The organism is Ruegeria sp. R8_1, from assembly GCF_017743815.1.
GTDB lineage: Bacteria > Pseudomonadota > Alphaproteobacteria > Rhodobacterales > Rhodobacteraceae > Ruegeria > Ruegeria lacuscaerulensis_A.
The window spans coordinates 1-209,484 of the sequence record NZ_JAGHRL010000008.1 but is presented as its reverse complement, the minus strand read 5'-3'; the positions used below and the strand labels follow the sequence as shown (position 1 = coordinate 209,484).

The following is a 209,484-nucleotide window of genomic DNA, read 5'->3' as shown; positions in this document are numbered from 1 at the left end:
GCGGTGGTGGAACCGCCGCCGCCGGTTCCGCCACCGCCGCCGCCGGTTCCACCACCGCCGCCACCGCCGCCACCGGTTCCGCCACCGCCGCCTGGATTAGTTGGGCCACCGCCTGGGTTCGTTGGGCCGCTGCCTGGGTTCGACGGGCCACCGCCTGGGTTTGTTGGTCCACCGCCACCGGTACCACCGCCGACAGTTGGTCCCTCACCAGGATTTGCGTCGCCATCACCGGATCTTTGATTGTTTGAAATGCTGGCGGTGGGAATATCAGTCAACACGGCTGCGAAAGCCGGGCAACTTTCCAACGTTCTGGCCAAGATGTCATCAAAATCAGGCCTGCGTTGCAGGTACCTCAACATCCTGGATTCAACGACCTCACACGCACAGAGCGTTTCCGTATCAACGGACTGGCGAGCTGTTTTAATTGTGCACCGCTCGGCAGCCGTAGCTGCCGTTGCCGACACAATTGGAATAGTTGCTGACACAAAAACAATAGATAATAAACGACTTTTAACGCGCATGATTACGCCCCCTGGTACTCTTTAACCTGTGCTACCTGAGCACACTGTTGCCACATTTTAAACATAAATAGATCAACCCCTCGCCGTATTTTCAAGATGTGTGACAACAAGAAAACGAGAAAAAACTCCCGTTATAGTGGAACGATGTTGAAAAACAAAAGAAAAGCCCGCCGGAGTGGCGGGCCTTGTTTTTGTTAATTTTACATTAATGTACGCAAAAATGTCACTAATGGGGCAATGTTTCCAATCAGTGAACTATTTCACTGAAAGGTTTACGCAGATTTTGCCATGCGCTTGCGTTCGTGCGGGTCCAAAAAGCGTTTGCGTAACCGGATGGCGTTAGGCGTCACCTCAACCAGTTCGTCATCGTCGATATAGGCGATGGCTTCCTCAAGTGAGAATTGAACATGAGGTGTCAGGCGGACCGCATCATCCGATCCGCTGGCACGTACGTTGGTCAGTTTTTTGCCCTTGAGTGGGTTCACTTCCAGATCATTGTCCCGTGAATGCTCTCCGATGACCATGCCTTGATAGACATCCGTCTGCGGACCCACAAACATGCGGCCACGCTCTTCAAGGTTCCAGAGGGCGTAGGCGACGGCCTGTCCGTTCTCCATCGAGATCAATACACCTGCGCGGCGGCCGGGAATCGGGCCTTTGTGTGCCGCCCAGCCGTGGAACACGCGGTTCAGAACTCCGGTTCCGCGCGTGTCGGTCAGGAACTCTCCGTGATAGCCGATCAGTCCGCGCGAAGGCACATGCGCGATGATGCGGGTCTTTCCTGCACCGGCGGGGCGCATTTCGACGAGCTCGCCTTTGCGCGCGCCTGTGATCTTTTCGATCACGGCACCGGAGTATTCATCGTCAACGTCAATCGTGACTTCTTCAATGGGCTCCAGACGCTGGCCGTCTTCCTCGCGGAACAGAACCTGCGGGCGAGAGATGCTGAGCTCGAACCCCTCGCGTCGCATGTTCTCGATCAGAACACCCATCTGCAATTCGCCGCGGCCTGCGACCTCGAAGGCTTCGCCGCCGGGAGTGTCGGTGATGCGGATGGCGACGTTCGATTCAGCCTCTTTCATCAGGCGGTCACGGATCACGCGGGACTGGACCTTTTTGCCGTCACGACCGGCCAGAGGCGAATCGTTGATGCCAAAGGTCACGGTGATGGTCGGCGGGTCGATGGGCTGGGCGGGCAGGGCTTCTTCAACCTGCGGCGCGACCAGCGAGTCGGCCACGGTGGCTTTGCTCATGCCAGCGATGGTGACGATGTCACCGGCTTCGGCCACGTCGATGGGCTGTTGTGCCAAGCCACGGAAGGCCAGAATTTTCGAGGCGCGGAAGTTCTCGATCAGGGTCCCGTCGCGCGACAGGGCCTTGAGACTGTCGCCTGCTTTCAGCGTACCGCTTTCCACACGGCCTGTCAGGATACGACCGATGAACGGGTCGCTTCCCAGCGTGGTGGCCAGCATGCGGAACGGCTCGTCTTTCTTTTCGGCTTGTTTGGGTGCCGGGACGTGATCCACGACCAGATCAAACAGCGCGGTCAGGTCCTTGCGAGGGCCGTCCAGTTCCATATCTGCCCAACCAGACCGGCCCGAGGCATACATGGCCGGGAAGTCCAGCTGATCGTCATCAGCGCCGAGGTTGGCGAACAGGTCAAAGCACTCATCCAACGCGCGGTCGGGCTCGGCATCGGGTTTGTCGACCTTGTTCAGAACCACGATCGGGCGCAGGCCCAGCGCCAGCGCTTTCGAGGTCACAAACTTGGTCTGGGGCATCGGGCCTTCGGCGGCATCGACCAGCAGGACCACACCGTCCACCATCGACAGGATGCGCTCAACCTCGCCACCGAAATCGGCGTGGCCGGGGGTGTCAACGATGTTGATACGGGTGCCTTTCCACTCGACCGAAGTCGCTTTGGCAAGGATGGTGATCCCGCGCTCGCGCTCCAGATCGTTGCTGTCCATGGCGCGTTCCGCCACAGCCTGATTTTCCCGGAACGCGCCGGATTGTTTAAGCAGCTCATCCACCAAGGTCGTTTTGCCGTGGTCCACGTGAGCGATGATTGCGATATTGCGCAGGTCCATGAGGTCAGCCTTTGAACGGGAAGTTGCCGCGCGCATAACGCGACGCGGCAAAATATGCCAGCCCTAACCGCCCGTCAGTGACCGGTAGTGTTGGAAAACAGGTGAATAACCAGAATTCCAGATAAAATCATGACCAAACCTATCACTGCGGGCCAGTCCAGCCTTTGCCCAAAAACGATGAAACCGATCACAGCAATCAGCACAATGCCCAAGCCCGACCAGATGGCATAAACGATCCCAACTGGCATGAACTTTAGAGTCAAGCCAAGCAGATAGAACGCGATTGCGTAGCCAACTACGACCAATACAGAGGGCCAGAGCCGCGTGAATTGCTGACTGGCTTGCAACGCAGTTGTGCCAATCGTTTCTGCGACCACTGCAAAAAGCAGGAAAAGATAGGCTTTAGGCAAAATAAGTCTCGGATTGAGTGTTGTTGAGCTCGTTGAACACAGATTTCAGGCATCTGGCAAGCCGTTTCGCTTTCTCCTGTCCACAAGTGAGTTGAGGTCAGGATAACCATACTGTTATTACACGAGCTTTTTGAGATACTGTCCGACCAGTTATCAGTGTTTTTTTAATCAGTAAGCTATGACGAATTTTGCTAAATCTGTCATCGTCGTATCGGCGATTATTGTGGCGCTTGGGTGGCTAGCTGGCGGGGGGTCCGCTGAGAGAAGCGCAGCCAAAGGTGTTGAGCGGGTAAACGGTTCTCAGGTTTGAGCGTCTGCTGGTACTTGGGGGGGAAAGAGGCGACGTGCCTCTTTCTCTTTTACCGTTCAGGTGCTCAACTTTTCCGAGAAATAGGTCTTGAGCTGTGGTGCCAGCCAATTCCATAGTTGCGGTGCGCCACGGGTAATCGGGGTGCCAACGCGCATGTTGATCTGCGCGAATGTCACGTCGTAGTCGACCCATGATCCGCCGCCGGTCGCAAGGTTGCCAACGGGTGTTTGAAAGCGGTCGACGGCTTTTGCAAATTTGGCATCGTTGGTGTCGGCGGCTTCAAACTCATGCCATAGGGCGAGGCATTCGGTTCGTTGCGGGTGCGGTAGCAACCCAAATAAACGGTTGGCAGCCGCTTGTTCCTCGGCTGCTTGGGCCTCGTGATCGACTTGACCGTGAATTGGATAGTCCCCGGCGTCGATTTCCACAATATCATGCAGCAGCAACATCCTTAGTACACGGTCAATGTCGACGTCAGAGTCGGCGCTGTCTTCCAGAACCCATGCGTACAACATGATGTGCCACGAATGCTCGGCCGAGTTTTCAAACCGTTCACCAGATAATAGCCTGGATGCGCGATAGACGGATTTCAGTTGATCGCATTCGGCAAGGAACGGCAGCCTATCAGAAAACTCTGAACGCGGGGCAGGTTGGCCGTCGAACAAAGCGTAAGCGGCCTTGAAGGCGTCAGGAAGAGCGGTCTCGAGATAGGCCGCGCGTCCTCCGTTCAGATTGTCGCGGACGACCGCCAGATGCTCTGGTTTGGGTTCCGGAGCGTTCAGGACCTGAAACAGAGGTTGGCAGCGATCAAGGCATTTTGCGAATTTCGCATCGGGCGTAGAATCCGCTTCGAACTCCTGCCAAAGCATCAGAAAAGCGTCGGATTGGTCGCTGGGCAACATCCCGAACAGTTCCCGAGCGGCGTTCTGTTCAGCGCGCTCAACCGCATTCCAGTCGGTTTTCAGGTGAATGGGGTGGTCACCGACGATGATCTCGACCAGATCATGCAGCAAAAGCATCCGAATGACCCGGTCAATCCGAACAGTGGCGTCGGCAAGGGGGGCCATTACCAGTGCCCACAGCGCCAGATGCCAACTGTGTTCCGCCGAGTTTTCTTGCCGGGATTGATCCGGCAGCGTGTTCGCGCGTTCGACCGATTTCAGCTGGTCCGCGCGTTTCAGGAACTCTATCTGCGCGGACAGCCGATCCATCATTTCTTTTCTATCGCCTTAACTTTCTTGCGATGTTCCGCAAGGCGCTGGATCACGAATTGGCGGGCTTGACGCTCGGACAGGCGCACTCGAATTTCGGTCAGAAATGCCTCTTCCAGCGACTGAGAGGATGCCCCCAGCAGCTCGCCAACTTCGACATAAAAGCGATCCTCGCCGGTTTCATCCATCACCTTCAACGTGTCTTCGGCCAGTCTGCCGGCAAGTGTGGAGACCGTATCCGACATCAGCGTGTGTTCTCGGTCAGGCGGCGCTTCACGTAGTCACTGACATCTGTGATCAACGTGTCCATGTGGCGATCCTGGAAGAAGTGATCAGCGCCTTCCACTTCATTATGAGTGATTGTGATGCCTTTTTGCTCGTGCAGCTTGTTGACCAAGGCAGTGGTGTCTGCGGGCGGGGCCACGCGGTCCGACGACCCATTGATGATCAAGCCCGAGGACGGGCAGGGCGCGAGGAACGAGAAATCATACATGTTCGCCGGAGGAGACACACTGATAAAGCCAGTGATCTCGGGACGGCGCATCAGCAGTTGCATCCCGATCCAAGCCCCGAATGAAAACCCTGCGACCCAGCAGTGTTTCGAGTTGTTGTTCATCGATTGCAGGTAATCCAGTGCGGATGCCGCATCGCTCAGCTCACCCACGCCCTGATCGTACTCACCCTGGCTGCGACCCACGCCACGGAAGTTGAACCGCAGAACGGTGAAGCCCATGTTGTAGAACGCGTAGTGCAGGTTGTAGACCACCTTGTTGTTCATCGTCCCGCCGAATTGTGGATGCGGGTGAAGCACGATCGCGATCGGTGCGTCTTTTTCCTTTTGCGGGTGGTAGCGGCCTTCCAGGCGGCCTTCTGGTCCGGGAAAAATCACCTCGGGCATGTGTGCGATGGTCCTGTCTTTTTCTTCTGGGTGCCCGGAAATACTTGACGATAATCGTCGGACACCTTAGAACGGTTCTAATTGTGATACTGGGCGCATGAGCGCTGCTTGTCGGAGATACGCACTGGCAGCGGCGGCGTCAATGATTTCGCGCGTAAACTGCCATGAGGGAATGCAAATGAAGCTGTCGACCAAGGGTCGTTATGCGATGGTGGCTCTTGCCGATATCGCCCTTCAGCCCTCGGACGGGCTGGTGACACTCAGCGAGATTTCAGCACGGCAAGACATTTCTCTGCCTTACCTCGAGCAGTTATTCGTCAAGCTACGCAGGGCCGAGCTTGTGTCTTCGGTTCGGGGACCGGGCGGGGGTTATCGCCTTGCCCGCCCAGCGTCCGAAATTCGCGTTGTTGAGATCCTGGCCGCCGTAGATGAAACAGTCGATGCTTTGCAAAAGGGCGCTGGCGCAACCGGAGCTTTGTCCGGCAGCCGGGCGCAATCCCTAACCAATCGTCTATGGGAGGGCCTGAGCGCCCATGTGTATGTGTTCTTGCATCAAACGCGCCTTTCGGACGTGATCAAGAATGACCTCGCACCTTGTCCGGCCGTTCCCAGCCTTTTTGCAGTTGTGGACGAATAGGATGGCATTTGCTGAAAACGAACTTCTGCGCTTTGAAAAGGTGAATCCGTGAGTCGTATTTACCTGGATCACAATGCCACCACACCTCTGCGTCCAGAGGCGCGCGAGGCGATGATCTCCGCCATGGAGATTTGCGGCAATCCGTCCTCGGTCCACGCTGAAGGACGCGCAGCCAAGGCGCTGGTCGAGCGCGCAAGAGCACAGATTGCGGCTGCCTTTGGGGCCGAAGGGGCTGATATCGTGTTTACTTCGGGTTCGACCGAAGGGGCTGCGCTGACACTAGAGGGTCGGGGCCTGCATGGGGCTGCAATCGAACATGATGCGGTCCGTGCGTGGACAGAGGAAGATTTGAACGTGTCGAAAGAAGGTATGGTTGCGGTTTCAGCGCCGGACCAATCGACGCTGCAATACGCGAATTCCGAGACGGGGATCGTTCAATCATTGCCAGCAGGGTTGGCGGTGACCGATGCGACTCAGGCGTTTGGAAAATTACCGATCGCGTTCAACTGGCTGGACACGCAGATGGCGCTGGTCTCGGCGCACAAACTTGGTGGTCCAAAGGGTATCGGCGCGGTTGTGATGAAGCGCGGCACGGATTTGCCTGCCCGGATCAAGGGTGGCGGTCAGGAAATGGGCCGTCGCTCCGGGACGGAAAATGTTATTGGAATCGCAGGGTTCGGGGCCGCAGCTGAAGCGGCAGCGCTCGATCTGGCCAATGGCGTTTGGGAGCAGGTTAAAGAATTTAGAAATATTCTAGAAAAGGCCCTTGAGGCCGGTTCTAAATCTACTATTTTTGTCGGGAAAGATCAGGAACGCCTGCCGAACACCCTGTGTTTTGCCACCCCCGGTTGGAAAGGTGAGACGCAGGTCATGCAAATGGATTTGGCTGGATTTGCGATCAGCGCAGGTTCGGCCTGTTCCAGCGGCAAGGTGCGCGCAAGTGCGGTGCTGACCGCGATGGGATTTGACGAGGTCACAGCTGCCAGCGCAATTCGCGTCTCGCTGGGGCCTTCGACAACGGAAGAAGATGTGCTGCGTTTCGCTGAAACGTGGCTTGAAAAAGAGAAAAAGCATCGCGCGCGGGCCGCGTGATCAGACGGAGGGTGTCTTATGGCCGCTTTGGACCAGACCCAGGTAAAAGAGGGTGTCGATCAGGAAACCGTGGATGCGGTACGCGAGGTCGGAACCTATAAATACGGCTGGGAAACCGATATCGAGATGGAATACGCGCCCAAGGGCGTGAACCCTGATATCGTCCGCCTGATCTCGGAAAAGAACGAAGAGCCAGAGTGGATGACCGAATGGCGTCTGGCCGCGTTCGAGCGCTGGACTCAGATGGATGAGCCGAACTGGGCGATGGTCAGCTATCCCAAGATCGACTTTCAGGACCAGTATTACTATGCCCGTCCCAAGTCGATGGAGGAAAAGCCCAAGTCCTTGGATGAGGTCGACCCCAAGCTGCTGGCGACTTACGAAAAGCTCGGTATCCCGCTGAAAGAACAGATGATTTTGGCGGGCGTCGAGGGTGCTGAGGATGCCCCGGCAGAGGGTCGCAAGGTTGCCGTGGACGCGGTTTTTGACTCGGTTTCTGTCGGAACCACGTTTCAGGAAGAACTGAAGAAAGCGGGTGTGATCTTCTGCTCGATCTCTGAGGCGATCCGCGAACATCCCGAATTGGTCAAGAAGTATCTGGGGTCGGTGGTTCCGGTCTCGGACAACTTTTATGCCACGCTGAACTCGGCCGTGTTCTCGGATGGCTCGTTCGTTTACATCCCGCCGGGCGTGCGCTGCCCGATGGAACTGAGCACCTATTTCCGTATCAACGCGGAAAACACGGGCCAATTTGAACGCACGCTGATCATTGCCGACAAGGGCTCGTACGTGTCCTATCTGGAAGGCTGTACCGCACCCCAGCGCGATACCGCACAGCTGCACGCGGCTGTGGTCGAGATCATCATCGAAGAAGACGCTGAGGTGAAATACTCGACCGTTCAGAACTGGTTCCCCGGGGATGAGAATGGCAAGGGCGGCATCTATAACTTCGTGACCAAACGCGCCGATTGCCGGGGTGACCGGTCCAAGGTGATGTGGACGCAGGTCGAGACCGGTTCGGCTGTAACCTGGAAATACCCGTCCTGCATCCTGCGGGGCGAGGAAAGCCAGGGCGAGTTCTATTCGATCGCGATTGCCAACAACTATCAGCAGGCCGATACCGGCACGAAGATGGTGCATCTGGGCAAGAACACCAAGTCGCGGATCGTATCGAAAGGGATCAGTGCGGGTAAGGCGCAGAACACCTATCGCGGACTTGTTTCCATGCACCCCAAGGCAAAGGACAGCCGTAACTATACGCAATGCGACAGCTTGCTGATCGGCGACAAATGCGGGGCGCATACGGTGCCGTATATTGAGGTCAAGAACAACTCCTCCCGCGTTGAGCATGAGGCGACGACGTCCAAGGTGGATGACGATCAGCTGTTCTACTGCCGTCAGCGCGGCATGGACGAGGAAGAGGCCGTGGCGCTGGTTGTCAACGGGTTCTGCAAGGACGTGCTGCAGGCGCTGCCGATGGAATTTGCCATGGAAGCACAACAGCTTGTTGCGATCAGCCTTGAGGGTTCGGTCGGCTAAAGCCGTATCATTTCGAAATTTACAAAATATCGGGGCCGCGCGGTCCCTTGCGCTACGCAAAAGGGTAAAAAATGCTGGAAATCAAAAACCTGCACGTGAAACTTGAGGAAGAAGAAAAGCAAATCCTCAAAGGTGTCGATCTGACCGTCGAGGCTGGCAAGGTGCACGCGATCATGGGGCCGAATGGCTCGGGTAAGTCGACGCTCAGCTATGTGCTTTCGGGGCGCGACGGGTATGAAGTGACCGATGGGTCGGCGACTCTGGACGGCGAAGACCTGTTGGAGATGGAACCGGAAGAGCGCGCCGCAGCGGGTGTTTTCCTGGCTTTCCAATACCCGGTCGAAATTCCAGGCGTGGGCAACATGACCTTCCTGCGCACCGCCGTGAATGCCCAGCGCAAGGCGCGCGGCGAGGATGAACTGTCGGCGGCTGACTTCCTGAAAGAAGTCCGCGCCAAGGCCAAGTCGCTGAAGATCGACGCAGACATGCTGAAACGTCCGGTCAATGTTGGCTTCTCTGGCGGTGAGAAAAAGCGCAACGAGATCCTGCAAATGGCCATGCTCGAGCCCAAGATGTGCATCTTGGACGAAACCGACTCGGGTCTGGACGTCGACGCGATGAAGCTGGTGGCCGAGGGTGTGAACGCGCTGCGCGACGAAGGACGTGGGTTTTTGGTGATCACGCACTATCAGCGTCTGTTGGATCACATCAAACCGGACGTTGTGCACATCATGGCGGACGGCAAGATCGTCAAAACCGGTGGCCCCGATCTGGCGCTTGAGGTTGAAAACAACGGTTACGCCGACATTCTGGCCGAGGTGAACTGATGGCTCTGCCCGAAGTGAAACAAACCGCTACCGAGGCGCGGCTGGCCAATCTGGTCATGCCAGACGCCGGTTGCACCCGTGCCGCGCGCGAAGACGCGCTGGCTCGTGTGTTGGAAATGGGTCTGCCCGGTCGCCGGGACGAGTACTGGAAATACACCCGCCCGGATACGCTGGTCGCGCCCGAGGCCCCTCGGGCCGCGCTGTTCGACCCGGATGAGGCGATGCTGTTCGCTGATCTGGACCGTTTGAAAATCGTGTTCGTCGATGGCGTATTCAGCCCTGAGGAATCCGATGATCTGACGCTGGAAGGTGTCACCATCGACCGGATCGAGGACATTTGCTTCAAGGATATTCACTGGGCGAAAGAGCTGTACGGCGTGCTTGAAGCGCGTGGTCAATCGCCTGTGCAACGTCCTCTGGCGGCGTTGAATACGGCCTTCGCGGCGGATGGGATCGCGATCCATGTCTCGGGCAAACCGTCCAAGCCGATCAGCTTTATCTATCGCCATGCCTCTGAAACCTCGGACGCGATGCTGCACCATATCATCCGCGTCGAAAGCGGTGCCGAGGTGACGATCCTTGAAAACGGCCCGGCTGCTTCGCGGTTCAACAAATGCATGGAGATCGACATTGCCGATGGTGGGGTGTTGCACCACGTGCGGGCGCAAGGCCGCGATCATGAACGTCGCGCGGCGACCCATATGTTCACGCGGCTTGGGCAGGAATCGGTTTACAAATCCTTCACGCTGACCGTGAATGGCGTGCTGACGCGCAACGAACAGGTGGTTGAACTGACCGGTGACGATGCGGTGGCCCATGTTGCCGGTGCCTGCGTTGGTGACGGGGACTTCCACCACGACGACACGGTGTTCATCACCCATGACGCCGTGAATTGCGAAAGCCGTCAGGTGTTCAAGAAGGTGCTGCGCAACGGCGCGACCGGCGTGTTCCAAGGCAAGATCCTGGTAAAGGAAGGCGCGCAGAAGACGGATGGCTATCAGATCAGCCAGTCTCTGCTTCTGGACGATGACAGCCAGTTCCTCGCCAAGCCCGAGCTTGAAATCTATGCGGATGACGTGGCGTGTTCGCACGGCTCGACCTCAGGTGCGATTGATGAAACAGCGTTGTTCTATCTGCGCTCGCGCGGGGTTCCGACCAAAGAGGCGACCAACATGCTGACGCTGGCATTTCTGGCCGAGGCCGTGGACGAGATCGAGGACGAAGCCCTGTCGCAGGCCATTGTCGATCGCCTTGAAGGCTGGATGTCGCGGCACAGCTGATGCCGGTAACGTCGGATATAGTGGCCACGTATCGGGGGCCGGGGCGTGTTGTGCGCCGGCTTCTTGAACTGGGACAGCGCGAAGATCGGGCTTTGGTCTTTGTGATGGCGTTTTGTGTGGTGGCGTTCATCGCACAACTGCCCAGTTTGTCCCGCCGTGCGCATCTTGAAGGTCTTGAGTTGAACATGCTTATGGGCGGTGCGCTTTTGGGCACTGTTATCATCCTGCCGCTGTTTTTCTACGCATTGGCCTTTGTGACATTTGGCGCGGCACGGCTGGTCGGAGGCAAAGGATCGGCCTATGGCGCCCGGGTGGCGCTGTTCTGGGCGCTTTTGTCGTCGACACCTTTGGTGTTGCTGAATGGCCTTGTGGCAGGCTTTATCGGGCCGGGTCCGGCATTGACGGGTGTTGGATTGATCTGGTTTGTGGTCTTTCTGTGGTTCTGGTTCTCGGGTCTCAGACAGGCGCAAAGGGTGTCGCAATGACAGTTCAGTCCGTACTAAACCTAGCTGTTCTAACAGTGACCAAACCTTCTGATGCCGCGCGGCGATTGCTGGCTTTGCAGCCGGGACGCGAGGTTCTTTGGTTGGCATTTTTCCTGGCTATCGTGATGAACAGCTTGGGCCAGGTTGGTATCCAGCAGCTTGTCCCGGTGCCGCCAGGTGAAATCGCCTTACCACCCGAGCCTATTGTGCTGGGTTTGCTGAGGTCGGCCGGGGCAATGATGTTCAGTATCGTTGCGTTTCTTGTGATCGGACGCTTTCTTGGCGGGGTGGCTACGTTCAACGACTTCATGATCCTGATGGTCTGGTTGCAGTTCCTTCAGGTTGCAGCGCTGGTCTTAACGTTGGTGGTTTCGTTGGTGTTACCCTTCTTGCTGGTGATGTTTGTGGTGGCGACTTTGATAATCAGCCTTTACGTCACACTGCATTTCATCAATGAAGCGCATAAGTTCGGTTCGATCTTAAAATCCTTTGGGGTCATCGTGTTGTCTGCACTGGTTGCAGTCCCATTTGTCCTCGTGTTGGTGCCCAGCGGCCCTGTCTAGGGAAGAAAATACCATGTATGACGTACATAAAATCCGTGCGGACTTTCCGATCCTGTCCCGAGAGGTGAACGGAAAGCCACTGACATATCTGGATAACGGAGCATCGGCACAGAAGCCGCAGGTTGTGATTGATGCAGTCACACGCGCTTATGCCGAGGAGTATTCCAACGTTCACCGTGGCCTGCACTATCTGTCCAATCTGGCGACCGAGAAATACGAATCCGTGCGCGGCACCATTGCGCGCTTTCTGGGCGCGGCGGATGAGGATGAGATCGTTCTGAACTCGGGCACGACCGAGGGCATCAATCTGGTCGCTTATGGTTGGGCGATGCCGCGCCTGGAGGCCGGGGATGAGATCGTGCTTTCCGTGATGGAACACCACGCCAACATCGTCCCTTGGCATTTTCTTCGCGAGCGGCAAGGCGTCGTTTTAAAATGGGTTGATGTGGATTCTGACGGAGGGTTGGACCCTCAGGCGGTCATAGACGCCATTGGCCCCAAGACCAAGCTGGTCGCCGTCACTCAGTGTTCCAATGTTTTGGGCACTATTGTTGATGTAAAGGCGATCACCCAAGGCGCACACGCCAAAGGTGTCCCGGTTCTGGTTGATGGTAGCCAGGGTTCAGTACACTTGCCGGTCAATGTTCAGGACATCGGTTGCGACTTTTACGCGATCACCGGGCACAAGCTTTATGGCCCATCCGGGTCTGGTGCGATCTACATCAAGTCCGAACGTATGGCTGAGATGCGTCCGTTTATCGGGGGCGGCGACATGATCAAAGAGGTCAGCAAGGATCAGGTGATCTACAATGATCCCCCGATGAAGTTCGAGGCCGGAACGCCGGGGATTGTGCAAACCATCGGGCTGGGCGTGGCGCTGGACTACATGATGGAGTTGGGGATGGAGAACATCGCCTCCCACGAAGCAGGTATTCGTGATTACGCGATGGAGCGGCTGACGGGGCTCAACTGGTTGCAGGTTCAGGGCACCCGTGCTGACAAGGCCGCCATTTTCAGCTTTACGCTGGACGGGGCAGGGCATGCGCATGATGTTTCCACCATTTTGGACAAGAAAGGCGTCGCGGTGCGCGCTGGTCATCATTGCGCCGGTCCGTTGATGGATTTCTACGGCGTCACTGCCACCTGCCGGGCGAGCTTTGGCCTTTATAACACCAAAGATGAGGTCGACACATTGATCGACGCGCTGGAATTGGCGCATGATCTGTTTGCGTGAAACCTGACTGATCCGGGCAGATTTGCAGTTGCACCCGGATCGGAACAAGGTTAGCTAACAGCCAAGGCACCTGTAGCTCAGCTGGATAGAGCGCTGCCCTCCGAAGGCAGAGGCCAGAGGTTCGAATCCTCTCAGGTGCGCCATTATTTCGCTAAAACCGCATTAAAAAGACTGGATGTTTCTATTTAGGGCAATCCCGATTGCCATGAGTTTTTTGGAAAACTGCGGGCATTTTGGAAAAGCTATTGCTTGGCCTTCAACAGAGGATCATAGGAATTTTGAGGCTCGGCTTTCGTTGCCGAGTTGGAAACACCAGCCACATGTGGTCACTATTTGAAAAGGGCCCGCATGAGCGGGCCCTTTGTTGGTTTACATCTATTGGTGTTTCACTCTTCGTAGACGATCTTCCATGCGCCGTCCTCTACAACGCTCACATAGACCGAGTCTGCGCCCTGGTGATCATCGGGGCCGTAGGTGATATGGTTGCCTACCAGCTCGTCCTGATAGTCCAGAGATTCCATTGCGGCGATAAAGCTCTCATGAGTCAGGTCCGGGCCAGCGGCCTCAAGCGCCTTGACCATCATTTCGGCGGCCGAATAGCCCAGCATGGAAAAGCCAACCGGGTCTTCGCCGGTCGCAGCTTTGTATTCTTCGATGAAGGCGGCCGGGGCAGGCTCATCCGCGCGCGCCCATAGATCTTGCCAGGACGCGGCCGCATAGAACCCGTCTGTCACACCACCAGGTACCTGCGCCACAACGGTCAGAAAGCTGGCGGACGTTCCGAGGAATTTCATATCGGCCAAGCCCATCTTCTTGGCCGTTCCAACCACGGTGATCGCCTGCCTTACGCCCAGCGCCATGGTGACGATATTGCATCCTTCTTCCTTGAGCTTGCTCAAAGATCCAACGAAATCCGTTTCATCCGGCTTATGCGTTGTTTCCGCCGCAAAGGCGATCCCGGCCTCTTCGGCACCGGCTTTGCTGCCTTCCAGAATTTCCTCACCGAAATCGGTTGGCAGATACATGGTGCAGACCTTTTGCCCTCCGAATTGCTCGGCCAGGTATTTCACGCCCACGCGGCTTTGGTCGAAATAGGTCGAGAAGGACGTGAATTTGTTGTCCATCGGTTCCTGAAGCATCTGCCGCGCTGCGGTTAAGGGTGCAACATTGGGAATGCCTTTAGGGTCCAACAACTTGAACCCAGCAACGTTCATGGGTGTGCCTAGCGATTGCAGCATCGCAAACACTTTGTCGCGGTTCAGCAGCTTGTTATAGCCCTGCATCGCACGCGGCATCTGGTACCCGTTATCCTCGACCACAAAGCGGATTTTGCGACCATGCACGCCGCCTTCGGCATTCACGCGGTCAAACACCACATTCGCGCCCTTGGTTGCGGGAACACCCACAGCGGCGAAAATACCGCTCAGGTCGTTGACCGAACCGATGACGATTTCATCGTCGCTCACACCCTGCGTCTCGGCATTTGCGATTGTCGCCGCAGCCGTCAAAGCGGTGGCGGCCGCCAGTCGTTTGATCACGTTCCTCATATTTTTCCTCCCTTTGGGTAGACCCTTATCTATTTGTACATGTCTTCAATCAGATGCGCGTGTTTCTTCTCAACAAAGCTGCGTTTGAGCTTCATCGTGGCGGTCAGTTCTTCGTCATCAGCGGTCAGCAGCACGTTGATCAGGCGGAAGTCCTTGATCTGCTCGACCCGCGCGAATTCCTTGTTGACGGTGTCCACCTCGGCCCGGATCTGATCCAGCACCTCGGGCGCGGCGCAGAGTGAGGCAAAGTTCGAAAACGGCACCTTGCGGTCCTGCGCGAATTTTTCGACGTTTTCCTGATCGATCATGATCAGCGCCGTCAGATATTTGCGCGCATCGCCGATAATCACCGCGTCCGAGATATAGTGGCTGAACTTCAGGCGGCTTTCAATTTCGGCCGGGGTGATGTTCTTGCCGCCCGCCGTGATGATGATGTCCTTAAGGCGGCCGGTTATGGTCACAAACCCGTCGGCGTCAATCTTGCCCATATCACCGGTGCGCAGCCAGCCATCGGCGGTGAAGGTCTCGGCGGTTTTGGCATTGTTTCGCCAGTAACCCTGAAAGATGTTCAGACCCTTGATCTGGATTTCCCCGTCATCCGAGATGCGCACGTCATTGCCCGGCACCGCACGGCCGATGGTGCCGACCTTGTTATCCTCGGTGGTGTTCAGCGTCGCCAAACCCGAGGTTTCGGTCATCCCGAACCCTTCGACCAGAGGCACACCAATGGCCCAGTACCATTTCAGCAGATCGGCCGAGATGGGCGCGGCCCCGCTGCCCCCGCGCCGCAGCCTGTCCATCCCCAGCATCCGTCGCAGATTGCGCAGGACCAACCGATCCCACAGCCAGAATTGGGCGGCCACGCCAGCGGGCACCGGTTTGCCGGCCAGCAGGTATTCGGCCCGTGCAAACCCGGCTTTCAGCGCCATGCCAAAGGCGGCGCGGCCTGTGGGGGTGGCCTCTTGCGTCAGGATTTTGACCTGCGAATAGATCTTTTCCCAAACGCGTGGCACGGCGGTGAATGTGCTGGGCGATACCTCTTGCAGGTTGGCAAAGACGGTTTCGGGGCTTTCGGCGAAATTCACCACGCATTTCGCGGCCAGCGGGAAATAGACCGACACGTCGCGTTCAAGGATGTGGCACAGCGGCAGGAAACACAGCTGCTCATCGGTTTCGAATGTGGGCAGGGAGTGCGCCCCGGCCTCGATGGCGGCCAGAATGTTCTCATGGCTCAGCATCGCGCCTTTGGGCGCTCCGGTTGTGCCCGAGGTGTAAACCAGCAAGGCCGTATCCTGCGGCGAGGCAAGCGCGATCTCGGCGTCGAACCGGGTGGGGTCTTCGGCCTCGGCCTGCCGCCCGATCTCGTATAGGTCGGCAACCATCATGCAGCGGTCGTGGTTCAGATCGTGCAGGCCCTCATCCTCAAGGATGATGACGTTCAGCAGACTGGGAAGCTCGGCCTCGACCTCGAAAAACTTGTCCAGCTGTTCCTCGTTCTCGACGATCAAAAACCGGCTATCGCTGTCATTCACAAGGTATTTCAACTGCTTGGCGGAATCCGTGGTATAGACGCCAGAGGCGATCCCGCCGACGCATTGAATGCCCATATCGAACCACGCCCACTCCTTGCGGTCCTCGGAGAGGATCGAGACAACCTCGCCCCGTTGCAGCCCCAGCTTGCGCAGGGCCAGCCCGATCCACTTGGCGTGTTGCCAGTAATCGGCCCAGGAATAGGACTTCCAGATGCCGAAATCCTTCTCACGATGCGCGGTGCGGTCGCCCAGATCGGCGCAGCGTTTCTGGAACAGGTGACACAGTGTCGTGCATTCATCCACCAATACCGGGCGCTGGCCGGGGGTGGCGTTGAACTGGATGCCGTTGATCTTGGTCTGAGGGGGCAGGGTGCTGATATTCATGCCGGTCACCTCCACGTCTTTTTGCGTTTCCAGCGGCGGTTCTCCCGCGCGCCTTCTTCCTGCACGCCCAGATAGAAGTTCTGGATGTCCTCGGATTGCATCAACACATCCGCCGCGCCGTCCATGACGATGCGCCCGACCTCCATCACATAGCCATGATGGGCCAGTTCCAGCGCCGCATTGGCATTCTGTTCGACCAGCATCATGGTCATGTTCTGCTCGTCATTGAGGCGTTTGAGGATGCCGAAAATCTCCTGCACCAGCAGCGGCGACAGACCCAGCGAGGGTTCGTCCAGCAGCATGATTTTGGGGTTCGCCATCAGCCCGCGTCCGATGGCCAGCATCTGTTGCTGTCCGCCTGACAGGGTTCCGGCCTCTTGATTACGACGTTCCTTCAGGATCGGAAAGTACGAGAACACCAGCTCGCGGTCATGGTCGATCTGCCCCTTGTCGGTCGCCGTATAGGCGCCGAGGCTGAGGTTTTCGTCCACGGTCATCAAGGGGAACACCTCGCGCCCTTCGGGGACATGGACGATGCCTTTTTGCACGACCTTATGCGGCTCGGACCCCTGAATTTCGTCGCCGTCAAAGGTGATCTTGCCCTTTTCGGGGTCCATCACGCCGGACACGGTTTTCATCAGCGTCGTCTTGCCCGCGCCGTTCGCGCCCAGGATCGAGACGATCTGCCCCGGATGCACGTCCAGCGACACGCCGCGAATGGCCATGATCGGGCCATAGAAGCTTTCGACATTGCGGATGGTCAGGATCGGCGCGCTCATGAGGCTTTCCCCAGATAGGCTTCGACCACCGCCGGGTGGGACTGCACCTGCGCCGGAGTCCCCAGCGCCAGCATCGCACCATCGGCCATCGCCAGCACCCGGTCGGACACGCCCGAGACCAGCCCCATGTCATGTTCCACCATCAGCACCGTGATCCCCATTTGCCGCCGGATGTCGTCGATCCACCAGCGCATATCCGTGGTTTCTTCGACCGACAGGCCCGAGGCCGGTTCGTCCAGCAACAGCAACTTGGGATCGGTGGCCAGCGCGCGGGCGACCTCGACCACTTTGCGCACACCGTAGGGCAGGCCCGAGATCATCTTGTCGCGATAAGCCTGCAGGTCAAGGAAATCGATGATCTCTTCAACCTTCTCGCGGTTTTCCAGCTCTTGCCGCCGGGCTGAGGGCAGGAACAGAACCTCGGACAACAGGTTGGTCTTGCGATGGCGGTGCCGCCCGACCAGCAGGTTCTGCAACACGGTGGCATGTTCAAACAGTTCGATATTCTGGAACGTCCGCGCCACGCCATAGGCCGCCACGCCCGAGGGTTTGACCTGCAGCAGATCATGCCCGTCAAAGCGGATGGACCCGTCAAACGGGTCGTAGAAGCGTGAGATCAGGTTGAACACGGTCGATTTGCCCGCACCATTGGGGCCGACGATGGCGAACACCTCACCTTCCTCGACCGAAAAGGACAGGTCATTCACCGCCGTGAGGCCGCCGAATTTCAGGGTGACGTTTTCGAACGCGAGCAGGCTCATCTCAGGCGCTCCGTCTTGAGGTAGGATTTCTGACGTTTGAACATGTCCTTGCGGTAGAAGGGGAAGAGTTCAAACCATGTTCGGATTTTCAGCCAGCGGCCATACATGCCCATAGGCTCAAACAGGATGAACCCGATCAGGATCATGCCGAAAATGCCGAACTCCAGCCCCGGAATGGCGACGGTACTGCCGCCAAACAAGGCACCCACATATTCCTTTGAGATCGACAGGAATTGCGGCAGGAACCCGATTACGATGGCACCAAGAAACGCGCCATGGATCGAGCCCAGCCCGCCGATCACGATCATCATCAGCAGCTGGATCGAGATCAGGACGCTGAATGTCTCATTGTTGAACGCGCCCGCATACATGCCCATCAACGCGCCCGCCCAACCGGTGACGGCGCAGGACAGCGCGAATGAAATCATCTTGGTGCGCGCGATGTCGACGCCCATCGCCTGTGCCGAAACCTCGGAATCGCGCACGGCGATGAAGCTGCGCCCCAAAGGCGCGCGCAGCAGGTTGATATAGCCCAGCGTCACCAGAACCGCGACCGCCAGCACCAGCCAGAAAAACGGGACGGGGGTGCCCCAGCGGTCGATCGTCAGGCCGAAGATATCGACTCCGCCGATGAACTTGCCACCAACACCGCCGGTGATTGGTTCGGCCAGAACGATGACGTCATCCATCAGGATCGACAGCGCCATGGTGAAAATCGCCAGATAAATGCCGTGCAGACGCAGGGCAGGGATGGCGACGGTTACTCCAGCGATGCCGGTCAGGATACCGGCCACCGGAAAGGCGATCAGAAAGGGCACACCCGCCTCAAGCAGGATGACATTGGCATAGCAGCCAAAGGCCAGAAACGCCGCGTGGCCCAGACTGACTTGCCCCGTGTGGCCGGTCAGAACCATCAGGCCCAAACCGGCGATAGCCCAGATCAGGACGTTGGTCAGCTCACCCAGATAGAAATCGTCCAGCCACCACGGGGCGGCCGCCACCACCGCCAGCAGGATCAGGTAGAGGACCAGCTGATAGCCGTCCTTCCATGGCCGGATGTCCTGCATGTAGTTGGTTTTGAATACAATCCGCATCTGCCTAGACCTTCTTGACCCGTACCTGGCTGAACAGCCCGTTGGGGCGGAAGATCAGCACCGCCAGCAAAAGCGCATAGGGTGCGATCTGGCTGTATCCGGCCGCGATATAGCGGCTGGCAAAGGGCTCAATAACGCCGACGATCAACCCTCCGGCCAGCGCGCCGGGCAGGCTGCCGAACCCGCCGATCACGGCTGCGGCAAATGCCTTGATCCCCAGCAAGCCCGTAGTCGGATCGACCGAGCCTTTGGCGGCAAACAGGATACCCGCGATCCCGGCGACCACGCCCGCCAGCCCCCAGATAAAGCCCTGTACACGCTTGACGGGAACACCCATATAGTAAGCGGCCAACTGGTTCTGCGAGGCGCCCTGCATCGCCAGTCCCAGCTTGGTTCGGCTGAAAAAAACATACAGTCCCCATGTCAGCAGGATGGTGACGATGATGACGGCCACATCCTCCATCCCCAGCACCAGCCCGCCGAACCGCACCTCTTTCCCGGCCAGCGGGTTTTGCAATGTCTGTGGCTCGTGCCCCCAGATCAGCCCGGCCACAAACCGGATCACAAAGCCCAGAGCGATGGTCAGGATCACCACGGCCGTCTGGCTTTCACCGAACAGCCGCCGGATGATCAGCCGGTCCACCAGATATCCCAGTGCCCCCATGATCCCCAATGAGATCGGCAGCGCCAGCCAGAAGGGCAGCCCCATATATTCGGTATTGGTCAGCCCGATGGTGACAAAGGCCCCCAGCATCATGAAATCGCCTTGCGCGAAATTCACCGCTTCGGTCGCCTTGTAGATCAGAACAAAACCGAGCGCGATCAGGCCGTAGACACAACCATTCGCCAGCCCGCTGATCAGCAGCTGTGCGTTATCCAAATTCACCTCCCAATGCCGGTTTGTCCGGCTTTTTGGCGCGTCGGACCATCCTCCTTGGTCCGACGCGTTGTTCTACTATGGCGTGATGATCACCTTTCCGTCACCCTTTTTTAGAGCATTAGCCAGATTTTTAATCACATCCTTCAATGCAACCCTCTGGGAAACGTCGGTTTTCCAGCGCCCATCTGCGAACCGCGCCTGTACCTCGGCTACCACGCGCATCTGATCGGCGGGTGGGGTGGTGGTCATCCACTGCGTCAGCCAGAATCCCTCGATCTGCTTGCCCATAAAGATCAGTTGACCCATCTGTGTCAGCTTGGGCAGATCCGAGCTGAGCTTGCCATAACACACCCAGCGCGCACCGTTGGGCATGGCGCAAAAGACCTGTTCAGATATCTGGTCGGCCACGGCATCCAGAAACACGCGGGGTTTGAGATCGCGGCTGAGCGCGGCTAGTTTCTGGGGCATCTCGGGGTCCGAGGTCACCAGAACCTCCTGTGCGCCCAGCTCTTTCAAGGGTGTAATCGCATTGTCGCGGCGGACAAGCGCGATGGGCTTCAACCCCAGATCCCGGCCCAGACTGCACATCAGTTTGCCCAACTGGCTGGTCGCGGCGGAAACGATAAAGGCATCTCCTGCATTTCGCGCGATATCCACCATCGCCATTGCGGTCATGGGGTTCACGATCTGCGCCGAGCCGTCCTCGTCCGAGATGTCGGGGCGCAGTGGTATACACATCATCGCTGGTGTCGTGATGTACTCGGCCCATGCCCCCGCCTGCGCGGCCACAAAAGCCACGCGCTGTCCTTGCAGGGCTTCAGCCCCTGCTCCGGTTGCAACTACGTCGCCGCAGCCCTCGAACCCGGCGGCTGTGCCTTGAACGCGGGGCTGGCCGTATTCACCCTTGATGAAGTGAATATCCGACGGATTAACAGAAGCCGCGCGCAATTTAATAAGAACCTCTCCGGGACCCGGCACAGGAACTTGCATCTCGGCTGCTGCCAGCCAGTCAGCGGCGTCATCAATGGTTGGACCGGTAGCCGTTTCGGAATAGCCATCATGTGTTTGAACAACCGCATACATGGTCGAGGGAAGGGAGGTCATGATCTATCCTGTATTTGTATAGGGCTGCCCCTTGTACTCGGCAGATTGCATCGAAAAGGGGCGGCACCAAGTTTGAGTAGCCAAGCAAACGGTTATCGAAACGTCAACTTTGCTGCTTGGTGACGTTACAGGAGGTCTGCCTGAAACCGTGATTTACAAGCAAACTCTGCGCCTTCGGCGGTCGTGATCACTGTTGGGCAAGAAGTGCCCTCAGTTCCTCGAGCTTGGCGGCAAACACTTCGGGAGAAGCCTTGATTTCATCCAGAATGGCTATCGCGCGAGTTTTCAGATCATTGGCCAGTGCGCTGTCCTTCACCGATGCGACCATTTTGTCATAGTCAAAGTTCTGAACGGCCAGCGTGCCGTCCTCGATCCAGCTGTTCAAAAGATCCTGACCTTGACTGGCCAAGGCGGCGACATCTTCGGATGCCTGATTTGCCAAGTCGGTCGCGGATTGCTCGACCTGGTCGGACGCGTTTGCAGCCTGTTCTGCAACGGATTCAATAGCGTCGCTGACCGCATCACCTGCGTCCTGAGCCGCGGATTGCAACTGTTCGGCCGGCGTGGGCTCGGGTTGTGTGAGATAATAGTAGATACCGGCGCCAATACCGGCAACGAGAACGCCGAGAACAAGAGTACGTGACATAGTAGTCTCCTGATTTATGAATAAGAATGAGATGTGAAAACGCTAAGAGGAATTTAAGGGGAAAACCTTAAGCACAGCAGCAATTTAGAAAAATGAGCCATGCTACGCCCATTGCTTGTCAGCGCATGGCAAGAAAGTGCCGCAAATTTGCCTCGCGTCCAAGTCATTGTACGAAGCATGGCGGACAGATGGCGGCTCGAACCGTGTTGGGACTTGCACACATGACGGTTTTCCAGTCCCTTTTCGAAATCAAATCAGACGTTCTTGCATCAAAAAAACGGTTTTAGTGGCGGTAAACTAGGCAAGTTGGGCCTAGGAAACTGCGTCACGCTATTTTCTAAAGTCCGTAGTGGCGAAGGCTTAATGCACTGGAAACCAAATTGCTTGAAACTTTTATTGACAATATCTTTCCGTAAAATAATTTTAGTAACTAAAATAAAATATGGGTGGTTTGAAAATGTATCTCGGTCTGGACTTGGGAACATCCGGTCTTAGGGGAATTCTTGTCAATGACGCGGGTATCGTTGAAGGTAGTGCCGAGTCTAGAATTCTCACGTCTTGCCCAAAGCCTGGTTGGTCCGAACAGTCGCCTTCTGACTGGATAGAGGCTTGCAAAGCAGTTGTCCTTCAGCTTCGCGAAGCACACGGAACGTCGTTTTCCGCGCTGCGTGGCATTGGTTTGAGCGGACACATGCATGGTGCGACCCTTCTGGATGCCAATGGCAACGTGTTGCGGCCGTGCATTCTTTGGAACGACACGAGGGCTTCGAGAGAAGCAGAGATTCTTGATCAATCACCCGGTATGCGTGCCAGTTCAGGCAATATCGTTTTTCCGGGTTTTACAGCGCCCAAGTTGGAATGGGTTCGTGCAAATGAACCTGACCTGTTCGTCAAAATTGCCAAAGTCCTGCTACCGAAAGACTACTTGCGGCTCTGGCTGACAGGAGATTACGTCAGCGACATGTCTGACAGTGCGGGGACTTCATGGCTGGATGTAGGTGCACGGCGATGGTCGGAAACTGCCCTGGAACAAAGCCACATGAACATCGAACAAATGCCCCGATTGGTCGAAGGCAGTGATCCGGGCGGAGAGTTGCGGTCCGAGTTGCGGCAAGAATGGGGGGTGTCCGGACAAGTCGTGATTGCTGGCGGAGCAGGGGACAATGCCGCTGCTGCCTGTGGGATAGGCAGTATCAACGACGGAACTGGCTTTTTGTCTCTCGGAACCTCGGGTGTGCTGCTGGTGTCCAGGGACAAGTATGCTCCAGCGCCAGAAACAGCTGTTCACTGTTTTTGTCATTCTGTCCCTGACAGGTGGATTCAGATGGGTGTTATCCTGTCTGCGACAAATAGTTTGAACTGGCTCTCCCGCAACCTTGGCCAGCCCGTTGGCGACTTGGTTGCTGCGCTGCCTGCTAATCTGGATGGCCCATCAGAGATCACGTTTCTGCCGTATCTTTCAGGTGAGCGGACGCCGCACAATGACAGTGCAATCCGTGGTGCGTTTCTGGGTGTGGATATTTCCTCGGAGGCGACCGATTTGACGCGGGCAGTCCTGGAAGGCGTCGCCTTCGCAATGCGGGACTGTCTGGAGGCCCTCAAGAGTACCGGAACAAAACCAACGAGCCTTTTGGCTGTTGGCGGCGGTGCGCGATCTGATTATTGGTTGAAAAGTCTGGCCACTGTGCTCAATACGCCCCTAGACTTGCCGCAGGGCAGTGAGTTCGGAGCCGCCATCGGCGCCGCCCGTCTGGCAATTTGCTCGGTCACTGGTGCACTCCCGGGCACAATAATGACGCCTCCCAAAATCGACAGGGTCATCGAACCCCGTCAGGACTTGGTCGATGCTTTCGAAAACGAGTACCAACGCTACCGGCAATATTATTCGGCTATAGCACCTATTGCCAAACGATGAACACAAGACGGGATATACCCCCTCAGATCGACAGGGTCGTTCTGAGTGATGGCGATATGCGAGTGTCGCTGCTCAGCTACGGAGCTATAACTCAAGGCTGGTGGTACAAGGGTTTGCCAATGATCCTCGGATACGAGAACCCGCAGGACTATGTCGCCGACAAAAATTATCTGGGCGCAATCGTGGGGCGTGTCGCCAATCGGATCGGACAAGCGCATTTTGACATGGGAAATGTTCGTTATGAGCTTGACGCGAACGACGGTCAAAATTCCTTGCATGGTGGGCGGGCAGGGCTATCGCAACAGAATTGGGCTCTTGAGAGGATAACAGTAAACGAGGCCATATTGCGCCTCACCTCCCCAGAGGGTTCCGGCGGGTTTCCAGGAGAAGTCAAATTTGAAGTGCGGGTAAGGCTGAACCACCCGCGTTTGACCTATTCGATTTCGGCGCACCCGGATCGGCCGACACCCATAAGTATAGCGCAGCACAACTACTACTGCCTGGGTGGAGCGGCGGGCATTTCCGAGCATTGTCTGCGGCTGACCTCAAGCCGCTATCTTCAAGTTGACAATCGGGGAATTCCCTCTGGCAAATTTGAGGATGCAAGTGAGGGCGAGATGCAATTCGCTGTGCCGAAAGCGATCAGTGCCGCTTTGACGGATTTGGACAACTATTTCGTTTTTGACTGCAAACGAGATAATGAGTTTCCGGTCGCTGACCTTACTGCACCCAACGGCTTGAAGTTGTCTGTCTGGTCAGATCAGGCAGGGGCGCAGGTTTACTCTGGCGCTCACCTGACGAAACCCTTTCACAAAAGCGCCGGTGTGTGCATCGAGCCGTCAGGTTATCCCAATGCGCCTAACATCCCCGAATTCCCGTCGATCATTTGCACGCCCGAAACCCCTTACGAGCAGACCTTGATTTTGGAAATTTCCGAGGGTGACACATGAGGATTGCTGCACCCGTTATTGCTTTCGGCGTGGTGATTGCGTCGATCACGACCGCAACGTCTCAGAACCTCGGTCCGAACCCAGAATTTGTTGAATCTGATCTGGCAAGTATCCAGCTGGGACGGCTGCTTTTCTATGACCCGATCTTGTCCGGAAACCGGAACATCAGCTGTGCAACTTGTCACCACCCCAAGCTTGGCACGTCCGATGGGCTCTCGCTTGGGATCGGCGAAGGGGGTGCGGGTTTGGGGGCAGGGCGCAAAATTGACACGGACAACCCGCCGGAGCAACGCATTCCGCGCAATTCGCCGGGGCTTTGGAATCTTGGTGCAACCGAATTCACAACCTTCTTTCATGATGGGCGCCTTGAAACTGATCCGACACGCGAGAATGGTATCAGGACACCGCTGGGCACGCATATGCGGTCAGGTTTCAATTCTGCTTTGGCAGCTCAGGCAATGTTTCCGGTGCTTTCGCCCGATGAGATGGCAGGCCACTATTCCGAGAATGATGTCAGTCAGGCTGTACGTCTAGGGATGCTTACTCAGGAAGGGGGGGCGTGGGATCTGATTGCGGCTCGCGTCGCGGCCATCCCAGAGTATGAACACCGTTTTTCCTTAATCGCTTCTGGGGACGCGATAACGTTCTCGGCTATTGCGAATGTAATTGCCGATTTCATTGCGTTCGAATGGCGCGCCGACAACAGCCCGTTTGACCTTGCGATGCGGGGGGAAGCAGCGTTGCCCGAAGAGGCACAGCGCGGCATGCAGTTGTTTTACGGGAAAGCAGGGTGCAGTACCTGTCATTCGGGCTGGTTCCAAACAGACCATAAATTTCACTCGATTGCGCTGCCGCAGATCGGACCGGGAAAAGCGGCGCGGTTTGAAAGCCATACCCGAGATGATGGACGCCTGCGCGTGACCGGTGACGCAGAGGACGCGTTTGCGTTTCGCACGCCCTCGTTGCGCAATGTAACGCTGACGGCCCCATATGGGCACAATGGCGCTTATGCACGGCTTGAAGATATCGTGCGCCATCATCTCCACCCAGAGGCTTCACTGCGGTCATACACGTTGGAAATGGCGAAACTACCCTATTTTCCTGGCGCGCAGGATCAGCGGTCATTGTCGAACCCAGAGAATTTGGATGCGATTGCCAGAAGCAGCGATCTGCCGAGGATTAGTTTGACGGATCAGGAAATCAGCGCAGTTCTGAGCTTTCTGGGCAGTCTGGAAGATCCCGCAGAGCGCCTTGGAGTTCCGGATCATGTTCCAAGTGGACTGCCAGTCGATCAATGATCAGCGCTCAATGCGAATGATCTGGTTCGCTTGATATTCCTTCCATGCTCCTTTTTCACCATCTGGCCAAATTACGCGAACTTCTATTGCTTCCGCATCCCCCAGCCCAAAATGATGCAGCCCTGCAATGCCGCTTGCGTGCCCTCCACCGATTGTGATTTCTCGGGTTTCCATACCTGACGCGGTCTTGGCCTCGATAAAGCTACCGACCGCGAAGCGATTTGACTTGTTTTGAGAAATGTCCAGCATCACCCAATTCTCGGTGTTAGGCTGGTTTTGGTAGACCTCCAGTTCCGAGCCTCGGTTAACCACCACCAGATCCAGCCAACCGTCATTATTGAGATCAGCCAAAGCCGCACCGCGAGACTTGGCCATAGAGGCAATGCCAGCCTCGACTGAAGCTTCTAGAAATTGACCATTTTCCTTTTGTAAAAGCAGGTTGTTGGGGTCATCCAAAGCCGCATCTGGCATCTGCTCGACATTTCCCTTGGCGACGAAGATATCGTCCAGACCGTCGTTGTTGACGTCCCCAAATTGTGCATGCCATCCGGTCGATGGGCGGCCGTCGCCTCCGGTATGCGGCCTGTGAGCGGTCGTGCCTTTGCCGAAGGTGGCGTCTCGCCAGGTCGGACCACCGGCTTTGGGATCGAAAATCTGTAACTTCTGATCGCCCATCGACGTCAGGTAAACTTCGGGAAAGCCATCCCCTGTCAAATCCCGCGAAGCGATGCCCATGCCCCAGATCGAATATGGCAACCATCCGTCTTCTTTAGAATAAGGGCGTGGTGTTTCCTCCATTGCCCATAACTGCTCTTGGCCGCCGCGCACATAATAATGGCGATCGTTACTGACGCGCAGATCCGCTTGCCCGGTGCGCGACCAGTCAGAAAACAGAATGGACAGCGCGCAATAGCCTGGCTCAAGATGTTCCGGTGGCTGGTAGCTGTCACCAGTTGGCCGGAATAGGACTGTGGGTCCGCAAGTTTCAAATGGGCCGTCGGGATTGCGACGATCAACATAGGTTCCGAAGGCCAGTGTTGGCAGGGTCTGATTGGCTTCCCATGTGGCAGAGAACCCGGTTGTCCAATGATCTTCCGACTGGAAGCCAAGGGTGCTGAAGCGGCGGAACTTGCAATCAGGCTCACCCTTCAAAAGCAAATCGGGGCCCACGCGCAAAACGGCCAGATCCAGAATTCCATCACTGTCGACATCCAGCGGGTAAGCCCCAGTTACGCCAGTTATGGCAAGTGGCTTGGGGGTGTCGGCGCGAAACGATAACCCTTCGCGCGATGTGTTTCTGAACAGTTTGGATGTGTTGGTCCCGCCCGCGGCAAAGAGTTCGGGCAGCCCATCGCCGTCGCAATCGAAAACGGCGACCCCGCCGCCCACAAAATGTTCCCAGCCGCCGTCATAGATATGCGTACCTATGTCAATCTTTTGGAACTGAGGAGCGCGACTTTCTGCACTGGCCGCAGTTGCAAAAGCGAGCAGGATAAAAAGCTCAGGGCGCATTTGTTGCTAGCTCTTTTACCTTAAGGATCGAGACCTGCTCAATCCCGTATGCCGCAGCACCCTTAGCCCACATAAGATCGCCCCAGTGATGCGCTTTTATTTCCGGCAAGAGGGTGTCGACATTCACGACGCCACTGCGGATTCGGGCCATTACCTCGTCCGAATACAGGTGTTCCAAGTCCATTTGAGCCCCGGACAGGATAATGCATTCAGGGTCAAACAGGTTGATCAGGTTGGATATCCCCAGACCAAACATCTGGCCCGCGCGGGCCAGAACGGACTTCGCCCTTTCGTCTCCGGATCGCGCGTTTTTGTGGATCTCTGTAACTGTTTCCGTTCCAGTGCCTTGATCGGCAACGGTTGCTTCCCGGATCAATGCATAGTCGCCGACATAGGCTTCAAGGCACCCTCGCTGGCCGCATTGGCAAAGCGCGCCGTCCAGTTGAACTTTGGTGTGGCCAAACTCTGCTCCGCAGCCTCTTTCCCCGCGATACAGCTTGCCGTCCAGCACAATTCCAAGCCCTACACCGTGTTCGATCGTCACAACCAAAAAGTTCTTAAGGCCCTTGCCTAAACCGAAAAGTTGCTCTGCCTTTGCCACCAGGTTGGCATCGTTTTCTATAAAGGCAGGGCAGGGCAATTCTGTTTCCAGAAACTGGCTGAAGTCGACGTTTCTCTCGGTAAGGGATGAGGACCAGTGTACAAAGTTCCGTTCAGCGTCTACCAGACCGGCAATCCCGATTGACACTCCGGACAGGGAGTTCAGGGTCGCGTTGATCTGGGCACAGGCTAGATCTAAGGCCGTGCGAATGGTTGCTACGAATGCGCCTGGCGTCATCCGGACGTCATCCAGCGGATATTTGTATGACGTAACCTCGTTTCCTTCGAAATCTGCAAGGATGACCGAGATCATGTGGCGCGCGACTTTAAGGCCCGCGATAAGATAAGATCCGCCATCCAACTGAAGTAAAACTCTGGGTCGCCCCCTTTTGGCAGACTTGGATTGGTGTTCGGTTTCGATCTCTTTGATCAATCCTGCCGAAATGAGATCGGCTGTCGCTGCAGTAACTGTCGCCGGGCTGGTTTGCAAAGCGCTGGCGATATCTATCCGGGAAATCGAGCCTTCTGTCCGGATGTGTTCCAGCACCCGAAGTCGGGTGATGTTCCGCTGGTCCGCGGCATTTTGAGAAGCTTTGCTTTTCAGCATCTTGGTCTCGCGAATCTGGTTCTTGCCTCAGTCTATTTGGATTCCGTCCGCCCTAACAGAGTAAATATTTTACCGACTGAATTAAATATGGTATTCAATTTTGTGAGAGCCGCGAATCGAAACACGATGGCTCGGCAAATGGGAGGAAAACATGAAAAGAATTCTCAGCTTCTCTGCTGTGGCCACGCTGTTGGCTTCGACCGCATTCGCAGAGCCAGTGGTCGGTGTGAGTTGGTCGAACTTTCAGGAAGAACGCTGGAAGACGGACGAAGCGGCCATCAAGTCTGCGCTTGAAGCAGGCGGCGCCGAGTATATTTCGGCAGACGCGCAATCGTCTTCCGCAAAGCAGTTGTCAGATATTGAAAGTCTGATTGCGCAAGGCGTGGACGCGCTTATCATTTTGGCGCAGGACGCGCAGGCAATCGGACCGGCTGTTCAAGCTGCGGCGGACGAAGGTATCCCGGTCATTGCCTATGACCGCCTGATTGAAGACGACCGTGCATTCTATCTGACGTTCGACAACGTGGAAGTCGGCAGAATGCAGGCCCGCGCTGTTTTCGAAGCCATGCCCAAGGGTAATTACGTGATGATCAAGGGCTCTCCTACTGATCCGAACGCTGATTTTCTAAGGGGTGGTCAGCAAGAAATCATCGGGGCTGCCGTTGACAGTGGCGACATCGTCATCGTTGGTGAGGCCTACACGGACGGCTGGTTGCCCGCGAACGCACAGCGAAATATGGAACAAATCCTGACCGCCAATGAAAACAATGTGGATGCAGTCGTGGCATCAAATGATGGTACTGCAGGTGGCGTTGTGGCAGCTTTGACTGCGCAGGGCATGGAAGGCATCCCGGTGTCCGGTCAGGACGGAGATCATGCAGCATTGAACCGTGTCGCGCTGGGAACTCAGACCGTTTCGGTTTGGAAAGATGCCCGCGAACTTGGTAAGGCAGCAGGTGAAATCGCAGTCGCGCTGAGTGGGGGAACAAGCCCCGCTGACGTCGAGGGCGCGGCCAGTTGGACGTCGCCTGGCGGTACCCAGATGAACTCGGTCTTCCTTGCACCTGTACCGATCACGAAGGACAACCTGTCTGTTGTTGTGGACGCCGGATGGATCCCATTGGAGGATTTGTGCCAGGGTGTCGAAAACGGACCTGCCCCTTGTAACTAAACTTCAAAGTCCCTGGCCCTGTCTGGGCCGGGGACCATTGCTGAATATGAAAGATCGGAAATGACCGAAACTTCGTCTCAGCCGATACCGGAAAAAGCAAAACCCAGCCTGTTCCAACAGTTGGAACTGGATATGCGGCTTTTGGGAATGATCGGCGCGTTTGTCATCCTGTGCATAGGGTTCAACATCTTTACGGATGGACGGTTCCTTACGCCTCGGAACCTGTTCAATCTGTCAATTCAGACGGTTTCGGTGGCCATAATGGCGTGCGGGATGGTGTTCATCATTGTCACGCGACACATCGACTTATCCGTTGGAGCGCTGCTTGCAACGACGTCAGCCGTGATGGCTATGACGCAAACCGAGCTTTTGCCGCAGGTACTTGGGATGGGATTGAACAACCCTGCAACCTGGGCGATCACCATTGTCGTCGGGCTGTTTGTCGGCACGCTGATTGGTGCGTTTCATGGCTGGATGGTTGGGTATCTGACGATACCAGCCTTCATCGTTACGCTTGGCGGGTTTCTGGTTTGGCGAAACGTGGCGTGGTATTTGACCAGCGGCCAGACGATTGGCCCTCTGGATAGTACGTTCCTGATGTTTGGCGGGACGAACGGAACATTAGGCACGACGACAAGCTGGCTGTTCGGCTTGTTTGCAACCGCAATTGCGATCTGGGCTTTGTGGAGCAGTCGTCGCGCAAAGGCGGCACATGGTTTCCCTGTCAAACCCGCCTGGGCAGAGGCCACTCTGGCCGGGATAATCGCAATTGCCATCCTTGGGTACGTATACATCGTAAACAGCTACGCCATTCCGACGCGTCGGTTGCAACGTATGTTCGAAGCGCGCGGCGAGACAATGCCAGAGGGGCTGGTCGTCGGATACGGCATACCGATTTCTGTCCTCATATTAATCATCATAGCCGTAACCCTGACAATTGTGGCGCGGAAAACCCGGTTTGGACGCTACATCTTTGCCACCGGTGGAAACCCGGATGCGGCAGAGCTTTCCGGCATCAATACGCGGCTGCTGACCGTAAAGATTTTTGCACTGATGGGTTTCCTATGCGCCGTTTCTGCGGTGGTTGCTTCTGCGCGCCTCGCGAACCATTCAAACGACATTGGCACGCTGGATGAACTACGGGTTATTGCTGCCGCTGTAATTGGTGGGACCGCGTTGTCCGGTGGCATCGGGACGATCTACGGCGCCATCCTTGGTGCATTGATAATGCAAGCGCTCCAATCTGGTATGGCCATGGTTGGCGTAGACGCGCCGTTTCAGAATATTGTGGTCGGCAGCGTTCTTGTGTTGGCCGTCTATATTGACATCGTCTACCGCAAGCGATTGGGGGCCAAGTGATGCAAGATCAAGGCACGCAGAAAACACCCTCTAACAATGAGCGCGGCTCTGGCGCAGCGCCGTTGGTCGAAATGCGAGACATTTCGATCTCGTTCGGTGGGATCAAGGCTGTCGACCACGTGTCGGTCGATCTCTATCCGGGTGAAGTGGTCGGTCTGCTTGGGCATAACGGGGCTGGAAAATCGACATTGATCAAGGTTCTGTCCGGCGCATATCAAATGGATCACGGCGAGATTCTGATCGATGGCAAGCCAGTCGAGATTGGCAATCCCCGTGACGCCCGGGCGAACAATATTGAGACCATCTACCAGACGCTTGCTCTGGCCGACAATCTGGACGCGACATCGAACCTTTTCCTGGGACGCGAGATGACGACGCCATTGGGGTTGGTCAACGACGCCGCCATGGAGGCCGAATGCCGAAAGATCATGGCGCAGCTCAATCCGAACTTTCAGAAGTTCAATGACCCTGTCTCTGCACTGTCGGGTGGTCAAAGACAGTCGGTGGCGATTGCCCGGGCTGTCTATTTCAACGCTCGTATTCTGATTATGGACGAGCCGACAGCGGCGCTGGGGCCGCATGAGACACGAATGGTGGCCGACCTGATCCATCAGTTGAAGGCGCAAGGTATCGGCATCTTCCTGATTGATCACGACGTGCATGCTGTAATGGAGCTATGCGATCGCGCTTCGGTCATGAAGAACGGAAAATTGGTTGGGACTGTCGATATTGCAGACGTTACAGACGACGATTTGTTGTCGATGATCATTCTCGGCAAGCAGCCAGGACAAAAAGCAGAATAGGGGGCAGATATGCCAAGCGGATTTTTTGAAGGGATCGAAGAGATCCGGTTTGAAGGCGCAGACAGCGACAACGCCATGGCCTTCCGCCACTACAATCCCGACGAAGTTGTCATGGGAAAACGCCTGGAAGACCATCTGCGGTTCGCGGTTGCCTGGTGGCACTCCTTCGCGTGGGAGGGCGGAGACCCCTTTGGCGGACCTACATTCGAACGCCCGTGGCATCCTCAGGACGACATGGGACGGGCCCGATTAAAGGCGGACATTGCTTTTGAAATGTTCGAGCTGCTGGGTCAGCCCTTTTTCTGCTGGCACGACGCTGACATTCGGCCCGAGCAGGGCAATTTTGCCGATAACTTGAAAGCTCTGGAAGAAATCACCGATTACATCGGTGAAAAAATGCAAACGTCCAGCACCAAGCTCCTTTGGGGTACCGCCAACATGTTTAGTCACCGTCGGTGGATGTCAGGCGCAAGCACCAACCCCGATCCGGATGTTTTTGCTTTTGCGGCAGCAACGGTAAAGTCGTGCCTGGATGCGACCCACAAGCTTGGTGGCGAAAACTATGTTCTGTGGGGCGGGCGTGAAGGCTATGAAACTCTGCTAAACACGGACCTGAATACTGAACTGGACCATATGGGCCGGTTCTTGAACATGGTGGTAGAGTACAAACACAAAATCGGCTTCAAGGGCACCATCCTTGTAGAGCCCAAACCTCAGGAGCCGTCCAAGCACCAATACGACTACGACGCCGCGACCTGTATTGGATTCCTCAGGAAATACGGTTTGGAAAGCGAAGTGAAATTGAACCTTGAGCAGGGGCACGCGATCCTCGCCGGGCATAGTTTCGAGCATGAAATAGCAGTTGCCGCCGCCGAGGGGATGCTGGGTTCGATTGATATGAACCGAAACGACTATCAGTCGGGGTGGGACACAGATCAATTTCCTAACAACACGCCAGAGGTTGCTTTGGCATATTACTACATTCTGAAAGCCGGAGGTTTTACAACTGGGGGCACCAACTTTGACGCTAAAGTACGTCGCCAGTCGCTTGATGCAAAAGATCTTGTTGCAGCACACATCGGCGGAATGGACATCTGTGCAAGAGGCTTGAAAGCCGCGGCTGCTATGATTGAAGATGGCGGTCTGGAGGATGCGCTGTCTGAACGGTATTCCGGTTGGAACGCTCCGGAAGCGGCGTCTATGCTGAACAGTAGTCTCGAGGACATCTCTGCGCGAGTTTTACAGGACAATATCAACCCGGAACCACGATCTGGGCGTCAGGAAATTCTGGAAAACTATGTGAACAGGTTTGTTTGACCGAGGCAAAATATCAGTTGAAGTATTGTCAAAAGAACTTGGAGTGAACTGAGCAGAGGCTTTCGTAGTCATCATGCCTGACTAAGTGGTTGCAATCAGATCACTTTGAGCCGGAAGGATCACGTGCCGTTATAGTGCGCTTAATTGGATCAGTGCCAAGGGCCAGCCTAACGCAGGACGGAGGTTAAAAAGCTGCATTGGACGGTGCAGAAGGCCAGTACCCGCCAACCTCAGAAATAGCTTATTGGTCAACGCAACAGGTCGCACAGGTTTTACTATTCGTTTTCGTCCAGACGCAGCGACCTGTTGGCTTAATGCGTCGGAAATACGCTTGTTTTACAAAGTAGGCGGCGGGACCAAGGTGCAATAGTTGCCTCGCGCCCATTCCGGCAGTCAAGAAATGCAGGTCGGTAAGGGCAATGCCCTCGCTGTTCATGGTTGAGCCGACTGAGCGCGCTTAGGTGCCACGGTCGATACGCGACCATACCTCAGTCTTGGCTGAGTTTTGGCATCTTTCTTAATTGATTTAGCCTGACGTGTTCCTGCGGAATTTCAGCAAGGGTGCTTAACATAGAGCGCTGTTTCCTGCCTTGCCTCACACTTGTGGAAATCGCCCGGGTGCAAGCTGATGGCGACAATGAGTCCGTTGAAGTCGACATAAACCGTAAAATTCAAAAGCTATCCTGCGGACGCAGGGTATTTTTGGGTTGTCTGACTAAGTGTGAGAATAGAGCAAAGTCGAGGTGGTGGGCTTCAAAAGGAATAAGGCTGGCGTTACCAAAGTTCAAAAAAGGCTATTAGTGTAGGGGCTTTGATCCAAACTATCGCAACAACGGAAATCAAATCACACCCCGAAATGCGTTGTTTTCTGCTTTTTGCGCCGGGATAATGGCGGAGAGACAGGGATTCGAACCCTGGGTGGGCTTGCACCCACAACGGTTTTCGAGACCGCCCCGTTCGACCACTCCGGCACCTCTCCGCGGGGGTCTGTGAGGGGGGGATTTAGTGAGGAACGGGCAGGGGTGCAAGCAGAAAATTCCCGAAATTCACTAAGAAGGGATTTTCCATTGCCTGACGGCGTAAAACACCTAGGCTCTGTGGTATGACATATATCTATCGCACCGCCTTTCTGCCCTTTTGTATGTTGGTCGCAACGCTATTCGCCCTTCCGGTTTCATCGCTCGCTGCCGAGCGGGACAGGATCGAGGCATTTTTGGCAACCACCGGCTTTGACGTCGCGTTGGAAAGTATCGCGCTGGCCTCTGCATCAGCGCCGGAAATGCTGGGGATTGACCCGGACGGATTCGGTTCGGATTGGGCGCGGCTGACCGAAGATGTGTTTGACGTCCAAGAGATGCATGAAACCGCCGTTTCAATTCTAGAGCAGACACTTAGTGATGACGCTCTGAATCATGCAGTTGAGTTTTATGCGTCCGATCTGGGTCAAAGACTGGTCGAGGCCGAAAACGCGTCGCATCTGATTGAAGATGAAGACGCCAAGCAGCTCGAGGGTCAGCAGATCGTGTCAGACCTGATCCGTGAGGGCTCGATGCGGGTGGAAGAGCTGAAGCGGATGAACGCAGCCGTTGATTCCAGTGGAACAGCCCTGCGTGCCATTCAAGAAATCCAGCTGCGGTTCCTTCTGGCAGCAAGCGCTTCGGGTGTTATTGACCTACAGATGGGAGCAGACGACCTAAGGCTGTTGATGCGCCAGAACGAAGCTGGGATGCGTCAGTCGCTGCAATTGTCTGCTCTGGCGGGCGCGGCTTATACGTACCAGGATTTCTCGGATGCGGATATCATCGCGTACTCAGACGCGCTTGAGGAACCCCTGATGCAGGAGGTTTATGAACTTCTGAACGCCATTCAGTATGAAATCATGGCCATGAAATTCGAAGATCTTGCAGCACGTATGGCGGATCTGCATCCGGCTCAGGATATCTGATGCGAGTTGGGGTCCTTTTCTTGGTGATCACGCTGTGGGCGACAATCGGGTCGGCCTCGGAAAAAGTGGATCGTCTGATGGATGCCATACGCCTTGAACAGGTAATCGACATTCTTCGAAGTGAAGGGCGCGAACAGGCCAAGGAGTTAAACGAAACGCTTCTGGGCAATTCCGGTGGGTCATATTTTTCGGCGCAACTGGACGTCATTTACGATGCGGAATGGATGCACGATCAGATCAGCGATGTTTTCCAAGAGGCGCTGACTGAAGGTCAACTGGATCGCGCAATCGTTTTCTATGAAAGTGACCTTGGCCAGACGCTTGTTTCCCTTGAGAATTCGGCGCGCGAGGCGATTGGCGACGAGACCATCCTAGAGATGGCCAAGGACAGCTTTTTGACGGGCAATCACGATGTGTCTCTTTACCGCCTAATTGACGAATACATCGAGGTTAACGATCTGATTGCCAAAAACGTCCACAGCGCCATCAGTGCAGATTTCCAATTCTTTCGAGGGCTGAACGAGGATGTCGGCGCGGATGATCAGGAAATATTGGCCCAACTGCTAACCGAAAAGGACGCCATCACTCAAGATACGGAAACATGGCTTTATTCGTTTTTGCTGATGGCCTATCAGCCGTTAGAAGATGGGCAGATGCGCGAAAACATCGCCTTTTCGCGCACTGAGACGGGGCGCGCCGTGAACAAAGCCTTTTTTGACAGCTTTGACCAAATGTATGACGACATCTATTACCGACTTGGGCAGGCGGTTTCACATGCGTTGACGGCTTCGGATCTGTAAGCGGGCTTTTGCTGTTGACTTTCACGAGCATTCCGGAAATAAGCGCGCATCCCGGCCGGTTCCTCCGCGCCGGGTCTCGTTATTATTGACCCATCGGGACTATCCCACGGGTCGTCACACAGCCCGAAAAGGGCGCGCTGTTCGAGGTGGCGAAAGCCAGCAACACCCGCAAGGGGACCACAGAACGCGGGTTTGAAAAGGAAAGACGCATGTTTGCGGTCCTCAAGACTGGCGGCAAGCAGTACAAGGTTCAGGCGGGCGATGTGCTCCGCGTTGAAAAGCTGGCTGCCGACGCAGGTGAAAAAGTTCAATTCAACGATGTTCTGATGCTGGGCGGCGACGCTCCGGTTGTTGGTGCACCTTTCGTTGAAGGCGCAGGCGTTCAGGCCGAAGTGATCGAACAGATCAAAGGTGACAAGGTCATCAAATTCGTCAAGCGCCGTCGTAAGCACAGCTCGAAGCGTACCGTTGGCCACCGTCAGAAGCTGACTCTGGTCAAAATCACCGACATCCTGTCGTCGGGCGCTGACAAGTCGGGCATCAAAGCAGCTACCGGTTCGGCACCGGCTGGCGACGCGGCACCTGCTGCAAAGCCTGCCAAGAAAGCTGAAGCCAAGGCAGAAGCACCCGCTGCAGCTGCTGCTGCTGACGATCTGACCAAGCTGAACGGTGTCGGCCCCGCTGCTGCCAAAAAGCTGGCTGACGCAGGTATCGAGAGCTTTGCCGCTCTGGCCGCCTTGTCGGACGAGCAGATTGCTGCTATCGACACCATCAAAGTGAAGCCCGAATGGGTTGAGCAAGCCAAAGAGCTGGCTCAAGGCTAAGGAGAGAGAGAATGGCACATAAAAAAGCTGGCGGTTCCTCCCGTAACGGTCGCGACTCAGCTGGTCGCCGCCTTGGCGTGAAGCTGTATGGTGGCCAGGCAGCCATCGCAGGCAACATCATCGTGCGTCAGCGCGGCACCAAGTTCTGGCCGGGCGAAGGCGTAGGCATGGGCAAAGATCACACCATCTTTGCAACTGTTGATGGCGCCGTGAAGTTCCACAAGGGACTCAAGAACCGCACCTTTATTTCGGTCCTGCCAGTGGCGGAGGCCGCAGAGTAAGCCGAAACCCTAAAGGTTTAGAAATAAATGGGGGACCGGCAGAAAATGCCGGTCCCCTTTCTCGTTTTTAACACAGTTTTGACCTATGAGCCCGATGACACACGCAGCAAGCACAATACCGCCCCTGTTTCAGGGACGCATTGCCCATGCGGTTGAAGATCGTCTGGGCCGCAAATATCTGATGTGGACGTTAATTGGTTTCACTGTTGCGTCCGCAATTTACGTGTTGTTCGGAGGAGGACCGCACTCATGAAGTTTGAGACAATAATAAACCAGCCGGTGATCGAAACCGAGCGGTTCGATCTACGCCCCTTGCGTCGTTCGGATATGGGTCTCATTGAACACTATGCAGGCGATGAACGTGTGGCGCGGATGACCACGGCTATTCCACATCCATTACCGCCGGGTTCGACCGAAGCCTTTGTAACCCGCGCCATGTCCGAGGAGCGGGACGAAGACGTTTGGGCCTTGGATGCCACCAAAGACGACGGACCAGAGCTGATTGGCCTGATTTCGTTGACTCGGCTTGACCGCAACCAGTCCGAAGTTGGGTATTGGGTCGCGCCGATCTACTGGAACACCGGTGTGGCATCGCTGGCGGTTGAAGCGTTGGTCAATGCAAATCCGTTGGAGAACGCCAATATGTTCGCCAGCGTGTTTCAGGACAATCCGGCCTCGGCCCGGGTATTGACCCATTGCGGGTTTGAATATCTTGGCGATGCCGAAAACTATTCGGTTGCGCGCGATGCGAATGTGCCCACTTGGACATATACAAAGAAACTCTGACTTGTGGCCGATGGGGCCTTTGCAGTAGGGGACAGCTATGAAATTTCTCGATCTTGCAAAGGTCTACATCCGGTCCGGAGCCGGAGGTGGCGGCTGCGTCAGCTTTCGGCGCGAAAAATACATCGAATATGGCGGCCCTGACGGCGGGGACGGCGGCAAAGGCGGCTCGGTCTGGGTTGAGGTTGTGGACAGCCTGAACACCCTGATCGACTTCCGCTATCAGCAGCATTTCTTTGCAAAAAACGGTCAGCCCGGTCGTGGGCAGCAGCGTACCGGCAAGGATGGTGATGACATCGTCTTGCACGTGCCTGTTGGGACCGAGATTCTGGACGAGGACGAAGAAACCGTCATCTGCGATCTGACCGAGGTTGGGCAGCGCGTGCTGCTGGCCAAGGGTGGCAATGGCGGTTTTGGCAACTTGCATTTCAAATCGGCCACCAACCAGGCTCCGCGCCGGGCCAATCCGGGGCAGGCGGGGATCGACCGCACCATTTGGCTGCGGCTGAAGCTGATCGCCGATGTGGGTCTGCTGGGCATGCCCAATGCGGGCAAATCGACCTTTCTAGCCGCTACCTCGAACGCACGGCCAAAGATTGCGGATTATCCGTTTACCACGCTGCACCCCAATCTGGGCGTTGTGGGCGTGGATAACGTGGAATTCGTTGTCGCCGACATTCCCGGCCTGATCGAAGGCGCGCATGAGGGCCGCGGCATTGGCGACCGTTTTCTGGGCCATGTCGAACGTTGCGCCGTGTTGCTGCATCTGGTCGATGGCACCTCGGAAACCGTGGCCGAGGATTACCGCACCATCATTCACGAGCTAGAGGCTTACGGTGGTGAGTTGGCCGAGAAACCCCGGATCACCGTGCTGAACAAGGTCGACGCGCTGGATGGCGAGGAACGCGAATTGGCCAAGGCCGAGTTGGAAGAGGCCGTGGGCGGCCCCGTCATGACCATGTCCGGCGTCGCGCATCTGGGCGTGACCGAGGTGCTGCGCGCCTTACGTTCGGAAATCGACGACAACCGCCTCCGCCACAAACCCACCGAGGAGGTCGCGCCTTGGCAACCCTGACCTCGGCGAAACGTCTGGTTGTGAAGATCGGGTCTGCCTTGCTGGTAGATCGGGATACGGGGTTGTTGCGGTCGGATTGGCTGAAATCGCTGGCGCAGGACGTGGCGTGGCTCAAGGGGCAGGAGACGGATGTTATTCTGGTGTCCTCCGGCTCAATTGCTCTGGGGCGCGGGGTTCTGGGCCTGCCGATGGCGGCTTTGCCTCTGGAACAGTCTCAGGCGGCGGCGGCGGTGGGTCAAATCCGCTTGGCCCGCGCCTATGAAGAGGTTCTGGCCCCGCATAACATCACCACCGCGCAGGTTCTGGTCACGCTTGAAGACAGCGCCGATCGCCGTCGTTACCTGAACTCACGCGCGACGCTTGAGACGCTGCTTGGCTTGGGCGTCGTCCCGATTGTCAATGAAAACGATACAGTAGCCACGGATGAGATCCGATATGGCGACAATGATCGTCTGGCTGCTCAGATCGCTGTCACCGTAGGCGCAGACCAGTTGATCCTGCTGTCCGACGTGGATGGGTTCTATACCGGGAACCCGACTGAGGACAGCTCGGCGACCCGCTATGATGTGATCGAACAGATCACCCCCGAGATTGAGGAAATGGCCGGTGACGCCGGTTCGGGCCTTTCCAAGGGTGGGATGAAGACCAAATTGCTGGCGGCCAAGATGGCGACAGCTGCAGGGTGCGACATGGCGATTACTGAAGGATCGACCTTAAACCCGCTGAAAATGCTTGAAAATGGCGCGAACTGCACGTGGTTCACGGCGACCGTCGATCCGCACGCGGCGCGCAAACGTTGGATATCAGCCATGAAACCCCGTGGTGAGATCGTGGTGGATGCCGGCGCGGCCCAGGCGCTTGGCAATGGCAAAAGCCTGCTGCCTGCGGGTATTGTCGAAGTGACCGGCGATTTCGGGCGCGGCGATCCGGTGGCGATCATTGACCCGCAGGCGCGGCGATTGGCCCAAGGTCTCAGCCGCTATACCGCGCAAGAGGCCGACGCGATCAAGGGGCGCAAATCAACCGAGATCGAGGCGACGCTGGGCTATCCTGGCCGCGCCGTGTTGATCCACCGGGACGATCTGGCGCTGTAGGAAAAGAAAGGCACGTAAGATGAAGGATTTCGACAGCATTCCCGCCCTGATGGCCGATCTGGGGACGCGCGCCAAGGCGGCCTCGGCCGAGCTGGGTTTTGCCAGTGCCGAGCGGAAACACGCAGCCCTGATTGCTGCCGCCGATGCGGTCTGGGCGCGACGCTCCGAGATCATTGAGGCCAACGCGAAAGACCTGGAGTTCGGGCGCGACAAGGGCCTGAGCCCGGCGATGATGGACCGTCTGATGCTGGACGAAGCCCGTATTCAGGGCATGGTCGATGGGTTGCGCACTGTTGCCGATCAGGCTGATCCGGTGGGTGAGGTTCTGACCGAATGGGACATGCCGTCAGGCCTGCATATCCAGCGGGTGCGGACGCCTCTGGGCGTGATCGGCGTCATTTATGAAAGCCGCCCAAATGTAACGGCGGATGCAGGTGCGCTTTGCTTGAAATCGGGCAATGCGGTGATCCTGCGGGGTGGCTCGGAAAGCTTCCATTCCTCAAGCGCGATCCATGCCTGTCTGGTAGAGGGTCTGAAGGCTGCCAACCTGCCCGAAGACGCCATCCAGTTGGTGCCCACACGCGACCGAGCAGCCGTTCAGGAATTGCTGACGATGACCGACTATGTCGACGTGATCGTCCCGCGCGGTGGCAAGGGTCTGGTGGGCCTTGTCCAGCGTGAGGCGCGAGTGCCCGTGTTCGCGCATCTGGAAGGCATCGTGCATATTTATATCGACAAAGCTGCCGACCCCGCCAAAACACTCGAAGTCGTTCTGAACGCCAAAACCCGTCGGACAGGGATTTGTGGAGCAGCCGAATGCCTGCTGATCCATCAGGACGTTGCTGAAACTTTGGGCCGGGATGTCATCCAAGCTTTGTTGAGTTCAGGTGTCGAAGTCCATGCCGAGAGTGGTTTGGAGGTGAAGGGAACGATTGCAGCGTCGGCCGACGATTGGGGAAAAGAGTTTCTCGACAGTATCATCGCCGCCAAACCTGTTGCCGATATTGACGCGGCTATTGCGCATATCCGGCAGTACGGCTCTGACCATACAGATTGTATCATGACCGAAGATGCAGAGGCCGCTGCGCGGTTCTTCGAACGTCTCGACAGTGCAATTCTGATGCACAACGCCTCGACGCAATTTGCCGATGGTGGAGAGTTTGGCATGGGGGCCGAGATCGGTATCGCCACCGGCAAGATGCATGCCCGCGGACCTGTGGGCGCTGCTCAGTTGACCAGTTTCCAGTATCTGGTCCGCGGAAACGGGACTATTCGGACCTAAAACCGTATCTCAACGCGGGTTGAGGTTGTATCCACCGCAACCCGCCGGCCCATAGAAGTCGCGGTATCGGGGAGCAGGGCGAACTGAACGTGGGCAGGCGTGACCTTGTTGGCAAACCGCCCGCGGGGCAGGTTATTCCATAAGTCGTTGTCGATGTTCAATTTGTCCGCGATACCCGTGACGGACCAGCGGTCCCCATCGTTGCGAATGGAGACTTCACCACCGAACGGCATTGCGCTTTCACAGCACATCAATGCCAGAAACGCCAATTTGACCTGATTGCGCGGCACGGCTTCGGTGAGGTTCCAGTTCACCCGCAAACGTCCGGCTCGTTCTACATCTTTCAGCAAATCGCTGACTTCAGTCCGCCCCAAGGGTTGATCCCCAGCGGACCCAAAGGCCACGCGAAAGAACCTGATCCGCGCGCCAGCGCTGCCGACACTGCCCGAGATCAGTTCCATCTCGGGGCCTTGGGTGCCGCCTACCATTTCCAGCAGTTCAAGCCCGTTGGTGATCGCGCCAATAGGGCTGATCAGGTCGTGACAGATGCGCGAGCCGATCAGCTCGGCCAGGTTGACGTCTGTAGCGCTCATGCGTACCTCCTGCTGTATCTGCCGCCGGACCCGGAGCCCAGTCATGTCAGACCTCAATGCCATTCTTGCACCGGGCATGTTTGTCCGCCACCCCGATTTCCCCGATTGGGGCATTGGACAGGTGCAGTCCAATATCGGTGGCAAAATCACCGTGAACTTCCGCGAGCAGGGGAAAGTGGTGATTGACGGATCGCGCATCGCCCTGATGCCCGTCTTTGATCCGTGAAACTGGTTTAGGAAAGGTTAACGCGCGGTCGGTTGCGCGCTTGGTTGCCATTCCCCCGATACCTGCGGTATCAGCCCTGAAACCACAGGGACGTTCTGATGTCGGGTACAGGCCCATCCTTCACCGTCAAACTCGCCGAGACCGAGGCCGAACTGCGCGCCGCGCAGCGGCTGCGCTATGACGTCTTCGTGCGCGAACTGGGCGGTGGCGGAGAGATGGTGGACCACGACGCAGGGCTGGAACAGGATCGGTTTGATCCGTATTTCGACCATATGCTCGCCATCGACGACCAGACGGGTGAAACTGTGGGCGTTTACAGACTGTTACCGGGTGAACGTGCGGCAGATCTGGGGCAGTTTTATTCCGAAGACGAATATGATGTCAGCGTTCTGAAAGACAGCGGTCGCAAGCTGTTGGAATTGGGGCGATCCTGTCTCCACCCTGACTATCGCGGCGGCACGGCAATGTATCATCTGTGGAACGGTCTGGCCGCCTATGTGAACGCGCGCCAGATTGAAGTTCTTTTCGGCGTCGCTAGCTTTCATGGCACTGATGTTCAGGCATTGGCGCAGCCTCTGTCCATGTTGCATCACAACCACCTCGCGCCGCCGGATCTGCGGGTTCGATCTCAGCCCGAGGTGTTCCAGTCGATGGATCTGGTGAGCGTGGATGCGCTAGACCGCCGTGCCGCCATGGTGCAGGTTCCGGCGCTGATCAAGGCCTATCTTCGGCTGGGCGGGTTCGTGGGCGAGGGCGCGTTCATCGACCATGCCTTCAACACCACCGATGTCTGCCTGATCCTCGATACCGCGCGCATGAACGAGCGCCAACGGCGCATCTATACCGGAGCATAACCCTTGAGCGACGCATCCTGGCACAGCGAAGACGCGCCCGATCCCATTGAACTGGGCCTAATCGGCTGGATTCTGGTCATTCTGCGAGGTCTGCCTTTGGCGGTATTGGTCTTTGGCGGGCTGATTATTCTGCTGACCCTCCGCCTGATCGAGAGACCGATTTACGGCGTCCACCGCCCAATCACGCCCTTCATCACACAGTTTGTCTGTCGCAACGCGTTTCGCATTCTGGGAATGGGATTCCGCAGTTCCGGAGAGTTGATGACCCAACGCGGGGCAGTGGTGGCCAATCACTCCTCGTGGTTGGATATTTTCGCGCTGAACGCCCGCAAAAGGGTCTATTTCGTCTCAAAAGCCGAAGTGGCGAAATGGCCCGGTATCGGCTGGCTTGCCCGCGCGACGGGCACGGTTTTCATCGAACGCAACCGCAAAAAGGCACGCGAGCAGACCCTGTTGTTCCAGGAACGCCTGTCCGCCGGTCATAAACTGGTGTTTTTCCCCGAGGGCACCTCGACTGACGGAATTCGGGTTTTACCCTTCAAAACAACACTCTTTGCAGCGTTCTTTACCGATGAATTGCGCGATTTTATGTATGTGCAGCCGGTTTCTGTGATCTATCATGCGCCCTTAGGTCAACCCAACAGGTTCTATGGTTGGTGGGGAGATATGGATTTCGGCCCACATCTGCTGAAAACGCTAGGGGCCCGTCGGCAAGGCTGGGTCGAGTTGATCTATCACACACCCGCCAAGGTCAGCGATTTTGAAAACCGCAAAGCGTTGGCTGCTCATTGTGAGGAAGCCGTGCGCCATGCGCATACACTGGCGCGGTAAACATAGACGCATGTCAAAATCGCCGGAAAAAGTCAGCTTATCCTTGTGAAACGGAAATTTTATCCTTGAAGGGTCGGATTTCGCCGCAAATAGTGCGTTTATCCTTGCAAGGCGGGCATTTTATCCTTGTAGCCCGAACGATGCTCCCGTATACGCGCGCCATTCAAACCCGCAGGCGGGGTTTGGGCCTTTTGTAGGGAGACATCCTCATCAGGCCCGCCGGTTGGAGCATCCGCTTCTTTCACCCCCGCCAAGGCGTAAACCGGAAAAGGAAAATAGCATGGCTCTTCCCGAGTTCACCATGCGTCAGCTGTTGGAAGCTGGCGTTCACTTTGGTCACCAGACACAGCGTTGGAATCCCCGCATGGGCCCGTTCATCTACGGCTCGCGCAATGGCATCCACATCATGGACCTGACCCAGACCGTTCCGATGCTGGATCAGGCGCTGCAGGCCGTTCGTGACACTGTCGCAAAAGGTGGCCGCGTTCTGTTCGTTGGCACCAAGCGTCAGGCTGCTCAGCCGATCGCGGATGCGGCTGAAAAGTCGGCTCAGTACTACATGAACCACCGCTGGCTGGGCGGCACGCTGACCAACTGGAAAACCGTTTCCCAGTCGATCAACCGTCTGAACCAGATCGACGAAGCCATGGAGTCGGGCGCCGAAGGCCTGACCAAGAAAGAGCGTCTGGGCATGGAGCGTGACCAGTCCAAGCTGCAAGCGTCGCTGGGCGGTATCCGCGAGATGGGCGGCGTTCCTGACCTGCTGTTCGTCATCGACGTCAAAAAAGAAGCACTGGCCATCGCAGAAGCCAACAAGCTGGGTATCCCGGTTGTGGCTGTTGTGGATACCAACTGCTCGCCCGACGGCGTAGACTACATCATCCCCGGCAACGACGACGCAGCGCGCGCCATCGCTTTGTACTGTGACCTGGCCGCACGCGCGGCTCTGGACGGCATGACCGCTCAGATGGGTGCTGCTGGCGTAGACCTGGGTGCATTCGAAGAAGCACCGGTTGAAGAAGTAGTCGCCGAAGAAGCCCCCGCGGAAGCAGAAACACCTGCCGAAGCGTAAGCTGCCCGTCACGTAAATGACATATGGGGCAGGGTAGACCTGCCCCAATTCCGTTTGATTTGAGGAGAGCCGAAAAATGGCAATCACAGCAGCAATGGTTAAAGAACTGCGCGACAGCACAGGCGCAGGCATGATGGACGCGAAAAAAGCGCTGACCGAAACCGGCGGCAACATGGACGAGGCCGTTGACTGGCTGCGTACCAAGGGTCTGGCCAAGGCGGCCAAGAAATCCGGTCGTACTGCCGCCGAAGGTCTGGTTGCTGTTCACGTCAACGGTGGCAACGGTGTTGCGGTCGAAGTGAACTCGGAAACCGACTTTGTTGCGAAAAACGCTGAGTTCCAGGAAATGGTCGGCAAGATCGCTTACGCAGCCGAAGGCGTAGCAGATGTTGACGCTCTGCTGGCGGCTGACCTGGGTGGCAAATCCGTAGCCGACACCCTGACCGACAAGATCGCGACCATTGGTGAGAACATGTCGGTGCGCCGCATGGCGAAACTGTCGGGCGACACTGTTGTGTCCTACGTTCACAACGCAGCCACCAACGGCATGGGCAAAATCGGCGTTTTGGTCGCTCTGACCGGTGGTGACGAAGCGATCGGCAAGCAGGTTGCGATGCACATCGCGGCTGTGAACCCGGCGGCTCTGTCCGAGGCAGACATGGACCCGGCGGTCGTCGAGAAAGAAAAGCAGGTACAGATGGACATCGCCCGCGAATCCGGCAAGCCGGAGCAGGTGATCGAGAAGATGATCGAAGGCCGCATGAAGAAATTCGTCGCGGAATCGACCCTGCTGAACCAGCAGTTCGTTGTGAACCCCGACCTGACCGTTGAAGCAGCGGCCAAAGAAGCAGGCGCAACCATCACAGGCTTCATCCGTCTGGAAGTTGGCGAAGGCATCGTGGTCGAAAAAGAAGACTTCGCAGCCGAAGTTGCCAAAGCCGCGCAAGGCTAAGATGTTTGGCCGAACCCTTACGTGGGGTTCGGCACCTTATCGGAAGAACCGGTCACGGACAGCGTGGCCGGTTTTTTCGTTTGGATAATAAAAAAGACGCCGCAGCGCCTGAAACTCAAGGATAGGGTTGGGGGGCCCCGCATGATGGGGATGGTCGAGGCCCCCCAGTGTTTCCGGCAAAGGTACGTGGACGAATAGACGCCCCTGTGCCAGAGCGGTTGGAGAGCCCTGAAATTACAAAGATCCAACCAAATGTTCCCAGGCTAAAGCCACCACTCACGGAACGATATCATTTTGCAACCTTGGGCCTGGATTCGGAAAGTCATGATTTCCTTACCTAAGGTAAATTGATGCAAATTAGCGTCAAATTCTTGGTGTTATGCCTCTATTTTGAACATCTGATTTTGCAATGACGCCTTCAGCACGGCCTGAGCGGTGGTTTCAACCGACAGCGATTCTCGGGCTAGCCTCAAATGCTTTTCGACTGTCGCCGCGGTTAAGCCCATCAACAGGGCGATATCTTGCGTGGTCTTGCCATCCCCAACCCATTCTAGCGCTTCACGTTGGCGATTGGTCAACGCTCGATTCGGAGCATTGTAGGGCAGCGTAAGAATTTTCAAATGCGCCACGTTATTCATGAGAAGAATGTCATCGCCATGTTCAGCCCAGATCGCATCGACTTCTTGTTGGGACCGGCCGCCAGAGGCAGAAAGCGAGATCGCACCTTTTGATCTAAAGGAAACCGAGTTGAAGCTGACCGTATAGCCGGCAACGACCCCCAACGACCGATTGAACTCGACCACTTTCCGTTCTTGCGGCGATAGGGTGCCATCCAAAAGCATGTCCTGCGTCATTTGCCAGCTTGCAGCGCCTTCGTTCTCAAGCGCCCATTTCAACATAGGGGCGTTGAAATAAAGCCCATCTCGCAGGAACCCATCCAAGTAGTCCTTGCCATGGTTCGTCAGGATCGTGAAGTCCTCGGGGTCACCCAGGGAAGTTTCCGTTTTGTAGCGCGTAAAGCCGTATAGCAGGCGATCAAACCCATATCCGGCCATCTGACGACAATGGGCATCCCAAAGCTCCTCAAGCGATTTGACATAGCTGAGAAAGTGCAAATAGGCGTCCAGCTTCATGCGCCAACCTCGCCGTCCAGATAGCCCGCCAGTGCGTCCAGTGCCAATACGTAGCTTCGCGTTCCAAAGCCGCAAATCTGACCCAACGCAACCTTTGAGATATAGGATTGGTGTCGGAATGGCTCTCGCGCATGGATGTTTGACAGATGAACCTCAACCACCGGCAGGTCGACAGAAGAAATCGCGTCCATCAGAGCAATAGAAGTATGCGTATAAGCTCCAGCGTTTAGAATAATCCCGTTCTGGACACCTTTCGCCGCATGGATCGCGTCGATCAATTCGCCCTCATGGTTTGACTGCAAGGTCGAAACGTCAATTCCTATTTTTTTTCCATGGTTAAAGCACAATTCCTCAACCATTTTTAAAGTGGTGTTACCATAAACCTCGGGCTGGCGCGTCCCCAGCAAATTCAAGTTTGGGCCGTTCAAAATCAGAGCTTTGTGCATCGTCTCACTGTTCCCATTTATGAGTTTCTTAAACACGAAGGCGTGCCCGAGTCTACTGCCCGCGCACTTATCGCGCGAGCAGGTGTGTTTCTAAACAACGTAGACCGCCTCTGATGTGGAAGTTTCAGGGCATCGACACCACGACTTTACCCAGCACGGACCGATCTGCCAGCTTCACCAGCGCGTCTTGGGCTTGGTCCAATGGGAAAGTGGCGCTGATTTGTGGTTTGATCTTGCCTTCGCCATACAAGCTGAACAAATCGTTTATGTTTTGCGTGTGACCCGCTGGATCCCGGAACACGGATGCCCCCCAGAAAACACCGACAATTTGGCACCCTTTAAGAAGCGGCAGGTTGAGGGGTATGTTGGGAATTCCGGCGGGAAACCCGACTACAAGGTATCGACCATTCCAAGCCATACTGCGCAGTGCAGGTTCGGCATAGTCGCCTCCGACCGCGTCATAGACCACGTCCACACCCAAGGGTCCGGCCATTGCCTTGATTTCACCCGAAAAGGCTTTCTGCGCATCGCGGTCCATCTGTTGGTCGTAGACAATCACCTCATCTGCGCCAATCTTACGGCAGAATTCGGCTTTTTCTTGCGAAGATACAGCCGCAATCACCCGCGCACCCTGTGCCTTTGACAGTTCAATCGCAGCTGTCCCAACGCCGCCCGCTGCGCCCAGGACCAAAACAGTTTCGTCTGCCCGCAGGTGCGCCCTGTCTTTCAAGGCATGGTAAGAGGTGCCGTAGGTAAATATGAAACAAGCGGCATCCTCGAACGGCATCGATTGCGGGAACTTAACCGCTGTCGACGCCTTGATCGTCATATGAGTTGCGAATCCCCCATGGCCTGTCAAAGCAAGAACACGGTCCCCGACCTCAAAACCTGCGACATCCTCACCAATGGCCAGAATTTCACCTGCGATTTCGCCACCGGGTGCAAAGGGTCTGGGGGGCTTGATCTGGTACAGGTCTCGGATCATCAGAGTGTCGGGATAATTGACCCCAGCGGCCTTAACACCAATCAGCAACTCGCCTTTTCCCGGTTCCGGATCGGGCAGGGTGGTAAGTTCCAAAGTTTCCGGTCCACCCGGGGCGACGCTGAGTAAAGCTTGCATGTTGGCCCTATTGTCCTTGTTATCGATTCAGGAGGAAGTTTGGCGCAGCAGCGGGTGTTGTCAAGAAACCGACGGGGTGCAACCCTCGGTCGATCAGCCGTATGCGATTGCGCCAAATCAATGATCGAGGAGCACACTATGACGCCCGAAACCTTATTTTCCTTGCATGGAAAGACAGCATTTGTGACCGGGGGCGCCACCGGAATTGGACGCATGGCTGCTGAGGCATTGGTTCGCGCCGGTGCGCGGGTTCTGATTGCGTCGCGCAAGGCTGACGCGTGTGAAGCCGTCGCCGCGGAACTAAACGCTCTGGACGCGCCGGGAACCGCCGAAGGGTTCGGTGGGGACGTTGGGACAAAGGAGGGCATCGAAGCGTTGGTGTCCGAGGTTCAAAAGCGGACGGACCGACTTGATATCCTTATGAATAATGCCGGTGTGTCTTGGGGTGCGCCGATGGGACAGTTTCCCTATGAGGCATGGGACAAAGTCATGTCGGTCAACGTTGCGGGTATCTTTGATCTGACCCAAAAACTTCTGCCAATTTTGATGAAGTCCGGAACCCCCGAGGACCCGGCCCGCGTGGTCAATGTGGGCTCGGTGATGGGTGAGGTGCCAATGGGCGATGGCGCATACAGCTATTCGGCCTCGAAAGCGGCTGTATTGCATCTGACCAAGATCATGGCAAAGGAACTGTCTCCGTATCACGTGACCGTCAACGCGCTGGCTCCTGGTCCTTTTGTGTCGCGGATGACCGCCTTTGCAACGGCCGACACAGATACGCGGGACAGGGTGGGTAAATCGGTTCCACTTGGCCGCGTCGGCAGCGAAGACGATATCGCAGGATGCATGCTGTTCCTGTGCGGCCGGGGAGGGAGTTATGTAACGGGCGCGGTCATTCCTGTCTCTGGTGGAATCAATGTTGTGACCGCCGGAAACATTTTCGCCGAAGCGCTTTAAGATCGCATTGGAGGGAGCTGAAATGGCGAGTAGTTCGACATTGGATCTTGATGCCGTTGATCGGTATCTCAGCGCACATTTGGAAGGGTATCAAGGCCCGCTGCAAGCCACCAAGTTCGATGTCGGGCAATCCAATCCCACCTTCGAATTGCGAACGCCTGCGAAGACTTACGTACTGCGCCGTAAACCGCCCGGTACGTTGCTGAAATCCGCGCATGCTGTCGACCGCGAGTATCGTGTTCAACGCGCGTTGGCAAACACCAACGTCCCTGTTCCCGCGATGTACCTGCTGTGCGAAGACGACGGCGTTATTGGTTCAGAATTCTACGTGATGGAACGTCTTCAAGGGCGCGGCTTTCTCGAGCCCACCATGGACGGCGAAAGCAATGAGACCCGAACAGGGGTTTTCGCCGAAATGAACCGTGTGCTGGCCGAATTGCATATGGTCGATATCGACGCGGTCGGTCTGTCTGACTACGGGCCTCCTGGAAACTACTTTGAACGGCAGATAGCGCGGTGGACCAAGCAGTACCGAGCCTCGGAAACCGAGCGGATCGATGAGATGGACAGGCTGATTGCCTCTCTTGAAACGTCGTTGCCTGCGGATGACGGGCAACGGACATTGGTTCATGGCGACTACAGGATCGACAACATGTTGTTCGAGCGTGACGGAACGCGTTGTATAGGTGTTCTTGATTGGGAACTATCGACAATCGGACATCCTTACGCAGACCTGGCCGCTGTCATCATGCAGTGGCAAATGCCGCCCGGAAAAGAAGGTCGCGGATTGGCCGGATTAGATCGAGAAAGCCTTGGTATCCCTTCGGACCATCTGTTTATCGCAGAGTACTGTGAGCGCCGAGGGCTTCCGGCCATCGACAATTTTGGGTTTTACCTTGCTTTCAACTTCTTCCGCATGGCCGGTATTTTGCAGGGTGTTTACAAACGTGCTCTTGACGGTAATGCGTCTGATCCGAAACGTGCTATGAAATTAGGGTCTTATGTTCCGATGTTCGCGCAATATGGATTGATGGCGATGAAGGGATCCTAACGATTTTCAAATGCTGGCCCTATCCAAGCTCCAGCTCGAGGTTCCCCAAACTGTTCTTGCCGAAAAACATCTCGGGCCCGCTGAAGAGGGTCGGCACCCCGAACACTCCGCGCCTGACAGCAGCTTTGGTTTGATCCTTCAGTTGCTGTTTCACATCCGGACTGCTGATGGCTTCGCGTAGTTTGCGGACAGGCAAGTCGTTCTCTTGCAGGATTTCGGTTAGCACATTGATCTCATCAACTTTTTGCCCATGCACCCAAATTGCATCAAAAACAGATTTTATGTATCTGTCTTCCCATGATTTTCCAGAGGCATAGATCGCGCCGCGCATGGCGAATTTTGTATTGACTGGAAAATGTGGACTCATGTGAAAGCTCAGGCCGCGGCGTCTGGCAAAACGATGCAGGTCATGCGTCAGATATGCTGTTTTTTGTCTGTTTTCGGAATAGGCTTGAAACGGGCCCTGATTGTTGGTGGCCTTGAATATTGTGCTTAGCAAAACCGGGACGTTAGTCACTGAAACATCGTGGCGGTTCGCCAGTTCAGGAAGAACCTTGTGTGCCAGATAGGCATTTGGACTGCAAAAGTCGTAAACGAATTCTATGGTTTGTGTCACTTTTCTCACTCCCGATCGGTAATCGTTGAAAAAGCACTCACCACAAAAACGAATCTGTTGTGTGACGAGCTTACCATCTCGCCGCAGTATTCAGCCCAGTCTAAATCGGTTTGCTTGAATTCCTCTGTTCATTTTGGGCGTCCTTGCGCAGTGTAAGGCACGTGTATTTCAGGAGACTGTGCCCCTATGATTTGTCCGCCTGGTTTTGACGCCGATCGATTGGATCGTATCCGGATCTGGATGCAGCGCTACGTGGATGACCGGAAATATGCCGGCAGCTCATTTCTCTTGCGCCAAGGGCAAGACGAGGTTCTGTTCCATGCTGCCGGACACCGCAGCAAAGAACAAAACCTGCCATTCGAAAGAGATACGATCGCTCGCATTTATTCGATGACAAAACCCATTACATCGGTCGCTATTATGATGTTGGTTGAACAAGGGGTGATCCACTTAGATGCGCAAGTGTCAGACTTTATTCCCGAATTTCGGAATGTTCAGGCGCTGATCCCCGGTGCCGAACGTCTGGATCAAACCGAGGATACGCAACCCCCGACACTGCACCATCTTTTGACCCATACCAGCGGTCTCAGCTATCCGTTCAACCCTGGTGTCCTTCCCGCAGCAATGAACGAGATGGACCTGATATTTTCAGCCGACCAAGGCCTCCTTAAGGACCGGGTACGTGAATTGGCGACGCTACCGCTCGCGTTTCAGCCGGGCTCCCGCTGGGAATATTCAGTCGGGATAGACGTTTTGGGCCGCGTCGTCGAAATCGTATCTGGCCAACCGCTGGACAAGTTCTTCCAAGCTCAGATATTCGACCCGTTGGGAATGACCGAGACGGGCTTCAGGGTTCCCAAAGGGGCAGGGGACAGGTTTGCGTCGCTCTACACACCGCTATCCGGCGACGCCATGGCGCTGAACGCGGCCAAAGAAAGCACGGATACTCTGAGACTGGTTGACGAACCGGGCGCATCGCCGTTTGAACGAACAACCACATTCTCGGGCGGAGGAGGTCTGGTCGGAACGATTGACGATTACGCAAAATTTGCGGACATGCTCAGAAACCGAGGCAGCCTGAATGGGCAGCGTCTGCTGGGGCCAAAAACTGTAGACTTCATGATGGTCAATCACTTACCGGGTGACATTGAGTCGATGGGCCCACAGAGTTTCGCCGAACAGCCGATGGAGGGAACCGGGTTCGGTCTGGGTGGAGCAGTTGTTATGAACCCCGGCCGCACACGCACTCCGGGCTCGGTCGGAGATTTCAGTTGGGGTGGTATGGCCTCGACGTTCTTCTGGTTGGATCGGGTCAATGACCTCACTGCCGTGTTCTTTACTCAGCTTTCGCCATCCAGCTCTTATCCGTCACGCGCTGAGCTCAAGGCGCTTGTCCTAGGGGCAATGATTGATTGATCGGAACAGCGCTGATACCTGTCTCACACGACCCAATCGGAGAGCTGTCATGACCGAAGCCGAACGCGTTCTGCTGGACCTGTTGAATGTCGAAAGGCTGGAGGTTGACTTGTATCGCGGCACCGGTTCCGGCGGTGAAACGCCTAAACGGATCTTTGGCGGACAGGTCGTATCGCAGGCCCTTGCCGCAGCGTACAGGACCGTCGATGATCGGCTATGTCATTCCCTTCATGCTTATTTCATAAGGCCGGGTGATCCAAGCATTCCCGTGGTTTATCAGGTGGATCGCGCCCGAGATGGAGGTTCGTTCACAACCCGCCGCGTGGTTGCCATACAGCATGGCAAACAGATTCTGAACATGTCTGCGTCGTTCCATATCGTCGATGAAGGCTGGGATCACCACCACCCAATGCCCACGATGGAGGCGCCTGAAAATTATCCAGCGCGCACCGATCTGAGGAACAAGTATGTCGATCTTGTTCCTGAAAAACTGCAGGGTGAGTTATTGCGAGAGCGTCCGATCGAAGTTCGTGAGGCAAGCCATTTAAATCCTTTTGCGCCGGAAAAGTCTGACGATCGAAATCAGATATGGTTTCGAATGAATGCCGCAGCACAAGCCGATGCAATCACGCAACAACTCCTTCTGACTTATGCGTCGGATATGTATCTGATGAGCTCGGGGATGCGCCCCCATGGCTTAAGCTGGTTCACCGGCGAAGTGAATGGTGCGAGCCTCGACCACGCGCTTTGGTTCCATGCACCTGTTCATTTTGAAAACTGGCATCTCTATGCGATGGATTCGCCTTGGACCGGGCGAGGGCGCAACTTCAACCGCGGATCAATCTATTCTCAAGATGGCACACTGGTCGCTTCGGTTGCGCAAGAAGGTTTGATGCGCAAAGCCAAGAAGACAGTTTAGTTATTCTCGAAAAACACTTGGTTTAACTTCCGCATTCCGCCAAGCCAGCGCTCATAGTCTCCGGCTTTGTGTCGGATGTATTCCAACACCTGAGGATGCGGAAGGATCAGAAATTGCTCGGCCTCTATGCCTTTGACGCACGCATCAGCAACGTCCTCCGGCTCAAGCATACCATCGATTGAGGCAACCGAGGTCTCATGACCTTTGGTCATATCGGATCGGACGGCCTGAGGGCATAAGACAGACACGCGCAATCCTTTGTGACCATATGTCAAAGATAGCCATTCCGCGAAACCAACGGCGGCGTGTTTGGTGACGCCATATGGTGCCGCGCCGGGTTGGTTCAAAAGCCCGGCCGCAGACGCGGTCGTAAGGATGTAGCCGCCGCCACGCGCCACCATGCGCGGTACCAGATGACGCGCGGTCCAAACGTGCGACATGACATTGATTTTCCAGATCCTGTCCCAGTCTTCGTCGGGGACATCCAGACCTCCTAACGTCAAAATACCGGCATTTGCGCAGAAAAGATCAATGGGCCCAATGTCTTCTTCGACGGTATTGATTAAGTCTTTGACGTTGCCTTCACTGGATACGTCGCAGTGAAATGCGTGGCCACCAATCTCATTTGCAATCTCCGTAGCGCCGGCGTGATTGAGATCCGAGCAAACAACCGTCGCACCTTCGGTAGCAAATCGACGGGCGAGACCTTCGCCAATCCCACCGGCTGCACCTGTTATAACGACGGTTTTGTCATTCAGTTTCATGAATCACTCCAGAGCCACGGGTTCAATTCGTGATCCTATGGTATTGGTAAAGAATGAAAAGTTGCATTTCATTCCACGCCCTTAGTTACCATAATACCAATTACGCGACATTTAGTAGAAGGCTTGCAAGCCCGTTTGTGCGCGCCCTAGGATCAACGCGTGGACGTCATGGGTGCCTTCATAAGTGTTTACGGTTTCGAGATTCACCATATGCCGGATCACTTGGAATTCGAGCGATATTCCGTTGCCGCCATGCATGTCCCGCGCCATCCGCGCGATGTCCAAAGCTTTACCGCAGTTGTTGCGCTTGACGAGCGAGATCATTTCAGGCGCAGCTTCGGCTTGGTCCATAAGACGCCCGACCCGCAGGCTGCCTTGAAGCCCAAGTGCAATTTCAGTTTGCATATCGGCCAGTTTACGCTGGAACAATTGTGTCTGGGCCAAAGGTTTGTCGAATTGCTTGCGATCCAACCCATATTGACGCGCGGCGTGCCAGCAGCATTCAGCAGCCCCCATAACTCCCCAGCTGATGCCATAGCGTGCGCGGTTCAAGCAACCAAACGGACCTTTTAGGCCCTGAACATGCGGCAACAGTGCAGTCTCGTCCACCTCAACGCCGTCCAGAACGATTTCTCCGGTGATCGAGGCGCGTAGACTTAGTTTGTTCTGTATCTTCGGCGCGCTCAGACCCTTCAGCCCCTTGTCGAGGACAAATCCACGGATTTTCCCATTATGGGCGTCTGACTTGGCCCAGATGACGAAAACATCTGCAATGGGCGCGTTCGATATCCACATTTTGCTGCCGGTCAAACGGTAGCCACCATCAATTTTCTCGGCGCGGGTCTTCATACCGGCCGGATCCGAACCCGCATCAGGCTCAGTCAGGCCAAAACAGCCGATCCATTCGCCGCTGGCCAGTTTCGGAAGGTATTTGCGGCGCTGCTCTTCGCTGCCATAGGCATAGATCGGGTACATAACCAGCGAGCTTTGGACCGACATCATGGAACGATAACCCGAGTCGACACGCTCGACCTCGCGCGCGACAAGGCCGTATGAGACGTACCCGCCCCCTAGCCCGCCGTATTCCTCGGGGATCGTCGTTCCCAGCAGGCCCATCTGGCCCATTTCGCGGAAGATTTCAGGGTCCGTTTCTTCATTCTGAAACGCCTCAGTGACGCGTGGTTGCAGCTTTTCCTGTGCGTAAGCCCGCGCGCTGGCCTCGATCATGCGTTCATCTTCTGTAAGCTGATCTGTCAGCCGGAACGGATCGTCCCAGGCAAACCGGCCCATGTCCGGAGCATCCTTGGCGCGCAGGGTCGGTTTGGTATCGGGGGCATTCATGGTCCATCTCCGCTCTGTCAGGTTTGACGCAACCTAGCTTTACCGACAGGTAAAAGACAGAAAGAGTTTGGCAATACCTTATGAGAAAAACTCATAAGGTAACATGCGCCCTACCCCAACGCGTAACCTGCGCCACGGACAGTTCTGACCGGGTCTGCACCGCCATGCTGGGTCAAAGCCTTTCGCAGGCGACCGATATGCACGTCTACGGTGCGTGTATCGACATAGATGTCGCGTCCCCACACCCGGTCGAGCAGTTGTTCGCGGCTCCAGACACGGCCGGGTTTTTCCATGAACGTGCTCAGTAGCCGGAACTCGGTTGGGCCAAGTTTCAGCGGCTTGCTATTGCGACTGACTTTATGCGTTTCCGAGTCCAGGATGATATCGTCAAACTCTAGCCGTATACCAACGGTCGCCGGGCGCACACGGCGTAATTGCGTGCGCACACGGGCCATCAGTTCGACCACCGAGTACGGCTTGACCACATAGTCATCCGCACCGGTTTCCAGACCACGAACCTTGTCGACCTCTTCTGTGCGGGCCGACAACATGATGATCGGAATTGACCGTGTGTCGGGGCGCGATTTGAGGCGGCGGCAGACTTCGATCCCGCTCAGGTTGGGCATCATCCAGTCCAACACAATGATATCCGGGCTGTCTTCATCCACCAGCAGCATGGCTTCGTCACCGCTGGCGGCCTTGGAGACGCGGAACCCTTCAGCCTCGAGGTTATAGGCCAGCACTTCACGCTGTGCCGGTTCATCCTCAACGACCAGAACTGTAGGCTGATCTGCAGACATGGATCAGATCTCCTGCGGGATTTGGGACGTCGTGTCCGCCTTTGGGCGGGCCTCGGTTGGGCGTTCGCCGGTCACCAGATAGACAACCTGTTCCGCAATCGCGGTGACATGGTCACCCATGCGTTCGATGTTCTTTGCGATGAAATGCAGGTGCATACAGGACGAGATGTTGCGCGGGTCTTCGGCCATGAAGGTCAGAAATTCCCGGAACAACCCGTTATACATCTGGTCCACTTCTTCGTCGCGGTTAATGACGTCGGTCGCCAGTTCCGCGTCGCGCTGGATATAAGCGTCCAAAGCGTCGCGCAGCATCCGCTCAACCTCGCGCGCCATGCGGCGCAGGGCGGCGGCGCTGCCGTTGATCTCGCCCGCATTGACCAGAACCGTCGTCCGTTTGGCGATATTCTTGGAATAATCACCGATGCGTTCAAGGTTACCGGACACTTTCAAGACAGAAAGGACCAGGCGCAAGTCGCTCGCGGTCGGCGCCCGCAGCGCGATCAGACGCGCGGTTTCTTCGTCGATCAACTCTTCCAACGCGTCGATGGCCTTGTCGCCCTGCCGGACTTCTTGCGCCAATTCTTCGTCTCGGGTCTCCAGTGATCTCGCGGCGCTCATGATGGCGGCCTCGACCAGCCCGCCCATCTTCATGATATGGGCCTGAATCGCTTCGAGATCGCGGTCGAATGCGGATGCAATATGTTGTTCGGTCATGGTTTGATACCTGTCCTCAGCCGATCCGGCCGGTGATATAGCTTTCGGTGCGGGGATCTTCGGGGTTGGTGAATATCTGGCCCGTCTCGCCGAACTCGACGAGGTTGCCGAGGTGGAAGAATGCGGTTTTCTGACTGACCCGCGCGGCTTGCTGCATCGAGTGGGTCACGATCACCACCGAATAGCGCGAACGCAGTTCGTCGATCAGTTCCTCGACCTGCGCGGTTGCGATCGGGTCCAGTGCCGAGCACGGCTCGTCCATCAGCAGAACCTCAGGCTCGGTCGCGACGGCACGGGCAATACATAGGCGCTGCTGCTGACCGCCGGATAGGCCGGTGCCCGGTGCATCCAGACGATCCTTGACCTCATCCCAGATCGCACCGCGACGCAGGGATTTCTCAACGATCTCATCCAGTTCCGCCTTGTTCTTGGCAAGGCCATGGATGCGGGGGCCGTAGGCCACGTTGTCATAGATCGACTTGGGGAACGGGTTGGGTTTTTGGAACACCATGCCAACCTTGGCGCGCAGCTGCACCGGGTCAACGCGCTTGTCATAGATATCCTCGCCATCCAGCAGGATATCGCCTTCGACCCGACAGATGTCGATCGTGTCATTCATCCGGTTCAGGCAGCGCAGGAAGGTGGACTTGCCGCAGCCCGACGGGCCGATGAATGCGGTCACGGTCTTGTCTTCGATCTGAACATCCACGTCCTTGATGGCGTGGGTGTCGCCGTAATAGACCTGAACCTTGTTCGCGGCGATCTTGATTGCTTTGGAGTCCACGGCTCTCTCCACTCGTGTCATGTCGTTCATAATAAGCCCCTTACCAGCGGCGTTCAAAGCGGCGGCGCAGGATGACCGCGATGGTGTTCATTGTCACAAGGAAGATCAACAGGATGATGATGCCCCCCCATGCGCGTTCGTAAAAGGCCGGGTCGGCGCGTTTGGACCACTCGTAAATCTGCGCCGGCATAGCCGAGTTCGGAGACAGGAAACCCGCCACCAACCCATCGGGCGGGTTCGAGGCGATAAAGCCCACCATCCCGATCAGCAGCAGCGGCGCGGTTTCGCCAAGCGCCTGCGCCAGACCGATAATGGTGCCGGTCAGAATCCCGGGCGCGGCCAGCGGCAGAACATGGTGGAACACCGCCTGCATTTTCGAGGCCCCTACCCCCAGCGCAGCATCGCGGATCGACGGTGGAACCGCCTTGAGCGACGCGCGGGTCGAGATGATGATCGTCGGCAGCGTCATCAGCGTCAGCACCAGACCACCCACCAGCGGAGCAGATGTCGGCAGGTGCATATAGTTGATAAAGACGGCCAGACCAAGAATACCGAACACGATGGACGGTACAGCAGCCAGGTTCGAGATGTTCACCTCGATGATATCCGTCAGCCGGTTCTGCGGCGCAAACTCCTCAAGATAGATCGAGGCGGCCACGCCAATCGGCAGCGCCAGCGCCAGCACCACAAACATCATGAAGAGCGAACCCAGCATCGACACACCGATCCCTGCAGCCTCGGGCCGTTGGTCGGACGCGTCCGAGCCAAAGATGAAATCCGGGTTGAACGCCTTATACAGCACGCCCGCATCCCGCAGTTGATCCACGAAATCCAGCTGCGCCACCGTGATGCTTTTGTCATTGGCGATGGACTCGCGGGTCACGCGGCCCTTCATGTAGCCATCGACGCGGCTGTTGACCAGAAAGCGGAAGCTGACGGTTTTGCCGATCTCATCAGGGTTGGCGATCACATAATCGCGCAGCTCGGCCTGTGCAGCCTTGGACAGAATCTTGCCCATCGCCTTGGGTTTAAGCTCGGTCTGGATGCCCAGTTCCTGCACTTCAGCCTCGATGGCCGAGGCGATCAGCGGCGCATACCCAAAGGTCGAGACCTTTTTGATATCCTCGATATTGCGGTTGCCCTTCTTGTCCAGCTTGTCTTCTTTCAGCTCGACATTCAGCTCAAGAAAAGACTGCTGGAACGCTCCAGTGCCTGCTGTCACAATGTTTGTGACCAGCACGATCAGCATCAACAGGCCGATCCCGATGGCGGCAATGCCATACATCTTGAACCGGGATTCAGCCGCATTGCGCTTTTTGGTACGGGCATCCTTTTCGAACAGCGATCCGTGTTTGGAAGGTGCCGCAGGTGCTGCGCTGGGGGTTTGGGAAATATCGGTCATTCGTACTGCTCCCGGTATTTGCGCACGATATAGAGGGCGAAGATGTTCAGCCCCAGCGTGATGATGAACAGGGTCAGACCCAGCGCGAAGGCTACCAGCGTTTCGGGGCTGGCAAAGTCTGTATCGCCGGTCAACTGGCTGACGATCCGGGTTGTGATGGTGGTCATCGCCTCAAACGGGTTACCCGAGAACTTGGCGATTGCACCGGCGGCCATCACCACGATCATCGTCTCACCGATGGCACGGCTGGCGGCCAGCAGGATCGCACCCACGATCCCCGGCAGTGCGGCCGGCAGAACCACCTGACGGACGGTTTCGGAATGCGTCGCGCCAAGGCCCAACGAGCCGTCGCGCATCGACTGAGGTACAGCGTTGATGATGTCATCGGACAGCGACGACACGAACGGGATCAGCATGATGCCCATCACCAGACCCGCCGTCAGCACCGCGTTGGAACTGGCCATCCAGCCCACTCCGAATGCACCGCCTTCGCCGAACATTGACACGAGCGCGGGGCCAACCGTCAGCAGGGCAAACAGACCGTAAACGATGGTTGGGATACCGGCGAGGATCTCAAGCAACGGCTTGGCGATCGAGCGGGTCGCGCCCGATGCATATTCGGACAGGTAGATCGCTGCGAACAGGCCGATTGGCACCGCCACTAGAAGCGCAATCAATGAGATATAAAGCGTGCCCCACAACAGCGGTAGGATTGATAGTTCCGAGCCCCCTCGGAAGTTCGGGGCCCAGGTACTGCCGAAGAAGAAATCCTTCCACGAATGCAGCTGGAAGAAGTTCATCGTCTCGAACAGCATCGACAGAACGATGCCCACGGTCGTCAGGATCGCGATAGACGCAGCCAGCAGCAGCAGCGCCAGAACGCCCTGTTCTACCACGTTACGCGCGCGGAATTCCTTGTGCGTACGGATATAGGCAAAGGCCGCCCCCAGCAGTGCGACCGCGAGCACGATCACCTGCATCGCCACCGAACCGGTTCCGGTCATGCTGCGATAGGTTTGTGCAGCAACCAGAATGGGTTGCGTGATGTCCTGCGTCAGCACCTGCCCTGCGTCTTTCAGCGTCTGGGTCAGCTGTGCGATGTCGGCATTTGCGTCTTGAGCCTGCGCCTGCGTCAAGGCACCGGCGGCCACTGCGCCCTCAAGACCATCCGCCACCCGGCGGACTTCGCTCATGATCAGGCCCCGGTCGGACCCTTCGGGGATCGCGCTATCGGGGATCATTCCTGTCACGGAGTTGTTCACAAAAACAGGTTGCGCCAGCAACCAGACAATCAGTACCCCGAAGGCAGGGACCAGCGCCGTCAGCGCGACATTGTAGCCATAGTAGGACGGCAGTGAGTGCAGATCACGCGCATCCCCTCCGGCACTTGCCAAAGCACGGGACCGGCCCGTGAAAAATCCGATCACTGCCAGTGCAAGCAGGATGATCAACAGCCAGGATAATGCCATGGGAACTCCGTGGGGATGGCAGTGGTGGAGTCAAAAAGAACCGGGGCGCGCGAAATGCCCCGGTTCTAGAGTGTTAAAGGCTTAGGAGCCGCCGCCCAGAACGGTTTCGTTCGCAACAGCTTCCTGAACTTTTACAAGCTCGGGATCCGAAACCAGACCGTATTCGGCCAGCGGGCCGTCGGGGCCAGCGATCTCGTCTGCGACGAAGAACTCAGCATACTCTTTCAGGCCAGGGATCACGCCGATATGGGCTTTCTTGACGTAGAAGAACAGCGGACGCGACACAGGGTATTCGCCGGTTGCAATCGACTCGGTCGAAGGCACGATGCCGGACATGGTCGCAACCTGCAGCTTGTCGGTATTGTTCTCGTAGAACGCCAGACCAAAGACGCCGATGCCGTCTTTGTTGCTGTCGATACGTGCCAGAGTTTCCGTGTAGTCGCCGTCAATGTCGACCGACACGCCGTCGGTGCGGATCGCGATGCACTGCTTTTCGGCTGCTTTCTTGTCGTCGCCGGCTGCTGCCTTGAATACTTCGAAATCGCCCAGGTGCTCACAACCTGCCAGGATAACCTTGTCTTCGAACACTTCACGGGTGCCGTGCTTGGTGCCCGGGATGAAGGTTGCGATCGGCTGCGCCGGGAAGTCCGGGTTCACGTCGGCCCAAGTCTTGTTGGGGTTGTCGACAACTTCACCGTCTACGACGATTTTCGCTGCCAGCGCTTTGTACCAGTCTTCCGGCGTGAACTCGAACGAGTTGCCGTTGATGTCGGATGCGAAAACGATGCCGTCATAACCGATCTGAACTTCGATGATGTCGGTTACGCCGTTTTCGGCGCAGGCTTTGATTTCTTTTTCACGGATGGCGCGCGATGCGTTAGCCACGTCGATGGTGTTTTCGCCAACACCTTCGCAGAAGCGCTTGAGGCCAGCCGAGGAACCGCCCGATTCAACAACCGGTGTCGGGAAGTCAAAGTTTTCACCGAAGGCTTCGGCAACGATCGAGGCGTAAGGCAGAACGGTCGAGGAACCGGCAACCTGAACTTGATCACGTGCAGCAGCAGTAGTGGCCGAAACGGCAGCAATCGCCAGAGCAGAAGCCGACAGTTTTACAAAGGACATCTCAGTCTCCTTGAGAAAGATAACAAATGATCACCCCCATGATGATCTTGGGCGAACCCCTAGAAGCCGCGCGTAAGCCTTTTGTGACAAGTTTGTAACGGTTTTATGACAACTGAATTTGTTTCCGCGTGACCCGGCGTAAACGTAAAGAAAGCATACAACCTGGTCAGACTTTCAGGGGCATCTCGAACTTGATGTCATCGGGGCAGAATGACTGTAAAAACAGAGCCTTTACCCAAGTCGCTTTCGACCCTAAGCCGCCCGCGATGGCGATTCACGATGTGTTTCACAATCGCCAGCCCCAGCCCTGTTCCACCAAGTTGCCGCGACCTGTGACTGTCCGCGCGATAGAATCGTTCTGTCAGGCGCGGCAGGTGAACAGGGTCGATGCCCGGCCCCTTGTCTATCACCTGAACCCGCACCGCAGGTCCCCGCATCGCCGTATCCCGGTCAGAGGCCGTTGCATGAACGTCCACACGTCCACCACTGCCGCCATACTTTATTCCGTTTTCAATCAGGTTGGTAAAAACCTGTCGCAATTGATCGCTGTCGCCAACTATCGAGACAGGTCCATGCGTTTCGCTGAGAACCAGCTCGACGCCCGCGTCCTCTGCTAGGGGGCGCAAGGAATTGATAATGGATTGCAACAGCCCGATCAGTTCCACCTGCTCTTTCGGGCGCACCCGTTCTTCACTTTCCACGCGGTTCAGTGAAAGTAAGTCGTCGACAAGACGGTTCATACGGCTGGCCTCGTCGGTCATGATCTGCAGAAACCTGTCCCGGGCGGCGACATCATCGCGTGCGGGTCCGCGTAGCGTTTCGATGAACCCCATCAAAGCCGTTAGCGGCGTGCGAAGCTCGTGGCTGACGTTGGCAACAAAGTCTCGTCGCATCTGGCTGGCCTGTTCCAGATGTGTCACGTCCTGAAACGTCGCCAGAACTGCCCCGCCCGAGACAGCCCCCACCCCGTTCATATACCGGCATTCAACTTCGAAGGTTGTATCCTGCGCCCCGTCATTCGCCAGATGTCGGGTTCTGGTGGTGCCTTTCGAACGCAAGCTCTGTTCCATCGCGTCGATGACCTGCGGTTGCCGCAGGATCGTCGCGAAGTGGCGCGTCTCGATGTTTTTGCCCAACATCGTCGTGGCGTCCGTGTTCGCAGCAATGATCCGCTCGGTCTGATCGACCAGCAAAGCAGGCATAGGAATGGCCGATACGAATTCGGCAAGAAGGTTTTCGGACATGGACGTCAACTCTTGCAGGCACTCAGACCGGTTTCATGGTGTCCCGGAATTTGCGCATATTGCTTTGGTAGTGCAACGCACTGAGCGTCAGTTTCTGCGCGGCCGCGTCATCCAACTGACGAATGACCTTACCCGGCGATCCCATGACTAACGAATTGTCGGGGATCTCCTTACCTTCAGTGATCAGGGCTCCGGCTCCGATCAGGCAATTCTTGCCGATTTTGGCCCCGTTCAGAACAATCGCCCCCATTCCGATCAAGGAGTTTTCGCCAATCGAACAGCCGTGCAGCATGACCTTGTGGCCAATCGTACAGTTCTTGCCAATGGTCAGCGGAAAACCCGGGTCGACATGCATGACGCAGTTTTCCTGAACGTTACTGCCCTCGCCTACACGGATTTCCTCGTGATCGGCACGCAATGTGCTGCAAAACCAAACCGAGGCCCCCTCTTCCAACACCACTTTCCCGATCAGATTTGCGTCAGGTGCGACCCACGTGTCCTGATGAAGCTGCGGTGCGTGATCCCCCAGGGCGTAGATGGTCATGATTGTTCCTCAAATTCATTTTGCAGGTTGCGAACGTGGTTCTGAAGGCTGGGTTGCTGGATGCGGCGCATCCGCTCGGCGCTGACGATGGTTTTCAGCTTTTCCTCAGTCGAGTCCAAATCATCATTTACCAATACGTAGTCGTAATAGCCCCAGTGGCTGATCTCATCCCAGCTTTTCAACATCCGTTTTGAAATCACGTCGTCGCTGTCCTGCCCGCGCGTCTCAAGTCGGCGGCGCAGTTCCGGGATCGAGGGCGGAAGAATGAATATTGAAAGCGCGTGCTTGCCCAAATCCGAGTTTCGGATCTGTACTTCGCCCTGCCAGTCTACGTCGAACAGAACATCCTTGCCGGATTCGATCGACTCACGCACCGGACCGGCGGGTGAGCCATAGAAATTCCCAAAAACATGCGCGTGTTCCAGCATTTGTCCGTCAGCAACCTGCTGTTTGAACGCATCCTCCGAAAGGAAATAATACTCGCGGCCGTGTTCCTCGCCCGGTCGTGGTGCGCGAGTGGTGGCCGATACCGAGAATTTCAGATCCGAATCCCATTGCATCAACCTTTTGGCCAGCGTCGATTTCCCTGCCCCTGAAGGCGAGGACAAAATGATGAGAAGGCCGCGTCGATCCGCCATTTGGGGCTCCTGTCGTTATTCCACGTTCTGCACTTGCTCGCGCATCTGATCTATTACGGCCTTCAACTCAAGCCCCACCGACGTCAGATCAGCGCTTTGCGCCTTAGAACACAATGTATTGGCCTCACGGTTGAACTCTTGCATCAGGAAATCCAGCTTGCGCCCGACCGCGACATCCTGCGCCAGCAGGTCCCGAGCTGCACTTACATGGGCCTTCAGGCGGTCGATCTCTTCGGTGATGTCGGCTTTGACGGCAAGTAACGCCAGTTCTTGCGCGACCCGGTCGGGGTCGACCCCCTGCGCGTTGTCCAGAACCCGCGACAGGTTTTCGCGCAGGGCCTCTGCCATTTTGTCTTTGCGCTGTTCGGCAAGATCTGCGGCCTGGTCGGTCAAACGGGCAACTTGGTCCAGCTGTCCACCTAAGACCTGAAACAGTGCCTGACCTTCGCTTTCCCGCATTTGGATGAAATCGCTCAGGACGTCCTGAAACTCAACCACCAGGTGCGCGACCAGAGGCGCTGGGTCGTCAACATCACTGCCTGCATCCAACATACCTTTGAGCGATAGCAAATCGGCCGCTGAAGATGGGGCAAGTGTCACATCACGCGCCGACGCCAATTGCTGAGTTCGCGCCAAAGCATCCAGCACCGCAGACATTGCGGTTTCGTTCAGCATCAGTTCAGGTGCGGTTTCGTCTTTAGATAACCGCAGAGAAAGGGTTACGTTTCCCCGGCTCAACGATTTTGACAGCTCTGCCCGTAAGGCGGCTTCAAGTCCGCTTAGCCAGTCCGGCATCCGCAATCGCAGATCAAGACCCTTGCCGTTGACGCTGCGCAGTTCCCACGTCCAGCTATGCGGGCCCAACGCGCCTTTACCCGATGCAAATGCGGTCATGGATCTGATCATGCCGGTTCCTTCTGTCTACGCCTGCGTTTGCCTGCCTGGCGCACCTAATGGCATTGGCCGCTTCAGAGCAAGAGTTTGCTGAGTTTGACGGCAAAGCCGACAAGTTAACCATTCATTAAAGAATTAGTCCAAAATTGACTCAACCCGTGTCAATTTGATCACCGTCAGGACTGGTCAGTCAATGATGCCCCAGGTATCTGGCATTTTATGAAAATCGTGGTCGATTGATGCTAGGGTGATGAAATGAAAACCTTTTTCGGGAACGGATCCGGGTCAAGTTTTGGAAAGATCGTCGCTATGGATCGATTCGACAGTGGGCGCAGCCTGTCGCCCATCCGGCAGGCCGAGGCATATTGGACAGCGCTGCTGACTGGCGACAGTGTTCCTATGCGCGCTCAAATCGACCCGCGCGGGCTTGAGAGCATACTGGAATATACCTTTATCCTTGAACGCATCGCGCCCGGCTTGGCGCGTTTCCGTCTGGCGGGCAGTCATCTGAACAAACTTGCGGGTATGGAGGTGCGCGGAATGCCTCTGACCGCGTTCTTCGAAGCCGAAGCGCGTGAACAGGTCACCGATACACTGGAACAGGTGTTTGGCGGCCCCACGATTGCCGAGCTGGGTCTGATGTCGACCGGAGCTTTGGGTCGTCTCCGGCTGGAGGCGCGGATGATACTCTTGCCGCTGAAAAGCGATCTGGGCGACATCAGCCGGGTGTTAGGCGTTATGGTCAGCGATGGTCCGACAGGCCCCACACCACGTCGGTTTGGCGTGCGCGATCGCAAGCTCCGCCCTGTGTCCGAAGTTCAGGCCCCCAGCAAGCGTCCAACGCCGGAGCCGGCAGGTTTTGCGGAAGACTCCGCGGAATTCAGCCGTCACGGCGCACATTTACGCTTGGTCGTTTCGCGCGACGACTAGCGGAGTTGGCGACTTCGGGAAACGATTTTAGACAATCTGACCAGCTTTCCTGCCACGCATCACCTCGCGTTCGGGCGCTCTGCCGGCACGTAACCGCGTGCGAGGATTGGGTGTGAGGTCAAGGTTAAGCAAATAAGGCGTCAAACAACAAAAGTCATTTGACGCCTTGCTATCATTCGTCCGGAATAAAGGGCCCGGTTAACCGGCTTCGCGCTTGGTCCGATTGCGCCGCAATGTCGTAAGTTCTTCCGCGACAAGGAATGCCAGTTCAAGCGACTGCGACGCATTCAGGCGTGGATCGCAAGCGGTATGGTAACGATCCGATAGATCCTCTTCCGTTACGGCGCGAATACCTCCGGTACATTCGGTGACGTCCAGACCAGTCATCTCGAAATGCACGCCACCGGGGATCGTGCCTTCGGCTTGGTGCACGCCAAAGAAGTCACGCACCTCGCGCAGGACCGAATCGAACGGACGGGTCTTGTATCCCGTGGCCGACTTGATCGTGTTGCCATGCATCGGGTCGCAGACCCAAGTGACCTGGGCGCCCTCTTCCTTGACCGCTTTGACCAGACGCGGCAGGTGTTCACTCGCTTTACCGGCACCGAAGCGCGCGATCAGGGTCAGGCGGCCCTCTTCATTTTCGGGGTTTAGTTTGGCCATCAAAACCTTGAGGTCTTCGGCGGTCGTGGTCGGACCGCATTTCAGACCGATCGGGTTCTGAACGCCCCGGCAGAATTCTACATGCGCGCCGTCGGGCTGACGGGTACGGTCGCCGATCCAGATCATGTGACCCGAGCCGGCCAGCCAGTTGCCGGATGTCGAATCCAGACGGGTCAGCGCCTCTTCGTATTCCAGCAGCAGCCCTTCGTGACTGGTGTAGAACTCGACAGTCGAGAATTCATGCGTGGTATCGGCATTGATCCCGGCAGCATCCATGAAGTCGATGGAATCCTGAATGCGGTCTGCGATTTCCGAGTATTTCTGAACGTCCTGATCGTCGGTAAAGCCCAGCGTCCAGGAATGGACGCGGCTCATATCGGCGAAACCACCGGTCGAAAATGCCCGTAACAGGTTCAACGTGGCCGCCGCCTGCGTGTAGGCTTGCAGCATTTTGGATGGATTCGGAATACGGGCTTCGGGCGTAAAGGCCAACTCGTTGATGATGTCGCCACGGTAGCTGGGCAGCTCCACGCCATCAATCACCTCGGTCGGCGCGCTGCGCGGTTTGGCGAATTGACCCGCCATACGACCCACTTTGACCACCGGCACCTTGGCGCCATAGGTCAGAACCATGGCCATCTGCAGCATTACTTTGAAGGTGTCACGGATCGCATCCGCGCTGAATTGTTCAAAGCTTTCAGCACAATCCCCGCCCTGCAGCAGGAAAGCCTCGCCGCGGCCAGCGGCACCCAGTTGCTGCTTAAGGCGTCGAGCCTCGCCCGCAAAAACCAGCGGGGGATACTGTGCAAGCTGGGCCTCGACCTTGGCCAGCGCGGCCGCGTCGGTATAGTCTGGCATCTGAACCCGGGGCTTGTTGCGCCAGTTCGATTTTTGCCACTCGGTCATAGCTTTGATCTCCGCTGAAGTATTCAGGTCGTCTCTATACAAAATGCATTGCAGAGTGACCATATCCGATTTGCGCCCCTTGACGACCTAAACAACCTTTGATCATGGTGGCTGTCACATCTGTCGCCGGACGCAACGTCATCAGGCGCCGAATCAAGGACACCTCGCCATGCAAGAGCAACGCCAAGTTGTCACGGTGCAAGACACTGAGGCCAACCCCCGGAATTTCGTATTTGTCCTGCTGGACAAGTTTTCGCTTTTGTCCTTCGCCTCGGCGTTGGACAGTTTGCGTATCGCGAACCGGATGGCTGACAAAGATCTGTATTCCTGGACCTTCGCGGGCGAAGGCGGCGAGACTGTCAAATGTTCGGCCGGGACCGAGTTTAAGTTGGACACCGACCTGAATGAGTTGCAACGCGATGACGTTGTGATCATTTGCGGTGGTGTCGACGTGCAGGCCGCGACGACCAAGAGGGTTCTGAACTGGGTGCGACGTGAAGCACGGCGTGGCCTCAAGATCGGGGGGTTGTGCACAGCTGCCTACACGCTGGCCAAGGCTGGTTTGCTGGACGGTAAACGCGCGACCATTCACTGGGAAAACGCAGACAGCTTTGTTGAAGAATTCGATGAGGTCGAGCTGACCAAGTCTGTTTTCCAAATTGACGGCAACCGGATGACAACGGCGGGCGGGACGTCGTCGATTGATCTGATGTTGAAGATTATTGCTGATGACTATGGTGAAGATCTTGCCAATGCCGTTGCCGATCAAATGATCTATTCCTCGATCCGTACCGATCAGGACACTCAGCGTCTGTCTACACCTACCCGGATCGGCGTTCGGCATCCAAAGCTTAGCCAAGTTATCCTGATGATGGAAAAGAACATCGAAGAGCCGATCTCACCCTCGATTCTGGCCAAAGACGTGGGTATGTCGACCCGTCAGTTGGAGCGCCTGTTCCGCCGCTATCTAAGCAGGTCGCCCAAGCGGTATTACATGGAGTTGCGCCTGCACAAGGCGCGCAACTTGCTGATGCAGACGGATATGAGTGTGATCAACGTGGCCCTGGCCTGTGGCTTTGCCTCACCCAGCCATTTCTCGAAGTGCTATCGTGCGCATTACAACACGACGCCGTACCGCGAACGCGGCGCCCAAGCCGGGCGGCTTTCCGTCTGACCGGGCTTACAGGGTATTGGCAAAGTAGTGTAGATGCGGCCTCAGCATAGGCTGATCCAGATAGGTGGTCGTCTCAATGGGTTCGGAAAGCTCTTCAAATCCCAATTTCGGATAGAGGTTCCGCATCTCGATATTCGGCGTAAGCGTGTCGGCCACCAGTCGCTTTAGTCCCATAGAGCGTGCCGCGTCCTCTCGCGCTTGAATCAAGGCTCGCCCTGCACCTGTTCCGCGTGCAGTTTCGGTCACGAACACCCGTTTCAATTCACCAGTTTCCTGATCCAGACGTTTCATCATGCCGCATCCTATGATCTGACCTGCGCGGTCTCTCGCCAGAACCAGGCACCCGTTCGGCGGTAGATAGTCATCCGACCGCGCCCAAAACTCTGCCAATGCGCTTTTCGGAGCAGCCGGGTCTATTTCAAACCCCATGGCGGTCATGCGTTGAACGATCAACGCATAGTACTGAGACAGGATTCCGTCCAGTTCCTCCTGATCGGGCAGGTCGTCACACATTTCTATCGAGAATTCGCGCAATGGACAGCACTCTGATATGACCCTGGCGCCCCAAACAAGCCTGGTTCAGGGTCAACAGTCAAGGATTGAGGCCAGCACACTATCTGTCGGGCGAAAGCCGGAAAACCGCTCCTTGTCCCACGGAAATGAACCAGATCGTTCCGTCCGGTACTTCGACGATATCCCGAACGCGTTCGGTTTCCGGCCCTTTGATCTGCTCGACTTCTTTCAAGGATGCACCTGTTAGTCGGGCAATATAGTCGAACTTGAGCGATCCAACGAAAATATCCCCTGCCCATTGCGGCCACAGTTTGCCCGAATAGACCAACAAGCCGGACGGAGCGATGGACGGATCCCAATAGTGACGCGGCTGCTCCATTCCGTCCTTGGCAGTACCTTCGCCAATAGATTGTCCAGAATAGTGTTTTCCGTATGAAATCACGGGCCATCCATAGTTTAAGCCGGGGCGGATCAGGTTCACTTCGTCGCCACCGCGTGCACCATGTTCCGATGTCCAAAGCCGGCCTTGGGCGTCCAGCCCCGCGCCTTGTGGATTTCGGTGCCCATAGGACCAAATCTCGGGCCGAATATCGGCTTGGCCCACGAACGGGTTATCCGCGGGGACAGAGCCATCGCGATTGATGCGGACCACCGTGCCAATATGGTTCGTCCTGTCTTGCGCCTGAGGACGATCACCGCGATCTCCGATTGTGACGAACAGTGTCCCGTCTGTCGCCTCGACCACGCGCGAGCCGAAATGGCGACCGCCTGAACCTCCGGGCAGGGCCTCAAAAATCACCCGCAGGTTCGTCAAGCGATCTCCACTTTCCGACAAACGCGCGACGGCAAGTGCAGTGCCAGCACCGCCCCGTTGTGATTTTGAAAATGTCAGGAAAATTTCACGGCTCTGGTCGAAATCCTTTGGTACCGTGACATCCAGCAACCCGCCCTGCCCGTCCGCAACCACTTTCGGAACGCCGCGCACAGGGTTTGCTTTTCCTTCTGCGACATACAGCAACTCACCATCCCGTTCGGTCACGAGAAATGCGCCGTTGGGCAGAATACCGATGGCCCATGGCGTATCCAGGTCCTCGACCATCGTGTCGACCTGAACATTCCCGGCGGATGTTTTCAGCGTATCCGCCAAAGCGGAACCCGTGCCGAACATAAAAACAAGAATCGCAAATACCCGAACCGTCATGTTTTTCACCTTGGAACCGCTGTGTCAGCACTAAGAAAACAAATAGGTTTCCTCTCGACAAAAACACGTTTTCGTTAGGACTTTTCTTTTCCGAACAGCTTGCCTAGGGTCGTGACCAGAACGAATACGTTCACAATAGGGAGTAACCATATGAAAAAGCTGCTTACTGCAACTGCAGCATCCGCTCTGCTGGCTGGTCCGGCTCTGGCGGAAGACATCTCGCTGGGCGTTCTGTTCGGCTTCACCGGCCCGATTGAATCGCTGGCCCCGGCCATGGGTTCTGGTGCCGAGATGGCGATGGCCGAAGTCACCGAGTCCGGCAAGCTGCTGGATGGCACCAAAGTCTCTGCCTCGCGCGCCGACACCGGTTGTATCGACAACGGTCTGGCCACCTCGAACGGTGAACGCATGATCGCGGATGGTGTTGCTGGCATCATTGGCGGCGATTGCTCGGGCGTGACCGGCGCGATCCTGCAGAACGTCGCGATCCCGAACGGAATGGTGATGATTTCGCCGTCGGCGACCTCACCCGGCCTGTCGACCATGGAAGACAACGGCCTGTTCTTCCGCACCGCCCCGTCGGATGCGCGTGAAGGTCAGGTGATGGCGGATATCCTGAATGACCGTGGCATCAGCTCGATCGCTCTGACCTACACCAACAACGACTATGGCAAGGGTCTGGCAGACGCGATCCAGTCCTCGTTCGAGGCGTCAGGTGGCGAAGTGACCATCGTTGCTGCGCACGAAGACGGCAAAGCCGACTACTCGGCCGAAGTGGGCGCGCTGGCCTCGGCCGGTGGCGACATTCTGGTTGTCGCGGGTTATCTTGACCAAGGTGGTCTGGGCATCATCCAGTCGGCGCTGGACAGCGGTGCCTTCGACACCTTCGGTCTGCCCGGCGGCATGATCGGTGACTCGCTGCCCAACAATGTTGGCCCCGACCTGAACGGCTCGTTCGGTCAGATCGCCGGTTCGGGTGGTGAAGGTGCCGAGAAGTACTTTGCCATGGCCGAAGCCGCAGGTTTCGACGGTTCCTCGCCTTATTCACCGGAAAGCTATGACGCGGCTGCGCTGTTCATGCTGGCGATGCAGGCTGCTGGGTCCACCAGCCCTGCCGATTACGGCGGCAAGATCATGGACGTTGCCAATGCTCCGGGTGAGAAAATCTATCCCGGTGAGCTGGCCAAGGGTCTGGAACTGCTAGCCGCTGGACAAGAGATCGACTATGTTGGCGCATCGGGCGTTGAGCTGATCGGCCCCGGTGAAAGCGCGGGCTCGTACCGCGAGATCGAAGTGACCGACGGCGAGAACAAGACCGTCAACTTCCGTTGATCCGGCGTTAACAGTCATAAAAACAAGCAGCCCGGGCCTTGTGTCCGGGCTGTTTCAATGACAAAAGCCCGCACCATTCGCACAGGGATGCGGCAACAACGCCGGAAAACGGCGGCTAGGGGATAAGATGATCGTCGTCGAAGACGTGCACAAGCATTTCGGCGGGTTTCATGCGGTGGACGGGGCATCGCTGGAAATCCAAAAGGGCTCGATCACCGGTCTGATCGGACCGAACGGGGCCGGAAAAACCACTCTGTTCAATGTGATCGCGGGCGTTCTGCCGCCGACCAGTGGGAAGGTCCACATGGATGGTGAAGATATCACCGGCCTGCCCCCGCATGAGCTGTTTCACAAGGGCCTGCTGCGCACTTTCCAGATCGCGCATGAGTTTTCCTCGATGTCGTGTCGCGAGAACCTGATGATGGTGCCGGGCGCACAATCGGGTGAATCGCTTTGGAACACATGGTTCGGACGCAAGCGCATTGCCGATGAGGAACGCGCGCTGAAGGCCAAGGCCGACGAGGTGCTGGAGTTTCTGACCATCGAACATCTGGCCGATCACAAGGCCGGTCAGGTCTCGGGCGGGCAGAAGAAGCTGCTGGAACTGGGCCGCACCATGATGGTGGACGCCAAGATCGTCTTTCTGGACGAGGTCGGCGCGGGCGTGAACCGCACCTTGCTGATGACCATCGCCGACACGATCCTGCGCCTGAACAAGGAACGCGGCTATACCTTCGTGGTCATCGAGCATGACATGGATTTCATCGGTAAAATCTGCGATCCGGTCATTTGTATGGCCGAGGGCAAGGTGCTGGCCGAAGGCACTCTGGATCAGATCAAGGCAAATGAGCACGTGATCGAAGCCTATCTGGGCACCGGCCTCAAGAACAAAGACAAGCTGGAGGCGGGCGCATGAGCGACAACCCCTACCAGGACGACAAGGGCAACAAAGACGCCTCGATCACCAACACACATGGCGTCGGCACCATGACCCCCGCCCATCGCACAAGCGGTGAGACGCATAAGGTCGAGGGCGGCCCCTTCCTGATCGGTGACACCATGACCGGCGGTTACGGCAAAGGGCCGGACATTCTGCACGACTGCACCATCGCCGTGGACAAAGGTGAGATTGCGGTGATCGTTGGCCCCAACGGCGCGGGAAAATCAACCGCGATGAAAGCCGTATTCGGGATGCTGGATGTGCGCTCGGGCGCGGTGCGGCTGGATGGTGAGGACATCACCAACCTCACCCCGCAGGATCGCGTGATGCGCGGCATGGGGTTTGTGCCGCAGACCTCGAACATCTTCACGTCGATGACGGTGGAAGAAAACCTTGAGATGGGCGCTTTCATCCGCCGCGACGATATTTCGGGAACGATGGAGCAGGTCTATGACCTCTTCCCCATCCTGCGCGACAAGCGCAACCAAGCGGCCGGAGAGCTGTCGGGCGGTCAACGCCAACAGGTCGCCGTGGGCCGCGCGCTGATGACCCAGCCCAAGGTGCTGATGCTGGACGAACCGACCGCTGGCGTCTCACCCATCGTGATGGATGAGCTGTTTGATCGGATCATTGAGGTGTCGCGCACCGGGCTGCCGATCCTGATGGTCGAACAGAACGCCAGGCAGGCGCTCGAAATCGCGGACAAGGGATATGTGCTGGTTCAGGGGCGGAACGCCTATACCGGCACGGGCAAGGAATTGCTGGCCGATCCCGAAGTACGCAAGAGTTTCTTGGGAGGGTGAGGATGAAATTTTTTCTCACAGTGCCGCTGGTTTGGTTGCTCCAAGCATCCGTTCTTTGGGCAGCTTGGGACCAATACGGATTCCCTGCAAATTGCAGCATGTACGCTGCGTGTGAAAAACAAGTATGCGTCCGGGCAAATTTGCCGCTTTCATCGTTGATTTTGAGTCGCGAGAACAACGACTATTTTCTGGAAGGAAATGAAGATCGACGTATCAAGTTGGGATACTTTGAAAATTACGCTCAGGCCGAAGCATACATCAAACAAAATCCTGAACCCGACTATTTTATGATTATCGTGCCCAACGATGAAATTGCTGACGCGTTTGGTATGAACCTAATCTCGATAAGTAACTGGGGTCACAATCCGTTTCTGTCCAATCAGGCGACAAAAATTGTTTGTAGCGCCATTCATGGAGGTTTGTACTAATGGACTTCCTCAACGCCCTTGTGGCGCTCTCCAACTTCGTTCTTGTTCCCGCAATCGCCTATGGCAGCCAGTTGGCGTTGGGCGCTTTGGGGGTGACGCTGATCTATGGAATCCTGCGGTTCTCGAACTTTGCCCATGGCGACACTATGGCCTTTGGCGCGATGATTGCGGTTCTGGTCACGTGGGGCCTGCAGGCCGCTGGGGTCAGTTTTGGGCCGCTTCCGACCGCTCTGCTGGCCCTGCCCTTTGCCATTCTGGGCTGTATCGTTCTGGTGCTGCTCACCGACCGGCTGGTTTACCGCTTTTACCGCGAACAAAAGGCCAAGCCGGTCATTCTGGTGATCGTGTCGATGGGCGTGATGTTCATCATGAACGGGATCGTGCGGTTCATCATCGGCCCGGATGACCAGCGCTTTTCGGATGGCGCACGGTTCATCATCTCGGCGCGGGATTTCAAGGCGATGACCGGCCTGCGTGAGGGGTTGGCGATCAAGACCTCTCAGGGCATTACCGTGATCGTGGCCGTTGTCACCGTGGTGCTGTTGTTCTGGTTCCTGAACAAAACCCGCACCGGCAAGTCGATGCGAGCCTATTCGGATAACGAGGATCTGGCCCTGTTGTCCGGCATCAACCCCGAGCGGGTGGTGATGATCACATGGATCATCGTTGCTGCGCTGGCGACGACAGCGGGTGTGCTGTACGGCCTAGACAAAAGCTTCAAACCCTTCGTCTATTTCCAGCTTCTGCTGCCGATTTTTGCCTCGGCCATCGTGGGTGGCTTGGGTAATCCACTGGGCGCCATCGCAGGCGGTTTCATCATCGCGTTTTCCGAAGTGACCATCACCTATGCGTGGAAAAAGGTGCTGACCTATCTGGCCCCCGAAAGCCTTGAGCCTTCTGGATTGGTCCAGTTCCTGTCCACCGATTACAAATTCGCCGTCAGCTTTGCCATCTTGCTGATTGTGCTTCTGTTTAAGCCCACGGGCCTGTTCAAGGGGAAAGCGGTATGACCGAGCCCGTCAAAAACACGCTGCTTTTTGTGGCCGTTGCCAGCCTGATCCTGCTGTCCGGTTTCACGCAAAGCTGGAACTCGGCCATATTGATCCTGAACATGGGGCTTATCTCGGCCATCATGGCGATCGGAGTAAACCTGCAATGGGGATTTGCCGGTCTGTTCAACGTCGGCGTCATGGGGTTTGTGGCCTTGGGCGGATTGGCAGTTGTTCTGGTCTCGACACCACCGACACCCGGTGCGTGGGTCGCAGGCGGGTATGGGGTCATACTGTCGCTTGTGCTGGGTGCCGCGACCGTGGTGGCAGCCGTCGTGACCGCTCGGAAATTACCAAAAGGTCGGGTTCAGACACTGACGATTGTGGCCATACTCATTGTAGGGTTTTTCATCTACCGCGCGGTATTTGACCCCAATGTCGCAGCGATCGAGGCGATCGACCCGGCCGTAGCGGGTAACATCGGCGGCTTGAACCTGCCGGTCCTGATCGCGTGGCCTGCTGGCGGTCTTCTGGCAGCCGGGGCAGCCTGGTTGATCGGAAAAACTGCACTGGGGTTGCGGTCCGACTATCTTGCTATTGCGACGTTGGGGATTGCCGAAATCGTCATCGCCATCATGAAAAACGAGGATTGGCTGGCCCGCGGCGTCAAGAATGTCTACGGCATTCCGCGCCCCGAACCTGTGGTGGGATATGAGGTCGAATTGCAAGCAGATCCCGGTTTCATCGCCCGCGCCGAATGGCTGGGTCTCGATCCCGTTACGGCCTCGACGCTTTCGGTAAAGCTGGGCTATTCGCTGCTGTTCACCATAGTGCTGCTGGTGCTGCTATGGATGGCGCAGATGGCGCTGAAAAGCCCATGGGGACGGATGATGCGTGCCATTCGCGACAATGAGGTCGCCGCCGAAGCGATGGGCAAGGACGTCACGCGCCGGCACCTGCAAATCTTTGTTCTGGGTTCGGCCATCTGTGGCATCGCAGGCGCAATGATGACCACGCTGGACGGGCAGCTGACACCGGGCACCTACAACCCGCTGCGTTTTACCTTCCTTGTATGGGTCATGGTGATCGTCGGCGGTTCGGGTAACAATTTCGGAGCGGTTTTGGGTGCGTTCTTGATCTGGTTCCTGTGGGTACAGGTGGAACCCATTGGTCTTTGGCTGATGAACCTGATCACGTCCGGAATGCCCGAAGGAAGTGCGCTGAAAGCCCACTTGATCGAAAGTGCCGCGCATATGCGCCTGTTCACTATGGGGCTGATATTGCTGATCGTTCTCAGGTTCAGCCCCCGTGGCCTCATTCCGGAAAAATGATCACTTCATCTTGAGAGGTACTACAATCACGCCCGGTTTCGGGCGTGTTTTCTTGATTTACCCGCCTCTCCCGTCTAGAGCACTTTACACACCATGCGGCCCCAGGAAAATTTCCGGTGTTTACCGGAATTTAGACAAACCGCTTGAGACTGCGACCAAACACTCACAATAAAGAGTTCACATGATTATGACACTAGCCAAACCAATCCTTTTTCTGACGCTGATCGCTGGGCTGACAGGGTGTGTTCCTAGCCCCGAAGACTTTGAAACCACCCCGGTGAAAATCCAGACGCCCGAAGGTGAAATCACCTGTCAGCTTTATCGCCAGGATCGCGTGAACTGGGACCGGGCCATTGATTTCCCCGCGACCAAGCTGACGGTTCCTCAGGCCGATGCCTATTGCAAGCAGGAAGGCCAGCGCCGCCTGAAAGGTTGACCCTTTGGCCGGGAAAGCAGCCTGTTTTCCCGGCTTTACCTGCTTTTGAATAAACCCCCAAGAATTCCGCGGACAATACGCCGGCCAGTGGTTCCTTTCAGCTCTTTGATGACAGCTTCACTCATGGCGGTCGCGAACGTGTCTTTCTTGCGCGATACTCGGGAAGACGAGCGTCCAACACGACTGCCTGAATATCTGCGGGCTGTTGCGAACTCTCGTTCGGCTACGGACTTGGTTTCGATCTCTTCCTCGGCCTGTTGAGCCGCCTGAGCAGCGGCATCGGCCCGTGACTGCAAAATCTCGAACGCCGACTTTCGGTCCTTCAAGTCACGGTATTTCTGTTGCATGGGCGAAGCACCAATGACCGCTTGCCGTTCGGCTGAGGTGATGGGTCCAAGGTGAGTCCCTGGCGGGCGGATCAGCGTGCGCTCTACAATTCCGGGCACACCCTTTTTTTGCAGCATCGAGGTGACAGCTTCGCCGACGCCGACTTCACGAATGGCTGCCTCGGTGTCGAAGGCGGGGTTTTCTCGATATGTCTCTGCGGCCAGACGCAGATTTTTCCGATCCCGTGCAGTGAACGCACGCAGCGCATGTTGAATGCGGTTTCCAAGCTGCCCAAGAATATCCTCGGGGATGTCAGCGGGGTTCTGCGAGATGAAATACACTCCCACACCTTTGGATCTGATCAGGCGTGCGACTTGTTCGACCTTGTCGACAAGGATCTTTGGCGCGTCTTCAAACAGCAGATGCGCTTCGTCGAAAAAGAACACCAGCTTAGGCTTTTCGGGGTCGCCTACCTCGGGCAGTTCCTCGAACAACTCGCTGAGCAGCCACAGAAGGAATGTCGCATAAAGGCGGGGCGACCCCATCAGCTTGTCCGACGCCAGAATGTTCACCATCCCCTGCCCCTGTGCGTCGGTGCGCATTAAATCCGCCAACTCGAGCGCTGGTTCTCCGAACAGGTTGGTCCCGCCCTGATTTTCAAGCACCAATAGGCGCCGTTGAATAGCTCCGATTGATGCCGTCGAGACATTTCCGAACCGAAGTGACAGATCGCTGCGGTTCTCGCCGATCCAAACCAGCAACGACTGCAGGTCCTTCAGGTCCAAAAGGGGCATTCCTTCATCGTCTGCCACTCGGAAAGCTATATTCAGGATGCCTTCCTGCGCCTCACTTAGATCCATTAGGCGGGACAAAAGCAGAGGGCCCATTTCGGTCACTGTTGTACGGACCGGGTGGCCCTGCTTGCCGAACAAATCCCAAAAGGTAACCGGGCAAGCGCCGTAGACATAATCCGTAAACCCAATACGCTCGGCGCGTTCCTGAAACGCCGGGTGGAGTTTCTGAGTTTCGCTTCCCGCCTTGGCCAACCCGGACAAGTCCCCTTTGACGTCGGATAGGAAAACGGGAACGCCGGCTTGCGAGAACCCCTCGGCCAAAATCTGCAATGTCACTGTTTTGCCAGTTCCTGTCGCTCCGGCGATCAGGCCGTGCCGGTTGGCGTATTTCAATGCTAGGGACTGCGGTTGCCCATAGTCCGCGCCACCACCGCCCAAGAAGATACTGTTTTCCATAGATTTTCAGCCTTGATTTGCACCGATCTGTCCTCACCATACAAATTTAACATTTGCCTGCGATAGTCTAATCGCTGCCTTCGCGTTTAAGCGCGTGGGCGGCAATCTTCCTCCCTGTCGACTGGCCGCGCCTTATGGCGCGGCTTTTTTGGACAAATCACGCTTTTGAGATTAAAATTTCAGGTTAGCAGTTGACCGTTGCGCTCGCCTTTCGTAACGTCTGCGCATAACTAAGTCGGCCAGTCCGACGGGGAGAAAATTCTATGAAAGGGAGCCGCTCCACCGGCTCCCTTTCTACATCTGGTGCTGGTTTCACGATATCGTATAAAGCGGCAAAAATCCGACCAGATTGTCGGCTTGGTCCACCTTAGCGACTGACACTGCCGATCAGGGATGGTAGATGAGAAAAAAAGATCAATCACCTGACCGAGGCATTCATGATCAAGAACACTCTATCTTATAGCTTGCTTGCGACCGCGCTCTGGTGCGGTGCTACTTTTGCACAGGAAGCCGCGCAAGACAGCGAAGCACCACAAACACAGGTCGGAAGCGATCTGGACCTGGGCGAAGCCGGCCCGCGCGTGGGCGAGCAATATGTGAAGGAACAATCCGGCGACTGGGATATCACTTGCCTGAAGACCGAAAACGGAGATGATCCCTGCTTGATGCGTCAGGTTCTGAACGGTCAAGAAGGGCAGCCCATTGCGGATATCACGGTCACCAAACTGCCCGAAGGTTCCGCCGCGATTGCCGGCGCAACCGTTCTTGTCCCTCTGGAAGTTCTTCTACAGGCGCAGATTGCGCTATCAATAGATGGTGCCCCTGGCCGCCGCTATAATTACCACCACTGCAACCCTGTGGGTTGTCTGGCGCAGCTAGGGTTCACGCAAGGCGATGTCGACGCGATGAAAGCCGGAAGCAAAGCCGTGCTCTCGCTGGTATCAGTAGTCGCGCCGACGCAGTTGTTGGAACTAGAGGTTTCTCTGTCCGGGTTCACTGCCGGATTTGATGGACTGCAAGCGCAGCAGAATTGATACCCGATGCAAAAAAGAGGCGGCTTTTCAGATTAGCCGCCTCGAATGTTCAGGGCCTTAGACCTGCTTCAATGCCAGCACAGCGTTCAGACCGCCGAATGCAAACGCATTGCTGAGCGCGACATCAACCTTGCATTCTCGCGCCTCGTTTGGGACTACGTCCAGTGCGCATTCAGGATCGGGTTCTTCGTACCCGATAGTCGGAGCAATGACGCCGTCGCGCAGCGCCATTACACATGCCAACAACTCAACCGCGCCGGTTCCGCCGATCAAATGGCCATGCATGGACTTGGTGGATGAGATCATCAGATCATCCGCATGTGGGCCGAACACATCCGCAACCGCCGCGCATTCTGTTTTGTCATTGGCCGCCGTTCCGGTGCCGTGGGCGTTGATATATCCCACCTGATCCGCATTGATACCCGCATCGGACAAAGCACCCGAAATCGCACGTGCAGCCCCTTGTTTACTGGGCATGACGATATCGGCCGCATCCGAGGTCATGGCAAAACCGACCACTTCGCACAGGATATCAGCGCCGCGTGCGCGAGCATGTTCGTATTCTTCAAAGACAAAGACGCCCGCGCCTTCGCCTTGGACCATTCCGTTGCGATTGGCACTAAAAGGACGGCAGGCATCTTTGGACATCACCCGCAGCCCTTCCCATGCCTTGACGCCGCCAAAGCACAGCATGGATTCCGCGCCACCGGTCAACATCGCCGGGGAAGCTCCGCTGCGGACCATCTGAAATGCCAACGCCATGGCATGGTTGGACGATGCACAGGCTGTCGATACGGTAAAGCTGGGCCCCTTGAGGTTATGCTCCATCGAAACATGGCTGGCTGCCGCGTTGTTCATCAACTTGGGCACGACGAATGGATGAACCCGGTTCTTACCATCCTCATAGACCGAGCGGTAATTGTCATCCCAAGTCGATACACCGCCCCCAGCGGTTCCCAGAACAACACCTGAACGCGCGGCCAAGTCGCCGTGGAACTCGATGCCAGACTGTTCGATCGCCTCTTTCGCAGCGGTCAGAGTGAACTGCGTGAACCGGTCATACAGGCTCATTTGTTGACGGTTAAAACGGCCCTCGGCCTCGAACCCGCGGACTTGACCGCCAATTTTGATGGCCAGCCGTTCGACATCACGAAACTCGAGGTCTGAAATGCCGCAACGCCCTTCGCGCATCGCCTCAAGCGTCGCGGGAACGGAATGGCCTAACGAGTTGATCGTTCCGGCCCCGGTAATAACAACGCGTTTCATGATCCTGTGTCAGACCTTTTCCGACACGAGTTTTTCAATGCCCGCAATGATTGCCGCCACGTTCGAGATATCAAAATCACTGGCCGACGGTTCGTTCGCATTGAACGGGACCGAGATGTCAAATTCTTCCTCGATGGCGAAAATGCTCTCGACCAGTCCAAGGCTGTCGATTCCCAGATCCTCGAGCGTACTATCGGGCGTCACATCCGAAGGTTCCAGCACGGCCTGCTCGGCGATGATGGCGATGACGCGGTCGGTGATGCTCATGTCGATCCTCTGATTATCACATTGAGGATGATTTAATCGCTCGGCGACTGTTTGAAAACAGCCTTTTTCAGCGCCTCGACGTCACGCGCCATACGCGGCAAACGCCTTTGAGCTTTGTATACGTCCGTATGAGTTTCCATCTTGATACCCGGATACCCCATGATCACACGGCCTGCTGGTACGTTGGACAAGATTTTTGTACCGCCGCCTGAGATCACCCCGTCACCGATAAATATGTTGTCGACAACGCCGGTCTGACCGCCCAGAACAACATTATTTCCGATCTCAACTGATCCAGATACGCCGGTCTGACCGCACAGAAGGCAATCGCGACCAACCCGCGTATTGTGGCCGACATGCACAAGGTTATCCAGTTTTGAACCATTGCCGATCCGGGTGTTCCGGATTGTGCCATTGTCCACGGTGCAATTCGCTCCGACTTCGACATCATCCCCAATCTCGACGGCACCAAGCGAGTGAATGCGCAGCCAGCTTTGCGCGCGCGCATCCCCCTTGTCACCCATAGTCTTGCGTACGTTTTCGACATCCGAGACCTCGGGGGTCACAAAGCTGAACCCGTCCCCGCCTATCCGTGCGCCCGGTTGCGCAATAAAACGGTCCCCAATGACAGCGCGGGCCCCTATGCTGACCATCTCGCGCAGCAAGGCGTTTTTGCCAAGAACAGCGTCCATACCAATGACGCAATGGCTGCCAATCACTGAACCATCACCGATCTTCACACGTGCTCCGATCACTGCAAGCGGGCCAACCGATACATCTTCACCCAGCTCTGCCGACGGGTCGACAACGGCTGAGGGGTGAATGCCCGGTTCAATCCCCTGCCCGCGATCCAACATCGCGGTAATACCAGCCATGGCCATACGAGGGCGTGGAACAAAGATCGCAGCGGACAATCCCAAAGCCTGCCAATCGGCCCCTTCCCACAACACCGCCGAACGGGCCGCTCCGCCACCAAGTGCCTCGGCATATTTGGGTGACATTGCCATTGCCAGATCATTCGGGCCCGCATCTGCGGGTTCGGCGGCGCGTTGGATCGTCAGCGATGTGTCGCCCTCGCAGGTCGCGCCCAAAGCGTCGGAAATCTGCTGGATGGTATAGTGCATGTCGGGTTCCCCGGATTAAGGATAACCCGGTGATTACCCCTGAACGTCCGGCAGGGCTACCCCTGCTTTTTGCAGAGCCTCCCAGATTTTTTGATCGCGGCTGTAAACGTCACGGCGATACTGCACATCCCCTTTGGGGCCGATATAGGCTGTCCGGTAAATCAAGTGAACCGGCACGTGCTGTTTGAGCGGAACGGTTGTTTCCTTACCGCTGGACAAAACACGTTGAAAGAACGCTTTGGGATCTTCTTCCTGCTTGGCCAGCAACGCATAGGCAAACTCGAACGGTTGGGCCAGCCGGATGCACCCATGCGAGAACGCGCGCGTTTCCCGGGCAAACAGGCTTTTCTGCGGCGTATCATGAAGGTAGATGTTGTACTGGTTGGGGAACATGAACTTCACCAACCCCAACGCATTGCTTTTGCTGGGGGGCTGACGCATCGCGAACGGGAAATTCCGTGCCGTGTATTGCGAAAAATCAACTGCTCCACGATCGACCTGACGACCACTGCGATCTGTAATATGGATATGATTAACTGCATTCGGGTTGGACTGCAGTTGTGGCAGATATTCCTTGGTGATGATCGAACGCGGCACATACCAGCTGGGGTTGATCACCATGTGCTCCATCTCATCCGAGAATTCCGGGCTCCGACGATCGTGAACATTTTTGCCAATAACAGCGCGGGTTTCGAAGGTTACCAGCCCATCATCCACAATTTTGGCGGAAAAATCCGCCTGGTTTACCAGGATGTGACGCTCTCCCCGCTCGCGGGGCAACCAGCGCTCTCGTTCAAGCGCAACATATACGGATTTAAGACGGTCTGACGCGCTGCGGTTCAACTCGGTGATCGTACCCTGCCCGGCAACCCCATCCGACGCGAGACCATGCGCGGTTTGGAAAGCCTTCACCGCTGCAAGTAGTTCTTTGTCAAACTTGGGGCTTGCCGACGGTTTCATATATCCCATCGTGATCAGCCGATTGCGCAGCTTGATGACATTTGGCCCGGTGTCACCGAATTCCAACTTGTCGATGGGCACCCCGGCCCCCCATCCGCCCTGATCAACCAATGTCTGCAGGGCTAGCTTTTGCTTCATCAATGCGCGGTATTGCGCAGTCTGCGGCGGTAAACCGTCTATATAGGACGCACCGCCAGCAATGACGCCGCGCAAGTGATCCTTGGTTGACCTTCTCTGGACTTTACGCACCAGACCGTCGTCAATTTCGGAAGGGCGCAACGCCCCCGAATACATGTCATTTGCATAGCGAACAAAAGCACGGGTCAACGAGATCTCGATTGCGCCGATCTCGCGCAGAGAACGAGCATTTTCCATTTTGGCCATCAGGCCCTGCGCGCCATATTTGTCTTCCGGCAACCCGTGTAAATGTACCGAAGTCAATGCCCGCATCAAATGCGCGCGGCGCGCTTGGTGTTCTTTCGACGTCCCTGTCCAGATTGGCGCGAACCCGGTTTCTCGGTAGAAGTCCGCAATACCAGATCCCGCAGGTGCAAACTCGGCAACGGCCATTTGAAAGCTGGTCGCAGGCGCACGTTCTGCATGCGCAAAGCTGACAGATGCGGTCACACAAGCCGCAACTACAAAACCGGTATAAGCACGAAAAAACGTTCGCATGGGATGACCTTGACTAAACAATGACTTATGCGTCGCACTGGACGCGTTCAGACAATATGGTTTTCCTCATAACCTTATGTCCATTCACAAATACCTCAATTTGACGCTTCTTTATCTGCGTGATGCGCGTTTGCATCGGACACCCAAAAACCGAAGTAACCTGCCCTAAGTTTAAACAGAAAAGCGTCATCTGCGCAAAAAACTGCCGAAAATTCCCCCTTGAAAAGATGAATATGAAAGACTTCTTGGCGCTCTTCCGCGACTGTGCCATAAATTCGCCATCTGGGATGGGAAAAAATTAAGAACGCGCGCGTAACATCGTGCGCAGGCAGGAACAGTACGGGACGAAACATAAAATGACGACGAGCAGTTCCTCGGGCATGACCCGGCGGGCCCTATTGGGCGCATTTGCGGCAACAGCAGTGGTTGCAGCACCGACATATTCAAACGCAGCAGGTTTTCTCCGCGGTGGCGGCGATATTCGTCGTATCCGTATGTATTCCGGTCGCACAGGCGAGCGGATTGACATGATATATTGGGTTGATGGCAAGTACATCAAGGACGCTGTCAAAGAAGTGAACCACTTCATGCGTGACTGGAGGACGGACCAGGTCAAAGACATGGACCTGCGCACTATCGACATCATGGCCGCTTCGCATAACCTGCTGGACGCAAACGAACCTTACATGCTGCTTTCGGGATACCGGTCGCCTCAGACAAATGCGATGCTGCGGTCTCGCTCGCGTCGGGTTGCCAAAAACTCTTTGCACATGAAAGGTCAAGCGGCGGATCTCCGACTGTCTTCGCGTTCAGTCTCGCAAATGGCGAAAGCGGCGATCTCATGCCGTGCGGGCGGTGTCGGTAAATACTACCGTTCAAACTTTGTGCATATGGATTGCGGTGAAGTCCGCTCCTGGGGTGGTTGATACCCGCTCACGAACATGTCTCGTCTCGCCGGCAGGCGCGAATTTCTCGTGCGTCTGCCTTTGCCGGGCTCTCTGACCGAGGTTTCCACCAAGTGTTTAGCCCGGTTTGTTCTGGTTGAAGTAATATCGGCCTAGCCAACCTTTTTTCCGACACTACCAAAAATTCGTACACTGATTCGGCAGCACTGGCGTGCTGTCATCGGTAAAACTAAATCTGAATACCTACCGCAAAAGGTTTCGACAAAAAAACGGCCGCAATTTCTTGCGACCGTTTGGAATTCGTAGTTCGAAACGATTAACGCTTCGAGAACTGGAAAGAACGACGGGCTTTGCGCTTACCGTATTTCTTACGTTCCACAACGCGGCTGTCGCGGGTCAGGAAGCCAGCGGCTTTCAGAGCGCCACGCAGCGAGGGATCGTACAGTTGCAGCGCTTTCGAGATGCCGTGCTTAACCGCACCGGCCTGACCGGTCAGGCCACCGCCTTTGACGGTTGCAACAACGTCGAACTCACCTTCCACACCGGCAACCTGGAAAGGCTGGCGCAGGATCAGCTGCAGAACGGGACGAGCGAAATACTTGTCCTGGTCTTTGCCGTTCACGGTGACCTTGCCGGAACCCGGCTTGATCCAAACGCGGGCAACAGCGTCTTTACGCTTGCCGGTGGCGTAGGAGCGGCCCAGCTCGTCACGCACGGGTTCACGTACGATGACTTCCTCGGTCACGGTTTCAACGCCTGCGACGGCGCTCAGCTCTTCGAGAGTATTGATCTGATCAGCCATCGGTCATTAGCTCCGGGTGTTTTTCTTGTTCATGGACTTAACGTCCAGAACTTCGGGCGCTTGCGCCTCATGGGGATGCTCGGCACCGGCGTAAACGCGCAGGTTGGTCATCTGCTGACGCGCCAGACGGTTGCCCGGCAGCATACGCTTGACCGCCTGGGTCACGACGCGTTCGGGGTGTGCACCTTCCAGGATTTGCTGTTTGGTGCGCGACTTGATGCCGCCCGGGTGGCCCGTGTGCCAGTAGAAGTTCTCTTCGCGCTTCTTGCCGGTCATCTGGATTTTGTCAGCGTTGATAACGATGACGTTGTCGCCCATGTCCATGTTCGGGGTGAACGACGCTTTGTGCTTGCCACGCAGGCGCATGGCGACGATCGAGGCAAGACGACCCAGAACAACGCCCTCGGCGTCGATCAGGATCCATTTCTTGTCGATGTCTGCAGGTGTTGCAGAAAAGGTTTTCATGGCAGGATAGTCCTGTTTGATGTGAAAGACCGCCCCAAGTCAGAGCGGTCCGAATTCGATGGAGCGTATTTAGAGGGGAGTGTGGCGCAGGTCAACAACCGCAATGTCTTTTAAATTGAGCAATAACAAGGACTTATAAAATAGGTATTATTTTACCCCAATCTATACGCTGATTTGCTCGGGCGGATTGTCCAGTAGGTTACGCAGGCGTTGCATTGCGTCCTCGAATCTTTCCAATGAGACATGGCCGTTCATTGCAATACGCACTGCGTTCGGCGCACGACCATCCCGTAAAGCAAATTCATCAGCCGAACGCAGTTGGATGCCTTCCCGCTCTGCCGCACGACTGAACGCTGCGGCGCGCCAACCGGAGGGCAGGTTTAGCCAGACAAAAGGCACGTCAGGTGCCCAATTCAGGTCGAACCCTCCCAAAGCATTGACAGTCACGCGAACGTATTCACCCATTTTCAGTCGAACATCGCGTGCAATGCGCCGTGTGCGAGGATCGGACAGCATTAACCGGGTCAACTCGGCAAGCGGCTGCGCAAGACCGAAATAACCGTATTCAGCCGACCGACGCAGATCTACACTTCGTTCGCGCGGCGCAATAGCGAAACCAACACGCAGCGCTGGCGTCAGCGTCTTGGAGATGGAGGACACGTGCCACCCCCGCTCTGGTGCAAGTGCGCGATAGCTGGGTTCACGCGCATCGCCCATTCGGTAGCAATCATCCTCGATGATTTGCAGATCAAAGCGTCGCGCGATTTCGACAACCTCTTTCCTTCGCTCAAGTGGCGTATGCGCGCCGGTGGGGTTTTGCACTTCAGGAGATACGCAAACGGCCTGGGCAGGGTTCTGGCGCAGAACGTGCTCCATGGCGCTGGGGTCGATACCCCATTTGTCCATCTTTACGCCGACCACTTCAGAGCGCATGAGTTCCCCGGCTCTGCGGAATCCCGCGTAAGACAAGTCTTCCACCAAAACGATGGGCTTGGGCCCTCGCAGGATGGTTTGGAAGACAAGGCAAAGGCCATTCTGACCCCCGTGCGTAAGTACAATGTCATCATGGGACAATGCGCCCAAGGGCAGATCTGACAACCACTCGACCACCGCCTGGCGCATGGGTTTGTAAGCATCTCGGGTGGGATAGTTCAAAAACAATCCCGGATCCGCATGCGAAACTTTTTGCAAGCACTCGCGGATCAGGGCCACCTGCCCCACATCGGCCAAACGGGGGCTGAACAGGCTGACATTTGCGCTATACTTGTCCTCGCGCAAATGCAGTTGCCGTGCCCAAACGTCGTCCAGTATTGGCGATTTTGGAGGGGCAACAAATGTACCACGCCCCACCTCGGCAAGCAGCAACCCCTCATCGGTCAGAATAGTATAGGCGCGCGCCACTGTGCCCGGAGTGATTTGTAACCGATACGCCAGCTCCCGGACCGGGGGCAACTTGGCTCCGACTTCCAGCAAATTGTTATCAATAGCTTTTCGAATTGTATCGGCCACCAGAGTATACTTGGGACCTTTGGATTTCGGCAGCGAGTCCGGCCAAATTGTATCCATTACAATTCTTCCTTTGATTTTGACACAATACGGAATGTATCAATCACACATACCGAACATATTACGTTTGTGTCAATACAATTTGAAAGGATACCCAAGATGACACGCGCAATGCACACCCCCGCCCTTTTGTTGCTGAACGACAGCCCTCGGCTGCCGCTTATCGCATCGCTGGCCGTGCGGTTTGCGGCGACTGTCACAAAGTGGGAGCGACAGCGCCGCAGCAGGGTAAATTTGTCAAAGCTGGATGATCGGTTGCTGCGTGATGTCGGGTTGACCCGCCATCAGGCCGACCGCGAAATCAATCGCCCGTTCTGGCACGGGTAGCAAATCCCCAGTCCCATTTGGGACCTCTTCCTTGGCCGGGCTTGTCCCGGCCATTTTTTTATCCGAATGCTGCTGCAGCAGACCCCTCGGGTGGCAGGGAATATGTCATCGTGGCGCGTGCGACCGGTTTGTTCGAGCCCTCCGAATACATCAGCACGTCCCCTACGGCCAAAGCCTTACCCAGCTTTAGCAGGGTGCAACGTGCGATCAAGTCCCGGTCCCCATCGGGTTTGCGCATGAAATCCATCGAACAGCCCGTTGTAACGGCCAACGATTGACGCCCCTTGCACGCAAGAATAATGGCGTAGACACAGACATCGGCCAGACCGAACATGGACGGCCCTGAAACGGTTCCGCCCGGCCGCAAGTGCCGGTCTTCAACCACCAACCGCATGGTGATCGTGTCCTCGGTCAGATCCTCAACCACGAAATCCCGATGCACCTGCGGAAAGACCTGTTTCATATAGGCGGTTAATTCTTCCCGGTTTAAGACCAATGACATACTTCCCCTCCTCGATTTGCCGACCTAGAGTTGGCCCCACATCAGATCGGAGGGCAAGATGGGAATTCTGGAACGTCGCGACACGGGTGCGGTTGCAAGGTTGAAAATGAACGCACCAGAGCGGCTTAATGCCCTGAGCGACGAAATGCTGGCCGCCTTGCAGGTTGAGTTCGACACGTTGCGCGAAGACCAGACGATCCGTGCCGTGATCCTGTCGGGCGAAGGCAAAGCGTTCTGCGCAGGGCATGACCTAAAACAAATGACTGCCGGTCGTCAGAGCGAAGACGGAGGCAAAGCGTATTTCCAGGATCTTTTTGCCAGATGCGCGCGAATGATGTTGTCGATCCAGTCCCTACCCCAACCCGTCATTGCGCAGGTTCATGGTATTGCGACAGCAGCCGGGTGCCAATTAGTGGCCACCTGCGATCTTGCCGTCGCCGCGGAAGGTACAAGGTTTGGCGTAAATGGGGTAAATATCGGGCTGTTCTGCTCGACGCCGATGGTGGCACTCAGTCGCAATATTCCGCGAAAGCAGGCGTTTGAAATGCTGACCACTGGCGATTTCATATCCGCTGAGCGCGCAGCAGAGCTTGGACTGGTCAATCGTGTCGTTCCTGAAATGCTGCTTGAACACGAAAGTCAGGCACTGGCGGAAAAGTTGGCAGACAAGCTTGGGTCGGCGGTCAAGATCGGCAAACAAGCTTTTTACCAACAGCTCGATATGCCAATCGAAAAAGCTTATGACTATGCCGGTGAGGTAATGGCGCAGAATATGCTGCATCGGGATACCGAGGAAGGAATATCAGCATTTATCGAAAAAAGACCGCCAAATTGGCAGCAATAACGCAATTGTTCTTAAGTATTTTATACACTGTTCGCATTTTTGGACTTTTCAAAAGGGCAACACTGTGGCAATGCTGAGACAAGGCTAAGGCCGAATTACGTATTTTGGGTCGCCGTAGGCGGAAGGTCCCTCCGAGCTGGTCTCTCTCACCAGCGTTGACATTCCCGCAGCGGCGACCCCAAAATTTTACCGAAAATGTAAAAGCTCCGCCCCATGAGGGTTTGCGTTGCTGTGTGCTGTGCCCTATGTGGCAGCGCATGACACAGAAATTGCATATCGTGGGCGGCGGCATGGCCGGGTCCGAGGCAGCCTGGCAGGCTGCGGAAATGGGCGTTGACGTGGTGATCCATGAAATGCGACCCAAAGTGGGCACCTTTGCGCATCAGACTGGCAATCTGGCCGAAATGGTGTGTTCGAACTCGTTCCGGTCCGACGACGATGAGCAAAACGCTGTGGGTCTGTTGCATTGGGAAATGCGGGCGGCCAACGGATTGATTATGACAACCGCAGACACTCATCGCTTGCCAGCGGGCGGGGCGTTGGCCGTGGACCGCGACCCTTTTGCCGAGTCTGTCACAGCCAAGCTGCACGCCCATCCTCGTGTCGAAGTGACCGGAGAAGAAGTTACCGCCCTGCCCGATGACGGTCACTGGATCATTGCAACCGGTCCATTGACCTCGGCCGCGCTTGGCGAGTCGATCCGTTCTGAGACAGGGGCCGAGTCACTGGCGTTTTTCGATGCAATTGCGCCTATCGTCTACGCAGACAGTATCGATATGAGCAAAGCCTGGATGCAGTCGCGGTATGACAAGGGCGAGACCGAGGAAGAGCGGACCGCATATCTCAACTGTCCCATGGACCGAGACCAGTACGAGGCATTCATCGACGCTCTGCTGGCAGCCGATAAGACCGAATTCCACGAGGGGGAAACGGCGGGCTATTTCGATGGATGTCTGCCGATCGAAGTCATGTCCGAACGTGGTCGTGAAACGCTGCGCCATGGCCCGATGAAGCCGGTCGGTCTGACCAACCCGCATCAGCCCGAGGTCAAGCCGCATGCGGTTGTACAATTGCGTCGGGACAATGCGCTGGGGACGTTGTTTAACATCGTCGGCTTCCAGACCAAGATGAAATACGGCGCGCAAACGGACGTCTTTCGGATGATCCCCGGGCTTGAGAATGCCAGCTTTGCCCGTCTGGGCGGCATTCATCGCAACACGTTCATCAACTCTCCAACCCTTTTGGATGAGCAGATGCGTCTGAAATCACGTCCCAATATCCGGTTTGCGGGGCAGATCACCGGCGTAGAAGGTTATGTCGAAAGTGCAGCCATGGGTTTGTTGGCAGGACGGCTCGCCGCAGCCGAGATGCTGGGTCGCACCCTTCCGGACGTTCCGCAGGACAGTGCCATGGGGGCCTTGATCCACCACATCACAGGTGGGGCCGAGGCCAAGACGTTTCAGCCTATGAACGTGAACTTCGGCCTGTTCCGCCCTGTCGACGGTCTCAAGGGTGGACGTCGGGGGCGCAAAGATCGCTACAAGGCTTATACGGATCGCGCCAAAGCAGCTTGGTCTGACTGGCTCACCCATTGCTGACTGGACGTGTGACGCTGAACAAGCCTAACATGGTGATATGAGCGATGATTATCTAAAAGACGTCTATGGCCTCGACACGCCCGAGGCCACGCGCGATCACTATCAGAAATGGGCCTCTTCCTATGATTCCGAAGTCGAGGCGCACGGGTATGCAACCCCCGGTCGCGTGGCCGAGGCGCTCTGGTCCAAGCTTCCAGAACCTCAGACGCCAATTCTGGATTATGGTTGTGGAACTGGCCTGTCTGGCGAGGCCCTGAACGCTGTCGGATTTCAGGTGATTGACGGCATCGATCCGACGCCCAAAATGCTGGAAGGCGCAAAGGCCAAAGGCGTTTACCGAACCCTCAGCACTTTTGATATCGCAGATCCGAACCCGTTGAAAGCCGGAGGCTACAAAGCCATCGCTGCAATCGGTGTAATAAGTGTAGGCGCCGCGCCGCCCGAGACGTTTGATATGCTGATGAATGCATTGCCCACAGGGGGCCTTCTCGCATTTTCCTTTAATGATCATACGCTTGAGGACCACACCTATACTTGCCGCCTGAACGATTGGCTTGATATGGGGGCCGCGCGACTGCTATTGCGCGAATATGGCCCGCACCTTCCTGGAATGGACCTTAAATCCGACGTCTACATTGTTGAAAAAGCGTGACATTCACAACCAGGTTTGCACCTTCTCCGACCGGCCCATTACATCTTGGGCATGCCTATTCCGCGTTGCTGGCCAGCGACATGGCCACCGATCAGCAAGGCGTATTCCTTTTGCGGATCGAAGATATCGACCGATCCCGCTCTAGAACGCAATGGGAAGATCAGATTTATGATGATCTTGAGTGGCTTGGATTAAGCTGGCCAAGCCCGGTTCTGCGTCAGAGCGAACGCCTGCATGCATATGAAGCAGCACTTGAGAACCTCTGGTCGCAAGGCCTGCTGTATCCTTGCACATGTAACCGCAGGGATATCGCCGCAGCCGCCAGCGCACCGCAGGAAGGTACTCCTCTCTTAGGGCCGGACGGGCTTATCTATCCCGGAACCTGTCGTAACGTGGCCATTCGCACGGGTGCTATGCCGCGAAACGTTCCTCTGCGGTTGGATATGGAGCAAGCCGGTCGGGTCGTCCCCCCCGAAATAGAGATGAGTTTCCTGGAAACCGGCTTTGGACCGAACCGTGAAACCGGGCAAATTTCATTCAGCCGGGCAGATTTGGTTAATACGATTGGAGATGTCGTTCTCTCGCGCCGAGATATGGGTACGTCTTATCACCTGTCGGTGGTTCTGGATGATGCCGAGCAGGGAATAACACGGGTCGTGCGTGGGTGCGATTTGTTCGAGGCCACCCGAATCCATGTTCTTCTGCAAATTCTTCTGGGGCTGCCGCGCCCCTCTTACCACCACCACAGCCTGATCCGCGACGATACCGGTAAAAGACTGGCAAAGCGGGACGATGCTCGCGCTATCTCCAAATACCGGGCTGATGGAGCCAGCCCGGAAGACATTCGTGAGATGGTGGGCCTACAGCATCGGTGACATCAGCTCGACCTCGTCACCGTCACGAACTGCAGTGTAAAAACAGCTGCGCCTGTTCGTGTGGCAGGCCGGTCCCGTTTGTCGCACGACGACCAGCAGGCAATCCCGATCACAGTCGACACGAAAATCAACCAACTCCTGCACATGGCCCGAGCTTTCGCCCTTGATCCAGAAGGATTGCCGGGATCGAGACCAATAAGTCACTCGACCGGAGGACAGCGTTTTTTCAACCGCCTGCATGTTCATCCAGGCCATCATCAACACCTCGCCCGAGTTTTCGTCCTGGGCAATAGCGGGGATTAAACCGGCCTCGTTGTATTTTAAGGTGGAAGGGTCGAAGGCGACTGTTTCTGTCATGGTAAAAACCTTTTGCATCCCGATGGATGCTGACTATGTATGGGGAACAGTCAATGAGGGAAAGCCATGTCCGGCGAAAATGACCTGATCAAGCTCTACTCCGGCCGCATTCTTGCTTTGGCTTCCGATATTCCGCATTTGGATCGGTTGGAAAACCCGGATGCCACGGTGAAAAAACGCTCGCCTTTGTGCGGGTCAACCGTAACGGTTGACGTCAAGCTAGAGAATGGGCGCGTTTCCGAATTTGGGCAGGATGTTAAAGCATGTGCTTTGGGCCAAGCCTCGGCTGCTGTCGTCGGAGCTGGTGTTATCGGAGCCACGCGGGCACAGGTCGAAACTGCGCGCGATCAGTTGTCGGCAATGTTGAAGCAAAACGGCCCTGCCCCAGACGCGCCATTTGATGGCCTTGAGGTTCTGATGCCCGCGCGAGACTATAAGAACCGACATGCCTCGATCTTACTGGCGCTGGATGCCACCGCCGAGGCAATGGAACAGGCCGAACAAGCCAATTGCGCCTAAGCGTAGCGTTTTCTTCTGATCCGGTCTAACTTCCTGTGAAATCAGCGGAGCGACCGATTTGAATAATCTGCTCGAACACTTTGTGACGCTTTGGGTCGTTATTGATCCCATCGGCACTATTCCCGTCTTCATCGCAGTCACCGCCGGGCTCGAGGCCGCGGCTCGGCGCAAAATGGCGCTGTTGGCGTCAGTTATCAGTGCAGGTGTTCTGCTGTTCTTCCTTGTCTTTGGCCAGTTGTTGATCGAGGCGCTGGATATCGGCCTTAATTCCTTCCAAGTGGCCGGAGGGATCATCCTGTTTCTGTTCGCACTCACAATGATATTCGGCGAAAGTAAGCAAGACCTCGAACAGAAAGCGGCCGAGGATGACGAGCAGGACAAGATACATCAGCACAATCCCGCGATATTTCCCCTGGCTGTTCCATCTTTGGCCTCGCCCGGCGCGATGTTGGCTATTGTCATTCTAACCGACAACAACCGCTACAGCGCTGCGGATCAGGGCATTACTGCGCTGGTCATGCTTTCAGTTGTCGCGGTTGCGTTTGTGCTGATGTTGTTGGCCGAGCCTATTATTCGCCTGATCGGACATTCCGGAGCAGCGATAATCAGCCGCGTAATGGGCATGATACTTGCTTCGGTCGCGGTGAATTCCGTCCTGTCGGCGATGTTGGAAATCATGAAAACCGGTCAGCTATAAAAAAGCCGCCGCACCTTCCGGGCGGAAAGGGCGGCGGCAGGCTGTGCGTGTCTCATGTGGGGTCCGGAGGTCCGCGCAGGGCCGAGGCATGGCCCTTCAAGGGAATTGGGACAGGCAGGTCACCCTTGATTCAGATGGGGATGACAGCGCGGGATATTCGGCACGAGATCGCAGGCAGAAAGGGTCAGAACACTGCAGGAAGGTGAAGAGCGACCATCAACATGACCACCAAAGACACCGCACCCACCGCATCTTGCAGTAAAGTTGTGTGCGAGCGGCTTATCGCGGTCTTGATCTGGGTCAGCATGGGTCACCTCCGGTCAGGGTTTTAATCCTTTGTTGACCTTTTGTTCTCATATTTCCCCGAGTCGGTAAAGAACTTTTTGAGAACATTTGCGAACTTTATTGTTAACCCACTGAAATTAAACGGATCGCTTCATCCTGCTTCATTAACCACAATAGAACGCGAACGGCTTTGCCCCGTTTAGTCGTAAGTTTTGGATCCTTACCCAGTAAGTTCCGGGCATCGCTTTGGGCGATCGCCATCAACCCGGCTTGCCGCTCAAGATCGGCAATTCTGAACTTGGGTAGACCAGACTGCGCCGTGCCGATCAGATCACCGGCGCCGCGCATTTGCAGATCGGTCTCGGAAATTCGAAACCCATCTTCTGTCTCGCGCAGTACCTCTAGCCGCTTGCGTCCCCCGTCGCTCAGCGGCGCTTGGTACATCAACAAGCAAGTCGAATCCGCCTCTCCTCGCCCGACTCGACCCCGCAACTGATGTAGTTGAGCGAGTCCAAAAATTTCCGCGCGCTCGATCACCATGATCGAGGCGTTCGGGACGTTCACCCCGACTTCGATAACAGTCGTCGCCACAAGAACTTTGGTGTGACCCTCTTGAAAGGTTTTCATCGCGGCGTCTTTTTCGGCGGCGGGCATCTGGCCATGTACCAGACCGACCACATCTTCACCCAGTATGGCGCGCAGCCGCTTGAACCTTTCTTCAGCCGCAGTCAGGTCCGAGACCTCGGATTCGTCTACCAGTGGACAAACCCAATAGCATTGACGACCTTCGTCGATGGCACGGCGCAGATGGCTGACAACTTCCTCCATCCGATCGGTGCTGACGATGGCGGTTTTGATGGGTTTTCGGCCCGGTGGTTTTTCGTCAAGAACCGAAACGTCCATGTCGCCATATTGCGCCAAGGCAAGGCTGCGAGGGATCGGGGTGGCCGTCATGACCAATACATCCGCGCCCTGCCCTTTTTCAGACAGTTCCATTCGCTGACGCACCCCAAACCTGTGCTGCTCATCCACAATCGCCAACCGCAGCGCGTTGAACGCAACATCACTTTGAAACACCGCATGTGTACCAACAAGGATATGAATATTCCCTTGCTGCAGTGCTGCCAACTTGGCGCGCCGCTCGGCCCCTTTGTCGCGTCCGGTCAGAATTTCAAGCACGATACCAGCCTGTTCGGCCAGCGGGCGCAAGCCTTCCAGATGCTGTCGCGCCAAGATTTCAGTCGGTGCCATCATGACACCCTGACCACCGGCTTCGACGGCCACCAACAACGCCATGAACGCCACCAGTGTCTTCCCGGCCCCGACATCGCCTTGCAGCAATCTGTTCATACGCGCATCAGAGGCCATATCGGCCGTGATTTCGTTGATCGCCCGCATCTGCGCACCAGTCGGAGTGTATGGCAGGTTTTGCAGAACCTTGGATTGTAATCGCCCTGTGCCGATGCTCACGATACCGCGGGCCTTGCGTTCGCGTTGCCGTGCCAGTGCCAGCGTTACCTGATGCGCAAACAGCTCATCATAAGCCAGCCTTTGCCGCGCGGGAGCATGCGCGGACACATCGTCGGCCCCGTTCGGTCCATGCGCGGCTGTTATTGCATCGATCCAGCTTGGCCATTCTTGCTGTCCCACCTGAGCCGGGTCGATCCACTCGTCCAAAGCGGGAGCGCGGGACAAAGCACTACGGGTTGCCTTGAACGCGACTTTTTGCGTCACGCCTTGCGTCAAATGATATACCGGTTCGAATTCGGGAATGTCACCAGCGCTTTCGATGGGCAGGATATGGTCCGGATGGACCATCTGAGCCATTCCGTCAAACAACTCCAACTTGCCCGAAATGATCCTGCGCGCGCCCTCTGGCAGCACCTTCTTGAGGTAATCGCCACGTGCATGGAAAAAGACCAACTGGAATTCCGTTTGCGCATCCTCGACATGGATGCGGTAAGCACCGCCCTTATTGCGCGATGGGCGGTGCACACCAACGGTTACCTCAACCGTCAGTGTCGTTGGCAGATCGACACCCTGAATCGTGTTCCTTCTACGCCGGTCGACAACCGCATAAGGCAGCCCGAATAGAATATCGCGCGGAGTTTCGACACCAGATTGCGTGAGATTCTGCGCAATTTTGGGACCGACTCCGTCTAAAGTCTCCAAACGGGCAAATAAGGGAAACAGAAGTTCAGGACGACCACTCATGCCGAACCAATCAGTTGCAACCAGCCATCTTCATCAAGGGTCTGAATGCCAAGTTCGGCAGCCTTCTTTGCCTTCGAACCGGCTCCTGGCCCCGCCACAAGAATATCGGTCTTTTTACTGACAGACCCGGAGACTTTGGCACCCAATGCCTCTGCCCGGGCCTTGGCCTCGGCTCGGGTCATTTTTTCCAACGTCCCTGTGAAAACGACAGTTTTCCCGGCGACGGGGCTGCCACTTGTATCGGGGCGTTTTGCATCCTCAACGTCCAGCTGGGCAACGAGTGCATCAATCGTTTCACGTTCTGCCACTTGCGCGAAAGCCGAGACCAGAGCCCTGGCCATGACCTCCCCCACGCCATCAATGGCCAACAGGTCTTCCCACTCAGGCCCGTCAAAGCTGCTGGCTGCCGTGATTGCAACTTCGAACTCATCCCAAGCGCCATAATGGTTCGCCACAAGGTTCGAGGCGGCCTCTCCCATATGTCGAATACCGAGCGCAAATAGCAGGCGACCAAACGGAATGCGCCGCTTTTCATCAATGGCGTCCCACAGATTACCGACGCTTTGTGCGCCCCAGCCCTTTCTGTTTGCAAGCTTGTTAAGATTTGCAGAATCCCGCTGTCGCAATGTAAAGATATCGACCGGAGTTTTGATCGGCAGGTCCGGGTCATCATAGAACATTTCTATTTGCTTGGCGCCCAACCCCTCGATATCGAACGCCTTGCGAGATACGAAATGTTTCAATTTTTCAACGGCCTGCGCGGGGCAAACGATTCCACCTGTGCAGCGCCGGACGGCATCCCCTTCCTCACGCACTGCATCACTGTCGCATTCGGGGCATCGTGTCGGGAAGATGAATTTTTCCGCGCTGGCTGGTCGTTTAGCTATATCAACGTCAGCCACTTTTGGAATGACATCCCCAGCGCGATAGACTTGAACCCAATCTCCGACGCGAACATCCTTGCCGTCGCGAATGGTCCCGCCTTTGGCATCGCGCCCAGCGATATAGTCTTCATTGTGCAAGGTCGCATTGGACACAACCACGCCGCCCACGGTGACCGGATGCAGCCGGGCAACGGGGCTAAGCGCCCCTGTGCGTCCAACCTGAATATCGATAGCCTCCAACCGGGTCCAAGCAAGTTCCGCCGGAAACTTATGCGCAATTGCCCATCTTGGTGTGGTTGATCTGAACCCAAGACGTGCTTGCAGCGAGAGGTCGTTTACCTTGTAGACAACTCCATCAATGTCGTAGCCCAACGTCGATCTCTGAGCCTCGATATCGCGATAGTGGTCCAGCATCTGCCGGGTTGTGTCGCATAATGCGGTCAACGGGTTTGTTGAAAAACCGTAAGCGGCCAGTTGCTTAATCGCCGCCATCTGCGTCGTCGCCAAAGGTTGAGACAGATCGCCCCACGCATACGCAAAAAACCGCAACGGTCGTGCGCGCGTGATCGATGCATCCAACTGCCTGAGAGACCCGGCGGCCGCGTTGCGAGGATTGGCAAAAGTCTTGTCGCCTGCCTCGGCCTGCCGCGCATTCAGAGCGTCAAAATCAGCGTGCGACATATAAACTTCGCCGCGTACTTCCAGAATCTCTGGTGCATTTTTCAGAACATGCGGAATGTCTGCAATAGTACGCGCATTGGCCGTAACATTTTCACCAACCTCGCCGTCGCCACGCGTCGCCGCCTGAACCAATTCCCCATTCTCATAGCGCAGTGACAACGATAACCCGTCGATCTTCGGTTCGGCAGTAAATGCGACGGGTACAGCATCGTCGAGTCCGAGATACTTCCGAATCGAGCGTGTAAAATCAGCGACATCCCCCTCTTCGAAGGCATTTCCAAGGGACATCATGCGAACTGCATGTGTCACCTTCGAAAAACCATCAGCCGGGCGCGCCCCGACCTGCTCTGACGGGCTGTCGGAACGTTTTAGATGTGGGAAACTCTGTTCAATGGCAGAGTTTCTTGCTTTGAGCGCGTCGTATTCCGCATCGGAAATATCCGGCGCATCTTCTGCATGATATTTTTGGTTTGCCTGTGCAATCAGTTCTGCCAACCGCGCAAGCTCTGCCTGCGCCTGACCTTCTGTCAGCTCTGAAACTGGAATTGAATTGCTCATGGCCTCGCCCTGTCACGTATTCTTGGACTTCAGTGATAGGGCGAGGCCATGGTCAGGTCCAGATGTGCTGTTCAGTGAGTGAGCAGGCCGCCCCGGACCAAAGCGGCTGATGTTTTAGGAAAAGTCAGGCCCCAACGGCAAGGCGGCGGTCGTCCATACTGTTGCTTTGCGGATCGCGAAGCACATAACCCCTGCCCCAGACGGTTTCGATGTAGTTTTCTCCGCCGGTTGCATTGCTCAGCTTTTTGCGGAGTTTGCAGATGAAAACGTCAATGATCTTAAGTTCCGGCTCGTCCATTCCGCCATACAGATGGTTCAGGAACATCTCCTTGGTTAACGTCGTGCCTTTACGAAGGCTCAGAAGCTCCAGCATTTGGTACTCTTTGCCTGTCAGGTGAACGGTTTGCCCTTCGACCTCTACCGTTTTCGCATCCAGGTTAACGGCGACACGTCCTGTATGGATAACGGATTGCGAATGCCCTTTTGAGCGCCGGATGATCGCGTGGATGCGGGCCACCAGTTCTTCCCGATGGAATGGCTTGGTCATATAGTCGTCAGCACCAAATCCGAAGCCTTTGATTTTGCTTTCCGTATCGTCGGCACCCGAGAGGATCAGAATAGGCGTTTCCACCCGCGCAATGCGCAACTGCCGCAAGACTTCATGGCCATTCATGTCCGGTAGGTTCAGGTCCAGCAAAATCAGATCGTAATCGTAAAGCTTGGCCAGATCGATCCCCTCTTCGCCCAGATCCGTCGCATAGACATTCAGGTTCGCGTGGGTCAGCATCAACTCGATGCTCTTCGATGTTGTGGGATCATCCTCGACAAGAAGTATACGCATTTACTGCTCCAATTCGGTTCAATTTACCAATTCAAATCAAACCTGCTCAAAAATGGTTAATCTGACGTTACCGTTGAATCATTTATTCACTTTCATCTTTAGGTTGTCGATATTTTTTTAATGCGGTCGCCTTCAAAGCATCTGTTCCATGCTCTGCAACCGCGGAAACCCACGAATTGAACTCTTCATCACTAAGCCCATAGCGTTTTTTGGCATCGGCCAAGGTGATCAACCCATAAAGGACGCCACGTACAACAATCACTTTCCGCGACGCGACCCAACGCGTGGTGGTTTCCGGAGGCAGGTCCGATCGTGATAAAACCGTTCCATCCGGCAGGGTTACGGACCGTGGCCCTTCAACTTTGTGCAAATACATCTTTCCAACCTTTTCTGCTGCGACAAAGCTGACACCACCCTACTTAATGTGCGGTGAAACCGCCCCTTGAGAGTGTGTAGAATTTTCCTATATTCTGCCGGTCTTTCTTAACCCGCACTGGAATCGTCATGGCCCTCGATACCGAGACACCGCTGAACTCGCTTGGTTTTGCCAAACCACCCTCGGAAACCCGGGTGGTCGTAGCCATGTCTGGCGGTGTGGACAGTTCCGTCGTCGCCGCCCACCTGGCCGATCAGGGGTACGATGTGGTCGGTGTGACGCTTCAGCTTTATGACCACGGCGCGGCGTTGGCCAAGAAGGGCGCGTGCTGCGCAGGGATCGATATCCATGACGCCCGGCGCGTTGCCGAGGAACGAGGCTTTCCGCATTATGTTCTGGACTATGAGAACATCTTCAAGGACGCGGTGATTGATGAATTCGCCGACAGCTATCTGGCGGGCGCAACCCCGGTCCCTTGCATTCGCTGCAATGAGCGGGTGAAGTTCAAGGATCTGCTGGAGACTGCAAAGGATCTTGAGGCAGACTGCATGGCGACCGGCCATTATATTCAACGCAAAATGGGCCCCAACGGCCCGGAACTGCACAGCGCCGAGGATGCGAACCGCGACCAGTCCTATTTTCTGTTCTCGACCACACCCGAACAGTTGTCATTTCTGCGCTTTCCCTTGGGACACTTGCCGTCCAAGGACGCCACACGTGAAATGGCTGCGCAGTATGGGCTGGCAGTAGCGGATAAGCCCGACAGTCAGGACATCTGCTTTGTGCCCAATGGCAATTACGCAAGCGTTATCGAAAAGCTGCGCCCCGGTGCGGCTGAACCCGGCGAGATTGTTCATGCCGATGGCCGCGTGTTGGCGCAGCATGACGGTGTGATCCATTATACGATCGGGCAGCGCCGCGGTCTGGGTATTGGTGGTCTGACTGAGCCGCTTTATGTGGTCAAGCTGGACGTGGACAAAAAGCAGGTCGTCGTTGGGCCAAAAGAAATGCTGGCCACCCGCACCATCCCCGTGCGCGAGATCAACTGGCTGGGGGATGAGCCCTTTACCTCGCGCGACGAATGGCACCTAAAGGTCAAAGTTCGCTCAACCCGTCCTCCGCGCGAAGCGATCCTCCGCCCGCTTTCGGACACGACGGCCGAGGTCGAGTTGCTGACCCCCGAAGAAGGTGTCTCGCCGGGGCAGGCCTGTGTGTTTTATGCGTCTGAGGGAAGTCGTATTTTCGGCGGCGGTTGGATCTGGCGCGGGTACTGATTGCTAAAGTACGTCGGTTGGCGTGTTAAGCAAAATATAAAGACCGACCAAGATCATGACATAGGGTGTGATCCTCTCAAGCCGTGCGAAACGTAGCGCAAGGCTTTGCGCATGCGGTGCCCCTATCACGGCGATTGCGGAAACCCCCAAAATGGCGGCAACCGCTCCGATCAGGGCAGCAAGTCGAAACGTCGTGGTTGAATCGGCAAGTAACGGGGTCATTGCAGCCAATGTATCGATGGACAGGCTGAGGAACAGGGCAATGATTGACGAGACGTGACTGTAGTCCTGCGTCTCAGTCGTGCCGTATAGGGTGAATTGCCGCCAGAGACCGCGCAGGCCCAAAACCAAGGGAATGACGCCCAGATAGCCGATCCACGACAGTATGCCAGTTTGGCTCAGCCCGCTGGCGATGGCGAGCGACACGATCAGAATACCGAGTTGGGCGATAATAAAGCCCATCGCAGCGCGACGGGCGCTGACCACCACGATCAGACCAAGTAATACCGCCAGATTGTCCAGATTGGTTGACACTGTGACCAAAGCCGCGGAAATTGCGAATAGCAGATGCTCTAGCATCGGTTCAGCGCATTCTTTTTAAGACGGCACGAGCAGCGCGCAGGCCAGGTGCCTCGCCGCCTCGCCCAAGCCGGTCCATGGTCAAATCCATCGCATGTTTTTGCGCCTCCGGCGCATTGGCCACGCCTGACAATGCCGAGGCAATTTTCTCTGGCTGGCACGCGTCCAGCAGGCACTCAGGTACCGTGCGGGTTTCAGACACCAGATTAACCAGCGTAACCGTATCAAGTTTCACCATCCGTTCGGCCATCTTCTGCGTCAACCAACTGAGCCGGTAGGCGATAACCATGGGCGTCGCCTGTGCTGCCAGTTCCAGCGATACGGTGCCCGACGCGGCCAATGCCAGATCGGCAGCGGCGAAGGCAGCCCGTTTCTGAGAGACTGCCTTGTCCGAAGGTATGTCACGCGGGTCGACAACGACCGGGTTGCCGGGCCAGTTCTGGATATGGGTTTGGACAGTATCAACCATATGCGCCACAGCCGGCACCACAACGCGTGTATCTGGGCGGTCCTTCAAGTACAGGGCCAAAGCCTGACCAAAGACCGGAGCCAGCCTGTCAACCTCACCGCGCCTGGAGCCGGGCAAAGCAAGCACCAGCGGCGAATTTGCCAATTCATAGGCGTTGCGAAACGCCGCGATCTCGTCGTTGGTTGCAACAGGTTCGCTGGCGACAGGGTGCCCGACGAAATCGCACTCCATACCCGCGCGTTCCATATAGGGCGGCTCGAACGGTAACAGCGCCAACACGTGGTCGATCACCTTGGCCATCTTGTCCGCACGCCCCGGACGCCACGCCCAAACGCTGGGGGCCACATAGTGAACCGTGCGGATATTGCTTTGCGCTTTGACCAACTTGGCGACACGCAGCGAAAAGTCTGGACTGTCGATGGTGATCAGAACATCGGGTTTTGTATCTAGAACCGCCTGCGCAGTCTCGGCAATACGGCGTTTGAGATGGAAGAATTTGGGCAGCACTTCGACCAGCCCCATCACCGACAGTTCCGACATTGGAAAACGGCTGTCCAAACCCTGCGCTTGCATCAAAGGGCCGCCAACCCCGTCAAACTGTACCTTAGGTTCAAGGGTGCGCAGCCCCTCCATCAAAGCGCCGCCCAAGCGGTCGCCCGAGGGTTCACCGGCGACCACGAAAACACGCATCAGATGGCCCGCTCGCGCACGTAAAGGAACAGACCCAACCGGTCACATTCGGCAATGACCTGTTGGCGTTGCAGCACCATTACCCCACCCTTTTCGATGACAATCCCCGCTAAACCGGCGGCGACCGCGTCCGAGACCGTATCCGGCCCAATCGCGGGCAAATCCGCGCGACGGTCCTGATCTGGTTTCGGGGCCTTGAACAGAACGCCCCCGCCAGCATCCGGTCGTTGCGTCAGAGACTGCAGCATCCAAGCTGTGCCGAAAATCCCCTCGACTGCGAGCGCCTGTCCCTTCGAGACAACGCAGGCTTGTCCAATATCCGCAGCGCCCATGGCACGCACAATGCCAGCTGCGCGATCGGCATCGGTTAGGTCCGCCTCTGTTGGCCGGGCCTTGGTCAGTGACCCAAGTTCAGGCAGCAGATTGGGGGCTATTTCATGTGCGGCGCGGACCTCAAGGCCCGCATCCTCGAAGATTTCGATCACGGCGCGCAACGCGCCATCATCACCAGACATGATGGCCTGCTGCAAAATGGGCACCAAAGGCATAGTTGCAGCATCGATACGGCTGGGATCAATCGCTGGTCGTTGGACCGCGCCCGCCATGCAGATTTGCGTTACGCCACGCGCTTTCAAATCTGCAATGAAAGTCCCCAACTGCTCGAGTGGAAAGGTGACGTCGGCATCCAGAACATCAGGGGGAAACCCCTCCATCGCACAGATGACAGGACGTTCAGCCAGTTGGGCAACCACCTCGGCGGGCAAAGCCCCTGTTCCCGCGATCAATGCCAGCATCGGTTCATTTCCTCGGGGTCAGGAAGGAACGATCTGATTGCCCGGTTACGAAATCCACGATCCGCTGGACATATTCACTCTCATTTTCGGCACCGACGCGATGCGCGCGTTCCATGAACGTCCCGTCTCCGGTCGACAGCTCTTTGAAGGCGGCGCGCAGAGCCGAGATATCCTCACGCGAGACGCCTTTGCGTTTCAGGCCGACCAAATTCAGCCCGTCCAGTTCGCCCCGCGGTGCCTGAACCAAGCCGTAGGGAATGACGTCATTTGGCACCATGGTCAGCGCACCAATAATGGCCCCTCGCCCGACCCGCACCCATTGATGCAAGCCCGAGATACCGCCCACGATCACGTCATCCTCGATGATGCAATGTCCGGCCGCTCCTGCGTGGTTCACCATGATGACCCGATTGCCAATCTGCACGTCATGCGCAACATGCACACCGGCCATCAACAGGCAGTCATCGCCGATCCGGGTTACGCCGCCACCGCCCTCGGTTCCTGTGTTTACTGTCACATGTTCACGGATCCGGTTACGTTTGCCAATTTCCAGCCGCGTGTTCTCGCCGCCGAACTTCAGGTCCTGCGGAATCTCTCCGATGACCGAGAAATTGAACACAACGGTCTCATCACCGATAGCTGTGTCGCCTGTGACAACAACATGCGATTTCAATTCAACGCGCTCGCCCAGCTTGGCTTGCGCACCGACATAGCAGAACGGACCGATGATACAGCCTTCACCAATCTGCGCGCCGTCTTCGATAATTGCGCTTGGATGGATGCCGTTCATGTCGTCTTTTCCATGTCCCAGTCTACATAGGCCGAGAATTCAGCTTCGGCGGCCACTTCGCCATCTACAGTCGCGCGGCCCGCGAACTTGAAGATCTTCCCGCCCTTTTTGCCCCGCACGGTTTCAACATGCATTTCCAGCACATCGCCTGGAACCACTTTGCGGCGGAATTTGCACTTGTCGATGTTCATGAAGTAGATCAACAGCTCGCTGTCGATCACATCCATACCCACCCCCAGCATTACACCTGCAGTCTGCGCCATCGCTTCAACAATGGTAACGCCGGGCATGATCGGAGTGCCGGGAAAGTGACCCTGAAAATGGGGTTCGTTCATTGTGACATTCTTGATCCCAACAGCAGACTGATAGCCGGAAATATCAACGACTTTGTCAACCAGCAAAAACGGATAGCGATGCGGCAAGATCCGTTGGATCAGCTGTATGTCTGCGCTCTTGGTTTCCGTCGTCATCGTATCGTCGTCCCGTACTGGATTGCTGTTTGACGCGTGGTTAGCAACACCGCGCCTTGAGGGCAAGCAAACCTATTCGTCAGTTTGGCTTTCTAGCGCTTGACCGTCTCCGATCGCGGCGTTTATCCGCGCGATGGCTGTCTCGGTCACATCCGTACGGTCCGAGCTGAGAAAAACGCTCGACCGTTCGATAATGACCGTGGCCCCGGTCTCGCGCAAAAGGTCGATCAGGACTGGCTGGATCGTCTCAAAGAACAATTGCTGCGCTTCTTCACTTCTGCGAGACAAAGCGTCCAGCTTGGCGCGTTGTCCATCGCGGTGTGTCTGAACCTTGTTGTCGAACGCCTCGGCCAAAGGACGGAACTCTTCTGGAGTCACTTGCGTGCGCAGTTCCGTCAGATCCTTTTCCTCTTTACTAAGTTCGACGACGATCCGCTCATTCTCCTCCGCCAGCAAAGTTCCTTCGGCCTCGATCTCACGCAAAACGCGCTGACCGAATTCCGAGTCCGCAAACAATCGCTCGCTTGAGATGGTCAAAACCGTCGACGATGGAACCGAGAGTTGCTGCGCCTGTGTCGCAGAAACGAAAAATGCACTCAGCAAAACGCACAGGGCCCATAAAGGGCCCTGCAGCTTAGACTGTATCAAGTATGACATCGCCCGATCAGAACCGCGCCTGAATGGTCAGATCAAAGTTCTGCTCTTGGTCAAAGTCCTCTTTCACCAGTGCCTTCGAGAAGTTGAAGCGCAGCGGGCCAAATGGGGTATCCCAAAGAACGGACACACCGATGACATGTCGGATCGACCCGTCCTCACCCACAATGTCGGCGCCGGCTGTGTTCACGTCGTCAAGATTGTACAGGTTGCCCACGTCGTAGAATACACCACCCCGCAGACCTAGCTCTTCTGGCAGGCCAAGGGGAAAATCGGATTCAAACCGCGCGACCCAGTAATAGTTCCCACCGATCGCGTCATCCTGACCATTGGATAGGTCACGTGGGCCAATACCCGACGGCTCGAAGCCACGGAACGTGCTTGGGCCCAAGACAAAGCGGTCAAGTGTGCGGCTGAAGTCATCTCCGGTCCAATGAAGCGCGCCCAGTTCAAGCGATGCCCGCAGCACCACTTCTTCACTCAGAACTCTGGTCTGCGCGATTGCACGTGCGGTGGATTTGAAGAACTCATTGTCTCCGCCCAATCCCGCAGCATCGACACCAACTTCAAACAGTACACCTGCGTTGGGGTTCAACCCACCAAGGCGGCTGTCATACACATAAGACACGCCCAGAGAACTGGTCGAACGCTCACCCTGAGCGATCTCTGACGCAATGACAACTCCGTTTACTTCATCGTCCTGCTGCGTCATTTCGCTGTTTTCCCAATTATAGCGAAGGCGCAGCGACGACAGTTCACCGATTGCATAGCTTAGCTGAGGGGCAAAGAAGAGACGCTCGGTGTCAAAGCTGGCAAAGCTGGAATTGGTTGTTGCCAGTCCAAGCCCCAAGTCAAAACGCAGCCTACGCCCCAGCAAGAAGGGTTCGGTAAAGTTGACAACGTATTGCTCCGAGTCCTGAGCCGTTGAAAGAGTAAGGCCAAGGTTTTGACCCCGTCCCAGAAAGTTAGACTCGTTCAAGCCAACGGCGATACCAAAACCATCCGAGACCGAGAAGCTACCACCGAGGCTAAGCGACCCTGTAGGCTGTTCCTCCACATCAACGTCGACAATGACCTGACTTGGAGTAGACCCTTCGCGGGGTTCAACATCAGCCACAGCAAAGAAGCCAAGGGCACGGATACGTTCAGCGGCCTGCCGGATTTCACGGGGATTGAACGGATCACCTTCAACTGTGTCAAACTGGCGGCGGATAACCCGATCCAGCGTGGTTGTATTCCCCTCGATATCGATCCGTTCAACAAAAATGCGCGGCCCGCGAGTGAGTACAAATTGCACATCCAGGGTCAGATCACTTGGATTGCGTGTGACGCGCGGTTCGACCCGCAAGAAATCAACACCCTGCTTGATCCCCAGTCGCTCTTGCCGGGCAATCGAGTTTTCGATCAGCGAGGGCGAATAGGTGACACCCGGCTTGATCTTCAAGGCAGCCTGATAGTCTGCGGCGTCAACGCCGGGAATTTCACTGACTGTGGAAATCTGTCCAAACGAGAATTTTTGTCCTTCGGTGATATTCATCACCAGAAAAAACGCGTCCCGTTCCTGAGTGAATTCGACATTTGTGCTGTTGACGCGAAAATCGACATAGCCCCGCGACAGATAGAAATCGCGAATGACCTGCTGATCAAACTCGATCCGGTCAGCGATGAATGTGTCCCCCCGCAGAAAGGTACGCAGGAAGTTCGCTTGCTTTGTTTCCAGAACGCGGCGCAACCGGCGGTCGGTGAACGCTCGGTTGCCAACAAAGCTAACGCGCTCAATCTCGATGGTCGTGCCTTCAGCGACTTCGAACACCAAATCGACCCGGTTATCACTGCGGCGGATAATGCGCGGGATCACCGTGGCAGATACACGCCCTTGGGCTGAATAGATCTGAGCAATCAGGTCCGCATCTGCTTCGGCGACCTGCGGCGTAAACACCCGACGCGGCTCAGACGATATGGCTTCGATCAAAACGTCGTCTTTAACGCGACGGTTCCCCTCGATGCTGATCTGATTAATGGTCGGATATTCCTCGACCTCAATCACCAGAGTATTGCCGCGCGGAGTCAGCTCGACTGTTTCAAAAACACCACTGTCAAGCAAACGCTGAAAGGCATCGTTCAGTTCTCCAGCAGTGACAGTCTGTCCGGGTTCGATTCCTGTCCGGGTGATAATCGTCGAGGTTTCGATGCGCCTGTTGCCCTCGACCTCGAACGAATTGATGGTAAAGCTTTGGGCGTGTGCGGACTGCGGTGCAGCCATCAAACCCAACAAAACACAAAAAGAAATTACGGATAGCGCTCGCCACAAAATCTTGTCTGCTTGCGTCTGCCCCCCGCAGGATGTGCCTGCGCCTCGCCTATCAGTCATATTTTTCTCTACCCAAAAATTTAGGACTTTAATGCTGAGTAGCGGGATTAATATTCCTTGTCAAAAGGCCAAAAAGCAAAGCGGCCTAATGGGCCGCTATGATATTAATTCTGATGCTGTTCAAGAATCACAGCAACGTGTCGCAGACCGCGCAAAGATTGGCTGCGATAAGGAGATACCAGCATGCCAGCAGCGCCAATGCAGTCGCTCCAAAGAACAAAATCGAATCCCAGTTCAGCGTGAACAGACAGCTGAAGCTTCTGTACGAATCTTTCAATACACGTGTCATGGCTACCTCTGCGGCATTCAAACTCGTCAGAAAGTTAGTCGCAAAATGAGGCAGGAATGGGGCTTTCGCAGGTCGGTTGCGCCTTATTTAGCAGAACAGATCATTGGTGACGGAAAAGACCATCAAGCCAAGGATCAAGGAAACGCCCACACCCATCAGTACACGCAAAGCACCGTCACTGGGCGGCTTGCCCACCACGGCTTCGTATGCATAGAAAACCAGATGTCCGCCGTCCAAAGCAGGGATTGGGAACAGATTCAGCAATCCAACGGCCGTGGACAAAACCGCAATAAAGAAGATGAAACTTTGCGCGCCCTGACTGGCCATCGCGCCAGATGTTTCGGCAATTCCGATAGGACCTGACATATTACAGGTGCTGATTGCGCCCGTAATCATGTGCCACAATCCTGACAACGACCCGTCAATGATGCGCAGTGTTTGCTGTACTCCGCCACTAAAGGAAGTAATGAGCCCAGCCGGCTCGCGTTCGGGTTCCAACATCATGCCGCCGACAATTCCGATACGCCAATGAGTCACGAACCCGCCTTCTTCCTGCGGTTCGTCTGTTCTGCGCGGCGCCAAAGCAAATTCCAGTTCGGCCCCGTCGCGCCACACATCCAGCAAGAGAACCTTGCCGTCGGACCGCTCCACGTGGTCTTTAAGTTGCTCAAAGGCATAGATGGGGTCGCCGTCGACTGCGTAGATGACGTCTCCGGTTTGCAGGTCGATATCCATGGCAGCACTGCGCGGTGCAACTTGCTGGATAAGGGGCGGGTACAACCACGGACCGACAACATCCAGCGTCTGATCATCCCGAAGGACTGTGTAATCCAGAACAGGTTTGACCGGCAGTGTATCCGTAAAATCCGTCCACGATTCACCCTCATCGAACGCAGGCAGTGGCTGACCTTCGATGGCCAGAATCTCATCGCCTTCACGCAGTTCCTGAACAGTGCCAGGAAGCGGGTAGAGCTTTCCGATGGTCAATGGGCTTTTGGTAACACCTTGTGACAGGAATATAAGCCCGAACACCAATATCGACATAACGAAATTGAACACCGGTCCGGCCGCAACGGTTGCTGATCGTGCCCAAAGTGGTGCGCCATGCATTGTGCGTCGAAGCTCTTCTGGGCTCTGTTCCCGGATTTCAGACATAGCAGTCTCGTCCTTGCCGGACGCCGCGTTGGCGTCCCCAAGAAATTTGACATAACCACCAAAGGGCAAAGCCGCGAATTGCCACCGGGTGCCGCGCTTGTCTACCCTGCTCCAAAGAACCGGACCAAAACCGATCGAGAAGACCTCGGCGTGTATTCCCGACCAGCGACCAACGATATAGTGGCCATATTCATGAACAGCGACAATCGCCGACAGAGCGATCACAAACGCTCCGATCGTGTACAGCAAATTACCAAATTGAGGGATCAGCGAAAATACGTCCAAAATTCTATCCTGCTCTTTGGGTCACGGCTTCATCTACCCACTCACGTGCCAAATGGTCCGTTTGCTGTATGTTATCAAGTGTCATGGGGGCATCAATAAGGCCATTTTCGGCGTCAAACCGATCCAGCACTGCAGCGACCATGTCTGCCATGGCCAGAAAACCGATATGATGCGCGATAAAGTGATCAAGCGCCCGCTCTTTCGCGGCGTTGAATACAGCACCTGAGAGGCCACCGCGCTCCATCACCTGTCGTGCCAATGCCAGCGCGGGATACCGCGTTTCGTCCGGTTCAATAAATCTAAGCTGACCAAGTTTAGCGAGGTTCAGGCGGTCCACCGGAAGGTGACGTCGGTTCGGCCAGTGTAACGCATATCCGATGGCATGGCGCATATCGGGCGCGCCCATATGCGCCATTACGGCCCCGTCATCGAAACCCACCAACGCGTGGACGATAGATTCCGGGTGCACTAGAACTTCTATCCGATCAGGCGAGATGCCAAAAAACTCTTTGGTTTCTATCACCTCCAACGCCTTGTTGAACATCGAGGCGCTGTCGATCGTGATCCGTTGACCCATGTTCCAGTTGGGATGGCTTGATGCCTGTTCGACCGTGGCATCTGCAAGATCTGCGATCGGCCAATCCCGAAATGCACCACCGCTTGCTGTAATGATAATACGCTCGACCGTCGCCATGTCCTCGCCGACAAGAGCTTGAAAAACGGCCGAGTGCTCGCTGTCGACCGGCAACAAACGCGCGTTGTGGTTCTGGGCGGTCTGCATCACCAAAGACCCGGCACACACCAGAGTTTCTTTGTTCGCCAAAGCCAACGTAGCGCCTTGTTTCAGCGCCTCTAAACCCGGCGGCAAGCCTGCCGCCCCGACAATCGCCGACATCACCCAATCCGATTGTCGCGCAGCGGCTTCGATCAGAGCGGTCGCGCCTGCGGCGACTTCTACACCGCTTCCGTCCAGCGCGGCCCGCAGGTCGTCCAGTTTGTCTTCATGGGCGGTCACCGCAATATCGGCATTCAGTCGGCGCGCATCCTGCGCGAGACGCTCGATATTCGCGCCTCCGGTCAATGCCACGATATCGTAGGCTTCGGGGTTGCGGTTGATCAGATCAATTGTGTTCTGACCGATAGAACCGGTCGCCCCGAAAATGGAAATCTTGCGCATTACATGGCTCCTGGCGCGTAGAGCATCCCGGCGATCAAAACGAACAGCGCAGCGCCCATCATACCGTCAAACCGGTCCAGAAACCCGCCGTGACCCGGAATAAGGTTCGAGCTATCCTTGACGCCAAATTTCCGCTTTGTGGCGCTTTCGATGATGTCTCCGGCCTGACTGGCCATCGAAGCCAAGACCGAGACAACCACAAACAATAAGCCGAACCCGGCATAGCTGGCAAAGATGGCACCGACGACCGCTGCTGCAACCCAGCCTCCGGCCGTGCCGGACCATGTTTTCTTTGGGCTGACCTTGGGCCAGAACTTGGGGCCACCTACAGCTTTGCCAACGAAGTACCCAGCCACATCCGTGGCCACGACAATGGCGATCAGCCAGATCATCCAACCGAAGCCCATATTCTCGCGGATCGAAATGAACCCAAGACCTGCTGCTGCAATCCAGAAAGCGAACAGCGCATAGGTTCCCTTGGATCGAGTAACCTGCCCTGCCCCAACCAAGGCCGGCGCGGCCAAAAACGGCAATGTGTATAAGGGCGGTAAGTGATAGCTGAGAACGACCGCTGCGCCTGTCAGGATACCAAGCTGTACCGCAACACCGGGTTTGCCGGGGTCAACCATACGAACCAGTTCCCACGTCATGAGACCACAGGCTACCGCGATGAAGGCTGCGAACCAAAGCCCGCCTAGCCAAACTTCGACAGCGCCTATGGCGACCAAAACAGCCGCCGACAGCACGCGCGCGGTTAAATCAGACCATCGGCCTTCGCTCATGCCGGGATCGCTCCGAACCGGCGATCGCGTGCGCCATAACTGCGGCACAGCCGTTCCAGTTCTTCGGCCGTAAAATCCGGCCACAGAGTGTCAATGAACTCGTATTCGGAATAGGCCGACTGCCAGAGAAGAAAGTTAGAAATCCGAGCTTCTCCGCTTGTGCGGATGACAAGATCCGGATCAGGAAGAACATGCGTATCCAGATACTTGGGCAGCGTCTCTTCATCCACTTCCTCGGGCTTCAGGCGCCCTTCGGCCACATCCAATGCCAGGCGTTTCGTTGCGCGCGCAACTTCATCCCGCCCACCGTAATTCAAGGCGATGGTCAGGTGTACGAGGTCGTTGCCCTTCGTCGCCTCTTCAAGTGTGTCCATCAGATCAACCAACTTCGAATCCAACCGCACACGGTCACCGATAAAGCGAACCCGAATCCCGTTTTGGGCCAACGTTTTGGTTTCTTTAATGATATACCGCTTGAACAAGCTCATCAGGCCAGCAACTTCGGCCTGCGTCCGCTTCCAGTTCTCGGTCGAAAAGGCAAAGACAGTCAAATATTTGATCCCGAGACCCGGGCAAGCTTCGACCACATCCCTCACACGTCGTGCACCGGCCTGATGCCCGAAAAGTCGCGGCCTACCCCGTGCCTGCGCCCAGCGTCCGTTGCCATCCATGATGATCGCAACGTGATGAGGGCCATCAATCGGCGCTGTATGAGGGGTATCGGGCATAATTCCGTCAGACCTGCATGATCTCGGCTTGCTTGGTTTCAAGCGCAGCGTCGACGGCCTTGATCATCTCATCCGTCAGGTCCTGAACTTCACTTTCCCAAAGCTTCTGGTCATCTTCCGACATCCCATCCGATTTGGCTTTCTTGATCTGGTCCATCCCGTCGCGTCGCACATTCCGAATCGAGACGCGTGCGTGCTCGGCGTATTGGCCGGCGACTTTGCCCAGCTCGCGGCGGCGTTCCTCGTTCAGTTCCGGAATAGGCAGCATGATGATCGTGCCGTTCAGTTGCGGATTGATCCCCAACCCGCTTTCGCGAATGGCTTTTTCAACTTTACCGACAAGGCCCTTGTCCCAAACGTTTACCGTAACCATCCGCGGTTCAGGAACGTTCACGGTCCCGACCTGATTGATCGGTGTCATCGAGCCATAAGCATCTACCATGACAGGTTCCAACATTGACGCTGATGCGCGCCCGGTACGCAAAGACGCAAATTCGGTCCTGAGGTTCGCCATCGCGCCGTCCATGCGGCGTTTCAGATCATCGGTGTCCAGTTCGAAATCGTCAGACATTCTGCTCACTCCCCGTCTTCAGGTGCTGTTTGAAAGGCTCATAAGCCATCACAATCGGGATGTATAGCAATGATGCTCGGGAATTGTGCCAATGACCAGAGGTGTTTCCGGCTTTTTCTCGGTCATTAAATGGCAAACGCCCCGGCCGGTGACATGTCCGGCCGGGGCGCAGGATAAGTTTCCGGATCAGGCGTTTACGTCAACCACAACGCGGCCTTTGACCTGACCCTTGAGGATGTCAGCGCCCAATTGTGGCAGATCGCTCAGGGTCGCGGGATGTACCATCGCCTCAAGCTTGTCCATCGGCAGGTCGGTTGCGACGCGTTGCCATGCACGAACACGGTTTTCGTAGGGCTGCATGACGCTGTCGATGCCCAGCAGGTTCACACCGCGCAGCAGGAACGGAATGACGGTTGCCGGAAGCCCGGCGCCCCCTGCCAGACCAACGGCCGAAACCGACGCACCATATTTCATCTGCCCCAGAACGCGGGCCAGCATATCACCTCCAACGGCGTCAACACAGCCTGCCCAAGTCTCGCTTTCCAACGGGCGCTTGGTTGTCTCGTTCAAGTCTTCACGAGGAACAATGGTCGTGGCCCCCAGAGACTTGAGATACTCGCCCGCTTCGGCCCGGCCTGTAACTGCCGCGACTTCGTAACCCAGGTTGGCCAAAATCGCCGTCGCGACCGAGCCAACGCCGCCCGCAGCACCGGTTACCAGAACCGGCCCGTTGCCAGGCTTAAGGCCGTGATCTTCAAGTGCCATAACGGCCAACATCGCGGTGAAACCGGCGGTTCCGACTGCCATTGCCTGACGCGTGTCCAGCCCGTCCGGCAGCGGCACCAGCCAGTCCGCTTTCGCGTTAGCCTTTTGGGTATATCCACCCCAATGGGCCTCACCCACACGCCAGCCGGTCAGCACAACCTTGTCGCCGGGCTTATAGCGATCGTCCGAGGACGCCTCGACCGTGCCGGCATAGTCAATGCCGGGCACATGCGGGTAATTGCGCACCAGACCGCCGCCTTTGGGCGACATGCACAGTCCGTCCTTGTAGTTGACCGTCGAATATTCGACCGCCACCGTGACCTCACCCGCAGGCAGATCATCTGTCGAAAGCTGTTTGACCACAGGGCTGGCCAGTCCGCTCTCGTCGTCTTTTTCCATCACCAATGCATTAAACATCTGATTTCCTCTCGTTTCAGAAAAGCCAGGCCCAGTTCTTCACCTGGCGAAAAATACCTCGGGGGAGCCGCGCAGCGGCGGGGGCAGAGCCCCCACCCCCTTAGATCCAGAACTTTTCCTGCACCGTTGCGCGGCGCATTCCGTCCGGCGTTTCAACTTCAACAACCGAACCCGCGTCCCAGTGGCTCAGCCGCAACATGCCAATGGCGACGTTTGTCTGAAAGTCGGGGGACCACGCCGCCGAGGTCACCTGACCTACGCGCTTACCACCGGCCATCACTGACCACGGTTGATCGCAAGCAGGAACCGCATCGCCATCAATCGCAATGGGGCGAATTTGCTGAACGGGGCCTTCTTTCGCGACACGCAGAAGCGCATCGCGGCCGATGCAACCGATCGCCGTGTGTGTGTTGCAGAACTTGCCCAAACCGCACTCATGTGGCGTGTTGTCGTCTGTCATATCGTTGCCATAAGACAGCAGCCCACCTTCGATCCTCTCGATCAGGTTCGGGCATCCTGCGCGCACGTTCAGGTCTTCTCCGGCTGCAAAAAGTGCGTTCCAGAGGGGCATCCCGATATCCGAGCCCTCGACATAGATCTCGAAGCCGCCCTGCTTGGAATAGCCCGACCGCGCGACCGCCAGATCGCGACCTTCGAATTCGAACATGTCAAACTTGAAGAAACGGATATCGCGCACGCGATCACCGAAGACACGCGACATCAGTTCATCCGCTTTGGGCCCCTGCACTGCAAGTGGCGACACATCGGGTTCATCCACCAGCACATCCAGCCGATACCCGTTGGCAATCCCCTTGACCCACAGCAGCAGATCGCTGTCCGCAATGGAAATCCACCAACGGTCATCAGACAGTTTCACCGCCACGGGGTCATTCAGCATACCGCCTGTCTCATCGACGATTGGCACGTAATAGCACTGCCCGGGCAGCATCCCCCGCAGATCACGTGGGGTCAGCATTTGCATAAGCCGCGCCGCATCTGGCCCGCGCAGTTCAACCTGACGTTCGCAGGATACGTCCCAAACCTGAACATTTTCCTTCAGGTGGCGGTAATCTGCCTGGACACTTTCGAAAACCGTGGGCAAGCGCATACGGTTGTAGATGGTGTATGCTTTGACACCAGCTGCCTCGACACCTTCCGAAAACGGGGTGCGACGCAACCGGCGCGAGAGCGAAACTTGCGGCATTCAGGCCTCCTGCAAGATGGGGACCGGATCGTTGACAGGCCGCGTTGATCCATTTTCGGTCAACATCTTCTGGACCTGCCCGCGATGGTGGGTCTTGGGGTTAAGAGTATAAGAATTCCATTGCCACCACAGCAATGTAGTGAAACATTCAGGACCCATCGGCGCTTGGGGGGATCAGCCTTAACCGCCCCGCTGCGCCTTCAGGATCATTACTTCTGGCCATGCCACTCGATCGGGCAGATCTCGGCCGACTTGCCGCCAAAATCCCAGACGCGACCATAGTCACGAACTTTGGACTTCGTGCCGCGCGCGACGATGATGTCCGGGCCCATCCAGTATTTCGAGTTTGTTACTTTGACCGGGTTTTCAGGGTCGGCCCCACCGACCATTTCAACCTCGCCCTGAATCTTCCGACCGATCGAAATGCGGCGCTTGGCGCCATCGCGTTCGATCTGTACCGGAGCACGCTCGGCGCCGATGATCTCACCGACCAGCATGGTAAACAGGCTTGTGGTTCCACCAGCCTGGCCGCTGAAAATCTGCAGCAGACCGTCATAGGCCGCATCATTGGCGCGTTCATCCACATAAGCGGCAACTTTCCACTGCCCCTCGCCCATGCGGCCAGGAATATCGACCAGCAGGCCCACGTTCATGCCCGAGATATCCTCGCCCTCATAGTGGCCCTCATCGATGATGATACCCATCCAGGCATGGCAATGGCCTTCGGTCGGCGGGTGCGCACCCAACGAGACAACACAGGGGCAGAAAACCTCGCACGAGCAATTCAGGATCAGCTCGCCTTTGATTTCCCAGTCTCTGGGTGTGATTTCCATGTTTGCCATAGGCTTATCCTCCGAATGCCAAGGGATAGACGAGCAGGACCAGACCGCCTGCAATCAGTGCAAACCCCAGCGGACGCGTGATCGCGTGGCCGATCTGGGGAAGTTTTTCGAGTACCATGAAAAAGGTCGCGAGACCCATCCACAACAGGCTCATGACGCCGCCCACGAAACCCAGCGCCATAAAGCCCCAGCAACAGCCGACACAGAATGCGCCAAGACCCAACCCCATGCGCAAGCCTCCAGTGAAGCCGGTTTTCCAATGCCCAAGGAAATACGTCATTGGGGCGTGACAGACACCGTGACAGACCTCTTTCGCGCGGGTGAACTGAAACGCTCCGACCGCAATCATCAAGCCGCCTGCTACAAGCCCGGATTTGGCAATGCCCAGCATGTCCACGACGCCGCCAAACAACAAAGCCAGTTGCACCCCGGTGATCAGGGCCGCAAATCCAACCCAGGCCACGAAATATCCGGTCAGGACACCCAACCACCCCATGCGCGAGCCGTTTGCACTGCGGATCAGATCGTCATAGCTGCGCAAGGTCGGGACCAAAGTCGGCAGCATCATCGCAGCCATCATGATTGCCCACATCCAGAACAGGGGGCCGAATTCGGCCATGGGCATATACATGTCCATTCTCGGGTCCATGGCGGCCATCGCCTGCCCCATCGGACCGGGGCGGCCGATAAAATCCAAATCCATATTGCGGCTCATGGTGAACATCATCCACCACGCCCACAGGATCAGAATGTAGAATCCCAGCCACAAGCCACTGCGAAGTACAGCGCGACTCATATGCTCCTCCCGACTCAGTTCTTGCTTTTCAAATGTCAGACTTTTAAATGTCAGACAAATAAAAAAACACAGGCGGTCACAGGATTATGAAAATCGACCCTCGGAAACCTGCAGATTTATCTGCACAAATCGCACAAGCGATACGCGACGCCATCGTATCAGGCGAATTGATCGTTGATGAGCGTCTGCCGTCCGAAGCCGAACTTGCCGATCAGTTTGAGGTCTCGCGCCCCACGGTTCGTGAAGCGCTGAAAAGACTTGCTGCTCAGTCTCTTATTCGTACGCAACGTGGTGCAACCGGTGGCGCTTTTGTCAATCGCCTGAGTTTCGAAGACGCCTATTCCCAACAGATTACAACCTCAACTTTACTGTTGTCGATGAACACTGTCAGTTTCGATACGGCTTGCGAAGCGCGCTATGCACTGGAACGCGCCTGCGCTCGCCTTTCGTCGCAACGTCGGACGGCCGATCAGCTAGCCACGATGCGCGCCGAGATCTTCAGACAAGCACAGCCGGGCCTGACGGACGAAGCCTTCTGCGCCTCAGACGTGGCTTTTCACCGCGCTTTGGTCGACGGCGCCGGAAACCCCGTCCTGTCCTATCAGCTGGCCGGAGCCGTCGAGGCGATGCAACCACTTATGAACATGATCACCTTTTCGGCCAGATCCCGAGAAGAGATCATTTCGCTGCACACGCAGATCGCGGATGCCTTGGAGCGCGGTGATGTGGAAGAAGTTGACGATAGCCTTTTAAGACTTGAGAAATACACAAGAAAACTGGCGCGCGATGTCGCCGAAAAAAAGCGTAAACCAGCTTGAAGAGGAACAGATGGTACCGGTTCTTAATGTTGTCGCAGCCTTACTAACTATTGCCTTTGGCCTGTTCGGCTTTCTTGCACCGGCGTGGACAGCAGCTTCGTTGGATTTAGCACCAACAAGCAGCACCATGGGCCTAAGTGAGATGCGCGCATCGGTGGGAGGGCTTTTCGTCGTAACCGGGATAGCAGTGCTGTGGTTTAACGCGCCCATGGCTTATGCGATGCTGGGCGTTGTGTACGCGGGCGCGGCACTCGGGCGGTTTGTGTCAGTCCTTTTGGACAACCCGCCTTTGGTCAAAGCAGTGACATTCGGTGGAATCGAGGCTGTTCTGGCTATTTGGTTGATTTTGGCCAACCTAAACAGAACAACGTAAGTATCTGTTTTGGCGTGCTTCGCACGGAAAACTCGGGAATTGCATCCCGATTGTACCTCACCTATATAGAACAGGTCCTTCGGGACTATGGACATAAACGCGCTCGTAATAAGCGGATCGGACCCGGGGGCGGTACCCGGCGGCTCCACCAATCATCCTTCGTTTGGGGATTTTGGGGCCGAAATAGGATCGACGAACGTCTAAAGGGGTTAGCTTTGTCTCGGCTGTCTGCCACCGTTACCGGCGAAACTAGTACAATTGCAAACGACAATCGTGCTCCGGTTGCAGTTGCTGCGTAAGCAGTAGCAAGACCGAAACTTAAGCCCTTGCGCCTAGCCGCGTAAGGCGGGGTTCGCAGGTACCTGGCAACAGAAACCTGCATTTTCCCCAAGATGTTTTTCTACTGTCTGTCTGGCGTTCAGACTTTATTCACGCCTTTTGCGCATGCTTGAGCGACAATAAAGGAGAGCTGAGATGTCTCACGCACAGGTGCTCAGAGAATGGTATTCCGAAGTCTGGGAAAAGGGGAATACCGATGCCATTGATACCTATTTTGCGCCGGAAACCATGGCCGAAGGGCTGATTCCTGAAATGCAGGTAGGTGCTGACGAATTCCGGGACCTCGTGATAGCTTTTCGGCATATCCTGGGTGACATCGAAGTCGACATGCCCAAAATCGTTGAAGATGGGGATTGGGTGTCAGCAATCATTCATCTGCGTACCACACGGGCCGACAACGGCGCTCCGTTACAGGCGACCGGCAGTATGATGGGCCGGATTAGAGATAATCGCGTGGTTGAGGTCTATAATCAGTTCGACTTCATCTCACTGTTTGAGCAGCTTGGCCAGTTTCCTCAGGATACCTTACCCATATGTATGACGGGGCAGAGGTTGGATTGGGCGTAAAGCGCAGTTCCAATCTTTAAGCTGCGCTGTTTCCCCAACAACCCGGAATCCGCCCTAAAAATTCTTGTTTGATCCCTGCTAAAAGCCTGTAACGCATGACGGTATCCGGATAGAAGACCCGCATAACAGGTCAGCGGATCGAAAACCATGGCGCCAAACACAGCCGAAATGATCAAAGTGTTCGGGCGCATCGGTCTTTTGTCTTTTGGCGGCCCTGCAGCGCAGATTTCCCTAATGCATCAGGAGTTGGTCGAGGAACGTTCATGGTTGGACGAGCAGACATTCTTGCGCGCGCTCTCGTTGTGTATGTTGCTTCCCGGCCCAGAGGCAATGCAGTTGGCAACCTACGCAGGCTGGCGGCTGCGTGGCGTTTTGGGCGGGTTGATTGCCGGCTTCCTGTTCGTTCTGCCCGGTGCTCTGGTTATTGCGGTGCTGGTGTCACTTTACGCGAGTTACGGCGCGCTTCCGCTTGTGCAATCCGGGTTCTTGGGGATCAAGGCTGCGGTGATCATCATTGTTTTGCATGCCCTCAGAAACCTGTCCCGAAAAGCGCTGAAAGATACCGAGCATATTGGCGTTGCCGCTCTAAGTTTTCTGTCGATCTTTCTTCTTAACCTGCCCTTTCCACTGATAATCGTGGCCGCCGCGGTTTGGGGGTTTTTTAGGTTCCAGAGCGACAGCCAAACTCGGACAATGAATAAGGTCGACGCTCCAACAGGATATATCCGAACCGGACTGACCTGGGTAACACTTTGGTTGGCGCCTTTGATTTTGCTTAGTCTGACGGGTCAGAAATTACTGGCGGACCTCGGCTGGTTCTTCGCGCGTCTTGCAGTTGTGACCTTTGGTGGCGCTTACGCAGTGTTGGCGTATATGACCCAAACGGTCGTGGACAAGTACCAATGGATCAGCACACCGCAGATGATTGATGCACTTGGATTGGCCGAAACGACTCCAGGTCCTTTGATTTTAGTGACCCAATTCGTGGCTATGCTTACCGGTCAGGCGGATGGAGGGTTTCCACTTGCCCTTGCGGCCGGTGCAGTTGCGCTTTGGGCAACATTCGTTCCATGCTTTTTATGGATTTTCATGGCCGCACCTTATCTGGATCACCTCGCAAGCCGCCCAAGATTGTCAGCAGCTCTGCACGGAATCACAGCAGCGGTTGTCGGTGTGATTCTCAATTTGTCGGTGTGGTTCGGCTTAAACGTGCTGTTCCACAACGTCCCGCAGAAAACATGGGGTTTCTTTTCGTTTCCGTGGCCTGACTACGCATCCGCGAACCTGATCGCTTTGTGTCTTGCAGTGCTGGCTTGGGTGTTGATATTTAAATTCAAATTTGGCATGGGGCGAACATTGGCAATCATGGCGGCGGCCGGAATGGCCTCGCACTTCCTATGAACAATCCGCCCAATCGTGGTCTTTCGTTTCCGGCGAAATCGCTTATGCTTAGACCATCAATTTTGAGGAAGACACATGTCGCAGGACATTGATTACGGGAACCTTATGCACACGGCGATGCGTGGGCTAATCAAGAAGGTTCTGACAAGCGTTTCGGAAAACGGCCTGCCAGGGGCGCATCATTTCTTTATTACTTTCGACACCCAACAAGATGGGGTGGAATTGGCTGACTGGCTGCGCGACAGATATCCCGATGAAATGACAATCGTCGTGCAGCACTGGTTTGAAAACCTGGAGGTCGGCGACAAAGGGTTCGCGATCACACTGAATTTTGGCGACGCGCCTGAGCCGCTATATATCCCATATTCGTCCATCAAAACGTTTGTTGACCCCTCGGTCGAGTTTGGTTTGCGCTTCGAAAGCCCGGAAGAGGAAGAGGTTGCTCAATTCATCGAAGACACTATCGAAGTAGAGGAAGAAGAAGAGCAACACGACGCCGACGTCGTTTCGCTAGACAGCTTTCGCAAATAACCGCTCGATTATTTACGCTTTAGGAAAGTCTCGACTGATCGGGACTTCACTCCGTTTCTGAACCGCGAAAACGACAGATTCAGACCGCCTTCGGTCAGCGTACGATCGTATTGCTGCAACTCGTAGCCACCGTTTTCGTCGATGAACAGGGAAAAAACTGTCATTGTTTGTCCTTCGATCCGGCCCCATACGAACGGTTCGCCCTGCATAGGATCCAAAGGCACTTCGTGTCCAAAGACATTACGCCTCATTGCGGCAGAAAATACGTCTGTACGTTCGGACTCTTTGAAATCAATGGAAAACGACTGCTCTTTTATCCGACCGTCTGCTTTGTAGGTCGTTGTTTTCCAACTGACATTAAACCCATCTTTAAGTTCGTGAATCGAGACGCTCATGTCCCTGGGGACTTCACCTCCATCCGCATCCACCACGTTTGCAGAGCCAACATAGTCACCGACAAATGGGGTTATTTCGTCAGCAAGAACAGGTTGAAACGAAAGCGCAACGCACACGAGCGCAAAAACAGAGAACGTGAGCATTTTTAGGGCAAGTAGCCGTTCTGAAAGTAACACGAGACTCTCCGCAACATTGACTAACTTATTCTAGCCCACCTGTTAGCACGCACAATGGGTCGAATTGTAATCGCCTAAATAAAATGAAGCATTTGTCGATCTATACCTTTGTGAACCATAAGTTTAAGGTGCGCGAAACTGCCCGATTGCACGGTGGCGTAGTGGCAGGTAAATGGCATACGACTGTATACAAGACGGAGTGACAGATGTCCCAGACCCGCACAGAATCCGACAGCTTTGGCCCGCTGGAGGTTCCTTCGGATAAATATTGGGGTGCGCAGACCCAGCGCTCCATCATGAATTTCCCCATTGGATGGGAGAAACAGCCTGTGGCCATCGTGCGGGCCTTGGGCGTTATCAAAAAAGCCTGCGCAATGGAGAACAAAGCGACCGGTAAACTGGACGCTCGGATCGCTGACGCCATCATTCAGGCCGCCGGAGAAGTCTTCGAAGGCAAGTTCGACGACAACTTCCCGCTGGTCGTGTGGCAAACCGGGTCGGGAACTCAGTCCAATATGAACTCGAACGAGGTCATCGCGAACCGTGCGATCGAGATTCTGGGCGGCGTTATCGGATCGAAGGATCCCGTGCACCCCAATGACCATTGCAACATGGGACAATCTTCGAACGACACCTTCCCCACCGCCATGCACATCGCAACAGCCATGAGCGTGCGTGACGTTCTGTTGCCTGGGCTCGAGAAGCTAGCCTTGGGGTTGGAGCAGAAATCCGAGGAATTCAAAGATATTATCAAGATCGGGCGGACTCATACACAAGACGCAACGCCGCTGACTCTGGGTCAGGAATTCGGTGGCTACGCCCATCAGATCCGTCAGGGGATCGAGCGCGTAAAGGCCGCTATGCCCGGTATCTATGAGCTAGCTCAGGGTGGCACAGCCGTGGGCACCGGTTTGAACACTCAAAACGGCTGGGGTGAAGCCGTCGCAGCAAATATGGCCGAGATCACCGGCCTGCCCTTCGTGACCGCGCCTAACAAGTTTGAGGCGCTGGCCGCGCATGACGCCATGGTCTTTTTGTCGGGTGCTTTGGCGACAATCGCGGGTAGCTGTTATAAAATTGCCAATGATATCCGTCTGTTGGGGTCGGGTCCTCGTTCGGGTTTGGGCGAATTAATCTTGCCGGAAAACGAACCGGGTTCGTCAATTATGCCCGGCAAAGTGAACCCCACGCAAGCCGAGGCTCTGACACAGGTCGCGGCGCATGTCATGGGCAATGACGCCGCCGTCAAGTTTGCCGGTAGCCAGGGCCACTTCGAGTTGAATGTTTACAACCCGATGATGTCTTACAACCTGTTGCAGTCAATCCAGCTTTTGGGCGACGCAGCCGATAGCTTTACCGAACGGATGCTACTGGGCATTCAGGCAAACGAGCCGCGCATTGAAAAGCTGATGAAGGAATCGCTGATGCTGGTGACGGCTCTGGCGCCCACCATAGGCTATGACAACGCCACGACGGTTGCAAAGACTGCGCATAAGAACGGCACGACCCTCAAAGAAGAGGCCATTGCCCTGGGTTTTGTGGATGAAGCGACATTTGACGCCGTGGTCCGCCCCGAGCAAATGATCGGTCCCAAGGACTGATGAGTAAGCCGGTTAATCTGAACCGGTATCGAAAGGAAAAAGCGCGGGCTGAAAAGAAGGCCCGCGCCGACCAGAATGCTGTTACCTTTGGGCGCAAAAAGTCTGAAAGAGACGCAGACGAGAAAGTACTGAACAAGCAACGCCGCGACTTGGACAACCATGAGTTGGAGGAATGAGCGGCCGCCCCGTCAAACGGTCCCTGACCCTGAAGGGACACCGTACTTCGGTATCTCTCGAGGATGAGTTCTGGCAGGCATTCCGGGACATTGCCAAAATAAAAGATATGTCTATCAATGCTTTAGCGGCTGAAATTGACGTGTCTCGTGATCCCGAAATCGGCTTGGCATCTGCAATTCGTGTATACATTTTAAACTGGTATCGTACCTGATATTGGGTGCTTGATTAAAAACTATCAGGCTGTGTATGCTCGACCGGAACAAAAGTGGTACATACATGAGCCAGACTACACAAGGACCGGACGGTCAGCCTCGCTGCAAATGGTGCCAGGCCGCGCCTGAGTTTTTCGATTATCACGACAACGAATGGGGATATCCTGTTGCGGATGACCAACGCTTGTTCGAAAAGCTATGTCTCGAAAGTTTTCAATCCGGGTTGAGCTGGCGGACAATCCTATCCAAGCGCGAGAACTTTCGGAGAGCGTTTAAACAATTCGAAATCAACGCTGTAGCGGCGTTTGATGACGTAGATTCTGAACGTCTTTTACACGATGAAGGAATTGTCCGACATCGCGGCAAAATTCAAGCCGTCATAAATAACGCCCAATGCGCACAACGTCTGATCACTGAATACGGATCACTGGCTGCTTATGTCTGGCAGTATGAGGCGGATATGCCACCCGAACCTCAGACAGCGTCAACCTCGCCTGAGTCTGTGGCCATGTCCAAGGATCTTAAAAGGAGAGGTTGGAAATTCGTTGGGCCAACCACTGTTTTTGCGTTCATGCAAGCGATGGGGCTTGTAAATGATCACGCAAATGGATGCGTCATGCGCGAAAAAGCGGCGCAGATGCGCCGCGATTTCAGTGTTCCGACGTAGATCTGTTTAAATCGACGCGCGGTAGATCTTGTCGATATTCCCGCCCAGAGCGGCGTTGAATTCATCATTCGATTGCTGTTTCGACAGTCCCTCGGTCAAAGCACGCGAGAAAGATGCGATCATTTTACCGTTCTGACCCAACAGATCGCAGGCTTGTTCTGTCGAATATCCGCCCGACAAAGCAACCACACGCACCACGCGTGGATGATCGGCAACGGCGTCATACAGGTTCGCATTGGTGGGGATCGTCAGCTTCAGCATCACATCCTGCCCCTCGTCCAATTGATCAAGGTTTTTCAGGATTTCAGCCTTCAGAATGTCTTCGGCTTCTGCCTTGGTTGCCGAGTTGATGCTCACCTCAGGTTCGACGATCGGAACCATATCAGCCGCTATCACTTCCCGCGCAATGTCGAATTGTTGCGCAACCACGGCTGCGATGCCCTCGGCATTGGCTTCATGAATAACCGAGCGTTCTTTGGTTCCAAACACGCCCGACGCTTTCGCAAGGGTGTCGGCCAGACCGGGGATCGGCTTCATCATCTGAACACCATTCGCCTCGTCCTCTAACCCTTTGTCGATCTTAAGAAAAGGCACGATGCGCTTTTCCGACCAAAGGAAATCAGCGACTTTTCGGCCATCAATTTCTTCACCCAGAGTCCGTTCGAACAGAATGGCTCCGATAACTTTTTCATTAGTGAAATCATCTGCCAGGATAATCCGGGCGCGCATCTTCTGTATTTCTCCAAACATCTCCTCGTCCGAGGAATAGTCTGATGCCTCAACCCCATAGAGTGCCAGCGCTTTGGGGGTCGAGCCGCCGCTTTGATCCAGTGCCGCAATAAAGCCTGCTCCGTTGGACATTTGCTCGCGCTGTTCTGATTTGGACATATGATATTCCCGTTCGAAATGATTCCGCTGTTTTCAACCGCATACAGCATGGCGCATCACGATGGTAGTTTGTTAGCGCTCAACGATGCGCAACCAAATTCCGTCTTTCGACCGGACAGTCAGATGCGCCACCGGAATCGGCGTTTTGCCCTCGACTAACTCGAACCGGAAGTGCTGCAGCAATTTGGACAGGATTAATGGGCCCTCGATCATGGCAAAGCCAGCGCCCGAACACACACGAGGACCAGCTGAGAACGGAATGAAGGCTTCTCGTTGGCAACGCTTGCCGTTTTCCGTGGCCCATCTGTTCGGATCAAACTCATCCGGATGATCCCAAAGACGTTCGTGCCGATGAAGGTGCCACGGGCTGATAACGATTTGAGCCCCTTTTGGAACGTCGCGGTCGCGAAAGCGTTCGGGACACGTAGTTTCGCGCACCATCATGGGGACAGGCGGATAAAGTCGCAGCGCTTCGCGAAAGACATCTCTGCTCAGCTTTAGCTTCGACATTTCCGAGATATCAGAGACATTTAAAGCCTGAGCTTCGGCAGCCAGCTTACCCTGCCACTCAGGATACAAAGCCATCAGGTACAACGCCCAAGCCAGAGCAGAGGCGCTTGTTTCATGGCCTGCCAGAAAGAAAATCGCAACTTGGTCGACCATCTCATTTGTGTCGAAACATGTCCCGGTCTCAGGGTCCGGAGTCGTCATGATTTTCGTTGCTAGATCATTGGGCGCACACCCTCGCGCAATCAACTCAGCACGTTGTTGCGTCAGCTTTCCAATTAAAGCCCTTATTTCCCTTGCGTTTTTTCGGGTTCTTGAAGAATGGAACCGAGGCATCAACCGTGGTAGCGGAACAAATGCGGCCAGGTTCAACAAGGGTTGCTGGCGTTGGTAAGCCCTGAATTTCTGAAAGACTTGCACTGCGACTTCATGTTCGATCGGTACTGAGAATAAGGTTCGAAAGATAACATCGGCGGCGGCATGGCTTGTTAACTCTTCACATTCGATGTCGGTGCCGACCAGAGGGCGTATTCGTCGCACTGCTGCTTCCGCGGCCTGAAGCATCGCAGGGAACGTATCTTTAAGCCGCCCCCCCTCAAACGCCGGGTCGATGATCCTGCGTTGTCGTTTCCACGTTTCACCATTGGTTAAAAAAACAGACTCTCCTAAAAGTGGTCGTAAACCTTCGCTGATGCGTTCAGATTTAGGAAAACCTTCCGCGCGTTTTTTTAAAACAGTTTCAACAAGTTCAGGCTGGTTCATCATGTACGATCGAAAGAACGGAGTCCGAAACTCGGCCATCCATGCGCGATACAGGCGTTGCGGTTGTGCGGAAAGGATATCTTGACGAAACAGCTTGAGGTACCGCCACAGCGAAACATGGTTTGGGCGTGAGGGCGGCTTGGGCGGTATCACAGCATCACCGTCCGGTGCTTTGAGACCGCGATATCGATACGAGACTTAGACGAATTACGTCCACGGAATCTCTGGGCCAAAGACTGAGGTCCGGCCGTGATGCGGAAATAGTCGTACGCCCCGACACGATCAAAGGCGCACAGGTACTGAAAATGAAGACGAAAGAAACGCCACCGCAAAGCCTGCCAACGCTCTGGCGAAAGTGTTTGCGTGAATGCTGCCGACAAGACCAAGGGCCATTTTTTACTTTCGGTTGCGACGCCAGAAACGCCGACAGGGTCGCAGAGAGCAAAAGAACATCCGTCACCCGGAGCCGATACGTCCACCCAGGTGAGATTGTACTGAACGGAAAGAAATTGAAGATCTGTCCGCAACTCTTTGGCATTTGGGAGAAACGACACCATTGGTACGACCTGACCCAAGGATAGGAAAGATAGAGCTGGTCTGAAGCCTGTGTCCGGTGCACTCCTGATTACATCAGCCAGAACTGAGACCCCGATATGTGCGCCGGAACTGTGGCCAACAACCAAGACTTCATCCACGTCCGTAACCAGCGCCTGCCTAATCAGTTCGGTGAATTCGGCCATGCGTTTTCGCAAAGCGGCGGGCGTTTCACCCTTTAAACTCGCCGAATAGGCGTAGTCGTGCATTAGATAATAAGCGAATAGCTTGTTGTCGATCTTTTGAAACCAACGCAAAAGCAGGCAGAACATCAGAATAGCTGGAGCAATGGCAAAGAGGTCGAAAAACTGGCTGCCGCCTTTCCAGATGCCCCAAGCGATGGCCAGTGCTACGGCAAGCTGGAATACAAGCATCGCAAGCGGATAAAGCGCAGCGATTACAGGCCCCTTGCGTAAACGCATCAGTCGTCCAAACGTCCCACTCGCAAGGTAAATCCACGCGGTTCTAACCAGTTGCACATAAGTCGCAACAACCGAGTTGGACATGCTGTGCCTGACAATATCCGACCAGACCAACACCTGAATCTGTGTCTCAACCTCGGTTCCGTCTTGTTCCGAATGGACATGCCATCCAAAGGGGCCGTCCCCCATTTTGGCAGAAACCGATATCTGATATCCCGACAACGCAGACTGCGCCGCTCCTTCCGAACGGTACAGTTCGCGGTATCTGCGAGGATGTATAGGATCATAACCGGGAATGTAAAATACCCGGCGACGTTTGACCTGCTCTTGGTTTTCGTGACTGTTCATAGTCTTACCTTCTGCTGCGCAGATTAGCGCAGCGTTATCATCAAGGTAAGTCAGATCAGTACTTTAGCCAAAATTTGCCAGCGCCGGGAAAGTTTCCAGCAACCACCAGCTAAACTCTGTGAACAACCCGGTGATCAACATGATGCCGACGAACAGCAACAACCCGCCCATCACTTTTTCGATTGTCGCCATATGAGGCTTAATCTTGTTCATAACGGTCATCGAGCGGTTAAGGAACATTGCAGCCAGCAAGAACGGTATGCCGAGTCCCGCAGCGTAAACACCCAACAGCAACGTTCCACGGGCCACCGAGGCTTCAGACGCCGCCAAGGACAGGATCGCGCCAAGCTGAGGACCGATACACGGCGTCCATCCAAAAGCGAAAGCCAATCCAAGGATGTAGGCTCCAAAAACAGAACCGCCCGAATCTCCGGTTTCGATCCGCGCTTCACGGTCCAGGAACGGGATGCGGAAGACATTCAGAAAGTGAAGACCGAACACAATCACCACAGCACCTGAAAGCTTCGCGAAAAGCACTTGGTTTTGCAGGACAAACGCGCCAAAGGCCGAAGCCGTGAAGCCCAGTAACAGGAAGACAGTCGACAAGCCCAGCACAAAAAACAATGCGGTCAGCGTCGCTTTGCGCCGCGCCGCAGTCTGGTCCTGCATTTCGTTGATCGACACACCGCTCATATAAGCAAGATACGGTGGCACGATCGGCAAGACACACGGCGAAAGGAAACTAATCAGTCCGCCCAGCATCGCGATGAACATGGCGGGCAGCAGGCCCGCGTCGATGATATCTATTCCAAACATAGTTCAGCACATATGGTATGATGCGGCGAACGTCACGAGGCCATTCAGTCACATCCTCGTGGTTGCACGCTGGACACCCGGGCAAAGTGGAAATATTTCATCTCTATGTCAAACCCAACTGAAACTCTCGACGCATTGGGCCTGCTTTGTCCCTTGCCCGTTTTGAAGGCTAGAAAACGTTTGAAATCAATGCCCTCCGGGGCAGTTCTGCGTGTTCTGGCCGACGATCCTGCTGCGATTATTGACGTCCCGCATTTCTGCAGCGAAAGCGGTCACCACTTGCTTTCGCAAGAAGAAACCGAAGGCCATCAAGTCTACCTGATCCAGAAAAAAGGCTAAGTTTAAGCCGTGAATGTTACAAAAAAGGCGGGCTCTTTCGCCCGCCTTTTCGTTTATTGTCCCAGTGACCACCATCCGCGCCGCTTGGGCTTCGCAGGTTCTGCGGGCTCCTCGGCAACGACCTCAAGTACCGGCTCTTCTGTTACTGGTTCCGGTTCCGGTTCCGGCGCTACCTCCGGTTCCTGACTTTCCTCTGCGACTGCTGCTACAGGCTCTTCCGCCTCGGGCGCCTCAGTGCTTTCAGCAACAATATCGTCAGCGAGTTCGACTTCATTCGAATCCGCCGGTGCAGCCGGTTCCTTTACGACGGCTTCTTCGACCACTTCAGTTTGCACCTCAGCAGACTCAACCGACTCGCCTTCGGAAGCAACCGGTGTGGTTTCCTTCTTTTTACGACGTGGCGCACGGCGGCGTTTGGGTTTGGCCTCTTCCTCGCCGCTTTCCGCCGGAACGGACTCTGCAGCGTTGGTTTCTTCTACTTCGACCGGTGCTGCTTCTCCTCCAGTGGGCGCCTCTGCGGCCTCAACGTCATCTGCGCTCACCTCAGCCGTTTCGCCATTTCCATTGCCCTTCTTGCGGCGCCGGCGGCGGCGCTTGCGCTTGGGCTTGGCTTCTTCATCTGTCTGAGGCGTTTCCTCTTCGACCTTTTCTTCTTCATCCGCGTCAACAAGATCCATCAGCGATGCATCTACCGAAACGACCGGCGCCGTCGCTTCGGGCACAATCCGACTTGCAGTCTTGAATTTCTCCATCGAGAAATCCGGACTGACCAGATGGATATCCCCTTCCACACGAACTGAAAGACCATAGCGCGACTCGATTTGGGCGATATGCTCACGTTTCTGGTTCATCAGGAAATTCGCGATGCTGACGGGGCAGCGCACCAAAACCTCGCGCGAGCGGCGCCGAGTACCTTCTTCTTCGATCTGACGCAAAATGGTCAACGCCATGTTGTCGTCCGAACGGATCAATCCGGTTCCATGACAGGATGGGCAAGGCTGCGTCGTTGCTTCCAGCATACCCGGGCGCAACCGCTGGCGACTCATCTCAAGCAGGCCGAAGCCGGAAATACGACCAACCTGAATGCGCGCCCGATCCGTTTTCAACTTATCCTTGAGGCGTTTTTCGACGGCCGAGTTATTCTTGCGCTCGTCCATATCGATAAAGTCGATGACAATCAGACCGGCCAAATCGCGCAGGCGCAGTTGTCTCGCCACTTCTTCGGCCGCTTCGAGATTGGTCTTGAGCGCGGTTTCCTCGATCGAGCCTTCTTTGGTCGCCCGGCCCGAGTTGACGTCGATCGCTACCAATGCCTCAGTCACACCGATTACGATGTAGCCACCCGATTTCAGCTGCACAGTCGGGTTGAACATCCCGGCCAGATAGCTTTCCACCTGATAGCGCGCAAACAACGGCAGCGCATCCTCATACCGTTTCACGTTCTTGGCATGGGACGGCATGATCATCTTCATGAAGTCCTTGGCGATGCGGTACCCGCCCTCGCCTTCGACCAGTACCTCGTCGATATCGCGATTGTACAAATCGCGGATCGAACGTTTGATCAGGTCGCCCTCTTCATAGATCTTGGCCGGCGCTATGGACTTGAGCGTCAACTCGCGGATCTGCTCCCACATACGCTGCAGGTATTCGTAGTCACGCTTGATCTCGGATTTGGTCCGTTTGGCCCCAGCGGTCCGAATGATCAGGCCGGCACCAGTCGGCACGTCGATATCGGCCGCGATCTCTTTCAGTTTCTTGCGGTCCGGTGCGTTGGTGATCTTGCGGCTGATCCCGCCACCCCGCGCTGTGTTTGGCATCAACACGCAATAGCGACCGGCCAACGAGAGATACGTGGTCAGCGCTGCGCCCTTGTTGCCACGCTCTTCTTTGACGACCTGAACCAGCAGAACCTGCCGGACCTTGATCACCTCTTGGATTTTGTACCGGCGCGGGCGCGGCTTGCGCGGAGGGCGAATGTCTTCGCTGTCATCCTCATCCGCAACAGATTCGATCGTGTCGTCTTTTGCGGTAGCATCCGCGCGGGCTTCGGTATCGTCCGGCTCATCGGAGTCAGCCTTGCCTTCAGCTTGCTCAGTGTCAGCATCCGACGGCGCGTCTTCCGACGCAACAGCGTCGACGTCGGGTTGAGTATCAACCTGACCCGCCTCGTCGGTGGAGGATGTTTCCAAGTCCTCTGTTTGGGTCTCTTCACCCGCTGAATCCGAGGCAACTTCTTCCTCTACAGTGGGGTCGGCACTTTCCGGTGCGTCTGCTGCTTCTACAGTTTCCGCATCTGGTGCTTCCACGTCGTCGAGCGGTTCCTCAACGGGAGTGTCCGCCACGTGATCCGCTGGGGAAGTCCCTTCGGGCACAGCCATCTCGGGTTGTTCGTCGCCCTCATCCAGATCAATCGTTTCCATACCCGAGGGTTCCGAAGACACCTCAAGCGTCTCGACTGCATCATCCGACTTAACATCGGCAGCTTTGGTCCGCGACCGCGAACGGCGCTTTTTGGGCTTGGATTCTTCCGCCTCATCCCGAGCCCTCATGGCCTCGGCATAAGCGCGTTCTTCCTCCATCAGCGCTTCACGATCGGCAACTGGGATTTGGTAGTAGTCGGGATGAATTTCGGAAAACGCCAGAAAACCATGCCGGTTTCCGCCGTAATCCACAAAGGCCGCCTGCAAAGACGGCTCAACCCGCGTTACTTTTGCTAGATAGATGTTGCCAGCAAGCTGACGTTTGTTTTCGGACTCAAAATCGAACTCCTCGACCTTGTTTCCATCGACCACCACAACCCGAGTCTCCTCGGCGTGGGTGGCATCGATAAGCATTTTCTTAGCCATGTGTCCTTGGTGCACCGCGCCAAACGCGTTGTCCTGACCCGTCCAGGCGGACAGGCGCTTTTGGGGAGGTGTCTTGTACGGGCGATTTCGGACGGCGCGCGGCAGGGTCTGGCGCTGTGGCCCCCTGCCCGTATAGTCAATCGTTGCGCGCGCGTCATCGCGGTTCTTCTCCGACAGACGCGCCTTGACGCTGTCTGCCCATTATATTCCTTTCACCCGCAACCACGGGCTCAGGCGTTCAACTGCCCCAGTTCGGGGCACAATCGGTCTGCGCGGCCTGTGTGGGATTAGGTCACCACCTGCGGCGTTGCAGCGAAACTCAAAGATTCGGGACTTTTGGGCACCAAAAACGGCCCGGCCCGTTCAGGTACAATAAAAGCAGTCCTGTGGAAAAGACAATGGGCAAACTGCAATCCCTGCACTTCTGACAACAGGGATCGCTTCATCTGGCCAAAAATATCTCAGGGGTGAATTGAGCTGAAGGCTCAAGAGGGGGCTGGCCCCCTCTCTTCCCTCACAAGTAGTCCGAACGTTGCAGCCCGTATTTGGCCATCTTTTCGTTCAACGTTCGCCGCGGTAAACAAAGCTCGTCCATTACAGACGCGATCGAGCCTTTGTGACGGCGCATGGTATTGTCGATCAGCATCCGTTCGAACGCCTCAACATATTCCTTCAGGGGCTTGCCTTCCGTTGTCATGACGGGTTGCATTTCTTCATGATCCGACATCAGTAACGACGCAATCGTTCCCGAACCGCGACGCGATTGCAAAACCGCGCGCTCGGCGATGTTGATCAGTTGTCGCACATTTCCCGGCCAAGGCGCCTGTAGCAACTGCGCAGCCTCTTGTGCGCTGACTTGTGGCGCATCACAGCCATATTCTTCGGCGAATTGTTCGCTCAGGCGGGTGAACAATGTCAGGATATCTTCGCCACGCTGGCGCAGCGGCGGCATGGTGATACGCAACGCAGCCAGCCGATAAAACAAGTCCGGCCGCAGAACATCTTCAGAAGTCTTACCGGCTTCTTGAAGGTTCGAGATCGCGATAATCCGCGTCTCGGCAGGCGTACCCTGATCATTCATCACACTCAGCAAGCGCGCTTGCAGCGTATCGCTTAGCGCTTCAACGTCTTCCAGAACCAAGGTCCCGCCGCGCGCCTCTTCAACGGCAGGCAGTTGGGCATCCTCGGGCATCATGGGGCCGAACAACCGTTTGGAAAGCGCTTCTTCTTCAAGGGCTGCACAAGAAATCAGAACGAATTTCTTACCAGCCCGGCTACCCACCGCATGCAAGGCATGCGCCACCAAGGTCTTGCCGGTACCGGTTTCACCGTCGATCAGCACATGACCATCGGCCTGCCCCAGATCCAGAATATCCTCGCGCAGGCGTTCCATGACCGGGCTGGCCCCGATCAGCTTGCTCATGATCTGCGTGCCATCTGACAGCTCGCGCCGCAGTGCCCGGTTGTCCAAGGTTAGGCGCCGAGCGTTGCTGGCACGCTTGGCCAGTTCCGACATCCGGTCGGGATTGAAGGGCTTTTCCAGAAAATCGAACGCGCCCACGCGCATGGCTTCCACAGCCATCGGCACATCCCCGTGCCCGGTAATCATGATCACCGGCAGCGTACTGTCCGCTCCCATGAGTTTTTTCAGCAACTGGATACCGTCCATTCCCGGCATCTTGATATCCGAAATAACGATCCCTGGATAATCCGGCCCCAGAACTTTGAGCGCATCTTCAGCGCTGGCAAATGTTTCCGTGTCGTATCCTGACAGTGCCAGCCATTGACTGATTGACTGCCGCATATCCTGTTCGTCGTCCACAATGGCGATCTTCATGGCCTGTGCCATAGTCTTTCCCCGTTATTCCGCGGCCTCTAGGCCATCGCTTCCAAGTATAGGCAGCTGCATCTCGAACACCGCGCCCCCGTTGGGGCTGTTGCGCGCAGTCAGCCGTCCCCCATGGTCGTTCACGATCCCGGAGGAGATGGCAAGCCCCAGCCCGACGCCATCGCCCGGCTGCTTGGTGGTATAGAAAGGCTCGAACAGGTTTTCGATATCCTCGATTCCATGGCCATTGTCCCGCACCGTCAGCACCGCCATATCCCCTGCAGCCAGAATGATTTCTACATCCGGTTCAGACACAGATTTGGTGGCATCCAGCGCATTACGCAAGAGGTTGACCATTACCTGCTCAATCCGCATTCGGTCCCCCAGTGCAAACACCGGTTCTTCTGGCAGAATTTGGGTGATCTTGACGTGTCGCTGACGCAATTGCGGCTCCATCATCGACAGGGCCGAAGCCAGCGCTTCGCCAAGATTTACAGGGGAAAACGCATCCGCGCCCTTCCGAGCATAGGATTTGAGCTGACGGGTTATCGCACCCATCCGCTCGATCAGTCCATCGATACGGCCAAAGCTGGCCAGAGCCTCTTCGGGGCGGTTCCTGCGCAGCAGCAGGCGCGCGCCTGCCAGATAAGTTTTCATTGCAGCCAGAGGTTGATTAAGCTCGTGACTGACAGCGGCCGACATCTCGCCCAACGCGGCCAGTTTCGAGCTTTGAGCCAGCGTCTGTTCGGCAACTTCCAGCGTCTTTTCAACCCGTTCTCTCTCAGCGATTTCCCGCTGCAGGCGTGCATTCAATGCGCGAAGCTCTGCCGACTCGCGCTGAAACAATGCCATGCGGAACGTCGCCCGGCGGCTGAGAGCGTAGAAAGCCAGAGCAAGAAGAATCGCAAACCCCATGATTTCCAGCGCAATTACACTGTTCACCTTTTCCCGGATGGACGAGTAAGTTGTGAAAGACGTGATCGTCCAACCGCGGAACGGGATGCGTGTATCCATACGCATAACGGCTTCGCCCTGCAGATAAGCGTCCGGCGGCAGCGCGGTCCAATCAGCGGTTGCGCGGATCGCCCGCTCAATGGCGTTTTCAGGCGGTTGCCGCTGAATCGCAGTGCTTTCGTCCAACCCGCGCCACCGCGGTTCGGTCGACAGAATGACCGTACCCGTACTATCTGCAACCATCACAGCATCAGAAATACCCGCCCAGGCGCGTTCGAATTTCTGCAAATCGACTTCAACGACGATAACGCCCAGAATATCTGCTCCAGAGTCCATGCGGCGCGAATAGACAAAACTGTATCCCCCCGCCTCATTCTGAATGACCGTAAAAATCGTGGCATTGGAACGAACGGCATCCACATAGTAAGGCGAGTTTCGATGCGCTTCGCCTAATCGGTTCCTGTCGGTTGCAGCCACGGTCCGCCCATCGCTGTCCAACAACATCAGTGATGCAGCGCCGATCTCCTCGACAAACGAGATAAGGCGCTGTGTCGATAGGGTATAGTCGCTGGACTGAAGCGCCGATATCAGTGTCGGATCACGAGCCAGTAGTTGCGGAACAATTGCGTTCCGCCGCAGTTCGCTCAGCAAGTTTCCCGAATACAGCGCAAGGCGTACTTCGGCTCTGTTTCGGGTCGATTCAGTAAAACGGTCCGTCAGCAAACGGTTGGTCACCCAAATCGTTCCAACGGTTGCAATCAAAAGGATCGAAACCGCGACCCGCAGACGCCACCCCAAAGGAGCGCCCCGGAACGGATTTTTAATAGAAGACCAGCCAGATTGGGTGTCGGAACTCATGCCCGGAAACTACGCGGGCTTGAGTGCAACCTCAAGTCACGCGGGTGCCAGAACACCCGACAATGCGCGGAACAATGCCGTGCCGTCTGTGCCGCCGTGACCTTCGTCGGCAGCGCGCTCGGGGTGTGGCATCATGCCAAGAACGCGACGGTTTTCCGACAAGATGCCCGCGATATCGCCGACCGACCCATTGGGATTCTCGGTATAGGTGAACGCGATCCTGTCTTGATCACGAAGTGTGGACAGTGTTGCGTCATCGGCAAAATAGTTTCCATCATGGTGCGCAATCGGAATGCCAATGACATCGCCGGCATTATAAGCGTTGGTGAACGCACTGTCGCTGGTCTCTACCTTCAAGCCTACAGTCCGACAGATATATTTGAGCCCGGCATTGCGCAACAAAGCGCCCGGAAGGATGCCGGTCTCGGTCAGGATTTGAAAGCCGTTGCAAACACCAACCGCATAGCCACCGCGTTCAGTGTGTTCCACAACAGCCTTGCAGATTGGCGATTGCGCCGCGATAGCGCCACATCGCAGGTAGTCACCGTACGAGAAACCGCCGGGGACACCGACGATATCGACGCCCTCGGGCAGAGACGCGTCTTTGTGCCAGACCATGTCGACCTGAAAACCGGCTTGTTCAAAAGCGACGGCCAAATCCCGGTCACAGTTGGAACCGGGGAATACGATGACTGCAGCGCGCATGGCGGGGCCTCCGGAGGTAGGGGTCAGACCAGTTCGATCTCGTAGCGTTCGATGACCGTATTGGCCAACAGCTTTTCGCACATCTCGGTTACGTCTGCCTCGGTTGCACCATCGGCCAGTTCAAGGTCAATCACCTTGCCCTGACGGACACCTTCGACCTGGTCAAAGCCCATGGCACCCAATGCGTGGCGCACGGCCTCGCCCTGTGGGTCGAGAACCCCAATCTTGAGCATCACATGCACACGTGCTTTCATTCCTGCAACTCCAGCTAAGGGCCAGCGGATACGGCCCGTTCCGTTGCGCGGGGGATAGCGCGCCTTTTGCCATTCGACAACCCTTGTCCGCACGCAGTTTGCCGCAGGCAGAGTCAGCTCTTGCCTGAAAGCCCCTGATAATCCGCGTCAATCGCGTTAAATGCCGCTGTCAGTAACACTCCAACGGCGACAGCGACAACAATGGCAGTCACGAACAGTGCGACTCGTTTGCGCCCGGGTGCCGCGTAGCCATCGGTCATACTCAGGAAAACCAGCACACCGCACAAAGGGTTGAAAATCGCAAGCAGAGCCGCAAGATATTTCGACGAAAACGCCGCTTGACGAAGCGGCGTTTCGACTTGCCCTGAGGGCAGAAATTCAGTTGATCAGCGTCGGCTTGGTTACGTTGCTTTTTGGCAAAACGCCCAAACGACGGGCAACTTCGGAATAGGCATCTGTCAGATTGCCCAAATCTCTCCGAAACACATCTTTGTCCAGCTTTTGGCCACTTTCGATATCCCAAAGGCGACAGCTGTCAGGGCTGATTTCATCTGCCACGATCAGGCGTTGATAATCGCCTTCGAAAACACGCCCGATCTCGATCTTGAAGTCGACCAGACGAATGCCAACGGCCAACATCATGCCGCTCATGAAATCATTTACGCGCAGCGCGAGGCTTAGGATATCGTCCATATCCTGCTGGCTGGCCCAACCAAAAGCTGCGATGTGCTCTTCGGTCACCAGCGGATCACCCAGCGAGTCATCCTTATAGCAGTACTCGACAATGGGGCGCGGCAATTGAGTACCTTCGGCAATACCCAAACGTTTGGACATCGACCCTGCAGCATAATTGCGCACGATGACTTCCAGCGGTACGATTTCACAACTGCGCACCAATTGCTCACGCATGTTCAGGCGGCGAATGAAATGTGTGGGAACGCCGATCTGGTTCAGGCCGTTCATGAAATATTCGCTCAGGCGGTTGTTCAGCACGCCTTTACCGTCAATCACGTCCTTCTTTTCCGCATTGAATGCGGTCGCGTCGTCCTTGAAGTACTGAACGATCGTACCCGGTTCGGGACCTTCATACAGAATTTTGGCCTTGCCTTCGTAGATTTTCTTGCGACGCGCCATAAGCGACCCTTCCAGACTGTGAAGCGAGAGATTTCCCACTTTGTTGCGCCCTCATAGTCCAAGCCCCCCTTTCCCGCAAGTTCAGTAAGCCGAGGGCCTTTGACGCAGCGCAAATCCCTTGCGTCGAAGCGTTGCTATGGTCATATCTGCAAAAGACGAGATGTAATCCAAGGGGTCCCCAACCAATGACCACATTTGACGAACGCGAAAACGCCTTTGAAGCGAAGTTTGCCCATGACGAAGAAATGCAGTTCAAAGCGCAAGCACGCTGCAACAAACTGCTGGGTCTTTGGGCCGCAGAAAAGTTGGGAAAATCCGGCGAAGAGGCTGAAGCTTATGCCAAAACTGTCGTGATCGCCGATATGGAAGAGGCAGGCCACGAAGACGTCGTCCGCAAAGTGTCGGGTGACTTGGGATCACTGTCGTCTGACGATGAAATCCGCGCGAAAATGACTGAACTTCTACCCGAAGCCAAATCGCAAATCCTGAGCGAGGCGGATTAACCCTCTACCCTTGAACTCATGATCTTCATGAGTTTTATGAATTTGATTTGAAGCCCCGGTCATGAGACACGGGGCTTCTTATTTTTTTCGGCTCCGCCGACTTTTCGGGAACGCCCAATGACAAACGCGCTGACTGATCTTCTTGCCGCAAATGATGCCATCCTTGCCGACGGTGCAACCGGCACAAACTTGTTCAATATGGGATTGCAGTCCGGGGACGCACCAGAATTGTGGAATGTGGACGCGCCGGACAAGATACGGGCTTTGTATCAGGGATCAGTTGATGCGGGCAGCGACCTGTTTCTGACCAACACGTTCGGTGGTACGTCAGCTCGGCTTAAGTTGCACGACGCCCAGAATCGTGTGGGTGAATTGAACCGTATTGGCGCCGAGCTTGGTCGCGAAGTTGCGGATAAAGCGGGTCGGACAGTCGTTGTTGCCGGTTCGGTCGGTCCGACCGGTGAGATAATGGAACCTGTCGGCGCTCTGTCCCACGCCGGGGCGGTCGAAATGTTCCACGAACAGGCTGAAGCGTTGAAAGCGGGCGGTGCGGACGTCCTGTGGCTGGAAACGATCAGCGCCCCCGAGGAATTCCGCGCGGCGGCCGAGGCGTTTGCTCTTGCCGATATGCCTTGGTGTGGCACCATGAGCTTTGACACCGCCGGTCGCACCATGATGGGCGTCACGTCGGCCGACCTGGCGCAGCTGGTTGAGACCCTGCCAAACCCGCCCGTTGCCTTTGGTGCAAATTGCGGAACCGGCGCATCGGACATCCTGCGCACGGTGCTGGGTTTTGCTGCACAGGGCACAGAACGTCCCGTGATATCGAAAGGAAATGCGGGCATTCCTAAATACGTGAATGGGCACATCCATTACGACGGCACACCCGAACTGATGGCGCAATACGCCGCAATGGCGCGTGATGCGGGTGCGACGATTGTTGGCGGTTGTTGCGGTACGATGCCCGACCACCTGCGCAAAATGCGCGAGGCGTTGGATAGCACGCCCCGTGGAGCGCGCCCGACACTAGATCAGATCACTAATGCGCTGGGGCCGTTTTCGTCCGCCTCTGATGGTACCGGAGACGATGCGGTGCCAGAGCGCCGGACCCGCCGCCGCCGCCGCGCGTAAAGCTCAACGCCCTTCGAATTTCGGGGGGCGTTTTTGCATGAAGGCTACAACGCCCTCGGCAAAATCCCGAGACCGCCCGCATTCACCCTGAAGGTGGGCTTCGATCTCAAGCTGTTCACCCAGCGTCTTTTCGTAAGTCCCGCGGATCGCCTTTTTGATCGCGCCAAACCCGGCGGTCGGTCCGTTGGCCAGATAGGCGGCTCGGCGTCGCCAATGGGCGTCGAAATCGGCATCCGGGACAGCCTCCCAGATCATGCCCCACTCATCGGCTTGCCGCGCGCTGATCTTGTCCGCAAACAGAGCGGCCCCCATCGCTTTGGCAAAGCCCATTTGACGGGGGGTAAACCATGTCCCGCCAGCATCCGGCAGCAAGCCGATCCGGGCAAAAGCCTGCAGGAAATAGGCGCTTTCCGTTGCAATCACTACATCCGCGCACAAGGCCATATTGCAACCAGCCCCCGCAGCCGGGCCGTTCACAGCGGCAATGGTGGGAACCGGACAGTTGTAGATCGTTTCGAGCATGGGCTCGTATTCATCCCGCAACGTGCGTTCAAGGTCGATTTTTCCTGTGGTCGAGGAATCGCCCAAGTCCTGTCCGGAACAGAACGCGGCCCCTGCCCCAGTCAGCACTACAGCGCGTGCATTGGCTGCGGCCTCTTTCATGGCGTATGCGACTTCGGCCCGCATCTGGGCGGTCATCGCATTCATCTTATCCGGTCGATTCAGGGTCACTACCGCCAAATCGTCCGAGATGTTCAGCAGCACGGTTTCATAATCCATCAGGTTCCCCCCAAGCACTATTCTTGAGGACAAGCCTGACTTAATTCACAGTCAAGGGAAAGACCGACCAAGGGTCAGTCCTTCAGAATTTGCTCTAACCGCTTCTTTTCAGCGTCGCTAAGCCCGTCAATGTCCGCGGTCGCGTGCGCATCTGCGCGCTTTCGAAGGAAACCCCAACCCACCGCTGCAGCAATCAACAGCATGATCGGTCCCGCAAGCCACAGCAGCAGGTTTGAACCAGTTATGGTAGGCTTCAACAGCACGTATTCCCCATAACGGTCTACAATGAAGCTGATTGCTTCTTCGTCGCTATCGCCTGCAACAAGCCGTTCCCGCAACAACAGGCGCAAATCCCGCGCCAGTCCGGCATTGCTTTCGTCAATGCTTTCATTGCGACAGACCAAACAGCGCAAACCGGTACTCAGGTCGCGTGCACGTTGTTCCAAGACCGGATCGTCCAGTACCTCGTCTGGCTGCACGGCGTATAAAGGCGACGCGATAAGCGCCAGGATCAGGATCAGGCGTTTCATTCTGCTGGCACTCCGCCTGTTGGGGCCTTGCGTGCGCCTGCGGCCACGCGGAACCTTCTGTCGGACAGGCTAAGGAACCCACCCAACGCCATCAGGATACAACCGCCCCAGATCCAGTTTGCCAGAGGCTTGATGTAGGTCCGCATCACCCAGCCTCCGTCAGCCTGCTGATCGCCGATCACAACGTAAAGATCCCCTAAGAACCGGTAGTCGATCGCCGCTTCGGTCGTTGGCATTCTGGCAACAGGATAGTCCCGTTTTTCCGGGTGCAACATACCCATGGGGCGGCCGTTCTTTTCCACCCGAACATCGGCGGTGGTCGAGAAGTAGTTGGGCCCTTGCACGCGGCGGACATCGTCCAGTGTCAGGGTGAATTGACCAACCTCAAAAGGCTGGCCGGGCTGCGCCACGCGGATATCCTCAACCTCCCACGCGGTCAGGCCGGCAATGGCAAACATGGTCACGCCAAGCCCGGTATGCGCAACGGCTTTGCCCCAATCGGCTCCGGGCAGCCGGAACAGGCGACTTAGGCTTCCGTTGCGGCCCGTACGGCTCCACAGATCAACCGCAGCACCAAAAGTGATCCACGCGCCAAGGAACAGACCAATTGGGCCAAGCGCGCTGCGCCCCGTTTGCATGACCCAGACCAGTATCGCCAAAGCCACGGCCAATACAAAGGCGTAGCGAAGCGAATAAGCCGCCTTGCCAATCTTGCCGCGTTTCCACGGCATCATTGCGCCCACAGGTAGAACGATCCCCAAAACGATCATGAAGGGTGTAAAGGCCGCATTGAAAAACGGTGCCCCGACCGAGAGTTTCCGGTCAAAAGCCATCTCGGCCACCATCGGCCACATAGTCCCGAAAAACACCACAAAGCAGCTGACAGCCAACAGTATATTATTCAGTACCAGTGCGCTTTCACGGCTGACCATGCCAAAGACGCCCTTGGCCTCCATAGCTTGCGCGCGTGCGGCAAACAGCGTCAGCGCACCACCGATGAAGATGACCAAAATGAACAGAATGAAAACACCACGTTCCGGGTCGTTGGCAAAGGCATGAACCGAGGTTAACAAGCCCGAGCGCACGATGAACGTGCCAATCAACGAGAACCCGAACGCGATGATCGCCAACAGGATCGTCCAGCTTTTCAGCGCCTCGCGTTTTTCGACAACGATGGCGGAATGCAGCAAAGCAGCAGCCAGAAGCCAAGGCATGAACGACGCATTCTCGACAGGATCCCAGAACCAGAACCCACCCCAGCCCAATTCATAGTAGGCCCACCAAGACCCCAGCGCGATCCCAATGGTCAGAAAAACCCACGCCGCCAGTGTCCACGGGCGCACCCACCGACCCCATGCTGCGTCGATACGGCCTTCGATCAAAGCAGCTACGGCAAAGCTGAACGCCATGCTGAGACCCACGTAACCCAAGTACAAGAACGGCGGGTGGAACGCCAAACCGGGATCCTGAAGCAATGGGTTCAGGTCCCGCCCATCAAAGGGTGCAACGACAAGCCGGTCAAAGGGGTTCGATGTGAACAGGATAAAGGCATAGAACGCCACGCCAATCGCGGCTTGAACAGCCAGCACGCGCGCCTTCAGTGTAGGCGGCAAACCCGCCCCAAAAATCGCAGCCATCCCACCGAATATGGCCACGATATAGACCCACAACAACATGGACCCTTCATGGTTTCCCCATGTCCCGCTGATCTTGTAAAGCATTGGCTTGGCCGAATGACTGTTCTCGACCACGATGCGCAGCGAGAAATCCGATGTGGCAAAGGCCCATACCAGCGCACTGAAAGAAAACGTCATGAGCACCAGTTGGGCCACCGCAGCGGTTTCCCCAAAAGTCATCCAACCCGTCCACCTTTTGGACGCGCCAACCAGCGGAATGACGGACTGCACGATCGCCACGAGAAAGGCGAGGATGAGGGCGTAGTGACCAAGCTCTGTAATCATGGCCCTGCATATAATCCCGTTGCGAAGGAAGCACCAATAACTTTCGCGTCCCGAAGGCGCACATAGTGTCGCGGCTCATGCCGTGCGGGCGCGCCTCCAATCGTCCAGTGCCCGGTTTTCGTCAGGGTTCAGCGCGTGCTCGGCAAGGGTTACATCGGTCCCCGGATCAGCCGCGCCAACGGACTTCGCCCGCATATGTCTGAGTTCCGCGATATTCTGCGCAACTACAGGCGCGCGCCGCACTGTCGCCGAAAGCTCGCGTTGCCAGTCCTGCATTTTGGCCTGGTGCCGCGCGCCGAAATAGAACGAAACAATTACCCCCAAAAGCCACCACAGCGGTTCAGGCACAAGGGCGATGCCCTGCATCCGCGCCGCAAACCAAAGGGGGTCCACCATTGCCGCCACAAATAGCGCAAGCGTACCAAGCGCCAGAGCAGGACGCGGCAATCGGTTCAGGCCGTCCATAAAACGGTCGAAACCACCCTTGCGCGGCACGGCATACTCAGCACCGAACTGAACCATTGCCTGCTGTCGAAGCGACAGGTCCCGTTCGGCACCTTTTTCCGCATTTTCACGAAACACTTCGGCAGTTTCGCGAACGACATTCCTTCCGTCACCAAAAAGGAACGACATAAAACCCGAGATCAATCCCATCCCGCAACTCTCTGTTGAAATTCCGCATCGCTCAGGTGGTACCCCGGAGAGACAAATTCCTCTGCTCTGCGAATCCACCCACCCTTGTGTCCAGACAGCGTGCGCGCGTATTTCCGCGAAGCAACGCGGCCATCGGCAATCCGGAAATAATAATTCCGACGTGCCACTCCGTACGCGTCTCGCAAAGCAATCGGATCCGGTTGCGCGGCAGTCTTGCTGGCCTTCGCAGTCTGTGGTCCGACAACACCGTCCACTGTGACCTTAAAATCCATTTTCCTCAGAAGATATTGAAGTATTTTAACCGCTTGCGCGCCAGCGTTGACGTACATGTCAAAGACAGACGGTTGCAGTACCTCTGGCAACATGCCCAGTCTTGGGCCGTTGAAATAGTGAGACACGAAAATATCGACTGCCTGCGTTTTGGAGAGACGCTTGACGTCTTGGCGTGTAACGAATCCATCGCCGGTCAAGTCCAGCCCCAAACGCCGCATTGTGTGGATCGTGACACCGTATTTTGTCACTCCGCCCGGATCATCCGGGTCGTCTACAAAGCCACCTTCGCGCGATACGATATCAGTCGCGATCTCTTGAACCGTCTGCATTGCATCCTCCGCTTGAATTCGCACAAAGGCTGCAGTCTCTGAGTTAAGAGCGATCTACGAAAAAGGGCGCTGCTACCGCAACGCCCTATAACACTTTTATCTATTCGAGGGGTCAGCCTTCGCTCGGCTCCACATACACGCCTTGCTCCTTCAGCGCGTCCACAACCTCTTTGGGCATGTAGGTTTCATCGTGTTTGGCAAGAATTTCGGTCGCCTCGAATACGCCATTCACATAAGAACCGGTCCCGATCATACCCTGGTTTTCTTCAAACAAGTCCGGCAAAACGCCAGTGAAAGCGACTGGTACACTTTCCCCGCCATCGGTTACGACAAATGTCACCGTTTCGCCCTGCCCGCGCACGATCGAGCCCTCTTCGACCAAACCGCCAATCCGGAACACTTCGGTGGATTTTGGCGGCTCTGCGATCACCTCGCTAGGCGAGCGGAAAAAGTTGATACCGTCCTGCAAAGCCCAACCGATCAATGCTGTAGATGACACAAGGGCCACGACTGCCAGCAGAATAATCTGTACGCGACGGCGTTTCTTGAGCGACTTCATGATATCCTCATGGGAACAGAGGGGCCATCATCAGGCCCGTTGTTTCAGCTTCACCTAACATCAGGTTGGCGTTCTGCAAGGCTTGGCCACTGCTACCTTTTGTCAGGTTATCCAGAGCACCGATCACGATCGCGCGACGTTCGATCCGGTCGCCCACGACACCGATATGGCAAAAATTCGAGCCCCGCACGTGGTGGGTCGATGGCGTCTCGCCAAAGGGTAGCATCTGGATAAAGGGTTCGTTTTCATAGGTCTTGGTCAACGCCTCGTACACGCTGGCCGGATCGCCTTTGACATAAGTGGTGGCCAGAATCCCCCGGTTCGCGGGCACCAGATGCGGCGTGAACTGAACCTTGACCGGACGGCCTGCCAATGCCGAGAATTCTTGATCAAACTCTCCCAAATGCCGGTGCGTTCCACCGACGGCATAGGCGTTGTACCCCTCGCTAAGTTCGGCGTGTAGCAGGTTTTCCTTGAGCGACCGCCCCGCGCCGGACACTGCGCACTTAAGATCCAGAATGATGTCATCCAGATCAATCACATTGGCCGAGATCAGCGGGCGCAGCACATATTGCCCCGTCGCCGCGTTACAGCCAGTGCCCGCAACCAGACGGGCGCTGCGGATGTCTTCGCGGTAGAACTCGGTCAGGCCGTACACGGCCTCATCCTGCTGCGCCAGAGCGGCATGGGGGTTGCCGTACCACTTTTCATATTCCGCCGGATCACGCAGACGGAAATCGGCGGACAAGTCGATGATCTTGAGGGTCTTGGGCAGATCGCGGATCACTCCCTGACTGGTCTTATGCGGTAAGGCACAGAAACACAGGTCGATCTGCGAAAAGTCGATTTCGGAAATCTTGCACAGGGTGGGCAGGTCCATGTGGCGCAGATGCGGAAAGACCTGCGCCATGGTCATCCCGGCCTTCCGCTCCGCGGCCAACGCGGCGATTTCCATGTTGGGGTGTTCGGCAATCAGCCGTACCAGTTCAGCGCCTGTATAGCCCGAAGCTCCTAGAATTGCGATTTTATGGGTCATGTCAGACCTCTTGTTTGCGTGGTGTCACATGTCACGACCGCCGATGCGACGGTCTGGGAATAAATCAGCACAAGGCTGGGCGTCCTTGACCTAAGTCAGACAGCCTCGAACGTGATTTGTCGTCGCAGGAACTGTGTTGCGCGGTCGCTGACCGTGGCGGGCTTGCCGGTTGTCAGGAAGCCGCCCGGCCCGGTGCCCTGCATGTTCGGATGGCGCTCCAGATAATCCGCAAGGCTTTCGGCGACCAATGCGCCCTGACTGAAAACCTGCACGTCTTCCCCCAGCGCGGCCTGAAACTGATCAGCCATCAGCGGATAGTGCGTGCAGCCCAGAATAGCCGCCTGCGGCTCGGGCATTTTACGTTTGAGCGCATCCACATGGCTGCGCACTAGCGCTTCGGCCAGGATCATATCGCCGTCTTCGATGGCATCGACCACACCGCCGCAGGCTTGCGCCTCGACATCGACACCGATGGCGCGGAAAGCCAGTTCGCGTTGGAACGCGCGGCTAGAGACCGTCGCAGGCGTTGCAAACAGCGCCACATGCTTGACCGCAACCTCGCGCGGAGGGCTGTTGTCGCCCCATTGCCGTTCGGTCAACGCCTCGATCAAAGGCACAAAGACGCCCAGCACTCGCTTGCCCTCGGGCACGCCCTCTTCCTGCATCCGGCGCAGAGCCGCGGCGCTGGCCGTGTTGCAGGCCAGAATCACCAGATCACAGCCCCGGTTCCAAAGCTCATTCACCGCGCCGCGTGTAAGCTCATAGATGTTCTGTGCGTCCCGCACGCCGTACGGCGCATGCGCACTGTCCGCGTAGTACAGGAAATCCAAGTCCGGCAGACGTTTCTGCGCGGCGTCCAGAACGGTCAGACCGCCCAAACCAGAATCAAAAATACCTACTGCCATTAGCCCCTTCAGGCGCGATGCCGTTCCTCAAACTCATAGCCGTAGTCATAAGACTCTAACGGCGTTGGAGACAGCTCATACGTGGCTTTGCGCAGGAAATCCATCATCTTGCGCGTGTCCTTGGCCAGAGGGTCCAAAACGTCGCGGCCGATGGGCTCTCCGATCACCACTTTGACCGGAGTGTCGACGCGCTTTTTGAACTCTTTGATCAATAAGCCCATACGCAAAGTGTTGTGCAGATGGCTGGCGACCTGAAACAGGCGCGAGGTGTGGCCGTCAAAAAACACCGGCACCACCGTTGCGTTCGACTTGGCGACCATGCGCGCCGTAAACCCGCGCCAACCCGGATCCATGGGATATGAGAACGGTTTGACCCCGGTGCTAACCGTGCCGCCGGGGAAAATCCCGATTGCGCCACCCTCACCTAAATAGTTCAGCGCGGTTTTGCGAGTATCCAGATTCAGCTTCATCGCCTCTTTCGTCTCATCGAACGAGATCGGCAGGATAATGCGGTTCAAATCTTCGGCTTTGCGGAATACGCGATGGGCCAGTATGCGGAAATCGCCCCGAGCCTGAGACAGGATGTGGCCCATCATCATCCCATCCAGAATGCCGTAAGGATGGTTGGCGATCAGGATCAGCGGGCCGGTCTGAGGGATGTTGGACAACGCGCCCCCAACCAAATCCAGCGACAAACCATACCGGTCCACCATAACCGACCAGAAATCGCGCCCCTGCGCGACCTCGTGCTCGTACCCATCCGCACGCTTGATCAGGCGCATGCGACCTGTGGTATTCTCCATCAGTTTGATCACCATCCGTCCGCCTTTCGTTTCGGCGGAATGGGCATAAGAAATGTCACGAGCGACGTGGCGGCGCGAGGGCATGGCTGTCTCCGAAACTTGCTGCCTGCAATTTATGTGCGGCTAACAATCTTGCCTAGTGATAGTGACAGTGTTGTGACGATTTACTCGGCCGCTGCGCGCAAATTGGGCCCTCCGCTACGGATCGTCGACAAAAGTTCCTCTCGGCGTTTCGCTGCCTTGGCTTCGTTTTCCTGAAGCACCGGGCCGAAGCCGCGAATATCCAGTGGCAGTTCGGCCAAAGCGATGACGGCATCGCGGGTCTCAGAACTGATCAACGGAGTGATCTCTTTGAGATCACGCTCGTATTGCTTGATCAGAGCGCGTTCCATTCGGCGTTCTGCACTGTACCCGAATATATCCAGGGGCGTCCCACGCAAGGCCTTCAGCCGGGTCATCAGCTTCAATGGCCTCAGCATCCACTCGCCATAAGCTCTTTTGCGCGGCCGACCATCCGGGCCTGTACCACCAAGGATCGGCGGCGCGAGGTGGAACGTCATCTTGAAGTCACCATCGAATTCTGCCTCCGCTTTTTCGCGGCTGGACAACAAAAGACGCGCTACCTCGTATTCATCCTTATAAGACAGCAGCTTATGATACCCTTTTGCAACGGCTTCACGGACATCCTTATCTTCGAATGTTTCGACCAGTCTGCGATACCGTTTCGCGAGCCGCGCGCTTTGATAAGCGGTCAGGTGATCGGCGCGAAAACTGATCATTTGATCCAGTGTCTTGGGTAGTTCAGCCACACTGGGCCGCAGGATTTCCGCAACCTTTTCCGGATACAGAACCGCCCAGCGACCGATATCAAAAGCCCGCTTGTTTCGCTCTACAGCCGTTCCGTTCAGTTCGATCGCCTGAAGGACAGCCGAATGGCTGATCGGAAGTAAACCACGCTGCCACGCAGCCCCGAACACCATCATGTTGGAATAGATCGAGTCGCCCATCACTGCCCGCGCCAGATCAGTTGCGTCGAACAGCGAGACATCCTCTTTCAACCGCGCCTGTAAAGCCAGTTCCAGACGATCACCCGGAATCCGGAACTTGGTGTCGCGTGTGAAATCACCAGTGACCGTTTCGTGGCTGTTGACGACGGCACCAGTTTGCCCCGACCGGGTCAATCCCAGTGTCTTGGCCCCGGCAGAGACCACCAGATCACCACCTATCAGCGCATCGGCTTCTCCTGTGGCGACGCGGATGGCGCTGATATCTTCAGGCCGGTTGGCCAGACGGCAATGGATGTGTACGGCGCCCCCTTTTTGCGCCAGCCCGGCCATCTCCATCATCCCGGCTCCTTTGCCGTCGATCTGCGCGGCCTGCGCCAAAACAGCACCGAGCGTGACAACACCCGTGCCGCCGATACCCGTGATGACCACGTTATGCGTGCCATTGATCTTAGGCAGTGTCGGCATCGGAAGGTCTGGCAGGTCGATCTCGGTCGTTGCCTCCTTGCGGATTTTTGCGCCTTCCAGCGTCACGAAGGATGGGCAGAACCCTTTGAGACAGGAGAAGTCTTTGTTGCAACTGGACTGGTCGATCGCGCGCTTCCGGCCGAGTTCAGTCTCTTTGGGCACAATCGACACACAGTTCGACTGAACGCCGCAATCACCGCAACCTTCGCAGATATCGGTGTTGATAAATACCCGCTTGTCGGGGTCAGGAAAGGTGCCGCGCTTACGACGGCGGCGCTTTTCGGCGGCACAGGTCTGTACATAAACCAGGACCGAGACACCTTCGACACCGCGCAATTTTTCCTGAACCTGCATCAGCTCGGCGCGTTCATGTGTTTCGACACCTGCCGGCAAGGCTTTGAAGTTCACATCTTCCTTTTCATCATAGACCAGCGCGACGTTTTTGACGCCCATAGCCTTAACCTCTGCCACGATCCGTTCCGCGGTCAGATCGCCTTCATTTCCCTGACCACCTGTCATCGCGACGGCATCGTTGAACAGGATTTTGAACGTGATGTTGGTGCCTGCAGACAGGGCCGCGCGGATCGCTTGAACGCCCGAGTGGTTATAAGTTCCGTCGCCAAGGTTCTGGAAAACATGATCCGTGGTCGAGAACGGCTCTTCCCCGATCCAGTTGGCCCCTTCTCCACCCATCTGCGTAAAGCCCGAGGTGCTGCGGTCCATCCACTGGACCATGTAGTGGCACCCGATCCCGGCATAGGCCCGGCTTCCATCCGGCACCTTGGTCGAACTGTTATGCGGGCAGCCCGAACAGAAATACGGCAGACGCGTTGCGATCTCCTCCGCGTTGTCGGCACGCCGGGCCTCGGACAACTTGGCCAATCCGGCGCGAACACCATCGGTGTCACGGCCTTCCTCAATCAGAATTTCGCCAAGCTTTTCAGCGATCATGTTGGGGTCCAATGCCCCTCGGGTCGGGAACAGTTCTTCGCGATGCAGAGTACCCGCACCGCCCTTGTACCAGCCATAAACACGACGCCCCCGACGGTCGTCAAAGATTGCCTCTTTAACCTGAACCTCGATCAGCTTGCGCTTTTCTTCGACGATTACGATCAGATCCAGACCTTCTGCCCAATCGTGGAACCCGGCCATGTCCAATGGGAATGTCTGGCCCACCTTGTATGTCGTGATGCCCAAACGCTCGGCCTCGGCTTCATCGATGTTCAGAAGGGACAGCGCATGGGCCAAATCCAACCAGTTCTTGCCTGCGGCAACAAACCCGATTTTTGCGCCAGGTTTGCCCCAGACACGTTTGTCCATCTTGTTGGCGCGCGAGAACGTCTCGGCCGCGAAGCGTTTGTAGTCTATCAGTCGCGCCTCTTGCAGGTGCGGCGTGTCCACCAGCCTGATGTTCAACCCGTCCTGTGGCATGTCAAAGTCAGGGACGACAACGGACATCCGGTCTGCGCTGCCATCCACGACCGAGGTGACCTCGATCGTGTCCTTCATGGTCTTTAGACCGACCCAAACCCCGGCAAACCGGCTAAGAGCAAAGCCATAAACACCATAATCCAGAATTTCCTGTACGCCTGCGGGGCTGACGATCGGCATATACATGTCAACCAGCGACCATTCTGACTGATGCAGCACGGTCGAGCTTTCACCGGTATGGTCATCCCCCATAGCCATCAATACGCCGCCATGGGTCGCAGTGCCCGCCATGTTGGCGTGGCGCATCACGTCGCCGGAACGGTCCACTCCGGGCCCTTTTCCGTACCAAAGACCGAAAACCCCATCAAACTTGCCATCCCCTCGAAGGCCCGCTTGCTGACTGCCCCACAAAGCTGTTGCAGCCAAATCTTCGTTTAAACCGTATTGAAAGGTGACATCGCTTTCGGCCAATTGCTTTTGGGCGCGCATCATCTGTTGATCAACCGCCCCAAGCGGAGAACCACGGTAGCCGGTTACAAGCCCGGCGGTGTTCAGCCCGGCCTGACGATCCCGCGCCTTTTGCATAAGCATCAGACGCACCAGCGCTTGGGTGCCATTCAACAAAACCTGGTTCTTTTCCAGATCGAACCGGTCATTCAAAGTTACTTGTGGCTTACTCATCAAACGCCTCCCCTCGTCAGATCAGTGTGCTATCTTAATTTGCATTTTAGGTCACAAGTTATGACCTGCATAGGGATTTTCCCATAAAACATAAGGATTTCACCGTTTGAATGTAGAAGTTGTTACCTATTTCATATAGGCGTTCCGAAGGATAACGAAAGTTGCGGCGATGGATTGGGATAAGCTTAGGATATTTCACGCGGTTGCAGATGCGGGCAGCCTGACCCATGCGGGCGATAGGCTCAACCTGTCGCAATCCGCCGTCAGTCGACAAATCCGAGCGCTGGAAGAGTCTCTTGATTCGACTCTTTTTCATCGTCACGCGCGTGGTCTGATCCTGACCGAACAGGGTGAGTTGTTGTTTGACGCAACCTCGGCCATGTCTAAACGCCTGGACGCTGCTGCGGCACGCATTCGTGACAGCGAAGAGGAAGTCTTTGGTGTTCTTCGCGTCACCACAACTTTTGGCTTTGGCACCCTGTGGTTGGCCCCGCGTCTGCCAAAGCTGTACGAACAGTATCCCGACCTCAACATTGACCTGATGTTAGAAGAACGGGTTCTGGATCTTCCTATGCGCGAAGCCGACGTGGCCATTCGGATGAAAGAACCCAGCCAGGCAGATCTGGTGCGCAAAAGACTGATGACAGTTCAGATGCAGCTATACGCGACACAGGAGTACATTGAGGAAAACGGCACCCCTCAAACGTTGGAAGACATTTCCAACCATCGACTGATCTGCCAGACACCCGCTGCCCCACAAGCAGGGGCAAGCGCTGCCATGGTGCGGCATCTTATGACTTATAATCCGGGGTCTTTGCTGACGGTGAACAACTATTTCGGTGTTCTACAAGGCGTACTGCACAATTTGGGCATCGGCGTGTTGCCAGACTACGTGACACAAGACTTCCCCCACCTCGTTCCGCTTCTGGCAGATATCGAAACTGCGGATGTCCCCGTTTATCTAGCCTACCCGGAAGAGCTGCGGCACTCCAAGCGCGTGGCCGCGTTCCGCGATTTCGTTCAGGACGAGATTATTGCGCAGCGTAAACAGTTGAAGCAGTTGGGAAAGCTGTAGCTATGCGCCTTAAGCATAGCGGGCATGATCACTCAACAGCATGAAACACCTTGATCGTTCATAAACTGATCCCTAAATGAGCACTCGAAGACGGTGATGCTGAAACGCTCATCATCTTCATACCTCCCTGTTGGACTACGGCCGAGCTTAGTGCTCGGCCTTTTTTTTGTTCGAACTTCAGATTTTTGCACACCACAGGGGAAACATCTGGGAAAATCTGACACTTATCCCTATTATCACGAAAAAATCATCAAGACGTGTGTTCGAGGACAGATTCGATGTTTCACCCCATTCGCCTCATTTTGGCGATCATTTCCGTCATTTGCCTGTCAGGGCCAGTGCTGTCACAAGAAAGCAGCACAACCAGTCCGACTACGCCTGTCGCTATTCCCGAAGACCTGACGCCTGAACAGGTGGATGATCTGGTCGCGCGGATGTCAGACGACCAGGTTCGCGCCATTTTGCTGGACCGGCTAGACGCCGTAGCAGAGGAACGCGCCGCCGAGGCCGCTGACCGCGAGGATCCCATCAAGGAACTTAATGCTATCTGGGAGGCAATGGTTGCCTCGTGGACACATGTGTTGACGACCATTCCGAACCTCATCAGCGCTCAGGTTCATGCGACCGAGAACTTTATCGGCACATTTGGTTCAACCGGTGCCCTGACCCTGATGGGTATTGTTCTTAGCGTATTGGTCGTTGGTTTCATTGCTGAGAAGATATTCTACCTCTTGACGCGGAAATGGCACGAAAAGTCAGGCATGCACCAAGACAACGACCTGCGGGGAGCTGTTCGTTTTCTATTCCGCCGCTTTTGCCGAGAAATCGCTGGACTGGTAGTGTTTTACGTAGTGATCCGAGCAGTTGGGCGTGGATTGATGACGCCAGAACAGATCACTTATGCCGCACCTTTCGTCTTTTATCTGATCTGGGTTCCCCGTCTAGGTGCTGCTGCGTCGCGTTTCGTACTGGCACCCAACCAGCCCCATTACCGACTGGTCAACATTGACGATCATTGGGCTAAATTCCTGCACCGCAACCTGATCGGGTTGCTGATCCTGATCGGTTTGACGCTGTTTACAGTGCACTTCAACGCGCTCAACGGCATCACCCCCGGCGAAACCCGTATCGGTTTCTGGCTGAACGCAGGCATTCACGTCTATATCGGTGTCATCGCCTGGAAAGCTCGTGAAGGCCTGACGCAGATGATGCTGGGCACTGACCCGGATCATACCAAGTTTGACGAGGAAGTTGCCTACTATTACCCCTATTTCGCCATTGGCGTTTCGGCGGTGATCTGGCTGCTGGTTGAATTCCTTGCCGCACAGCGAGATCCAGTTCTTCGATCGCTGCTGCTGCAAGGGGCGCATTTCACCACTATGTTCTGGCTGCTGATAGCGCCAGCGCTGGATTCGCTGATCCGCGGTCTGGTGCGTCACTTGCAACCTCCGATGCTGGGTGAAGGTCCGGTTGCCGAGCGCGCGTATAAATCGACCAAACGCAGCTACATCCGTATCGGGCGCGTTTTGGCCGGTATTCTGGTCATCTTGATGATCTCACGCGCGTGGGATCTGAACCTTCAGGAAATCGCTGGCGGCGGAGATGAGTCCGGTAGTAAGCTGGTGCAGTTCTTCATTATTATCGCCATCGGCTATATACTTAATGAGGTCATATCGCTGTGGATCAACCGCCGTCTGGCCAAAGAACACACAGCCAATGGTCAAAGTCCTGATGAAGAGGCTGGTGAAGGTGGCGGTGCCGGTGGCTCGCGTCTGGCGACGGTTCTGCCGCTGCTGCGCGTAACCGCGCAGGCCGCTATTGCAGTGATCTTTGTGTTGTTGGCGCTGGGCGCGTTGGGCATCAACATTACACCACTGCTGGCAGGTGCTGGTGTTCTGGGTCTGGCCATCGGCTTTGGGGCGCAGAAACTGGTTGCAGATATCGTTGGAGGGGTTTTCTTCCTGGTAGATGACGCTTTCCGCGTGGGCGAATACGTCGATGTGGGCGGCACCACCGGCACGGTCGAAAAGATCTCGATCCGGTCCATGCAACTGCGTCACCACCGGGGGCCAGTCCACACCATTCCTTATGGTGAAATCCAGAAGCTGACCAACTACAGCCGTGACTGGGTCATCATGAAGCTGAAATTCACCGTGCCATTCGACACTGATCCCAACAAGGTCAAGAAGATCTTCAAGAAGATCGGAGCCGAGATGATGGCCGACGAAACCCATAAAGACGGGTTCCTGCAGCCCTTCAAATCACAAGGTGTATTCGATTTCGACGATGTGGGCATGATCATCAGGGGCAAGTTTATGGCCAAACCCGGCAAACAGTTCACGCTGCGCAAAGAAATCTTCAACCGGGTGAAAGCCTCGTTCAAGGAAAACGGCATCGACTTTGCCCGCCGTGAGGTGCGTGTTGCCATTCCGGGCCTGGAAGACGCCGACCACCTGACTGAAGAGCAGAAGGCCGCCGTTGGTGCTGCGGCTGCCGACGCAGCGAACCAACAGCAGAACCCGGCCTAAGCCAAAACCTGACTGCAAAACAGGCGGAACCGGCCTCTGGTCGGTTCCGTTTTACTTTGGCGCGTACCGCCTGCGCTGACTTGACCCTTCCCACGGGCGCATCCTTGCCCTACAAGGCGCGCAATCTCGGCCCACTTGGACACAGGACAGAAGATGCAAGAGCCCGCAATCACACCCGATCTGATCGCCGCACATGGGCTCAAGCCCGACGAATATGACATGATCCTCGAGATCATCGGGCGCGAGCCGACCTTTACCGAACTGGGCATCTTTTCGGCCATGTGGAACGAGCATTGTTCCTACAAGTCCTCCAAGAAATGGCTGCGCACCCTGCCCACGTCGGGCCCGCAAGTGATCTGCGGTCCGGGTGAGAATGCGGGTGTGGTCGATATTGGCGACGGTCAGGCCGTGGTGTTCAAGATGGAGAGCCACAACCACCCTTCGTATATCGAACCCTATCAGGGCGCGGCGACCGGTGTGGGCGGCATCCTGCGTGACGTCTTTACCATGGGCGCGCGGCCCATCGCGTCGATGAACGCGCTGTCCTTTGGCGAACCCGCCCACCATAAGACCCGCCAGCTGGTGAACGGCGTCGTCGAAGGCATCGGTGGCTATGGCAACTGCTTCGGTGTGCCCTGCGTGGGGGGCGAGGTCCGGTTCCACCCTGCCTATAACGGCAACTGCCTTGTGAACGCCTTTGCCGCCGGTCTGGCCGACAGCGACAAGATTTTCTACTCGGCTGCTTCGGGCGTCGGTATGCCCGTTGTGTATCTGGGGGCCAAAACCGGCCGCGATGGCGTGGGCGGCGCAACCATGGCCTCGGCCGAGTTTGACGATACAATCGAAGAAAAGCGCCCCACCGTTCAGGTCGGCGACCCCTTCACCGAGAAACGCCTGATGGAGGCGACGCTGGAGCTGATGCAGACCGGCGCGGTGATCTCGATTCAGGATATGGGCGCTGCGGGCCTGACCTGTTCCGCCGTGGAAATGGGCGACAAGGGTGGCCTTGGCGTGCGGCTGGACCTTGAGAACGTCCCCCAGCGAGAAGAGAACATGACCGCCTATGAGATGATGCTGTCGGAATCTCAGGAACGGATGCTGATGGTCCTCAAGCCCGAGCTGGAAGCCGAGGCCCGCGCCGTGTTCGAGAAATGGGACCTCGACTTTGCCATCGTCGGCGAAACGATTGCCGAGGACCGTTTCCTGATCGTCCACAATGGTGAGGTCAAAGCTGATCTGGTCCTGTCGAAACTGTCTTCGACCGCGCCCGAATACGACCGCCCGTGGGTCGAAACACCTGCGGCCGAAGACCTGTCCGAAGTGCCTCAGATTGATCCGATCGATGGTCTGCGCGCCCTGCTCGCCTCGCCCAACTATGCGGGCAAGCAATGGGTCTATGAACAATACGACACAATGGTGATGGCCGACACCGCCCGCACGCCGGGTCTGGGTGCGGGCATGGTTCGCGTGCATGGCACCGACAAGGCACTGGCTTTCACCAGCGACGTGACCCCGCGCTATGTGCGCGCCAACCCGATTGAGGGGGGCAAGCAAGCGGTGGCGGAAGCCTATCGCAACCTGACCTCTGTCGGGGCCACTCCGCTGGCGACCACCGACAACCTGAACTTCGGCAACCCCGAAAAGCCCGAGATCATGGGCCAGTTCGTCGGTGCCATTCAGGGTATCGGTGAAGCTGTCGCCGCGCTGGACATGCCGATCGTATCGGGCAACGTCTCTCTCTATAACGAGACCGACGGTCAGGCGATCCTGCCCACCCCCACCATCGGCGCGGTCGGTCTGCTGGCCCACACCGATGACATCATCGGCAACGAGGTTCGCGAGGGCCATGTGGCTCTGGTCATTGGTGAAACGAACGGTCATCTTGGCCAATCCGCCCTGCTGGCCGAGGTATTCAACCGCGAAGACGGCGACGCGCCCCATGTCGATCTGGAGGCCGAAAAGCGCAACGGCGACTTCATCCGCGCCAACCGCGAGATGATCAAAGCCTGTACCGATCTGGGCGATGGTGGCCTTGCCCTGGCGGCGTTTGAGCTGGCCGAGGCGGCAGGCGTGGGCGTCTGCCTCGACGATGCCTCGACCGAGTTCCTGTTCGGCGAGGATCAAGCGCGCTATCTGGTCGCCTGCAACTTTGATCAGGCCGAGGCACTGATGATCGCCGCCGGTCAAGCAGGTGTTCCGCTGGTCTCGGTTGGTCGTTTCACCGGCGAGACAGTCAAGATCGGAGGATCCGAGGCTGCGTTGGACGATCTGAGCGCCACCTTCCGCAGCAGCTTTGCCGAAGCTGTCGCCTGATATAGCCTTCGCAAACAATAACGAAACCCGCGCTTGAACCGGCGCGGGTTTTGTCGTCTCAGGACCACTTGCGCGCCCCGCTTTGGCGCTCTACATCTTGGGAAAGACCTTCAGGAGTGACCTACATGCCGATGAGCGCCCACGAAATCGAACACCTGCTGCGCGAAGCCTTTCCCGATGCGGAAATTCAGGTCGGCGGCAGCGACGGCGTGCATATGTCCGCCATGGTCGTGGACGAAAGCTTTCGCGGCAAAAACCGGGTTCAGCAACAGCGCGCGGTCTATGCGGCCTTGAAAGGCAAGATGGACGGCCCAGATGGAGAGCTGCACGCGCTGGCGCTGACAACGAAAGTTCCGGAGTAACATGGAGCATTTGATCGTACTCGCAATTGCGATTTCTGTCTTTGTCCTGCTAATCGGGCTAATTGCGTGGAACCACTCAAAGACCGGCCGCAAAACAGGACGAGGATCTCTGCCTGCGCAGGGCAAACACATTCTGCACTCGTCTTACAATTCGCATGACGGTGCAATTCGTTCAACGCAGACCCATATTCCCAAAGACCCACAAGACTTCGCCAAAGCGATGATGCCGAAGAGCAAAGGAAACGCGAAATGACTGACGTGAAAACCCAGATCGACGAAACCGTCAAAGCCAACGATGTGGTGCTTTATATGAAGGGCACCAAGGAAATGCCTCAATGCGGGTTCTCGTCCCGCGTGGCTGGTGTGCTGAACTATATGGGCGTCGACTATGCCGACGTGAACGTTCTAGCGGATGAAGAGGTCCGTCAGGGCATCAAGGATTATTCCGACTGGCCGACCGTACCGCAGCTTTACGTCAAAGGCGAATTCGTCGGCGGTTGCGACATCATCACCGAGATGACTCTGTCAGGCGAGTTGGACACGCTTTTTGATGACAACGGTGTTGGTTACAACAAAGAAGCCGCCGACAAGATCCGCGAAGCAAACGCCTGATCACCGGCTGGAGCAATTCTCTAGTATAACCTGCTCGCTGGCGGCATCCCCTGTCGCCAGAAAGCTGACCGTTGCATCCCAACCTTTGGACCGCAGAATATAGGTGCCGCCATTTCCGCTGGATCTGTACTGGATTCCCGATCCACTGATACTTTGCTCTAGTGCGATCAGTTGATTATCGACCAGCATGGCCGCGGCGCTCGAGCCGTCCGAGGCGTTAAAGAACACCACCTCAAGAGGAACGGCATTGTCGCAGGTGAAGGTAACAGGGAGAACGTCGAGTTCCGCCCAAGCCGTGCTTCCCAACACCGTCGCCACGAAAACAGCAGATATCCGACGCAATATCATCCCGAAGTCTTTTCTTCCACAACCGAGGCAAGCGCTTCGGCACGCGCCGCCAATTCAGCTAGCGTGTCTGTCACGGAAGGCGGCACAACCGCTACCTCGACCCTTTCGGGCTCAGGCTGCGGTTTGTTGCGCAAAGCCTGAATTTCGGCCTCGGCCTCGGCCAATTTTGCTTGCAGGGAACTAATCTGATCTTCCGACGCGGCCGTTTTGTCAGCAAGCATGAGGCCGGCCATCAGCAGCATTCTGGACTCGGGCATTCGTCCTATTTGATCAGAAAGAACCTGTGCTTCGTCGTCCAACATCTTAGCGGCGGCTTGCAGGAACACTTCTTCTCCGTCCTGACATGAGACGTCAAAACCCCGCCCACCGATTTGAATGGTTACCTCGGGCATTACTCCACCTCTCCTTCAGCCAGCTTGGCTTGCGACAAAAGCGGCTCTAGTCGCGCCAACACAGCATGCGCCTCGGCCGCGTCCGTGGCCTGAGCGGCTCGGGTCGCTTCCAGTTCGGCTACTGTTGCGCGGTTCAGAAGTTCGGCATCCGGCAAACCGCCCTCGGACGCAGCGCGCAGTTCATCGACCGAATTGCGCAACTGTTCATTAGCCTTGCGCATACGCTGCAGATCGTCATCCAAACGAGACATAGCCGCCCCGTGACTGCTGCGTTCCGCGCGCAACATCTCAAGCTCGGCACTTAACTCAGCGACCCGCTCGCTATCAGCCAGTTCCGATTTCAAACGCGCATTCTCGGCCTTCAACTCCTCTGCCATGCTTGCAGTTGCCTGCAACCGATCGTTCTCCGCCTTCAAAACTGCAAGCTCGTCCTGATCTTCTAAAGCCGCCTTGGCGTCCGCAAGCTCTGCACGGGCGGCTTCTACTGCGGCCAGTTTCGCGGTTGCTTCAGCCAATTGCTCGCGCAAAGCTGAGTTTTCTGGGTGTTCAGCAGGAACCGAACGCAAGCTCTCCATATCGGCGCGCATTGCGTCGACTTCCTGTTCATGGCGTTGCTTGAGGGTTCTAAGACGTTCTTCCAATTGCGCATTTGCTACACGTTCGTCATCCAGCGCGGCACGCAACGTTTCATCCGCTGCGCGCGAAGGTTCTGACATTGCCCCCATGGCGTCCACGCTTGCACCGATACGTTCCATCGCGACAACAATACGGCGCTGTAATTCTTCGATCTGGCTCATGCCCCTGCCACCTCTTTATCAAGGTTCCGTGTGCTGCGGTTCATCCGAATCAACTTAATTCACGAATTGGTCTAGTCTAACCGAATGGCGCGGAAAATACCCACTGTTTGCTTTCAAATACTTGAGCCGCGTTCTTGAAGCAGTTCACCCTTGTAACCCCCGGTTCTGCTTGCACTTTGAGGACTGAGTGGTATTCAGCGCGCAATCTGCCTGTAATCCAAAGGAATAACGCCCGTGGACCTGACTGCGCTGCGCAATGCAAACCCCGAACATTGGGACAAGGCTGCGGCCATCCGCACATTGACCCTTGATGCCGTCGCCGCCGCCAATTCCGGCCATTCCGGCATGCCGATGGGCATGGCCGACGTCGCGACCGTGCTGTTCGAAAAGCACCTGAAATTTGACGCCTCGGCGCCGAACTGGCCCGATCGTGACCGGTTTATCCTGTCTGCAGGTCACGGCTCGATGCTGATCTATTCCTTGCTCTATCTTACAGGCCACGCTGACGTCACTCTGGACGAGATCAAGAACTTCCGCCAGCTGGGCGCAAAAACCGCAGGCCACCCCGAGAACTTCTTGGTCAATGGCATCGAGACCACCACCGGCCCACTGGGTCAGGGCATCTCGAACGCCGTCGGTTTTGCCATGGCCGAGGAAATCCAGCGCGCGCAATACGGCAAAAAGGTCGTTGACCACTATACCTATGTGATCGCGGGCGACGGCTGCCTGATGGAAGGGGTCAGCCAAGAAGCCATCACCCTTGCCGGACGTCACGAGCTGAGCAAGCTGATTGTTTTCTGGGACAACAACAACATCACCATCGACGGCACCGTGGACATCGCAGACCGCACCGATCAGGTGCGCCGTTTCGCGGCCTCAGGCTGGCATGTGATCGAGATTGACGGACACGATCCGCAGGCCATCGACGCGGCCATCCTGCAGGCGAAAAAGTCGAACAAGCCAACCATGATTGCCTGCGAAAGCCACATTGCATTGGGTCACGCAGCGCAGGACACTTCGAAAGGCCACGGTGCGCTGACCGATCAGGATCAGTTGAAAGCCGCCAAAGACGGCTATGGCTGGCCGCATGGCGCGTTTGAAATCCCCGCCGATGTGAAATCCGCATGGGAAGCGATCGGTGCACGCGGTGCAGCCGAGCGCGCCGAATGGGAGGCCCGCTTTGCCGACCTGTCCGAGCGCAAACAGGCCGAGTTCAACCGTGCCTACGCGTTTGAAGCGCCCAAGAAACTGGCTGGTGCGATCCGTGCGTTCAAGAAACAAGCGTCGGAAGATCAACCGAAACTGGCCACCCGCGCCTCGTCGGAAAAGGTTCTGAACGTCGTGAATCCGATCATGACGGAAACCGTTGGCGGATCGGCTGACCTGACTGGGTCGAACAACACCAAGTCGGCGGATATGGGCGTGTTCCTGCCGGAAAACCGCAAGGGCCGTTACATTCACTACGGTATCCGCGAACACGGCATGGCCGCTGCGATGAACGGCATGGCGCTGCACGGTGGCATCCGCCCATATGGTGGCACCTTCATGGCCTTCACCGACTATGCCCGCCCGTCCATGCGTCTGGCCGCGTTGATGAAAATCCCGTCGGTCTTCGTGATGACCCACGATTCCATCGGTCTGGGCGAAGACGGCCCGACCCACCAGCCGGTCGAACATCTGGCCATCAGCCGCGCGACGCCCAACACCTATGTGTTCCGCCCCGCCGATACGGTTGAAACGGCTGAGGCGTGGGAACTGGCGCTGACCTTCAAGGACAGCCCCTCGGTCCTGTCGCTGACCCGTCAGGGCGTGCCGACCGTGCGCACCCAGCACAAGACCAAAAACCTGTCCGCGCAAGGCGCCTATGTTCTGGCCGAGGCCGAGGGCAAACGTCAGGCCATCCTGATCGCCACCGGCTCCGAGGTCTCGCTGGCGATGGAAGCCAAGGCTATGCTCGAGGTCGAAGGCATCGGCACACGCGTCGTCTCCATGCCCTGTATGGAGTTGTTCGCCGAGCAGGACGAAGCCTATCGCAAGCGCGTGCTGCCCGCCGGTGCCGTCCGCGTCGGGATTGAGGCCGCCGTGCGCGCCGGTGGCTGGGACCGCTGGCTGCTGGGCGAGCGTGGCCGTGAAGCCAAAGCCGGGTTCATCGGCATGTCTGGCTTTGGTGCTTCAGCCCCTGCGGGTGAGCTGTATAAGCATTTCGGCATCACTGCCGAGGCCACCGTTGCCAAAGTCAAGGAACTGCTGGGTTAATTCCCGACGTCAGTCCAAAGGAAACAGGCGGTCCGTATGGGCCGCCTTTTTTTCGCGCCACACCCTCACAGACTGGTGAGGCGTCGTGATCCCACCTGCCCTATTTCGTAGGCCATAACGCCTTAAGTGCTGAAGGCAATAAGGTCACAGGGAAGTTTAGAAATGAAGAAACACGCCGTACTGAGCGCCGTAGCAGTGATCCTGGCCGCCCCAGCATTCGCGGGGGATTTCGCCAGCAAGGAAGAAATTCAAAAAACGATGGCCGACCACACCTATGCAGGCGGTATGCTGTCAGGCGCGTTTACCGAGTATTATGCAGCCGACGGCACCATCAAAGGCGAAGGCTATTCGGGCAAGTGGGAAGCAACAGATAATGGAATGTGCTTTCAGTATGGCGATGATCCCAAAAACTGCTGGGACCTGAAAATTGACGGAGCCGCCGTTACCCTGGTCAAAGATGGCAAGATTGACGGGTCTGGCGTCGTGGTGAAAGGCAACACTAACGGGTTCTAACGCTAATCCGCGTCGCCAAAACGACGGCGCGGATTTTATCGTTCAGTGTGATTTTAACAGTTTCGTCGCCGGGGGGATTAGTACCATCCCCCAAGCCAGTCCGAATACTCCGTCCATGGCGGCCTTGGCTATCCACTCCACGGCGCCCTCGTATTGAGCAGATACCATATGGCCCACCGCATAGGCCCAGTCGTGAATGTGGTGGCCCAGCCAGCCAAAGCCCAAAACCTCGAGCCCGTGGATGATGATCGACCCGCCGACCCACAGCATCGCAGCGGTCCCGACGATAGAGAGTACTTTCATCACAATCGGCATGGCTTTGACCAAGCCTCGCCCGGTTCCGCGCCCGATCGGGGTTGGTGCGTTCTGCGCAAGGAACAGGCCCACATCATCCATCTTCACGATCAACGCCACCGAGCCATAGACCGCCACCGTCACACCGATCCCGACAACAGCCAGCGTCGCCGCCTGCATCCAGATGTTCGGCGCCTCGATGGCGGCAAGCGCGATGGTCATGATTTCGGCCGACAGGATGAAATCGGTCTTTATTGCGCCTTTGACTTTTTGCTCTTCCAGATGGCCCGGATCGCGGATTTTCATATCTTCGTCGATGACGTGGCTGCCATGGGGGAAGAGGACATGGAAAATCTTCTCAGCCCCCTCGAAACACAGATAAGACCCGCCCAGCATCAACAAAGGCGTGATCAGCCAAGGCGCGAAATTAGCCAGCAACAGCGCAACGGGCAGCAGCAGCACGATCTTGTTGAAAACCGACCCGCGCGCGATGCGCCAGATGATCGGCAACTCACGCGCCGGGGCGAAACCTTGCACGTATTTCGGCGTCACGGCGGCATCGTCGATGATTACACCCGCCGTTTTGGCCCCGGCCTTGCCAGCCGCTGCAACAACATCATCAACCGACGATGCCGCAACTTTTGCAATTCCGGCAACATCGTCCAGCAATGCCAAAAGACCGCTCATGCCTTGTTCCTTCCTGTAACCTGCCGCAGGTGGACCCTACCTGATCTTTCAGCTAGCGCAAGCGTTAGCGATACCGGAGAAGGTTTGCGCTAACACGTTAAAAATATGTCACTTTTACTCTTTTGAGAACGCGTTAGGGCCGCTATATCGCCTGCAACGCAAGCGCATTTTGGAGGCGTCATATGACCATCAAGGTCGGCATCAATGGTTTTGGCCGTATCGGCCGCTGCACCCTGTCGCATATCGCGGCATCGGCCCGCAACGACATCGAAGTGATCAAGGTCAACGCAACCGGCCCGCTGGAAACCACGGCGCATCTGCTGAAATATGACAGCGTCCACGGGCGCTTCCCCCGCGACGTCTCGATCGAGGGCAACACCATGGATCTGGGCCGCGGCCCCATGGAGATGTTCTCGACCTACGACATGAACGAATTGGACTGGGAAGGTTGCGACGTCGTTCTGGAGTGCACCGGCAAGTTCAATGACGGCCTGAAGGCCAAGACTCACCTTGAGCGTGGAGCGCAAAAGGTTCTGCTGTCCGCACCGGGCAAGAATGTAGATAAAACCATCGTCTATGGCGTGAACCACAACAGCCTTGTTGCTGATGACAAAATGGTTTCGAACGGCTCCTGCACCACGAACTGCCTTGCTCCGCTTGCCAAGGTTCTGGACGAAGGCATCGGGATCGAGCATGGCATCATGACCACGATCCACGCCTATACTGGCGACCAGCCCACGCTGGACCGTCGCCACAGCGACCTGTACCGCGCTCGCGCTGCCGCTATGTCGATGATCCCGACTTCGACCGGTGCTGCCAAGGCGCTGGGTGAGGTTCTGCCGAACCTCAAGGGTCGTCTGGATGGCTCGGCCATCCGGGTTCCGACCCCGAATGTATCCGCTGTTGACCTAACATTCCGCGCCGGTCGCGATGTGACTGTGGATGAGGTGAACGCGATTGTCCGTGAAGCCTCGCAAGGTCATATGCAGCGCGTTCTGGGTTACGAACCCGCCCCACTGGTCTCGACAGACTTCAACCATACCGAGGAAAGCTCAATCTTCGCTCCGGACCAGACCCGCGTTGTCAATGACCGCATGGTGCGCGTTCTGGCATGGTACGACAACGAATGGGCCTTCTCAGTTCGCATGGCCGATGTCGCTGTGGCAATGGGCCGCCTTAACTAAAACCCGTTTGAATTCTTGAACCTTTTTGCCCGCTCAGGTTATCTGGGCGGGCATTTCTGTTCGGGGCCTCTATGACCAATCAACTAGCTATCTGGCTTGGCCTTGTGATCCTTGGCATCCTGATTGCCGATGTCGCCATCTATGGGACAGAGCATCTGCTTTTTCTGGGCAAAAAACTCTACGATTTCCTGGATTGGATCGCATTCTGGCGATGAGGTAGGTTTTACTTGACTTTTTGATCAATTTGGCTTTGTTAGCGCTAACCTTTTATTGGACGACACGCGACGGAGCGGATCATGACACTCAAGCTTGCAATCAATGGATTTGGACGGATCGGACGTGGCGTCTTGCGCGCCGTGATGGAAAGTGGCCGCAAAGACGTTGAAATCGTCGCGATCAATGATCTCGCCAAACCCGAGATGAACGCACATATGTTTGAATTCGACAGCGTCCATGGCCGGTATTTCAAACCTGTAAAGCTCACCGAAGCTGGCTTGGATGTGGGCGCTGGCCCTATTCGCCTGACAAGCGAGCGTGAGCCGGAAAAACTGGACTGGTCGGATATTGATGTCGTGTTGGAGTGCACTGGAGTGTTTCGCACGCGAGAAGCCGCAGCTCGTCATCTGGAAAACGGGGCAAGCAAGGTGCTGATTTCAGCCCCCGCACGCGGGGATGGCGGCGTCAAAACCGTGGTTTACGGGGTGAATGATCACGAACTGACAGCCGACGATATTATCGTATCAAATGCATCATGCACGACCAACTGCCTGTCGCCAGTTGCAGCCGCGTTGGACGATGGCCTGGGAATTGTGCATGGCAACATGACAACCGTCCATGCTTATACCGCCAGCCAACCCGTCCATGATACAGCTGGCAAGGACCCCTACCTTTCCCGCGCTGCCGCGTTGTCGATGATTCCTACGACAACCGGCGCAGCCGCCGCAGTGGGTCTGGTTCTTCCACAACTTCAGGGAAAACTGACAGGACAAGCCATTAGGGTTCCAACCCCGAATGTTTCGGTTGTTGATCTTGTTGCCGAGGTTTCACGCCCAACGACCGAGGAAGAGGTGAATGCCTTGTTTGTCGCTGCTGCCGAGAAGATCCCGGGTGTTCTGGCGGCTGAGAAACGCCCCTTGATATCGGTCGACTTCAATCACGATTCCCACAGCTCGACCGTGTCATTGGCTGAAACAAAGGTAACCGACGGGACATTGGTCCGGGTTCTGGCCTGGTATGATAACGAATGGGGTTTCTCCAACCGTATGCTGGATACTGCAATGGCAATGGGTGCGTCAGCGTAAGCGGCTCTGTAAGGCTGTAGCAACGCGGGGCGTAACGAATTTGGATACGTCCCCGCCCAGCCGCGCAATTTCTTTGACCAGCTTGGACGCGATCGCCTGATGGCGCGCCTCGGCCATCAGAAAGACCGTTTCGATCGAATCATCCAGCGCGCGATTCATTCCAACCATTTGAAATTCGTACTCAAAATCAGCCACGGCCCGCAATCCGCGCACTATGGTTTGCGCTCCAACGTCGCGTGCGCAATCAATCAGCAGGTTTTCGAAGGGATGCGCGACAATCACTGTACCAGTCTGCTCGGACAGATGTGCGCACTCGGCTTCGATCATAGCGACGCGCTCTTCCAAAGAAAACAACGGGCCCTTGTCTCGGTTGATAGCTACACCAATCACAAGCTTGTCGACCATCGCAGCAGCGCGGCGAATAATGTCGATATGGCCCAATGTGATCGGATCAAAAGTTCCGGGATATAATGCGACCCGCATCGCGCCCTCCTGCGCAATAAAATTTCGGCGCAAGCAAACACAACTCTGCCGCGGGTGCAATAGGGCGCTTTGGCCCTGTCTGAAATTAGTGGCCCATGATCATTGTCTGGAGCGCCTCTTTCTCCATCGCCAATTCAGAAAGCTGTGCTTTGACCACATCCCCAAGTGTTACGATACCGATCAGCTTGCCATCTTCGACGACAGGCATATGGCGGAAACGCCCTTCGGTCATGCGGCTGAGGACATCCTGAACCGAGTCCTGACGCGTCGCAGTTACAAGATCGCTGGTCATGTAAGCGCTGACCGGTTGCGCCAGACAACCACTTCCGCTTGCAGCCAACTCTCGCACAATATCACGTTCCGACAAAATTCCAGATGCCGTTTCCCCCCCGTCTTCAGAGACCACAACCGTCCCGATCCGCTTTTCTGCAAGGATTTTTGCCGCATCGGACACAGTGAGATCGGGCGTAACCGTTTCGACCCCTTCCGTAGCCTTTGATTTCAGAATGGCCTGAACCAGCATGTGCGAAACCTCCGAAATAACTCGCTGTTTTACAAAGCGTTGCCGGAATGCCCATATGTGTCAAGGTGAAGCTTCAGCTTCCAGACGCACGACTTCTTCGCGGATTCCGGCAGTCAAAGCCTGTGCGAACCGGTTCAAGCGTTCATTTCGTTGATCGCCCTGATGTCGGATTAGAAAGTACCTGCGGGTCAGACTAAGCTGATCCGTCAGGATTTTCCGCAGGTTTGGATGGAATGGCAGCGCAAAATCGTGCCCCACACAAACCCCTGACCCGAGCGATGCTTGCCCCAGCTGAACCGATATCGAATTCGATGCAAGGGCAACTCGGTCAACCCCGATATCGACCAGATAGTCGAGTTCCCGGTCAAAAATCATATCCGGGATATAGCCAATAAATCGATGCCGTCTAAGAGCTTCCAGGTTCTCAATTTTGGCTTGCGCGTTCAGGTATTCCTGACTGGCAACCAAATGTAGTTGGTAATCCGTGATCTTTTGCACCAGAAACCGGCCAGCCGTGGGCGCGCTGACCGTTATGGCCATATCCGCCTCGCGGCGGGACAGGTTAATCACACGGGGCAGAGACAGAATCTGAATATCCAAGTCGGGATTCGCGTCGCAGATTTTCGCGCAGACTTGTGGCAAAAGATACGTGGCGCAGCCATCCGGAGCACCGATCCTGATTTGGCCACTCAGTGTCTTGGATGATCCCGAGACAGAACCGGATGCGGCCCGCATGGCTTCTTCGGCCTTCAAGCCGTGATCAAGCAAGCGTTCCCCGATTGGCGTCAGAACATAACCTTGCTGCGACTTGGTAAACAAAGGCGCATCCAGCGATGCCTCAAGCCGTGCGACCCTGCGCCCTACCGTCGCCGGGTCGATCTTAAGACGCCGACCTGCGGCTGATAGGCTTTCCTCACGCGCGACGGCCAAAAACACCCGCATGTCATCCCAGTTTGGAACCACCCTTCCTCCTTTTGCATTTTTGCAAAATATTTTTGAATTATTGCCCCTGTTCATGCGATTTATGCAAGCCTATTCTGCGCTCAGACAACCCGGAGGAATTCGCAATGACCGAACTGTCCCATTTCATTAACGGCGAAAACGTCGCCGGCACATCCGGTCGCTTTGACGATGTGTTCAACCCGGCCACTGGTGAAGTGCAATACAAATGCCCGATGGCCAGCGCTGCCGAAACCACAGCCGCCATCGAAAGCGCGGCTGCAGCGCAACCCGCCTGGGGCGCAACCAACCCACAAAAACGCGCGCGCGTGATGATGGCCATGGTTGGGCTGATCAACCGTGATATGGACAAGCTGGCCGAAGTTCTAAGCCGCGAGCACGGCAAGACCATTCCGGACGCCAAGGGCGACCTGCAACGCGGTTTGGAAGTGATCGAATACTGTGTCGGTGCCCCTCAGATGCTGAAGGGTGAGTACACAGACAGCGCTGGCCCCGGAATTGACATCTATTCGATGCGTCAGCCCCTTGGCGTCGTGGCTTCGATCATGCCGTTCAATTTCCCGGCCATGATGCCTTTGTGGCACGTAGGCCCCGCGCTGGCCTGCGGCAACGCTATTGTTCTGAAACCTTCGGAACGTGATCCGTCGGTCCCGTTGATGCTGGCCGAGCTGTTCATCGAAGCGGGTCTTCCGAAAGGTGTGTTCCAGGTTGTGAATGGCGACAAAGAAGCAGTCGACACCCTTCTGGACAGCGAGATCATCCAAGGTGTTTCGTTTGTGGGTTCGACTCCGATTGCGCAGTATATCTACAGCCGCGCCTCTGCGAATGGTAAGCGTGCGCAGTGTTTCGGTGGGGCCAAGAACCACATGATCGTCATGCCCGATGCCGATATGGATAAAGCTGCCGACGCGCTTGTTGGCGCCGGTTTCGGTGCTGCTGGCGAACGCTGCATGGCCGTTTCGGTTGCTGTTCCGGTCGGTGATGACACTGCAGACGCGCTTATCGAAAAGCTGATCCCGCGCATCGAGAAACTGAAGGTCGGTCCCTATACCGCAGGTGACGACGTGGATATGGGCCCCGTCGTGACTGCCGCCGCAAAAGAACGCATTCTGGGTCTGATCAACTCTGGCGTGGAACAAGGTGCCAAGTTGGTCGTCGACAACCGTGATTTCAGCCTGCAAGGCTATGAAGATGGCTTCTTTGTTGGCCCGCACCTGTTCGATCACGTAACGCCGGAAATGGATATCTACAAGCAAGAGATCTTCGGCCCGGTTTTGTCCACCGTGCGTGCAGGTTCGTACGAAGAGGCGATTGGTCTGGCAATGGACCACGAATACGGCAACGGCACTGCGATCTTTACGCGTGATGGTGACACTGCACGTGACTTTGCCAGCCGGATCAACATCGGTATGGTCGGCGTCAACGTCCCGATCCCGGTGCCGTTGGCCTATCACACCTTTGGCGGCTGGAAGAAATCCATGTTCGGTGATCTGAACCAGCACGGCCCAGACAGCTTCAAATTCTACACCCGCACCAAAACCGTCACGGCCCGCTGGCCTTCGGGCATCAAAGAAGGTGGCGAGTTTAACTTCAAAGCGATGGACTAAGTCAGCTGCCCACGAAACCGGCCCCAAGCGGGCCGGTTTTTTAACGCTTCACGATAAATTCAGACCTCTATATCTGGAAAAACCCGATCAACAGGAATATTTTCAACACAAACTATTGTTTGAGCAGTTCCTGATCCGGAGGCAAAATTGTCGAAATCCAGAATGACCCGTCGCTCTGCGGTGTTGGGCGTAGCGTCCTTAGTGGCCACACCTGCTTTGGTGCGCGCGCAAAGTTCGGACGCGTTCCCGCAAAACGAAGATGCAATTAGCACTCAGCTTCCGGTTCGCAGAAACGTCTCATCTTTCTCACAACAAAACTGGCAGGATCACTTCGATGAACTCGGTGTAGGTGCATTGTTGGCGGATATCACAAGCCGCGCGGTGCACTATTGGGGGCCTGATGGGACTTACAAACTGTACCCCAGTTCGGTTCCCATGAGCGAAGAATTGACCAAGCGCGGCTATACCGAAGTCGTACGCAAGCGCGAAAACCCAAGCTGGACGCCCACCGCGTCGATGCGCGAGCGTGATCCTGATCTGCCTATTCGAATGGAAGGCGGAGAACCGGGGAACCCACTTGGAACGCGCGCGATGTATCTGGGTTGGCCCGCCTATCTGGTGCATGGCACCCATGATACGCGAAAAATTGGCCGGCAAAGTTCGTCTGGCTGTATAGGCCTATACAATCAGCATGTCGAAGAATTGTACCCTCTGGTCCAGGTCGGAACCCAAGTCCGTCTGGTCTGATAAAAAGCCCCGGCCTACAGGGACCGGGGCTTTTTGTTAAAGCTTGGCTTTATTATTCAGGCAGGATCACAGCGTCTACGACATGGATCACACCATTGCTGGTTTCGATGTCAGCCTGGATGACTTCTGCATCATTCACCTTGACGCCACGCTTGGCGTTCACGCTCAGACGGTCGCCCTGCACGGTTAGAACCTTGGCGCGTTTTCCGGCAATGTCACCAGACATGACCTTAGCAGGAACAACGTGGTACGTCAGAATTTCAACCAGTTGGTCCTTATTCTCGGGCAGAAGCAGTGTTTCGACCGTACCCTCAGGCAATGCTGCGAAGGCTTCGTCAGTCGGAGCGAAGACAGTAAACGGACCGTCACCTTTCAACGTTTCAACAAGACCTGCGGCCTGAACGGCGGCAACAAGGGTTTCGAACGACCCGGCCGAAACGGCGGTATCCACAATGTCAGCGGCTTGTGCCTTGACGGGCAAAGTCAGTGCAAGTGCGGCGGCAGCGCCCATCAGTGTTTGGCGGAACATGGCTGTATCTCCTCTCAGCGTGTTATGAAAAGGAGTACGACGTTTTTTCAGGGACGGATCACTTTGCGTTCAATTTTCTTTGATCTGCACCCAGATACTCTGGGCACGACCATCGCTCAGGAACGGCAAAGCCTCGACCGCATCAGGGCGATCCTGTTGCAGGTAATACCCCGGCCAAAGCATTGAAAACGCGCCAGATTGTAGCAAAGCGTGCAGCATGTACTGCTCGCCCCAACCAGGGCAGTCATAGAAGAATCGCTTGGGATATTCGTAGGGCAAAAAAACATCGTGCACATGGATCACGACACCGGGTTTCAGTGCAGGGATGATGCGGCAAAACAGATGCGCGACGTCATTGCTCATGCGGACGACATGGCTGGAATCGATGAACAGAACGTCGCCCGCCTCCAACTGATCGAACAGCGCGGGATCCACTTCTTCCAGCCGTCTCTGCTCGAAATGATCTACCACATGAGCGATATCAGCACGCGGATAGGGATCAATCGCGGTGATCTGCGTCTCAAGCCCGCCGTCGATGATTGCCTGCCGGGTAACGCGCGTGGAGTTTCCGCAGCCAACCTCGATCACACGCCGGGGTTTGAACCGGCGGATCATCAAATACAGCGCGTCGGCATCGGGACTATCGTAGTAACCGTTACCGATCCGATACCCCGTCTGATTGCGATTGGGGTCCTTGAGGGCCGCAAGCGCATCCGTATGTTCGGTGTATTCTGCGACGAGGGGCGCAATATCAAACCCCTCCATTCCCGGCGACAACGCATAAGCGGGACGGGTCAAGCCACCTGCCCGTTCAAATGCCTCAAGCCGGGCGCGCTCGTCGTCTTCTGGTCCTTTGTCGACCAATTTAACTCCAAGCTCCGAAAGCATGTCGTTGATCTTGGGGAATTTCCTGGGTTTCACGCGAACGCTCCGGGGGTTGAACTGTTGACTGAAAGCTTCTTATCGCCGCCGCCGGGGGCTTCGCAAGCCAAACACTTGGCAAGGCGGTCATTTCCGTATTCACTGATTGCAATAACCGACGAGGGCGACCATGCAGCAGGAATACACACTGGGCATTGAAGAAGAGTATCTTCTGGTCAATCGGGACACGTTCGAGCTTGCCGAAGCGCCCGAAGCTTTGATGGAGGCCTGTCAGGCCGATTTCCAAGGTCAGGTCAGCCCCGAATTCCTGCAATGTCAGATCGAGGTCGGCACCCGCCCCCATGCGACCATTGCCGGCGCGCGTGAGGACCTGAAACGCTTACGGTCTTGCGTGGCCAAACGTGCAGCGGACTATAACCTCGCCCCGGTGGCGGTATCGTGTCATCCGTTTGCCGATTGGAAAAAGCAAAGCCATACGCGAAAAGATCGCTATAACGCCCTGCACCATGCACTTGGCGGTGTAGCGCGACGAATGCTGATCTGTGGGATGCATGTCCATATCGGAATTGATGACCCTGCCCTGCGCGCCGACCTTATGCCGCAGCTTTCCTATTTTCTGCCCCACCTTTTGGCCCTTTCGACCTCATCCCCCTATTGGAACGGCGAGGATACGGGGCTGTCTTCCTACCGCCTGACAGTCTTCGACAACCTACCTCGAACCGGCTTGCCCCCAGCCTTGGCCAGTTGGGCCGACTATGAGCGCACCACAGGCATTTTGGTCGAACTAGGTGTCATCGAGGACACGTCGAAAATCTGGTGGGACTTGCGCCCATCACACCGCTTCCCAACGCTTGAGACGCGGATCATGGACGTGCAACCGCGGCTGGAACACGCCTTGTCTTTGGCTGCGATGGTCCAGGCGCTGACCCGGATGCTATGCCGGTTGAAAGCCAGAAACTTACGTTGGCGCAACTATGACCAATTCCTGATCGGAGAAAACCGTTGGCGCGCACAGCGCTATGGGGTTGGTGAGGGCATGATCGACTTTGGCGACCGATCCATCAAACCCATGCCTGAATTGATGGGTGAGTTGATGGGCCTATTGGCTGAAGATACCGAGGCCCTCGGCACCATGACCGAACTGGCGCGCTTGCAACAGATCGCGCAGAACGGGACCTCGGCCACACGGCAGCGGCGCGTATATGCCGAGGCCGCAGCCCGTGGCGAGGACCCCGGAAAAGCGGTCGTCAAACACCTGATCGAGGAATTCCACCACGACCTTTGACCCCTGCACCGGATAAAGACGGGGAATTGCTGGTCGTGAAAAATTTCTGTAAGGATTAGGAAATAAACACTCGTTCAATTCATCCGTCGGCGTGGGAGGGAAGCCATGGATTTCGCTTTGACCGAAGAGCAGACTGCGATCTTCGACATGGCCTATGAGTTCGGGCAGGAGAACATCGCGCCCTACGCTCGGCAGTGGGAGGCCGAAGGCACCATCCCCAAAGACCTGTGGCCCCGCGTCGGAGAGCTTGGATTCGGCGGCCTCTACGTCTCTGAAGACAGTGGAGGTTCTGGTCTGTCGCGTCTGGATGCCACCATGGTGTTCGAGGCGTTGTCGATGGCCTGCCCGTCCGTTGCTGCGTTTCTGTCGATTCACAACATGTGCGCCAAGATGCTGGACAGTTTTGCCGGGGACGCGCTGAAGGCCCGCATCATGCCCGATGTTCTCAGCTTGAATACCGTCCTCAGCTATTGTCTGACTGAACCGGGCTCGGGCTCGGACGCGGCTGCTCTGAAAACCCGCGCGGACCGCAGCAATGAAGGGTACACCCTGAACGGGACCAAGGCATTTATCTCGGGCGGCGGGTATTCCGATGCTTATGTCTGCATGGTGCGCACCGGACAGGACGGCCCCAAGGGAATCTCAACGGTCTATGTCGAGGACGGCGCCCCCGGCCTGTCCTTCGGCGCTTTGGAGCAGAAGATGGGATGGAAAAGCCAACCCACAGCACAAGTGCAGTTCGATGATTGCAAAATCCCGGCCGAAAACCTTGTCGGTGTCGAAGGCGATGGATTCAAATACGCGATGATGGGGCTGGATGGCGGACGGCTGAACATCGCCTCATGCTCGTTGGGCGCTGCGCAGGCGGGGCTGGATATGACGCTGCAATATATGTCCGAACGGCAGGCGTTCGGTCAGTCCATCGACCAGTTTCAGGCTTTGCAATTCCGTCTGGCCGATATGGAGATCGAGTTGCAGGCCGCGCGCACCTTTCTGCGCCAAGCCGCTTGGAAACTGGATCAGGGCGCGCCGGATGCCACCAAGTTCTGCGCCATGGCCAAGAAATTCGTGACCGAGACCGGATCAAAAGTTGTGGATCAATGCCTGCAACTGCATGGCGGCTATGGCTATCTGGCAGATTACGGGATCGAGAAGCTGGTCCGCGACTTGCGCGTGCATCAGATCCTGGAAGGCACGAATGAGATCATGCGCGTGATCGTGTCGCGCCAGATGCTCGCCAATCGCTGAGGGGGCCATGGCTGATATCGACATTCGCACCACCGGTCGTGCCGGACGGATCACACTAACCCGGACCAAAGCGTTAAACGCGCTCAGCTATGACATGTGCATGGCCATAGACACTGCTTTGCGCAACTGGCGTGAAGATGACTCGGTTGATCTTATTGTTCTGGATGCCGAAGGCGACAAGGCATTCTGCGCTGGCGGCGACATTGCGGAACTGTACGAGACCGGCAAGAACGGTGACTATGCTTACGGCCAGACGTTTTGGCGCGATGAGTATCGCCTGAACGCGCTGATCTTTGAATACCCAAAGCCCGTTGTCAGCTTTCTGCAAGGGTTCACTATGGGCGGTGGCGTTGGCATTGGCTGTCATGGCAGCCACAGGATTGTTGGCGAAAGTAGCCAGATCGCCCTACCCGAATGCGGGATCGGATTGGTTCCGGATGTCGGCAGCTCGCTGATGCTGTCGCTCGCGCCGGGACGAGTCGGCGAATACCTTGGCATGACCGGTCATCGGATGGGCCCGGATGATGCCATTTTCGCAGGTTTCGCGGATCACTTCATCCCCATGGCGCAATGGTCGGACTTGATCGAACTGTTGGAAGCATCCGGAGACGCCAGCCTTCTGACCACCCACGCCCAAACACCCCCGGAGGGCGTGTTGGCCGGATTGCAAACCAAGATCGACGCGCATTTTGACGGCGAAAGGCTGCAAGACATCCTCAATAGCCTCAAAGGCGGAGAAACGGACTTCGCAACCGCCGCGCTTAAATTGATCAACAGGGGTTCACCGCTGGCTATGGCCTGCTGTATCGAGATCCTGCATCGCTTGCGCACCCCCAGCCTCACTATCCAGAAGGCGCTGGAACACGAGTTCCGCTTTACAAGTCGTGCGATGGAACACGGTGACTTTCTGGAAGGTATTCGCGCACAGATTATCGACAAAGACCGCACTCCGCGCTGGAGGCACCCCGATCAGAACGTACCCATTGTCGAGGTATCGAGGATGCTTCAACCAATGGGCGCAAAAGCACTGACATTCTAGGAGGATTGAGGAATGAAGATCGGATTTATCGGGCTTGGGAACATGGGGAATCCGATGGCTGCCAATCTGGCGAAAGCCGGCCATGACGTTGTCGGGTTTGATATGGCGGATGTGAGTGTTAACGGCGTGACCCTTGCCGCATCGGGCGCTGAGGCTGCAGGCGGTGCCGACATTGTTATCACCATGCTTCCGAACGGCCAGATCCTGCGGGCCGTGGCGGATGAAATTTTGACAGCGATGAATTCCGGTTCGGTTTGGATTGATTGCTCGACCGTGGATGTCGACAGCGCCCGCGCCGTGGCCGAGCAGGCTGCACAAGTCGGTGTCTTGGCAGTGGACGCACCCGTATCCGGCGGGATCGGAGGTGCTGCGGCCGGCACCTTGACCTTTATGGCAGGCGGCAGTGATGTCGCCTTTGGCAAGGCTGCCCCCCTGTTCGAAATCATGGGGCAAAAGGCTGTGCATTGCGGTGGCTCCGGTGCCGGTCAGGCTGCCAAGATCTGCAACAACATGATCCTCGGTGTCACCATGATTGCCACCTGCGAGGCGTTTGCGCTGGCTGATAAGCTGGGTCTGGACCGGCAAAAGATGTTCGACGTAGTCAGCACATCCTCGGGCTATAGCTGGACAATGAACGCTTATTGCCCCGCACCGGGGGTCGGCCCTTCCAGCCCTTCGGACAATGACTACCAGCCCGGCTTTGCCGCCGAACTGATGCTCAAAGACTTGCGCCTCAGTCAACAGGCCGCGGAAAGTTCAGATGCGGATACGCCACTTGGTCAGGCGGCCACGGCTCTTTATGAGCAATTCGTGGAATCCGAAGACGGTTTGGGCAAGGATTTCTCTGCCATGCTGCCCCGTTTTGAAAAACGAGGAAGAAGTTGACCTTCGCCCGTGGGCGACAAACTGCCCACGGAGTTGACCCGCTCTGATCGGAACGCCATCTATTGGCGTAGATCAGTTCGTGTGCCGGAGGTTTCTATGTCCCGTGTTTTGAAAGTAATAATGGTTGCTTCCATGTTTGTCGCAGCGCCCGCAGCGGTGATGGCAGGCAACGGTAAAAACGCCGACAAGGTCTTTCGCGCACCCTCGCAACCTGTGATTCAAACCAAAGGCAAGGCTGGGCATTGTCCTCCGGGGTTGGCCAAGAAAAATGTCCCCTGCGTTCCACCTGGACAGGCAAAAAAGCTGTATCGCAACGGTGACTTCATCAACAACGATTACCGCTGGATCAATGATCCGTACCGCTATGGCTTGAACCGAGGGTCATATGTCCGCGCCGGGGACTATGTCTACCGGGTCGATCCCGAGACCCGCAAAGTACTGAACTTGATCGGCGCCGTTGCGGATATCCTTTACTAAGTCACACAACCTCTGCGTTAGCTCCCTACTTTTGACGCAATTCAGCGTCATTTCAATTCTCATTATTGCGAGGATTGAATATGTATAATGACAATTCGATTTTTGAGTTCCGCGGACCGTGGAACGTACCCATTCAGTTAAACCAAAGTCTGATTTTTCTAGTTTTGCTCATAGTGGGGTTCAGTTTTGATCCCGAATCCCTGCCCTATGCGCTTGGTTTTGTGGCCATTTTATTGACCTCAATCCTGTTGCATGAGCTTGGGCACGCCTGGGGGTGCTTGATACAGGGTATCCCTGTCAATCGCGTCGTCCTGTATGGCGGTGGCGGGTTTTGCGAACATCGCCGCTCGACCTTATCCTACGAAGACGAATTGATCGTCGCTATGGGGCCGATCGTCAACCTGACGCTTTGGGCATTGTGTTCACTGCTGGAACCCTTCGTCACCTCACCCGAACTGGGCTGGGTTCTGGTCGTGACCGCCCAATTGAACCTGTTTTTGGCGGTATTCAACATGTTGCCCCTGATGCCGTTGGACGGTGGCCGTCTGTTTCACGCTGTCCTTAACCGCATGGTCAAACCAGTGACTGCGACACGAATTGCCGGGCTAGTAGGACTGATCGGAGTCGCGCTTTGGTTGCCTATGACAGTATTCGCTTACGTAAACTTCGGCTTTGTGTTCCTGTTCTTTCCACCCTTGCTGCGACATTGGCACATGCTCAGACACGCGCAATACTAACTTATTCGGCCGCAACCTGTTCCGGGTTCAACATCTGTTTTAGGTACCGACCGGTATGGCTGCGCTCGACAGCGGCCACATCCTCGGGCGTGCCGGTGGCGACGATCTCGCCACCTCCGTCACCGCCTTCGGGGCCAATGTCGATGATATGATCGGCGGTTTTTACCACGTCCAGATTGTGCTCGATCACCACGACCGTATTGCCCTGATCGACCAGTTCATGCAGCACTTCCAACAGCTTACGGACGTCTTCGAAATGAAGACCCGTGGTCGGCTCGTCCAGAATATAAAGCGTCCGCCCGGTCGAGCGTTTTGACAATTCCTTGGACAACTTCACCCGCTGCGCCTCACCCCCGGACAGGGTCGTGGCTTGCTGACCCACCTTGATATAGCCCAGCCCAACACGCGCTAGCGCATCCATCTTATCGCGGATCGAGGGCACGGCCTTAAAGAACTCCTGCGCGTCTTCCACCGTCATATCAAGGACATCGGCAATGGACTTGCCCTTGAACTTGATCTCAAGCGTCTCACGATTGTACCGCGCGCCTTTGCAGGTCTCGCAGGTCACGTAGACGTCGGGCAGGAAGTGCATCTCAATCTTGATAACGCCGTCGCCCTGACAAGCCTCGCACCGACCACCTTTGACGTTAAAGCTGAACCGACCGGGCTTGTACCCCCGCGCCTTGGCCTCGGGCAGACCAGCAAACCAGTCGCGGATCGGGGTGAAGGCCCCGGTGTAAGTCGCTGGATTTGAACGCGGAGTCCGCCCGATAGGTCGTTGATCAATGTCGATGACCTTATCCAGATGCTCCAGACCCTTGATCGTCTCACAGGGAGCAGGCGTCTGGCGCGCGCCGTTCAATCGCATCGAGGCTGTTTTGAACAGCGTCTCAATCGTCAGGGTCGATTTACCGCCGCCGGACACGCCAGTCACGCAGACGAACTTGCCCAACGGAAATTCTGCCGTGACGTTTTTCAAGTTATTCCCGGTGGCCTTAACGACCTTGAGCTTCTTCTTGTTTCCCTTGCGCCGGTCAGTCGGCACAGCAATTTCGCGCGTGCCCGACAGGTATTGCCCGGTCATCGAGGCCGCATCCGCCGCGATATGTTCCGGCGTGCCGTGGCTGACCACCTGCCCGCCATGCACACCTGCGCCGGGGCCGATATCGAACACATAATCGGCCTCGCGGATGGCCTCTTCGTCATGCTCAACGACGATCACCGTATTACCCTGATCGCGCAGGTTCTTGAGCGTCCCCAGCAGCCGGTCATTGTCGCGTTGGTGCAGACCAATCGAAGGTTCGTCCAATACGTAAAGCACCCCGGTCAGGCCCGAGCCGATCTGGCTGGCCAGACGGATACGCTGGCTTTCTCCGCCCGAAAGCGTGCCACTTGAGCGAGACAACGTAAGGTATTCCAAACCCACGTTATTCAGGAAACCAAGGCGTTCACGGATCTCTTTCAGAATCGCCCGCGCGATCTCATTCTTCTGCACGCTCAGATGGTTGGGGGCATCTTCGACCCATGCCAAAGCCTCACGGATCGACATTTGAACGACCTGCCCCACATGTAGGCCCGCGATCTTGACGGCCAGCGCTTCGGGCCGCAGACGGTAGCCTTCGCAGGCCCCGCACGGGCGGTTGTTCTGATAGCGTTCGAACTCTTCACGGATCCACGCGCTGTCGGTTTCGCGATAGCGGCGCTCCATGTTGGGAATCACGCCCTCAAAGCTGCGTGTCACCTGATAGACGCGGCCGCCCTCGTCATAGCGGAACTGGATTTCCTCATCGCCCGAGCCGCGCAGGAAAACCTGCTGCACGTGCTTGGGCAGGTCTTTCCACGGCGTGTTCTTGTCGAATTCAAAATGCCGCGCAATGGCCTCAATGGTCTGCAGGAAATACGGCGACTTGCCCTTGCGCCACGGAGCCAAGGCACCGTCATACAGCTTAAGCGTCTGGTCCGGCACCACGAGGCGTTCGTCAAAGAACAACTCAACCCCCAACCCATCACAATCCGGGCAGGCCCCAAACGGCGCGTTAAAGGAAAACAGTCGCGGTTCGATCTCGGGGATGGTGAAGCCACTGACCGGGCAGGCGAAGTTTTCGCTGAAGGTGATACGTTCGGGGTCGCCCTCCTTCGGGGCGGTTTCCAGAATTGCGATGCCATCCGCCAGGTCCAATGCGGTGCGCAGGCTGTCGGCCAGCCGTGTCTCCATCCCTTCGCGCACAACAAGGCGGTCCACGACCACGTCGATGTCATGGCGGAACTTCTTGTCCAAAGTGGGCGGGGTATCGAGTTCATAGAACTCGCCATCAGCTTTTACACGCTGAAAACCTTGTTTGCGCAGTTCAAGGAACTCTTTCTTATATTCCCCCTTCCGGTCGCGCACGATGGGGGCCAGCAGATAGCCGCGTGTGCCCTCCTCCATCGCCATGATGCGGTCAACCATATCCTGCACCTGCTGCGCCTCGATCGGCTGGCCGGTGGCGGGGCTATAGGGCGTGCCAGCGCGGGCAAACAAAAGGCGCAGATAGTCGTAGATCTCGGTCACGGTACCGACGGTCGAGCGTGGGTTCTTCGAGGTCGTCTTCTGTTCGATCGAGATCGCCGGGGACAGCCCGCTGATGTGATCCACATCGGGCTTTTCCATCATGTCCAGAAACTGCCGCGCATAGGCCGACAGGCTTTCCACATACCGGCGTTGGCCCTCGGCATAGATCGTATCGAAGGCCAGCGACGACTTGCCCGAGCCCGACAGACCGGTGATCACCACCAGCTGATCGCGCGGAATATCCACATCAATGCTTTTGAGGTTATGTTCGCGCGCGCCGCGCACCTCGATATTCTTCAGCTCAGCCATTTTGGCCCCCTACACGCAAGTGACCTAGAAATAGGCGAGCATCACTGAGTCTCCAACAGAAAAGTTAGAACAAAGTGTGAACGAACGGATTATTGCCGAACTCTCCTGACAGAACGTGCGCGCAGTTCGCCAAGAGTGGCGCTTATCTGACTGATCAGGGTGAGTTTCGATGAAATAAATGGCGCGGTTGACGGGGCTCGAACCCGCGACCCCCGGCGTGACAGGCCGGTACTCTAACCAACTGAGCTACAACCGCGCATCTATTTTCGTGGCCTTTAACCTGGACCAAGGATGGCAGCGATGGCGCGGTTGACGGGGCTCGAACCCGCGACCCCCGGCGTGACAGGCCGGTACTCTAACCAACTGAGCTACAACCGCCCGCTGCCCGTTCGTTGCTGAACGTTGGGGTGTATTATGGCTCTGCTCGGGCAGCGTCAAGCGGCGTTTTGAAGTTTTTTCCGAATTCGGAAATTTTACCGCGAAGCCTATTGCCTCTGAAAGAAAAAGTGTTAGCGGAATTGCCCTTCATCTCGTCGTTAGAAATACAACTGTGACCGGCGTACAGACAGCACAACCTGAACCTGTGTCACCCTCGCCACACAGGCTGAAATTCGGTCTGTGTAGATACACATTCAGGCACCACCTAGATAAAGCGGCGACTGCTCATCAGGTCATAGTTTGACCTTTAGCAAACAAAACAAACAAACGGAGCAGAAGCGTGAAAAAACGTATTATTTGCAGTATTTTGGCAGCATCAACAACAATCGGAGCCGCACAGGCCGCGGAATTTTCCGGTGGTTACCTGAATTTGGATTACTCGACATTTACTGACACCGACTTTGGTGATGCCTACAACCTAAACGGCGCTGCAGAATTGGCGTTTAGCCGCGCCTTTAGCGCACAACTCGACCTTGGCGTACAGCGATTTCAAGACCTGAGTGAAACCGCAACCAACTGGACTTTGCATGGCAACTTGCACACCGCCAACAACGCGTCCTTCGGCCTATTCTACGGCCAGGAGGACCTAGATGATGCGGATTTCGAATTCTACGGGATCGAAGCTGGATTTGATGCTGGACCCGCAGAGATTGAAGGGTACCTGGGACGTCAGGATCTGACCAACGCTTCGGACCTAGATGGCACCTTGTTCGGAATCTCGGCCAAGACTGAGCTGACCGACGCTTGGGAACTGAGCACCAGCTTCGACATCGTCGACAACTTTGGAGGCGCACTGGACTTCAACCTGTTCGCGATCGGCGCGTCCTACGCGGCGGCCGACAATGCCGAAGTCTATGGCAACCTAGGGGTGGCTCATATCTCGTCCCCGCTTGTGTCAGGCAGCTCAAACGAAGCCTATGTGACTGTCGGCGTTCGCGTAAACTTTGGCAACGACCGTGGCACCACATTCGGTCGTCGCGGAGTGTTGACCCAACTCCCGGGTTTGCCGGGACTGTAAAGTCAAAAGCCCCGAGTTTACCTCGGGGCTTTCGCCTACAAAATGGCTCTTGCAGCAGTTTCAAAGTCGCTGTAGTACGCCGCCTTACGGGTGATTAGCTCAGTGGTAGAGCGCTTCGTTCACATCGAAGATGTCAGGAGTTCAAATCTCTTATCACCCACCATTCTTCCTTTTTGCGATTCATAAAAAGGCCCCAGGGCTTTGGTAATCCGAATAGAAAAAGGGCGGAGTTTTCACTCCGCCCTTTCCACAGCATTCTCAATTTAGTGTGTCGTTGCAGAAGCCGCCGAATTATCAGAAGCCTTAGCCGCAGCGGCAGCGGCTTCCTCGGCCGCTTCGTCCCACTCAATCGGCTCTGGTTCGCTGACCAAAGCCTGTTTCAGCACTTCAGAGACATGCGTGACAGGTATGATCTCTAGCCCTTCCTTCACGTTATCCGGAATATCGGCCAGATCCTTTTCGTTTTCCTCGGGGATCAGAACCGTTTTGATGCCACCACGCAGAGCTGCCAGCAGTTTCTCCTTCAAACCACCAATCGGCATTGCATTACCGCGCAACGAGACTTCGCCAGTCATGGCGATGTCCTTGCGCACCGGAATACCTGTCAGCACGGACACGATCGATGTGACCATCGCCAGACCTGCCGAAGGCCCATCCTTTGGCGTCGCCCCATCCGGCACGTGGACGTGAATGTCCAGCGTGTCGAATTTCGGCGGCTTAACACCGATCTGCGGTGAGATGGACCGCACATAGGACGAGGCTGCATCGATGGACTCTTTCATCACATCGCCCAGTTTACCCGTGGTCTTCATCCGACCTTTACCCGGCAGTTTCAGCGCCTCGATGTGCAACAAATCGCCACCAACAGAGGTCCATGCCAGACCAGTGACAACACCGACCTGATCATCCTGTTCGGCCAAGCCGTATCGGAATTTGGGTACACCTAGGAAGTCATCCAGATTGTCTGGCGTCACCGTAACGGATTCGGCCTCTTTCTTGATGATCTTGGTCAGCGACTTCCGGGCAACCTTGGCGATCTCGCGTTCCAGATTCCGCACGCCTGCCTCGCGGGTATAGGTGCGGATAATGGATTGCAGCGCGTCATCGGTCAGCTCAAATTCTTTAGCCTTCAAGCCGTGGTTCTTGACCTGCTTGCTGATCAGGTGCTGCTTGGCGATCTCGGATTTCTCTTCCTCGGTATAGCCAGCCAGTGGAATGATCTCCATCCGATCCAGCAGAGGCCCAGGCATATTATAGCTGTTCGACGTGGTCAGGAACATCACGTTGGACAGGTCATATTCGACCTCCAAGTAGTGGTCCATGAACGTGCTGTTCTGTTCCGGATCCAACACTTCCAGCATGGCCGAGGCCGGGTCGCCACGGAAATCCTGCCCCATCTTGTCGATTTCATCGAGCAAGATCAGCGGGTTCGTGGTTTTTGCCTTTTTCAGCGCCTGAATGATCTTACCGGGCATCGAGCCGATATAGGTCCGACGGTGGCCGCGGATTTCAGATTCGTCGCGCACACCGCCCAACGAGATGCGAATGAACTCGCGCCCCGTGGCTTTGGCGACCGACTTACCCAAAGACGTTTTACCCACACCCGGAGGGCCAACAAGGCACAGGATCGGGCCTTTCAGCTTTTTCGAACGCTGCTGAACCGCTAGGTACTCGACGATCCGTTCCTTGACTTTTTCAAGGCCGTAGTGATCGGCATCCAGAATGTCCTGCGCGCGACCCAGATCCTTTTTGACGCGGGATTTGGTGCCCCACGGCAGTGCCAGAATCCAGTCCAGATAGTTGCGCACGACGGTGGCTTCGGCCGACATGGGCGACATGTTCTTGAGCTTCTTCAGCTCACCTTCGGCCTTTTCGCGCGCTTCTTTAGACAGCTTGGTCTCGGCGATTTTCTCTTCCAGTTCAGCAACTTCATTGCTGCCGTCCTCGCCATCGCCAAGTTCCTTCTGAATGGCTTTCATCTGCTCATTCAGGTAATATTCGCGCTGCGTTTTCTCCATCTGGGATTTGACGCGGGTCTTGATCTTTTTCTCGACCTGCAGAACCGACATCTCGCCCTGCATCAGGCCATAGACCTTTTCCAGCCGCTCACTAACCGAGAGCGTCTCAAGCAGTTCCTGCTTTTGCTCAACCTCAATGCCCAGATGGCCCGAAACCAGGTCGGCCAGCTTGGCAGGCTCGGTGGTTTCACCAACGGCGGTCAGCGCTTCTTCGGGGATGTTCTTGCGGACTTTGGCGTAACGCTCGAACTCATCCGCGACGGTGCGCAGCAGCGCCTCGGTCGTCGTCACGTCACCGGGAATCTCGGTCAGATATTCAGCACGAGCTTCGAAGAAATCTTCGTTTTCCAAAAATTCGGTGATCTGCACCCGCGCCTGCCCTTCGACCAGCACCTTGACGGTGCCGTCGGGCAGTTTCAGCAGTTGCAAAACATTGGCCAGCACACCCGACCGGTAAATCCCGTCAATCGAGGGATCATCGTCACCCGGGTCAATCTGGCTGGACAGCAAAATCTGCTTGTCGTCCTGCATCACTTCTTCCAGTGCGCGAACAGATTTTTCCCGACCCACGAACAGCGGCACGATCATATGTGGAAAAACCACAATATCGCGCAGCGGAAGTACGGGGTATGAGGAATTCAGAGGCTCTTGCATGCTCAATCCTTATCATTGGCAAGACGGTACTGGTCCCTATTAAGGCAACGCCCGACCGTCTCCTGTTTGGACGATTAAGGTGGGGTTCAAATACCCCATTTCAACCTCATCGCCGTATGTCGTGATCCAGAATGACCCGAGGTTTTTCGGACTGCAAGGCACCGCGCCGGAATATCCACCGATTTTAACACAACTGACGCAATGTGCGGCATCAAATCGGTTCAATATCGCCCTGAGCGCGCTGCGCGTGGAACTCGGCCTGCCATGCCTCGAATGTTCCAGTTGCGATGGCGTCGCGCATTCCCTGCATGATATCCTGGAAATAATGCAGATTGTGCCACGTGAGCAGCATCCCCGAGATCATCTCGTTCGAACGGAACACGTGGTGAAGATACGCGCGGGAATAATTCGAGCAAGCCGGGCATTTGCATTGCTCGTCCAGCGGTCGCGGATCGTCGGCGTGACGGGCGTTTTTGATGTTCACCACACCATACCGCGTAAACACCTGCCCTGTTCGGCCGGAACGCGAGGGCAGAACACAGTCCATCATGTCAATACCGCGTGCGACTGCGCCTACGATATCATCAGGTTTGCCGACGCCCATGAGGTAGCGCGGCTTGTCGACCGGCAGCATATCCGGCGCAAAGTCCAGCACATCGAACATGGCCTCTTGCCCTTCGCCTACGGCCAGGCCACCGACGGCGTAACCTTCAAAGCCGATTTCCTTCAACGCTTCGGCAGATTCTTCGCGGAAATCCTGCTCTAGCCCGCCTTGCTGAATGCCGAACAGCGCATGGCCCGGACGGTCGCCAAAGGCATCACGGGATCTCTGCGCCCATCGCATCGACAGCCGCATGGACGAGGCAATCCGGTCTCGGTCAGCAGGCAACGCAGGGCATTCGTCAAAGCACATAACAATATCCGAGCCCAAAAGCCGCTGAATCTCCATCGACCGTTCCGGCGTCAACTCGTGCTTGGAGCCGTCAATATGCGATTTGAACGTCACACCCTTTTCGGTCAACTTGCGCAGCCCGGCCAGCGACATGACCTGAAAGCCGCCCGAATCCGTCAAAATCGGACGATCCCAATTCATGAATTTGTGCAACCCTCCCAAACGGTCGATCCGCTCGGCGGTGGGACGCAACATCAGGTGATAGGTGTTGCCCAGCAGAATGTCCGCACCCGTCGCACGGACGCTTTCCGGCATCATCGCCTTGACCGTCGCCGCCGTTCCGACCGGCATGAAGGCCGGAGTACGCACTTCACCACGCGGAGTGTTGATTACTCCGGTTCTGGCTTTGCCATCGGTGGCCTGCAGGTCAAAAGAGAAACGTTCGGTCATTCGGTGCCTCGGGGTCGCTGAACCGGGCAGCGTTTGCCCGATCCGCGCGCCCAATGCAACCCGTCAAGGAAGAGAGGCGACGCGCTCGGTAAACAGCTGCACAACCCCTGCCCCATCCACATCGCGGCAAACTCGGATTGGCGGGCGAGAGGGGTCTGGGCGCGTGGCACCGATTTCAGAGCCAGCTGTGGTAACTTTTACCCCGGTCTCAACCATGTCGAACATCCCATCATGCGTACAGGCGATCACAGCCGTGGAGTCGTGGAGCCCACACCCCTCAAGACCCCCGATTTCCTTGTAGAAATTGAGATAGAACCGAGAGATATCCCGCAAGAACCCGCCAATATCCGTAGATCGTCTCGCCAACGCTTCGAAATCAGCGGTTTCGTAAAGAGTTTTTAGCGTGACATCCAATCCGACCAGAACAGTATCCGGAGGTGAAGAGAACACCTCATCCGCTGCGGCCGCGTCGTGGTAAATGTTAGCCTCGGCGTGTTCGGTAATGTTACCTGGGCAAAACACGGCCCCACCCATAATGACCAACCGCATGATATTGCGCGAAAAATCGGGGTCCAAGCGCATTGCTGCAGCGATGTTGGTCAGCGGTCCCACGGCACAGACCACCAATTCACCACGATGCGCTTTCGCCATTTCCACAAGGAATGCCGCGGCGTCCAGCGAATGGTTCGTCCCTACCTCTGGAATATCCGTTAAGTCACCAAAGCCTTCGGGACCGTGAACACGCTCGGATGGCGCGTGATCGGCCCGACCCATCGCGAAAGGCGCACCTTCGGCGACCGGTGCTTCTACAGCCAGTCGATGCAAAAGGTAACGCGCATTTCGGCTGGATTGGTGAACATGCGTGTTGCCGAAAACGGTCGTCAGCCCCAATAGATCAATTTCCGAGGCCGCCGCCGCATAAGATATGGCCATGGCGTCGTCGATGCCGGGATCAGTGTCGATAATCAGTTTCATGCATGCCCGATAGCGCAGTCACCAAGGGATGCAAAGCGGCCACATTCGGAAATTTCCCCCTTACATCCGAACGTTCATAGATTTGAATCTAATCCTATACCCGCCATACCTGACTTGAAACTGGGCAAGTCAATCCCCAAATGTATACTATAGTACACAATAATGAGAGGACAGATATGACCGAAGACCAGATTATAGGATTGCTTTCGTCGAACATCATTTTCGTTCTTGGCGCCGTTCTGATTGTCGTTGTTATCTTCAAAGGCATAAAGATCGTGCCTCAGTCGGAAAAATACGTGATTGAACGCTTTGGCCGCCTGCATTCGGTCCTTGGACCGGGTATCAACTTTATTGTTCCGTTTCTTGATGTTGCACGTCACAAGATATCCATTCTGGAACGCCAGTTGCCTAATGCGACGCAAGACGCGATTACTAAGGACAACGTGCTGGTGCAAATCGACACCTCGGTGTTTTACCGAATTCTTGAGCCTGAAAAGACCGTCTACCGCATCCGTGACGTAGATGGCGCGATTGCCACCACTGTGGCTGGGATCGTTCGGGCCGAGATCGGCAAAATGGACCTGGATGAGGTTCAGTCGAACCGTGCACAGTTGATCAACCGCATTCAGGAAAGTGTGGAAACTGCCGTGGATGACTGGGGCATCGAAGTGACCCGCGCCGAGATTCTGGATGTGAATCTGGATCAGGCGACGCGCGATGCGATGTTGCAGCAGTTGAACGCCGAACGCGCCCGTCGGGCACAGGTCACCGAGGCCGAAGGCCAAAAACGCGCAGTTGAGCTCAGCGCTGACGCCGAGCTGTATGCGGCCGAGCAAACCGCCAAAGCTCGTCGTATTGAAGCTGAAGCCGAAGCTTATGCAACCGGAGTTGTGGCCAAGGCCATCCAGGACAATGGTATCGAGGCTGCGCAATACCAGGTGGCGTTGAAACAGGTCGAAGCGCTGAACGCGTTGGGCGCTGGCAATGGTTCGCAGACAATCGTTGTGCCTGCAAATGCATTGGAAGCGTTTGGCGATGCCTTTAAGATGCTGAAGGGAGGTAAGTAATGGCAGACCCGTTCTGGCTGACATGGTGGATTTGGTTGGCGGGGGCATTGGCCCTCGGCATCCTCGAGATTGTGCTGCCGGGATTCATCTTTCTGGGCTTCGCAATTGGCGCGGCGATCACTGGGGTGTTGCTGATCATCCCTGGTGTGGCTCCATCCCTGCCGGTTCTGCTGCTGATCTTTGCTGCATTGTCGCTGGTAGCATGGCTGGTTCTGCGACGGATGTTCGCCCTGCCCCACGGTCAAGTGAAGACCTTTCGGCACGACATCAACGAATGAACCCAATGGTGCCCTCTTTGGGCACCACGCCACCTCTGGACGCTGCCCATAGCTTTCCCTATATAAAAGCTCAGGAAACAGACCCGAGGCACGAATGACTCACCCCAGCGAACAGTTTGAAGGCACGCCATTGATTGCGCCTTCGACAATTGAGCACCCCCTGTATGACGCAGTGGTCGAGGCTTGCCGGTCAGTCTATGACCCTGAAATTCCAGTTAACATCTATGATCTGGGTTTGATCTATACCATCGACATTTCCGGCGAGAACGCGGTGAAAGTGATCATGACCCTGACTGCACCGGGTTGCCCGGTAGCAGGCGAAATGCCCGGCTGGATCGTCGAAGCCGTCGAGCCGGTTGCGGGCGTCAAGGAAGTCGATGTCGAACTAACCTGGGAACCCCCTTGGGGAATGGAGATGATGTCAGACGAAGCTCGTCTAGAGTTGGGCTTCATGTAAGCACGACCTGATATCTTGCCGAAAAACCGCCCCTCTGACCGGGCGGTTTTTTATTTGACGTTGCAGGTTGTTCTGATCTCGGCGGCCCTTTCGTCCAACGCTTTGACATAGTCGCCTGAAAGCATTGATAACCGCTTCTTCTCCGTCCCGGTCACCAGCCCCAACAACGCACCTGCGGGCAATATCGACACGACACTTTCAACTTGCTGGTCCTGTGCATGTTTCTTTTCTGCTGCGATGGCGCGTAAGTCACCTTCGGCCGTCGCACAGTTCACCGGGTGCCGCTTGCCGTCCACAGCTGCGGATGCAACGTTTGCGACCGCTATTGCAATCGGGATAATCAGGCCCGCCTTCAACACCTTGGAGAGTTTATGCATGTCCACGCACCTTTCATTGTCCGCTGCAATACCCTGTTCGCAGGCTAGGCCGACCCATTGTCTGAACGCAAGCATGGGTTCCGTCTGACGGCAACCTTACTGGAAAAGTTAGGTAAGCACGGCTGCTATGTCTTGAGACTGTTTCGCCTAAGCACTAAATTGAAGATAACGCGCGACAACGGAGACCACTATGTTCGGCATTCCCGGCAAACAAGCGGTGACGATCACACCGAAAGCTGCGACCCAGATTGTGAGCCTGATGAAATCGGGTGGACATGCCGGGCTGCGCATCGGTGTCAAGAAAGGTGGCTGCGCAGGCATGGAATACACCATGGACTACGTGGACGAAGCCGATGCCAATGACGAGGTCGTGGAACAGGATGGCGCACGGGTGATGATCGCCCCTATGGCACAGATGTTTCTGTTCGGAACCGAGATTGACTATGAGGTTTCGCTGCTGGAATCCGGCTTCAAGTTCCGCAACCCTAACGTTGTCGATGCCTGCGGTTGTGGCGAGTCGATCAAGTTTGACGAAACGCTCTCGGCCCAGCGTTAAGACGCTTCTTTCAGGTGAACATAGGTTTCGTTGAACCGCGTCGTGAGGTGTTCTCCGGCACGAATAACCTTGTCTGAATTCGGCGGAGCAACATTTGTGTCGTAGGACGGATTGAAGAACAGCGGCACCGAGATCCGCTCGTCAGACCCTCCTACCACCCGGTGCAACGTGGCTTTGACCCGACCGTCGGTCCAGAACTCCAGCATTTCACCAAAGTTGATAATGAAGGTTCCGGGCCGGGTTTCGGCCGGTTCCCATTTTCCATCAGGCATTTGAACCTCTAGCCCAGCGGTACCATCTGTCGCCAACAGTGTCAGGCACCCATAGTCAGTGTGTGCGCCGATTCCAAAATCCTGATGCCCTGCCCAGGCGGGGCGCTGAGGGTAGTAATTGCCGCGCAGCAAGGCCATGGGCGTTTCAAATGCGCTGTCGAAGCTGGCTGCATCTCGCCCCAGGGCCACAGCGATTGCCCTTAGAACGCGCATCGCGACTGCACTGGCGTCGCTGTAGTAAGTCTGGATGGTATCTTGGAAGCCGGCCGGCGCCTCGGGCCATTGGTTCGGCGCATAAACGCTCAGGTTCTTGGCTGCATAGGGGTTTCCAGCTGGTAGTTCGTATCCGCAGTCGAAAACCTCTTTAAAGTCGGGGTTGGCATTCGGGTCAACCTGCTCGGACTGCGAAGCGCCCCACCCTCGGTTTGCCCCCGTCTTTGCCATATCAACGCGCGCTTTCTGGGCTTCGGGCAAGTGAAAGAACTGCCGATAGGCTTCAATAACCGCCGTGCACCGCGATGCATCCAAGCCTGTATTGGACACAGTCAGGAAACCTACCTCACCGATTGCGTGCAGCAAGCAGGCCAACTCATCGGGCTCGCGTCGGTCCAGTTTTTCTAGGTCCAGGTTGTTGATCATGGGGGCCTCGGAAATTACGCGGGAGTTGTGCCGTTTTGGCAGCTAATCCGCAACCAGAATTGTCAGTGTGTCCGCACGGTGCTATCCGATGTGCAAACAATAGCTTAAATGGGAGATCCTAAGATGCGGCGCAAGCTTGCGGCAGGGAATTGGAAGATGAACGGAACGGCTGCGGATTTAGCCGAGTTGGAGGCGCTGTCAAGGACCTACCCTTCCCCATCAGTTGATGTGCTGATTTGTCCACCCGCAACGTTGATACACCGGGCTGCGCAAACGGTCGGTGATGTCGGGATCATGGTCGGCGGTCAGGACTGTCATGCCGCGTCATCCGGTGCACATACTGGCGACATAAGCGCCCAGATGCTGATGGATGCCGGGGCATCAATGGTGATCCTTGGCCACTCTGAACGGCGCGAAGATCACGCCGAACAGAACGAAGATGTTCGAGCCAAAGCGCGTGCGGTGATGGATGCTGGCTTAAAGGCCATCATCTGCGTCGGTGAAAGCCTTGAACAGCGCGAAGCGGCCAACACGCTGGACATCATTGGCGGCCAGATGTCGGGCTCGATCCCGGACCAATCCACCGGCGAGAACCTGATCGTGGCTTATGAACCCATTTGGGCCATCGGCACCGGAAAAGTTCCCACATTGGACGAAATCGGAGAAGTCCACGACTTTATCCGCACGCGTCTAGAACGGCGGTTTGGCGAAGGCGTGGGGCGGTCCGTCCGGTTGCTTTACGGCGGGTCGGTCAAGCCCGGCAATGCGGCGGATATCTTTGCCGTATCCAACGTGGATGGTGCCTTAGTAGGTGGCGCCAGCCTGAAGGCTGACGACTTTTCCGGCATTATCGACGCATTGCAGAACGCCTGAGACTACGCCAGTTTCATGGTAACCAGACCGGCCACAATCAGGGCGGCTGCTATAAGGCGCGGGGCTGTCACGGCCTCGCCCAGAAACACAACGCCAACGGCAAAAGCACCGATGGCCCCAATTCCGGTCCAAATCGTGTAGGCTGTGCCAAGTGGCAGATCACGCATTGCCAAAGCCAAAAGTCCGAACGATGCGACCATGGAAACGCCCATAATTGCGGTCGGCCAAAGACGGGTGAAACCGGCAGATTGCTTCATGGCAACAGCCCAGCCAATCTCGAGAACACCGGCGAACAGAAGAAAAATCCAAGGCATTGGGACACCTCTCATATCTTCGAGCCGTCCCGAACGATACACAGGATTAGATGAGGTCGTCCTCGGCCCTTAACCTGGGCACTAAAAACCCTTCATTCAAGAGTATTTCTGTCACAAAACTGCAGCCTGCCCGTCACATCCCGCTTCTAAAGATGCAGAAATCGCATTTTTTCACCGCGAACACGTAAACGCGCGGTGGCCGCAACAAAACGGATGGAAACCTGATGACGGAAACCTCTGGCAAAGCCTGTGTCCTGTGCATGAAATGGGGCACGCCGTTCAGTGCGCATGATGTCAACATGCTGTTCGCGGCTGTCCGGGATCATTTGCCCGTAGACCATGACTTCATTTGTATCACAGATGACACCACCGGGCTTGATCCCGCCATCAAGACGCACGCCCTGTCCTTTCCCCAATTGGATCAGTCGGAATGGGTTCACGGCAAATGGCCCAAGTTGCTTATGTTCGACAGACGGGTTGTGCAAGGCTATGAAACAGCGCTGTTCCTTGACCTCGATCTCTTGGTAACCGGTGAACTCACGCCCTTGTTGCACCGCGTACGTGAACGCGGCGGGCTTTACCTTATGCCTAAGTTTCGTGCCTTTGTGTGGCGTGCGATACCTGCAGCGTTCTGGGATCGTGTTCCGGGGCTTATGAACCTGGTCACGCGCGGGAATTCTTCTGTGGTCGGATTTATACCCAAGCAGCAGTTCCACCTGTATGATGACTTTGACGCACCCCGCGACCTGAAGGCTTACAAGAATGATCAGGACTATATCTCGGGGCGGGCGTGGCGGCGTCGGTGCTACCCGAAGGATTGGTGTATCGGTATAATACACCTAGTCCCCTATTGGCCGCTCAGTCTGATTTTCCGTAAGTACCGCAACCTGCCAAAACGTCCTAAAATCGTGATCTTCAACGGAAACCCGAAAGCGCATGAACTGGTCGGGCAGAATGTCGGGGAATGGGGGACCAAGCGCCGCCGTGGCTTTGGCAGCATTGGCTGGGTTGAGACGTATCTGCAGAAATACAGCGCGTAAGAAGAAAGGCCGGACCCTAGAGGATCCGGCCTTTTTCTTTAGTTCGTTATGATCTCTGGCCCCATGAAGGTGTTGGGCAGGAACGTCGATATCCACGGTATGTACGTCACCATGATCAAGAAGACGAACAGCACGGCCAGGAACGGCAACGCCGCTTTCACAACGCTCATCATCGGCATTCCGGCCACGCCCGAGGTCACGAACAGGTTCAGCCCGACCGGAGGTGTGATCATCCCGATCTCCATGTTGACCACCATGATGATACCCAGATGGATCGGGTCGATGCCCAGCTCGATGGCAATCGGGAACACCAACGGCGCGACGATGACCAGCAGGCCCGAGGGCTCCATGAACTGACCTCCAATCAGAAGGATCACGTTCACCACGATCAGGAACGTCACCGGACCCAAACCTGCCGACAACATGGCGCTGGCGATGTGCTGTGGCACCTGCTCGTCCGTCAGAACGTGTTTCAGGATCAGCGCGTTGGCGATCACGAACAGCAGCGTGACAGTCAGCTTGCCGGCCTCGAACAGCGTATGCTTGGTGTCCGGGTGAAAGAACGCGGTTACCAGCGCATAAGGCTTTTTGATCAAAGGCAGGTTCTGCTGACCCTCTTCGGTGCTGAGCGGCCCCATATCTTTGTAAACAAAGCTGGCAATCAGGAAAGAGTACACCGCAGCGACGGCTGCCGCCTCGGTCGGTGTAAAGATACCGCCATAGATACCACCCAGAATGATGACGATCAGGAACAAGCCCCATCCGGCTTCGCGCGCCGAGGCAAAGATCTCGCCCCACCCTTTCCAATCGCCTTTGGGCAGGTTCTTGACCTTGGCCATGACATAGATGGTGATCATCAGCATCAGACCCGCCATCAGGCCTGGAATAACGCCTGCAAGGAACATGCGCCCGACGGACACCTCAACAGCCGCCGCGTACACAACCATCACGATCGACGGCGGGATCAGGATGCCCAACGTACCGGCGTTACAGATCACACCGGCAGCGAATTCCTTGGAATACCCCACCTGACGCATGCCCGCGATCACGATGGAGCCGATAGCGACCACGGTCGCCGGGGACGACCCCGACAGCGCCGCAAACAACATACAGGCAAACACGCCCGCAATCGCCAAACCACCCGGCAGGTGCCCCACACAGGCAATCGAGAAGCGGATGATCCGCCGCGCCACGCCGCCTGTCGTCATGAAGGACGAGGCGAGGATAAAGAACGGGATCGCCAGCAGGGTAAAGTGGCCCTCGAACGCCTCGAACAGCGTGCCTGCGACCGAGGCCAACGAACTATCGGAATAGATAAGCAGGAACAGGGTCGAACTGAGGCCAAGCGCCACCGCAATCGGAACACCGATCAGCAGCAGGCCAATGACCATTGAGAAAAGAAGAACGACGTCCATTAGTCATGCACCCCTTGTTGTGCGCGGACTTCTTCGATCTCGTCCTCGACTTCGTGGCTGGCGACAAGGCGGTCGGCCTCTCCGCGCCAGATTTGAATGGCGGCTTGCGTAAACCGGATCACCAGCAACAGCATCGATACGGGCAGCACCAGATACGGAATGACCTTTGGGATTTTCTCGTACCCTTCACCATAGTTGATCAGGTCTTCCAGAAAGCGCAGCGGCGCGACCATCGGAATATCGTCAACCTCATAAAAACTCTGACTGCGCGCCCCGGTATCAAACCCGGTCGGGAACCAGCGCCCCGACGTGGGTGGCAGATCCGCAAACACAGACCAGTAGTCATACGACCCCTTCAGCAACAGCAACGAAAAGACCAGACAGCAAGCCACCGCGATCAGAGCCAGCACACGGCGCGGTGCAGGTGACAGCATGTTCAGGATAGCATCAACGCCCAGATGCGCATGTTTCTTAACCGCATAAGACGCGCCAAGCAGCACCAGCCACCCGAACATGAACACGGTCATTTCCAGTGCCCACAGGATATTGGAATTAAAGGCAAACCGCGCGATCACGTTGGCAAACGTCACAGCCGTCATCAGGCCAAGCAACACCGCGATCAGGGTTTCCTCGATATGGTCGATCAGCCCGCCTTGGCCGGGATTCGCACCAGACATCTCTCTGTCCCCACATTTTTAGGATGATTGATTGGGGCGGGCCTGATACGGCCCGCCCGGCCTGCGCGTCGATAACTCCCCAGTCCCCCGACGCGCGGCGATCCGGATCAGAACCCGGCGTTGATCGCCTGAGCGGCGTCGATTTTGTCCTGGCCTACATCACCGGCGAATTTGTCCCAAACGGGCTTCATGGCATCGACCCAAGCCTGACGCTGTTCAGCGTTCAATTCACGGATGGTGCCACCAGCGTCGATAACCGACTGCTTGGCCGCTTCGTTGACCGCAAAGGCTTCTTTGTTACGCGTTTCGGTGACTTCACCCAGGATCGTCAGGAACTGATCGCGCACTTCGGGGTCAAGGCTGTCCAGCCAGTCCACCGAGGTCACGACCAGATAGTCGATGATGCCGTGGTTGGTTTCGGTGATACCGTCCTGCACTTCGAAGAACTTCTTGCCGTAGATGTTCGACCAGGTGTTTTCCTGACCGTCCACAACACCCTGTTGCAGTGCGCCATAGACTTCCGAGAACGCCATCTTCTGCGGACTACCACCGATCGCTTCCATTTGCGCGACCAGTACGTCCGACGACTGAACGCGGAACTTCAGGCCATCCGCATCTGTGGGCTCAACCAGCGGCTTGTTGGCGGACATCTGCTTCATGCCATTGTGCCAGAACGCCAATCCCTGCAGGCCGCGGCGCTGCATGCTGTCCTTCATGGCCTGACCATCAGCCGAGGCTTGGAACGCATCCACTGCTTCGATGTTCTTGAACATGAACGGCAGGTCGAACAGCCGGAATTGCTTGGTGAATTTTTCAAACTTGGACAGAGACGGCGCAGCCAGTTGAACATCGCCCTGCAACATAGCCTCAAGGACCTTGTCGTCATTATAAAGGGTCGAGTTGGGGAACACCTCTACACACATGACGCCATTCATTTCGTCATTCACACGCTGTTCCAGCAGCGATGCTGCAATACCTTTAGGATGCTTGTCGGTGTTCGTCACGTGGGCGAACTTCACCACGATCTCACCATCGTCACACGCTGCCATACCGGCAGTTGCCGTCACGGTAAGAGCAACTGCTGTCGCGGCTGTTGTCAGGAATTTCATCTGTCTTTTCCTCCCAGACTTCTCAGAAACTTCTCAAGAGCGCCGCCAAGGCGCCTTATGCCGGGCAGTGAACCGAATCGCCTGCCACCACTCAACTTTTTGTTGGGGATGCGTGAGATTCGTTTTAAGTCTCTGTTTTTATTGTATGTATCAGCGTTTCAACTAAGTCTGCCGTGAACCAACCTGGACTACGTGCGAAATTCCACACAAGGAAATCTGCCTTTGTGCGGATTTTCGCACATATTTCGAATCGTACAGTTGGAATCACCCGACAACACCTGCGCCACCGCAGTCCGCACCAGCGGACTGCCACGCCCAACGCCTTGAATTGCATGAAAATGCAGTGAAATGCGGCGGGAGACCCTACCTTCGGTAATCCTCGGGGCGAATGCCATAACGCGCTAGTTTGTCGTAGAAGGTCTTGCGCGGCAGTTTTAGCGCTTTGGCCGCGTCCGAGGCCTTGCCATTGTGGCGCCCCAAAGACGCAATCAAAAGCGAACGTTCGACTTGGGCCATCTGCTCACTCAGCCCCAGTTCTGCGGCCGAAGCGACCTCGTCCGGCATCCCAAGAACAAACCGCATGGCCGCTGACATCAGGGACCGTGCATTGCCCGGCCAGTCCTGCGTCATCAATGACGCCAAATGTTCCGACGTGATATCCGGTGCAGCAATCCCGGCCTGTTCGGCCGCTTGTGCAACATAGTGGCGAAAGATCACCGGAATATCCTCGGGGCGTTCAGCAAGCGACGGTATCCGAACCCGCATCACGTCCAAACGATAGAAAAGATCGGCATGAAACTGTCCACCATCAGACAAGCGCGCGAGATCAGCAGTGGTTCCGGCGATGATACGCGCGCCGACCCCTTGCTCGACGATTTCAAGTGCGGCGTACTGGGTTTCAGTCGGCATCGCCGAAATCTCATCCAAAAATAATGAGCCCCCAGCGGCGTCCTCGCAAACATGTCGCAACTCTCGTACCGTCAACCCCGATGCAGGGCGTTTGACAAATGGGCCTTGCGATTGCGGGGACATCAAATGCACCACTTCAGCCACCTTGGAAATACCGCTGCCTGCGGGGCCGGTCACCAGAACCTCTACCCCTGTCCGGGCAACCGTACGAACCCGTTCCCTAAGCCGCTCGGCTTGCGCAGACAGGCCAAACAGAAGCCGCGCGGCTGGATCTCCTTTTTCCAATTCATGTTTCAAGGCACGCTGTTCCAGAACGTGTCGCCGCGCCGCCTGTGCGCGCTCCAGAACTTCGAGCAAGTCCGAGGCAGCGCATGGTTTTTCGAGAAAATCAAATGCACCTGTCCCCATCGCACGAACGGCCATGGGGACATCACCTTCGCCAGTCAACAAGATAACCGGCAGATCGGCATCAACCTCACGCGCGTAGTTCAACAGGTGAAACCCGTCACGTCCGGGCATCCTGATGTCCGACACGATAACGCCCGCAAAGTCAGCCCGAATGTGATCCTTGGCGGCTACGAAAGACCCAGCAGTCACGGGCGCGTAATCCGCCAGCTCCAGCGTTTGGGCCAAAGCCTCGCGCACCGCCGCATCGTCATCGACCAAAAGGACCTTTCGTGTCATGCGACCTCATCTTCCCGGTAATACTCAAGCTCGACCGTGAACATCGCACCGGTCTGCGCGTTTGTTCCACGGATGTTACCACCAAAACTCTGGACCAACCCGTAAGAGATCGAAAGGCCCAACCCCATCCCCTCGGACGATCCCACGGCCTTGGTGGTATAGAACGGCTCGAACAGTTTTTCAGTGTTTTCGATACCTGGGCCGATATCGCGCACCGTGACCGCCAATTTATCACCCGTCTCGATCGCAATATGGATCAACTTGTCATCCTGCTGGCTCATGGCATCGGCGGCGTTGTTGATCAGGTTCACAAACACCTGAACCAGCCGCACCTCGCCGCCCCAAGCAAAAACAGGACCAGAAGGCGGCTGCCATTCCAGTTCGACCCCTTCGGACCGCAGGCGCGCATCGGTCAGTTCGACAGCCGTTTCGATCACCTGAACCAAGTCGACCTTACCCATAGGTTCACTTTCGTTTCGGGCAAAGGCCCGAAGATTTTTGATGATACGCGCCATCCGCGCCGCCATGTCCGAAATGCGGGTCAGATTTTCAGCCGCCCGCCCCTCGCGCCCACGCGACAGAAATGCAGTGCCATTATCGGCAAATTGCTGGATCGCCATGAGCGGCTGATTCAGTTCGTGGCTGATCCCGGCGGACATCTGCCCCAATGCGCTTAGTTTTCCGGCCTGTATCAGCTCGGCCTGGGCTTTCTTTAATGCGGTTTCAGCCTCTTGCCGTTCATGAACTTCGCGCTTGAGAGCAGTGTTGGCGGCCGTCAGAGCACGGGTTCGCTGCGCAACACGACTTTCCAGAACGACATTGGCCTGCGCCAGCGTCCTGCGCCGCTCTGTCGCCAGGAACAACAATGCGCCAAAAGCAAAACAGATCGCAGCTACCGCGGCAGCCTGCAGCCCCGCCAAACGCCGCGCCGGAGCCACATCGACCAAAACCTCGGCCGTCATGTCGATCACAGGCAAATCAAGCGTCAGGTGCAGCGCACGTTCTGGCAGATACCTGCCCCACCCCAATCGCCAAAGCTCGTGCCCACCGATCATGGTCGAGGCGAAATCGGTCGCATCCCCTTCTGGCGGGGACAGGCCCTGCTGACCCTCGGACCGATACCAGAACAGAAGGTCGGACCGGTTCGAGATAAAAACCACCCCGTCGGAATCCACAAAGAAAACGGCCTCGGTACTGCCGCGCCATGTTTGTTCGACATCCTGAACATCGGCGACGACCATCAAGGCCCCTTGCACCCGACCCAATGCATCAAATGTCGGTGCTGCGTAAGAATAAATGCGCGCACCGCTTTCAGGAAGGACCCCGTGCGCACTTCCCAAAGCGCCCTGCAATGCGCGTTCGAACGCGGGGTGACCCGCCAGACTGTCCTGTGCGATCGGCTGTGCAGCGGTCAGAACCTGACCATTGCGGTCCAGATATAACATGTTTACGGCAGCTGTCTTATCGGCCACGTCCAGCAACATGGCTTGTGCCGCCTGACGTTGTGAGGGTGTGTCCAGCGTAGCCAGCGCAGGATGGCCCGCCATCAGAACGGCCAATTCCTGATAGACCTGCATCTGAGTGCTTAACCGGTCCGCGGCCAGTTCCAAATCGGCCTCGGCCTTCTCGCTAAGCTGCGACAACGCCTGCCTGAACCCGTATGACCAGACGCCCGCCGACAGCAGCGCGACCGAGAACAGAAAACCTATGACGACGAATGCTCTGTGCATATCCTAGGGTCTTGCATTCAGCGCGGCCTATGGCAAGTCTGCGCGGCATGAAGAAAATCTCGCAGTCGCCGGTTGATCCCGCATTCGTTCAGGACCCCTATCCTTTTTATGACCATGCGCGCAGGTTCGGAGACCTGTTTTTCTGGGAAGACTACAACAAGGTTGCCGCAGTATCGCACAGAGCCGTTCAGACACTACTGAAAGATCGGCGATTTGGACGCGAGAAGCCAACCGAATTGCAAACCCCCGGCCCCGATCATCTGGCAGCTTGGCAGGCGATCGAGGATCATTCTCTTCTCGAACTGGAACCTCCGCGCCACACGCGATTGCGTAGTCTGGTCATTAGGGCGTTTACGTCCCGCTCTATTGCCGCGATGACCCCAGACATCGAACAACTGTGCCGCGACCTTATCCACGAATTTCCCGACGAACCGTTCGATCTGCTGCAGACATATTGCACGCAGGTACCGGTGATCACCATTTGCCGGTTGCTGGGCGTACCCGAGCATATGGCCCCTGACCTTCTGCAATGGTCCCACGATATGGTCGCGATGTACCAGGCAAACCGAACCCGCCAGACCGAAGACCGGGCGGCGCAGGCATCAGCGCAGTTCACTGAGTTCCTAAGCAACTATATCGACCTGCGCCGCGTCGAGCCGGGTCCAGATCTGATCACAAAGCTGATCGCAGCCGAGGAAGACGGCGAAAAGCTATCGCGGGACGAATTGATTGCGACTTGTGTGCTTTTGTTGAATGCCGGACATGAGGCGACGGTTCATGCGTTGGGAAATGGTGTGAAGACGCTGCTTCAGACTGGAACGAGGCCAGACGTATTGGATGAGAACCGGATTGACGGCACCGTTGAAGAGATCCTCAGATATGACCCGCCCTTACACATGTTCACACGCTACGCCTATGAACAGGTTGATCTTTTCGGCCACGGCTTCAAACGCGGCGATGAGGTCGCCTTGTTGCTTGGCGCTGCAAACCGCGATCCTTCCGTTTGGGCTGACCCAAATCAGTTCTTACCCAGCCGAGACGTCGTAACAAATACCAGCTTTGGCGCAGGGCTGCATTTCTGTGTGGGCGCGCCACTGGCGCGTCTCGAGATGCGCATCGCCCTCAAAACCCTATTTGATCATTGCCCGTCCCTGCGCGTGGAGGGCGATCCGGGCTATTCCAACACGTACCACTTTCACGGGCTGACCCGCCTGATGGTCACGACCTGACGGATTATTCTGCGACCAGAGCGTTCAGCGGCAGCATTGTGGTCGATTTGATCTCTTCCATGGACAGCAGTGCGGTCACATTGTGAACCCGCACTTCCGAGATCAGCGTTTGGTAGAATTCGTCGTAAGCCCGCGCATTTTTGACCCGAACCTTGAGGATGTAGTCAATGTCTCCCGCCAAACGATGCGCCTCTTGCACCTCGGGACGGTCGCGAAGGGCCTTAAGGAATTTGCGCTGCCAGTCTGCTTCGTGTTCGGACGTGCGTATAAGAACGAAGAACGTCGCTTCAAAACCCAGTGCCTCGGCATCCAGCAAGACGGTCTGTTGACCGATCACACCGGCCCCCTTCAGCTTGCGGATTCGGTTCCAGACCGGGGTCTTCGAACTGCCAACACGCGCGGCAATTTCGTCCAGTGATTGGCTGGCATCGCGCTGCAGCTCAACCAGAATTTTCCGATCTGTGTCGTCAATTCGCACCGACATCCCAATTTTTCCTTTGTTTCGAAACTCACGTTCTCCAACGCGCTGTTGAAAGAACATTTGTTCTTATTTATGCACCCATATGGCGCAATACCGGGAATATTTCCTATATTGCAGGTCAAGTCAAACGAACCGGAACCAAACATGCAGAACGCGCATTCACATAACGGAGCAGGACATGTCGACTTTGTCGGCGCGGGTCCGGGCGATCCTGAATTGCTGACGCTCAAGGCGTTGCGTGCATTTGAATGCGCGGATGTGGTTTTGCATGATCGCTTGATAAGTGCCGAAGTTCTGGAATTGGCCGGCAAGACTGCCGTTCTGGTTGATGTTGGCAAAGCCGGGTTCGGCCCCTCGTGGAAGCAGCAGGATATCGACGCACTATTGGTGGAACATGCGCTGAACGGACAGCACGTCGTCCGGTTGAAATCCGGTGACCCCACCGTTTTTGGGCGTCTGGACGAAGAGATCGAGGCCGTAGAAGCCTCGGGCATCACATGGACCATCATCCCCGGTATTACTGCGGCGTCCGCAGCTGTTGCTGGGATCGGACAAAGCCTGACCCGGCGTGGCCGAAATTCCTCGATCCGGTTCTTGACGGGCCACGACATGAAGGGTTTTGCCGATCACGACTGGGCCGAACTGGCCCGCAAGGGTGCCGTTGCCGCGATCTATATGGGTAAGAAATCCGCGCGCTTCATTCAGGGCCGCCTGATCATGCACGGCGCGGATCGGGAAACGCCGGTCACGCTGGTCGAGAACGCCTCGCGCCCGGATCAGTGCATTCTGGCCACCAATCTGGATCGTCTGCCCGCCGATCTGGCCGCCGCCGAAATGGACGGCCCCACCCTGACATTTATCGGCCTTGAACCGCGCCACGCGGCCCAGGCCCTGACCGAATTCAATAAGGAGCACGCCTGATGGCCCGCGCTTTTACCCCCAAAATCGTCACCGCAAATGACTTGCTGGAAGGCGACGTGATCTACCTGACCGAGGATGACCGCTGGTCGCGTGATCTGGCCGAAGCCGAGCTGATCACCGACGAAGCCCACGCACAGGTCCGTCTGCTGGATGCCGCGCGTCAGGCAAACAAGATTGTCGGAGCCTATTTGGCCGATGCCGTGGCTGGTGAAAACGGCCCCGAACCCACCCATTTCCGTGAAGACTTCCGCCGCACCGGCCCGTCCAACTATGCCCACGGCAAGCAGGAAACCACAACGCAGCCCCGGGCCTGATCTCTGGCCCTCTCTCCCCAAAAAGGCCCCAAGGTATCGGGGCTGCAACTAAGGACAGCTAATCATGTATCGCTACTCCGAGTTCGACACAGCATTTTTGGCAGAACGTAACAAGCAGTTCCGTGCTCAGGTTGAGCGTCGCATCGACGGCTCGCTGACCGAGGATGAGTTCAAACCCCTGCGCCTGATGAACGGCCTGTATCTGCAGCTGCACGCTTATATGCTGCGCGTCGCCATTCCCTATGGCACGCTGTCCAGCGCACAGATGCGCCAACTGGCCCTGCTGGCCGAGAAGTGGGACAAGGGCTATGGCCATTTCACCACCCGCCAGAACATCCAGTATAACTGGCCCAAGCTGAACGACGTGCCGGATATGCTGGACGCGCTGGCCGAGGTTGGCATGCACGCCATCCAGACCTCGGGCAACACCATCCGCAACGTGACTGCGGACCATTTCGCCGGTGCCGCTGCGGATGAGATCGCCGATCCCCGCCCCTATGCCGAGCTGCTGCGCCAGTGGTCCACCGACCACCCGGAATTCCAGTTCATGCCGCGTAAGTTCAAGATCGCCATCACCGGCAGCGAAAACGACCGCGCCGTGATCAAGGCACACGATATCGGCCTGCAACTGGTTGAACGTGACGGCGTTCTGGGTGCCCGCGTGATCGTGGGTGGCGGTCTGGGCCGCACGCCGATGATCGGCAAAGAACTGTCCGACTTCGTCGCCTTTGACGATCTGCTGGCCTATCTGGAAGCCACTGTGTCCGTCTGGAACCAGATCGGCCGCCGGGACAACAAATACAAAGCGCGCATCAAGATCACCGTTCATGAAAACGGCATCGACACCATCCGCGCCAAGGTCAACGAGCGCTTCCTGCAGGTTCGCCCGCAGTTCAAAGGTGCCGACATGGCCCTGTTGGACGAGATCAAGGGCCACTTTGCCGCGCCTGATTTCCGTCAGGGCTCGGTCGCGTCGTTTGAAAGTGCATACACCAACGATCCGGTGTTCCGTTCGTGGGTCGACACCAACATCGCGCCGCATAAGGACGCGGACCACGCGATTGTCACGATCTCGATCAAGAAACACGGCGCAACGCCGGGTGATGCAACCGCAGAACAGATGCGCGTGATGGCCGATCTGGCCGAAGAGTTCGCTTATGACGAGCTGCGCATCAGCCACGAGCAGAACGTGATCCTGCCGCATGTCCACAAATCGGACCTGCCCGCGATTCACGCCAAACTGAAGGAATACGAACTGGCGACCGCCAATATCGGCCTGATCAGCGACATCATCGCCTGCCCCGGCATGGATTACTGCGCGCTGGCCACAGCACGCTCGATCCCGGTTGCGCAAGAAATCGCGACCCGGTTCGACGATCTGAAGCTCGAGCATGATATCGGCCACCTGAAGATCAAGATCTCGGGCTGCATCAACGCTTGTGGGCATCACCACGTGGGCCATATCGGCATTCTGGGTCTGGATCGCGCAGGCGTCGAGAACTACCAGATCACTCTGGGCGGTGACGGCTCTGAGACGGCAGCCATCGGCGACCGCACCGGTCCGGGCTTTGCCTATGATGAGATCGTGCCGGCGGTCGAGCGGATCGTGAACACCTATCTGGAACAGCGCGACAGCCCCGAAGAAGAGTTCCTGCAGACCTATCGTCGTGTCGGCATGGCTCCGTTCAAGGCAGCTCTGTACCCCGAGGCTCAGGCGAATGCCGCTTGATCTGATCCAGACGGAACTGGGCAAAGACCGCAGCGAGCTGACCGAAAAGGTCGAGGCGCTGAACGCCCGGTTCCGGCACCACAGCGCGCATGACGTGATGCATGGTGCCATCGAACAGATTGAAGACCTTGCCCTGGTGTCCAGCTTCGGGGCCGAGTCGGTTGTCTTGCTGCACATGGCGGCGGTGATCGACAAGATGACCCCGGTGTTGTTTGTGGACACCCAGATGCTGTTTACCGAAACGCTGGAATACCAGCAGGAGGTCAGCGAACGTCTGGGGCTGAAGAACGTGCAAATCATCCGCGCCGAGGACGAGGATGTGCAGCGCGAAGATCCCTATGGTGCGTTGCGCCTGCGCGATACGGATGCGTGTTGCAACCTGCGCAAGACCTTCCCGCTGCAAAAGGCCCTGACGGGCTATTGTGGCTGGATCACAGGGCGCAAGCGGTTCCAATCCGGCACCCGCGCCGCGCTTGACTTCTTTGAGGTCGAGGACGGCACCGGTCGGATCAAGGTCAACCCGCTGGCCCATTGGGCGCCCGAGGACGTGCGCGCCTATATGGAAGAAAACAACCTGCCCCGGCATCCGCTGGTGGCCAAAGGATATCCCTCGATCGGTTGTGCGCCCTGCACCTCGCCGGTCAAAGAAGGCGAAGACCCCCGCGCCGGACGCTGGCGCGACCAGAACAAGGAAGAATGCGGCATCCATTTTGTCGATGGCAAGATGGTGCGCGCCGGAGAAACAACATGAACGTAATCGTAACCGATGAGGGCTTTGCCCCCGACGACTGGACCGATGGGTTTGTCACACTGGAAGACGCCGCCAATGACGTGGTTGCGCTGGATGTGGCTTCGGACACCGACCCGGATGAACTGTATGACCGCCTCGGCAGCGCCAGAATGGTGCGCGTGGACTTTCCGTCCTCGGCCGATGGGCGTGGTTTCACCATTGCCCGCGTCCTGCGCCTGAAAGGCTATACCGGGCGTTTGCGCGCGCGCGGCCATGTGTTGGCCGATCAGTTTGCGATGGCCCGTCGCAGCGGCTTCGACGAAGTCGAGATCGACCAGGCTTTGGCGCATCGTCAGCCCGAAGATCAATGGCTGGCCCGCGCCAACTGGCAGGACAACAATTATCAATCCCGCCTGCGGGGATAACTGAACTTTACGTCAGTCAGTTCGACGTTGGGGCAACTGCCCCCTTTTCCTGACTTGGATCAAAGATTAAACGGAGATGTCGGTTTACCCAACCGGCAGTGAAACGATGACAGAGATGAAGCCCGTGACCGAAGCAACCGCCGTAAAGGCCCCCGTTCTGCCGGACGCGCAGACCGTAACCGACGTCAAACATTGGACCGACAGCCTGTTTTCCTTCAAGGTTTCGCGCCCTGCCTCGCTGCGTTTCCGCTCGGGCGAGTTTGTGATGATCGGCTTGCTGGGCGACAATGGGAAACCTTTGCTGCGCGCATATTCCATTGCATCGCCGTCCTGGGACGAAGAACTTGAGTTCTATTCGATCAAGGTGCAGGACGGCCCGCTGACGTCGAAGCTGCAGCACATCAAACCCGGCGACCAAATCATCCTGCGGCCCAAGCCCGTTGGTACGCTGGTCCATGACGCTCTGCTTCCGGGCAAACGTCTGTGGTTCTTTGCCACTGGCACCGGCTTTGCCCCCTTCGCCTCGCTGTTGCGCGAGCCGCAGACCTATGAGGATTACGATGAGGTCATCATCACCCATACCTGCCGCGAAGTGGCCGAGCTGGAATATGGTCGCCAACTGATCGAAAACATCCGTCAGGACGAGATGCTGGCCGAGTTGATGGGCGAAGGTTTCGCCGACAAGATCCGCTATTACCCGACCACCACTCGGGAAGAGAGCCCCAAGATGGGCCGCATCACCGACCTGCTGAAAGACGGCACTGTCTTTGCTGATCTGGGCATCGAAGGTGGCATTAAGCCGGAAACCGATCGCGGCATGGTCTGCGGGTCGCTGGCTTTCAATCTGGATATCAAAGAGATTCTGGAGGAGTTCGGCCTGCGCGAAGGCGCAAATTCCGAGCCCAAGGAATTCGTGATCGAAAAAGCCTTTGTGGGCTAAACTGACCGCGCCGGGCACAGGAATGACTGTGGTCGGCGCATAAAGCTGCTGTGATACCTAAGAAATTCGGCCTTTTCGGCGCGGATCACGCTTGAATCAGCGCGCCGGGCGGTCTAAATTTCGGGCTCGAATTTCTGCAATCATCAAAGGAATGAACCCATAGCTCGCAGACCTCACAACGCGCCGCCTCAGAGAGATACCGGCCCGCGCGTCAATGAAAAAATCCGTGCCCCCGAAATCCGCCTGATTGGCGCTGACGGCGATAACGTCGGGGTGGTTCATCCCGCCAAAGCCATGCAACTTGCCGCAGATGCGGGCCTTGACCTGGTCGAGATTTCGCCTAATGCGAACCCGCCGGTCTGCAAGATCATGGATTTTGGCAAGTTTAAGTACGAGACGCAAAAACGCGAAGCCGAGGCGCGCAAAAAACAAAAAGTCATCGAGGTGAAAGAGGTCAAATTCCGCCCCAACACCGACACGCATGACTATGACGTCAAAATGAAGAACGTTTTCAAGTTTCTGGAAAAAGGCGACAAGGTCAAAGTCACTCTGCGGTTCCGTGGCCGTGAGATGGCGCACCAGAACCTGGGGCGCGAATTGCTGGAACGTGTCGCCGAGGACATCAAGGAACTGGGCAAGGTCGAAAACATGCCCAAGATGGAAGGTCGTCAGATGATCATGATGATCGGGCCGCTTCCTCAGAAGTAATTAGGACCGTGTGAACCCTGAAGAAGCCTCCTTTTTTAAAGGGGGCTTTTGTTTTGCGATCTGGCTTTTACCCAGTGGAATGAATCGTGCAGGTCAAAGCCCAGCGATATCGTATCAATGATAAGAAGCAACGTCAGGAAACCGGCGTATTCAGGCGAAAGCGCCGAATCTGCGGACAACACCATCGCAATGACAATCACCAAAGGCCCCCAGCACAACAGGTGCGGTAAAGCCATCGCCTTGCTCATCCCTCGGGCAGCTAGCATGATCGGAATATTCAGAGCCATACCGGTTACTGCCAAGACGGCGATTAACTCACCGTGTGGTTGATCCATAAAAGCCAAAGGTGCAAGGTTAACCGGGATTAAAACTACGAGAACCCAAATCTGAACCCATGTTGGAAGACTTCGAAAACTCACCCAAATATCGTTAACCATTACACTCGCCCCAATAAAAAAATTTGACTAATACTTTATTGAGTTAAAAAGAAAAGTCAGTTCACAAGGGTGTTATAGCACGGTCGAAATCGCTTTGCCCAGCTTCCAGGTTAATTCCTCGATTTGTGTGTCTTCAATGACAAAGGGCGGCGCCAGAAGAATGTGGTCCCCCACACGTCCATCGCGAGTACCAGCCATAGGGTAGCAGATCAGACCCTCGGCAAATGCGGCCTGTTTGATCTTTCCAGCCAGTCCATTCGCCGGGTCAAATGGACGCTTGCTGCCCTGATCAGCGACCAGCTCGATCCCCCGGAACAAGCCCCGGCCTCGAATATCCCCGACATTGGGATGCTGACCAAAAGCGTCTTCTAGTGCACGCTGGAGCTTTTGACCCATCTCTCCGGCTCGGGCGGGCAGATTGCGTGAGGTTAGCTCCTGGAGAACGGCCAAAGCTGCCGCCGTTGCGACGGGGTGGCCAACATAGGTGTGGCCGTGCTGAAAGAACCCCGTCCCGTCCCGGATCGCGCTGTAAATTCCATCTGTACAAAGCATCGCGCCTATCGGTTGATAGCCAGCCCCTAGGCCTTTCGCGATACACAATATGTCAGGAACAACTCCGTCGTGATCGCAAGCGAACAAGTGACCCGTTCGCCCCATTCCGCACATCACTTCGTCCAAGATCAAAAGCACACCGTATTTGTCGCAGATTTCACGGATTCGGCTGAAATAGCCGTCAACAGCAGGGACAGCACCCAGAGTTGCCCCGACAACGGGTTCAGCCATAAAGGCCATAACGCTGTCCGGACCCAGGCGCAAAATTTCATCTTCCAACTCGTTGGCGACGCGCTGGCCGTAGTCAAAGCTGCTCTCTCCGTCAGGTTTTTCAGCATATTCGTAACATGGTGCGATATGCGTCATCTCTATCAGCATGGGCGCAAACTGCGCCCTACGCCAGGCATTGCCGCCAGCAGACAGCGCGCCCAACGTATTCCCGTGGTAACTTTGACGCCGCGCAATTACATGACGTCGATCCGGCTGACCAACCTCAATGAAATACTGTCGGGCCAACTTGATCGCAGCTTCCGTCGCTTCGGATCCTCCGGATACAAAATAGACGCGGTCCAGATTTCCCGGCGCACTTTGTATCAACATCTCGGCCAATGCTTCCGCCGGCTCCGAGGTCATGAACCCCGTATGAGCAAAAGCAATTTTCTCAACCTGATCCTGAACGGCCTTGATGACCGACTGGTTTGAATGCCCCAGACACGACACGGCTGCATCTCCGCAATCCAGGTATCGACGTCCCTGACTATCGATCAAATACGCCCCGTCACCTGCGACAGCGACCGGCAGTTTCGACTTCGTGTGTCTCGGAAATATGTTGCTCATAACGAACCTTTCTTAAGTGATGTAACCAGAGTCGATACGGACGCCGCATTGTCCGCCCAAACCGTTCCGTCTGGCCTGTACAAACTGTTTTCAAACCCGACCCGTACGTCTCCCCCGAGCGAGGCCGCCAGACGCAAACAAGCGTGTTCCTGTTTCCCGAATGCGCAGACCATCCAGGGTGACACTCCCAAGGGAAACCGATCCAGATCTTCGAGCGTGGATTCTTGCCCCTGCGTATACCGTCCCAGTACCAGAAGTCGGTCTGTCTGAGCCGATTTGACTGTTCCGTTGGCCTGCCAATAGGACAGCAGAGCTGCATCTTCAGCATCATAAAGGATATGCTGCACGCGCGCTTCCATATCCGCACACACTGCGTACACTTTTGCAGCCAATTCCGGTGATCGAGCGATTTCGCGCACCGAGATTGAGACCCATGCAGGTCGAACCTTGGTAAGACAGTCCAACTGCTCGGCAACATCGTAAATACCGGCGGCCTCGGTCGTGATCTGGATATCCATGCCGGGAACGGCGCGCCGCAACTCGGTTATCGCTTCGAGATATCGCCCCGGATCCAACGAATGCGCTCCTTGTTCGTCACGCACATGTAGATGGAGACCGTGCGCTCCGACAGAAAAACACGCCTTTGCCGTCGACACTATATCGTCGATCCCAACAGGAAGTTCTGAGTGGTCTTGCGACGTGCGGCGCGCGCCATTTGGCGCGACCAAAACGTAAGGACGGGCTGTGTGCTTCATCGATGCGGCCTTGATTGCTTGGGTTCACTCTAGCTGTGTGCGAACACGTTTTTAATTTACAATTTTCATAACAAATGTTTTTTTACACTATGCCAGATACACCGACCCGAATTACGCACAAGCTGCGAGACGACATCTCATCAATGCCACCGGGCCTTCAGGCGGCGGCTAAGTATATTATCGATCACCCCGGCGACTTCGCGTTGGACTCTATTAGGGTTACAGCCAATAATATCGGTGTCAGCCCGAACGTCTTGGTTCGGTTGGCTCAGCGCATGGGGTATGACGGCTTTGAAGCGTTCCGCACACCCTTCCGCAAAACTCTGGTCACCGACCAAGAATCCCAGCTGGGCCAAGAGTGGCTGGACACCACAGAGTCCGGAAGTGAACTGGATCGGGCACAAGTGAAGTTCGCACACAATTCGTTGAATGTCGTAACCCGCTCTCTGAGGCTTATGCAGCCTGCGAAGGTTTCGAAAGCCATTCACTACATCACCGAATCAAACAGATGTTTTGTGACAGCAACACGAGCAAGCCATGCCCTAGCCTACTATTTTTCATACGCGGGTCGCATGGCGCATCCTGGCATACAGCTTGCTCCGCGACATTCGGGGTCCGTCATCGATGACCTGTTGGACTCGAATGATCGGGACTGCCTGATCGCCATCACGTTTCATCCCTATTCCGCCGAAACAATCGCGGCGATGCGCTTTGCAACACAAAGAGGACTGAAAGTCATTTTGATTTCCGAAAGCGACGTGATCGCCCCAGGCATCGAACCTGACGTTGTTTTTCAGGTCAGCACCCGATCTCAGCATCATTTTTCCAACTTCGCGGGTGCTACGGCGGTTCTGGATTGCCTTTTGGGGCATCTATTTGAAACCGGTGGCGAAGATGCGCGCAAACGAGTCGAGCGCTACCAAAAAGCGCGCGAAGATACCGGCGCGTATTGGCAACCGTCCAAACTCCCGCGACTTCGTCGATCCTAAAGTCAGCCCTGTTTTTTTCAGGGCTGACATTTGGTTTAGCTACAGGCTTGGACGGCGCGTTTGGTCATGACGCTGACCAGATGTGCGCGGTAGTCTTTGCTGCCATGGAGGTCGCCGATCATGTTCATTGGGTTCACCTTCAGGCCCATCAGGGCGTCGGCGCGGAACT

213 protein-coding genes, 5 tRNA genes, 1 other RNA gene and 1 pseudogene are annotated in these 209,484 nt (G+C 56.3%); 101 read left to right on the top strand and 119 right to left on the bottom strand.

What is annotated here, in order from left to right; genetic code table 11:
• Positions 1 to 226: hypothetical protein (locus tag J7380_RS17950; protein ID WP_209197283.1), on the bottom strand; the 226-nt coding region annotated here is incomplete at its 3' end.
• Positions 227 to 240: 14 nt separating this feature from the next.
• Here J7380_RS17950 and J7380_RS17945 point away from each other — a divergent pair.
• On the top strand, positions 241 to 546 hold the full coding sequence (locus tag J7380_RS17945) for a hypothetical protein (protein WP_209197281.1): 306 nt from the start codon (positions 241 to 243) through the stop codon (positions 544 to 546).
• A 247-nt stretch (positions 547 to 793) separates the two neighbouring features.
• On the opposite strand, the gene typA is transcribed toward J7380_RS17945, so the two are convergent.
• From typA to J7380_RS17920, 5 genes are all read right to left on the bottom strand, one after another.
• Entirely contained in the window at positions 794 to 2,611 is a 1,818-nt protein-coding gene (typA, locus tag J7380_RS17940; protein WP_209197279.1) for a translational GTPase TypA, read from the bottom strand.
• Positions 2,612 to 2,685: 74 nt separating this feature from the next.
• Positions 2,686 to 3,021 (bottom strand): SMR family transporter, encoded by a 336-nt coding sequence (locus tag J7380_RS17935; protein ID WP_170354226.1) that lies wholly within the window; start codon positions 3,019 to 3,021, stop codon positions 2,686 to 2,688.
• A 366-nt stretch (positions 3,022 to 3,387) separates the two neighbouring features.
• Complete coding sequence (locus J7380_RS17930) at positions 3,388 to 4,542, bottom strand: HD domain-containing protein (RefSeq protein ID WP_348539124.1); 1,155 nt, start codon at positions 4,540 to 4,542, stop codon at positions 3,388 to 3,390.
• Entirely contained in the window at positions 4,542 to 4,787 is a 246-nt protein-coding gene (locus J7380_RS17925; RefSeq protein WP_209197259.1) for a hypothetical protein, read from the bottom strand. The genes J7380_RS17930 and J7380_RS17925 overlap by 1 nt, the downstream gene beginning before the upstream one ends.
• A complete protein-coding gene (locus J7380_RS17920; protein WP_142633729.1) occupies positions 4,787 to 5,440 on the bottom strand; it encodes an alpha/beta hydrolase in 654 nt (217 codons plus the stop codon). The genes J7380_RS17925 and J7380_RS17920 overlap by 1 nt, the downstream gene beginning before the upstream one ends.
• Positions 5,441 to 5,618: 178 nt before the next feature.
• Between J7380_RS17920 and J7380_RS17915 the strand changes: the two genes are divergently transcribed.
• The 9 genes from J7380_RS17915 (at position 5,619) to J7380_RS17875 (ending at position 13,240) form a co-directional block, all read left to right on the top strand.
• Positions 5,619 to 6,077, top strand: a complete 459-nt coding sequence (locus J7380_RS17915; RefSeq protein WP_170354223.1) for an Rrf2 family transcriptional regulator — start codon at positions 5,619 to 5,621, stop codon at positions 6,075 to 6,077.
• A 48-nt stretch (positions 6,078 to 6,125) separates the two neighbouring features.
• Entirely contained in the window at positions 6,126 to 7,169 is a 1,044-nt protein-coding gene (locus J7380_RS17910) for a cysteine desulfurase family protein (protein ID WP_209197257.1), read from the top strand.
• 18 nt (positions 7,170 to 7,187) lie between these two features.
• Positions 7,188 to 8,708 carry a Fe-S cluster assembly protein SufB gene (gene sufB / locus J7380_RS17905; protein WP_209197255.1) on the top strand — a complete coding sequence of 507 codons (1,521 nt, stop codon included), beginning with the start codon at positions 7,188 to 7,190 and terminating at the stop codon, positions 8,706 to 8,708.
• Between the two features lie 71 nt (positions 8,709 to 8,779).
• Complete coding sequence (gene sufC, locus J7380_RS17900; protein ID WP_170553354.1) at positions 8,780 to 9,535, top strand: Fe-S cluster assembly ATPase SufC; 756 nt, start codon at positions 8,780 to 8,782, stop codon at positions 9,533 to 9,535.
• Positions 9,535 to 10,815 (top strand): Fe-S cluster assembly protein SufD, encoded by a 1,281-nt coding sequence (sufD, locus tag J7380_RS17895; RefSeq protein ID WP_209197253.1) that lies wholly within the window; start codon positions 9,535 to 9,537, stop codon positions 10,813 to 10,815. The genes sufC and sufD overlap by 1 nt, the downstream gene beginning before the upstream one ends.
• Positions 10,815 to 11,300 (top strand): YIP1 family protein, encoded by a 486-nt coding sequence (locus tag J7380_RS17890; protein ID WP_209197251.1) that lies wholly within the window; start codon positions 10,815 to 10,817, stop codon positions 11,298 to 11,300. Before sufD ends, J7380_RS17890 begins: the two co-directional genes overlap by 1 nt.
• The gene (locus tag J7380_RS17885; RefSeq protein WP_170751276.1) at positions 11,297 to 11,863 is read left to right on the top strand and encodes a YIP1 family protein; all 567 of its coding nucleotides are present in this window, start codon (positions 11,297 to 11,299) and stop codon (positions 11,861 to 11,863) included. The genes J7380_RS17890 and J7380_RS17885 overlap by 4 nt, the downstream gene beginning before the upstream one ends.
• 13 nt (positions 11,864 to 11,876) lie before the next feature.
• On the top strand, positions 11,877 to 13,097 hold the full coding sequence (locus tag J7380_RS17880) for a cysteine desulfurase (RefSeq protein WP_209197248.1): 1,221 nt from the start codon (positions 11,877 to 11,879) through the stop codon (positions 13,095 to 13,097).
• Between the two features lie 66 nt (positions 13,098 to 13,163).
• Positions 13,164 to 13,240: transfer RNA gene (locus J7380_RS17875), tRNA-Arg, on the top strand.
• Between the two features lie 243 nt (positions 13,241 to 13,483).
• On the opposite strand, the gene J7380_RS17870 is transcribed toward J7380_RS17875, so the two are convergent.
• The 8 genes from J7380_RS17870 to J7380_RS17835 form a co-directional block, all read right to left on the bottom strand.
• On the bottom strand, positions 13,484 to 14,644 hold the full coding sequence (locus J7380_RS17870; protein WP_209197246.1) for an ABC transporter substrate-binding protein: 1,161 nt from the start codon (positions 14,642 to 14,644) through the stop codon (positions 13,484 to 13,486).
• 29 nt (positions 14,645 to 14,673) lie between these two features.
• Positions 14,674 to 16,560, bottom strand: coding sequence for a long-chain fatty acid--CoA ligase (locus tag J7380_RS17865; RefSeq protein WP_209197244.1), 1,887 nt, complete (start codon positions 16,558 to 16,560; stop codon positions 14,674 to 14,676).
• Positions 16,561 to 16,565: 5 nt separating this feature from the next.
• Positions 16,566 to 17,339 carry an ABC transporter ATP-binding protein gene (locus J7380_RS17860; protein WP_209197242.1) on the bottom strand — a complete coding sequence of 258 codons (774 nt, stop codon included), beginning with the start codon at positions 17,337 to 17,339 and terminating at the stop codon, positions 16,566 to 16,568.
• Entirely contained in the window at positions 17,336 to 18,100 is a 765-nt protein-coding gene (locus J7380_RS17855; protein WP_209197239.1) for an ABC transporter ATP-binding protein, read from the bottom strand. Before J7380_RS17855 ends, J7380_RS17860 begins: the two co-directional genes overlap by 4 nt.
• Positions 18,097 to 19,194 carry a branched-chain amino acid ABC transporter permease gene (locus tag J7380_RS17850; protein ID WP_209197230.1) on the bottom strand — a complete coding sequence of 366 codons (1,098 nt, stop codon included), beginning with the start codon at positions 19,192 to 19,194 and terminating at the stop codon, positions 18,097 to 18,099. The genes J7380_RS17855 and J7380_RS17850 overlap by 4 nt, the downstream gene beginning before the upstream one ends.
• A gap of 4 nt (positions 19,195 to 19,198) precedes the next feature.
• Positions 19,199 to 20,074, bottom strand: coding sequence for a branched-chain amino acid ABC transporter permease (locus J7380_RS17845; protein ID WP_170724298.1), 876 nt, complete (start codon positions 20,072 to 20,074; stop codon positions 19,199 to 19,201).
• 75 nt (positions 20,075 to 20,149) lie between these two features.
• The gene (locus J7380_RS17840; protein ID WP_209197222.1) at positions 20,150 to 21,178 is read right to left on the bottom strand and encodes a zinc-binding dehydrogenase; all 1,029 of its coding nucleotides are present in this window, start codon (positions 21,176 to 21,178) and stop codon (positions 20,150 to 20,152) included.
• Positions 21,179 to 21,365: 187 nt separating this feature from the next.
• Positions 21,366 to 21,824: a hypothetical protein gene (locus J7380_RS17835; protein WP_209197221.1), complete on the bottom strand. Its 459-nt coding sequence runs from the start codon at positions 21,822 to 21,824 to the stop codon at positions 21,366 to 21,368.
• A 457-nt stretch (positions 21,825 to 22,281) separates the two neighbouring features.
• On the opposite strand from J7380_RS17835, the gene xylB reads away from it, so the two are divergent.
• From xylB to J7380_RS17820, 3 genes are read left to right on the top strand one after another with little or no spacing between them, the layout of a single operon-like run.
• Positions 22,282 to 23,739 carry a xylulokinase gene (xylB, locus tag J7380_RS17830; protein WP_209197301.1) on the top strand — a complete coding sequence of 486 codons (1,458 nt, stop codon included), beginning with the start codon at positions 22,282 to 22,284 and terminating at the stop codon, positions 23,737 to 23,739.
• A complete protein-coding gene (locus J7380_RS17825; protein WP_209197219.1) occupies positions 23,736 to 24,689 on the top strand; it encodes an aldose epimerase family protein in 954 nt (317 codons plus the stop codon). The genes xylB and J7380_RS17825 overlap by 4 nt, the downstream gene beginning before the upstream one ends.
• The gene (locus J7380_RS17820; protein WP_209197217.1) at positions 24,686 to 25,987 is read left to right on the top strand and encodes a cytochrome c peroxidase; all 1,302 of its coding nucleotides are present in this window, start codon (positions 24,686 to 24,688) and stop codon (positions 25,985 to 25,987) included. Before J7380_RS17825 ends, J7380_RS17820 begins: the two co-directional genes overlap by 4 nt.
• On the opposite strand, the gene J7380_RS17815 is transcribed toward J7380_RS17820, so the two are convergent.
• On the bottom strand, positions 25,988 to 27,499 hold the full coding sequence (locus tag J7380_RS17815) for a CRTAC1 family protein (protein ID WP_209197215.1): 1,512 nt from the start codon (positions 27,497 to 27,499) through the stop codon (positions 25,988 to 25,990).
• On the bottom strand, positions 27,489 to 28,706 hold the full coding sequence (locus J7380_RS17810; RefSeq protein WP_209197213.1) for an ROK family transcriptional regulator: 1,218 nt from the start codon (positions 28,704 to 28,706) through the stop codon (positions 27,489 to 27,491). Before J7380_RS17810 ends, J7380_RS17815 begins: the two co-directional genes overlap by 11 nt.
• A 151-nt stretch (positions 28,707 to 28,857) precedes the next feature.
• On the opposite strand from J7380_RS17810, the gene xylF reads away from it, so the two are divergent.
• From xylF to xylA, 4 genes are read left to right on the top strand one after another with little or no spacing between them, the layout of a single operon-like run.
• Positions 28,858 to 29,877, top strand: coding sequence for a D-xylose ABC transporter substrate-binding protein (xylF, locus tag J7380_RS17805; protein ID WP_170354203.1), 1,020 nt, complete (start codon positions 28,858 to 28,860; stop codon positions 29,875 to 29,877).
• Positions 29,878 to 29,937: 60 nt separating this feature from the next.
• Entirely contained in the window at positions 29,938 to 31,236 is a 1,299-nt protein-coding gene (locus J7380_RS17800) for a sugar ABC transporter permease (protein ID WP_209197204.1), read from the top strand.
• On the top strand, positions 31,236 to 32,039 hold the full coding sequence (locus J7380_RS17795) for an ATP-binding cassette domain-containing protein (RefSeq protein WP_209197202.1): 804 nt from the start codon (positions 31,236 to 31,238) through the stop codon (positions 32,037 to 32,039). Before J7380_RS17800 ends, J7380_RS17795 begins: the two co-directional genes overlap by 1 nt.
• A gap of 9 nt (positions 32,040 to 32,048) precedes the next feature.
• Positions 32,049 to 33,356, top strand: a complete 1,308-nt coding sequence (gene xylA, locus J7380_RS17790) for a xylose isomerase (protein WP_209197194.1) — start codon at positions 32,049 to 32,051, stop codon at positions 33,354 to 33,356.
• Positions 33,357 to 34,245: 889 nt separating this feature from the next.
• Here the strand turns inward: xylA and J7380_RS17785 are convergent.
• Positions 34,246 to 34,335: transfer RNA gene (locus J7380_RS17785), tRNA-Ser, on the bottom strand.
• Between the two features lie 123 nt (positions 34,336 to 34,458).
• Between J7380_RS17785 and J7380_RS17780 the strand changes: the two genes are divergently transcribed.
• From J7380_RS17780 to J7380_RS17745, 8 genes are all read left to right on the top strand, one after another.
• A complete protein-coding gene (locus J7380_RS17780; RefSeq protein ID WP_209197187.1) occupies positions 34,459 to 35,301 on the top strand; it encodes a DUF2059 domain-containing protein in 843 nt (280 codons plus the stop codon).
• Positions 35,301 to 36,101: a DUF2059 domain-containing protein gene (locus tag J7380_RS17775; protein ID WP_209197172.1), complete on the top strand. Its 801-nt coding sequence runs from the start codon at positions 35,301 to 35,303 to the stop codon at positions 36,099 to 36,101. The genes J7380_RS17780 and J7380_RS17775 overlap by 1 nt, the downstream gene beginning before the upstream one ends.
• A gap of 209 nt (positions 36,102 to 36,310) precedes the next feature.
• Positions 36,311 to 36,925, top strand: a complete 615-nt coding sequence (locus tag J7380_RS17770; RefSeq protein WP_209197170.1) for a 50S ribosomal protein L21 — start codon at positions 36,311 to 36,313, stop codon at positions 36,923 to 36,925.
• A gap of 11 nt (positions 36,926 to 36,936) precedes the next feature.
• A complete protein-coding gene (rpmA, locus tag J7380_RS17765) occupies positions 36,937 to 37,206 on the top strand; it encodes a 50S ribosomal protein L27 (protein WP_010440093.1) in 270 nt (89 codons plus the stop codon).
• A 249-nt stretch (positions 37,207 to 37,455) separates the two neighbouring features.
• Complete coding sequence (locus J7380_RS17760) at positions 37,456 to 37,992, top strand: GNAT family N-acetyltransferase (RefSeq protein ID WP_170751240.1); 537 nt, start codon at positions 37,456 to 37,458, stop codon at positions 37,990 to 37,992.
• A gap of 37 nt (positions 37,993 to 38,029) precedes the next feature.
• A complete protein-coding gene (gene obgE, locus J7380_RS17755) occupies positions 38,030 to 39,064 on the top strand; it encodes a GTPase ObgE (RefSeq protein ID WP_209197168.1) in 1,035 nt (344 codons plus the stop codon).
• Positions 39,052 to 40,158 carry a glutamate 5-kinase gene (gene proB / locus J7380_RS17750; RefSeq protein WP_209197165.1) on the top strand — a complete coding sequence of 369 codons (1,107 nt, stop codon included), beginning with the start codon at positions 39,052 to 39,054 and terminating at the stop codon, positions 40,156 to 40,158. The genes obgE and proB overlap by 13 nt, the downstream gene beginning before the upstream one ends.
• A gap of 19 nt (positions 40,159 to 40,177) precedes the next feature.
• Complete coding sequence (locus J7380_RS17745) at positions 40,178 to 41,440, top strand: glutamate-5-semialdehyde dehydrogenase (protein WP_209197163.1); 1,263 nt, start codon at positions 40,178 to 40,180, stop codon at positions 41,438 to 41,440.
• Here J7380_RS17745 and J7380_RS17740 read toward each other — a convergent pair.
• Positions 41,437 to 42,033, bottom strand: coding sequence for a histidine phosphotransferase family protein (locus tag J7380_RS17740; protein WP_209197161.1), 597 nt, complete (start codon positions 42,031 to 42,033; stop codon positions 41,437 to 41,439). The two genes, J7380_RS17745 and J7380_RS17740, sit on opposite strands and share 4 nt — an antisense overlap.
• Positions 42,034 to 42,076: 43 nt before the next feature.
• On the opposite strand from J7380_RS17740, the gene J7380_RS17735 reads away from it, so the two are divergent.
• The 5 genes from J7380_RS17735 (at position 42,077) to tsf (ending at position 45,968) form a co-directional block, all read left to right on the top strand.
• A complete protein-coding gene (locus tag J7380_RS17735; RefSeq protein WP_170769740.1) occupies positions 42,077 to 42,259 on the top strand; it encodes a DUF3553 domain-containing protein in 183 nt (60 codons plus the stop codon).
• 98 nt (positions 42,260 to 42,357) lie between these two features.
• A complete protein-coding gene (locus tag J7380_RS17730; protein WP_209197159.1) occupies positions 42,358 to 43,113 on the top strand; it encodes a GNAT family N-acyltransferase in 756 nt (251 codons plus the stop codon).
• 3 nt (positions 43,114 to 43,116) lie between these two features.
• Positions 43,117 to 43,944 carry a lysophospholipid acyltransferase family protein gene (locus tag J7380_RS17725; protein WP_209197150.1) on the top strand — a complete coding sequence of 276 codons (828 nt, stop codon included), beginning with the start codon at positions 43,117 to 43,119 and terminating at the stop codon, positions 43,942 to 43,944.
• A gap of 280 nt (positions 43,945 to 44,224) precedes the next feature.
• The gene (rpsB, locus tag J7380_RS17720; protein ID WP_209197148.1) at positions 44,225 to 45,016 is read left to right on the top strand and encodes a 30S ribosomal protein S2; all 792 of its coding nucleotides are present in this window, start codon (positions 44,225 to 44,227) and stop codon (positions 45,014 to 45,016) included.
• 76 nt (positions 45,017 to 45,092) lie between these two features.
• Positions 45,093 to 45,968, top strand: coding sequence for a translation elongation factor Ts (gene tsf / locus J7380_RS17715; RefSeq protein ID WP_209197146.1), 876 nt, complete (start codon positions 45,093 to 45,095; stop codon positions 45,966 to 45,968).
• A gap of 377 nt (positions 45,969 to 46,345) precedes the next feature.
• On the opposite strand, the gene J7380_RS17710 is transcribed toward tsf, so the two are convergent.
• From J7380_RS17710 to J7380_RS17700, 3 genes are all read right to left on the bottom strand, one after another.
• Positions 46,346 to 47,101 carry a LuxR family transcriptional regulator gene (locus tag J7380_RS17710; RefSeq protein ID WP_170751221.1) on the bottom strand — a complete coding sequence of 252 codons (756 nt, stop codon included), beginning with the start codon at positions 47,099 to 47,101 and terminating at the stop codon, positions 46,346 to 46,348.
• A complete protein-coding gene (aroQ, locus tag J7380_RS17705) occupies positions 47,098 to 47,547 on the bottom strand; it encodes a type II 3-dehydroquinate dehydratase (protein ID WP_209197144.1) in 450 nt (149 codons plus the stop codon). The genes J7380_RS17710 and aroQ overlap by 4 nt, the downstream gene beginning before the upstream one ends.
• A gap of 124 nt (positions 47,548 to 47,671) precedes the next feature.
• On the bottom strand, positions 47,672 to 48,667 hold the full coding sequence (locus J7380_RS17700) for an NADPH:quinone oxidoreductase family protein (protein WP_209197142.1): 996 nt from the start codon (positions 48,665 to 48,667) through the stop codon (positions 47,672 to 47,674).
• A 138-nt stretch (positions 48,668 to 48,805) separates the two neighbouring features.
• Between J7380_RS17700 and J7380_RS17695 the strand changes: the two genes are divergently transcribed.
• Both J7380_RS17695 and J7380_RS17690 read left to right on the top strand, forming a co-directional pair.
• A complete protein-coding gene (locus J7380_RS17695) occupies positions 48,806 to 49,624 on the top strand; it encodes an SDR family oxidoreductase (RefSeq protein WP_209197140.1) in 819 nt (272 codons plus the stop codon).
• A 22-nt stretch (positions 49,625 to 49,646) separates the two neighbouring features.
• Positions 49,647 to 50,675 carry a phosphotransferase gene (locus tag J7380_RS17690; protein WP_209197138.1) on the top strand — a complete coding sequence of 343 codons (1,029 nt, stop codon included), beginning with the start codon at positions 49,647 to 49,649 and terminating at the stop codon, positions 50,673 to 50,675.
• Positions 50,676 to 50,694: 19 nt separating this feature from the next.
• On the opposite strand, the gene J7380_RS17685 is transcribed toward J7380_RS17690, so the two are convergent.
• Positions 50,695 to 51,300 carry a 2-hydroxychromene-2-carboxylate isomerase gene (locus J7380_RS17685; RefSeq protein ID WP_209197136.1) on the bottom strand — a complete coding sequence of 202 codons (606 nt, stop codon included), beginning with the start codon at positions 51,298 to 51,300 and terminating at the stop codon, positions 50,695 to 50,697.
• A gap of 177 nt (positions 51,301 to 51,477) precedes the next feature.
• Between J7380_RS17685 and J7380_RS17680 the strand changes: the two genes are divergently transcribed.
• Positions 51,478 to 52,707: a serine hydrolase domain-containing protein gene (locus J7380_RS17680; RefSeq protein WP_209197134.1), complete on the top strand. Its 1,230-nt coding sequence runs from the start codon at positions 51,478 to 51,480 to the stop codon at positions 52,705 to 52,707.
• Between the two features lie 49 nt (positions 52,708 to 52,756).
• Positions 52,757 to 53,626 carry an acyl-CoA thioesterase II gene (locus J7380_RS17675; RefSeq protein ID WP_209197132.1) on the top strand — a complete coding sequence of 290 codons (870 nt, stop codon included), beginning with the start codon at positions 52,757 to 52,759 and terminating at the stop codon, positions 53,624 to 53,626.
• Here J7380_RS17675 and J7380_RS17670 read toward each other — a convergent pair.
• From J7380_RS17670 to J7380_RS17615, 12 genes are all read right to left on the bottom strand, one after another.
• Positions 53,623 to 54,390, bottom strand: coding sequence for an SDR family oxidoreductase (locus tag J7380_RS17670; protein WP_209197130.1), 768 nt, complete (start codon positions 54,388 to 54,390; stop codon positions 53,623 to 53,625). The two genes, J7380_RS17675 and J7380_RS17670, sit on opposite strands and share 4 nt — an antisense overlap.
• A 111-nt stretch (positions 54,391 to 54,501) precedes the next feature.
• Positions 54,502 to 55,731, bottom strand: coding sequence for an acyl-CoA dehydrogenase (locus J7380_RS17665; protein WP_209197128.1), 1,230 nt, complete (start codon positions 55,729 to 55,731; stop codon positions 54,502 to 54,504).
• A 110-nt stretch (positions 55,732 to 55,841) separates the two neighbouring features.
• A complete protein-coding gene (gene phoB, locus J7380_RS17660; RefSeq protein ID WP_170354175.1) occupies positions 55,842 to 56,531 on the bottom strand; it encodes a phosphate regulon transcriptional regulator PhoB in 690 nt (229 codons plus the stop codon).
• A gap of 3 nt (positions 56,532 to 56,534) precedes the next feature.
• Positions 56,535 to 57,245, bottom strand: a complete 711-nt coding sequence (gene phoU, locus J7380_RS17655; RefSeq protein WP_209197126.1) for a phosphate signaling complex protein PhoU — start codon at positions 57,243 to 57,245, stop codon at positions 56,535 to 56,537.
• 16 nt (positions 57,246 to 57,261) lie between these two features.
• Positions 57,262 to 58,059: a phosphate ABC transporter ATP-binding protein PstB gene (gene pstB, locus J7380_RS17650; protein ID WP_170354173.1), complete on the bottom strand. Its 798-nt coding sequence runs from the start codon at positions 58,057 to 58,059 to the stop codon at positions 57,262 to 57,264.
• A 10-nt stretch (positions 58,060 to 58,069) separates the two neighbouring features.
• Entirely contained in the window at positions 58,070 to 59,431 is a 1,362-nt protein-coding gene (gene pstA / locus J7380_RS17645; protein ID WP_209197124.1) for a phosphate ABC transporter permease PstA, read from the bottom strand.
• Positions 59,428 to 60,900 carry a phosphate ABC transporter permease subunit PstC gene (gene pstC / locus J7380_RS17640; protein ID WP_209197122.1) on the bottom strand — a complete coding sequence of 491 codons (1,473 nt, stop codon included), beginning with the start codon at positions 60,898 to 60,900 and terminating at the stop codon, positions 59,428 to 59,430. Before pstC ends, pstA begins: the two co-directional genes overlap by 4 nt.
• A gap of 81 nt (positions 60,901 to 60,981) precedes the next feature.
• Positions 60,982 to 62,022: a substrate-binding domain-containing protein gene (locus tag J7380_RS17635; protein WP_170354170.1), complete on the bottom strand. Its 1,041-nt coding sequence runs from the start codon at positions 62,020 to 62,022 to the stop codon at positions 60,982 to 60,984.
• Between the two features lie 197 nt (positions 62,023 to 62,219).
• Positions 62,220 to 63,266 (bottom strand): ATP-binding protein, encoded by a 1,047-nt coding sequence (locus J7380_RS17630; protein WP_209197120.1) that lies wholly within the window; start codon positions 63,264 to 63,266, stop codon positions 62,220 to 62,222.
• Positions 63,267 to 63,288: 22 nt separating this feature from the next.
• Positions 63,289 to 63,810: a gamma carbonic anhydrase family protein gene (locus J7380_RS17625; RefSeq protein WP_209197112.1), complete on the bottom strand. Its 522-nt coding sequence runs from the start codon at positions 63,808 to 63,810 to the stop codon at positions 63,289 to 63,291.
• Positions 63,807 to 64,448, bottom strand: a complete 642-nt coding sequence (gene gmk, locus J7380_RS17620; protein ID WP_170354167.1) for a guanylate kinase — start codon at positions 64,446 to 64,448, stop codon at positions 63,807 to 63,809. Before gmk ends, J7380_RS17625 begins: the two co-directional genes overlap by 4 nt.
• 15 nt (positions 64,449 to 64,463) lie before the next feature.
• Complete coding sequence (locus J7380_RS17615) at positions 64,464 to 65,342, bottom strand: YicC/YloC family endoribonuclease (protein WP_247742622.1); 879 nt, start codon at positions 65,340 to 65,342, stop codon at positions 64,464 to 64,466.
• A 255-nt stretch (positions 65,343 to 65,597) separates the two neighbouring features.
• On the opposite strand from J7380_RS17615, the gene J7380_RS17610 reads away from it, so the two are divergent.
• The gene (locus tag J7380_RS17610) at positions 65,598 to 66,272 is read left to right on the top strand and encodes a PAS domain-containing protein (protein WP_209197108.1); all 675 of its coding nucleotides are present in this window, start codon (positions 65,598 to 65,600) and stop codon (positions 66,270 to 66,272) included.
• A gap of 198 nt (positions 66,273 to 66,470) precedes the next feature.
• On the opposite strand, the gene J7380_RS17605 is transcribed toward J7380_RS17610, so the two are convergent.
• Complete coding sequence (locus J7380_RS17605) at positions 66,471 to 67,841, bottom strand: 3-deoxy-7-phosphoheptulonate synthase class II (protein ID WP_209197106.1); 1,371 nt, start codon at positions 67,839 to 67,841, stop codon at positions 66,471 to 66,473.
• A gap of 169 nt (positions 67,842 to 68,010) precedes the next feature.
• Here J7380_RS17605 and J7380_RS17600 point away from each other — a divergent pair, with 169 nt between their 5' ends.
• A complete protein-coding gene (locus J7380_RS17600) occupies positions 68,011 to 69,015 on the top strand; it encodes a GlxA family transcriptional regulator (protein ID WP_209197104.1) in 1,005 nt (334 codons plus the stop codon).
• Positions 69,016 to 69,021: 6 nt separating this feature from the next.
• Here the strand turns inward: J7380_RS17600 and J7380_RS17595 are convergent, their stop codons facing one another.
• Together J7380_RS17595 and J7380_RS17590 are read right to left on the bottom strand one after the other, a co-directional pair.
• Positions 69,022 to 69,549 (bottom strand): GNAT family N-acetyltransferase, encoded by a 528-nt coding sequence (locus tag J7380_RS17595; RefSeq protein ID WP_209197102.1) that lies wholly within the window; start codon positions 69,547 to 69,549, stop codon positions 69,022 to 69,024.
• Positions 69,550 to 69,628: 79 nt separating this feature from the next.
• Positions 69,629 to 70,729, bottom strand: a complete 1,101-nt coding sequence (locus J7380_RS17590) for a PQQ-dependent sugar dehydrogenase (protein ID WP_247742621.1) — start codon at positions 70,727 to 70,729, stop codon at positions 69,629 to 69,631.
• 150 nt (positions 70,730 to 70,879) lie between these two features.
• Between J7380_RS17590 and J7380_RS17585 the strand changes: the two genes are divergently transcribed.
• The 7 genes from J7380_RS17585 to J7380_RS17555 all read left to right on the top strand — a co-directional run bounded on the left by J7380_RS17585 (position 70,880) and on the right by J7380_RS17555 (position 76,988).
• Complete coding sequence (locus tag J7380_RS17585) at positions 70,880 to 72,061, top strand: ABC transporter substrate-binding protein (RefSeq protein WP_209197100.1); 1,182 nt, start codon at positions 70,880 to 70,882, stop codon at positions 72,059 to 72,061.
• 127 nt (positions 72,062 to 72,188) lie between these two features.
• Entirely contained in the window at positions 72,189 to 72,977 is a 789-nt protein-coding gene (locus J7380_RS17580; RefSeq protein WP_209197098.1) for an ABC transporter ATP-binding protein, read from the top strand.
• Positions 72,974 to 73,804, top strand: coding sequence for an ABC transporter ATP-binding protein (locus tag J7380_RS17575; protein WP_209197096.1), 831 nt, complete (start codon positions 72,974 to 72,976; stop codon positions 73,802 to 73,804). The genes J7380_RS17580 and J7380_RS17575 overlap by 4 nt, the downstream gene beginning before the upstream one ends.
• Before the next feature lie 2 nt (positions 73,805 to 73,806).
• Positions 73,807 to 74,232 carry a hypothetical protein gene (locus J7380_RS17570; protein ID WP_209197094.1) on the top strand — a complete coding sequence of 142 codons (426 nt, stop codon included), beginning with the start codon at positions 73,807 to 73,809 and terminating at the stop codon, positions 74,230 to 74,232.
• A complete protein-coding gene (locus J7380_RS17565) occupies positions 74,232 to 75,242 on the top strand; it encodes a branched-chain amino acid ABC transporter permease (RefSeq protein WP_209197092.1) in 1,011 nt (336 codons plus the stop codon). Before J7380_RS17570 ends, J7380_RS17565 begins: the two co-directional genes overlap by 1 nt.
• A complete protein-coding gene (locus tag J7380_RS17560; RefSeq protein ID WP_209197088.1) occupies positions 75,239 to 76,552 on the top strand; it encodes a branched-chain amino acid ABC transporter permease in 1,314 nt (437 codons plus the stop codon). The genes J7380_RS17565 and J7380_RS17560 overlap by 4 nt, the downstream gene beginning before the upstream one ends.
• Positions 76,553 to 76,733: 181 nt before the next feature.
• A complete protein-coding gene (locus J7380_RS17555) occupies positions 76,734 to 76,988 on the top strand; it encodes a hypothetical protein (protein ID WP_247742620.1) in 255 nt (84 codons plus the stop codon).
• 35 nt (positions 76,989 to 77,023) lie between these two features.
• Here J7380_RS17555 and J7380_RS17550 read toward each other — a convergent pair whose 3' ends face one another.
• Positions 77,024 to 78,565 (bottom strand): helicase HerA-like domain-containing protein, encoded by a 1,542-nt coding sequence (locus J7380_RS17550; RefSeq protein WP_209197086.1) that lies wholly within the window; start codon positions 78,563 to 78,565, stop codon positions 77,024 to 77,026.
• A 437-nt stretch (positions 78,566 to 79,002) separates the two neighbouring features.
• Here J7380_RS17550 and J7380_RS17545 point away from each other — a divergent pair, with 437 nt between their 5' ends.
• Positions 79,003 to 79,599: an invasion associated locus B family protein gene (locus tag J7380_RS17545; RefSeq protein WP_209197079.1), complete on the top strand. Its 597-nt coding sequence runs from the start codon at positions 79,003 to 79,005 to the stop codon at positions 79,597 to 79,599.
• A gap of 57 nt (positions 79,600 to 79,656) precedes the next feature.
• On the opposite strand, the gene J7380_RS17540 is transcribed toward J7380_RS17545, so the two are convergent.
• Genes J7380_RS17540 through J7380_RS17525 form a run of 4 tightly spaced genes read right to left on the bottom strand, consistent with a single transcriptional unit; the run spans position 79,657 to position 83,891 of the window.
• Positions 79,657 to 80,865, bottom strand: coding sequence for a beta-ketoacyl-[acyl-carrier-protein] synthase family protein (locus tag J7380_RS17540; RefSeq protein ID WP_209197077.1), 1,209 nt, complete (start codon positions 80,863 to 80,865; stop codon positions 79,657 to 79,659).
• A gap of 9 nt (positions 80,866 to 80,874) precedes the next feature.
• Positions 80,875 to 81,132 (bottom strand): acyl carrier protein, encoded by a 258-nt coding sequence (locus J7380_RS17535; RefSeq protein WP_170354151.1) that lies wholly within the window; start codon positions 81,130 to 81,132, stop codon positions 80,875 to 80,877.
• A gap of 32 nt (positions 81,133 to 81,164) precedes the next feature.
• A complete protein-coding gene (gene lpxD, locus J7380_RS17530; RefSeq protein ID WP_209197075.1) occupies positions 81,165 to 82,256 on the bottom strand; it encodes a UDP-3-O-(3-hydroxymyristoyl)glucosamine N-acyltransferase in 1,092 nt (363 codons plus the stop codon).
• Between the two features lie 33 nt (positions 82,257 to 82,289).
• Positions 82,290 to 83,891, bottom strand: coding sequence for a L,D-transpeptidase family protein (locus tag J7380_RS17525; protein ID WP_209197073.1), 1,602 nt, complete (start codon positions 83,889 to 83,891; stop codon positions 82,290 to 82,292).
• A gap of 356 nt (positions 83,892 to 84,247) precedes the next feature.
• On the opposite strand from J7380_RS17525, the gene J7380_RS17520 reads away from it, so the two are divergent.
• A complete protein-coding gene (locus J7380_RS17520; protein ID WP_209197071.1) occupies positions 84,248 to 84,817 on the top strand; it encodes a DUF882 domain-containing protein in 570 nt (189 codons plus the stop codon).
• A 295-nt stretch (positions 84,818 to 85,112) separates the two neighbouring features.
• On the opposite strand, the gene rpsI is transcribed toward J7380_RS17520, so the two are convergent.
• The 3 genes from rpsI to J7380_RS17505 all read right to left on the bottom strand — a co-directional run bounded on the left by rpsI (position 85,113) and on the right by J7380_RS17505 (position 87,629).
• The gene (gene rpsI, locus J7380_RS17515) at positions 85,113 to 85,598 is read right to left on the bottom strand and encodes a 30S ribosomal protein S9 (protein WP_209197069.1); all 486 of its coding nucleotides are present in this window, start codon (positions 85,596 to 85,598) and stop codon (positions 85,113 to 85,115) included.
• Between the two features lie 6 nt (positions 85,599 to 85,604).
• Positions 85,605 to 86,063 (bottom strand): 50S ribosomal protein L13, encoded by a 459-nt coding sequence (gene rplM / locus J7380_RS17510; RefSeq protein ID WP_039536983.1) that lies wholly within the window; start codon positions 86,061 to 86,063, stop codon positions 85,605 to 85,607.
• A 162-nt stretch (positions 86,064 to 86,225) separates the two neighbouring features.
• Entirely contained in the window at positions 86,226 to 87,629 is a 1,404-nt protein-coding gene (locus J7380_RS17505) for a PLP-dependent aminotransferase family protein (RefSeq protein WP_209197067.1), read from the bottom strand.
• Between the two features lie 99 nt (positions 87,630 to 87,728).
• On the opposite strand from J7380_RS17505, the gene J7380_RS17500 reads away from it, so the two are divergent.
• Positions 87,729 to 87,956: a DUF1127 domain-containing protein gene (locus J7380_RS17500; protein WP_170751163.1), complete on the top strand. Its 228-nt coding sequence runs from the start codon at positions 87,729 to 87,731 to the stop codon at positions 87,954 to 87,956.
• A gap of 58 nt (positions 87,957 to 88,014) precedes the next feature.
• Here the strand turns inward: J7380_RS17500 and J7380_RS17495 are convergent, their stop codons facing one another.
• The gene (locus tag J7380_RS17495) at positions 88,015 to 88,458 is read right to left on the bottom strand and encodes a PaaI family thioesterase (protein ID WP_209197065.1); all 444 of its coding nucleotides are present in this window, start codon (positions 88,456 to 88,458) and stop codon (positions 88,015 to 88,017) included.
• 58 nt (positions 88,459 to 88,516) lie between these two features.
• Here J7380_RS17495 and J7380_RS17490 point away from each other — a divergent pair, with 58 nt between their 5' ends.
• The 4 genes from J7380_RS17490 to gluQRS all read left to right on the top strand — a co-directional run bounded on the left by J7380_RS17490 (position 88,517) and on the right by gluQRS (position 92,427).
• Positions 88,517 to 89,302, top strand: coding sequence for an enoyl-CoA hydratase (locus J7380_RS17490; protein ID WP_209197063.1), 786 nt, complete (start codon positions 88,517 to 88,519; stop codon positions 89,300 to 89,302).
• Between the two features lie 257 nt (positions 89,303 to 89,559).
• Positions 89,560 to 90,900 carry a methylenetetrahydrofolate--tRNA-(uracil(54)-C(5))-methyltransferase (FADH(2)-oxidizing) TrmFO gene (gene trmFO / locus J7380_RS17485; RefSeq protein WP_209197061.1) on the top strand — a complete coding sequence of 447 codons (1,341 nt, stop codon included), beginning with the start codon at positions 89,560 to 89,562 and terminating at the stop codon, positions 90,898 to 90,900.
• A 37-nt stretch (positions 90,901 to 90,937) separates the two neighbouring features.
• Entirely contained in the window at positions 90,938 to 91,552 is a 615-nt protein-coding gene (locus tag J7380_RS17480) for a methyltransferase domain-containing protein (RefSeq protein WP_209197059.1), read from the top strand.
• Positions 91,549 to 92,427, top strand: a complete 879-nt coding sequence (gene gluQRS, locus J7380_RS17475) for a tRNA glutamyl-Q(34) synthetase GluQRS (protein WP_209197057.1) — start codon at positions 91,549 to 91,551, stop codon at positions 92,425 to 92,427. The genes J7380_RS17480 and gluQRS overlap by 4 nt, the downstream gene beginning before the upstream one ends.
• Here gluQRS and hisI read toward each other — a convergent pair.
• Entirely contained in the window at positions 92,413 to 92,802 is a 390-nt protein-coding gene (gene hisI, locus J7380_RS17470) for a phosphoribosyl-AMP cyclohydrolase (protein WP_209197055.1), read from the bottom strand. The two genes, gluQRS and hisI, sit on opposite strands and share 15 nt — an antisense overlap.
• A gap of 48 nt (positions 92,803 to 92,850) precedes the next feature.
• On the opposite strand from hisI, the gene J7380_RS17465 reads away from it, so the two are divergent.
• Positions 92,851 to 93,303: an iron-sulfur cluster assembly scaffold protein gene (locus J7380_RS17465; protein ID WP_209197053.1), complete on the top strand. Its 453-nt coding sequence runs from the start codon at positions 92,851 to 92,853 to the stop codon at positions 93,301 to 93,303.
• Positions 93,304 to 93,361: 58 nt separating this feature from the next.
• A complete protein-coding gene (locus tag J7380_RS17460) occupies positions 93,362 to 94,000 on the top strand; it encodes a MarC family protein (RefSeq protein WP_209197051.1) in 639 nt (212 codons plus the stop codon).
• A gap of 184 nt (positions 94,001 to 94,184) precedes the next feature.
• On the opposite strand, the gene J7380_RS20530 is transcribed toward J7380_RS17460, so the two are convergent.
• From J7380_RS20530 to J7380_RS17440, 5 genes are all read right to left on the bottom strand, one after another.
• Positions 94,185 to 94,307 (bottom strand): hypothetical protein, encoded by a 123-nt coding sequence (locus J7380_RS20530; protein WP_280635687.1) that lies wholly within the window; start codon positions 94,305 to 94,307, stop codon positions 94,185 to 94,187.
• A 101-nt stretch (positions 94,308 to 94,408) separates the two neighbouring features.
• Positions 94,409 to 96,499, bottom strand: a complete 2,091-nt coding sequence (gene recG, locus J7380_RS17455) for an ATP-dependent DNA helicase RecG (RefSeq protein ID WP_209197049.1) — start codon at positions 96,497 to 96,499, stop codon at positions 94,409 to 94,411.
• Positions 96,496 to 98,622, bottom strand: a complete 2,127-nt coding sequence (gene ligA / locus J7380_RS17450; RefSeq protein ID WP_209197047.1) for an NAD-dependent DNA ligase LigA — start codon at positions 98,620 to 98,622, stop codon at positions 96,496 to 96,498. Before ligA ends, recG begins: the two co-directional genes overlap by 4 nt.
• Positions 98,623 to 98,746: 124 nt before the next feature.
• Positions 98,747 to 99,463, bottom strand: a complete 717-nt coding sequence (locus J7380_RS17445; protein ID WP_170354134.1) for a response regulator transcription factor CtrA — start codon at positions 99,461 to 99,463, stop codon at positions 98,747 to 98,749.
• Positions 99,464 to 99,545: 82 nt separating this feature from the next.
• Entirely contained in the window at positions 99,546 to 99,839 is a 294-nt protein-coding gene (locus J7380_RS17440; RefSeq protein ID WP_170354133.1) for a DUF1153 domain-containing protein, read from the bottom strand.
• Between the two features lie 128 nt (positions 99,840 to 99,967).
• On the opposite strand from J7380_RS17440, the gene mnmA reads away from it, so the two are divergent.
• Positions 99,968 to 101,113 (top strand): tRNA 2-thiouridine(34) synthase MnmA, encoded by a 1,146-nt coding sequence (mnmA, locus tag J7380_RS17435; RefSeq protein ID WP_170751143.1) that lies wholly within the window; start codon positions 99,968 to 99,970, stop codon positions 101,111 to 101,113.
• 3 nt (positions 101,114 to 101,116) lie between these two features.
• On the opposite strand, the gene J7380_RS17430 is transcribed toward mnmA, so the two are convergent.
• The 17 genes from J7380_RS17430 to J7380_RS17350 form a co-directional block, all read right to left on the bottom strand.
• Positions 101,117 to 101,692, bottom strand: coding sequence for a hypothetical protein (locus tag J7380_RS17430; protein WP_209197045.1), 576 nt, complete (start codon positions 101,690 to 101,692; stop codon positions 101,117 to 101,119).
• A 4-nt stretch (positions 101,693 to 101,696) separates the two neighbouring features.
• Complete coding sequence (gene lpxB / locus J7380_RS17425) at positions 101,697 to 102,851, bottom strand: lipid-A-disaccharide synthase (RefSeq protein WP_209197043.1); 1,155 nt, start codon at positions 102,849 to 102,851, stop codon at positions 101,697 to 101,699.
• A complete protein-coding gene (gene lpxI / locus J7380_RS17420) occupies positions 102,851 to 103,645 on the bottom strand; it encodes a UDP-2,3-diacylglucosamine diphosphatase LpxI (protein ID WP_209197040.1) in 795 nt (264 codons plus the stop codon). Before lpxI ends, lpxB begins: the two co-directional genes overlap by 1 nt.
• Positions 103,646 to 103,649: 4 nt before the next feature.
• Positions 103,650 to 104,435: an acyl-ACP--UDP-N-acetylglucosamine O-acyltransferase gene (gene lpxA / locus J7380_RS17415; RefSeq protein WP_209197038.1), complete on the bottom strand. Its 786-nt coding sequence runs from the start codon at positions 104,433 to 104,435 to the stop codon at positions 103,650 to 103,652.
• The gene (gene fabZ / locus J7380_RS17410) at positions 104,432 to 104,905 is read right to left on the bottom strand and encodes a 3-hydroxyacyl-ACP dehydratase FabZ (RefSeq protein WP_170354127.1); all 474 of its coding nucleotides are present in this window, start codon (positions 104,903 to 104,905) and stop codon (positions 104,432 to 104,434) included. Before fabZ ends, lpxA begins: the two co-directional genes overlap by 4 nt.
• 72 nt (positions 104,906 to 104,977) lie before the next feature.
• Positions 104,978 to 105,508: an OmpH family outer membrane protein gene (locus tag J7380_RS17405; RefSeq protein WP_269149602.1), complete on the bottom strand. Its 531-nt coding sequence runs from the start codon at positions 105,506 to 105,508 to the stop codon at positions 104,978 to 104,980.
• A gap of 61 nt (positions 105,509 to 105,569) precedes the next feature.
• Positions 105,570 to 107,930, bottom strand: coding sequence for an outer membrane protein assembly factor BamA (gene bamA, locus J7380_RS17400; RefSeq protein WP_209197035.1), 2,361 nt, complete (start codon positions 107,928 to 107,930; stop codon positions 105,570 to 105,572).
• A 127-nt stretch (positions 107,931 to 108,057) separates the two neighbouring features.
• Positions 108,058 to 108,219 (bottom strand): hypothetical protein, encoded by a 162-nt coding sequence (locus J7380_RS17395; RefSeq protein WP_209197027.1) that lies wholly within the window; start codon positions 108,217 to 108,219, stop codon positions 108,058 to 108,060.
• Between the two features lie 87 nt (positions 108,220 to 108,306).
• The gene (rseP, locus tag J7380_RS17390) at positions 108,307 to 109,659 is read right to left on the bottom strand and encodes an RIP metalloprotease RseP (protein ID WP_209197025.1); all 1,353 of its coding nucleotides are present in this window, start codon (positions 109,657 to 109,659) and stop codon (positions 108,307 to 108,309) included.
• Positions 109,660 to 109,663: 4 nt separating this feature from the next.
• Positions 109,664 to 110,836, bottom strand: a complete 1,173-nt coding sequence (gene dxr / locus J7380_RS17385) for a 1-deoxy-D-xylulose-5-phosphate reductoisomerase (protein ID WP_209197023.1) — start codon at positions 110,834 to 110,836, stop codon at positions 109,664 to 109,666.
• Positions 110,836 to 111,618 (bottom strand): phosphatidate cytidylyltransferase, encoded by a 783-nt coding sequence (locus J7380_RS17380; RefSeq protein ID WP_209197021.1) that lies wholly within the window; start codon positions 111,616 to 111,618, stop codon positions 110,836 to 110,838. The genes dxr and J7380_RS17380 overlap by 1 nt, the downstream gene beginning before the upstream one ends.
• Positions 111,615 to 112,346 (bottom strand): isoprenyl transferase, encoded by a 732-nt coding sequence (locus J7380_RS17375; RefSeq protein WP_209197019.1) that lies wholly within the window; start codon positions 112,344 to 112,346, stop codon positions 111,615 to 111,617. The genes J7380_RS17380 and J7380_RS17375 overlap by 4 nt, the downstream gene beginning before the upstream one ends.
• A 7-nt stretch (positions 112,347 to 112,353) precedes the next feature.
• On the bottom strand, positions 112,354 to 112,917 hold the full coding sequence (frr, locus tag J7380_RS17370) for a ribosome recycling factor (RefSeq protein WP_170354120.1): 564 nt from the start codon (positions 112,915 to 112,917) through the stop codon (positions 112,354 to 112,356).
• 186 nt (positions 112,918 to 113,103) lie between these two features.
• Positions 113,104 to 114,099 (bottom strand): acryloyl-CoA reductase, encoded by a 996-nt coding sequence (gene acuI, locus J7380_RS17365; protein ID WP_209197017.1) that lies wholly within the window; start codon positions 114,097 to 114,099, stop codon positions 113,104 to 113,106.
• A 100-nt stretch (positions 114,100 to 114,199) separates the two neighbouring features.
• Positions 114,200 to 115,303, bottom strand: a complete 1,104-nt coding sequence (locus tag J7380_RS17360; RefSeq protein ID WP_209197015.1) for a dimethylsulfoniopropionate demethylase — start codon at positions 115,301 to 115,303, stop codon at positions 114,200 to 114,202.
• Between the two features lie 209 nt (positions 115,304 to 115,512).
• Positions 115,513 to 116,145: a DUF1326 domain-containing protein gene (locus tag J7380_RS17355; protein WP_209197013.1), complete on the bottom strand. Its 633-nt coding sequence runs from the start codon at positions 116,143 to 116,145 to the stop codon at positions 115,513 to 115,515.
• Between the two features lie 4 nt (positions 116,146 to 116,149).
• Entirely contained in the window at positions 116,150 to 116,941 is a 792-nt protein-coding gene (locus J7380_RS17350) for a DUF2182 domain-containing protein (RefSeq protein WP_209197011.1), read from the bottom strand.
• Between the two features lie 86 nt (positions 116,942 to 117,027).
• Here J7380_RS17350 and J7380_RS17345 point away from each other — a divergent pair, with 86 nt between their 5' ends.
• From J7380_RS17345 to J7380_RS17320, 6 genes are all read left to right on the top strand, one after another.
• Complete coding sequence (locus J7380_RS17345) at positions 117,028 to 117,759, top strand: FadR/GntR family transcriptional regulator (protein ID WP_209197009.1); 732 nt, start codon at positions 117,028 to 117,030, stop codon at positions 117,757 to 117,759.
• Positions 117,760 to 117,769: 10 nt separating this feature from the next.
• Entirely contained in the window at positions 117,770 to 118,132 is a 363-nt protein-coding gene (locus tag J7380_RS17340; protein WP_209197007.1) for a DUF4345 family protein, read from the top strand.
• A gap of 35 nt (positions 118,133 to 118,167) precedes the next feature.
• Positions 118,168 to 118,515: a transfer-messenger RNA gene (gene ssrA, locus J7380_RS17335) on the top strand.
• A gap of 91 nt (positions 118,516 to 118,606) precedes the next feature.
• On the top strand, positions 118,607 to 119,038 hold the full coding sequence (locus tag J7380_RS17330) for an ester cyclase (RefSeq protein WP_209197005.1): 432 nt from the start codon (positions 118,607 to 118,609) through the stop codon (positions 119,036 to 119,038).
• A 147-nt stretch (positions 119,039 to 119,185) separates the two neighbouring features.
• Positions 119,186 to 120,439 (top strand): chromate efflux transporter, encoded by a 1,254-nt coding sequence (chrA, locus tag J7380_RS17325; RefSeq protein WP_209197003.1) that lies wholly within the window; start codon positions 119,186 to 119,188, stop codon positions 120,437 to 120,439.
• A gap of 75 nt (positions 120,440 to 120,514) precedes the next feature.
• Complete coding sequence (locus tag J7380_RS17320; RefSeq protein WP_209197000.1) at positions 120,515 to 120,970, top strand: ClpXP protease specificity-enhancing factor SspB; 456 nt, start codon at positions 120,515 to 120,517, stop codon at positions 120,968 to 120,970.
• A gap of 8 nt (positions 120,971 to 120,978) precedes the next feature.
• Here J7380_RS17320 and J7380_RS17315 read toward each other — a convergent pair whose 3' ends face one another.
• A complete protein-coding gene (locus J7380_RS17315; RefSeq protein WP_348539123.1) occupies positions 120,979 to 121,542 on the bottom strand; it encodes a hypothetical protein in 564 nt (187 codons plus the stop codon).
• A gap of 206 nt (positions 121,543 to 121,748) precedes the next feature.
• Between J7380_RS17315 and fumC the strand changes: the two genes are divergently transcribed.
• The 4 genes from fumC to J7380_RS17295 all read left to right on the top strand — a co-directional run bounded on the left by fumC (position 121,749) and on the right by J7380_RS17295 (position 124,199).
• Entirely contained in the window at positions 121,749 to 123,143 is a 1,395-nt protein-coding gene (gene fumC, locus J7380_RS17310; RefSeq protein ID WP_170751107.1) for a class II fumarate hydratase, read from the top strand.
• Positions 123,143 to 123,319 carry a DUF4169 family protein gene (locus tag J7380_RS17305; protein ID WP_209196998.1) on the top strand — a complete coding sequence of 59 codons (177 nt, stop codon included), beginning with the start codon at positions 123,143 to 123,145 and terminating at the stop codon, positions 123,317 to 123,319. The genes fumC and J7380_RS17305 overlap by 1 nt, the downstream gene beginning before the upstream one ends.
• Positions 123,316 to 123,531 (top strand): ribbon-helix-helix domain-containing protein, encoded by a 216-nt coding sequence (locus tag J7380_RS17300; protein ID WP_209196996.1) that lies wholly within the window; start codon positions 123,316 to 123,318, stop codon positions 123,529 to 123,531. Before J7380_RS17305 ends, J7380_RS17300 begins: the two co-directional genes overlap by 4 nt.
• 65 nt (positions 123,532 to 123,596) lie before the next feature.
• On the top strand, positions 123,597 to 124,199 hold the full coding sequence (locus tag J7380_RS17295) for a DNA-3-methyladenine glycosylase I (RefSeq protein ID WP_209196994.1): 603 nt from the start codon (positions 123,597 to 123,599) through the stop codon (positions 124,197 to 124,199).
• A gap of 6 nt (positions 124,200 to 124,205) precedes the next feature.
• On the opposite strand, the gene J7380_RS17290 is transcribed toward J7380_RS17295, so the two are convergent.
• The 4 genes from J7380_RS17290 to J7380_RS17275 all read right to left on the bottom strand — a co-directional run bounded on the left by J7380_RS17290 (position 124,206) and on the right by J7380_RS17275 (position 128,536).
• On the bottom strand, positions 124,206 to 125,087 hold the full coding sequence (locus J7380_RS17290) for a fructose bisphosphate aldolase (RefSeq protein ID WP_209196992.1): 882 nt from the start codon (positions 125,085 to 125,087) through the stop codon (positions 124,206 to 124,208).
• A gap of 72 nt (positions 125,088 to 125,159) precedes the next feature.
• Entirely contained in the window at positions 125,160 to 126,509 is a 1,350-nt protein-coding gene (locus J7380_RS17285; RefSeq protein WP_209196990.1) for a cytochrome P450, read from the bottom strand.
• Positions 126,506 to 127,720: a hypothetical protein gene (locus J7380_RS17280; protein WP_209196988.1), complete on the bottom strand. Its 1,215-nt coding sequence runs from the start codon at positions 127,718 to 127,720 to the stop codon at positions 126,506 to 126,508. Before J7380_RS17280 ends, J7380_RS17285 begins: the two co-directional genes overlap by 4 nt.
• Before the next feature lie 63 nt (positions 127,721 to 127,783).
• Entirely contained in the window at positions 127,784 to 128,536 is a 753-nt protein-coding gene (locus J7380_RS17275; RefSeq protein ID WP_209196986.1) for a cytochrome c biogenesis protein CcdA, read from the bottom strand.
• 105 nt (positions 128,537 to 128,641) lie between these two features.
• Here J7380_RS17275 and J7380_RS17270 point away from each other — a divergent pair, with 105 nt between their 5' ends.
• Positions 128,642 to 128,875, top strand: a complete 234-nt coding sequence (locus J7380_RS17270) for a sulfurtransferase TusA family protein (RefSeq protein ID WP_170751096.1) — start codon at positions 128,642 to 128,644, stop codon at positions 128,873 to 128,875.
• 53 nt (positions 128,876 to 128,928) lie between these two features.
• Here J7380_RS17270 and J7380_RS17265 read toward each other — a convergent pair whose 3' ends face one another.
• From J7380_RS17265 to purC, 7 genes are all read right to left on the bottom strand, one after another.
• On the bottom strand, positions 128,929 to 131,721 hold the full coding sequence (locus tag J7380_RS17265; protein ID WP_209196984.1) for an Rne/Rng family ribonuclease: 2,793 nt from the start codon (positions 131,719 to 131,721) through the stop codon (positions 128,929 to 128,931).
• A gap of 514 nt (positions 131,722 to 132,235) precedes the next feature.
• Positions 132,236 to 133,570, bottom strand: coding sequence for a sigma-54 dependent transcriptional regulator (locus J7380_RS17260; RefSeq protein WP_170354101.1), 1,335 nt, complete (start codon positions 133,568 to 133,570; stop codon positions 132,236 to 132,238).
• 12 nt (positions 133,571 to 133,582) lie between these two features.
• Positions 133,583 to 135,361: an ATP-binding protein gene (locus tag J7380_RS17255; RefSeq protein ID WP_209196982.1), complete on the bottom strand. Its 1,779-nt coding sequence runs from the start codon at positions 135,359 to 135,361 to the stop codon at positions 133,583 to 133,585.
• Positions 135,362 to 135,397: 36 nt separating this feature from the next.
• On the bottom strand, positions 135,398 to 136,066 hold the full coding sequence (gene purQ / locus J7380_RS17250) for a phosphoribosylformylglycinamidine synthase subunit PurQ (RefSeq protein WP_170354099.1): 669 nt from the start codon (positions 136,064 to 136,066) through the stop codon (positions 135,398 to 135,400).
• A 23-nt stretch (positions 136,067 to 136,089) separates the two neighbouring features.
• A complete protein-coding gene (gene purS / locus J7380_RS17245; RefSeq protein ID WP_209196957.1) occupies positions 136,090 to 136,320 on the bottom strand; it encodes a phosphoribosylformylglycinamidine synthase subunit PurS in 231 nt (76 codons plus the stop codon).
• A gap of 113 nt (positions 136,321 to 136,433) precedes the next feature.
• A complete protein-coding gene (locus J7380_RS17240) occupies positions 136,434 to 136,580 on the bottom strand; it encodes a hypothetical protein (RefSeq protein ID WP_209196955.1) in 147 nt (48 codons plus the stop codon).
• Between the two features lie 118 nt (positions 136,581 to 136,698).
• The gene (gene purC / locus J7380_RS17235; RefSeq protein WP_209197287.1) at positions 136,699 to 137,454 is read right to left on the bottom strand and encodes a phosphoribosylaminoimidazolesuccinocarboxamide synthase; all 756 of its coding nucleotides are present in this window, start codon (positions 137,452 to 137,454) and stop codon (positions 136,699 to 136,701) included.
• Positions 137,455 to 137,639: 185 nt separating this feature from the next.
• On the opposite strand from purC, the gene J7380_RS17230 reads away from it, so the two are divergent.
• Together J7380_RS17230 and bmt are read left to right on the top strand one after the other, a co-directional pair.
• Entirely contained in the window at positions 137,640 to 137,957 is a 318-nt protein-coding gene (locus tag J7380_RS17230; protein WP_170751086.1) for a DUF1476 domain-containing protein, read from the top strand.
• 117 nt (positions 137,958 to 138,074) lie between these two features.
• Positions 138,075 to 139,088, top strand: coding sequence for a betaine--homocysteine S-methyltransferase (bmt, locus tag J7380_RS17225; protein WP_209196953.1), 1,014 nt, complete (start codon positions 138,075 to 138,077; stop codon positions 139,086 to 139,088).
• Positions 139,089 to 139,091: 3 nt separating this feature from the next.
• On the opposite strand, the gene J7380_RS17220 is transcribed toward bmt, so the two are convergent.
• The 10 genes from J7380_RS17220 to J7380_RS17175 form a co-directional block, all read right to left on the bottom strand.
• Positions 139,092 to 139,868 (bottom strand): enoyl-CoA hydratase-related protein, encoded by a 777-nt coding sequence (locus tag J7380_RS17220; RefSeq protein WP_209196951.1) that lies wholly within the window; start codon positions 139,866 to 139,868, stop codon positions 139,092 to 139,094.
• Between the two features lie 74 nt (positions 139,869 to 139,942).
• The gene (locus J7380_RS17215) at positions 139,943 to 140,398 is read right to left on the bottom strand and encodes a cytochrome c-type biogenesis protein (RefSeq protein WP_209196948.1); all 456 of its coding nucleotides are present in this window, start codon (positions 140,396 to 140,398) and stop codon (positions 139,943 to 139,945) included.
• On the bottom strand, positions 140,395 to 142,359 hold the full coding sequence (locus tag J7380_RS17210) for a heme lyase CcmF/NrfE family subunit (RefSeq protein ID WP_209196947.1): 1,965 nt from the start codon (positions 142,357 to 142,359) through the stop codon (positions 140,395 to 140,397). Before J7380_RS17210 ends, J7380_RS17215 begins: the two co-directional genes overlap by 4 nt.
• 75 nt (positions 142,360 to 142,434) lie before the next feature.
• Entirely contained in the window at positions 142,435 to 143,013 is a 579-nt protein-coding gene (locus tag J7380_RS17205) for a holin family protein (protein WP_209196946.1), read from the bottom strand.
• Positions 143,004 to 143,615 (bottom strand): holin-associated N-acetylmuramidase, encoded by a 612-nt coding sequence (locus tag J7380_RS17200; RefSeq protein ID WP_209196945.1) that lies wholly within the window; start codon positions 143,613 to 143,615, stop codon positions 143,004 to 143,006. The genes J7380_RS17205 and J7380_RS17200 overlap by 10 nt, the downstream gene beginning before the upstream one ends.
• A gap of 112 nt (positions 143,616 to 143,727) precedes the next feature.
• Positions 143,728 to 144,174 (bottom strand): cytochrome c maturation protein CcmE, encoded by a 447-nt coding sequence (ccmE, locus tag J7380_RS17195; RefSeq protein ID WP_170354088.1) that lies wholly within the window; start codon positions 144,172 to 144,174, stop codon positions 143,728 to 143,730.
• A 7-nt stretch (positions 144,175 to 144,181) separates the two neighbouring features.
• On the bottom strand, positions 144,182 to 145,210 hold the full coding sequence (gene argC / locus J7380_RS17190) for an N-acetyl-gamma-glutamyl-phosphate reductase (protein WP_209196944.1): 1,029 nt from the start codon (positions 145,208 to 145,210) through the stop codon (positions 144,182 to 144,184).
• Between the two features lie 95 nt (positions 145,211 to 145,305).
• Positions 145,306 to 146,115 (bottom strand): glutamate racemase, encoded by an 810-nt coding sequence (gene murI / locus J7380_RS17185; protein WP_209196943.1) that lies wholly within the window; start codon positions 146,113 to 146,115, stop codon positions 145,306 to 145,308.
• Positions 146,116 to 146,123: 8 nt separating this feature from the next.
• Positions 146,124 to 147,002, bottom strand: coding sequence for a lysophospholipid acyltransferase family protein (locus tag J7380_RS17180; protein ID WP_209196942.1), 879 nt, complete (start codon positions 147,000 to 147,002; stop codon positions 146,124 to 146,126).
• Positions 147,003 to 147,082: 80 nt separating this feature from the next.
• The gene (locus J7380_RS17175; RefSeq protein WP_209196941.1) at positions 147,083 to 150,502 is read right to left on the bottom strand and encodes an indolepyruvate ferredoxin oxidoreductase family protein; all 3,420 of its coding nucleotides are present in this window, start codon (positions 150,500 to 150,502) and stop codon (positions 147,083 to 147,085) included.
• Positions 150,503 to 150,671: 169 nt separating this feature from the next.
• Here J7380_RS17175 and J7380_RS17170 point away from each other — a divergent pair, with 169 nt between their 5' ends.
• From J7380_RS17170 to grxD, 5 genes are all read left to right on the top strand, one after another.
• Positions 150,672 to 151,577 carry a LysR family transcriptional regulator gene (locus tag J7380_RS17170; RefSeq protein ID WP_170354083.1) on the top strand — a complete coding sequence of 302 codons (906 nt, stop codon included), beginning with the start codon at positions 150,672 to 150,674 and terminating at the stop codon, positions 151,575 to 151,577.
• Positions 151,578 to 151,855: 278 nt separating this feature from the next.
• A complete protein-coding gene (locus tag J7380_RS17165; RefSeq protein WP_209196940.1) occupies positions 151,856 to 154,105 on the top strand; it encodes a mechanosensitive ion channel family protein in 2,250 nt (749 codons plus the stop codon).
• 153 nt (positions 154,106 to 154,258) lie between these two features.
• On the top strand, positions 154,259 to 156,418 hold the full coding sequence (gene purL, locus J7380_RS17160) for a phosphoribosylformylglycinamidine synthase subunit PurL (protein WP_209196939.1): 2,160 nt from the start codon (positions 154,259 to 154,261) through the stop codon (positions 156,416 to 156,418).
• 125 nt (positions 156,419 to 156,543) lie between these two features.
• Positions 156,544 to 156,780, top strand: coding sequence for a BolA/IbaG family iron-sulfur metabolism protein (locus tag J7380_RS17155; protein WP_170354080.1), 237 nt, complete (start codon positions 156,544 to 156,546; stop codon positions 156,778 to 156,780).
• A gap of 249 nt (positions 156,781 to 157,029) precedes the next feature.
• Positions 157,030 to 157,392: a Grx4 family monothiol glutaredoxin gene (gene grxD / locus J7380_RS17150; protein ID WP_170354079.1), complete on the top strand. Its 363-nt coding sequence runs from the start codon at positions 157,030 to 157,032 to the stop codon at positions 157,390 to 157,392.
• Here the strand turns inward: grxD and J7380_RS17145 are convergent, their stop codons facing one another.
• The 3 genes from J7380_RS17145 to J7380_RS17135 are packed head-to-tail and all read right to left on the bottom strand — an operon-like array spanning position 157,393 to position 158,929.
• Entirely contained in the window at positions 157,393 to 157,740 is a 348-nt protein-coding gene (locus J7380_RS17145) for an MliC family protein (protein WP_209196938.1), read from the bottom strand. It abuts the gene before it with no gap.
• Complete coding sequence (locus tag J7380_RS17140) at positions 157,737 to 158,132, bottom strand: cell division protein ZapA (RefSeq protein ID WP_209196937.1); 396 nt, start codon at positions 158,130 to 158,132, stop codon at positions 157,737 to 157,739. Before J7380_RS17140 ends, J7380_RS17145 begins: the two co-directional genes overlap by 4 nt.
• The gene (locus J7380_RS17135; protein ID WP_209196936.1) at positions 158,132 to 158,929 is read right to left on the bottom strand and encodes a hypothetical protein; all 798 of its coding nucleotides are present in this window, start codon (positions 158,927 to 158,929) and stop codon (positions 158,132 to 158,134) included. The genes J7380_RS17140 and J7380_RS17135 overlap by 1 nt, the downstream gene beginning before the upstream one ends.
• Positions 158,930 to 159,163: 234 nt before the next feature.
• Here J7380_RS17135 and tkt point away from each other — a divergent pair, with 234 nt between their 5' ends.
• Positions 159,164 to 161,185 carry a transketolase gene (tkt, locus tag J7380_RS17130; protein WP_209196935.1) on the top strand — a complete coding sequence of 674 codons (2,022 nt, stop codon included), beginning with the start codon at positions 159,164 to 159,166 and terminating at the stop codon, positions 161,183 to 161,185.
• Positions 161,186 to 161,347: 162 nt separating this feature from the next.
• Positions 161,348 to 161,698 (top strand): hypothetical protein, encoded by a 351-nt coding sequence (locus J7380_RS17125; protein WP_209196934.1) that lies wholly within the window; start codon positions 161,348 to 161,350, stop codon positions 161,696 to 161,698.
• A gap of 42 nt (positions 161,699 to 161,740) precedes the next feature.
• Here the strand turns inward: J7380_RS17125 and J7380_RS17120 are convergent, their stop codons facing one another.
• Positions 161,741 to 162,679 carry a DUF808 domain-containing protein gene (locus J7380_RS17120; protein WP_209196933.1) on the bottom strand — a complete coding sequence of 313 codons (939 nt, stop codon included), beginning with the start codon at positions 162,677 to 162,679 and terminating at the stop codon, positions 161,741 to 161,743.
• 182 nt (positions 162,680 to 162,861) lie between these two features.
• On the opposite strand from J7380_RS17120, the gene gap (J7380_RS17115) reads away from it, so the two are divergent.
• From gap (J7380_RS17115) to gap (J7380_RS17105), 3 genes are all read left to right on the top strand, one after another.
• Positions 162,862 to 163,863, top strand: a complete 1,002-nt coding sequence (gap, locus tag J7380_RS17115) for a type I glyceraldehyde-3-phosphate dehydrogenase (protein WP_209196932.1) — start codon at positions 162,862 to 162,864, stop codon at positions 163,861 to 163,863.
• 71 nt (positions 163,864 to 163,934) lie between these two features.
• On the top strand, positions 163,935 to 164,078 hold the full coding sequence (locus J7380_RS17110) for a hypothetical protein (protein WP_209196931.1): 144 nt from the start codon (positions 163,935 to 163,937) through the stop codon (positions 164,076 to 164,078).
• Between the two features lie 81 nt (positions 164,079 to 164,159).
• The gene (gap, locus tag J7380_RS17105; RefSeq protein WP_209196930.1) at positions 164,160 to 165,164 is read left to right on the top strand and encodes a type I glyceraldehyde-3-phosphate dehydrogenase; all 1,005 of its coding nucleotides are present in this window, start codon (positions 164,160 to 164,162) and stop codon (positions 165,162 to 165,164) included.
• Here the strand turns inward: gap (J7380_RS17105) and coaD are convergent.
• The 3 genes from coaD to J7380_RS17090 form a co-directional block, all read right to left on the bottom strand.
• On the bottom strand, positions 165,156 to 165,647 hold the full coding sequence (gene coaD / locus J7380_RS17100; protein ID WP_209196929.1) for a pantetheine-phosphate adenylyltransferase: 492 nt from the start codon (positions 165,645 to 165,647) through the stop codon (positions 165,156 to 165,158). The genes gap (J7380_RS17105) and coaD overlap by 9 nt on opposite strands.
• An 85-nt stretch (positions 165,648 to 165,732) precedes the next feature.
• A complete protein-coding gene (locus J7380_RS17095) occupies positions 165,733 to 166,170 on the bottom strand; it encodes a CBS domain-containing protein (RefSeq protein ID WP_209196928.1) in 438 nt (145 codons plus the stop codon).
• 60 nt (positions 166,171 to 166,230) lie between these two features.
• Complete coding sequence (locus tag J7380_RS17090; protein WP_209196927.1) at positions 166,231 to 167,133, bottom strand: LysR family transcriptional regulator; 903 nt, start codon at positions 167,131 to 167,133, stop codon at positions 166,231 to 166,233.
• Positions 167,134 to 167,237: 104 nt separating this feature from the next.
• Between J7380_RS17090 and J7380_RS17085 the strand changes: the two genes are divergently transcribed.
• Both J7380_RS17085 and J7380_RS17080 read left to right on the top strand, forming a co-directional pair.
• Positions 167,238 to 168,737 carry a CoA-acylating methylmalonate-semialdehyde dehydrogenase gene (locus J7380_RS17085; protein ID WP_209196926.1) on the top strand — a complete coding sequence of 500 codons (1,500 nt, stop codon included), beginning with the start codon at positions 167,238 to 167,240 and terminating at the stop codon, positions 168,735 to 168,737.
• Positions 168,738 to 168,899: 162 nt separating this feature from the next.
• Complete coding sequence (locus tag J7380_RS17080; RefSeq protein WP_209196925.1) at positions 168,900 to 169,484, top strand: L,D-transpeptidase; 585 nt, start codon at positions 168,900 to 168,902, stop codon at positions 169,482 to 169,484.
• A gap of 52 nt (positions 169,485 to 169,536) precedes the next feature.
• On the opposite strand, the gene J7380_RS17075 is transcribed toward J7380_RS17080, so the two are convergent.
• Complete coding sequence (locus tag J7380_RS17075; RefSeq protein WP_170354064.1) at positions 169,537 to 170,013, bottom strand: fasciclin domain-containing protein; 477 nt, start codon at positions 170,011 to 170,013, stop codon at positions 169,537 to 169,539.
• 69 nt (positions 170,014 to 170,082) lie between these two features.
• Positions 170,083 to 170,934 (bottom strand): class I SAM-dependent methyltransferase, encoded by an 852-nt coding sequence (locus J7380_RS17070; protein ID WP_209196924.1) that lies wholly within the window; start codon positions 170,932 to 170,934, stop codon positions 170,083 to 170,085.
• 130 nt (positions 170,935 to 171,064) lie between these two features.
• On the opposite strand from J7380_RS17070, the gene J7380_RS17065 reads away from it, so the two are divergent.
• From J7380_RS17065 to J7380_RS17040, 6 genes are all read left to right on the top strand, one after another.
• On the top strand, positions 171,065 to 172,180 hold the full coding sequence (locus J7380_RS17065) for a carboxylate-amine ligase (RefSeq protein WP_209196923.1): 1,116 nt from the start codon (positions 171,065 to 171,067) through the stop codon (positions 172,178 to 172,180).
• Between the two features lie 105 nt (positions 172,181 to 172,285).
• A complete protein-coding gene (locus J7380_RS17060) occupies positions 172,286 to 173,428 on the top strand; it encodes an acyl-CoA dehydrogenase family protein (protein WP_209196922.1) in 1,143 nt (380 codons plus the stop codon).
• 7 nt (positions 173,429 to 173,435) lie between these two features.
• Entirely contained in the window at positions 173,436 to 174,467 is a 1,032-nt protein-coding gene (locus J7380_RS17055; protein WP_209196921.1) for an enoyl-CoA hydratase/isomerase family protein, read from the top strand.
• Positions 174,468 to 174,479: 12 nt separating this feature from the next.
• Positions 174,480 to 175,352 (top strand): 3-hydroxyisobutyrate dehydrogenase, encoded by an 873-nt coding sequence (gene mmsB / locus J7380_RS17050; protein ID WP_209196920.1) that lies wholly within the window; start codon positions 174,480 to 174,482, stop codon positions 175,350 to 175,352.
• A gap of 96 nt (positions 175,353 to 175,448) precedes the next feature.
• Positions 175,449 to 175,829, top strand: a complete 381-nt coding sequence (locus J7380_RS17045) for a hypothetical protein (protein ID WP_209196919.1) — start codon at positions 175,449 to 175,451, stop codon at positions 175,827 to 175,829.
• An 80-nt stretch (positions 175,830 to 175,909) separates the two neighbouring features.
• Positions 175,910 to 176,566, top strand: a complete 657-nt coding sequence (locus J7380_RS17040; protein WP_209196918.1) for a site-2 protease family protein — start codon at positions 175,910 to 175,912, stop codon at positions 176,564 to 176,566.
• Between the two features lies 1 nt (position 176,567).
• Here the strand turns inward: J7380_RS17040 and uvrA are convergent, their stop codons facing one another.
• The 3 genes from uvrA to J7380_RS17025 all read right to left on the bottom strand — a co-directional run bounded on the left by uvrA (position 176,568) and on the right by J7380_RS17025 (position 179,804).
• A complete protein-coding gene (uvrA, locus tag J7380_RS17035; RefSeq protein WP_209196917.1) occupies positions 176,568 to 179,426 on the bottom strand; it encodes an excinuclease ABC subunit UvrA in 2,859 nt (952 codons plus the stop codon).
• A 179-nt stretch (positions 179,427 to 179,605) separates the two neighbouring features.
• A tRNA-Asp gene (locus J7380_RS17030) sits at positions 179,606 to 179,682 on the bottom strand.
• 45 nt (positions 179,683 to 179,727) lie between these two features.
• Positions 179,728 to 179,804 (bottom strand) — tRNA-Asp (locus J7380_RS17025).
• 340 nt (positions 179,805 to 180,144) lie between these two features.
• On the opposite strand from J7380_RS17025, the gene J7380_RS17020 reads away from it, so the two are divergent.
• Positions 180,145 to 180,882 (top strand): porin, encoded by a 738-nt coding sequence (locus tag J7380_RS17020; protein ID WP_209196916.1) that lies wholly within the window; start codon positions 180,145 to 180,147, stop codon positions 180,880 to 180,882.
• 88 nt (positions 180,883 to 180,970) lie between these two features.
• A tRNA-Val gene (locus J7380_RS17015) sits at positions 180,971 to 181,045 on the top strand.
• Between the two features lie 100 nt (positions 181,046 to 181,145).
• Here J7380_RS17015 and lon read toward each other — a convergent pair.
• From lon to J7380_RS17000, 3 genes are all read right to left on the bottom strand, one after another.
• Positions 181,146 to 183,554: an endopeptidase La gene (lon, locus tag J7380_RS17010; RefSeq protein ID WP_209196915.1), complete on the bottom strand. Its 2,409-nt coding sequence runs from the start codon at positions 183,552 to 183,554 to the stop codon at positions 181,146 to 181,148.
• A 211-nt stretch (positions 183,555 to 183,765) separates the two neighbouring features.
• The gene (gene tgt / locus J7380_RS17005) at positions 183,766 to 184,896 is read right to left on the bottom strand and encodes a tRNA guanosine(34) transglycosylase Tgt (RefSeq protein WP_209196914.1); all 1,131 of its coding nucleotides are present in this window, start codon (positions 184,894 to 184,896) and stop codon (positions 183,766 to 183,768) included.
• A 63-nt stretch (positions 184,897 to 184,959) separates the two neighbouring features.
• Complete coding sequence (locus J7380_RS17000; RefSeq protein WP_209196913.1) at positions 184,960 to 185,871, bottom strand: nucleoside hydrolase; 912 nt, start codon at positions 185,869 to 185,871, stop codon at positions 184,960 to 184,962.
• Between the two features lie 176 nt (positions 185,872 to 186,047).
• On the opposite strand from J7380_RS17000, the gene J7380_RS16995 reads away from it, so the two are divergent.
• The 3 genes from J7380_RS16995 to J7380_RS16985 all read left to right on the top strand — a co-directional run bounded on the left by J7380_RS16995 (position 186,048) and on the right by J7380_RS16985 (position 187,673).
• Positions 186,048 to 186,938, top strand: coding sequence for an SPFH domain-containing protein (locus J7380_RS16995; protein WP_209196912.1), 891 nt, complete (start codon positions 186,048 to 186,050; stop codon positions 186,936 to 186,938).
• Positions 186,938 to 187,216 (top strand): hypothetical protein, encoded by a 279-nt coding sequence (locus J7380_RS16990; RefSeq protein WP_209196911.1) that lies wholly within the window; start codon positions 186,938 to 186,940, stop codon positions 187,214 to 187,216. The genes J7380_RS16995 and J7380_RS16990 overlap by 1 nt, the downstream gene beginning before the upstream one ends.
• Positions 187,217 to 187,310: 94 nt before the next feature.
• Complete coding sequence (locus tag J7380_RS16985) at positions 187,311 to 187,673, top strand: SUF system Fe-S cluster assembly protein (protein ID WP_170354039.1); 363 nt, start codon at positions 187,311 to 187,313, stop codon at positions 187,671 to 187,673.
• A gap of 50 nt (positions 187,674 to 187,723) precedes the next feature.
• On the opposite strand, the gene J7380_RS16980 is transcribed toward J7380_RS16985, so the two are convergent.
• Entirely contained in the window at positions 187,724 to 188,050 is a 327-nt protein-coding gene (locus J7380_RS16980) for a hypothetical protein (protein ID WP_209196910.1), read from the bottom strand.
• A gap of 190 nt (positions 188,051 to 188,240) precedes the next feature.
• Here J7380_RS16980 and J7380_RS16975 point away from each other — a divergent pair, with 190 nt between their 5' ends.
• Positions 188,241 to 188,606 (top strand): iron-sulfur cluster assembly accessory protein, encoded by a 366-nt coding sequence (locus J7380_RS16975; protein ID WP_170354037.1) that lies wholly within the window; start codon positions 188,241 to 188,243, stop codon positions 188,604 to 188,606.
• Here the strand turns inward: J7380_RS16975 and J7380_RS16970 are convergent.
• Positions 188,603 to 189,517 carry a 2-oxoglutarate and iron-dependent oxygenase domain-containing protein gene (locus J7380_RS16970; RefSeq protein WP_209196909.1) on the bottom strand — a complete coding sequence of 305 codons (915 nt, stop codon included), beginning with the start codon at positions 189,515 to 189,517 and terminating at the stop codon, positions 188,603 to 188,605. The two genes, J7380_RS16975 and J7380_RS16970, sit on opposite strands and share 4 nt — an antisense overlap.
• A 123-nt stretch (positions 189,518 to 189,640) precedes the next feature.
• On the opposite strand from J7380_RS16970, the gene tpiA reads away from it, so the two are divergent.
• The gene (gene tpiA, locus J7380_RS16965; protein ID WP_209196908.1) at positions 189,641 to 190,390 is read left to right on the top strand and encodes a triose-phosphate isomerase; all 750 of its coding nucleotides are present in this window, start codon (positions 189,641 to 189,643) and stop codon (positions 190,388 to 190,390) included.
• A gap of 2 nt (positions 190,391 to 190,392) precedes the next feature.
• On the opposite strand, the gene J7380_RS16960 is transcribed toward tpiA, so the two are convergent.
• Positions 190,393 to 190,704, bottom strand: coding sequence for a multidrug efflux SMR transporter (locus J7380_RS16960; protein ID WP_209196907.1), 312 nt, complete (start codon positions 190,702 to 190,704; stop codon positions 190,393 to 190,395).
• Between the two features lie 224 nt (positions 190,705 to 190,928).
• On the opposite strand from J7380_RS16960, the gene J7380_RS16955 reads away from it, so the two are divergent.
• On the top strand, positions 190,929 to 191,744 hold the full coding sequence (locus J7380_RS16955) for a hypothetical protein (protein WP_209196906.1): 816 nt from the start codon (positions 190,929 to 190,931) through the stop codon (positions 191,742 to 191,744).
• A 38-nt stretch (positions 191,745 to 191,782) separates the two neighbouring features.
• On the opposite strand, the gene J7380_RS16950 is transcribed toward J7380_RS16955, so the two are convergent.
• From J7380_RS16950 to J7380_RS16930, 5 genes are all read right to left on the bottom strand, one after another.
• Positions 191,783 to 193,159: a TRAP transporter large permease gene (locus tag J7380_RS16950; RefSeq protein ID WP_170354025.1), complete on the bottom strand. Its 1,377-nt coding sequence runs from the start codon at positions 193,157 to 193,159 to the stop codon at positions 191,783 to 191,785.
• The gene (locus tag J7380_RS16945) at positions 193,159 to 193,836 is read right to left on the bottom strand and encodes a TRAP transporter small permease (RefSeq protein ID WP_209196905.1); all 678 of its coding nucleotides are present in this window, start codon (positions 193,834 to 193,836) and stop codon (positions 193,159 to 193,161) included. Before J7380_RS16945 ends, J7380_RS16950 begins: the two co-directional genes overlap by 1 nt.
• A 107-nt stretch (positions 193,837 to 193,943) precedes the next feature.
• A complete protein-coding gene (locus J7380_RS16940) occupies positions 193,944 to 194,945 on the bottom strand; it encodes a DctP family TRAP transporter solute-binding subunit (protein ID WP_209196904.1) in 1,002 nt (333 codons plus the stop codon).
• A gap of 363 nt (positions 194,946 to 195,308) precedes the next feature.
• Positions 195,309 to 196,538 (bottom strand): sigma-54 dependent transcriptional regulator, encoded by a 1,230-nt coding sequence (locus tag J7380_RS16935; RefSeq protein WP_209196903.1) that lies wholly within the window; start codon positions 196,536 to 196,538, stop codon positions 195,309 to 195,311.
• Positions 196,535 to 198,268, bottom strand: coding sequence for an ATP-binding protein (locus tag J7380_RS16930; protein WP_209196902.1), 1,734 nt, complete (start codon positions 198,266 to 198,268; stop codon positions 196,535 to 196,537). Before J7380_RS16930 ends, J7380_RS16935 begins: the two co-directional genes overlap by 4 nt.
• 47 nt (positions 198,269 to 198,315) lie before the next feature.
• On the opposite strand from J7380_RS16930, the gene J7380_RS16925 reads away from it, so the two are divergent.
• A complete protein-coding gene (locus tag J7380_RS16925; RefSeq protein ID WP_209197285.1) occupies positions 198,316 to 199,497 on the top strand; it encodes a cytochrome P450 in 1,182 nt (393 codons plus the stop codon).
• 4 nt (positions 199,498 to 199,501) lie between these two features.
• Here J7380_RS16925 and J7380_RS16920 read toward each other — a convergent pair whose 3' ends face one another.
• Positions 199,502 to 199,981: an Lrp/AsnC family transcriptional regulator gene (locus tag J7380_RS16920; protein ID WP_170354013.1), complete on the bottom strand. Its 480-nt coding sequence runs from the start codon at positions 199,979 to 199,981 to the stop codon at positions 199,502 to 199,504.
• 141 nt (positions 199,982 to 200,122) lie between these two features.
• Here J7380_RS16920 and cobA point away from each other — a divergent pair, with 141 nt between their 5' ends.
• The 7 genes from cobA to infC all read left to right on the top strand — a co-directional run bounded on the left by cobA (position 200,123) and on the right by infC (position 205,745).
• Complete coding sequence (cobA, locus tag J7380_RS16915) at positions 200,123 to 200,899, top strand: uroporphyrinogen-III C-methyltransferase (RefSeq protein ID WP_209196901.1); 777 nt, start codon at positions 200,123 to 200,125, stop codon at positions 200,897 to 200,899.
• Positions 200,899 to 201,213, top strand: coding sequence for a DUF2849 domain-containing protein (locus J7380_RS16910; protein ID WP_209196900.1), 315 nt, complete (start codon positions 200,899 to 200,901; stop codon positions 201,211 to 201,213). The genes cobA and J7380_RS16910 overlap by 1 nt, the downstream gene beginning before the upstream one ends.
• Before the next feature lie 64 nt (positions 201,214 to 201,277).
• Complete coding sequence (locus J7380_RS16905) at positions 201,278 to 202,942, top strand: nitrite/sulfite reductase (protein WP_209196899.1); 1,665 nt, start codon at positions 201,278 to 201,280, stop codon at positions 202,940 to 202,942.
• Entirely contained in the window at positions 202,932 to 203,693 is a 762-nt protein-coding gene (locus J7380_RS16900; protein ID WP_209196898.1) for a phosphoadenylyl-sulfate reductase, read from the top strand. The genes J7380_RS16905 and J7380_RS16900 overlap by 11 nt, the downstream gene beginning before the upstream one ends.
• Positions 203,690 to 204,097, top strand: a complete 408-nt coding sequence (locus J7380_RS16895) for a DUF934 domain-containing protein (RefSeq protein ID WP_209196897.1) — start codon at positions 203,690 to 203,692, stop codon at positions 204,095 to 204,097. Before J7380_RS16900 ends, J7380_RS16895 begins: the two co-directional genes overlap by 4 nt.
• Before the next feature lie 106 nt (positions 204,098 to 204,203).
• Complete coding sequence (locus J7380_RS16890) at positions 204,204 to 205,037, top strand: ferredoxin--NADP reductase (RefSeq protein ID WP_170354002.1); 834 nt, start codon at positions 204,204 to 204,206, stop codon at positions 205,035 to 205,037.
• Between the two features lie 159 nt (positions 205,038 to 205,196).
• Entirely contained in the window at positions 205,197 to 205,745 is a 549-nt protein-coding gene (infC, locus tag J7380_RS16885; RefSeq protein ID WP_170354421.1) for a translation initiation factor IF-3, read from the top strand.
• A 35-nt stretch (positions 205,746 to 205,780) separates the two neighbouring features.
• Here infC and J7380_RS16880 read toward each other — a convergent pair whose 3' ends face one another.
• The 3 genes from J7380_RS16880 to J7380_RS16870 form a co-directional block, all read right to left on the bottom strand.
• Positions 205,781 to 206,182 (bottom strand): hypothetical protein, encoded by a 402-nt coding sequence (locus tag J7380_RS16880; protein ID WP_170750977.1) that lies wholly within the window; start codon positions 206,180 to 206,182, stop codon positions 205,781 to 205,783.
• 72 nt (positions 206,183 to 206,254) lie between these two features.
• A complete protein-coding gene (locus J7380_RS16875; RefSeq protein WP_209196896.1) occupies positions 206,255 to 207,571 on the bottom strand; it encodes an aspartate aminotransferase family protein in 1,317 nt (438 codons plus the stop codon).
• A complete protein-coding gene (locus J7380_RS16870) occupies positions 207,568 to 208,326 on the bottom strand; it encodes a 3-keto-5-aminohexanoate cleavage protein (RefSeq protein WP_209196895.1) in 759 nt (252 codons plus the stop codon). The genes J7380_RS16875 and J7380_RS16870 overlap by 4 nt, the downstream gene beginning before the upstream one ends.
• A gap of 74 nt (positions 208,327 to 208,400) precedes the next feature.
• Here J7380_RS16870 and J7380_RS16865 point away from each other — a divergent pair, with 74 nt between their 5' ends.
• Positions 208,401 to 209,315 (top strand): MurR/RpiR family transcriptional regulator, encoded by a 915-nt coding sequence (locus J7380_RS16865; protein WP_348539122.1) that lies wholly within the window; start codon positions 208,401 to 208,403, stop codon positions 209,313 to 209,315.
• A gap of 35 nt (positions 209,316 to 209,350) precedes the next feature.
• Here the strand turns inward: J7380_RS16865 and J7380_RS20415 are convergent.
• A pseudogene (locus J7380_RS20415) lies at positions 209,351 to 209,484 on the bottom strand (carbon monoxide dehydrogenase); the annotation flags it as partial.

Bases quoted from the DNA above. Each gene is read 5' to 3' on its own strand.
- murI (WP_209196943.1), bottom strand. From the start codon at position 146,115: ATGGCAGTAGGTATTTTTGATTCTGGTTTGGGCGGTCTGACCGTTCTG.
- pstC (WP_209197122.1), bottom strand. From the start codon at position 60,900: ATGGCATTATCCTGGCTGTTGATCATCCTGCTTGCACTGGCAGTGATC.
- J7380_RS17155 (WP_170354080.1), top strand. From the start codon at position 156,544: ATGCCGATGAGCGCCCACGAAATCGAACACCTGCTGCGCGAAGCCTTT.
- J7380_RS16930 (WP_209196902.1), bottom strand. From the start codon at position 198,268: ATGCACAGAGCATTCGTCGTCATAGGTTTTCTGTTCTCGGTCGCGCTG.
- J7380_RS17505 (WP_209197067.1), bottom strand. From the start codon at position 87,629: ATGGATACAATTTGGCCGGACTCGCTGCCGAAATCCAAAGGTCCCAAG.
- J7380_RS17615 (WP_247742622.1), bottom strand. From the start codon at position 65,342: ATGACCGCATTTGCATCGGGTAAAGGCGCGTTGGGCCCGCATAGCTGG.
- J7380_RS17145 (WP_209196938.1), bottom strand. From the start codon at position 157,740: ATGATATTGCGTCGGATATCTGCTGTTTTCGTGGCGACGGTGTTGGGA.
- frr (WP_170354120.1), bottom strand. From the start codon at position 112,917: ATGTCTGACGATTTCGAACTGGACACCGATGATCTGAAACGCCGCATG.
- J7380_RS17525 (WP_209197073.1), bottom strand. From the start codon at position 83,891: ATGCGAACGTTTTTTCGTGCTTATACCGGTTTTGTAGTTGCGGCTTGT.
- J7380_RS17625 (WP_209197112.1), bottom strand. From the start codon at position 63,810: ATGACCATCTACGCCCTGGGGGATCACGCACCGCAGCTTCATCAGGAC.
- J7380_RS16940 (WP_209196904.1), bottom strand. From the start codon at position 194,945: ATGAAATTCCTGACAACAGCCGCGACAGCAGTTGCTCTTACCGTGACG.
- tpiA (WP_209196908.1), top strand. From the start codon at position 189,641: ATGCGGCGCAAGCTTGCGGCAGGGAATTGGAAGATGAACGGAACGGCT.
- pstA (WP_209197124.1), bottom strand. From the start codon at position 59,431: ATGACCGATATTTCCCAAACCCCCAGCGCAGCACCTGCGGCACCTTCC.
- J7380_RS17465 (WP_209197053.1), top strand. From the start codon at position 92,851: ATGTCCGGCGAAAATGACCTGATCAAGCTCTACTCCGGCCGCATTCTT.
- J7380_RS17480 (WP_209197059.1), top strand. From the start codon at position 90,938: ATGAGCGATGATTATCTAAAAGACGTCTATGGCCTCGACACGCCCGAG.
- tgt (WP_209196914.1), bottom strand. From the start codon at position 184,896: ATGACCGAACGTTTCTCTTTTGACCTGCAGGCCACCGATGGCAAAGCC.
- J7380_RS17055 (WP_209196921.1), top strand. From the start codon at position 173,436: ATGGCTGATATCGACATTCGCACCACCGGTCGTGCCGGACGGATCACA.
- acuI (WP_209197017.1), bottom strand. From the start codon at position 114,099: ATGTTTAATGCATTGGTGATGGAAAAAGACGACGAGAGCGGACTGGCC.
- mmsB (WP_209196920.1), top strand. From the start codon at position 174,480: ATGAAGATCGGATTTATCGGGCTTGGGAACATGGGGAATCCGATGGCT.
- J7380_RS17590 (WP_247742621.1), bottom strand. From the start codon at position 70,729: ATGACGGTTCGGGTATTTGCGATTCTTGTTTTTATGTTCGGCACGGGT.
- xylA (WP_209197194.1), top strand. From the start codon at position 32,049: ATGCCAAGCGGATTTTTTGAAGGGATCGAAGAGATCCGGTTTGAAGGC.
- J7380_RS17760 (WP_170751240.1), top strand. From the start codon at position 37,456: ATGAAGTTTGAGACAATAATAAACCAGCCGGTGATCGAAACCGAGCGG.
- J7380_RS17730 (WP_209197159.1), top strand. From the start codon at position 42,358: ATGTCGGGTACAGGCCCATCCTTCACCGTCAAACTCGCCGAGACCGAG.
- J7380_RS17520 (WP_209197071.1), top strand. From the start codon at position 84,248: ATGACGACGAGCAGTTCCTCGGGCATGACCCGGCGGGCCCTATTGGGC.
- tsf (WP_209197146.1), top strand. From the start codon at position 45,093: ATGGCAATCACAGCAGCAATGGTTAAAGAACTGCGCGACAGCACAGGC.
- J7380_RS17210 (WP_209196947.1), bottom strand. From the start codon at position 142,359: ATGATTACAGAGCTTGGTCACTACGCCCTCATCCTCGCCTTTCTCGTG.
- J7380_RS17360 (WP_209197015.1), bottom strand. From the start codon at position 115,303: ATGCCGCAAGTTTCGCTCTCGCGCCGGTTGCGTCGCACCCCGTTTTCG.
- J7380_RS17635 (WP_170354170.1), bottom strand. From the start codon at position 62,022: ATGTCCTTTGTAAAACTGTCGGCTTCTGCTCTGGCGATTGCTGCCGTT.
- ligA (WP_209197047.1), bottom strand. From the start codon at position 98,622: ATGAGCAATTCAATTCCAGTTTCAGAGCTGACAGAAGGTCAGGCGCAG.
- J7380_RS17345 (WP_209197009.1), top strand. From the start codon at position 117,028: ATGAAAATCGACCCTCGGAAACCTGCAGATTTATCTGCACAAATCGCA.
- J7380_RS17375 (WP_209197019.1), bottom strand. From the start codon at position 112,346: ATGCCCGATACCCCTCATACAGCGCCGATTGATGGCCCTCATCACGTT.
- J7380_RS17265 (WP_209196984.1), bottom strand. From the start codon at position 131,721: ATGGCTAAGAAAATGCTTATCGATGCCACCCACGCCGAGGAGACTCGG.
- dxr (WP_209197023.1), bottom strand. From the start codon at position 110,836: ATGCGCAAGATTTCCATTTTCGGGGCGACCGGTTCTATCGGTCAGAAC.
- J7380_RS17560 (WP_209197088.1), top strand. From the start codon at position 75,239: ATGACCGAGCCCGTCAAAAACACGCTGCTTTTTGTGGCCGTTGCCAGC.
- J7380_RS17350 (WP_209197011.1), bottom strand. From the start codon at position 116,941: ATGAGTCGCGCTGTACTTCGCAGTGGCTTGTGGCTGGGATTCTACATT.
- hisI (WP_209197055.1), bottom strand. From the start codon at position 92,802: ATGCAAAAGGTTTTTACCATGACAGAAACAGTCGCCTTCGACCCTTCC.
- J7380_RS17550 (WP_209197086.1), bottom strand. From the start codon at position 78,565: ATGGAAAACAGTATCTTCTTGGGCGGTGGTGGCGCGGACTATGGGCAA.
- J7380_RS17920 (WP_142633729.1), bottom strand. From the start codon at position 5,440: ATGCCCGAGGTGATTTTTCCCGGACCAGAAGGCCGCCTGGAAGGCCGC.
- J7380_RS17500 (WP_170751163.1), top strand. From the start codon at position 87,729: ATGACACGCGCAATGCACACCCCCGCCCTTTTGTTGCTGAACGACAGC.
- J7380_RS17270 (WP_170751096.1), top strand. From the start codon at position 128,642: ATGTCAAACCCAACTGAAACTCTCGACGCATTGGGCCTGCTTTGTCCC.
- J7380_RS17445 (WP_170354134.1), bottom strand. From the start codon at position 99,463: ATGCGTATACTTCTTGTCGAGGATGATCCCACAACATCGAAGAGCATC.
- fabZ (WP_170354127.1), bottom strand. From the start codon at position 104,905: ATGACGACGGAAACCAAGAGCGCAGACATACAGCTGATCCAACGGATC.
- bmt (WP_209196953.1), top strand. From the start codon at position 138,075: ATGACAAACGCGCTGACTGATCTTCTTGCCGCAAATGATGCCATCCTT.
- J7380_RS17260 (WP_170354101.1), bottom strand. From the start codon at position 133,570: ATGGCACAGGCCATGAAGATCGCCATTGTGGACGACGAACAGGATATG.
- uvrA (WP_209196917.1), bottom strand. From the start codon at position 179,426: ATGGCTGAGCTGAAGAATATCGAGGTGCGCGGCGCGCGCGAACATAAC.
- J7380_RS17605 (WP_209197106.1), bottom strand. From the start codon at position 67,841: ATGACCGAGTGGCAAAAATCGAACTGGCGCAACAAGCCCCGGGTTCAG.
- purL (WP_209196939.1), top strand. From the start codon at position 154,259: ATGCAAGAGCCCGCAATCACACCCGATCTGATCGCCGCACATGGGCTC.
- J7380_RS16985 (WP_170354039.1), top strand. From the start codon at position 187,311: ATGACTCACCCCAGCGAACAGTTTGAAGGCACGCCATTGATTGCGCCT.
- J7380_RS17255 (WP_209196982.1), bottom strand. From the start codon at position 135,361: ATGAGTTCCGACACCCAATCTGGCTGGTCTTCTATTAAAAATCCGTTC.
- J7380_RS17885 (WP_170751276.1), top strand. From the start codon at position 11,297: ATGACAGTTCAGTCCGTACTAAACCTAGCTGTTCTAACAGTGACCAAA.
- xylB (WP_209197301.1), top strand. From the start codon at position 22,282: ATGTATCTCGGTCTGGACTTGGGAACATCCGGTCTTAGGGGAATTCTT.
- J7380_RS17430 (WP_209197045.1), bottom strand. From the start codon at position 101,692: ATGCTAGAGCATCTGCTATTCGCAATTTCCGCGGCTTTGGTCACAGTG.
- rplM (WP_039536983.1), bottom strand. From the start codon at position 86,063: ATGAAAACCTTTTCTGCAACACCTGCAGACATCGACAAGAAATGGATC.
- J7380_RS17565 (WP_209197092.1), top strand. From the start codon at position 74,232: ATGGACTTCCTCAACGCCCTTGTGGCGCTCTCCAACTTCGTTCTTGTT.
- obgE (WP_209197168.1), top strand. From the start codon at position 38,030: ATGAAATTTCTCGATCTTGCAAAGGTCTACATCCGGTCCGGAGCCGGA.
- J7380_RS17915 (WP_170354223.1), top strand. From the start codon at position 5,619: ATGAAGCTGTCGACCAAGGGTCGTTATGCGATGGTGGCTCTTGCCGAT.
- J7380_RS17745 (WP_209197163.1), top strand. From the start codon at position 40,178: ATGAAGGATTTCGACAGCATTCCCGCCCTGATGGCCGATCTGGGGACG.
- J7380_RS16995 (WP_209196912.1), top strand. From the start codon at position 186,048: ATGACCGAAGACCAGATTATAGGATTGCTTTCGTCGAACATCATTTTC.
- J7380_RS17330 (WP_209197005.1), top strand. From the start codon at position 118,607: ATGTCTCACGCACAGGTGCTCAGAGAATGGTATTCCGAAGTCTGGGAA.
- chrA (WP_209197003.1), top strand. From the start codon at position 119,186: ATGGCGCCAAACACAGCCGAAATGATCAAAGTGTTCGGGCGCATCGGT.
- J7380_RS17825 (WP_209197219.1), top strand. From the start codon at position 23,736: ATGAACACAAGACGGGATATACCCCCTCAGATCGACAGGGTCGTTCTG.
- J7380_RS17780 (WP_209197187.1), top strand. From the start codon at position 34,459: ATGACATATATCTATCGCACCGCCTTTCTGCCCTTTTGTATGTTGGTC.
- J7380_RS17710 (WP_170751221.1), bottom strand. From the start codon at position 47,101: ATGAAGCTGGACGCCTATTTGCACTTTCTCAGCTATGTCAAATCGCTT.
- J7380_RS17495 (WP_209197065.1), bottom strand. From the start codon at position 88,458: ATGTCATTGGTCTTAAACCGGGAAGAATTAACCGCCTATATGAAACAG.
- J7380_RS17340 (WP_209197007.1), top strand. From the start codon at position 117,770: ATGGTACCGGTTCTTAATGTTGTCGCAGCCTTACTAACTATTGCCTTT.
- J7380_RS16935 (WP_209196903.1), bottom strand. From the start codon at position 196,538: ATGACACGAAAGGTCCTTTTGGTCGATGACGATGCGGCGGTGCGCGAG.
- J7380_RS17305 (WP_209196998.1), top strand. From the start codon at position 123,143: ATGAGTAAGCCGGTTAATCTGAACCGGTATCGAAAGGAAAAAGCGCGG.
- sufC (WP_170553354.1), top strand. From the start codon at position 8,780: ATGCTGGAAATCAAAAACCTGCACGTGAAACTTGAGGAAGAAGAAAAG.
- recG (WP_209197049.1), bottom strand. From the start codon at position 96,499: ATGAGTGGTCGTCCTGAACTTCTGTTTCCCTTATTTGCCCGTTTGGAG.
- J7380_RS16920 (WP_170354013.1), bottom strand. From the start codon at position 199,981: ATGTCGGTGCGAATTGACGACACAGATCGGAAAATTCTGGTTGAGCTG.
- J7380_RS17700 (WP_209197142.1), bottom strand. From the start codon at position 48,667: ATGCAAGCTTTACTCAGCGTCGCCCCGGGTGGACCGGAAACTTTGGAA.
- argC (WP_209196944.1), bottom strand. From the start codon at position 145,210: ATGACCCATAAAATCGCAATTCTAGGAGCTTCGGGCTATACAGGCGCT.
- grxD (WP_170354079.1), top strand. From the start codon at position 157,030: ATGACTGACGTGAAAACCCAGATCGACGAAACCGTCAAAGCCAACGAT.
- J7380_RS17300 (WP_209196996.1), top strand. From the start codon at position 123,316: ATGAGCGGCCGCCCCGTCAAACGGTCCCTGACCCTGAAGGGACACCGT.
- J7380_RS17175 (WP_209196941.1), bottom strand. From the start codon at position 150,502: ATGAGTAAGCCACAAGTAACTTTGAATGACCGGTTCGATCTGGAAAAG.
- aroQ (WP_209197144.1), bottom strand. From the start codon at position 47,547: ATGCACAAAGCTCTGATTTTGAACGGCCCAAACTTGAATTTGCTGGGG.
- J7380_RS17580 (WP_209197098.1), top strand. From the start codon at position 72,189: ATGATCGTCGTCGAAGACGTGCACAAGCATTTCGGCGGGTTTCATGCG.
- gap (WP_209196932.1), top strand. From the start codon at position 162,862: ATGACCATCAAGGTCGGCATCAATGGTTTTGGCCGTATCGGCCGCTGC.
- J7380_RS17380 (WP_209197021.1), bottom strand. From the start codon at position 111,618: ATGAGCGAAGGCCGATGGTCTGATTTAACCGCGCGCGTGCTGTCGGCG.
- J7380_RS17215 (WP_209196948.1), bottom strand. From the start codon at position 140,398: ATGAAACGCCTGATCCTGATCCTGGCGCTTATCGCGTCGCCTTTATAC.
- lpxA (WP_209197038.1), bottom strand. From the start codon at position 104,435: ATGAACGGCATCCATCCAAGCGCAATTATCGAAGACGGCGCGCAGATT.
- rpmA (WP_010440093.1), top strand. From the start codon at position 36,937: ATGGCACATAAAAAAGCTGGCGGTTCCTCCCGTAACGGTCGCGACTCA.
- J7380_RS17140 (WP_209196937.1), bottom strand. From the start codon at position 158,132: ATGCCCGAGGTAACCATTCAAATCGGTGGGCGGGGTTTTGACGTCTCA.
- typA (WP_209197279.1), bottom strand. From the start codon at position 2,611: ATGGACCTGCGCAATATCGCAATCATCGCTCACGTGGACCACGGCAAA.
- J7380_RS17180 (WP_209196942.1), bottom strand. From the start codon at position 147,002: ATGCCCTCGCGCCGCCACGTCGCTCGTGACATTTCTTATGCCCATTCC.
- J7380_RS17095 (WP_209196928.1), bottom strand. From the start codon at position 166,170: ATGCTGGTTCAGGCCATTCTGAAATCAAAGGCTACGGAAGGGGTCGAA.
- J7380_RS17000 (WP_209196913.1), bottom strand. From the start codon at position 185,871: ATGAAACTGATTATCGACACTGATCCCGGCATCGACGACGCCATGGCC.
- J7380_RS17275 (WP_209196986.1), bottom strand. From the start codon at position 128,536: ATGTTTGGAATAGATATCATCGACGCGGGCCTGCTGCCCGCCATGTTC.
- J7380_RS16910 (WP_209196900.1), top strand. From the start codon at position 200,899: ATGGCCCGCGCTTTTACCCCCAAAATCGTCACCGCAAATGACTTGCTG.
- J7380_RS17220 (WP_209196951.1), bottom strand. From the start codon at position 139,868: ATGGATTATGAAACCGTGCTGCTGAACATCTCGGACGATTTGGCGGTA.
- ccmE (WP_170354088.1), bottom strand. From the start codon at position 144,174: ATGAAGTCGCTCAAGAAACGCCGTCGCGTACAGATTATTCTGCTGGCA.
- J7380_RS16895 (WP_209196897.1), top strand. From the start codon at position 203,690: ATGAACGTAATCGTAACCGATGAGGGCTTTGCCCCCGACGACTGGACC.
- J7380_RS17440 (WP_170354133.1), bottom strand. From the start codon at position 99,839: ATGTATTTGCACAAAGTTGAAGGGCCACGGTCCGTAACCCTGCCGGAT.
- J7380_RS17860 (WP_209197242.1), bottom strand. From the start codon at position 17,339: ATGAGCGCGCCGATCCTGACCATCCGCAATGTCGAAAGCTTCTATGGC.
- J7380_RS17555 (WP_247742620.1), top strand. From the start codon at position 76,734: ATGATTATGACACTAGCCAAACCAATCCTTTTTCTGACGCTGATCGCT.
- J7380_RS17925 (WP_209197259.1), bottom strand. From the start codon at position 4,787: ATGTCGGATACGGTCTCCACACTTGCCGGCAGACTGGCCGAAGACACG.
- J7380_RS17290 (WP_209196992.1), bottom strand. From the start codon at position 125,087: ATGTCCAAATCAGAACAGCGCGAGCAAATGTCCAACGGAGCAGGCTTT.
- J7380_RS17770 (WP_209197170.1), top strand. From the start codon at position 36,311: ATGTTTGCGGTCCTCAAGACTGGCGGCAAGCAGTACAAGGTTCAGGCG.
- phoB (WP_170354175.1), bottom strand. From the start codon at position 56,531: ATGTCTGCAGATCAGCCTACAGTTCTGGTCGTTGAGGATGAACCGGCA.
- J7380_RS17880 (WP_209197248.1), top strand. From the start codon at position 11,877: ATGTATGACGTACATAAAATCCGTGCGGACTTTCCGATCCTGTCCCGA.
- J7380_RS16880 (WP_170750977.1), bottom strand. From the start codon at position 206,182: ATGGTTAACGATATTTGGGTGAGTTTTCGAAGTCTTCCAACATGGGTT.
- J7380_RS16955 (WP_209196906.1), top strand. From the start codon at position 190,929: ATGACGGAAACCTCTGGCAAAGCCTGTGTCCTGTGCATGAAATGGGGC.
- J7380_RS17690 (WP_209197138.1), top strand. From the start codon at position 49,647: ATGGCGAGTAGTTCGACATTGGATCTTGATGCCGTTGATCGGTATCTC.
- J7380_RS17295 (WP_209196994.1), top strand. From the start codon at position 123,597: ATGAGCCAGACTACACAAGGACCGGACGGTCAGCCTCGCTGCAAATGG.
- coaD (WP_209196929.1), bottom strand. From the start codon at position 165,647: ATGCGGGTCGCATTATATCCCGGAACTTTTGATCCGATCACATTGGGC.
- J7380_RS17675 (WP_209197132.1), top strand. From the start codon at position 52,757: ATGACCGAAGCCGAACGCGTTCTGCTGGACCTGTTGAATGTCGAAAGG.
- J7380_RS17665 (WP_209197128.1), bottom strand. From the start codon at position 55,731: ATGAATGCCCCCGATACCAAACCGACCCTGCGCGCCAAGGATGCTCCG.
- purC (WP_209197287.1), bottom strand. From the start codon at position 137,454: ATGGCGCGTCGCAAGAAAATCTACGAAGGCAAGGCCAAAATTCTGTAT.
- J7380_RS16870 (WP_209196895.1), bottom strand. From the start codon at position 208,326: ATGAAGCACACAGCCCGTCCTTACGTTTTGGTCGCGCCAAATGGCGCG.
- J7380_RS17540 (WP_209197077.1), bottom strand. From the start codon at position 80,865: ATGAAACGCGTTGTTATTACCGGGGCCGGAACGATCAACTCGTTAGGC.
- J7380_RS17135 (WP_209196936.1), bottom strand. From the start codon at position 158,929: ATGAGCCAGATCGAAGAATTACAGCGCCGTATTGTTGTCGCGATGGAA.
- J7380_RS17695 (WP_209197140.1), top strand. From the start codon at position 48,806: ATGACGCCCGAAACCTTATTTTCCTTGCATGGAAAGACAGCATTTGTG.
- J7380_RS17120 (WP_209196933.1), bottom strand. From the start codon at position 162,679: ATGAGCGGTCTTTTGGCATTGCTGGACGATGTTGCCGGAATTGCAAAA.
- J7380_RS17205 (WP_209196946.1), bottom strand. From the start codon at position 143,013: ATGGGATTGATCTCGGGTTTTATGTCGTTCCTTTTTGGTGACGGAAGG.
- trmFO (WP_209197061.1), top strand. From the start codon at position 89,560: ATGACACAGAAATTGCATATCGTGGGCGGCGGCATGGCCGGGTCCGAG.
- J7380_RS17680 (WP_209197134.1), top strand. From the start codon at position 51,478: ATGATTTGTCCGCCTGGTTTTGACGCCGATCGATTGGATCGTATCCGG.
- J7380_RS17740 (WP_209197161.1), bottom strand. From the start codon at position 42,033: ATGAGCGCTACAGACGTCAACCTGGCCGAGCTGATCGGCTCGCGCATC.
- J7380_RS17865 (WP_209197244.1), bottom strand. From the start codon at position 16,560: ATGAATATCAGCACCCTGCCCCCTCAGACCAAGATCAACGGCATCCAG.
- J7380_RS17670 (WP_209197130.1), bottom strand. From the start codon at position 54,390: ATGAAACTGAATGACAAAACCGTCGTTATAACAGGTGCAGCCGGTGGG.
- J7380_RS17840 (WP_209197222.1), bottom strand. From the start codon at position 21,178: ATGACCTCCCTTCCCTCGACCATGTATGCGGTTGTTCAAACACATGAT.
- xylF (WP_170354203.1), top strand. From the start codon at position 28,858: ATGAAAAGAATTCTCAGCTTCTCTGCTGTGGCCACGCTGTTGGCTTCG.
- J7380_RS17200 (WP_209196945.1), bottom strand. From the start codon at position 143,615: ATGCAGACGGTTCAAGAGATCGCGACTGATATCGTATCGCGCGAAGGT.
- J7380_RS17600 (WP_209197104.1), top strand. From the start codon at position 68,011: ATGCAAGAGCAACGCCAAGTTGTCACGGTGCAAGACACTGAGGCCAAC.
- cobA (WP_209196901.1), top strand. From the start codon at position 200,123: ATGCAGAACGCGCATTCACATAACGGAGCAGGACATGTCGACTTTGTC.
- lon (WP_209196915.1), bottom strand. From the start codon at position 183,554: ATGCAAGAGCCTCTGAATTCCTCATACCCCGTACTTCCGCTGCGCGAT.
- J7380_RS17395 (WP_209197027.1), bottom strand. From the start codon at position 108,219: ATGACACGTGTATTGAAAGATTCGTACAGAAGCTTCAGCTGTCTGTTC.
- J7380_RS16900 (WP_209196898.1), top strand. From the start codon at position 202,932: ATGCCGCTTGATCTGATCCAGACGGAACTGGGCAAAGACCGCAGCGAG.
- J7380_RS17060 (WP_209196922.1), top strand. From the start codon at position 172,286: ATGGATTTCGCTTTGACCGAAGAGCAGACTGCGATCTTCGACATGGCC.
- rpsI (WP_209197069.1), bottom strand. From the start codon at position 85,598: ATGGCTGATCAGATCAATACTCTCGAAGAGCTGAGCGCCGTCGCAGGC.
- J7380_RS17890 (WP_209197251.1), top strand. From the start codon at position 10,815: ATGCCGGTAACGTCGGATATAGTGGCCACGTATCGGGGGCCGGGGCGT.
- sufB (WP_209197255.1), top strand. From the start codon at position 7,188: ATGGCCGCTTTGGACCAGACCCAGGTAAAAGAGGGTGTCGATCAGGAA.
- J7380_RS17575 (WP_209197096.1), top strand. From the start codon at position 72,974: ATGAGCGACAACCCCTACCAGGACGACAAGGGCAACAAAGACGCCTCG.
- J7380_RS17735 (WP_170769740.1), top strand. From the start codon at position 42,077: ATGTCAGACCTCAATGCCATTCTTGCACCGGGCATGTTTGTCCGCCAC.
- lpxB (WP_209197043.1), bottom strand. From the start codon at position 102,851: ATGCGTGTTTTCGTGGTCGCCGGTGAACCCTCGGGCGACCGCTTGGGC.
- J7380_RS17930 (WP_348539124.1), bottom strand. From the start codon at position 4,542: ATGGATCGGCTGTCCGCGCAGATAGAGTTCCTGAAACGCGCGGACCAG.
- J7380_RS17570 (WP_209197094.1), top strand. From the start codon at position 73,807: ATGAAATTTTTTCTCACAGTGCCGCTGGTTTGGTTGCTCCAAGCATCC.
- J7380_RS17870 (WP_209197246.1), bottom strand. From the start codon at position 14,644: ATGAGGAACGTGATCAAACGACTGGCGGCCGCCACCGCTTTGACGGCT.
- J7380_RS17170 (WP_170354083.1), top strand. From the start codon at position 150,672: ATGGATTGGGATAAGCTTAGGATATTTCACGCGGTTGCAGATGCGGGC.
- J7380_RS16975 (WP_170354037.1), top strand. From the start codon at position 188,241: ATGTTCGGCATTCCCGGCAAACAAGCGGTGACGATCACACCGAAAGCT.
- J7380_RS17355 (WP_209197013.1), bottom strand. From the start codon at position 116,145: ATGGCAAACATGGAAATCACACCCAGAGACTGGGAAATCAAAGGCGAG.
- sufD (WP_209197253.1), top strand. From the start codon at position 9,535: ATGGCTCTGCCCGAAGTGAAACAAACCGCTACCGAGGCGCGGCTGGCC.
- J7380_RS17835 (WP_209197221.1), bottom strand. From the start codon at position 21,824: ATGTCACGTACTCTTGTTCTCGGCGTTCTCGTTGCCGGTATTGGCGCC.
- J7380_RS17610 (WP_209197108.1), top strand. From the start codon at position 65,598: ATGAAAACCTTTTTCGGGAACGGATCCGGGTCAAGTTTTGGAAAGATC.
- J7380_RS17165 (WP_209196940.1), top strand. From the start codon at position 151,856: ATGTTTCACCCCATTCGCCTCATTTTGGCGATCATTTCCGTCATTTGC.
- J7380_RS16970 (WP_209196909.1), bottom strand. From the start codon at position 189,517: ATGATCAACAACCTGGACCTAGAAAAACTGGACCGACGCGAGCCCGAT.
- J7380_RS20530 (WP_280635687.1), bottom strand. From the start codon at position 94,307: ATGCTGACCCAGATCAAGACCGCGATAAGCCGCTCGCACACAACTTTA.
- J7380_RS17045 (WP_209196919.1), top strand. From the start codon at position 175,449: ATGTCCCGTGTTTTGAAAGTAATAATGGTTGCTTCCATGTTTGTCGCA.
- J7380_RS17630 (WP_209197120.1), bottom strand. From the start codon at position 63,266: ATGTCCGAAAACCTTCTTGCCGAATTCGTATCGGCCATTCCTATGCCT.
- J7380_RS17040 (WP_209196918.1), top strand. From the start codon at position 175,910: ATGTATAATGACAATTCGATTTTTGAGTTCCGCGGACCGTGGAACGTA.
- J7380_RS17085 (WP_209196926.1), top strand. From the start codon at position 167,238: ATGACCGAACTGTCCCATTTCATTAACGGCGAAAACGTCGCCGGCACA.
- J7380_RS16865 (WP_348539122.1), top strand. From the start codon at position 208,401: ATGTTTTTTTACACTATGCCAGATACACCGACCCGAATTACGCACAAG.
- J7380_RS17240 (WP_209196955.1), bottom strand. From the start codon at position 136,580: ATGACCGATGGCTACGCGGCACCCGGGCGCAAACGAGTCGCACTGTTC.
- J7380_RS16890 (WP_170354002.1), top strand. From the start codon at position 204,204: ATGACAGAGATGAAGCCCGTGACCGAAGCAACCGCCGTAAAGGCCCCC.
- J7380_RS17125 (WP_209196934.1), top strand. From the start codon at position 161,348: ATGAAGAAACACGCCGTACTGAGCGCCGTAGCAGTGATCCTGGCCGCC.
- J7380_RS16875 (WP_209196896.1), bottom strand. From the start codon at position 207,571: ATGAGCAACATATTTCCGAGACACACGAAGTCGAAACTGCCGGTCGCT.
- J7380_RS17820 (WP_209197217.1), top strand. From the start codon at position 24,686: ATGAGGATTGCTGCACCCGTTATTGCTTTCGGCGTGGTGATTGCGTCG.
- purS (WP_209196957.1), bottom strand. From the start codon at position 136,320: ATGAAAGCACGTGTGCATGTGATGCTCAAGATTGGGGTTCTCGACCCA.
- J7380_RS17795 (WP_209197202.1), top strand. From the start codon at position 31,236: ATGCAAGATCAAGGCACGCAGAAAACACCCTCTAACAATGAGCGCGGC.
- J7380_RS16990 (WP_209196911.1), top strand. From the start codon at position 186,938: ATGGCAGACCCGTTCTGGCTGACATGGTGGATTTGGTTGGCGGGGGCA.
- J7380_RS16925 (WP_209197285.1), top strand. From the start codon at position 198,316: ATGAAGAAAATCTCGCAGTCGCCGGTTGATCCCGCATTCGTTCAGGAC.
- J7380_RS17585 (WP_209197100.1), top strand. From the start codon at position 70,880: ATGAAAAAGCTGCTTACTGCAACTGCAGCATCCGCTCTGCTGGCTGGT.
- J7380_RS17815 (WP_209197215.1), bottom strand. From the start codon at position 27,499: ATGCGCCCTGAGCTTTTTATCCTGCTCGCTTTTGCAACTGCGGCCAGT.
- J7380_RS17230 (WP_170751086.1), top strand. From the start codon at position 137,640: ATGACCACATTTGACGAACGCGAAAACGCCTTTGAAGCGAAGTTTGCC.
- J7380_RS17320 (WP_209197000.1), top strand. From the start codon at position 120,515: ATGTCGCAGGACATTGATTACGGGAACCTTATGCACACGGCGATGCGT.
- J7380_RS16980 (WP_209196910.1), bottom strand. From the start codon at position 188,050: ATGCATAAACTCTCCAAGGTGTTGAAGGCGGGCCTGATTATCCCGATT.
- mnmA (WP_170751143.1), top strand. From the start codon at position 99,968: ATGGCCCTCGATACCGAGACACCGCTGAACTCGCTTGGTTTTGCCAAA.
- J7380_RS17810 (WP_209197213.1), bottom strand. From the start codon at position 28,706: ATGCTGAAAAGCAAAGCTTCTCAAAATGCCGCGGACCAGCGGAACATC.
- J7380_RS17080 (WP_209196925.1), top strand. From the start codon at position 168,900: ATGACCCGTCGCTCTGCGGTGTTGGGCGTAGCGTCCTTAGTGGCCACA.
- J7380_RS17545 (WP_209197079.1), top strand. From the start codon at position 79,003: ATGATCAAGAACACTCTATCTTATAGCTTGCTTGCGACCGCGCTCTGG.
- J7380_RS17110 (WP_209196931.1), top strand. From the start codon at position 163,935: ATGACCAATCAACTAGCTATCTGGCTTGGCCTTGTGATCCTTGGCATC.
- J7380_RS17775 (WP_209197172.1), top strand. From the start codon at position 35,301: ATGCGAGTTGGGGTCCTTTTCTTGGTGATCACGCTGTGGGCGACAATC.
- J7380_RS17855 (WP_209197239.1), bottom strand. From the start codon at position 18,100: ATGAGCCTGCTCGCGTTCGAAAACGTCACCCTGAAATTCGGCGGCCTC.
- J7380_RS16945 (WP_209196905.1), bottom strand. From the start codon at position 193,836: ATGTCTGGTGCGAATCCCGGCCAAGGCGGGCTGATCGACCATATCGAG.
- J7380_RS17800 (WP_209197204.1), top strand. From the start codon at position 29,938: ATGACCGAAACTTCGTCTCAGCCGATACCGGAAAAAGCAAAACCCAGC.
- fumC (WP_170751107.1), top strand. From the start codon at position 121,749: ATGTCCCAGACCCGCACAGAATCCGACAGCTTTGGCCCGCTGGAGGTT.
- gmk (WP_170354167.1), bottom strand. From the start codon at position 64,448: ATGGCGGATCGACGCGGCCTTCTCATCATTTTGTCCTCGCCTTCAGGG.
- J7380_RS16960 (WP_209196907.1), bottom strand. From the start codon at position 190,704: ATGCCTTGGATTTTTCTTCTGTTCGCCGGTGTTCTCGAGATTGGCTGG.
- J7380_RS17280 (WP_209196988.1), bottom strand. From the start codon at position 127,720: ATGAACAGTCACGAAAACCAAGAGCAGGTCAAACGTCGCCGGGTATTT.
- phoU (WP_209197126.1), bottom strand. From the start codon at position 57,245: ATGACCGAACAACATATTGCATCCGCATTCGACCGCGATCTCGAAGCG.
- J7380_RS17490 (WP_209197063.1), top strand. From the start codon at position 88,517: ATGGGAATTCTGGAACGTCGCGACACGGGTGCGGTTGCAAGGTTGAAA.
- J7380_RS16950 (WP_170354025.1), bottom strand. From the start codon at position 193,159: ATGGACGTCGTTCTTCTTTTCTCAATGGTCATTGGCCTGCTGCTGATC.
- pstB (WP_170354173.1), bottom strand. From the start codon at position 58,059: ATGAACGACATGACACGAGTGGAGAGAGCCGTGGACTCCAAAGCAATC.
- J7380_RS17065 (WP_209196923.1), top strand. From the start codon at position 171,065: ATGCAGCAGGAATACACACTGGGCATTGAAGAAGAGTATCTTCTGGTC.
- J7380_RS16905 (WP_209196899.1), top strand. From the start codon at position 201,278: ATGTATCGCTACTCCGAGTTCGACACAGCATTTTTGGCAGAACGTAAC.
- lpxI (WP_209197040.1), bottom strand. From the start codon at position 103,645: ATGCTGGCATTGATCGCGGGAACAGGGGCTTTGCCCGCCGAGGTGGTT.
- J7380_RS17535 (WP_170354151.1), bottom strand. From the start codon at position 81,132: ATGAGCATCACCGACCGCGTCATCGCCATCATCGCCGAGCAGGCCGTG.
- rpsB (WP_209197148.1), top strand. From the start codon at position 44,225: ATGGCTCTTCCCGAGTTCACCATGCGTCAGCTGTTGGAAGCTGGCGTT.
- J7380_RS17850 (WP_209197230.1), bottom strand. From the start codon at position 19,194: ATGCGGATTGTATTCAAAACCAACTACATGCAGGACATCCGGCCATGG.
- lpxD (WP_209197075.1), bottom strand. From the start codon at position 82,256: ATGCACTATACCATCCAGCAGATTTCCGACGCTTTGGGCGCGACCTGC.
- gap (WP_209196930.1), top strand. From the start codon at position 164,160: ATGACACTCAAGCTTGCAATCAATGGATTTGGACGGATCGGACGTGGC.
- J7380_RS17075 (WP_170354064.1), bottom strand. From the start codon at position 170,013: ATGTTCCGCCAAACACTGATGGGCGCTGCCGCCGCACTTGCACTGACT.
- purQ (WP_170354099.1), bottom strand. From the start codon at position 136,066: ATGCGCGCTGCAGTCATCGTATTCCCCGGTTCCAACTGTGACCGGGAT.
- bamA (WP_209197035.1), bottom strand. From the start codon at position 107,930: ATGACTGATAGGCGAGGCGCAGGCACATCCTGCGGGGGGCAGACGCAA.